At 36.4% G+C, this 230,686-nt stretch carries 208 protein-coding genes and 6 pseudogenes (2 of these 214 cut by a window edge); 200 read left to right on the top strand and 14 right to left on the bottom strand.

Annotation, left to right across the window (positions count from 1 at the left end):
• The 15 genes from D9780_RS09440 to spoVM all read left to right on the top strand — a co-directional run.
• A protein-coding gene (locus D9780_RS09440; protein ID WP_121639930.1) for a calcium-translocating P-type ATPase, SERCA-type crosses the window boundary here: on the top strand, positions 1–2,092 show its 3' portion. 563 nt of this gene lie to the left of the window's left edge; only the last 2,092 of its 2,655 coding nucleotides appear in the window; its start codon lies beyond the left edge, outside the window; the stop codon is at positions 2,090–2,092.
• 207 nt (positions 2,093–2,299) lie between these two features.
• A complete protein-coding gene (locus tag D9780_RS09435; RefSeq protein WP_121639929.1) occupies positions 2,300–3,184 on the top strand; it encodes a YicC/YloC family endoribonuclease in 885 nt (294 codons plus the stop codon).
• Between the two features lie 586 nt (positions 3,185–3,770).
• A complete protein-coding gene (remA, locus tag D9780_RS09430; RefSeq protein ID WP_073005196.1) occupies positions 3,771–4,034 on the top strand; it encodes an extracellular matrix/biofilm regulator RemA in 264 nt (87 codons plus the stop codon).
• A gap of 11 nt (positions 4,035–4,045) precedes the next feature.
• Positions 4,046–4,663 carry a guanylate kinase gene (gene gmk / locus D9780_RS09425; protein WP_073005195.1) on the top strand — a complete coding sequence of 206 codons (618 nt, stop codon included), beginning with the start codon at positions 4,046–4,048 and terminating at the stop codon, positions 4,661–4,663.
• The gene (gene rpoZ / locus D9780_RS09420) at positions 4,660–4,875 is read left to right on the top strand and encodes a DNA-directed RNA polymerase subunit omega (protein ID WP_101934024.1); all 216 of its coding nucleotides are present in this window, start codon (positions 4,660–4,662) and stop codon (positions 4,873–4,875) included. The genes gmk and rpoZ overlap by 4 nt, the downstream gene beginning before the upstream one ends.
• Positions 4,876–5,039: 164 nt before the next feature.
• Positions 5,040–6,248 (top strand): bifunctional phosphopantothenoylcysteine decarboxylase/phosphopantothenate--cysteine ligase CoaBC, encoded by a 1,209-nt coding sequence (coaBC, locus tag D9780_RS09415; protein WP_121639928.1) that lies wholly within the window; start codon positions 5,040–5,042, stop codon positions 6,246–6,248.
• 2 nt (positions 6,249–6,250) lie between these two features.
• The gene (gene priA, locus D9780_RS09410; protein WP_121639927.1) at positions 6,251–8,659 is read left to right on the top strand and encodes a primosomal protein N'; all 2,409 of its coding nucleotides are present in this window, start codon (positions 6,251–6,253) and stop codon (positions 8,657–8,659) included.
• Between the two features lie 17 nt (positions 8,660–8,676).
• Positions 8,677–9,618 (top strand): methionyl-tRNA formyltransferase, encoded by a 942-nt coding sequence (gene fmt, locus D9780_RS09405; protein WP_073005187.1) that lies wholly within the window; start codon positions 8,677–8,679, stop codon positions 9,616–9,618.
• Between the two features lie 5 nt (positions 9,619–9,623).
• Positions 9,624–10,979: a 16S rRNA (cytosine(967)-C(5))-methyltransferase RsmB gene (rsmB, locus tag D9780_RS09400; protein WP_121639926.1), complete on the top strand. Its 1,356-nt coding sequence runs from the start codon at positions 9,624–9,626 to the stop codon at positions 10,977–10,979.
• Positions 10,980–11,179: 200 nt separating this feature from the next.
• Entirely contained in the window at positions 11,180–11,941 is a 762-nt protein-coding gene (locus tag D9780_RS09395; RefSeq protein WP_121639925.1) for a Stp1/IreP family PP2C-type Ser/Thr phosphatase, read from the top strand.
• Positions 11,941–13,956, top strand: a complete 2,016-nt coding sequence (gene pknB / locus D9780_RS09390; RefSeq protein WP_371413741.1) for a Stk1 family PASTA domain-containing Ser/Thr kinase — start codon at positions 11,941–11,943, stop codon at positions 13,954–13,956. Before D9780_RS09395 ends, pknB begins: the two co-directional genes overlap by 1 nt.
• Positions 13,957–14,835 carry a ribosome small subunit-dependent GTPase A gene (gene rsgA, locus D9780_RS09385; protein WP_073005179.1) on the top strand — a complete coding sequence of 293 codons (879 nt, stop codon included), beginning with the start codon at positions 13,957–13,959 and terminating at the stop codon, positions 14,833–14,835.
• Between the two features lies 1 nt (position 14,836).
• Positions 14,837–15,499 carry a ribulose-phosphate 3-epimerase gene (gene rpe, locus D9780_RS09380; RefSeq protein WP_073005177.1) on the top strand — a complete coding sequence of 221 codons (663 nt, stop codon included), beginning with the start codon at positions 14,837–14,839 and terminating at the stop codon, positions 15,497–15,499.
• A 1-nt stretch (position 15,500) separates the two neighbouring features.
• Positions 15,501–16,142 carry a thiamine diphosphokinase gene (locus D9780_RS09375; protein WP_121639923.1) on the top strand — a complete coding sequence of 214 codons (642 nt, stop codon included), beginning with the start codon at positions 15,501–15,503 and terminating at the stop codon, positions 16,140–16,142.
• 40 nt (positions 16,143–16,182) lie between these two features.
• On the top strand, positions 16,183–16,266 hold the full coding sequence (gene spoVM, locus D9780_RS09370) for a stage V sporulation protein SpoVM (RefSeq protein WP_073005173.1): 84 nt from the start codon (positions 16,183–16,185) through the stop codon (positions 16,264–16,266).
• A 194-nt stretch (positions 16,267–16,460) separates the two neighbouring features.
• On the opposite strand, the gene rpmB is transcribed toward spoVM, so the two are convergent.
• Entirely contained in the window at positions 16,461–16,649 is a 189-nt protein-coding gene (rpmB, locus tag D9780_RS09365) for a 50S ribosomal protein L28 (protein WP_073005172.1), read from the bottom strand.
• Between the two features lie 543 nt (positions 16,650–17,192).
• Here rpmB and D9780_RS09360 point away from each other — a divergent pair.
• Together D9780_RS09360 and D9780_RS09355 are read left to right on the top strand one after the other, a co-directional pair.
• Entirely contained in the window at positions 17,193–17,555 is a 363-nt protein-coding gene (locus tag D9780_RS09360; RefSeq protein WP_073005170.1) for an Asp23/Gls24 family envelope stress response protein, read from the top strand.
• Between the two features lie 98 nt (positions 17,556–17,653).
• On the top strand, positions 17,654–19,309 hold the full coding sequence (locus D9780_RS09355) for a DAK2 domain-containing protein (protein WP_121639922.1): 1,656 nt from the start codon (positions 17,654–17,656) through the stop codon (positions 19,307–19,309).
• A 254-nt stretch (positions 19,310–19,563) separates the two neighbouring features.
• On the opposite strand, the gene D9780_RS09350 is transcribed toward D9780_RS09355, so the two are convergent.
• Positions 19,564–20,847: an NCS2 family permease gene (locus D9780_RS09350; protein WP_121639921.1), complete on the bottom strand. Its 1,284-nt coding sequence runs from the start codon at positions 20,845–20,847 to the stop codon at positions 19,564–19,566.
• A gap of 302 nt (positions 20,848–21,149) precedes the next feature.
• Here D9780_RS09350 and sdaAB point away from each other — a divergent pair, with 302 nt between their 5' ends.
• The 9 genes and pseudogenes from sdaAB to rnc all read left to right on the top strand — a co-directional run bounded on the left by sdaAB (position 21,150) and on the right by rnc (position 28,710).
• Positions 21,150–21,812, top strand: coding sequence for an L-serine ammonia-lyase, iron-sulfur-dependent subunit beta (sdaAB, locus tag D9780_RS09345; protein ID WP_121639920.1), 663 nt, complete (start codon positions 21,150–21,152; stop codon positions 21,810–21,812).
• 85 nt (positions 21,813–21,897) lie between these two features.
• Positions 21,898–22,014, top strand: a pseudogene (locus tag D9780_RS21405) (L-serine ammonia-lyase, iron-sulfur-dependent, subunit alpha); the annotation flags it as partial.
• Between the two features lie 15 nt (positions 22,015–22,029).
• Positions 22,030–24,060, top strand: coding sequence for an ATP-dependent DNA helicase RecG (recG, locus tag D9780_RS09335; protein ID WP_121639919.1), 2,031 nt, complete (start codon positions 22,030–22,032; stop codon positions 24,058–24,060).
• Positions 24,061–24,423: 363 nt separating this feature from the next.
• Positions 24,424–24,996, top strand: a complete 573-nt coding sequence (gene fapR, locus D9780_RS09330) for a transcription factor FapR (RefSeq protein WP_073005708.1) — start codon at positions 24,424–24,426, stop codon at positions 24,994–24,996.
• The gene (gene plsX, locus D9780_RS09325) at positions 24,997–26,004 is read left to right on the top strand and encodes a phosphate acyltransferase PlsX (protein WP_121639918.1); all 1,008 of its coding nucleotides are present in this window, start codon (positions 24,997–24,999) and stop codon (positions 26,002–26,004) included.
• Positions 26,001–26,942 (top strand): ACP S-malonyltransferase, encoded by a 942-nt coding sequence (fabD, locus tag D9780_RS09320; protein WP_121639917.1) that lies wholly within the window; start codon positions 26,001–26,003, stop codon positions 26,940–26,942. Before plsX ends, fabD begins: the two co-directional genes overlap by 4 nt.
• Positions 26,942–27,682: a 3-oxoacyl-[acyl-carrier-protein] reductase gene (fabG, locus tag D9780_RS09315; RefSeq protein WP_121641467.1), complete on the top strand. Its 741-nt coding sequence runs from the start codon at positions 26,942–26,944 to the stop codon at positions 27,680–27,682. Before fabD ends, fabG begins: the two co-directional genes overlap by 1 nt.
• Before the next feature lie 37 nt (positions 27,683–27,719).
• Positions 27,720–27,956 carry an acyl carrier protein gene (gene acpP, locus D9780_RS09310; RefSeq protein WP_073005157.1) on the top strand — a complete coding sequence of 79 codons (237 nt, stop codon included), beginning with the start codon at positions 27,720–27,722 and terminating at the stop codon, positions 27,954–27,956.
• Between the two features lie 70 nt (positions 27,957–28,026).
• The gene (gene rnc, locus D9780_RS09305; protein WP_073005155.1) at positions 28,027–28,710 is read left to right on the top strand and encodes a ribonuclease III; all 684 of its coding nucleotides are present in this window, start codon (positions 28,027–28,029) and stop codon (positions 28,708–28,710) included.
• Positions 28,711–28,996: 286 nt separating this feature from the next.
• Here rnc and D9780_RS09300 read toward each other — a convergent pair whose 3' ends face one another.
• Positions 28,997–29,218 carry a DUF1128 domain-containing protein gene (locus tag D9780_RS09300; protein ID WP_121639916.1) on the bottom strand — a complete coding sequence of 74 codons (222 nt, stop codon included), beginning with the start codon at positions 29,216–29,218 and terminating at the stop codon, positions 28,997–28,999.
• Between the two features lie 210 nt (positions 29,219–29,428).
• Here D9780_RS09300 and smc point away from each other — a divergent pair, with 210 nt between their 5' ends.
• From smc to D9780_RS08665, 128 genes and pseudogenes are all read left to right on the top strand, one after another.
• The gene (smc, locus tag D9780_RS09295; protein ID WP_121639915.1) at positions 29,429–32,995 is read left to right on the top strand and encodes a chromosome segregation protein SMC; all 3,567 of its coding nucleotides are present in this window, start codon (positions 29,429–29,431) and stop codon (positions 32,993–32,995) included.
• A gap of 12 nt (positions 32,996–33,007) precedes the next feature.
• Positions 33,008–34,003 (top strand): signal recognition particle-docking protein FtsY, encoded by a 996-nt coding sequence (ftsY, locus tag D9780_RS09290; RefSeq protein WP_073005149.1) that lies wholly within the window; start codon positions 33,008–33,010, stop codon positions 34,001–34,003.
• A gap of 430 nt (positions 34,004–34,433) precedes the next feature.
• Entirely contained in the window at positions 34,434–34,754 is a 321-nt protein-coding gene (locus tag D9780_RS09285; RefSeq protein ID WP_073005148.1) for a putative DNA-binding protein, read from the top strand.
• A gap of 13 nt (positions 34,755–34,767) precedes the next feature.
• Positions 34,768–36,114, top strand: coding sequence for a signal recognition particle protein (gene ffh, locus D9780_RS09280; protein ID WP_121639914.1), 1,347 nt, complete (start codon positions 34,768–34,770; stop codon positions 36,112–36,114).
• Positions 36,115–36,252: 138 nt separating this feature from the next.
• The gene (rpsP, locus tag D9780_RS09275; RefSeq protein WP_073005144.1) at positions 36,253–36,531 is read left to right on the top strand and encodes a 30S ribosomal protein S16; all 279 of its coding nucleotides are present in this window, start codon (positions 36,253–36,255) and stop codon (positions 36,529–36,531) included.
• A 9-nt stretch (positions 36,532–36,540) separates the two neighbouring features.
• Positions 36,541–36,768 carry a KH domain-containing protein gene (locus D9780_RS09270; RefSeq protein ID WP_073005142.1) on the top strand — a complete coding sequence of 76 codons (228 nt, stop codon included), beginning with the start codon at positions 36,541–36,543 and terminating at the stop codon, positions 36,766–36,768.
• A 201-nt stretch (positions 36,769–36,969) separates the two neighbouring features.
• The gene (locus tag D9780_RS09265; RefSeq protein ID WP_073005141.1) at positions 36,970–37,359 is read left to right on the top strand and encodes a YlqD family protein; all 390 of its coding nucleotides are present in this window, start codon (positions 36,970–36,972) and stop codon (positions 37,357–37,359) included.
• Between the two features lie 11 nt (positions 37,360–37,370).
• Positions 37,371–37,886 carry a ribosome maturation factor RimM gene (rimM, locus tag D9780_RS09260; RefSeq protein ID WP_121639913.1) on the top strand — a complete coding sequence of 172 codons (516 nt, stop codon included), beginning with the start codon at positions 37,371–37,373 and terminating at the stop codon, positions 37,884–37,886.
• Positions 37,887–37,889: 3 nt separating this feature from the next.
• Entirely contained in the window at positions 37,890–38,609 is a 720-nt protein-coding gene (trmD, locus tag D9780_RS09255; protein WP_121641466.1) for a tRNA (guanosine(37)-N1)-methyltransferase TrmD, read from the top strand.
• A gap of 149 nt (positions 38,610–38,758) precedes the next feature.
• On the top strand, positions 38,759–39,103 hold the full coding sequence (rplS, locus tag D9780_RS09250) for a 50S ribosomal protein L19 (RefSeq protein WP_073005137.1): 345 nt from the start codon (positions 38,759–38,761) through the stop codon (positions 39,101–39,103).
• Between the two features lie 212 nt (positions 39,104–39,315).
• Positions 39,316–39,891: a signal peptidase I gene (gene lepB, locus D9780_RS09245; protein ID WP_240458802.1), complete on the top strand. Its 576-nt coding sequence runs from the start codon at positions 39,316–39,318 to the stop codon at positions 39,889–39,891.
• Between the two features lie 9 nt (positions 39,892–39,900).
• Positions 39,901–40,758, top strand: a complete 858-nt coding sequence (gene ylqF, locus D9780_RS09240) for a ribosome biogenesis GTPase YlqF (RefSeq protein WP_073005133.1) — start codon at positions 39,901–39,903, stop codon at positions 40,756–40,758.
• Positions 40,759–41,146: 388 nt separating this feature from the next.
• Positions 41,147–41,917 (top strand): ribonuclease HII, encoded by a 771-nt coding sequence (locus D9780_RS09235; protein WP_073005131.1) that lies wholly within the window; start codon positions 41,147–41,149, stop codon positions 41,915–41,917.
• Between the two features lie 16 nt (positions 41,918–41,933).
• On the top strand, positions 41,934–43,565 hold the full coding sequence (locus D9780_RS09230) for a hypothetical protein (protein ID WP_121639911.1): 1,632 nt from the start codon (positions 41,934–41,936) through the stop codon (positions 43,563–43,565).
• Entirely contained in the window at positions 43,562–43,825 is a 264-nt protein-coding gene (locus D9780_RS09225; protein ID WP_116276938.1) for an EscU/YscU/HrcU family type III secretion system export apparatus switch protein, read from the top strand. The genes D9780_RS09230 and D9780_RS09225 overlap by 4 nt, the downstream gene beginning before the upstream one ends.
• A gap of 188 nt (positions 43,826–44,013) precedes the next feature.
• Positions 44,014–45,174, top strand: a complete 1,161-nt coding sequence (gene sucC / locus D9780_RS09220; protein WP_073005116.1) for an ADP-forming succinate--CoA ligase subunit beta — start codon at positions 44,014–44,016, stop codon at positions 45,172–45,174.
• A 43-nt stretch (positions 45,175–45,217) separates the two neighbouring features.
• Positions 45,218–46,120, top strand: coding sequence for a succinate--CoA ligase subunit alpha (sucD, locus tag D9780_RS09215; RefSeq protein WP_073005114.1), 903 nt, complete (start codon positions 45,218–45,220; stop codon positions 46,118–46,120).
• A 261-nt stretch (positions 46,121–46,381) separates the two neighbouring features.
• Entirely contained in the window at positions 46,382–47,314 is a 933-nt protein-coding gene (gene dprA, locus D9780_RS09210; RefSeq protein ID WP_121639910.1) for a DNA-processing protein DprA, read from the top strand.
• 230 nt (positions 47,315–47,544) lie between these two features.
• Entirely contained in the window at positions 47,545–49,623 is a 2,079-nt protein-coding gene (topA, locus tag D9780_RS09205) for a type I DNA topoisomerase (RefSeq protein ID WP_073005110.1), read from the top strand.
• 572 nt (positions 49,624–50,195) lie between these two features.
• Positions 50,196–51,104 carry a tyrosine recombinase XerC gene (gene xerC, locus D9780_RS09200; RefSeq protein WP_121639909.1) on the top strand — a complete coding sequence of 303 codons (909 nt, stop codon included), beginning with the start codon at positions 50,196–50,198 and terminating at the stop codon, positions 51,102–51,104.
• Between the two features lie 24 nt (positions 51,105–51,128).
• Positions 51,129–51,674 carry an ATP-dependent protease subunit HslV gene (gene hslV, locus D9780_RS09195; protein ID WP_073005107.1) on the top strand — a complete coding sequence of 182 codons (546 nt, stop codon included), beginning with the start codon at positions 51,129–51,131 and terminating at the stop codon, positions 51,672–51,674.
• Positions 51,675–51,691: 17 nt separating this feature from the next.
• A complete protein-coding gene (hslU, locus tag D9780_RS09190) occupies positions 51,692–53,086 on the top strand; it encodes an ATP-dependent protease ATPase subunit HslU (RefSeq protein WP_073005105.1) in 1,395 nt (464 codons plus the stop codon).
• A gap of 27 nt (positions 53,087–53,113) precedes the next feature.
• Positions 53,114–53,893, top strand: a complete 780-nt coding sequence (codY, locus tag D9780_RS09185) for a GTP-sensing pleiotropic transcriptional regulator CodY (RefSeq protein WP_116276943.1) — start codon at positions 53,114–53,116, stop codon at positions 53,891–53,893.
• A 617-nt stretch (positions 53,894–54,510) separates the two neighbouring features.
• Entirely contained in the window at positions 54,511–55,773 is a 1,263-nt protein-coding gene (gene ltrA / locus D9780_RS09180; RefSeq protein WP_121638889.1) for a group II intron reverse transcriptase/maturase, read from the top strand.
• A gap of 680 nt (positions 55,774–56,453) precedes the next feature.
• A complete protein-coding gene (flgB, locus tag D9780_RS09175) occupies positions 56,454–56,852 on the top strand; it encodes a flagellar basal body rod protein FlgB (RefSeq protein ID WP_073005101.1) in 399 nt (132 codons plus the stop codon).
• A 3-nt stretch (positions 56,853–56,855) separates the two neighbouring features.
• Positions 56,856–57,305 carry a flagellar basal body rod protein FlgC gene (flgC, locus tag D9780_RS09170; protein ID WP_121639908.1) on the top strand — a complete coding sequence of 150 codons (450 nt, stop codon included), beginning with the start codon at positions 56,856–56,858 and terminating at the stop codon, positions 57,303–57,305.
• A gap of 192 nt (positions 57,306–57,497) precedes the next feature.
• Positions 57,498–57,806, top strand: a complete 309-nt coding sequence (gene fliE / locus D9780_RS09165) for a flagellar hook-basal body complex protein FliE (protein WP_073005098.1) — start codon at positions 57,498–57,500, stop codon at positions 57,804–57,806.
• 230 nt (positions 57,807–58,036) lie between these two features.
• A complete protein-coding gene (gene fliF / locus D9780_RS09160) occupies positions 58,037–59,635 on the top strand; it encodes a flagellar basal-body MS-ring/collar protein FliF (RefSeq protein ID WP_121639907.1) in 1,599 nt (532 codons plus the stop codon).
• Between the two features lie 12 nt (positions 59,636–59,647).
• A complete protein-coding gene (gene fliG, locus D9780_RS09155; RefSeq protein ID WP_121639906.1) occupies positions 59,648–60,658 on the top strand; it encodes a flagellar motor switch protein FliG in 1,011 nt (336 codons plus the stop codon).
• Entirely contained in the window at positions 60,651–61,394 is a 744-nt protein-coding gene (gene fliH / locus D9780_RS09150; protein WP_162985832.1) for a flagellar assembly protein FliH, read from the top strand. Before fliG ends, fliH begins: the two co-directional genes overlap by 8 nt.
• On the top strand, positions 61,394–62,716 hold the full coding sequence (fliI, locus tag D9780_RS09145) for a flagellar protein export ATPase FliI (protein ID WP_073005703.1): 1,323 nt from the start codon (positions 61,394–61,396) through the stop codon (positions 62,714–62,716). Before fliH ends, fliI begins: the two co-directional genes overlap by 1 nt.
• On the top strand, positions 62,713–63,159 hold the full coding sequence (gene fliJ / locus D9780_RS09140; RefSeq protein WP_121639904.1) for a flagellar export protein FliJ: 447 nt from the start codon (positions 62,713–62,715) through the stop codon (positions 63,157–63,159). Before fliI ends, fliJ begins: the two co-directional genes overlap by 4 nt.
• A 5-nt stretch (positions 63,160–63,164) precedes the next feature.
• Positions 63,165–63,773, top strand: a complete 609-nt coding sequence (locus D9780_RS09135) for a MotE family protein (RefSeq protein ID WP_121639903.1) — start codon at positions 63,165–63,167, stop codon at positions 63,771–63,773.
• A 332-nt stretch (positions 63,774–64,105) separates the two neighbouring features.
• Positions 64,106–65,410 carry a flagellar hook-length control protein FliK gene (locus D9780_RS09130; protein WP_121639902.1) on the top strand — a complete coding sequence of 435 codons (1,305 nt, stop codon included), beginning with the start codon at positions 64,106–64,108 and terminating at the stop codon, positions 65,408–65,410.
• Positions 65,411–65,419: 9 nt separating this feature from the next.
• On the top strand, positions 65,420–65,869 hold the full coding sequence (flgD, locus tag D9780_RS09125) for a flagellar hook assembly protein FlgD (RefSeq protein ID WP_371413720.1): 450 nt from the start codon (positions 65,420–65,422) through the stop codon (positions 65,867–65,869).
• A 114-nt stretch (positions 65,870–65,983) separates the two neighbouring features.
• Positions 65,984–66,775, top strand: a complete 792-nt coding sequence (flgG, locus tag D9780_RS09120; protein WP_121639900.1) for a flagellar basal body rod protein FlgG — start codon at positions 65,984–65,986, stop codon at positions 66,773–66,775.
• 92 nt (positions 66,776–66,867) lie between these two features.
• Positions 66,868–67,038 (top strand): flagellar FlbD family protein, encoded by a 171-nt coding sequence (locus D9780_RS09115; RefSeq protein ID WP_371413719.1) that lies wholly within the window; start codon positions 66,868–66,870, stop codon positions 67,036–67,038.
• Complete coding sequence (gene fliL, locus D9780_RS09110; RefSeq protein ID WP_121639899.1) at positions 67,031–67,450, top strand: flagellar basal body-associated protein FliL; 420 nt, start codon at positions 67,031–67,033, stop codon at positions 67,448–67,450. The genes D9780_RS09115 and fliL overlap by 8 nt, the downstream gene beginning before the upstream one ends.
• Positions 67,451–67,485: 35 nt before the next feature.
• Positions 67,486–68,466: pseudogene (gene fliM / locus D9780_RS21400) on the top strand (flagellar motor switch protein FliM); the annotation flags it as partial.
• The gene (fliY, locus tag D9780_RS21395; protein WP_371413740.1) at positions 68,467–69,618 is read left to right on the top strand and encodes a flagellar motor switch phosphatase FliY; all 1,152 of its coding nucleotides are present in this window, start codon (positions 68,467–68,469) and stop codon (positions 69,616–69,618) included.
• 31 nt (positions 69,619–69,649) lie between these two features.
• Complete coding sequence (locus tag D9780_RS09100) at positions 69,650–70,012, top strand: response regulator (RefSeq protein WP_073005067.1); 363 nt, start codon at positions 69,650–69,652, stop codon at positions 70,010–70,012.
• A gap of 16 nt (positions 70,013–70,028) precedes the next feature.
• A complete protein-coding gene (locus tag D9780_RS09095; RefSeq protein ID WP_162985831.1) occupies positions 70,029–70,688 on the top strand; it encodes a flagellar biosynthetic protein FliO in 660 nt (219 codons plus the stop codon).
• A complete protein-coding gene (gene fliP / locus D9780_RS09090) occupies positions 70,681–71,346 on the top strand; it encodes a flagellar type III secretion system pore protein FliP (protein ID WP_073005063.1) in 666 nt (221 codons plus the stop codon). The genes D9780_RS09095 and fliP overlap by 8 nt, the downstream gene beginning before the upstream one ends.
• A gap of 58 nt (positions 71,347–71,404) precedes the next feature.
• The gene (gene fliQ, locus D9780_RS09085) at positions 71,405–71,674 is read left to right on the top strand and encodes a flagellar biosynthesis protein FliQ (protein ID WP_073005061.1); all 270 of its coding nucleotides are present in this window, start codon (positions 71,405–71,407) and stop codon (positions 71,672–71,674) included.
• Positions 71,675–71,677: 3 nt separating this feature from the next.
• Positions 71,678–72,457, top strand: coding sequence for a flagellar biosynthetic protein FliR (gene fliR / locus D9780_RS09080; RefSeq protein WP_073005059.1), 780 nt, complete (start codon positions 71,678–71,680; stop codon positions 72,455–72,457).
• Position 72,458: 1 nt separating this feature from the next.
• Positions 72,459–73,538 carry a flagellar biosynthesis protein FlhB gene (gene flhB, locus D9780_RS09075; RefSeq protein WP_073005057.1) on the top strand — a complete coding sequence of 360 codons (1,080 nt, stop codon included), beginning with the start codon at positions 72,459–72,461 and terminating at the stop codon, positions 73,536–73,538.
• Positions 73,539–73,557: 19 nt separating this feature from the next.
• The gene (gene flhA / locus D9780_RS09070) at positions 73,558–75,591 is read left to right on the top strand and encodes a flagellar biosynthesis protein FlhA (RefSeq protein WP_121639896.1); all 2,034 of its coding nucleotides are present in this window, start codon (positions 73,558–73,560) and stop codon (positions 75,589–75,591) included.
• Positions 75,588–76,706 (top strand): flagellar biosynthesis GTPase FlhF, encoded by a 1,119-nt coding sequence (gene flhF, locus D9780_RS09065; RefSeq protein WP_116276958.1) that lies wholly within the window; start codon positions 75,588–75,590, stop codon positions 76,704–76,706. The genes flhA and flhF overlap by 4 nt, the downstream gene beginning before the upstream one ends.
• Positions 76,696–77,568, top strand: a complete 873-nt coding sequence (locus D9780_RS09060; RefSeq protein WP_121639895.1) for a MinD/ParA family protein — start codon at positions 76,696–76,698, stop codon at positions 77,566–77,568. The genes flhF and D9780_RS09060 overlap by 11 nt, the downstream gene beginning before the upstream one ends.
• Before the next feature lie 6 nt (positions 77,569–77,574).
• On the top strand, positions 77,575–78,621 hold the full coding sequence (locus tag D9780_RS09055; protein WP_121639894.1) for a protein-glutamate methylesterase/protein-glutamine glutaminase: 1,047 nt from the start codon (positions 77,575–77,577) through the stop codon (positions 78,619–78,621).
• 14 nt (positions 78,622–78,635) lie between these two features.
• On the top strand, positions 78,636–80,648 hold the full coding sequence (locus D9780_RS09050; protein WP_121639893.1) for a chemotaxis protein CheA: 2,013 nt from the start codon (positions 78,636–78,638) through the stop codon (positions 80,646–80,648).
• 17 nt (positions 80,649–80,665) lie between these two features.
• Positions 80,666–81,136, top strand: a complete 471-nt coding sequence (locus tag D9780_RS09045; protein WP_073005038.1) for a chemotaxis protein CheW — start codon at positions 80,666–80,668, stop codon at positions 81,134–81,136.
• Positions 81,137–81,146: 10 nt separating this feature from the next.
• Positions 81,147–81,773 carry a chemotaxis protein CheC gene (locus D9780_RS09040; protein ID WP_073005036.1) on the top strand — a complete coding sequence of 209 codons (627 nt, stop codon included), beginning with the start codon at positions 81,147–81,149 and terminating at the stop codon, positions 81,771–81,773.
• The gene (locus D9780_RS09035; RefSeq protein ID WP_084723518.1) at positions 81,766–82,272 is read left to right on the top strand and encodes a chemotaxis protein CheD; all 507 of its coding nucleotides are present in this window, start codon (positions 81,766–81,768) and stop codon (positions 82,270–82,272) included. Before D9780_RS09040 ends, D9780_RS09035 begins: the two co-directional genes overlap by 8 nt.
• Before the next feature lie 270 nt (positions 82,273–82,542).
• The gene (locus tag D9780_RS09030; protein ID WP_073005034.1) at positions 82,543–83,322 is read left to right on the top strand and encodes a FliA/WhiG family RNA polymerase sigma factor; all 780 of its coding nucleotides are present in this window, start codon (positions 82,543–82,545) and stop codon (positions 83,320–83,322) included.
• 163 nt (positions 83,323–83,485) lie between these two features.
• On the top strand, positions 83,486–84,859 hold the full coding sequence (locus D9780_RS09025) for a flagellar assembly protein A (protein WP_162985830.1): 1,374 nt from the start codon (positions 83,486–83,488) through the stop codon (positions 84,857–84,859).
• 122 nt (positions 84,860–84,981) lie between these two features.
• A complete protein-coding gene (locus D9780_RS09020) occupies positions 84,982–85,275 on the top strand; it encodes a hypothetical protein (RefSeq protein ID WP_073005030.1) in 294 nt (97 codons plus the stop codon).
• A gap of 18 nt (positions 85,276–85,293) precedes the next feature.
• Positions 85,294–85,722 carry a DUF6115 domain-containing protein gene (locus D9780_RS09015; protein WP_371413739.1) on the top strand — a complete coding sequence of 143 codons (429 nt, stop codon included), beginning with the start codon at positions 85,294–85,296 and terminating at the stop codon, positions 85,720–85,722.
• Between the two features lie 531 nt (positions 85,723–86,253).
• Complete coding sequence (rpsB, locus tag D9780_RS09010; RefSeq protein ID WP_121639890.1) at positions 86,254–87,003, top strand: 30S ribosomal protein S2; 750 nt, start codon at positions 86,254–86,256, stop codon at positions 87,001–87,003.
• Between the two features lie 97 nt (positions 87,004–87,100).
• Entirely contained in the window at positions 87,101–87,985 is an 885-nt protein-coding gene (gene tsf, locus D9780_RS09005) for a translation elongation factor Ts (RefSeq protein ID WP_116276966.1), read from the top strand.
• Positions 87,986–88,080: 95 nt separating this feature from the next.
• Positions 88,081–88,803: a UMP kinase gene (pyrH, locus tag D9780_RS09000; RefSeq protein ID WP_073005022.1), complete on the top strand. Its 723-nt coding sequence runs from the start codon at positions 88,081–88,083 to the stop codon at positions 88,801–88,803.
• Between the two features lies 1 nt (position 88,804).
• Complete coding sequence (frr, locus tag D9780_RS08995) at positions 88,805–89,353, top strand: ribosome recycling factor (protein WP_073005020.1); 549 nt, start codon at positions 88,805–88,807, stop codon at positions 89,351–89,353.
• 196 nt (positions 89,354–89,549) lie between these two features.
• A complete protein-coding gene (locus D9780_RS08990; RefSeq protein WP_116276968.1) occupies positions 89,550–90,311 on the top strand; it encodes an undecaprenyl pyrophosphate synthase in 762 nt (253 codons plus the stop codon).
• A 13-nt stretch (positions 90,312–90,324) separates the two neighbouring features.
• A complete protein-coding gene (locus D9780_RS08985; protein WP_073005017.1) occupies positions 90,325–91,125 on the top strand; it encodes a phosphatidate cytidylyltransferase in 801 nt (266 codons plus the stop codon).
• Positions 91,126–91,233: 108 nt separating this feature from the next.
• Positions 91,234–92,496, top strand: coding sequence for an RIP metalloprotease RseP (gene rseP, locus D9780_RS08980; RefSeq protein WP_121639889.1), 1,263 nt, complete (start codon positions 91,234–91,236; stop codon positions 92,494–92,496).
• A 91-nt stretch (positions 92,497–92,587) separates the two neighbouring features.
• A complete protein-coding gene (locus D9780_RS08975; protein WP_121639888.1) occupies positions 92,588–96,874 on the top strand; it encodes a PolC-type DNA polymerase III in 4,287 nt (1,428 codons plus the stop codon).
• 495 nt (positions 96,875–97,369) lie between these two features.
• Positions 97,370–97,840: a ribosome maturation factor RimP gene (gene rimP, locus D9780_RS08970; protein ID WP_116276971.1), complete on the top strand. Its 471-nt coding sequence runs from the start codon at positions 97,370–97,372 to the stop codon at positions 97,838–97,840.
• 14 nt (positions 97,841–97,854) lie between these two features.
• A complete protein-coding gene (nusA, locus tag D9780_RS08965; RefSeq protein ID WP_073005009.1) occupies positions 97,855–98,952 on the top strand; it encodes a transcription termination factor NusA in 1,098 nt (365 codons plus the stop codon).
• A gap of 14 nt (positions 98,953–98,966) precedes the next feature.
• On the top strand, positions 98,967–99,248 hold the full coding sequence (gene rnpM, locus D9780_RS08960; RefSeq protein WP_073005007.1) for an RNase P modulator RnpM: 282 nt from the start codon (positions 98,967–98,969) through the stop codon (positions 99,246–99,248).
• Entirely contained in the window at positions 99,238–99,540 is a 303-nt protein-coding gene (locus D9780_RS08955) for a L7Ae/L30e/S12e/Gadd45 family ribosomal protein (protein ID WP_073005005.1), read from the top strand. The genes rnpM and D9780_RS08955 overlap by 11 nt, the downstream gene beginning before the upstream one ends.
• Positions 99,541–99,556: 16 nt before the next feature.
• Positions 99,557–101,680, top strand: a complete 2,124-nt coding sequence (infB, locus tag D9780_RS08950; RefSeq protein ID WP_121639887.1) for a translation initiation factor IF-2 — start codon at positions 99,557–99,559, stop codon at positions 101,678–101,680.
• Positions 101,677–101,955 (top strand): DUF503 domain-containing protein, encoded by a 279-nt coding sequence (locus D9780_RS08945; RefSeq protein ID WP_073005001.1) that lies wholly within the window; start codon positions 101,677–101,679, stop codon positions 101,953–101,955. The genes infB and D9780_RS08945 overlap by 4 nt, the downstream gene beginning before the upstream one ends.
• Positions 101,956–101,996: 41 nt before the next feature.
• Entirely contained in the window at positions 101,997–102,338 is a 342-nt protein-coding gene (rbfA, locus tag D9780_RS08940) for a 30S ribosome-binding factor RbfA (RefSeq protein WP_073004999.1), read from the top strand.
• A 157-nt stretch (positions 102,339–102,495) separates the two neighbouring features.
• Positions 102,496–103,389, top strand: coding sequence for a tRNA pseudouridine(55) synthase TruB (gene truB / locus D9780_RS08935; RefSeq protein ID WP_121639886.1), 894 nt, complete (start codon positions 102,496–102,498; stop codon positions 103,387–103,389).
• A gap of 20 nt (positions 103,390–103,409) precedes the next feature.
• Positions 103,410–104,375: a bifunctional riboflavin kinase/FAD synthetase gene (locus D9780_RS08930; RefSeq protein WP_121639885.1), complete on the top strand. Its 966-nt coding sequence runs from the start codon at positions 103,410–103,412 to the stop codon at positions 104,373–104,375.
• Between the two features lie 200 nt (positions 104,376–104,575).
• Positions 104,576–104,845 (top strand): 30S ribosomal protein S15, encoded by a 270-nt coding sequence (rpsO, locus tag D9780_RS08925; protein WP_073004994.1) that lies wholly within the window; start codon positions 104,576–104,578, stop codon positions 104,843–104,845.
• A 370-nt stretch (positions 104,846–105,215) separates the two neighbouring features.
• Positions 105,216–107,330 carry a polyribonucleotide nucleotidyltransferase gene (gene pnp, locus D9780_RS08920; protein WP_121639884.1) on the top strand — a complete coding sequence of 705 codons (2,115 nt, stop codon included), beginning with the start codon at positions 105,216–105,218 and terminating at the stop codon, positions 107,328–107,330.
• A gap of 460 nt (positions 107,331–107,790) precedes the next feature.
• Positions 107,791–108,738 carry a polysaccharide deacetylase family protein gene (locus tag D9780_RS08915; RefSeq protein ID WP_073004990.1) on the top strand — a complete coding sequence of 316 codons (948 nt, stop codon included), beginning with the start codon at positions 107,791–107,793 and terminating at the stop codon, positions 108,736–108,738.
• 33 nt (positions 108,739–108,771) lie between these two features.
• Positions 108,772–109,992 carry a M16 family metallopeptidase gene (locus D9780_RS08910; RefSeq protein ID WP_121639883.1) on the top strand — a complete coding sequence of 407 codons (1,221 nt, stop codon included), beginning with the start codon at positions 108,772–108,774 and terminating at the stop codon, positions 109,990–109,992.
• Between the two features lie 153 nt (positions 109,993–110,145).
• Positions 110,146–110,388: a YlmC/YmxH family sporulation protein gene (locus D9780_RS08905; protein WP_073004986.1), complete on the top strand. Its 243-nt coding sequence runs from the start codon at positions 110,146–110,148 to the stop codon at positions 110,386–110,388.
• A gap of 768 nt (positions 110,389–111,156) precedes the next feature.
• Entirely contained in the window at positions 111,157–112,035 is an 879-nt protein-coding gene (dpaA, locus tag D9780_RS08900; RefSeq protein ID WP_073004984.1) for a dipicolinic acid synthetase subunit A, read from the top strand.
• 144 nt (positions 112,036–112,179) lie between these two features.
• A complete protein-coding gene (dpaB, locus tag D9780_RS08895) occupies positions 112,180–112,770 on the top strand; it encodes a dipicolinate synthase subunit B (RefSeq protein WP_073004982.1) in 591 nt (196 codons plus the stop codon).
• 62 nt (positions 112,771–112,832) lie between these two features.
• Positions 112,833–113,885, top strand: a complete 1,053-nt coding sequence (gene asd / locus D9780_RS08890) for an aspartate-semialdehyde dehydrogenase (protein WP_121639882.1) — start codon at positions 112,833–112,835, stop codon at positions 113,883–113,885.
• Positions 113,886–113,895: 10 nt separating this feature from the next.
• Complete coding sequence (gene dapG, locus D9780_RS08885; RefSeq protein ID WP_116276982.1) at positions 113,896–115,122, top strand: aspartate kinase; 1,227 nt, start codon at positions 113,896–113,898, stop codon at positions 115,120–115,122.
• Positions 115,123–115,140: 18 nt separating this feature from the next.
• On the top strand, positions 115,141–116,016 hold the full coding sequence (gene dapA / locus D9780_RS08880; RefSeq protein WP_116276983.1) for a 4-hydroxy-tetrahydrodipicolinate synthase: 876 nt from the start codon (positions 115,141–115,143) through the stop codon (positions 116,014–116,016).
• Positions 116,017–116,337: 321 nt separating this feature from the next.
• A complete protein-coding gene (locus D9780_RS08875) occupies positions 116,338–117,066 on the top strand; it encodes a ClpP family protease (RefSeq protein WP_073004975.1) in 729 nt (242 codons plus the stop codon).
• Positions 117,063–117,281: a YlzJ-like family protein gene (locus D9780_RS08870; protein WP_073004973.1), complete on the top strand. Its 219-nt coding sequence runs from the start codon at positions 117,063–117,065 to the stop codon at positions 117,279–117,281. The genes D9780_RS08875 and D9780_RS08870 overlap by 4 nt, the downstream gene beginning before the upstream one ends.
• Before the next feature lie 603 nt (positions 117,282–117,884).
• A complete protein-coding gene (locus tag D9780_RS08865; protein WP_121639881.1) occupies positions 117,885–120,155 on the top strand; it encodes an FtsK/SpoIIIE family DNA translocase in 2,271 nt (756 codons plus the stop codon).
• A gap of 207 nt (positions 120,156–120,362) precedes the next feature.
• Entirely contained in the window at positions 120,363–121,646 is a 1,284-nt protein-coding gene (locus D9780_RS08860; protein ID WP_121639338.1) for an IS110 family RNA-guided transposase, read from the top strand.
• Between the two features lie 775 nt (positions 121,647–122,421).
• On the top strand, positions 122,422–123,147 hold the full coding sequence (locus D9780_RS08855; protein WP_121639880.1) for a GntR family transcriptional regulator: 726 nt from the start codon (positions 122,422–122,424) through the stop codon (positions 123,145–123,147).
• Between the two features lie 113 nt (positions 123,148–123,260).
• Positions 123,261–124,373: a BMP family lipoprotein gene (locus D9780_RS08850; protein ID WP_121639879.1), complete on the top strand. Its 1,113-nt coding sequence runs from the start codon at positions 123,261–123,263 to the stop codon at positions 124,371–124,373.
• Between the two features lie 167 nt (positions 124,374–124,540).
• A complete protein-coding gene (locus D9780_RS08845; RefSeq protein ID WP_116279434.1) occupies positions 124,541–126,052 on the top strand; it encodes an ABC transporter ATP-binding protein in 1,512 nt (503 codons plus the stop codon).
• Positions 126,049–127,095, top strand: coding sequence for an ABC transporter permease (locus tag D9780_RS08840; protein ID WP_305847187.1), 1,047 nt, complete (start codon positions 126,049–126,051; stop codon positions 127,093–127,095). Before D9780_RS08845 ends, D9780_RS08840 begins: the two co-directional genes overlap by 4 nt.
• Positions 127,096–127,104: 9 nt before the next feature.
• Positions 127,105–128,055 carry an ABC transporter permease gene (locus D9780_RS08835; protein ID WP_073005698.1) on the top strand — a complete coding sequence of 317 codons (951 nt, stop codon included), beginning with the start codon at positions 127,105–127,107 and terminating at the stop codon, positions 128,053–128,055.
• Between the two features lie 378 nt (positions 128,056–128,433).
• Positions 128,434–129,738, top strand: a complete 1,305-nt coding sequence (gene yfmF / locus D9780_RS08830) for an EF-P 5-aminopentanol modification-associated protein YfmF (protein ID WP_121639878.1) — start codon at positions 128,434–128,436, stop codon at positions 129,736–129,738.
• Positions 129,731–131,014, top strand: a complete 1,284-nt coding sequence (yfmH, locus tag D9780_RS08825; RefSeq protein ID WP_121639877.1) for an EF-P 5-aminopentanol modification-associated protein YfmH — start codon at positions 129,731–129,733, stop codon at positions 131,012–131,014. The genes yfmF and yfmH overlap by 8 nt, the downstream gene beginning before the upstream one ends.
• A gap of 6 nt (positions 131,015–131,020) precedes the next feature.
• Positions 131,021–131,734, top strand: a complete 714-nt coding sequence (gene ymfI / locus D9780_RS08820; protein WP_116279429.1) for an elongation factor P 5-aminopentanone reductase — start codon at positions 131,021–131,023, stop codon at positions 131,732–131,734.
• Positions 131,735–131,812: 78 nt separating this feature from the next.
• Positions 131,813–132,067 (top strand): DUF3243 domain-containing protein, encoded by a 255-nt coding sequence (locus tag D9780_RS08815; RefSeq protein ID WP_073004948.1) that lies wholly within the window; start codon positions 131,813–131,815, stop codon positions 132,065–132,067.
• 960 nt (positions 132,068–133,027) lie between these two features.
• The gene (locus D9780_RS08810; RefSeq protein ID WP_073004946.1) at positions 133,028–133,819 is read left to right on the top strand and encodes a YmfK family protein; all 792 of its coding nucleotides are present in this window, start codon (positions 133,028–133,030) and stop codon (positions 133,817–133,819) included.
• A 17-nt stretch (positions 133,820–133,836) separates the two neighbouring features.
• Positions 133,837–134,748: a helix-turn-helix domain-containing protein gene (locus D9780_RS08805; RefSeq protein ID WP_116279428.1), complete on the top strand. Its 912-nt coding sequence runs from the start codon at positions 133,837–133,839 to the stop codon at positions 134,746–134,748.
• A 148-nt stretch (positions 134,749–134,896) separates the two neighbouring features.
• On the top strand, positions 134,897–135,475 hold the full coding sequence (gene pgsA, locus D9780_RS08800; protein ID WP_116279427.1) for a CDP-diacylglycerol--glycerol-3-phosphate 3-phosphatidyltransferase: 579 nt from the start codon (positions 134,897–134,899) through the stop codon (positions 135,473–135,475).
• Positions 135,472–136,719: a competence/damage-inducible protein A gene (locus D9780_RS08795; RefSeq protein ID WP_121639876.1), complete on the top strand. Its 1,248-nt coding sequence runs from the start codon at positions 135,472–135,474 to the stop codon at positions 136,717–136,719. The genes pgsA and D9780_RS08795 overlap by 4 nt, the downstream gene beginning before the upstream one ends.
• A gap of 175 nt (positions 136,720–136,894) precedes the next feature.
• Positions 136,895–137,935: a recombinase RecA gene (recA, locus tag D9780_RS08790; RefSeq protein WP_073004940.1), complete on the top strand. Its 1,041-nt coding sequence runs from the start codon at positions 136,895–136,897 to the stop codon at positions 137,933–137,935.
• A 420-nt stretch (positions 137,936–138,355) separates the two neighbouring features.
• The gene (gene rny, locus D9780_RS08785; protein WP_116279426.1) at positions 138,356–139,918 is read left to right on the top strand and encodes a ribonuclease Y; all 1,563 of its coding nucleotides are present in this window, start codon (positions 138,356–138,358) and stop codon (positions 139,916–139,918) included.
• A gap of 91 nt (positions 139,919–140,009) precedes the next feature.
• Entirely contained in the window at positions 140,010–140,804 is a 795-nt protein-coding gene (locus D9780_RS08780) for a TIGR00282 family metallophosphoesterase (RefSeq protein ID WP_116279425.1), read from the top strand.
• A gap of 233 nt (positions 140,805–141,037) precedes the next feature.
• Positions 141,038–141,298 (top strand): stage V sporulation protein S, encoded by a 261-nt coding sequence (locus tag D9780_RS08775; RefSeq protein ID WP_073004934.1) that lies wholly within the window; start codon positions 141,038–141,040, stop codon positions 141,296–141,298.
• A 354-nt stretch (positions 141,299–141,652) separates the two neighbouring features.
• A complete protein-coding gene (gene miaB, locus D9780_RS08770; RefSeq protein ID WP_073004932.1) occupies positions 141,653–143,230 on the top strand; it encodes a tRNA (N6-isopentenyl adenosine(37)-C2)-methylthiotransferase MiaB in 1,578 nt (525 codons plus the stop codon).
• A 2-nt stretch (positions 143,231–143,232) separates the two neighbouring features.
• A complete protein-coding gene (locus tag D9780_RS08765) occupies positions 143,233–143,661 on the top strand; it encodes a YlbF/YmcA family competence regulator (RefSeq protein ID WP_073004930.1) in 429 nt (142 codons plus the stop codon).
• Between the two features lie 245 nt (positions 143,662–143,906).
• Positions 143,907–144,470: an outer spore coat protein CotE gene (locus tag D9780_RS08760; RefSeq protein WP_073004920.1), complete on the top strand. Its 564-nt coding sequence runs from the start codon at positions 143,907–143,909 to the stop codon at positions 144,468–144,470.
• A 244-nt stretch (positions 144,471–144,714) separates the two neighbouring features.
• Entirely contained in the window at positions 144,715–147,306 is a 2,592-nt protein-coding gene (gene mutS / locus D9780_RS08755) for a DNA mismatch repair protein MutS (RefSeq protein ID WP_121639875.1), read from the top strand.
• An 88-nt stretch (positions 147,307–147,394) separates the two neighbouring features.
• Positions 147,395–149,293, top strand: a complete 1,899-nt coding sequence (gene mutL, locus D9780_RS08750) for a DNA mismatch repair endonuclease MutL (protein WP_121639874.1) — start codon at positions 147,395–147,397, stop codon at positions 149,291–149,293.
• A gap of 59 nt (positions 149,294–149,352) precedes the next feature.
• Entirely contained in the window at positions 149,353–149,799 is a 447-nt protein-coding gene (locus D9780_RS08745) for a Dps family protein (protein ID WP_121641465.1), read from the top strand.
• A gap of 23 nt (positions 149,800–149,822) precedes the next feature.
• Entirely contained in the window at positions 149,823–150,755 is a 933-nt protein-coding gene (gene miaA, locus D9780_RS08740; RefSeq protein WP_121639873.1) for a tRNA (adenosine(37)-N6)-dimethylallyltransferase MiaA, read from the top strand.
• Between the two features lie 43 nt (positions 150,756–150,798).
• A complete protein-coding gene (gene hfq / locus D9780_RS08735; RefSeq protein WP_073004912.1) occupies positions 150,799–151,023 on the top strand; it encodes an RNA chaperone Hfq in 225 nt (74 codons plus the stop codon).
• A 579-nt stretch (positions 151,024–151,602) separates the two neighbouring features.
• On the top strand, positions 151,603–152,865 hold the full coding sequence (ltrA, locus tag D9780_RS08730; protein WP_121639859.1) for a group II intron reverse transcriptase/maturase: 1,263 nt from the start codon (positions 151,603–151,605) through the stop codon (positions 152,863–152,865).
• A gap of 244 nt (positions 152,866–153,109) precedes the next feature.
• Positions 153,110–154,036 carry an AAA family ATPase gene (locus D9780_RS08725; protein WP_121639872.1) on the top strand — a complete coding sequence of 309 codons (927 nt, stop codon included), beginning with the start codon at positions 153,110–153,112 and terminating at the stop codon, positions 154,034–154,036.
• Positions 154,037–154,368: 332 nt separating this feature from the next.
• Positions 154,369–155,601, top strand: coding sequence for a GTPase HflX (hflX, locus tag D9780_RS08720; protein WP_121639871.1), 1,233 nt, complete (start codon positions 154,369–154,371; stop codon positions 155,599–155,601).
• Between the two features lie 4 nt (positions 155,602–155,605).
• The gene (locus D9780_RS08715; RefSeq protein ID WP_121639870.1) at positions 155,606–156,844 is read left to right on the top strand and encodes a methionine gamma-lyase family protein; all 1,239 of its coding nucleotides are present in this window, start codon (positions 155,606–155,608) and stop codon (positions 156,842–156,844) included.
• Positions 156,845–157,103: 259 nt separating this feature from the next.
• Complete coding sequence (locus D9780_RS08710) at positions 157,104–157,475, top strand: MerR family transcriptional regulator (RefSeq protein WP_371413738.1); 372 nt, start codon at positions 157,104–157,106, stop codon at positions 157,473–157,475.
• Between the two features lie 350 nt (positions 157,476–157,825).
• Positions 157,826–159,163: a type I glutamate--ammonia ligase gene (gene glnA / locus D9780_RS08705; protein ID WP_073004903.1), complete on the top strand. Its 1,338-nt coding sequence runs from the start codon at positions 157,826–157,828 to the stop codon at positions 159,161–159,163.
• 408 nt (positions 159,164–159,571) lie between these two features.
• A pseudogene (locus D9780_RS08700) lies at positions 159,572–160,096 on the top strand (N-acetylmuramoyl-L-alanine amidase family protein); the annotation flags it as partial.
• 1,371 nt (positions 160,097–161,467) lie between these two features.
• Entirely contained in the window at positions 161,468–161,707 is a 240-nt protein-coding gene (locus D9780_RS08695; RefSeq protein ID WP_073003965.1) for a hypothetical protein, read from the top strand.
• Positions 161,708–162,274: 567 nt separating this feature from the next.
• Positions 162,275–163,537 (top strand): group II intron reverse transcriptase/maturase, encoded by a 1,263-nt coding sequence (gene ltrA, locus D9780_RS08690; RefSeq protein ID WP_121638889.1) that lies wholly within the window; start codon positions 162,275–162,277, stop codon positions 163,535–163,537.
• A 251-nt stretch (positions 163,538–163,788) separates the two neighbouring features.
• Entirely contained in the window at positions 163,789–164,016 is a 228-nt protein-coding gene (locus tag D9780_RS08685; protein WP_116279525.1) for a spore coat associated protein CotJA, read from the top strand.
• Positions 164,017–164,020: 4 nt separating this feature from the next.
• A complete protein-coding gene (locus D9780_RS08680; protein WP_121641464.1) occupies positions 164,021–164,272 on the top strand; it encodes a spore coat protein CotJB in 252 nt (83 codons plus the stop codon).
• Between the two features lie 41 nt (positions 164,273–164,313).
• On the top strand, positions 164,314–164,883 hold the full coding sequence (locus D9780_RS08675; RefSeq protein WP_116279526.1) for a manganese catalase family protein: 570 nt from the start codon (positions 164,314–164,316) through the stop codon (positions 164,881–164,883).
• A gap of 379 nt (positions 164,884–165,262) precedes the next feature.
• Positions 165,263–166,603 carry a dihydrolipoyl dehydrogenase family protein gene (locus D9780_RS08670; RefSeq protein WP_121639869.1) on the top strand — a complete coding sequence of 447 codons (1,341 nt, stop codon included), beginning with the start codon at positions 165,263–165,265 and terminating at the stop codon, positions 166,601–166,603.
• Positions 166,604–166,872: 269 nt separating this feature from the next.
• On the top strand, positions 166,873–167,694 hold the full coding sequence (locus tag D9780_RS08665) for a MerR family transcriptional regulator (RefSeq protein ID WP_121639868.1): 822 nt from the start codon (positions 166,873–166,875) through the stop codon (positions 167,692–167,694).
• Between the two features lie 59 nt (positions 167,695–167,753).
• Here the strand turns inward: D9780_RS08665 and lexA are convergent, their stop codons facing one another.
• Entirely contained in the window at positions 167,754–168,377 is a 624-nt protein-coding gene (gene lexA, locus D9780_RS08660; protein ID WP_073003970.1) for a transcriptional repressor LexA, read from the bottom strand.
• 278 nt (positions 168,378–168,655) lie between these two features.
• Here lexA and D9780_RS08655 point away from each other — a divergent pair, with 278 nt between their 5' ends.
• The 9 genes from D9780_RS08655 (at position 168,656) to D9780_RS08610 (ending at position 176,485) form a co-directional block, all read left to right on the top strand.
• Positions 168,656–169,300, top strand: coding sequence for a YneB family resolvase-like protein (locus D9780_RS08655; RefSeq protein WP_073003972.1), 645 nt, complete (start codon positions 168,656–168,658; stop codon positions 169,298–169,300).
• 188 nt (positions 169,301–169,488) lie between these two features.
• Positions 169,489–169,722, top strand: coding sequence for a DUF896 domain-containing protein (locus D9780_RS08650; protein ID WP_073003973.1), 234 nt, complete (start codon positions 169,489–169,491; stop codon positions 169,720–169,722).
• 100 nt (positions 169,723–169,822) lie between these two features.
• Positions 169,823–171,829, top strand: coding sequence for a transketolase (gene tkt / locus D9780_RS08645; protein ID WP_116279530.1), 2,007 nt, complete (start codon positions 169,823–169,825; stop codon positions 171,827–171,829).
• 223 nt (positions 171,830–172,052) lie between these two features.
• Positions 172,053–172,505, top strand: coding sequence for a sporulation inhibitor of replication protein SirA (gene sirA, locus D9780_RS08640; protein ID WP_073003977.1), 453 nt, complete (start codon positions 172,053–172,055; stop codon positions 172,503–172,505).
• A 52-nt stretch (positions 172,506–172,557) separates the two neighbouring features.
• Positions 172,558–172,779, top strand: coding sequence for a YneF family protein (locus D9780_RS08635; RefSeq protein WP_050352841.1), 222 nt, complete (start codon positions 172,558–172,560; stop codon positions 172,777–172,779).
• A 1,515-nt stretch (positions 172,780–174,294) separates the two neighbouring features.
• On the top strand, positions 174,295–174,999 hold the full coding sequence (locus tag D9780_RS08625) for a cytochrome c biogenesis CcdA family protein (RefSeq protein ID WP_116279533.1): 705 nt from the start codon (positions 174,295–174,297) through the stop codon (positions 174,997–174,999).
• Positions 175,000–175,062: 63 nt separating this feature from the next.
• Positions 175,063–175,491 carry a Na(+)/H(+) antiporter subunit B gene (locus tag D9780_RS08620; protein WP_073003982.1) on the top strand — a complete coding sequence of 143 codons (429 nt, stop codon included), beginning with the start codon at positions 175,063–175,065 and terminating at the stop codon, positions 175,489–175,491.
• Positions 175,492–175,508: 17 nt separating this feature from the next.
• A complete protein-coding gene (locus tag D9780_RS08615; RefSeq protein ID WP_121639866.1) occupies positions 175,509–175,874 on the top strand; it encodes a response regulator in 366 nt (121 codons plus the stop codon).
• 128 nt (positions 175,875–176,002) lie between these two features.
• Positions 176,003–176,485, top strand: coding sequence for a CcdC family protein (locus D9780_RS08610; RefSeq protein ID WP_121641463.1), 483 nt, complete (start codon positions 176,003–176,005; stop codon positions 176,483–176,485).
• Between the two features lie 262 nt (positions 176,486–176,747).
• Here D9780_RS08610 and D9780_RS08605 read toward each other — a convergent pair whose 3' ends face one another.
• The gene (locus D9780_RS08605) at positions 176,748–177,221 is read right to left on the bottom strand and encodes a DUF2621 family protein (RefSeq protein WP_116279535.1); all 474 of its coding nucleotides are present in this window, start codon (positions 177,219–177,221) and stop codon (positions 176,748–176,750) included.
• A gap of 241 nt (positions 177,222–177,462) precedes the next feature.
• Between D9780_RS08605 and D9780_RS08600 the strand changes: the two genes are divergently transcribed.
• The 7 genes from D9780_RS08600 (at position 177,463) to D9780_RS08570 (ending at position 184,368) form a co-directional block, all read left to right on the top strand.
• Entirely contained in the window at positions 177,463–178,581 is a 1,119-nt protein-coding gene (locus D9780_RS08600) for an ATP-binding protein (RefSeq protein WP_121639865.1), read from the top strand.
• A 254-nt stretch (positions 178,582–178,835) separates the two neighbouring features.
• Positions 178,836–181,550 carry an aconitate hydratase AcnA gene (acnA, locus tag D9780_RS08595; RefSeq protein WP_073003990.1) on the top strand — a complete coding sequence of 905 codons (2,715 nt, stop codon included), beginning with the start codon at positions 178,836–178,838 and terminating at the stop codon, positions 181,548–181,550.
• 538 nt (positions 181,551–182,088) lie between these two features.
• Entirely contained in the window at positions 182,089–182,676 is a 588-nt protein-coding gene (locus D9780_RS08590) for a TlpA disulfide reductase family protein (protein WP_121639864.1), read from the top strand.
• Positions 182,677–182,764: 88 nt separating this feature from the next.
• Positions 182,765–182,950, top strand: a complete 186-nt coding sequence (locus tag D9780_RS08585) for an FbpB family small basic protein (protein ID WP_073003994.1) — start codon at positions 182,765–182,767, stop codon at positions 182,948–182,950.
• Positions 182,951–183,081: 131 nt separating this feature from the next.
• Positions 183,082–183,306: a small acid-soluble spore protein Tlp gene (gene tlp / locus D9780_RS08580; RefSeq protein ID WP_073003996.1), complete on the top strand. Its 225-nt coding sequence runs from the start codon at positions 183,082–183,084 to the stop codon at positions 183,304–183,306.
• A 332-nt stretch (positions 183,307–183,638) separates the two neighbouring features.
• Positions 183,639–184,082 (top strand): acyl-CoA thioesterase, encoded by a 444-nt coding sequence (locus D9780_RS08575; RefSeq protein ID WP_116277123.1) that lies wholly within the window; start codon positions 183,639–183,641, stop codon positions 184,080–184,082.
• Complete coding sequence (locus D9780_RS08570; protein ID WP_121639863.1) at positions 184,066–184,368, top strand: hypothetical protein; 303 nt, start codon at positions 184,066–184,068, stop codon at positions 184,366–184,368. Before D9780_RS08575 ends, D9780_RS08570 begins: the two co-directional genes overlap by 17 nt.
• Positions 184,369–184,479: 111 nt before the next feature.
• Here D9780_RS08570 and D9780_RS08565 read toward each other — a convergent pair whose 3' ends face one another.
• The 4 genes from D9780_RS08565 to plsY form a co-directional block, all read right to left on the bottom strand.
• Complete coding sequence (locus D9780_RS08565; RefSeq protein WP_073004001.1) at positions 184,480–184,779, bottom strand: HesB/YadR/YfhF family protein; 300 nt, start codon at positions 184,777–184,779, stop codon at positions 184,480–184,482.
• A 15-nt stretch (positions 184,780–184,794) separates the two neighbouring features.
• On the bottom strand, positions 184,795–185,019 hold the full coding sequence (yidD, locus tag D9780_RS08560; protein WP_073004003.1) for a membrane protein insertion efficiency factor YidD: 225 nt from the start codon (positions 185,017–185,019) through the stop codon (positions 184,795–184,797).
• A gap of 17 nt (positions 185,020–185,036) precedes the next feature.
• Positions 185,037–185,972 (bottom strand): GTP cyclohydrolase FolE2, encoded by a 936-nt coding sequence (gene folE2, locus D9780_RS08555; RefSeq protein ID WP_240458800.1) that lies wholly within the window; start codon positions 185,970–185,972, stop codon positions 185,037–185,039.
• 357 nt (positions 185,973–186,329) lie between these two features.
• The gene (plsY, locus tag D9780_RS08550) at positions 186,330–186,911 is read right to left on the bottom strand and encodes a glycerol-3-phosphate 1-O-acyltransferase PlsY (RefSeq protein WP_121639862.1); all 582 of its coding nucleotides are present in this window, start codon (positions 186,909–186,911) and stop codon (positions 186,330–186,332) included.
• 582 nt (positions 186,912–187,493) lie between these two features.
• On the opposite strand from plsY, the gene D9780_RS08545 reads away from it, so the two are divergent.
• The 18 genes from D9780_RS08545 to fetB all read left to right on the top strand — a co-directional run bounded on the left by D9780_RS08545 (position 187,494) and on the right by fetB (position 212,891).
• A complete protein-coding gene (locus tag D9780_RS08545; protein WP_121639861.1) occupies positions 187,494–188,561 on the top strand; it encodes an ABC transporter ATP-binding protein in 1,068 nt (355 codons plus the stop codon).
• Positions 188,554–190,077 (top strand): ABC transporter permease/substrate-binding protein, encoded by a 1,524-nt coding sequence (locus D9780_RS08540; protein ID WP_121639860.1) that lies wholly within the window; start codon positions 188,554–188,556, stop codon positions 190,075–190,077. Before D9780_RS08545 ends, D9780_RS08540 begins: the two co-directional genes overlap by 8 nt.
• A gap of 154 nt (positions 190,078–190,231) precedes the next feature.
• Complete coding sequence (locus D9780_RS08535) at positions 190,232–190,648, top strand: CoA-binding protein (RefSeq protein ID WP_073004012.1); 417 nt, start codon at positions 190,232–190,234, stop codon at positions 190,646–190,648.
• Positions 190,649–191,232: 584 nt separating this feature from the next.
• Entirely contained in the window at positions 191,233–192,495 is a 1,263-nt protein-coding gene (ltrA, locus tag D9780_RS08530) for a group II intron reverse transcriptase/maturase (protein WP_121639859.1), read from the top strand.
• Between the two features lie 599 nt (positions 192,496–193,094).
• Positions 193,095–195,053, top strand: coding sequence for a DNA topoisomerase IV subunit B (parE, locus tag D9780_RS08525; RefSeq protein ID WP_073004013.1), 1,959 nt, complete (start codon positions 193,095–193,097; stop codon positions 195,051–195,053).
• A gap of 19 nt (positions 195,054–195,072) precedes the next feature.
• The gene (parC, locus tag D9780_RS08520; protein WP_121639858.1) at positions 195,073–197,526 is read left to right on the top strand and encodes a DNA topoisomerase IV subunit A; all 2,454 of its coding nucleotides are present in this window, start codon (positions 195,073–195,075) and stop codon (positions 197,524–197,526) included.
• Positions 197,527–197,769: 243 nt separating this feature from the next.
• Positions 197,770–198,399 (top strand): TetR/AcrR family transcriptional regulator, encoded by a 630-nt coding sequence (locus D9780_RS08515; RefSeq protein ID WP_073004017.1) that lies wholly within the window; start codon positions 197,770–197,772, stop codon positions 198,397–198,399.
• A gap of 56 nt (positions 198,400–198,455) precedes the next feature.
• Positions 198,456–199,598 carry an acyl-CoA dehydrogenase family protein gene (locus D9780_RS08510; protein ID WP_073004019.1) on the top strand — a complete coding sequence of 381 codons (1,143 nt, stop codon included), beginning with the start codon at positions 198,456–198,458 and terminating at the stop codon, positions 199,596–199,598.
• A 21-nt stretch (positions 199,599–199,619) separates the two neighbouring features.
• The gene (locus tag D9780_RS08505) at positions 199,620–201,254 is read left to right on the top strand and encodes an AMP-binding protein (protein ID WP_121639857.1); all 1,635 of its coding nucleotides are present in this window, start codon (positions 199,620–199,622) and stop codon (positions 201,252–201,254) included.
• A 10-nt stretch (positions 201,255–201,264) separates the two neighbouring features.
• Positions 201,265–202,602, top strand: a complete 1,338-nt coding sequence (locus tag D9780_RS08500) for an acetyl-CoA carboxylase biotin carboxylase subunit (protein ID WP_121639856.1) — start codon at positions 201,265–201,267, stop codon at positions 202,600–202,602.
• Between the two features lie 73 nt (positions 202,603–202,675).
• On the top strand, positions 202,676–202,885 hold the full coding sequence (locus tag D9780_RS08495; protein ID WP_121639855.1) for an acetyl-CoA carboxylase biotin carboxyl carrier protein subunit: 210 nt from the start codon (positions 202,676–202,678) through the stop codon (positions 202,883–202,885).
• Between the two features lie 37 nt (positions 202,886–202,922).
• Entirely contained in the window at positions 202,923–203,702 is a 780-nt protein-coding gene (locus D9780_RS08490; RefSeq protein WP_121639854.1) for an enoyl-CoA hydratase, read from the top strand.
• A gap of 17 nt (positions 203,703–203,719) precedes the next feature.
• Positions 203,720–205,249, top strand: a complete 1,530-nt coding sequence (locus D9780_RS08485) for an acyl-CoA carboxylase subunit beta (RefSeq protein WP_073004028.1) — start codon at positions 203,720–203,722, stop codon at positions 205,247–205,249.
• 227 nt (positions 205,250–205,476) lie between these two features.
• Positions 205,477–206,166 carry an MBL fold metallo-hydrolase gene (locus tag D9780_RS08480; protein ID WP_121639853.1) on the top strand — a complete coding sequence of 230 codons (690 nt, stop codon included), beginning with the start codon at positions 205,477–205,479 and terminating at the stop codon, positions 206,164–206,166.
• A 246-nt stretch (positions 206,167–206,412) separates the two neighbouring features.
• The gene (locus D9780_RS08475; RefSeq protein WP_162985829.1) at positions 206,413–210,036 is read left to right on the top strand and encodes a dynamin family protein; all 3,624 of its coding nucleotides are present in this window, start codon (positions 206,413–206,415) and stop codon (positions 210,034–210,036) included.
• 34 nt (positions 210,037–210,070) lie between these two features.
• The gene (locus tag D9780_RS08470; RefSeq protein ID WP_371413737.1) at positions 210,071–210,916 is read left to right on the top strand and encodes a 5'-3' exonuclease; all 846 of its coding nucleotides are present in this window, start codon (positions 210,071–210,073) and stop codon (positions 210,914–210,916) included.
• Between the two features lie 493 nt (positions 210,917–211,409).
• Complete coding sequence (locus D9780_RS08465) at positions 211,410–212,045, top strand: ABC transporter ATP-binding protein (protein ID WP_205601121.1); 636 nt, start codon at positions 211,410–211,412, stop codon at positions 212,043–212,045.
• Positions 212,046–212,096: 51 nt separating this feature from the next.
• A complete protein-coding gene (gene fetB / locus D9780_RS08460; protein ID WP_073004034.1) occupies positions 212,097–212,891 on the top strand; it encodes an ABC transporter permease in 795 nt (264 codons plus the stop codon).
• Positions 212,892–212,929: 38 nt separating this feature from the next.
• Here the strand turns inward: fetB and D9780_RS08455 are convergent.
• Positions 212,930–213,505, bottom strand: a pseudogene (locus tag D9780_RS08455) (Tn3 family transposase); the annotation flags it as partial.
• Between the two features lie 340 nt (positions 213,506–213,845).
• On the opposite strand from D9780_RS08455, the pseudogene D9780_RS08450 reads away from it, so the two are divergent.
• Positions 213,846–214,418, top strand: a pseudogene (locus D9780_RS08450) (recombinase family protein).
• Positions 214,419–214,518: 100 nt separating this feature from the next.
• Positions 214,519–215,304: an aminoglycoside nucleotidyltransferase ANT(9) gene (gene ant(9), locus D9780_RS08445; RefSeq protein WP_121639850.1), complete on the top strand. Its 786-nt coding sequence runs from the start codon at positions 214,519–214,521 to the stop codon at positions 215,302–215,304.
• A 225-nt stretch (positions 215,305–215,529) separates the two neighbouring features.
• Here the strand turns inward: ant(9) and D9780_RS08440 are convergent, their stop codons facing one another.
• A complete protein-coding gene (locus D9780_RS08440; RefSeq protein WP_121639849.1) occupies positions 215,530–216,771 on the bottom strand; it encodes an MFS transporter in 1,242 nt (413 codons plus the stop codon).
• 666 nt (positions 216,772–217,437) lie between these two features.
• On the opposite strand from D9780_RS08440, the gene D9780_RS08435 reads away from it, so the two are divergent.
• From D9780_RS08435 to cysK, 3 genes are all read left to right on the top strand, one after another.
• Complete coding sequence (locus tag D9780_RS08435; RefSeq protein ID WP_073004036.1) at positions 217,438–217,995, top strand: isochorismatase family protein; 558 nt, start codon at positions 217,438–217,440, stop codon at positions 217,993–217,995.
• 239 nt (positions 217,996–218,234) lie between these two features.
• A complete protein-coding gene (locus D9780_RS08430) occupies positions 218,235–218,660 on the top strand; it encodes a PH domain-containing protein (protein ID WP_073004038.1) in 426 nt (141 codons plus the stop codon).
• 29 nt (positions 218,661–218,689) lie between these two features.
• Positions 218,690–219,610 carry a cysteine synthase A gene (cysK, locus tag D9780_RS08425; protein ID WP_121639848.1) on the top strand — a complete coding sequence of 307 codons (921 nt, stop codon included), beginning with the start codon at positions 218,690–218,692 and terminating at the stop codon, positions 219,608–219,610.
• 253 nt (positions 219,611–219,863) lie between these two features.
• Here cysK and ltrA (D9780_RS08420) read toward each other — a convergent pair whose 3' ends face one another.
• Complete coding sequence (gene ltrA, locus D9780_RS08420; protein WP_121638889.1) at positions 219,864–221,126, bottom strand: group II intron reverse transcriptase/maturase; 1,263 nt, start codon at positions 221,124–221,126, stop codon at positions 219,864–219,866.
• A 685-nt stretch (positions 221,127–221,811) separates the two neighbouring features.
• On the opposite strand from ltrA (D9780_RS08420), the gene D9780_RS08415 reads away from it, so the two are divergent.
• The 4 genes from D9780_RS08415 (at position 221,812) to speG (ending at position 225,135) form a co-directional block, all read left to right on the top strand.
• Positions 221,812–222,474, top strand: a complete 663-nt coding sequence (locus tag D9780_RS08415) for a CPBP family intramembrane glutamic endopeptidase (protein ID WP_073004041.1) — start codon at positions 221,812–221,814, stop codon at positions 222,472–222,474.
• A gap of 137 nt (positions 222,475–222,611) precedes the next feature.
• Positions 222,612–223,535: a WD40/YVTN/BNR-like repeat-containing protein gene (locus tag D9780_RS08410; protein ID WP_121639847.1), complete on the top strand. Its 924-nt coding sequence runs from the start codon at positions 222,612–222,614 to the stop codon at positions 223,533–223,535.
• Positions 223,522–224,382 carry a hypothetical protein gene (locus D9780_RS08405; RefSeq protein ID WP_121639846.1) on the top strand — a complete coding sequence of 287 codons (861 nt, stop codon included), beginning with the start codon at positions 223,522–223,524 and terminating at the stop codon, positions 224,380–224,382. Before D9780_RS08410 ends, D9780_RS08405 begins: the two co-directional genes overlap by 14 nt.
• Before the next feature lie 234 nt (positions 224,383–224,616).
• Complete coding sequence (speG, locus tag D9780_RS08400; RefSeq protein WP_121639845.1) at positions 224,617–225,135, top strand: spermidine N1-acetyltransferase; 519 nt, start codon at positions 224,617–224,619, stop codon at positions 225,133–225,135.
• Positions 225,136–225,730: 595 nt separating this feature from the next.
• Here speG and D9780_RS08395 read toward each other — a convergent pair.
• Positions 225,731–226,624, bottom strand: a pseudogene (locus D9780_RS08395) (transposase); the annotation flags it as partial.
• Between the two features lie 404 nt (positions 226,625–227,028).
• Between D9780_RS08395 and D9780_RS08390 the strand changes: the two are divergent.
• On the top strand, positions 227,029–227,952 hold the full coding sequence (locus tag D9780_RS08390) for a polyprenyl synthetase family protein (protein ID WP_121639844.1): 924 nt from the start codon (positions 227,029–227,031) through the stop codon (positions 227,950–227,952).
• Here D9780_RS08390 and D9780_RS08385 read toward each other — a convergent pair.
• Positions 227,921–228,112: a hypothetical protein gene (locus tag D9780_RS08385; protein ID WP_121639843.1), complete on the bottom strand. Its 192-nt coding sequence runs from the start codon at positions 228,110–228,112 to the stop codon at positions 227,921–227,923. The genes D9780_RS08390 and D9780_RS08385 overlap by 32 nt on opposite strands.
• 48 nt (positions 228,113–228,160) lie before the next feature.
• Between D9780_RS08385 and D9780_RS08380 the strand changes: the two genes are divergently transcribed.
• Both D9780_RS08380 and D9780_RS08375 read left to right on the top strand, forming a co-directional pair.
• Positions 228,161–230,176 carry a sensor histidine kinase gene (locus D9780_RS08380; RefSeq protein ID WP_121639842.1) on the top strand — a complete coding sequence of 672 codons (2,016 nt, stop codon included), beginning with the start codon at positions 228,161–228,163 and terminating at the stop codon, positions 230,174–230,176.
• 4 nt (positions 230,177–230,180) lie between these two features.
• Positions 230,181–230,686: the 5' portion of a response regulator transcription factor gene (locus D9780_RS08375; RefSeq protein ID WP_121639841.1), read on the top strand. The gene runs 97 nt beyond the window's last position; only the first 506 of its 603 coding nucleotides appear in the window; its start codon is at positions 230,181–230,183; its stop codon lies beyond the right edge, outside the window.

The following is a 230,686-nucleotide window of genomic DNA, read 5'->3' as shown; positions in this document are numbered from 1 at the left end:
TCAAGTTAATATGGGATTTATGGGGACATTAGTCACTCGCGGAACAGGAATTGGCATCGTTGTTGGCACTGGCATGCAGACGGTTATGGGGCAAATTGCTTCTCTAATGGCAAATACAAAGAAAGTGATGACACCTCTAGAGCGTAAACTTGCAGAATTAGGTAAGTTTTTAATTGTTATTGCCTTACTTCTTACTGCTTTAGTCGTCGTATTAGGTGTTATACAAGGTCAGCCAGCTTATACGATGTTTTTAGCCGGTGTTTCGCTTGCAGTTGCTGCTATTCCAGAAGGCTTGCCAGCTATTGTAACGGTCGCACTTTCCCTCGGTGTTCAACGTATGATAAGAAAAAAAGCAATTGTTCGTAAATTGTCCGCAGTTGAAACATTGGGATGTGCTTCGGTTATTTGTTCAGATAAGACGGGAACAATGACGGAAAATAAAATGACAGTAAAGGAAGTATTGCTTCATGGAAAACAGCTATATGTAACTGGTGATGGATATGATTTACAAGGAGATTTTTTTTACAACGACGAAAAAATAAAGAACAGTTCTCCTCATTTGTCAACGATGCTTTTATATGGTTTGCTTTGCAATCAAGCTTCACTTGCTAAAAAGAAAGGTAAATATACTATTGATGGTAATCCAACTGATGGGGCATTAGTTATTGCAGCTAGAAAAATCGGACTAAGTGAAGAAGATAAACAAGCCTATAACATTATTAAGGAATTTCCGTTTGATTCCGATCGTAAACGGATGAGTGTCATTGTGGAAGATAAGGAGAAACGTCGCTTTTTAATTACAAAAGGTGCACCAGAAGTTTTATTACCTCGATCAGCATATGTGTTAGAAAAAGAAGGGAAGCAGCTTCTAAAAGCCCAAAAGCAAGTTGCAATTGAGCAAGCTATTAATCAAATGGCTGAAAAAGCATTACGTACACTAGCTATTGCTGTAAAGCCGTTGTCCAATGATGAAGATGCTTTATCATCTGTTCTTGAAAAAGATTTAACTTTTATCGGTGTTTACGGGATGATGGATCCACCTCGGAAAGAAGTAAAGAAAGCAGTTCAAGAATGCCGTAACGCTGGTATTAAAACTGTCATGATTACAGGAGATCACGCTAAAACAGCTCGGGCGATTGCGTTAAACTTAGAACTAATGCCAGAAGATGGGAACGTACTAGAAGGATATCAAATGAACAATATATCTCAACAAGAATTGGAAGATACGATTGAAGATGTTTACGTGTTTGCACGTGTTACCCCAGAACATAAATTAAGAATCGTCCATGCTTTTCAACAAAAGGGGCATGTGGTGGCGATGACAGGTGATGGCGTAAATGACGCACCTGCTATAAAAGCGAGTAATATTGGGATTAGTATGGGGCAAAGCGGAACAGATGTAACAAAAGAAGCCTCCTCGCTTATACTAATGGATGATAATTTTGCTACGATAAAAGCTGCAATTGAAGAAGGACGAACGATTTATGAAAATATACGAAAATTTATTCGCTATTTGTTAGCTTCCAATGTTGGTGAGATTTTAGTTATGTTGTTTGCTATGTTACTTTCCTTACCATTACCACTTGTACCTGTACAAATTTTATGGGTGAACTTAGTTACAGATGGACTACCAGCAATGGCTTTAGGGATGGATAAAGCAGAAGGGGATGTGATGAAGAAACATCCAAGGAGTATAGATGAGGGAGTATTTGCCCGTGGGCTAGGCTATAAAATCATTAGCAGGGGGATTGTTATTGGTGCTGTCACTCTCATTGGGTTTATCATTGCATATCAAAATGACCCAACTCATCTAACTTATGCTCAAACAATTGCTTTTACCACATTAGTAATGGCACAATTGATTCACGTATTTGATTGTCGGAGTGAGCGGTCTATTTTTGCAAGAAACCCATTTGAAAATATGTATCTTGTATTAGCTGTGTTGTCATCTCTTGTACTGTTATTAGTCGTTATTTATTGGACGCCACTACAACCTATTTTTCATACAGTATCTTTAAATTTAAGAGACTGGGCGTTAATCTTAGCTCTTAGTGCGTTACCGACCGTTATTTTTGGTTTCACTAAAAAATAATAGTAACTATTTGAGCGTGCCGTCGTAACATATGGCACGCTCCTTTTGCATGGAGGACGAAGTGACTATTTATTTTCTTAAATCAATTGTCTTTTTCTCTATACATTAATAATGACTAGTATTGAGATTGTAATAGAACGGACAACCATATCTCTTTTCAATAAAAAGGAACTGAGGGTATAATACGATATAGATGGAGTGATTAGTATGGCAAAAAGTATGACGAGCTACGGAAGAGCGAAGGTTGGTACGAATGAGCTAACGATAGCAGTTGAGGTTAAAACGGTGAATCATAGATATTTTGATGTAAGTATGAAAATCCCAAGTCAATGTATATTTTTGGAGGATCAACTTAGAAGGATACTCCAAACCTTTTTTCAACGTGGAAGAGTAGAATTATATATTCAAATTTATGGAGAAACATTGCTACAAAAAACGGTGGAAGCAAATTGGGACCTAGTAGATCAATACATGGGGCAGTTACAAGAGTTGAAGCAGCGATATCAGCTTAATGGAGATTTGCCAATGACGGTTATTACTAGCTTTCCAGAGATATTTTCTGTATCCGAAAAGGAGAACAACATATCGGATGAATACATTTCCTTGTTAATGAATGCAGTCAATCATGCGAGTAAACAAGCATTAGAAATGAGGGAAAAAGAGGGTGTCTCTCTATTAAAAGATTTACGGACACGTATACATAATCTAGTACAATATGTAGAAAAAATAAAGGGACGTCAACCGTTTGCTTTAACTGCACATCGAGAGCGAATTAAACGTAGAGTATCCGATCATTTTATGGAAGAACCGCTACAAGATACAGCTAGATTATATCAAGAAATTGTTTTATTAGCTGAAAAAGGCGATATTACTGAAGAAATAATACGTATGCATAGCCACTTAGCACAGATGGAGCAAACAATCATATTAACAGAGCCGATTGGAAGGAAGTTAGAATTTATTGCTCAAGAATTACTTCGTGAAGCAAATACAATTGGTTCGAAATCCGTTGATACAGTAATTAGTGAATATACCATTTTGATTAAGAGTGAAATTGAAAAAATTAAAGAACAAGTGCAAAATATGGAGTAATAGTTGTGTTAAGCACCTTTTTTTACGTATAATATGAATAAAGGTTGAAAACATATTTGTGACTTCATTCGTGTTTAACTAGCAATCGTTTATAAATCTTATCTATTAACGCCAACATTTTTATATGTAACTATAGTAATACTTTGTTAAAAACAGCCTGCATTCATAACCGGAGTTTTTCTATCTTCTCGTGCAAACACCTTGAACAGGGTATCCATGAGCATTAGAAAGACTTGGCGATCGCCAAGTCTTTCTAGCGATAAAACACCATCGTTTTGTTTATACATAAACCCTGAAAATTTTATACTTCCCTATAGTGTAACAAAGGAAGGCGTTCTTATCTTATATCATTGATATAAAAATTGAAATGGAATTGTTTTTATAACATAATTGTTAAAAAATGATACGAAGGCCCGGTTCAGTCGCAAATGTCTTGTTAAGAGAAAAATCGTTAAGGAGTATCGCTTCGTTATAAAAACGAAGCGAAGCAATGTAAAAATAAGGGACATTTGTAATACACTATTTAAGCAATTTTTAGAACGGAATATAAAAATTATAGAGAGAAAGAATATACGGAGGGTTCATATTGAGTTTACGACTAATAAATATTGGTTTTGGGAATGTTGTTTCAGCGAATCGAGTGATTTCTATTGTCTCGCCTGAATCAGCTCCAATCAAACGAATTATTACAGTTGCCAGAGAAAATAATAAGTTAGTAGATGCAACTTACGGAAGACGAACAAGAGCAGTTATCATCACAGATAGTGATCATGTAGTACTGTCTGCAGTTCAACCTGAAACAGTGGGTCAACGTGTATTGAGTCATGAAGAAATTACAGACGATAATTAGGAGGAAATAATTTGATTGAAGAAAAAGGGATTCTTTTTATTCTTTCAGGGCCTTCCGGAGTCGGGAAAGGAACAGTGCGTAAAGCGTTGTTTAATCAAGATACAGATTTAAAATATTCCATTTCTATGACGACCCGTGAAAAACGTCCAGGAGAAAAAGAAGGCGTAGATTATTTTTATAAATCCAAGCAGGATTTTGAGCAACTAATTAAAGAAAACCAGCTGTTAGAATATGCGAAATATGTCAATAATTATTATGGTACACCCCGTGAATATGTAGAAAAAACATTGGAATCAGGGTATGATGTATTTTTGGAAATCGAAGTACAGGGTGCTTTACAAGTTAGGGAGAACTTCCCCGAAGGTGTGTTTATCTTTTTATTCCCACCTAGCCTTGAGGAGTTAAAAAATAGAATTGTTCATAGAGGAACAGAATCTCAAGACCTTGTCTTAAACAGACTAAAAGAGGCAAGAAAAGAAATTGAGATGATGGACAAATACGATTATGTAGTTGTAAATGATGATGTTGCTCTAGCTGTGAAAAAAATTCAAGCGATTATTCAAAGTGAACACTTAAAGCGGGAGCGCATTGCAAAACAATATAAACAATTATTGGAGGATGAATTATAATGCTAGACCCATCGATTGACTCTTTATTAAAAAAAGTTAACTCAAAATATAGCCTTGTTACACTCGCTGCCAGAAGAGCTAGACAAATTAGCGAAACGAAGAAAGTGTTAATTGATAACCCAAAATCCTATCAATACGTTGGTATGGCACTGGAAGAAGTTCAAGCAGGAAAGTTATTTATTGACGAAGAGGCGGGAAAAAGTCAATTATAAGGAATGTCTCCCAGTTGCAGGGATGATGAAAGAGGTTATCATAATGAAGCGTAGAGACTCCCTCGCAAATATAGTTGCGAGGGAGTTTCTGCATAGGCCTATTTAAAATGAAGTAACAAATACAACATGGTCAACTGGAAGATGAAAAGAAAGGGGCAAAAACCATGGTTTATTCCAAAAATATTGTGTTGGGTGTATCTGGAGGGATAGCAGCTTACAAGGCTTGTAGTCTCGCTAGTAAGTTGACACAGCAAGGAGCAAATGTAAAGGTGATCATGACTGATAATGCAATGAAATTCGTTACACCTTTAACGTTTCAAGCGCTTACCCGTAACCCTGTATATACGGACACATTTGATGAGAAAGACCCAGAAAGAATTGCTCATATCGATGTGGCTGATTGGGCTGATATTATAATTATTGCTCCAGCAACTGCAAATATAATCGGAAAGCTTGCCAATGGAATTGCTGATGACATGTTATCGACGGTATTACTTGCTACCCAAGCAGATGTATATATTGCTCCTGCAATGAATGTGCACATGTATGCACATTCAGCAGTTATAAAAAACATGCAAACTTTAGTAGACTGGGGGTATCATTTTATCGAACCTGGATCCGGTTATTTGGCTTGTGGTTATGTAGGAAAAGGCAGATTAGAAGAGCCGGAGCAAATTATACAAACGATAGAAGTACATCAACAGAAAAAAGCAAAACTATTTCTAAAAGGAAAGCAAATGTTGATTTCTGCTGGACCGACACAAGAAAAAATAGATCCAGTTCGTTATTTTACGAATCGTTCTTCCGGAAAAATGGGCTTTGCGATAGCAGAAGCAGCTGCTAATGCAGGTGCTTCCGTTACGTTGGTAGCTGGTCCAAGTCAAATGCAAGTGCAACATCATCAAATTGAAAGAGTGGATGTTACAACTGCTGAGGAGATGTATGAAGCTATGCTGGAGCACGCTACTAAAAGTGATATTATCATTAAAGCTGCAGCTGTTGCTGATTATCGTCCGAGCATCACGTATGATCATAAAATGAAAAAGCAATCTGGTCCGTTATACCTCGAGATGGAACGTACAAGAGATATATTACAGACGTTGGGTGACCAAAAAGAGGATCAGTTTCTTGTAGGATTTGCTGCTGAAACAGAAACACCGATCGAAAATGGTTATAAAAAGTTGCAGAAAAAGAACCTTGATGCAATTATTGTTAACGATATTTCTCTTGAAGGTGCCGGATTTGCTGGGGACACAAATGCCGTTACGTATTTGAATAAACAAGGGAGAGAGGAAAAGCTCGCTTTGAATACAAAGCAGGTGATAGCTGAACAAATTGTTAAACTGATTCATGAAGACTTGGAGGGTCAATAATCGTGAATATAGCAAAAGTAATTGTCGATGTTCCAGCTAGTTCCATCGACCAGACGTTTGACTATCTCATTCCAGAAAAATTTCTTGATATTGTTGCTCCAGGGGTTCGGGTTATTGTGCCATTTGGTCCGAGAAAAGTGATGGGATTTGTAGTAGAAAAGGCAAGTAGCTCTGAATTCTCTAAGCTAAAGTCTCTTAATGATGTTCTTGATCTTGAACCTGTATTGACAAAAGAATTATTACGTGTTGGAAAATGGTTAGCTTATGAAACGATAAGTTTGCAAATAACGACCTTTCAGGCGATGTTACCACAAGTATTGAAAGCCACTTATAAAAAGGAAATCGTACGTCTTTCAGAAGCTCGTTTGTCTGAGGAACTGGAATTTTTGTTTGCAGGTAGAGATGTTGTTCCATATGAAGAATTTATTGCTTCTGATATAAGATATATTCGTTTGTCAGAAGCGGTACAAGCTGGCGATATAGCAATTGAGTATTTAGTAAAGTCTCGAATCACAAAAAAATTTTTAACGATGGTCCGTCCTGCCAAACCGTTGCATGAGTTAGAGGAAGCGGCTTTAGACTTATCTAAACTAGCCAAAAAACAGAAGCAAATTCTTCACTTTTTTTTGCAAAACCGAAAACCAGTTGAAAAGCGATATTTGCTTAAGCAGCTACGTACAACGGATAGCACAGTAAATGCATTACGTAAGAAAGGATTGTTAGAAATTTTTCAACAAGAGATTTATCGTGATCCTTACGCAGTCGGAGATTTTACTAAAACAGAACCGTTATTATTGACAGAGCAACAAGCAGAAGCGATTAAACCTATAAAAGAAACAGTAACAAACAAACAGCATGATGTCTTTTTATTACATGGTATAACGGGAAGTGGAAAGACAGAAATATATTTACAAGTTATTCAGGAAGTCATTGAAAAAGGAGAGGAAGCTATTGTCCTTGTTCCAGAAATATCGTTAACGCCACAAATGGTTAAACGATTTAAAGGAAGGTTTGGTTCGAATGTAGCAGTCATGCATAGCGCTTTATCTGCAGGTGAAAAATACGATGAATGGCGTCGCATACAACGTAAAGAAGTACAAGTTGTTGTCGGTGCAAGGTCAGCTGTTTTTGCCCCATTTGAAAACTTAGGTGTCATTATAATCGATGAGGAACATGAATTGACCTATAAACAGGAAGATCAGCCGCGTTATCATGCAAGAGATGTTGCCATTCAACGGGGAATGAATCATCAATGCCCTGTTGTTTTGGGAAGTGCAACGCCAATGTTAGAATCTTATGCTAGAGCAAGTAAAGGTGTTTATCAACTAGAAACGCTCGACAAACGAACAAATGACAAGCCGTTGCCCCCAGTAGAAATTGTAGATATGCGTAAAGAATTACATGCTGGTAACCGAACGATGTTTTCTAGATCCTTGAAAAAGGAAATAGAGGCCTGTTTGCAAAAAGGGGAACAAATCGTACTATTATTAAATCGGAGAGGCTACTCTACATTCGTTATGTGCCGAGATTGTGGTCATGTTAAAGAGTGCCCTAATTGTGATATTGCTTTAACTTATCATAAGCATAGTCATCGGTTAAAATGTCATTACTGTGCATATGAGGAACAAATGCCGACGCAATGTCCAGATTGCGGAAGTGAAACCATTCGCTATTTCGGAACCGGCACACAAAGGGTTGAGGAAGCTTTATTAAAACTAATACCAGAAGCGCGTGTTATTCGCATGGATGTTGATACGACAAGGAGAAAAGGGTCCCATGAAAAGCTATTGCACCAATTTGCAACGAAACAGGCTGATATTTTGTTGGGTACACAAATGATTGCTAAAGGGCTTGATTTTGAAAATGTCACATTAGTTGGCGTATTAACCGCAGATTCTATGCTGCATTTGCCAGACTTTCGTTCATCTGAAAAAACATTCCAAATTTTAACGCAGGTAAGTGGTCGCGCAGGTAGACATGAATTGAATGGGAAAGTTATTGTGCAAACATATACTCCTGATCATTATAGCATTCAACTAGCAAGTCAGTATGATTATCAAAGCTTTTATAAAAAGGAAATGGTCATGCGAAAAACATTCCATTACCCACCCTATTTCTTTTTAGCACTTATTACTGTTACACATACAAACCAAGTGAAAGCCGTTCACACAACACAACAATTTGTACAAAAATTATCCAGTGTTGTTCATAATCAAACGATATTATTAGGTCCGACTCCATCTCCTATACCGCGAATAAAGAATAGATATCGATATCAATGCATGATAAAATACAGAAATGAACCGTATTTACAAACAAAACTTCGGAAGATTGCTGCGCTTTTTTCGGAGGAAATAAAAAAAGAAGATTTGTTAATTTCAATTGATATGCAACCGTATCATTTAATGTAAAGAAAGTAGGTAATGAAATGAAGCGAATTGTATTTATGGGGACTCCCGATTTTGCAGTACCGATTTTACGGACATTAATAAACTCTCCTTATGAAGTTGTTCTTGCTGTTACCCAGCCTGATCGACCTAAAGGAAGAAAAAGGGTGCTTAGCCCCCCACCAGTGAAATTGGAAGCAGAGAAACATCATATTCCTGTTTTTCAACCAGAAAAGTTAAAGGATAATTACGAAGAGATATTGACATATCGCCCTGATTTAATCATAACCGCAGCTTATGGTCAATTATTGCCTAACGCGTTATTAACTGCACCTCCATATGGATGCATTAATGTACATGCTTCACTATTGCCAGAATTACGAGGCGGAGCGCCCATTCACTATGCCATTATGGAAGGTAAAAAAGAGACAGGTATTACGATTATGTATATGGTAGAAAAATTAGATGCAGGTGATATGCTGACACAACAAAAGGTGTCGATTGATGCACATGATCATGTTGGTAGTTTACATGATAAATTGGCCAACGCAGGTTCGAAATTACTAGAGGAAACCCTTCCTAAACTATTTGTAGGCGAATTAAAAGCAATGAAACAAAACCACGATCAAGCAACTTTTGCTGCTAATATCAAACGGGAGCAGGAGGAAATTGATTGGAATAAACCTAGTCACGTGATATATAACCATGTTCGTGGCTTACATCCATGGCCAGTTGCCTATACGACGTTGCAAGACAAACCAATGAAAATTTGGTGGGGAGAACCGATTGATAAGGTGTATGACGGACAACCTGGAGAAGTTGTCGAAAAACCAGATAACTGTGCTTTTATCGTTGTTTGTGGGGACAAGAAAGGTTTCCGTATCACAGAAATACAACCAGCTGGTAAAAAAAGAATGAAAGTTAAGGATTATTTACAAGGTAATCCGAATCGAATTCAAATTGGTCAAGTAATGGGTGAATAATGATAATGAAAACAGAATCGCTACGAAGCAAAGTGTTAGATACATTAATACGAATTGAAAAAGATCAAGGATACAGTCATTTACTTGTAAATCAAGAATTAAGATCAGGTGATATTTCTCCAAAAGACGAAGCATTATTTACGGAGGTCGTTTACGGTACAGTGCAGCAACAAATTACATTAGATTATTATTTGGCGTCTTTTTTAAATCGAAAGAAAACTCCTGATTTATGGGTAAAGGTGTTATTAAGAATGTCTATGTATCAAATGGTATATTTAGATCGTATACCAGATCATGCGATTATTCATGAAGCTGTTGAGATAGCAAAAACAAGAGGACACAAGGGTATCGCATCCTATGTAAATGGAATTCTACGTACCGTGCAAAGACGAGGTGTCCCTTCTACAGCATCTATCAAGGACGATGCAACCAGAATTTCAATTACAACAAGCCATCCTAAATGGTTAGTGGAACGTTGGATCCAACAGTATGGAAAAGAGACGACAGAAGCAATGTGTAGAGCCAATACCAATCACAAGCCATTGTCTGTTCGTATTCAACCTTTGAAAACAAATAGGGAAGAAATAATGCAAGAAATGGCGGAAAGTGGTTTTAAAGTGCGTCCTTCCTTTTTTTCTCAACAAGGAATCATTGTTGAAGAAGGGAAAGTGTTAAAGAGCAAGTGGTTTAAAGAGGGCAAGCTCACGATCCAGGATCAATCCTCTATGCTTGTAGCAGAAATCTTACGTGTACAACCTGGTATGCATGTACTTGATACGTGTAGCGCTCCTGGTGGAAAGGCTACCCATATAGCTGAGAAAATGGAGAATAGAGGAAGAATCGATGCTTATGACCTTCATAGTAAAAAGGTGAAGCTTATTCAAGCAAAGGCAAATGAACTTGAATTGTCCATTATACATCCGTCTAAAGAGGATGCGCGTAATTTACAAAGGATGTATCAAAAAGGAAGCTTTGATCGGATTTTAGTTGATGCACCTTGCTCAGGATTGGGTGTTATTAGAGGGAAGCCAGAAATAAAATATCATAAACACGAACAAGATATAGAACGGTTATCTCTCATTCAACAGGAAATACTGGAAACAGTTGCTTCTTTATTAAAGCAAGAAGGTCTGCTTGTATACAGCACATGTACGGTCGACCAACAAGAAAATGAACATGTTGTTCGTGCTTTTTGTGACAAACATCCTTCTTTTGAAGTGGACCAGACATTTTTTTCTGATTTGCCACGACCCTTACGTGATTCAGCAGGTGTAAGTGAAATGGGTTTACAAATCTTTCCTCACTCATTTGAGACGGATGGTTTCTTTATGACACGATTAAAGAAAAAATGGGTAAAATAGACTTCTTTTCTGGGAGGTAATGTGTAATACTGTAGTTGTATAAACAATACGTCGTGAAATAAATGGCGTACAGAAGAGAATCTTTTTTGTTGAGAAATATTTAAACAAGTATTTTTAAGCTTGTAGTTAGAGAGGAATGCTAGCTTTTCGTTATGGTTTAAAGCGAAGCTGCGTTTCTCTCAGAATAAGGGAGTGAAATAATGAAAGCTCATTTTTTAACAGATCGCGGGCAAGTCCGAAGTCATAATGAAGACTCTGGAGGCGTGTTTTATAATGTTGCAGGCCAGGCACAAGCCATTATAGCTGATGGTATGGGCGGGCACCAAGCTGGTGATGTTGCTAGTCAAATGGCTACCAGATTGCTACAAGATAAATGGGAAAAAACACAACAAGTAGACACCCCGGAGATGGCTGAAGCATGGGTGAAAGATGCTGTTCAAGAAGCGAATACGGCTATTTTTCAGCATGCTCAAGAACATGAAGCTTGCCATGGGATGGGAACGACCATTGTTATCGCGATTATTCTTGATGATGCTTTAACGATTGCACATATTGGTGATAGTAGGGCTTATGTAATCAATAATGAGCAGATGAAACAGATTACCGAAGATCATTCCTTTGTAAATGCTCTTGTTCAATCAGGACAAATTTCTAAAGAAGAGGCTGTTTACCACCCACGAAAAAATGTCGTTTTAAAGGCTCTGGGGACAGAAGAAAATGTTACATGTGATGTTCGCACATTGAGTTTAGACCAAAATGATTTGCTGTTACTATGTACAGACGGATTAACTGATAAATTAACAGATGACGAAATTTATTCCATGATATATTCTGGTGAGGAACTTTGCCATATTGGGAAAAAGATGATTCAAGTAGCAAATGAACGTGGCGGTGAGGATAATATTTCTCTTGTTTTAATACAACACGATAAGCCTGAAGAGAGAGCGGGTGAATCATCTTGATGAAAGGGCACCTAATTAATGATCGCTACTTGATTAAGGAAACAATTGGCGGTGGCGGTATGGCAAATGTTTATTTAGTCAGAGATACCATTTTAGAAAGAGATGTAGCGCTTAAAAGTTTGCGGTTGGAGTATGCAAACGACCAAGAATTTATCGCTCGTTTTGATCGCGAAGCGCATGCTGCTACAAGTTTAAATCATCCAAATATCGTTAATATATATGATGTAGGTGAAGAAGATCATTTACTTTATATGGTCATGGAATATGTAAAAGGCATGACTTTAAAAGAATACATACAAAATAAAGGTCCCATAGAAGTTAAGGAAGCATTGGATATTATGGGACAAATTACTTCGGCTATTTCTCATGCGCATGAGAATGGTATTGTGCATCGTGACATAAAGCCGCAAAATATTCTAGTTGATACAAATGGTCAAGTGAAAGTAACAGACTTCGGAATTGCTGTTGCTTTAAGTGCTACTTCGTTAACACAGACAAATTCAATTCTAGGATCTGTTCATTATTTATCTCCAGAGCAAGCAAGAGGAGGAATGGCTACCAAAAAGTCCGATATTTATTCGCTTGGGATTGTTTTATATGAATTATTAACAGCAAAGTTACCTTTTTTGGGACAATCAGCTGTTTCTATTGCTTTAAAGCATTTGCAAAATAATACACCTTCTGTACGAGAGTTTAACGCAAGCATCCCGCAAAGTGTAGAAAATATCGTTTTAAAAGCAACAGCCAAAGACCCGTTCCATCGTTATGAAACGGTGGATGATATGCAAGATGCACTAGAAACAGCACTTGATCCAAACAAACGAAATGAACCAATGTTTATTCCACCGATAGAAAAGGGGGAAGAAACGAAGGCAATTCCAATTATTACAGATCAGGTAGAAATGTCACCTAATGATGAAACCATCATTCATACCTCTAACACAACTAAATCTTATACAGAGCCCGAGAAGGTAGTAGATAAAAAGCAACCTGATAAAAAAGTAAAGAAACAACGACCGAAAAAGAAAAAAAACAAGAAGAAATGGGTTATTTTAATAGGTAGCATACTTTTACTTGTTGCTGGATTATTAGCAATGTACTTTTTTACCGATTTATTCCAACCAAAAGATGTTACTGTTCCTGATGTCACAAATATGACAGATAGAGAAGCAACGACCAAGCTAGAAGATTTAAACTTAATTGTAGATAGGCAAGAAGTTTTTTCAAATGAAATAGAAGAAGGAGAAGTCGTAGGTACTGATCCAAGCGCTGGCGCTACAATAAAGGAAGAATCAACGATTAAATTATTGATTAGTAAAGGCAAAGAAACAGCTTCTTTCGCTGATTATGTGGGAAAAGATTTTAAACAGGTAAAACGTTTGCTAGAAGAAGATGGTTACGAGGTGTTAGATCCATACGAAGTCAATTCAGACAAACCAATTGGAGAGGTTATTGAACAGATTCAACCTAGTCCAGAAAGTGAAGTTGTACCGAGTGAGACAAAGGTAATCTTCCGCATTAGTAGTGGGCCTAAGACAGTTCGTTTAAATAATTTAAAAGGGATGACAGAAGCAGAGGCTGAAGAATATTTAAAAAACTATGGTCTAAAGATGAATAAAGAAACAGACCATTCTGATACAACGCCAGAAGGAGAAGTTATTCGCCAAGATCCACAAACAGATACTGAACTGGAAGAAGGTGCAACAGTAACCGTAGTCATTTCTTCCGGGCCTGAAGAAATGCCTCCTAAAACGCATGAAGTTGCTTATACAGTTCCTTATAAACCTAAGAAAGAGACAGAGGAGCAAGAAGAACTTCCAGAGCAAACGGTGACTATATATATTGAAGATATGGAGAATGAATTATCTGAAGTTTATATGGAGGAAAAAATAACCGAAGATACAGAAGTAACTTTCTCACTTACAATTGCACCGGATAGCGAGGCCGAATACATTATAAAACGAGATGGAGAAGTCATTTCGAATAAAGTAATAGCATATAAAGAAGGTGAATAGATGGCAAAAGGGAGAATAATTAAAGCTATAAGCGGCTTTTACTATGTACAAGCTGACGGAGATATGTACCAATGTAAAGGTAGGGGAGTTTTTCGTAAAAAAAAAATAACCCCGTTAGTTGGTGATGTAGTAACTTTTGACTTTAGTGGTGACAATGAAGGATATATTTTAGAAGTACATGAAAGAGATAATGAATTAATTCGCCCGCCAATTGCAAATATTGATCAAGCAATTATAGTTACTTCTGCAATGAAGCCTGCTTTTAATGCAACATTGCTTGATCGTTTCCTTGTTTTAGTAGAATCCAATTTGATTAAGCCAGTTATCTTCTTTACCAAATTGGATGTCGCGGAACAGGAAAGAGATCGATTTGAAAAATATCAAAAAGATTATCAAAAAATCGGTTATGACGTGGAGTTACTATCCGTTAAGCATTCCGATCATACATCCATTTTGAAACGGTATTTAAAAGATAAAATTACAGTCATTGCTGGGCAATCGGGTGTAGGGAAAACAACATTACTCAATGCAATAGACCCTTCTCTTGCATTAAAAACAGGGGAAATTTCGGATAGTCTTGGTCGAGGAAGACATACAACAAGACATGTGGAATTACTTCCTATGTTTGGCGGACTTGTCGCAGATACACCCGGTTTCAGTTCTTTGGAATTTCAAGATCTAGGCGCATCTGAACTAGCTGATTATTTTCCAGAAATAAGAGAAAGAAAAGCAAATTGTAAATTCCGTGGTTGCATGCATATGAAAGAGCCTAAATGTGCCGTTAAGCAAGCGGTTGAAGACGGTGAAATAACGGATTATCGCTATGACCATTATGTGCGTTTTTACGAAGAAATCAAATCAAGAAAGGCGAGGTATTAATATGATAAAATTAGCACCATCGATTTTAGCTGCAGATTTTGCTCGTTTAGGAGAAGAAGTGAAGGAAGTAGACCAATTTGGAGCTGACTATATTCACGTCGACGTGATGGACGGTCATTTTGTACCAAATATTACTTTAGGGCCGCCAATCGTTGAAGCAATTCGGCCTGTAACAAATCTTCCTTTGGATGTCCATCTTATGATTGAAAATCCAGATCAATATATACCTTCATTTACTAAAGCAGGAGCGGATATCATTACGGTGCACCAAGAAGTTTGCCAACATTTACACAGGACTATTCAGCTTATCAAAGAGCATGGAATGAAAGCAGGCGTAGTTATTAATCCTGCTACTCCGGCTGAAACGTTACTACCTATTTTACCTGATATCGATATGATTTTAATTATGACAGTTAATCCTGGATTTGGCGGACAATCGTTTATTGATAGTACGTTAGGAAAAATAAAGTTAGTAAATAAGTGGCGTAAAGATTTTGGTTTTTCTTTTGAAATTGAGGTTGATGGAGGGGTTAACTCCAAAACTGCCAAACGATGTGTAGATGCTGGCGCTGATGTGCTCGTAGCGGGAAGTGCTATTTTTGCTCAAGAAGATCGTAACAAGGCGATGCAGGAAATTTTGCAGGCAGTAAAGGGGTCTAATTAACGTGACTGTTGTGGGCATTGTAGGTAATGCACCTGGACACCATTCTGATTTAAAAACATACAAGGAAGAGGTGGATTTTTGGATAGGTGCTGATCGAGGAGCATGGGTTTTAGCTACTTGCGATTTGCCAATTACCTATGCTATTGGGGATTTTGATTCTACAACGAAAGAAGAAAAATTGCTAATTGATAAACATGCACAATGTGTGCATGTTTATCCTTCTGAAAAGGACGAAACAGACTTAGAATTAGCTTTAAACAAAGCCTATGAACTTGAGCCGGACACAATTTATTTATTTGGTGTATCAGGAGGGCGTAAAGATCACGAGTTCATCAACGTACAATTGCTTTATGCTATTTTATCGAAAGGGATTCGTGGAATTATAATAGATATAGCGAATTATTTAGAATTAACGTTTCCAGGTAAGTACACAGTTTTACATGATATCAATTATCCGATCATTTCTTTCGTGCCTTTTTCGAAAGAGGTGAAAGGTATTACGCTAACACATTTTTACTACCCTTTAACAAATGCGAATATTTCATGGGGGTCCACGTTATGTATTTCAAACAAGCTAATTAGAAATAGTGGTACTTTTTCTTATAAAGAAGGCATATTATTATTAGTAAAGAGCCGTGATTAGATTTCTAGTTAGTTTTGTTTGTAAAGAGGAGGGCGAACTCATGAAATTTTATACGATTAAGCTCCCAAAGTTTATAGGTGGATTTGTAAGAGTGATTATTGGTACATTCAAGAAAGAGAAGTAAAATGCAAGAAGACGAGTGAGGTATAAATTATTTTGAAAAAGTGGCCATGAAATTGATCATGGCTTGTTTTTTTATACCCTAGAGAATTAAAGGTATATAGTATAAGAAAAACTAAAATAATACATTATAATTCTATATAAATAAGCACCTTTAGTAAAAGGTGCTTATTTATAACTAATGTGTGAAGCTGTATATTATACGCGTTCCACTTTCCCTGATTTTAGGGCGCGTGCAGAAACATAAACTTTTTTCGGTTTACCATCTACCATAATGCGTACTTTTTGTACATTAGCTTTCCATTTTCGCTTGTTTGAATTCATTGCGTGAGAGCGGTGGTTTCCAGTGCGAGTCTGGCGTCCAGTAACAACACATTTTCTGGCCATGCTATCCCTCCTACTTCTTTCATTTCAAGTTAAATCTCATACTTATATAATTTACCATAACATTAGTTTATTTGCAATTATTGTTTTGGGTTGGTATGTGTCAAATTTTTCTCAACATATTATAACCTTCATATTTCCATCACTATTCATATAAACTTTTACTGTCCTTTTAATGCAACGACTGTTTTATAAATGCAAAGTGTAGCTATTGACCGCTGCGGAAAAACACTACGTTTTCCCGCTGGACAAGGAAGGTTACGACAGCGAAACATCGCACAAAGGAAATGACTGTTCATTTTCGAGGAGTTTCCGTTAAAATTTCTAAAGCATATTGTTTAGATCAAGTTTTGAAAAATTTTTCCTGGTAAAGGAAAAAAGTAGACAATCTATAGAACATCAAGAAAAAACGCTTGACAGATGCATGGAAATCGTACATTGTAAGAAGGGGTAATTTTATATTGCAATCATCTTTGACTTTTAAAATATAGTTGCATGTAGTAGAATGATTTTAGAATGTGAGCAGGTACTAAAAGGAGGATTCAAATGTCCATTGAACTGCATACAAATGATGGTCAAGTAACAATAACAAACGAAGTAATTGCAACGATTGCCGGAGGGGCTGCGGTAGAGTGTTACGGTATTGTTGGGATGGCTTCAAAAAGCCAAATACGCGACGGTATTGCGGAGATTTTACGTAAAGAAAATTTCTCTAAAGGTGTTATTGTTCGCCAAGAGCAACATCATCTCCATATCGACATGTATATTATTGTAAGTTATGGTACAAAAATATCTGAGATTGCTCATAATGTTCAATCAAAAGTTAAATACACGCTAAATCAATCACTCGGTTTGGAGATTGATTCTGTCAATATTTATATTCAAGGAGTTCGTGTTACTCAAGAATAATTTATTAACTATGAAACGTATGACTATATACGATCTGTCTTAGCGTCTGTTTCTTAACAGACGCTTCTAAGTTCTTGATTAGAGGAGGAAAATTTAACGTGAGTTTACAACAAATCGATGGCAAGAGACTGGCACAAATGATTTTGTCTGGTGCTCATCATTTGTCCAATAATGCCAAGAGAATTGATGCATTAAATGTTTTCCCTGTACCAGATGGCGATACAGGGACGAATATGAACCTAACGATTACTTCTGGGGCAAATGAAGTGAAAAATATCCAAAGTACTCAAGTATATGAAGTTGCGCAGGCATTTTCCAAAGGGCTCTTAATGGGCGCAAGAGGGAATTCAGGTGTTATATTATCGCAAATATTTCGTGGTTTTGCAAAAGGGTTGGGAAAAGAAGAAGTTGTTACAACGAAAGGGCTTGCAAAAGCATTTGAGAGTGCTGTATCCACAGCATATAATGCTGTAATGAAGCCAGTTGAAGGAACTATTTTAACTGTGGCAAAAGATTCTGGAAATAAGGCGGTTGCGATCGCAGAAGATGAAACAGATATTATTACCTTAATGGAGGAAGTTGTAGCTGAAGCAAAAGCTTCTTTAAAGCGCACACCTGACCTGCTTCCTGTATTAAAAGAAGTTGGAGTGGTGGATTCAGGTGGACAAGGATTAGTAACGATTTATGAAGGCTTTTTAGCTTCCTTAAAAGGGGAAGAGCTACCTGAAGGCACTTCAAATATTAATATGGATGAAATGGTTAATGCAGAGCACCATAAAATAACACAAGATTTTATGAATACCGAGGATATCAAATTTGGTTATTGTACGGAGTTCATGGTAAAATTTGAAGAAGAAAAGGTAAGCAACCACCCTTATGATGAAGAAGCATTCCGTCAAGAATTAAGCAACCATGGTGATTCTTTATTAGTTGTAAGTGATGAAGAACTAATAAAAGTGCACATTCATTCAGAATATCCTGGAGAGTGTCTCACGCTAGGGCAACGCTATGGAAGTCTTATTAATATGAAAATAGAAAACATGCGCGAGCAGCATACGGCGTTAGTTGGGAAGAAAGAAAATAAATCTAAAGAACCAGTAGAATATGCCATTGTTACAGTGGCTATGGGTGAAGGGTTAAAAGAATTGTTAGAAAGTTTAGGAGCCTCTGTCGTTATTCAAGGTGGTCAAACGATGAACCCAAGCACACAAGATATTACGAACGCTATTAGACAAGCAAATGCTAAAAAAGTGCTTCTGTTACCTAATAACAAAAATATTTTTATGGCAGCAGACCAAGCGGCAGAATTAGCAACGGAAGATGTTCGAGTTGTACCAACCAAGACTATACCTCAAGGTATTAGCGCTATGTTGGCGTTCCATCCAGATCACGATCTAGATACGAACCAAAAGGCAATGGATGAAGCTAGAAAAAATGTAAAAACTGGTCAGATTACATATGCCGTTCGAGATACACAAATGGATGGTATTACTATCAAAAAGGATCATTTCATGGGTATTGCAGACGGGAAAATCGTCACTACCGATGCAGATAAAATGGAAACTGTTAAATTATTATTAGAAAAAATAATAACAGAAGACGATGAAATTTTAACTGTATTACAAGGTGAAGATGGTACGGATGAAGAAACCCAAGCGCTTATTGCCTATATTGAAGAAAAATATGAGGATATTGAAGTAGAAGTTCATAATGGGAAACAACCAATCTATGCCTTTATTTTTTCTGTAGAGTAATTTACAACTTGGTATAGTAAGCAATGGAATACTTCTTTCGTGATGCATGGGATATATATCCCTTAGCTAGATAGCACAAATAAATAAAAGAAAGGTTCCTTGAAAGGTACTCAAGGGGCCTTTTATGTTTCATCTTACTATACTTTAAAAGGTAATGGGAGATTTTGAAAAAAATCATTTATAATAAAACCGCATGATACCATATTGGATCTCATGCGGTTTAGTAATTCAGAATGAGCTATAGTTACTTTAAGTTAAATCCCTATCATTTTTATAACAAAATCAAGTAAGAATAAACTAGAAATAACTAAGAGCGGTGCTGAAAGCTCGTGTTTTTCGCCAATTGCCATTTTAACAATTGGGTAAGCGATAAAACCAAAAGCCATACCATCTGCAATGCTGTAAGTAAATGGGATCATGACAACAATTAAAAATGCTGGCAATGATTCTGATAAGTTGTCAAGCGGCAGTTGCTTTATATTTTGCACCATTAAAAAGCCAACAATGATTAAAATGGGGCTTATTGCCGTATTAGGTATCATTGTAATCCAAGGGATCAATACAATGGTTGCTAAGAAAAGAAAGCTGGCAATAATTGCTGTTATTCTTGTTCTTCCTTTAGAAGCGATCACAGCTGCGTTTTCAGCAGCAGAAACAGTAGGTGAAGTACCAAGGAACGCGCAAGTTAAAGTTGAAAATGCAGTGACTTGGTAAGCTCTTTGATACTGATCTTCTCGTTTTAGCATAGAGAGTTGTCCGTGTAAAAGTCCCATATTTTCAAATATTAAAATCATTGATAAAGGAAAAACGGATAACCAGAATGAAAGTTCACCAATTGCGTTAAAAGATGGAATGAAGAGTACGTCACTCCACTCTACTTGCAATGATTGATTGCCAGGTTGGATAATTCCGCCGATAGCAGCAATAATGGTCCCTAATAGCATCGTAATTAAAAAGTTGGCAGGGATATTCTTAACAAATAGGAATATTGCTAGAAATAGTGTGATTAAACTAACAATAACTGTAGAGGATGTAAAATCACCAATAGCAATAATGGTATTACTTCCTTTACTAACAAGTCCGCTCTTCTCTAGTCCAATTAAAATTAAAAATAGACCTAATCCGACGGTGATAGCGTGCTTTAATGAATCAGGAATTGCCTTTTTAAATAATACGCCTAACTTTGTAAAAGCAGTAATTAAAAAAACAATCGCTGCAATAAAGACAACAGCCAAACCTTCATGAAAAGTGAGATTAGTGCCACCGATAATGGAGTATGCAAATAATGCGTTTATACCCATACCAGGGATAACGATTAGCGGAAGTTTTCCGAATATCCCCATCAATAATGTTCCAATGAAGCTAGCGAGAATAGTGGCGATCATGCCACTTTCTAACGAGATTCCAGCTTCGCTAAGAATGGAACCATTGACGACAACAATGTACATTGTTGTAAGGTAACCAATTAAGCCTGCGACCCATTCGTTACGTAGGGTAGAATTATTGGTTAGTTTCAAGTTGCTTTTCTTATCAGGCATACAAACTCCTCAATGTATTTCCTGTCCCTCTCCCGCCCGATTATATAATATATAATCCACAAGAAGTAATTATATCGAGAATATAATATAAAGTCAAAGAATCACCCAATCTTTATGGTTCGTGTGGAGTCCGTATCCACTTGCGGTAATATGTAACTTTAAAGCGAAGATGAAAAAATATCTAATGGGAAGATTGTTATGCTATCTTTTGGTTAATGTACATGCGATGAATGATGGAATAGTATTTTTTTGTTATAATCAACAAGAGAAGAAAAGTTCGTGATTAAAGGATGGGATGGAGATTGAAATACAATTCTGTTTTCGACATTATTGGACCTGTTATGATTGGTCCGTCAAGTTCACATACAGCTGGTGCATCTAGAATTGGTAAAGCTGCACATAGTTTATTTGGTAGAGCCCCAACATGGGCTAATATTCATCTTTATGAATCATTTGCAAAAACGTACAAAGGTCATGGAACAGATTTTGCATTAGTAGGTGGTTTGCTCGGTTTTGATACAGATGATACACGTATGAAGGATGCATTAAAAATAGCTGAAGAACGTAACATGCAAATAGAATTTATTGAAGATAGCGCTGCTGTCAGTCATCCAAATACGGCACGATTAAAGATAGGCGATGAGAGAGACTCCATGGAATTGGTAGGTATATCTATTGGTGGTGGCAAGGCAGAAATTACGGAATTAAATGGTTTTGAATTACGTTTATCTGGAAACCATCCAGCGATTTTAATTATGCATAATGATCGTTTTGGGGCTATCGCTTCTGTAACGTCTGTTCTAGCTAAGCATGAAGTCAATATTGGTCATATGGAAGTAAACCGAAGAGATGTAGGGAAGGAAGCGTTGATGGTTATAGAAGTTGACCAAAACGTCGATGATGATATATTGCATGAACTCGAAAAAGCAGAGCATATTATCCGAATCGCTAAGATTAATAGCTGATTAGTAAAGAAAAGAGGTGAATATCTCGTGATGTTTCGGACTGTTCAAGAATTAGTGGAGATAGCTGAAATGAAAGCAATATCTTATGTATAGAATTGGAAAGTAAATGCCATCCAGTTTACGAGAAACGGGAGAAGGTAGATTGGCCGATACACCAACTGGACGCTGGCTAAAAGATAAATTGTTAGGACTATTAAGCTAAGAAAGTGTGATAATTATGTTAACCGATCCTGTTACCCACGTGAAAGGTGTTGGGGAGAAAATGGGTGAGGATTTTGCTCATATCGGCATTTTTACAGTAGAAGATTTATTCAATTATTTTCCCTATCGGTATGATGTTTTTGAAATAAAGCCATTAAGTGAGCTTGTACACGATGATAAAGTTACGATTGAGGGAAGGGTAGTCCACGATCCTTCTCTCACTTTTTATGGAAAGCAAAAATCAAGATTAACTTTTACATTGGAAGTAGAGCAAATTGCTGTAAAAGCGGTTATGTTTAATCGATCCTTCGCTAAAAAACATATTTTTAAAGGAGAAATAATTACCCTTGTTGGAAAATGGGACGCGCATCGCTTACAAATTACAGTGAATACGTATAAGAAAGGACCAGCTTCACAGCAAGATGAAATGCAACCTGTTTACCCTGCTCGCGGAGAGCTATCGTCTGGGAAGTTAAAGAAAGTCATGAAGCAGGCGTTGGCGAGTTATTCTGATGCTATTGGGGAAATTCTTCCGACAACTTTTTTAACTGCATATAAATTACCAACCCGTAAGGAAGCGTATCAGACGTTGCATATGCCCACGAGCCGAATCGCTTTAAAACATGCACGTAGAAGGCTTATATATGAAGAATTCTTAGTATTTCAGTTACAAATGCAGTTACTACGAAAGTGGAAACGTGAAGCTACTGTTGGAAATGCGCAAGACTATAATAGGAAGCTTGTTAAAGAATTTATAGATACATTTCCATTTACGCTAACGAGCGCACAGCAAGGCGCACTTGAGCAGATTTTAACGGACATGCAATCGCCTTATCGTATGAACCGTTTGCTTCAGGGTGATGTTGGGTCTGGAAAAACTGCTGTTGCAGCTATTTGCTTGTATGCTTCTGTTACAGCTGGGAAACAAGGCGCTTTAATGGTACCTACGGAAATATTAGCAGAACAACACTATGAATCGCTTGATAAATTATTTGGAGGACGAGCAAATATTGCTTTACTTACTGGTTCCATTAAAGGAAAAAAACGTAAAGAACTAGTGGAACAAATTTACAGTCAACAAATAGATATTGTTATCGGAACGCATGCTTTAATTCAAGAAGATGTGCAGTTTTCTGAGCTTGGGTTTGTTATTGTAGACGAACAGCATCGATTTGGTGTAGAGCAAAGACGAACCTTGAGAGAAAAAGGTTTGTCTCCGGACGTTTTGTTTATGACAGCAACCCCCATACCGCGTACTTTAGCTATAACGGCATTTGGAGATATGGATGTTTCCATCATCGACCAGATGCCTTTAGGAAGGAAAGAGATTGAAACGTATTGGGTACGAGAAACGATGTTAGATCGCGTATTGCAATTTGTGGGTAGTCGTATTCAAACTGGTGAGCAGGCATACGTTATTTGCCCGCTTATTGAAGAATCAGACAAATTGGATATTCAAAATGCGGTCGATGTGTATCACCAATTAAGGGCATATTTTCCTGAAACTGTAGAAATAGGTTTAATGCATGGAAGATTAACGACTGAAGAAAAAGAAACAATCATGAAAAAATTTGCTAATAATGAAGTTCACCTACTTGTTTCCACAACTGTAGTGGAAGTAGGGGTGAATGTTCCCAATGCAACAATTATGATGATTTATGACGCAGAGCGATTTGGATTATCACAATTGCATCAATTGCGTGGGAGAGTAGGCAGAGGAGAGAAGCAAAGCTATTGTATCTTAATTGCTGATCCGAAAGGGGAAACAGGGAAAGAACGCATGCGAATTATGGCAGAGACGACGGATGGATTTGCATTATCGGAACAAGATTTGCAACTACGTGGGCCAGGTGATTTTTTTGGAAAAAAACAAAGTGGCTTACCTGAATTTAAACTTGCTGACATGATTCATGACTACCGAGCATTAGAGACTGCTAGACAAGATGCTGCAAAGATTATTCAAGACGGTTTATTAGAAACGAAAGAATATGCATTGCTTTCAAAATATGTAGAGAATAAATTTCAGGTGGATGAAAAATTGGATTAATAAATAGTTGCATTAAGCGCTTTGGTAATATATATTACTATTAGGAGCAAGTCATAATTGTTGTTTTACCGGTTTATGTACTAGAGGATTGCGTTAGAGATTAAAGGAGTTTTTCTTTTACGAAAGCAAACTTTAAATTTATAGTAAAAAAGAAAGCTGTCGTCCTAAAAGATTTGCTCGTAACTCTAGTTTTTTCAAGCTAGCAGTAAAGCCTATACGCTTTGTTTAAAGTTACATTCCCTTATTTTTTCTTGTATGCAAAAGTAGTAGGAATCGCTTATGAATACGACAAATTTACGTTTTATAAGTCTCTGTGAATAACCTATATATGCTAATGGATAATTTTATATGGATGGTGCAGTCATGAAAAGATCAAAGGCTGATCGGCAGCGTTTATTAAAAGAAACGATTGAACAAACACCTTTTATAACAGACGAAGAGTTAGCCAAGAAATTTAATGTAAGTATCCAAACTATTCGCTTGGATCGCATGGAATTAGCCATTCCTGAACTGCGACAACGTATTAAATCAGTGGCGACGGAACAGTGGAATGAGACGGTTAAAGCACTACCACTTGAAGAGGTGATTGGTGAAGTTATTGATTTAGAATTGGATGAACGAGCAATTTCAATTTTAGATATTCGTCAAGAACATGTTTTTTCACGAAATAAAATAGCTCGCGGTCACCACCTCTTTGCACAAGCCAATTCGTTAGCAGTTGCTGTATTGAATGACGAACTGGCACTGACTGCGAAATCAGAGTTGAAATTTACGAGGCAAGTGAAAGAGGGAGAACGCGTAATAGCTAAAGCTGTAGTAAAAGGGGAAGAAAAAGGATTAACTCTCGTACATGTAAATAGTTTTGTAGAAAATGAGTTAGTATTTACAGGTGTATTCTATATGTATCAATTGAATCAGCATAAAGGAGCAGACTAAATGAGAATTGCAATTGACGCCATGGGAGGCGATCACGCACCAGAATCGACTGTTCTCGGTGCCATGAAAGCTGTCTCTGAAATGAAGGATTTACACATTACGTTAGTCGGTAATGAATCAGAAATAAAAAAATATGCGAGCGAACATGATCGAATTCATATTCTACATACGAATGAAGTGATTACTGCTGAAGATGAGCCTGTGCGTGCTGTTAGAAGAAAAAAGCATTCTTCACTAGTTTTGGCAGCGAATGAAGTCAAACAAGGTAAGGCAGATGCTTGTATCTCAGCAGGAAACACGGGAGCATTAATGAGTGCGGGATTATTTGTTGTAGGTCGAATCAAAGGGATTGAACGACCAGCTTTAAGTCCTACGCTTCCAACATTAGATGGTCAAGGATTTTTATTTTTGGATGTTGGAGCCAATGTAGATGCAAAACCGAACCATTTACTTCAATACGCCATAATGGGTTCTATTTATTCCGAAAAGGTTCGTGGTTTATCTCAGCCAAAAGTAGGTCTTTTAAGCGTTGGCACGGAAGATGGAAAAGGATCAGAATTAACGAAAAAGACTTTCCAATTACTACAAGAAGCACCGATTAATTTTATTGGAAATGTTGAAGCTCGTGATATGTTAGATCACGTTGCAGATGTTATTGTAACGGATGGATTTACCGGAAATGTTGCGCTTAAAACGATCGAAGGGACAGCTGGTTCGATCTTTGCTATGTTAAAACAGACATTAACGTCATCTACTAAAAGTAAGCTAGCAGCAGGCATGTTGAAAAAAGATTTAAAAGCTTTGAAAACAAAGTTAGATTACTCGGAATATGGTGGTGCCGGTTTATTTGGACTGCAGGCACCAGTCATTAAAGCACATGGATCCTCTGATCAAAGAGCAATAGCTAACGCGATTAAGCAAGCACGCTATATGGCAGAAAACCAAATCGCAGAAACGATTCAGTCAACGATTGAGTCCTTACATGTAGCGAAGGGGGAAGATGAATGAAAAAAGTAGCTTTTATGTTTCCAGGACAAGGTTCTCAAGAAATAGGCATGGGGAATGAATTGTATCATACTTATCCAGAAGTGAAGCAATTATTTCAAGAAGCTGATGAATTATTGGAAATAAACTTAAGTCAAATTATAAGTAACGGACCAAAGGAACGATTAACCGCTACTGAATATGCGCAACCAGCTTTGCTATTATTAAGTACAGCAATACACGCGCTACTCTCAAAATATGGCGTTCAGCCAGTTAATCTGGTCGGACATAGTCTTGGGGAATATAGTGCGCTCGTTGCTTCAGGTGCGATTGCTTTTGATGAAGCACTTCCATTAGTAGCTAAACGGGGTCAGTTAATGGAGGAAGCTTTCCCGAAAGGACAAGGAACGATGGCAGCCGTATTAGGTCTAGATGGGCAAACTGTTCATCAATCATTAACCGAAGTAGAAGATGAAATAGTGGATATCGCTAATTTGAATTGTCCTGGTCAAGTTGTTATTTCGGGCTCTGTAAAAGGTGTGGATCGTGCTACTGAAATATTAAAGGCGCACGGAGCAAAGCGGGTATTACCTCTAAATGTTAGTGGTCCATTTCACTCTCGACTAATGCAAGCAGCCAATGAGTCATTTTCCGCTTATTTGGATAAAGTAACGATAAGAGATGCTAAAATACCAGTTTATGCTAACGTTTCTGCTCAACCAGTAAGAGACAAACAAGAAATAAAACAATTACTCGTAAAACAACTTTATTCTCCTGTGCGCTTTGAAGAATCCATTCAAAATATGATGAAGCATGAAGTTGATGCGTTTGTGGAAGTAGGAAATGGAAAAGTTTTAAGTGGACTTGTAAGGAAAATTGATCGGAAAACGAAAACATTCGCCGTTCAAGATGTCGCATCATTAAATGAATTTATTGCATGGTATAAGGAGGAGAAAATGTGATTCTAACTGGAAAAAATGCACTAGTTACAGGAGCTTCAAGAGGAATTGGTCGGGCTATAGCCCTTGAATTAGCGAAGCGAGGAGCAAATGTTGCTGTTAATTATGCAGGTAGTGAAGCAAAAGCAGAAGCCGTTGTAAGTGAAATTCAACAGCTTGGAAGACAAGCTTTTAAAATTAGAGCAAATGTAGCAGACGAATCCGAGGTAAAAGCGATGATAAAGGAAGTAGTTTCTCGTTTTGGTTCGTTGGACATTCTAGTGAATAATGCTGGAATAACGCGGGATAACTTGCTAATGAGGATGAAAGAAACGGAATTTGATGAAGTTATTAATACGAATTTGAAAGGTGTATTCATTTGTACGAAAGCAGTTACGAGACAAATGATGAAGCAGCGTGCAGGAAAAATTATTAACGTTGCCTCCATCGTTGGTGTGAGCGGAAACCCTGGTCAAGCAAATTATGTAGCTGCCAAAGCAGGTGTAATTGGGTTAACCAAGACAACTGCAAAAGAGTTAGCTACTAGAAATATTCATGTAAATGCGGTAGCACCAGGTTTTATTTCAACAGATATGACCGATGTTTTATCGGAAGAACAACATAAAGAAATGCTTGCATTGATTCCGTTGCAAAAACTAGGAGAGCCAGAAGATGTAGCGAAGGTTGTCCGATTCTTGGCAAGCGAAGATGCAGACTATATTACTGGTCAAACGATCCATATTGATGGTGGCATGGTAATGTAAGAACTTCTATACATAACTTGAAAGGGGGTGACTGGATATGGCAGATGTATTTGATCGTGTAAAAGCAATCATTGTCGATCGTCTTGATGTTGACGAGGCAAAAATAACAATGGAAGCTTCTTTTAAAGATGATTTAGAAGCAGATTCATTAGATGTTGTTGAACTTGTTATGGAACTAGAAGACGAATTTGACATGGAAATTGCTGATGAAGAAGCAGAAAAAATTAATACAGTAGGTGATGCTGTTAACTACATAAATAATTTACAAGGTTAACAGTTTAGCGAAAGAAAGTCTCGTCTAGCGAGACTTTCTCTATATTAAGATGTAAATAGAGGTGCCATTCATGAATGTTGATCAATTAGAAAAGCAATTAGGTGTTCGTTTTCACAATCCCTCACTAATCGTACAAGCATTTACTCATTCATCTTATGTGAATGAGCATCGTGATCAAGTATTTTCGGATAACGAAAGGCTCGAATTCTTAGGAGACGCTGTATTAGAGCTTGGCGTATCTCAATATTTATTTCGGACGAATGAAAAAATGCCTGAAGGGGAAATGACAAAGTTAAGAGCTGCAATTGTTTGTGAACCTTCTTTAGCCAGTTTTGCACGTGGCTTACGGTTTGGAGCGTATATCTTACTAGGTAAAGGAGAAGAGCAAACTGGTGGTCGTGACCGCGATGCCCTGCTGGCGGATGTTTTTGAAGCATTTTTAGGTGCGCTTTTTTTAGATCAAGGTTTTCATACAGCCATACAGTTTCTCGAAGACTATATATTTCCGAAAATAACAAATGGTGCTTTTTCGCATGCGATGGATTATAAGAGCCAATTACAAGAATTAATTCAACAAGTAAAACACCGTTCAGTTGAATATAAGATTGTCGAAGAACGAGGACCCTCTCATGACAAGGAATTTGTAGCTAAGGCTTTTATACAAGGTGAAGTATACGGATCAGGAATAGGGCGTACAAAGAAAGAAGCTGAACAGAGGGCAGCTAAAGCCGCTTTAGATAAATACAAACAATAGCAAAAGGCTGTATTACCTTTTACAGCCTTTTGCTATTGTTTTTCTACAGGTTTATTCAAAAAGTGCCCAAGGAAATGATATAATAAGTATTTATCGGCTCATTTTTACGTTTCTTGTTAGTGAAGCCTAGGTTATTGCTAGTCTTTATGACGAAATGTCGTTATTTTTTATACGATAACTCCGTTTTAAAGTGGAATACATAACTACCCTCTTTCCGCACCTTGTCTGTGCATGCTTTTGGTTAGTTGTACAACTTTTGGAGCCATTTACCTACCATTTTTTGTTCTTATTTACGAGTATTTCGTAATTCCTCTATAAAGGCTTGCGTCTCAAGTGTACTAAGGTGCCCTTTTTGTTTAATTAAATCATACAGCGACTTTAGCTCTGAATATTTATTTAGATCGTAATCTTTTGCATCCATAATTGTACGATTGACAATGGAAAGGTGATCAGCAATCTCATCTAAAAGTATTTTTAAATTTTCCTGAGATGGTGTTTCTAAATTCATTATTTCAGCTCCTTTTATCTGCATATCGCGGCAAAACTTCTTTTACTATAACATTTATGATAAAATATATGCGGTAAAATGCCAACTATTTTTTGTTTGTAGTTAGATATTGATAGATAATAAAAAAGTATAAATTTATTTGTAGGATTGGATATGAGGCTATATAACGATAGTTATCCATATTCTTTCAATCATTAGGAGAAATGTCAGGTGTATTTGAAAAAATTAGAAAGCGTCGGTTTTAAATCGTTTGCCAAACGAATAAGTGTTGATTTTGTTCCGGGAGTAACAGCTGTAGTTGGACCAAACGGGAGCGGAAAGAGCAATATTACAGATGCTATTCGTTGGGTTCTCGGAGAGCAATCAGCAAAATCGCTGCGCGGTTCGAAAATGGAAGACATTATATTTCAAGGTAGTGATACACGCAAACCGCTTAATGTTGCTGAAGTAACATTAGTTCTTGATAATCATGATCAACTTCTACCATTAGATTATGATGAAGTAAGTGTAACGAGACGTGTTTATCGCTCTGGTGATAGTGAGTACTATATTAATAACCAATCCTGTCGCTTAAAAGATATTGTTCATCTATTCATGGACTCAGGGCTTGGTAGGGAAGCTTTTTCGATTATTAGCCAAGGAAAAGTAGAAGAAATATTGAGTTCTAAGGCAGAAGAAAGAAGAACCATTTTTGAAGAAGCAGCAGGCGTTTTAAAATATAAACAACGAAAGAAAAAAGCAGAATACAAACTTGCGGAAACACAAGAAAACTTAAATCGTGTGGAAGATATTATTCATGAAATTGAACAGCAAATGGATCCTTTACGAGAGCAAGCAGAAACTGCTCATCAATATAAGGTGTTTAAAGAGCAATTAAAGGAGACTGAAATTACATACTTACTTGCTGAAATTGATCGCCTCCATACAGAATGGAAATCAATGTTAGCAGAATTAGAAAAGATAAAAAATAAACAACATCATGTACAACAAACTTTGAAGCAAAAAGAGCAGCAGCAGGAACAAGAGCGTTTAGCTATTGTGCAAATGGATAAAAAATTAGAGCAATTACAAGCAGATTTATTAACAGCAACACAAACACTGGAAAAATATGAAGGGAAAAAGCAATTGTTTTTGGAACGTTCTAAACACTTTTCTGAAAACAAGGCAAAGCTAGATTCCCAGAAGAATCAAACTTCCGTACGAATTGGTCGTTTACACGATGTTTTTGTGCAAGAAAAGAAGAACTTAACAGCATTACAAACCGCCAAAAAAACAACTGCTAATACTGTGAAAGAGTTAGAGCAGAAGCTCAGATTAGGAAATGCAAATTTGACTCAAAAGATAGAAGATCGAAAGTCCGATTATATTGAGTGTTTAAATCAACAAGCTGCTAAACGTAATGAAAAACAAACGTTAGATGAGCGGTTGCAGCAATTAGCTGTGAAGACAGAAAAACAAGCAGAGAAGTTTGCCGGGTTAATTCACGAACGAGAGAAATTACAAGAAAAATGGAACACGCTTGCACCTGATGTGGACAAGCAAAAACAAGTATGTATGCAAAAAGAAAAGAATATTCATTCCACAAAAGAATTATTACAACAGGAACGTTATGCCTTTCAAGAAGCACAAACTAAACTATATCAAGGCTACCAATATATCGAAAAAGTAAAATCCAAAAAAGAAATGCTTGAGGAGATGAAGGAAGAATTTCAAGGTTTTTTCCAAGGTGTAAAGGCTGTACTAAAGGCTCGTAAAGAAAATAAACTTGCTAACATATATGGCGCAATTATTGAACTAATAGAAGTTCCTAAAGCGTATATTACAGCTATAGAAACCGTACTTGGTGGGCAAGCGCAGCATATTGTTGTAAGAGATGAACAATCAGCTAGGCAGAGTATTTCCTGGTTAAAGCAAACAAATAATGGGAGAGCTACTTTTCTACCTCTTTCCTCCATTCAACAGCGGTTTATTCCTAATGAACTAAAAATTCAACTAGCTGAGCATGAGGGATATGTTGGTGTTGCAGGTGAACTTGTTCAAACCGAGGCTATGTATCGTAAAGCAATTAATCATTTAATGGGGCATGTTATTATAGCTAAAACTTTGAAGGATGCAAATGAATTAGCGGCGCTAGCTTCCAGACGGTATCGTATTGTAACTCTGGATGGAGATGTCGTTCATCCAGGAGGATCCATGTCCGGTGGTGCCAAGAAGAAGACAAACCAATCGTTATTTACGCGTGAAAAAGAACTTGAAGAAATGGTTGAGAAGTTAGCTACTTTTAATAAGAAAGTGTTGGACTTTGAAAAAACTGTCCAAAATAAAAAGGCGAACATTCAACAATTGGAACAAAAGTTAAATGAAGAAGAATCAAGTGTACAAGTTGAGCAAAGCCAACTCCAGCAAATGCAAGAAAGTATGCACGAGTTAGAAATAAGGTTGCATGCTTTAAATGATCAATTGCAAATATATGATCAGGATAAACGACAACATTCCGAAGATCATGAGGGTGTAGCAAATCGAAAAGCGGAGTTAGAAAAAGAACTAAAGCAACTTGATGAACAAGCAAAAGAAATTGAACAGGAAATTAACGAGTTAAACAAACAACAGACAGAGTTAATCGAGAATAAAGAAAAGCTGCAAGAAGAATTGCACCAAAAGCAAGTTTTACTAGCGGAACAAGAAGAACGTGTTAAGAGCCAACGAGAAAAAACAAAACAAGTGCAAAATCAACTAACAGAGCTTCAACGCGAATATGATCAATATGTAGAAGAGTGGAATAATCTCATTGAATTTCAAGAAACCAAGGAAACAGAGGAAGACATCGATGATACAATTCGCCAACAGTCAGACGCAAAACAAGGAATAACAGCATCTTTACAAAAAATACGAGCAGAACGAGATACTAAATCAAAACAAATGCAAGCAAAAGAACAGGAGCTTAAGCAAATTCATACTGAATTGGACGACCTTAGACGAGAATCAAATGAGAAAGAAGTGAAGTCTAATCGGATGGATGTAGAACTTGAGAATATGTTAAATCATTTACAAAATGAATATTTGATGACTTATGAAAAAGCGCGTCAATTCTACGTAAAAGCTCAAGATAAACAAGCTGCCCAAGCTGCTGTTACCCAATTAAAGCAACAAATTTATCAATTGGGAACAGTGAATATAGGAGCGATTGATGAGTATGAGCGCGTCTCTGAACGATACGATTTCCTCAAAGAACAACAGACAGATCTTGTAGATGCGAAGAAAACATTATATGAAGTAATTGGCGAAATGGACGAAGAAATGAAAGACCGTTTTGGTGAGACTTTTTCGCAGATTAAAGAAGCTTTTGCGAATGTTTTCAAGCAATTGTTTGGCGGTGGCCATGCTGAATTGAAATTAACAGACCCTAAAAATCTACTCGATACAGGTGTGGACATTATTGCACAGCCACCAGGAAAGAAATTGCAGCATCTAGGTTTATTATCGGGTGGAGAGCGGGCGCTAACTGCAATTGCTTTGTTATTTGCAATTTTACGTGTTCGTCCGGTCCCATTTTGTGTGCTTGATGAAGTAGAGGCAGCGTTAGATGAAGCAAATGTAACTAGATTTGCTAAATATGTGAAAATTTTTAGTGAAAAAACACAGTTTATTGTTATAACACACCGTAAAGGTACAATGGAGCAAGCAGATGTGCTATATGGTGTAACTATGCAAGAATCAGGTGTTTCACGTTTAGTATCTGTTCGCTTAGAAGAGACAGAACAATTAGTTGAACAATAGGAGGACTGAACAATGGGATTTATGGATAAGTTAAGAAACAAATTTCAACGAGGTCAAGAGGATGTAGAAGAAGTATCCGATAAGTACAAGGAGGGGATGAAAAAAAGTCGACAAACTTTTTCTGGAAAAATAAACGATTTGCTGGCTAAATATCGAAAAGTAGATGAAGATTTCTTCGAGGAGTTAGAAGAGGTACTAATTTCTGCAGATACCGGTGTATCTACTGTAATGGATCTAATTGATGAATTAAAAATGGAAGTAAAGCGTCAAAAGATGAAAGATACATCAGAAATGAAAGATGTTATCTCGGAAAAACTTGTAGAAATATATTATGGAGATGATGATCAGGAAATAGAGAGCCTTGCTATTCAGAAAGGTGAACTTTCCGTCATCTTAGTTGTCGGCGTGAATGGTGCAGGTAAAACTACTTCGATTGGAAAATTGGCCCACCAGCTTAAACAGGACGGAAAAAAAGTGATGCTTGCTGCTGGTGACACTTTTCGTGCTGGAGCAATTGAACAATTAGAAGTATGGGGAGAGCGAATAGGTGTGGATGTAGTAAAACAAACTGCTGGTAGCGACCCGGCAGCTGTGATTTTTGACGGGATCAAATCAGCAAAATCAAAGCAAGCTGACGTTCTCATTTGTGATACTGCTGGAAGGTTGCAAAACAAAGTGAACTTAATGAACGAATTAGCAAAAGTGAAGCGGGTCATCGCAAAAGAAATTCCAAACGCTCCGCATGAAGTGTTGCTCGTTTTAGATGCAACGACTGGTCAAAATGCTTTAAGCCAAGCAAAAGTCTTTGCTGAAGCGACAGATGTAACCGGGATTGTTTTAACGAAATTAGATGGTACAGCTAAAGGTGGAATTGTTTTAGCTATCCGAAATGAACTACAAATTCCAGTTAAATTTGTCGGTTTAGGAGAAGGAGTAAATGATTTACGCCCGTTTGATGCTCATGCATTTGTCTACGGTCTCTTCGCTGATTTATTAGAAAAAGAATAAAGTGACCTTTTAACCAGTGGAGGGTAATCTCCACTGGTTATTCATAACTTTAGAAAACTTAACTTACAACCATATGTTAATAGCAAAAGTCGGAGAATCTTACAACAGTTTTTATTAAAGGATAAAGGAAGTTTGCTTGACACATAAATTACATTCCGTTATTCTTATTTTGAAGTAGTGTCAAAAGAGTGTTTTCGTTTTTTCTTTATGCTATAGTACAGTAATCGTTTTAAGTATTATAGCCTAAGAAAATTTAAGGCTTTTGCTATAAAAATGGCAGAAAGCTAAATTTTGTTAATCCAAAGATGCGTACTCGTATTTTTTGTACCAAAAGTGCGTATAAGAAGAGTTTTGGTATGAAAGAAGTCTTATAACAAAAACATACAACATTTAAATTAATTGATAAACAAAAGATGAGAGGTGTAACAACATGCTAGAAAAAACGACTAGAATGAACTATTTATTTGATTTTTATCAAGCATTACTTACACCCAAACAGCGTAACTATATGGAAATGTACTATTTAGAGGATTATTCTCTAGGTGAGATTTCAGAAGTATTTGATGTATCTAGGCAAGCTGTGTATGATAATATAAAGCGAACGGAACAAATGTTGGAATCATATGAACAAAAGCTTCACTTATATGAAAAATTTCAGCGGCGCTTTGAGCTGTTAAAGCGACTGGGTGAAATAATTTCTGACGATAATGACGCGCAACAGCTCGTGAATAAAATAAAAGAATTAGATTAGGGGGACACCTTCTATGGCATTTGAAGGATTAGCTGACCGCCTGCAAAGTACCATAAAGAAAATAACGGGTAAGGGTAAGGTAACGGAACAAGACGTAAAAGAAATGACAAGAGAAGTTCGTTTAGCTTTGCTAGAAGCAGACGTTAACTATAAAGTCGTTAAAGATTTAATTAAAAATATTAAAGAACGTGCGGTTGGTCAAGAAGTAATGGAAAGTTTAACACCTGGCCAACAGGTTATTAAAGTTGTCAAAGAAGAATTAACGGATTTAATGGGTGGAGAACAGAGTAAAATTGCTGTAGCTGATCGTGCTCCTACTGTGATTATGATGGTAGGGTTACAAGGTGCTGGGAAGACAACCACCTCTGGAAAGCTAGCAAACCTCTTACGAAAACAACATAATCGCAAACCATTACTCGTTGCTTGTGATGTTTATCGCCCTGCAGCGATTCAGCAATTGGAAACATTAGGACAACAACTTGACATGCCAGTATTTTCAATGGGGACAGATGCAAATCCTGTAGATATTGCAAAACAGGCAATGGTAAAAGCCAAGGAAGAGCATCATGATTATGTCATTATTGATACTGCTGGACGCTTGCATGTAGATGAAGAACTTATGGGAGAATTAAAACAAATTAAAACCGAAGTCGATCCCCATGAAATTTATCTTGTAGTTGATTCGATGACCGGCCAGGATGCTGTGAACGTTGCAGAAAGCTTCAATGAACAGCTTGATATAACAGGTGTTGTGTTAACCAAATTGGATGGTGACACTCGTGGTGGGGCCGCTCTATCTATTAAAGCTGTTACGGACAAACCTATTAAATTTGCGGGTATGGGAGAGAAACTTGATGAATTAGAAGCATTTCACCCTGATCGCATGGCGTCTAGGATTTTAGGTATGGGAGACGTGCTATCTTTAATCGAAAAAGCTCAAACGAATGTAGATGAAAAGCAAGCGAAAGAACTGGAAGAAAAAATGCGCACGATGTCTTTTACATTGGATGACTTTTTAGAGCAAATGGGTCAAGTGAAAAATATGGGTCCATTAGAAGACCTAATGAATATGATTCCAGGTGCAAATAAAATGAAGGGTTTGAAAAATGCCCAATTTGATGAAAAACAACTTGCACATGTAGAAGCGATTATTCAATCTATGACCAAGAAAGAACGTCAAGACCCAAGCATTATGAATGCAAGTAGAAAAAAACGGGTAGCTAAAGGTTCAGGTACAAATGTTTCACAAGTGAATCGCTTGCTGAAGCAATTTGATGAAATGAAAAAAATGATGAAGCAAATGACAAATATGCAAAAAGGAAAAAAAGGCAAAAAAGGAATGAAGCTGCCGTTTATGTAGCAGCTTGAAGCAGATGCATTCAATTGATATGTTCTGCCTAATTAATTTACTCTGTAATGGGAAAACACTTTACAGACTTAAATTTTTCTGCTAGAATTTAAAAATGTGTTAAGTTTTTAAAGATGGAGGTGCAAGAAAATGGCAGTAAAGATTCGTTTGAAGCGTATGGGATCAAAAAGAAACCCTTTCTACCGTATCGTTGTAGCTGATTCAAGAGCGCCACGTGATGGTCGTTCTATCGAGCAAATTGGAACGTATAACCCTGTAGTTAATCCAGTTGAAGTTAAAATAGATGAAGATAAGGCACTTGACTGGATGTCTAAAGGTGCAAAACCTAGTGATACAGTTCGCAATCTATTCTCTAAAGAAGGCATCATGAAGAAATTTCACGAGCAAAAAAATCAAGTTGCAAAGTAGTGTGATAACATGAAAGCTCTTATTGAAACGATTGTTACATCACTTGTAGATCATCCTGAAGATATCGTTATTACAGAAACAGAAGAAGAAACGAAGATTGTATATCATCTTTCTGTTCATTCTGAAGATGTCGGTAAGGTGATCGGAAAAAATGGTCGAATTGCAAAGGCTCTTCGAACGGTTGTTTATGCAGCGAAGACAAATAGTACTAAACGTGTGTATTTAGATATTATGTAAAAGGGAAAGGGATTAAAACCCTTTCCCTTTTTGCCACGTTAATGCTAATATAATAATGGGGCAGTATGCAGATTGAAGTGGAAAAGGTAATAGAGGAATTAAAGCATGTAAATGTATGAACAAGGGTGTTTAAAACAAGGATAAAGAGCATATAATTATTGCTATGCTCTGCTGAGACGTTCTGAGAGTGAGGCGAGCCATATGCAAATAATAAAAAAGGTACAGATTAAACAAGTTTTAACGGAAGATAGTAAACAGAAAATGCAGGCAAATTTCCATGATCATAAAATGCGACTTGAGCAAGAGTGTCAACAGTTGTTGTTTGAACAGCGTAAACTACTAAATAAATCTACTTACTCCAAGCATGAACTCGAACAACGGTTTCAACAGGAAATTAATAATCGGAAAGAAAAAATAAAACTGGTTGAGTTTAAAATGGAACAACTGGATATGCTTGAAATAGGTAGTGAAATTGTTGAAAAAGAGGTTGAAGCTCTTGTTGAGGTTACAGAAGGATCCAATTGGCATGAGATAATGAAAGAACAAGCAATTGTTATAAAAGATAATATGGTGATACGGATAGATGAATAGCAGGTGATTAAATGGCAGAGAAGATGTTTACAGTAGGAAAAATCATAAATACACATGGCATTAAAGGAGAAGTCAAAGTGTTACGTATAACCGACTTTGATGATCGATTTGAAGTTGGTAAGCGCGTTTACGTGGTAAATGATGGACATGCCCCTTTACAAGTTACTATAACCAGTCATCGCGTACATAAGGGTTTCGATCTGTTGCAGTTTGAAGGTTATGAAAACGTGAATGATATTATTCATTTTAAAGGCTGTGAGCTAAAAATTCCTGAATCGGATCAGACGGAATTAAATGAGCATGAATACTATTATCATGAAATAATTGGCTGTACTGTTATAACAGAAACAGGAGAAGAATTAGGAAGAATTAAGGAGATTTTATCACCTGGTGCGAATGACGTATGGGTCACTAGAAAAAAAAGCGGCAAAGATATACTCATCCCGTATATTGAAGAAGTTGTTTTGGACGTTGATGTCAAAGCAAAGAAAGTCATCATTTCTCCAATGGAAGGGTTGTTGGAATAAATGATGCATATAGATATATTGACACTCTTTCCAGAAATGTTTACAGGTGTGATGGAATCATCCATATTAAAAAAAGCACAGGATAAAAATAAGTTTACTTATCAACTAGTTAATTTTCGTGATTATGCTCAAAACAAGCATCAGAAAGTCGATGATTATCCGTATGGTGGAGGAGCGGGAATGGTGTTAACTCCCCAGCCTATTTTTGATGCGGTAGAAGCAGTAAAAAAAGAACGTTCTTCTAAGCCACGTGTTATTTTAATGTGCCCACAAGGAGAAACATTTACCCAAAAAAAAGCAGAAGAACTTGTACAAGAGGATCATCTTATTTTTATTTGTGGGCACTATGAAGGATTTGATGAACGTATACGTACACATTTAGTAAATGATGAAATATCCATAGGGGATTACGTTTTAACAGGTGGAGAGCTAGGTGCTATGGTAGTAATGGATAGTGTTATTCGCCTACTTCCTAATGTACTTGGGAATGAAGCTTCAGCACCTCAGGATTCGTTTTCATCAGGTTTATTAGAACACCCTCATTATACGAGACCAGCAGAATTTCGTGGAATGAAAGTTCCAGAAGTTTTGTTGTCTGGTGATCACGGTAAAATTGCGGCATGGAGAAAAGAACAGTCGCTCAAGAGAACGTATGAACGGAGAAAAGATCTGTTAAATAATTCAAAGTTGACAATAGATGAAAAAAGCATTGTAAAAGACTAAATATGATATTGGCAAAAGTAGTTGCAGTTCTTTGAAGTATATGGTATATTAGAACCTGTGTTTAAAGTAATATATGTTTTAAACACTATCAACGATGTTCCGCTGCCATTTAAAAGGCATGAGCATTGGTTTGGAAGGAGTGAAACAGGATGCAAAAATTAATTGAAGATATTACAAAAGATCAATTACGCACAGATCATCCTGAATTTCGCGCTGGGGATACTGTAAAAGTACACGTTAAAGTTGTCGAAGGTTCCCGAGAACGTATTCAGGTATTTGAAGGTGTTGTAATTAAACGACAAAACGGCGGGATTAGTGAAACATTTACAGTGAGAAAATTATCTTACGGTATCGGTGTGGAACGTACATTCCCATTACATTCTCCACGGATTGATAAAATTGAAGTAAGCCGTCGTGGTATTGTTCGTCGTGCGAAACTTTACTATTTACGTAATTTACGTGGAAAAGCGGCTCGCATTAAAGAGCGTCGTTAATGAAATACATGACAAAATAGAGTGTTTAAGAAAAGGGGCTTGGCAATTATGCATAAGCTCCTTTTTTATACTACAGGAAAGTATCGGGTTAAAATCTCTTCTAACCTGAAAGCCTACATAATTGCTAAGTTACACTTACGTATGAATGGCCGTTGTAATTTATATTCTTGCCTCATTTTAAAAAAGTGTATTTTGAAATGGAGGTTTGTTCTTTGACTGAAAAATCAAATAGAAAAAAGTATCGCGAAGAGTGGTTAGGATGGGGAAAAACAATTTTAATTGCTCTTGGCTTGGCATTTATCATTCGTACATTTTTGTTTGCGCCTATTGTGGTGGAAGGTCCATCTATGCTCCCAACATTACATAATGGCGATCAAATGATGGTAAATAAAATCATTTATAACCTGAAAGACCCAAAACGTTTTGATATTGTTGTATTTCATGCTTCTAGTGAAAAAGATTTTATTAAACGTGTTATCGGTTTACCTGGAGACCATGTTGAAGTTAGAAATAATATATTGTACATTAATGGAAAAGAAATAGAACAGAACTTTTTAAACGGCCAAGCGAATAAAACTCAAGCAAAAGTATATACAAACAATTTTACCTTGGAAGACCTTCCGGGCAGTTATCGTAAAATACCTGAAGATTACGTCCTTGTTTTAGGCGATAATCGAGAGAATTCAATGGATAGCCGCTCCCTAGGGCTTATACCAATGGATCAGATTGTTGGCAAGACAAATTTCATTTATTGGCCGTTCGAGCGTATGCAACTAATTGGAAAGTAGGGTTAAGTAATGACAATACAATGGTTTCCTGGCCATATGGCAAAAGCAAAGCGTGAAGTAGAGGAAAAACTGAAGCTCGTTGATTTTGTTATCGAACTAGTAGATGCTAGAGCTCCTCTTTCTTCTCAGAATCCCATGTTGCAGCAAGTAATTCAGCAAAAGCCAAAAATGGTTGTAATGATGAAAAAAGACTTAGCTGATCAACAAATTACGGAACAATGGATAAAATACTTTGAACATCATCAGATCTCAGCCATTGCTATTAACGTAAATGAACGGCATGATATACAAGCTGTTATACGGTTGGCAAAAGAGCATGCTAAGATGAAAATGGAAAAACTACGTTCTAAAGGTATACAGCCTCGAGCTCCTCGTGCTATCATTGTTGGCATACCAAACGTTGGTAAATCAACATTAATTAATCGCTTGGCAAATAAAAAAATAGCTAAAACGGGAAATAAGCCAGGGGTGACAAAACAGCAACAATGGATAAAAGTGAAATCTGATTTTGAACTTTTAGATACACCTGGGATATTATGGCCGAAGTTTGAAGATCAAGAAGTTGGGCTTCGGTTAGCTGCAATTGGTACTATTAAAGATCAATTACTTTCATTGCAAGATATCGTTGCCTTTGTTATTCAATATATGCAACAATATTACCCAGAAAACTTAAAACAACGTTATAATTTGGAAAATACGCTAGAGGATATGTGGGATATATTCAACTATATCGGTAAGCAGCGTGGAGCGCTTGAAAGCGGAGGGAAAGTTAATTTTGCAAAAGTGTCTGATATCGTAATTCAAGATTTACGTTCAGGTAAACTTGGTAAAATTTCTTTGGAAACACCTGAAATCGAATCAACTTAAAACAGTGTGAGCGGCTTGAAATTAAAAGTATGATTCACTTTTAACTGTCATGAAGGCTTACTGGATTAACGTAAAGGTCTTGTCAATTAACGAAGAAATACGCATAGCATAATAAGATACACTATTGTAAGACATGCATCTTCGGATGGGTGTCTTGTTATTTCATTTGGAAATTTTTTAACGCAGAACTAGTGTTAGAAAACTTGTCTTATCGTCAAGTTGTTATGGCGTAAGCCTTCATTTTTCTTATACTATAAACCAAAACATCTTATGATTTTCTATAGTATAAAAAGTTTAATCACTAGCCGATTTTCCTAAAAATGAATAGAAGAGAAACATTCATTTCATATTTTTATTATTTAGTCGATAGTAAAAAGGTAGGGGTAATATGAAGAAAATATCTATTAGAGAACTGAATTGCTTGTTTGATGCAGATGAATTGGACGAGAAACAAATTGAATATTTGCGATTGGATGAAAGAAAAGGCGTGCAACAATTAATTCATAAATATGATAAACAACAGCTTAAATTTCAAGCGCTACAAGAACGTTATGTGGAAATGACAATATTTGAACGCTGGCACTATAAACAAGGAATAAAATATATAGCTGGAGTTGACGAAGCTGGAAGAGGCCCCTTAGCTGGTCCTGTTGTAGCAGCTGCAGTAATCTTACCATCCAATTTTAAATTATTAGGACTAGATGATTCCAAACGGTTAACGGAGTCAAAACGAAATGAATTTTTTTATTACATAAAAGAACATGCAATTAGTTATGGAATTTCTATAGTTGATAGTAAAATAATAGATCAAATTAATGTATTAGAGGCAACAAAACTAGCTATGGCCGAAGCTATTGAAAAATTAGACCCTGTGCCTGAACATATATTAATTGATGCTGTAGAATTGCAAAAAATAACAATTTCAAGTGAAGCAATTACAAAAGGTGACGCCAAAAGCATCTCAATTGCAGCAGCTAGTGTACTGGCAAAAGTGACAAGGGATAATTATATGAAGGAATTACATCTTCAATTCCCTATGTATGAATTTGCTTTTAATATGGGGTATGGGACAGCAGAGCATGTGAAAAAAATACATCAATATGGTGTTTGTCCACAGCACCGTCGCTCATTCACACCAGTTAAAAAAATGATCAATTAGGAAAGAGGGAAGTATTGTGCGCATCCATCAGTTGAAAGAAATATTACAACTAAATAAGTTAAAAATTCCCTCACAACAACTCAAAAAAGGTCAAATTATTCAAGGACAGGTTATTAAAATATACCCCGAAAATAAGGTGCAAATACAATTAGGTGGCTTGCGACTGGTAGCTCAGTTACAAGCTTCTTTAACAACTGGAAAGTATTATTATTTTCAAGTTATGCAAGCTGATGAATTGTTAAAATTAAAGGCATTAGGTAATGAAGCATTGAATGCGAATCAATTGTTACAGCAACTTTCTTTAAAAATGGCAACGAACCAAGCGGATCTTGTGCAGCAATTAACGAAGGAACAAATATCTTTTAATAGAGAGCAATTGCAACAAGCTTTTGAATATATGTCACAATATAAAGATAAGCAAGTTCAAGTTTTTATGCCTATAATCAAAGAGTTAATAGCGAATGAATGGCCAATAACTGAACAAACTACGAAAGCTCTTCACATGCAAAAAAATTATCCTTTCGCTACTCAATTGCAAAAACTTTTGCATATGCTACCGAAGGATTCGAATTTTTCAATGCTGCGAGGCCATTTAAGCGATCTTTTACAACCAACTGCTGAAAATATTGCAAATAGCCAAAATCAAATGGGTAAGCTACTATCTTTACGAAATAAACAAGTGTTTTCCCTCATCCAGTCGTTATTAGATGGTCAAGACCTTTATTCTTCCAACACAATAAATAATTTAAAGCATTATATAACTAATAATCAATGGTTTATACAAAATGCTGACCAAATATTAAAAAAATGGGAAAGCAAACTTCTATTAACTGCGGCTAATCAATATATGTTTTCAGATGATGAAGTCTCACAGTTAAAACAAGATGTAACAAAAGTTTTTCCGACAATATTCGCCAAAAACGTAGGTAACGGAGGTGATTTTGGCGGTTTACTCGTTCAGTTACGTGCATTGCAAAAGTCACAGACATATGAACAATTAGATCAAATTATTACGTTTTCACAAAAATTTTTATTGACAGAGCCAAAGGAGCAATTCTTGCAATTGACAAAACGGTTTTTGCAACTTTCTGGTATATCACATGAAAATTTGTTGGTTAAAGGAGAATCTCCGCCAACTACGATTAAAAGTCAATTGATTTCCATGTTACAGCAAACAAAAGGTGGGTTGGGGGAACAACTACAGCAAGTGCTTCACCATTTACATGCTGTGCAATTATCTTCTGTGCAAGATTTCGATAATGGCTTTTTGCAAGCATACCTACAAATACCAGCCTTAAAGTTAGGATTAACAAATGATATGGAAATAAAGTTCGAAGGAAAGAAAACAGAAACAAATAAGTTAGATCCAAATCATTGTCGAATTGTGTTCTATTTGGAATTAACAAATATAAAAGAAACTGTGGTAGATATGCATGTACAAAACCGAAATATTAGCATTCATGTTTTCAATGATCATATCCAATCGCGAACACTTCCAATGCAATTTCAGCCTTTATTAAAGAAAGGGTTAAAGGAAATGAATTATCATCTATCTTCTATTTCATTCTTTGCTTTACATCAAGGAAAGAAAGCAAAAAAAGTTGCATTTAATGCTCAGAGTTATCAAGGGGTGGATTATCGAATATGAATTTAAAACAAAGGAAAGTAGCAGCACTGCGCTATCATGAAGCACATCACACTGCTCCTGTCGTTACTGCTTCTGGTAGAGGTAAACTGGCAGATGAAATCATTGAAACAGCAAAGGAAAATAATATTCCAATTTTAGAAGATGCTTCTTTAGTAGAGTTGTTAGGTCAATTAAACATAAATGAAACGATTCCAGAAGAGCTTTATGAAGCAGTAGCTGAAGTATTTGCATTTATCTATCGTACAGATCAGCAAATGTAACATAAAGCATGTTTAAAGGCTATTATACGTGACTATTGTATGAATTCAATGGTCTTTTCATAGTAAAAGATATATATGTAGAAAAAATGTGGCGTAGCGAAATATGTTGAGATGTGCGGTAATTCTTGTTAATTGAAGCGTTTTTTTATACAATGGATATGCAGTGAAATTTGATGGGAGGATATAGGATGAACATTCATGAGTATCAAGGCAAAGAGATTTTGCGACAATACGGCGTTAAAGTCCCTAATGGAAAAGTTGCCTATGCAGTTGAAGAAGCTGTAGAAGCTGCAAAACAATTAGGAAGCGATGTCACAGTAGTGAAAGCACAAATTCACGCTGGCGGACGTGGTAAAGCCGGCGGGGTAAAAATAGCTAAAAATGTCGATGAAGTGCGTACATATGCCGACGAAATTCTTGGCAAAACGTTAGTAACGCATCAAACAGGACCACAGGGGCAAGAAGTGAAACGTTTATTGATTGAAGAGGGCTGTGATATTCAAAAAGAATATTACATTGGCTTAGTACTGGATCGCGCTACTTCTCGTGTCGTTATGATGGCATCTGAAGAAGGTGGTACAGAAATTGAGGAAGTAGCTGCTGCTACACCTGAGAAGATATTTAAAGAAGTTATTGATCCTGTTGTTGGTTTAACAGGTTTTCAAGCACGTAGATTAGCTTTCAATATTAATATTCCACATGATTTGTTAGGTAAAGCTGTCAAATTCATGATTGGTTTATATACAGCATTTGTCGAAAAAGACTGTTCCATTGCTGAAATTAATCCGTTAGTAACAACTGGTGATGGGGAAGTCTTAGCCTTAGATGCAAAATTAAATTTTGATGACAACGCTTTATTCCGTCAAAAGGACATTATGAATTTACGTGATTTTGATGAAGAGGATGAGAAAGAAATTGAAGCGTCCAAGTACGATTTAAGCTATATTTCATTGGACGGGAATATAGGTTGCATGGTAAATGGTGCTGGACTTGCTATGTCTACCATGGATATTATTAAGCACTATGGCGGAGAACCCGCTAATTTCCTTGACGTTGGAGGCGGCGCTACGGCTGAAAAAGTAACGGAAGCTTTCAAAATTATTCTATCTGATAAGAATGTAAAAGGTATCTTCGTTAATATATTTGGTGGCATTATGAAGTGTGATGTAATTGCTGAAGGAGTTGTAGAAGCAACCAAGCAAGTAGGGCTAGAAATTCCGTTGGTTGTTCGCCTAGAAGGAACAAACGTTGCTAGAGGGAAGGAAATCCTGGAAGCTTCAGAATTGAATATTACCTCTGCTAATTCGATGGCTGACGGTGCTCAAAAAATAGTCTCCATGGTAAAGTAAACTTCGTAAAATGACGTTAAAATGTTTGAAAGGACGGACGAAAATGAGTGTATACGTTAATAAAGATACAAAAGTAATTGTCCAAGGGATAACCGGTGGCACAGCTAAATTTCATACGAAACAAATGCTTGAATACGGCACAAAAATTGTTGGTGGAGTCACTCCGAAAAAAGGTGGTACAGAGGTAGAAGGTGTACCTGTTTTTAATACAGTATTAGAGGCTGTACAAGCAACAGGTGCTACAGCTTCCGTCATTTATGTACCGGCCCCGTTTGCGGCGGATGCCATTCTAGAAGCTGTTGACGCTGAATTAGATTTGGTTATTTGTATAACGGAGCATATTCCGGTAATGGATATGGTAAAAGTAAAACGTTATATGGAAGGAAAGAATACAAGGCTCGTAGGACCAAACTGTCCAGGGGTTATTACTGCTGATGAAAGTAAAATTGGTATTATGCCTGGTTATATTCATAAAAAAGGTCATATTGGCGTCGTCTCTCGTTCAGGAACATTAACATATGAAGCGGTTCATCAATTATCAGAAGCTGGATATGGTCAAACTACCGCTGTTGGTATTGGTGGCGATCCTGTGAATGGAACGAATTTCATTGACGTGTTAGAAGCATTTAATAATGATCCAGAAACGTATGCTGTTATGATGATTGGAGAGATAGGCGGTACAGCAGAAGAAGAAGCTGCTGAATGGGTGAAAGCAAATATGAAGAAACCTGTAGTTGGTTTTATTGGAGGTGCTACAGCTCCTCCAGGAAAAAGAATGGGGCATGCTGGCGCTATTATTTCAGGTGGAAAAGGAACAGCCGAGGAAAAAATTCGCATTATGAATGAATGTGGAATTAAAGTTGCTGAAACGCCAGCAGTTATGGGTGAAACAATGATAGGTGTTCTTGAAGAAAAAGGATTAAAAGAGAAGTGTAAAACACATTAAGGTTTCCTAAAAAAGTTTGACGTTCATTTGTATTTTTAGTTTAATATTAAATCTAAAAACGTAGGTTATAAGTTACGATAGAAATATCTGTACGCAATGGAGGAGCCTAGTTAAAAAATCATAGGCTCCTCTTTACTTATCCTCTATTGAAATACTAATGAATTGTTTTATCACTAACGCAGGAAAATAAGCCCAACTACAAATATCGATGTGTCATTGAAAGTTCATTGTTTAAACAATCCCTCTGAAAGGAAGTGGAATATGACGAATGAAATTCGTTTTCGTTTTATTCATTTAAGTCGTTGTAGGGGAGTGACTAGAAGGAGTATTCAAAGAATTATCAAGCTAGATCGTTCTCTTCTACAACTATATCAAATGACCCCGAGTCAAATTAGCCACACTTTTTCTCTTCCATTAAAAAACGCTACAACCTTATATCAAGACCTTCATAATCAAGCACGTCTAAAACAGCTGCAATTGGAAATGAAAAATCACCATATAATTACTATCCTTGACAAACGCTTTCCATCTATGTTAAAAGCTATTCATGACCCACCTCTTGTCTTATATGGCAAAGGTAATGTGGATTTATTAAATGATGCCCCATCTTTAAGTGTAATTGGTTCGAGGGATCCTTCAAGGGAGGCAAAGAGAAAAACAGCTTTTATAATCGAGCCTTTACTCCATAAAAATTGGTTAATAGTAAGTGGACTAGCAAGAGGGGTAGATCAATATGCACATGAAAAGACACTTATATTAAATGGGAAAACAATAGCTGTATTAGGAGGTGGCTTTGAGCATCTCTATCCTAAAGAAAATCAATCATTATATCAAGAAATTGTTCATAAAGGTCTTGTGCTATCTGAATATACGCCAACAACCCCACCTGCAAAGCATCATTTTCCTGAACGAAACCGAATTATTAGTGGATTGAGCTTTGGTACATTGGTAATTGAAGCGAAAAAAAGAAGTGGGACTATGATTACGGTAGATCAAGCATTAGAACAAGGGAGAGAAGTGTTTGCGGTTCCTGGTTCTATATTTACAGAGCAAACAGAGGGCTGTCATCAATTGATTCGAGATGGTGCCCAAATGGTTACAAATGCCAAAGACATTCTTGAAGAATGGCAAGTCCACGCGATGGGTGGGAAAGGACTACTAACCAGTACGCATGTTTATGAAAAAAGTAATTAATGTCTATGAGAATGATAAATTTTAGAACGGTTATTTCAGAACATGTTTGACAAATGCAATGTATATATTTACTATTAGTGAAGATTTGTAAATAGTATTAAAGGATAATTTGTAGGTTTATTTTAGTGAACAAACAATAATGAAAATAAAGAAAGACATGGTTGCCAGAAAGGAGTTCTGGTCGGGTGTGAAGCTTGTTCTTGAACACCCTTAATTTGGGAGGAAATCATATGTCAGATTATCTAGTGATCGTTGAGTCGCCTGCGAAGGCGAAGACGATTGAACGTTATTTAGGAAAAAAATATAAAGTAAAGGCCTCGATGGGGCATGTAAGAGATTTACCAAAAAGTCAAATGGGTGTAGATGCAGAAAATAATTTTACTCCAAAGTATATTACTATACGCGGAAAGGGCGATGTGGTTAAGGATTTAAAATCTGCAGCTAAAAAGGCAAAAAAAATATATCTCGCAGCGGACCCTGACAGGGAAGGGGAAGCAATAGCGTGGCATTTAGCTCATATTTTAAACATTGATGAGCAATCAGAATGCAGGGTTGTATTTAACGAAATTACCAAAGACGCGATTAAAGAGTCGTTTAAGCATCCTAGATCTATAAACATGAATTTGGTTGACGCGCAACAAGCAAGAAGGATACTTGATCGATTGGTAGGGTACAATATTAGCCCACTCCTATGGAAAAAAGTCAAAAAAGGTTTAAGTGCTGGGCGCGTGCAATCTGTTGCAGTGAAATTAATCATTGATCGAGAAAAAGAAATTGAAAGCTTTATCCCTGAAGAATATTGGTCCATTGATGCGCAGTTTTTAAAAGAAAGTGAATTATTTGAAGGGTCCTTTTACGGGATAAACGGAAAAAAAGTAGCATTAAAAACGGAGGCAGATGTAAGAGAAATTAAACAGTTGCTTCAAGGTGATCAGTTTACTGTAGATAAAGTAAACAAAAAAGAACGTAGACGGAATCCAGCTCAACCATTTACTACTTCTTCCTTACAACAGGAAGCTGCTAGAAAGCTGAATTTTAAAGCAAAGAAAACAATGATGGTTGCTCAGCAACTTTATGAAGGAATCGACCTCGGTCGTCAAGCAGGAGGCATAACTGGACTAATTACGTATATGCGTACAGATTCAACAAGAATATCTGAAACGGCAAAAAATGAAGCGAACTCATATATTCATGAACAATATGGAGAAGAGTACTTAGGTACAAATAAACAAAAGAAACAATCAGAGTCTGCGCAAGATGCTCATGAAGCTATTCGCCCGACTTCTGTGTTAAGAGAGCCTAATTCACTTAAAGCTATCCTATCAAGAGATCAACTTCGATTATATAAATTAATTTGGGAACGGTTTTTGGCTAGTCAGATGGCTGCTGCGGTCATGGACACGATGACTGTTCATTTATTAAATAATCATGTCGAGTTCCGAGCTACAGGCTCAAAGATAAAATTTAAAGGTTTTATGAAAGTGTATGTGGAAGGAAGAGATGATCAGAAAAAAGATGAAAACAAACTCCTTCCTGCGTTATCTGAAGGTATGAAAGTTAAGGCACAGGAAATAAAACCGAATCAACATTTTACGCAGCCACCACCAAGGTATACAGAGGCGAGATTAGTAAAAACGATGGAGGAACTAGGAATTGGTCGTCCTTCTACTTATGCACCTACTTTGGATACGATTCAAAGACGCGGTTATGTAAGTATTGATAATAAGCGATTTGTACCTACTGAATTAGGTACGATTGTTTTAGAATTAGTTGAAGAATTCTTCCCAAAAATTATTGATGTAGATTTTACTGCAAAAATGGAAAACGATTTAGATGCTATTGAAGAAGGAAGCATAGAATGGGTAAAGATCATTGATCAATTCTATCAAGATTTTGAGAAGCGCTTGAAGAAGGCTGAACAGGAAATGGAAAAAGTAGAAATAAAAGATGAACCAGCGGGAATTGATTGTGAAAAATGTGGTCATGAGATGGTTTATAAAATGGGGAGATATGGGAAATTCTTGGCTTGTTCGAACTTTCCAGAATGTCGAAATACGAAACCGATTTTAAAGAAAATTGGTGTTGATTGTCCAAAATGTAAAACAGGGGAAATAGTTGAAAGAAAATCAAAGAAACGTCGTACTTTTTATGGATGTGACCAATATCCGGAATGTGACTTCGTTTCGTGGGATAAACCTATTTCTAGACCATGTCCTAAATGCGAGGCATTACTAGTGGAGAAAAAAGCGAAAAAGGGGACACAAATTCAATGTACGAACTGTGAATATAAAGAAGAGCCTCAAACGTAACTGTTCAACTAAGTTGAACAGTTTCTTTTCATATTATAGGTTAAGGATTTATCCAGAATATAAGGTGCTAAGCACCCCTAACTCTTGGAAGATGTGAGTTGAATCATTCTATCTCTTAAAATGAAGATCTGTTATTTTTGTCACAATTATTTAACAATGATACTGTTTGAACCTTCTAAAAAAAGGATATATACTATATGAGAGTGATATTGTCAGCTATTTGCCTGTTCCTAAAAGCTTAGTTATAATAGATTTGCTGGATTTGTTAAAATATAAACATAATTAATTGACTAATCTCCACAAAACAGATATAATTACGCCTTGGTAAGGCAATGTACTTGACGGCATTGTTCTTACTTTTTATTCTGGATCACACAAATGGTTTAGTGGCAATTAGCTAGCGTAATAAACACCCAATGATGGAAGATTCATTTCATACAAAATGGCCAGATGAAAAGGCAATTCTAACTATGAGAGTGGTTGTTTCTGAATTTTGTTACAATTTAGTTAAATTTATTGCTTAACATGATTTTCTGTGTTATGCTATATTCGCTGCTTAATGGGGTGAAAATTTGAATAATTTCAGACAATATTGGCAATCCTTTAAAGAGTACTTACAAATAGAGAAAAATGCCTCTCCGTATACGATTAAATATTACATGCAAGATCTAGAAGTGTTTTTTTCTTTTTTGCATACGGAAGGGTTAACAAGATTTTGTGATGTGGACGAACGGATTGTTCGTGTGTTTTTAAATACCCTATATGATCAGCGACTAAGCAGGAAATCTGTTTCCCGGAAGATATCAGCGTTGCGAACGTTTTATAAATATTTAGAACGAGAAGATGTGGTAGATGTGAATCCATTTTCAGCTATTCGTTTACCTAAAACGGAAAGCAAGATTCCGGGATTCTTGTATGAGAAAGAGTTAGAGAAGCTATTTGAAGTAAGTGATTTAACCCAACCTTTAGGCCAGCGAAACCAAGCCTTAATAGAATTGCTTTATGCTACGGGGATAAGGGTAAGTGAGTGTAGACAGTTGATTTTAGATAACATTGATTTCTATATTGGAACAGTGTTTGTGCAAGGAAAAGGCAGAAAAGAACGTTACATTCCGTATGGCAAATTTGCTAAAATTGCTTTGGAAACATACATACAGGATGGAAGAAAAGCGTTGCTTGCAAAATCCGGTCAACAAACAAACGCATTATTTCTCAATAATCGTGGATTACCTTTAACGGATAGAGGAATTCGTGACATAATGAACAAAATGGTGAAAAATGCAGCTTTAACTGTACATGTGCATCCACACAAACTGCGACACACATTTGCTACTCATCTCTTAAATGAAGGTGCTGATTTACGCAGCGTACAAGAATTATTAGGTCATGAAAATTTGTCAACAACTCAAATTTATACGCATGTGACGAAAGATCATTTGCGACGTGTATATATGAGAAGTCACCCGAGAGCAAATGATTAACATTAAATAAAGAGGTGAGCTTACATGACCAATGAAATGCATGCTACCACTATTTTTGCCATCCACCATAAAGGACAATGTGCGATGAGTGGGGACGGTCAAGTAACGATGGGAAATGCAGTAGTTATGAAACATAAAGCAAAGAAAGTTCGTACACTTTTTAAAGGGCAGGTATTAGCTGGATTTGCCGGTTCTGTAGCTGACGCGTTTACTCTTTTCGAAAAGTTTGAAGCGAAATTAGAAACATATAATGGCAACTTGCCTAGAGCGGCTGTTGAGCTTGCAAAGGAATGGCGAAGCGACAGAGTGCTAAGAAAACTGGAAGCTTTGTTAATTGTCATGGATAAGGAGCATATGTTTTTAGTTTCTGGTACTGGAGAAGTTATAGAGCCTGATGACGGAATTTTAGCTATCGGATCTGGTGGGAATTATGCTCTTAGCGCTGGTAGAGCTCTAGCGAGATACTCTAAAGAATTATCTGCTAAAGAGATTGCGAAAGCATCCTTGGAAATTGCTGGAGAATTATGTGTGTATACGAACAACCATATCACACTTGAGGTATTGGAGTAAAAGGAGGCCTTTAGGAAATGGGGATGAACTACACTCCTAAACAAATTGTGGGACAATTAGATAAATATATTATTGGCCAGAAAAGTGCAAAGCGATCTGTAGCTGTTGCATTGCGTAATAGATATAGGCGCATGCAGTTAGATGAAGGTCTAAAAGAAGAAGTGGTTCCGAAGAATATTTTAATGATTGGCCCAACCGGAGTAGGAAAAACAGAAATAGCTCGAAGGCTAGCTAAGCTGGTAGGTGCACCATTTGTAAAAGTGGAGGCGACGAAGTTTACGGAAGTAGGCTATGTAGGTCGAGATGTTGAATCCATGATTCGAGATTTAGTTGAAATGGCATTGCGGACTGTGAAAGAGGAAAAAATGAAACAAGTGAAAGAAAAAGCGGAAGAAGAAGCAAATAAATTACTTGTCAAACTTTTAGTTCCTCAGTCTAAAGCAGCCAACGAAACAAAAAACCCTTTTGAAATGTTATTTTCTTCACAGGCTAATAGCGAAGAAGGCGCTGAAGAATCTGCGAAAAATGATGAGATTCGAAATAAACGGAAGCGTGTAGAACAACAATTAGCATCTGGTGAGTTAGAAGATAAAGTAGTAACTGTTGAAATAGAAGAGCAAACGCCATCTATGTTTGACATGTTACAAGGTTCTGGAATGGAACATATGGGCATGAATATGCAAGATGCGCTTGGACAATTTATGCCAAAGAAAAAGAAAAAGCGAAAATTGTTAGTGTCTGAAGCAAGGAAAGTGTTAACGCAGCAAGAAGCGAGTAAACTTGTAGATATGGAAGAAGCAGCACAAGAAGCCATTTTACGAGCAGAGCAATCGGGGATTGTGTTTATTGATGAAATAGATAAAGTAGCTGGTAAAGATGAACAAAGTGCTAACGTATCTCGCGAAGGTGTTCAACGCGATATATTGCCAATTATTGAAGGATCTACAGTTGTCACAAAGCATGGACCAGTAAAAACAGACCATATGTTATTTATTGCCGCTGGCGCATTTCATATGTCAAAACCATCTGATCTAATTCCTGAATTACAAGGAAGATTTCCAATTAGGGTAGAATTAGAGAAACTATCAACAGATGATTTTAAGCGAATATTAAAAGAACCATCTAATGCTTTATTAAAGCAATATGAAGCTTTATTAAAAACAGAAGGTATAAATATAGTATTTACAGACGAAGCTGTAAATAGAATTGCTGAAATTGCTTATGAAGTGAATCAGGAAATGGATAACATTGGAGCTAGAAGACTTCATACAATTTTAGAAAAGTTGCTGGAGGATCTGTCCTTTGAAGCACCGGAGATTAATATGGATACTGTTGAAATCACTCCAGCTTATGTAGATGAAAAACTTTCTGCTATCGCGAAAAATAAGGATTTAAGTCAATATATTTTATAACATATAGAGATCGAATGGAGGATCATAATGGAACTATTAAATCGTGCAAGAAAAATTAATGCAATGCTACAAAAATTCGGCGGGAAATCTGTGGACTTTAATGATATGTCTGCTTCGTTACGTGATGTAATTAAAGGAAATGTATATATTCTAAGCCGTCGTGGAAAATTACTTGGATTTGCTATTAATCAAGAGATTGAAAACGAGAGAATGAAAGCTATGCTGGAAGAACGTCAGTTTCCGCAAGAATATACGGAAGGATTACACAATATTCATGAAACAACAGCGAATATTGGTATAGATAGTCCACATACTGTGTTCCCGGTAGAAAACCGCGACTTATTCCAAACAGCTTTAACCACTATTGTTCCAATCATTGGCGGGGGAGATCGTTTAGGAACGCTTATTATTGGTCGTTTATCAGAAGAATTTAATGAAGATGATCTCTTATTAGCTGAGTATGGGGCTACAGTTGTAGGTATGGAAATACTTCATGAAAAGTCTCAAGAAATTGAGCTAGAAGCAAGAAGTAAAGCTGTTGTTCAAATGGCAATTAGTTCACTTTCTTATAGTGAATTAGAAGCAATTGACCATATTTTTGAAGAGCTGGACGGTAGTGAAGGGCTTCTTGTAGCAAGCAAAATCGCTGATCGTGTTGGCATTACCCGTTCTGTCATTGTAAATGCTCTAAGAAAACTAGAAAGTGCTGGCGTAATTGAATCTCGTTCACTGGGAATGAAGGGGACATATATTAAAGTCTTAAATCACAACTTCCTTGTTGAATTAGAAAATTTACGCTCTAGATAAAAAATTTAAATAATTGCTCTTAAGAAAGAAAACGAAACATCCGAAACGCGTTTTACACGTGTTTCGGATGTTTTTATATGTGTGCCAGGCATGCACACATTCTCTAGGGTTCGAGTCCCGAACCACGAAGGCAGTAGTAGTGGTTAGCCTAAGACAAGGGTGTCTGGGGTGACCCAGAATCTGAAGGAAGTCGGCGGCAAATCTCCGCCCTTAGGAACACGAACTTCATAGAAGGCTAGGTGTACTTGGATGAGACTGCACAACAAGTCAAAGTCCTTACTGCCAAAGGGTACACAGAGTAAATGAAGTGGGGATATGGAGAGGAAGAATGTGTGCTTACCCCGGGAGATCTGACAGAAAAGCGGTGCACACGCCGTAACCGAACATGTAAGTGTTCGCTGAACTGTCAGAAGTCAGCCGAAGCCGTAGTACTAGATATTTCTAGGAAGGGCTGAATCATTGAAGAAGAATGGTCGCTTCGGAGTACGCAATACTTGATGAAGCAGAAACAAGAAAACCTTCCTAGTGAAGGAAGCGGTGAATCCCGTGGGGGACACTAGAAGGGCTGAGAGAAATTGCCACACAAGAAGAAAGAGCCATTCACGTAGGAGTTAGATATCATGTTGGAAAGCATTCTATCACGAGAAAACTTAATATGTGCACTGAAACGTGTCGAACGTAACAAAGGAAGCCACGGTGTGGATGAAATGCCCGTACAAAACCTACGAGCGCATCTCATGGAACACTGGGCTTCCGTTCGAGAACAACTCGAATCAGGTACCTACTATCCTCAACCCGTTCGCCGTGTCGAAATCCCGAAACCAAACGGCGGAGTGAGGAAGCTAGGAATTCCTACCGTGCTAGACCGTTTCATCCAACAAGCAATCGCACAAGTTCTAACAACCATCTATGACGCAACATTTTCTGAACATAGTTATGGTTTTCGCCCAAACAGACGAGGACATGACGCGGTTAGGAAAGCGAGAAGCTATATGAAAGATGGCTATCGCTGGGTTATAGACATGGATTTAGAGAAATTCTTTGATAAAGTACATCACGACCGATTAATGAGGAAACTGAGCCAAAAGGTCAAAGATCCGAGAGTACTTAAACTTATACGTAGGTATCTCCAAGCTGGCATTATGGAGGACGGAATCGTTCAACCAAACACAGAAGGAGCCCCTCAAGGCGGACCATTAAGTCCGTTGCTATCCAACATCGTTTTAGATGAGCTAGATAAAGAATTAGAGCGAAGGGGGCTCCATTTCGTCCGTTATGCGGACGACTGTAACATATATGTTCAATCGAGGAGAGCGGGATCGCGAGTGATGAAAAGTATCACTACATTTATCGAAGGAAAACTCAAATTAAAAGTAAATGAACAGAAAAGTGCAGTAGACCGCCCATGGAAGCGTAAATTCCTAGGATTTTCTTTCACATTCCATAAAGAGAACCCAAAGATTCGGGTTTCTAAAGAAAGTATCAAACGCTTTAAACAGCGTGTCAGAGAACTAACCTCAAGAAAGAAGTCTATGAATATGCAGGATAGAATCGCAAAGCTAAATCGATACTTAGTAGGTTGGCTAGGCTACTATCAGCTAGCAGAGACGCCCTCTATATTTGAAGTTTTGGATAGCTGGATTCGAAGAAGGATGCGAATGATACGCTGGAAAGAATGGAAGAAAGTCAAAACAAAATACAAGAATTTAATAAAACTTGGAATTAGTAAAGGAAAAGCATGGGAGTGGGCAAACACGAGAAAGGCTTATTGGCGTATAGCTAAAAGTCCGATCTTACATAGAGCATTAGGTGATCGATACTGGTCAAACCTAGGCTTAAAGAGTCTACATAAACGATATCAAACGATGCGTTGGACTTAAATGAAACCGCCGTATACGGAACCGTACGTACGGTGGTGTGAGAGGTCGGGGGTTAGTCGCCCCCTCCTACTCGATTGGTCTAGGAAAGTATAAAATTTAATGCTATGACGTAACCAAACAACCGAACGGGCTTAGTCCGGCTCCAGTGCCCAGCAACTAGGCGACTTCACGCCATTGCACTAAGCTAAGTCATCATGCGTTCCGTTCGTCCTAAATAGGAAGGTCGACTAAAGACATGCTTGCCGGAGGGCACCGGCATACTCCTGTTGCAGGAGCATGATTCCTTAAAACTTTCGTTGATTCGTTCCAGCCGCTACATTGCTAACCGGGATCCCTGAGCCTTTGTTCTATACACTGCGATGACAAGTAGCTAATTTTCTAGTTGAATACATCGACCCTGTATGATTTTTAAACTATCCTTATTTCACCACAAGCAATTTTGGGGATGTTATTTATATTTGTCGATTTTTGAAAGTACTTAATTGAACGAAAAGTAAATCATACAAAACTTAAATATAGTATAATTGACCTAGTAAAAAATAACCAACTTGTAATGTATTATATAAAAATGTCTAAAAACCATAGACTTTAGTTTGATTATGACTTAAACTATTCGTAGATAAACATTACTTTTCGACTGCTTTTTGAAATATAACTAGTACTTTTTTAGGGGTGAAACAATGAGTTTGTTTAATGGAACAATTCAAGCTTTGGAACATTCGTTAGGCTATTCTTCAGCCAAAAATCGAGCAATTTCATCAAATTTAGCAAATCTAGATACGCCTAATTATAAAGCGAAAGATGTTACATTTAAGAATTATTTGGCACATGAACTCTCGCAACCTATACAGGCAAAAACTACAAACAGTCGTCATATAGGGTTTCAAGGAGATACGCAACCAGCGGGCTATAAAACTTTTATAAACCAAGCAACATCTTATCAGCATAATGGTAACAATGTAGATGTAGATAAGGAAATGGCAGACTTGGCTGAAAATCAAATTTACTACCAAGCGCTAGTGGATCGTATTAGTGGAAAATTTGGGAGTTTACAAACAGCTTTAAAAGGAGGCAGGTAATTAATGTCTATGTTTCATTCGTTACACTCTAGTGCTAGTGCTTTGACAGCACAAAGATTAAGAATGGATGTAATATCATCTAATATTGCTAATGCACAATCAACAAGAGCTACCGTCAATGAGAATGGAGAGGTAGAACCATATCGTAGGAAAATGGTTGCATTGCAACCAGAGGGAGCTTCTTTTCAATCTTTTTTACATAAAGCAGCTAATGCTTCAGCTCCTAGTGGTGTGCGTGTTAGATCGATAGAAGAAGATGAAACTCCGTTCAAGCAAGTATATAATCCTAGTCATCCCGATGCTAATGCAGACGGATATGTTGAATTACCGAACGTTGATCCCTTAAAGGAAATGGTTGATCTAATGAGCGCCACTCGCTCTTATGAGGCGAATATAACGTCTGTAAATGCTACAAAATCTATGTTGATGAAAGCTTTAGAAATTGGGAAATAAGTTTATTTTTACGATATAAGTGCCAATCTTTTAAAGTTAATCGTACATGGGAAAAGGTAAGTGAGAATTTACAAAGACCTAAATTTCTGAAAAGAAATCGGCTTATACTTTAAAAGACGAACAATCAGTAAGTTAACTGACAATGCAATTAATTAGAGAGTAGCTATAAAAGCATTAAATAGGAGGGTTTTTATGATTCAAAGAATTAGCAATCCAATAACAGAACTATCTCCAAATGCAACTGTTCAAAGTAAACCAAAAATATCTCCCGGTGAAGCACAAGCGAAATTTGCTTCCGCATTAAAAAATGCCATTAATAATGTAAATGAAGTACAAGCAATATCTGATGAAAAAACGGAAGCAATGGCGAAAGGTGATATTACAGATTTGCATGATGTTATGATTGCCTCTCAAAAATCTAGTATCGCTTTAGAAGCAACTGTACAAGTTCAGAGTAAAGCAGTTGAAGCCTACAAAGAAATGATGAGTATGCAAGTGTAGATGAAGAAAAGGATCTAGCAGTTATAAAACATTTCCGCAAGTAGTATTGCAATTGTAATTTTTAAAAGGATTTCGTTATCTACTGTCTGATTAGTTGAAGGTTTTCAGGCTCATTTATTACATAACTAGGAATAATTTTATAGCATCTCTGCACGATGTGATGCTTTATCCTCTTTACGTACAGTACATATAGAAAGATATTTTACTAGAGCATGTTGGTGGGGGAACTTATGAAAGAGAAGATGATAAATTGGAAAGATCGAACAACGAATTTTTGGAGGAATCGTACGAAAGTTCAAAAAATAACATTTTTCGGCTCCATTTTTGTTGGTCTCCTTTTAATAGTAAGCATTGTCCTTTTTACAACGCATTCAAACTATGTTCCATTATATAATAATTTATCTATGGAAGAAGTGGGACAAATTAAAGGAGAGTTGGACGCTAAAGGTGTTCCCTATGAATTATCAGACGGGGGTAAGGTAATTGAAGTACCAGAAGAGCAAGTGGATAGTCTTTTGGTTGACCTTGCTGCCCAAGGGTTACCAAACAGCGGCAATATTGATTACTCCTTTTTTAGTGAAAATGCTTCATGGGGAGTTACTGAAAACGAATTTAATGTTATGAAGCTTGACGCGATGCAAACAGAATTGGCGAATTTAATTAAAGGAATTGATGGTATTCAAGATGCCAAAGTGATGATTAATATGCCAGAAGAGCCTGTATTCGTAAATGATGCCAAACAAGAAGCAAGCGCTTCGATTGTTATTGATACAGAAGCAGGCTATAACTTTGAACCAAGTGAGATAAACGGACTGTATCATATTGTTTCCAAGGCTGTGCCAAATTTACCTACAGAAAATATTGCTATTACAAATCAATATTTCGAGAGTTTTGACCTAGATAGCTCTGGAAACAACACATCAAAAGACTCGTACACGTATCAACAAACTGTTAAACAAGACATTGAAAAAGATGTGCAAAAACGATTGCAACAAATGCTAGGAGCCATGGTAGGTCCTGGAAATGTTATCGTGTCCGTAACATCAGATATTGATTTTACGCAAGAAAATCGAACAGAAGAGCTTGTTGAACCAGTTGACTTAGAAAATATGGAAGGATTACCTGTTAGTATAGAAACGATACAGGAAACGTATGAAGGAAATGGTGCGGCTGCAGGTGGGGTCAGCGGTACTGGTGAGGAAGACGTGGCCAATTATCAGGCTACAGATGAAGACGGTGATGGCGAATATGAAATGACAAAAGAAACCATCAACAATGAATTTAATCGAATAAGAAAAAATATTGTAGAAAGCCCATATAAGATTCGTGATTTAGGTATACAAATTGCGGTTAACCGTGCGAAAACTACAGAAGAAAGCGATGTAGAATATTTATCACAGCAAGAAGAGGCTGCTGTCGAAGAAGGAATTAGTTCCATTGTCAATTCCATTGTTACGACATCCATTCATGCAGAATACGAAGAAGATGTTACGCCAGAAGAAAATGTATCCATTGTTTTTCAAGAGTTTACGGGTGCAGATACTCAACCTGATACAACGGCGCCAACTATACCAACTTGGGTTTATGTAGTTGGGGGCGGGTTGCTTCTAGCTATTATTGTCTTACTAATTATTTTCTTGCGTCGTAGAAAAGCAGAAAGTGAAGAAGAAGAGCTGTTACAAGAATCAACAGCACCAGTAGAAGTTCCAGATCTTCCAGAACAGGAAGACTCAGAAGCTACAATTCGTAAAAAACAGTTAGAAAAAATTGCTAAAGAAAAACCAGAAGATTTTGCGAAATTACTACGTAGTTGGATTGGAGAGGAATAGGGGGTATGAATATTGGCACGACACAAAGGATTAACTGGTAAGCAAAAAGCTGCAATTCTATTAATCTCCTTAGGTCCTGATGTATCTGCAGAAGTATATAAACATTTAACAGAAGAAGAAATTGAACGGTTAAGTCTAGAAATTTCTTCAGTTAAAAAAGTAGATAACCAAAAGAAAGAGGAGATTATAGAGCAATTTCATCAAATAGCTCAAGCTCAAGACTATATTGCTCAAGGCGGGATTGGCTATGCAAAAACAGTGTTAGAAAAAGCTTTCGGCAAACAAGAGGCAACGAACATTATTAACCGCCTAACCTCTTCATTACAGGTGCGACCATTTGATTTTGCTAGAAGAGCGGATCCACAACAGGTTTTTAATTTTATACAAGGAGAGCATCCGCAAACGATCGCTTTAGTCCTTTCCTATTTAGATTCGGAACAGGCTGGGCAAATATTATCAGCATTACCACAAGAAATGCAAGCGGATGTCGCAAAGCGAATCGCGACAATGGACTCTACATCACCGGAAATTATTTCTCAAGTGGAGCAAGTACTGGAAAAAAATATCTCTGCTTCATTTACAGAGGACTATACGCAAACTGGTGGAATACAAGCAGTAGTAGAAGTATTAAATGGAGTTGATAGAAGTACAGAACGGACAATTTTAGATGCATTAGAAATACAAGATCCAGAGCTTGCAGATGAAATCAAAAAGCGGATGTTTGTGTTTGAAGATATTGTTATTTTAGATAACCGTGCTATTCAACGTATAATTCGTGAAGTAGATAACGAAGATCTTCGTCTATCATTGAAAGTGAGTAGCGATGAAGTGAAGGATATCATATTTAAAAATATGTCTCAGCGAATGGCAGAGACATATAAAGAGGAAATGGAATATATGGGACCCGTACGTCTACGTGATGTTGAAGAGGCTCAAACACGTATTGTTTCAACGATACGGAGACTTGAGGATGTAGGTGAAATCGTTATTGCTAGAGGTGGGGGAGATGATATCATTGTCTAATCCTTCATGGATAACTGAAAGAAAACAAATTCGTATAAAGCCAGTTAGCGTCTTTCAGCCAAGTAATACGCATGTAAAAGAAGCTCATGATAAATTGGAACTTGATCAGGAACTGTTGCAAGCTGAACAAGCATTAGAGCAACTTCGAGAGCAGCACGAACAATTGATAAAACAAACAAAACGAGAGATTGAAGCTGAAAAACGTGCTTGGCAAGAAGAAAGACTAGAATATGTGGAAGCTGCCAAGGAAGAAGGGTTCCAAGAAGGTTTTTCGGAAGGAAAATCAGAAGCGCTAACTACGTATAAGGCTTATGTAGATCATGCAAATCATTTGGTTGAAAGTGCCAAGCACGAATATTATTCACTTATTGAAGAACATGAAGAAACAATTATGGAAATCGCCATTCATACAGCAAAAAAAATTATCAGGCAAGAGATAGTAGCAGACCCTAAAACATTTTTACCTATTATTCAAGCAGCTATTAAAGAATTAAAAGATCAATCTGAAATTGCTTTATATTTACATCCAAACCAATATGCATTTGTCGTGCAACATAAAGAAGAATTATCTTCTTTAATTGAACCAAATGCAAAACTTATGTGTTATGTATCAGATGAAATAGAAGAAAACGGCTGTAGGATTAAATACCCATACGGACAAGTTGATGTGGGGATTGATACGCAGCTTGAAGAGATTGGCAAGGCTCTAATTGAATTAGCAGGAGAGGGAAAATGATGAATGCAACTGCTTATTTAAATGCTATTTCTAAATTAGATACGTACAAACGTTACGGGAAAGTATTGCGTGTTGTAGGTATTATGATCGAGTCTAAAGGACCTGCTGCGAACATAGGCGAAGTGTGCTACATTCATCCAGCTTCTCAAAGAGAAAACCCCATTATTGCAGAAGTAGTAGGATTTCATGAGGAACGAATTATTTTAATGCCTTATGAAGAAGTAATAGAAATTGGTTCTGGTTGTTTAGTAGAAGCTACTGGAAAACCACTTAGTATTAAAATTGGTAGAGGATTAATTGGTAATGTTATTAACGCTTTAGGAAAGCCTTTAAATGGTAAAGCGTTGCAAAAAGGCCTTAAGAGTTATCTTACCGATCAATCTCCGCCGAATCCAATGCAAAGACCGCCAATTACAAATGCTTTACAGGTTGGCATTAAAATTATTGATGGGTTACTGACTGTTGGTGAGGGGCAAAGAATTGGTATTTTTGCTGGCAGTGGTGTAGGAAAAAGTACTTTACTTGGAATGATTGCACGAAACAGTGAAGCAGATATCAATGTTATTGCATTGATTGGTGAGCGTGGACGAGAAGTTAGAGAGTTTATCGAAAAAGATTTGGGCGAAGAAGGGCTGAAAAAGTCTATCGTCGTAGTAGCAACATCTGATCAGCCAGCTTTAATGAGAATTAAGGGTGCAGATACAGCTACCGCTATTAGCGAATATTTTCGTGATCAAGGTTATCGCGTTAACTTATTAATGGATTCTGTAACAAGGGTTGCTATGGCAAGAAGAGAAGTTGGATTGGCCACTGGTGAACCACCGACAACGAAAGGTTATACACCGTCAGTATTTGCGACACTACCTAAGCTTTTAGAGCGAACTGGAACTAATTCTAATGGGACGATTACTGCTTTTTATACGGTGCTTGTTGATGGGGATGACATGAATGAGCCAATTGCTGATACTGTTCGAGGTATTTTGGATGGCCATTTCATTATGGATCGTAAATTAGCAGAAAGAGGTCAATACCCTGCGATTAACATATTGCAATCTATTAGTCGAGTAATGCAACAGGTTACAGGCGAAAATCACCAGCAGGTAGCTAAACAAATTCGGAATTTGCTCGCAACGTTTGAAGAGAATAGAGAATTGATTCAAATAGGGGCTTATAAACGTGGGACAGACCAAGAAATTGATCGAGCAATGGATTATTACCCTAAAATTGTATCTTTTCTTAAACAAGGGATTAGTGATTATTACTCGTTAGAAGAATCCATTCATTTAATGAAAAATCTGCTTCACGGAGGTGTTCGGAAATGAGTGACACGGCAGTCTTAACTAAACTACTACATGTTCGAGAAACGGAAAAAGTACAAGCTCAAAAAGCTTATCAGCAGGCTATCGATTGCTTTGAAAATTCTGCCACCCAATTATACCAATTGTTAAAAAAGAAAGAAGTAGCAGAAGAAATCTATGAAGAATGTATGCAACAAACTACAACGTTAGAAAAATTAAGGAAACAAGTTGACTATTTAGAAAAATTAAATGCTATGATTGTCCATTTACAAGAGGAAGTACAAAAAGCGAGAGCAGATATGGAAGCAAAACAATTTGATTTAACAGAGGCACATGTAGAAACAAAAAAATTTGAGAAAATGATTACACATCGTAAGCAAAGAGAAACGGAAGCGCAGGAAAAATTAGAAAAAGCGATGATGGACGAAATATCCATGCAGCAATTTTTAAAATATAAAAATAGGTGAAGCGAATGGTTAAGAAAAAACAAGCAGATACAAAAAAAATGAATCCTTTTCTTTGGTTCTTGTTCGCAATTATTGTCCCTATTGGCTTCACTATTACGCTTGTCACCATCATTTTGTTAGCTACAGGTGTGGATGTAGGGGGTTGGGTGAAAGGGAAAGCAGCAGAGATTCCTGGTGTTTCATCATTTGTAGATGAAGATGATGGTAGGAAGGCAAAAGATGTAGCAGATACGCAGTTGAAATCACAAATTGAAAATAAGGACTCAGAGATTAAACAATTACAGGAAGAATTAAAGGATAAAGAGACAACGATCCAAATGCTTGAACAAGACATTATTAAACTTCAAGATCGAGAGCAAAATCAGACGGAAGAACAACAAAAGAAAGATGAAAATCAAACAAAAAAGAATTCCTTTAAATCAATGTCTACTTCGTTTAAAGAAATGGATGAAGAAAAAGCAGCTCAAATTTTACAAGATTTAAAGAGAAAAACAGCATTAGCCATTTTAGAAGAGTTGGATGACAAGGAACGCGGCAAGATATTAGAAGTAATGGATGCTACTACTGCTGCGCAATTAACAGAGCAATTTTTGAATAAGGTAGAGGAAGAGTAGTCCTTTATGAAGCGTCTAGATAAATATGGAAAAAATCTCACCATTTCCAATACGGAGTAGGTTATTAAGTAGTAGTTCTGACGAAAAAATGCTAATTATATGTGGATAGCATTTAAAGATGCAAGTCGTAGCGTACACTCACTTAAAAAGTGGATTTTCTTTAACATCAATTCGATATTTTTTACGTTTAATCGTGTTGACGTCACGTTTCCAGTGAAGATAAGCTGCTTACAATATCCCCACTATAAAATCGAAGGATATGTATAGGGGAAGTGAAAAAACATTATATATGGAATTCCGCGCAATAAAATATTCAAGGAGGTGGTATTAAATTGATTAATGTAGCGATGTTATTGCAGCAGTTACCATCAACAGCTGATAAAAAAGGTCCCATGCCATTGCCAGTAAAAGAGCAGCAAACGGAACTTCCTTTTCATGAATTGCTTGCCTCTAAGCAAGAACTTGGAAAGATGATGGATCAGATTTGTAAAAATCTACCTAATGACAAAGAGAATGTGTTGTCTGAAGAGATATCTCCCTTCATGCAACAGTGGGTAAGTAAATGGGTTGAAACACAAGGAAACGGAAAACTGCAACCGGAAGAATCCTTAGATAAAGAGATAGCCATACAAATAGAAACACTACTTCCAAGTGAGCAGCGAATGTCAGGAAACGAAAGTATATCCATGACAGATGGGCAGGAAGCTAATTTATTGATACAGAAAGAATTAACTGCAATTTATTCTAAGGTAAGCTCTTTATTATCTCAGCTAAATAATCAAGCAAATGATCAAGCAAATATAAAACAAACAGCGTCAAAATTAGTTCATTTACTACAGCAATGGTCTAACTTAAGTAAACAAGTAAGTACCACAGGGAATAAGGATGAGGCAATAATCCGTTTAAATCAAGGTGGGAATACAAAAGAAGCAACCATTTGGAAACAGTTAGTGGCAACATTTGAAAAAAGAACTGCGTTTGTTCAAAAGCAGCATTACAATAATGAAGCTAAAATAGCAAGTGGTGATGTCGCTAAGTGGCTTACAAAAGTAATGGAAGAGATGTCGAAAGCTAAGCCGACAACAAGCCATACGAAAGAGCCAATAGCAACTATGAATCATATAACCCCAACTTCAGTACCTATGGCAAAACTTGAACAGCATGTGATATATCTTCAACCAGAGCAGCAAACGCAACGAAATACTGGTCAAGAGCTAGTTCAACAATTACAGCGAATAATGCAGTCAAGTAAATTTATGAAAATGCCAAATGGTGTCAACCAGCTTCATGTAACGTTGCGTCCAGCACACTTGGGTGATATGACAATCCGATTTACGCAAACAGATGGAGTGATGGCGGTTCGTATTCTAGTACAATCCCAAGCTGCAAAGGAAATGTTAGAGTCTAATATACATAAGCTCCGTAATATGTTTTCGCCGCAGCAAGTAACCATTGAAAAACAAGAAAGCTTATTGCAGCAAAGTCAACAAATGCAAAAAGGAACTGGATCTGAATCGCAGCAGTATTCTGATTCACAAGAGCAGAAGCAACAAGAATTTCACGATGACGCTGCTGCAGATAATAATGAAGAATTTATGACTACTTTCCATGAACTTTTAATGAATGAACAAGTATAAAGGGGGTGTATGATAATGGCAAAAATTGATCCTTCGCTTTATTTACATAATCAAAAAGAGCGAACACCCAGCCCAGATCTAGGAAAAGATGAATTTTTGAACATTTTAATGACTCAGTTAAAAAATCAAGACCCTACTAATCCAATGGATGATCGTCAATTTGTATCACAGATGGCAGAATTTAGTTCATTAGAGCAGATGATGAAGATGTCGAAATCTATTAATACTTTAGTAGAAAGTCAACTTGTTTCTCCTGTGATTAAATATAGTCACATGTTAGGAAAAGAAGTAACTTACCAAGGTTATGATGAAGAAACGGAATTAAAAACAAGTAGAGTCGTCGCTGTTAGTCAGAATGAAGGTTGGGCAATTCTAGAATTAGAAAATGGTGAGAAGATATACGCCGATGCAGCTTTGCAAGTAAATGATCCGGCCTTTGAAGAAACAGAGGACAAGTAAAAGTAGCCACGGGCGAAAATAGCATGAGCTTTTATCGGTTACGTACGTAGATGAAATCTACTATACTTCAAACGCTCAAAAATATATTTAATTTTATATAAAGGGGAAATGACAATGTTACGTTCTATGTATGCAGGAATTTCTGGCATGAAAGGATTTCAAACAAAGTTAGATGTTATTGGGAACAATATTGCAAACGTAAATACATCCGGTTTTAAAAAAGGAAGAGTCACATTTCAAGATATGATGAGCCAAACAACTTCTGGAGCTCAAGGACCTACGGCTACGCGTGGTGGAATAAACCCATCTCAAGTAGGTTTAGGTTCGCAGCTTGGATCCATTGATAACATTCACACTCAAGGGTTTAGGCAAACAACTGGAAAACCGTTAGATTTGATGCTAGAAGGCGATGGCATGTTTATTGTGGAAGGAAATGGCACTACCTATTACACACGGGCTGGAAACTTTTATTTAGATGATGATGATCGCATTGTCGATGCAAATGGATTCTATTTGCAAAGTGTTGGTGGAGAGGAATTGACCATTCCGGAAGACGCTGAAAATTTTAGTATTGGAACCGATGGTACAGTTACGTATGTTAATGCGGATGGAGACCCAGTTGATGGCGGGCAAATTGCGCTTGCTAATTTTTCTAACCCAGCAGGTTTAGAAAAAGCGGGTAACAATTTATTTCTTAATAGTGAAAATGCGGGTTACAACGGAATTGTTGCTCCAGAAACAGAAGGTGCTGCTAAAATTGTATCTAGTGCACTTGAAATGTCCAATGTTGATTTATCGGAAGAATTTACAGAAATGATTACCGCCCAACGCGGGTTCCAAGCAAACACAAGAATTATTACGACTTCCGATGAAATTCTTCAAGAACTTGTAAATTTAAAACGATAAATTAAGGGGGAAAGGGAGCGTTTTTTCGCTCCCACCTACACATGATTTCATTAACTAGATTAAACGGTGACGAATTTACATTAAACGCAATAATGATTGAACAGGTTCAAAATTTTCCCGATACAACGATTACGTTAATGAATGGAAAGAAATTTGTTGTAAAGGAAACTCGTTCAGAAGTTCTTCAGCGAACTTTAGCGTATTATCAGCAAATTGGTGTTCAAGTTGTCACCAAGAAGGAGGTATGCAACGGCGATGAATAAACTAGTAAAAACGATGCTAACGTCATTAACTGTCATACTGATTATAGGGATTTCCGCTTTCGTCGTTGTCCAATATGTTAACTCAGATGAGCAAAGTGGAAAAACATCATCCATTGATAAAATGGAAGAATATTCATACGAAACACCTGAAATTACAACAGACCTCAAAGATGGTAATTTTGTAAGAATACAGTTTCAAATTATTACCGATGGAAAAGATGCAAAAAAAGAAATCGAGAAACGAGACTTTCAAATAAAAAATATTCTTATCAAAGAATTAGCTACTTTAGAAGAAAAAGATTTCCAATCGGGGCTTGATGATTTAGAAAAACACGTAAAAACAAAACTGAATGAAGTCATGACTACAGGGAAGATAACGGATGTTTATACAATTAGTAAGATTTTACAATAAGAAAGTTTTCGACTCCGATTTGGAGGTGACGGTCGTTGGTAGAAGAAGTTCTTTCACAGAATGAAATTGATGCATTATTATCCGCTATATCTTCTGGTGAAATGGATGCGGACGAATTAAAAAAAGAAGATCAAGAAAAGAAAGTGCGTGTCTATGATTTTAAACGTGCATTGCGATTCTCTAAGGATCAAATTCGTAGTATTTCACGGATACATGAAAATTACGCGCGTTTATTAACCACTTTTTTCTCAGCTAAATTACGAACATATGTAAACATCTCGGTTGCATCTGTGGATCAAATACCTTATGAAGAGTTTATTCGTTCTGTACCTAAGATGACGATTTTAAATACATATAGTCTGAAGCCGCTAGAAGGTAGAATTGTAATGGAAATTAATCCAAACATTGCTTATGCGATGCTTGATAGAACTTTAGGTGGGCAAGGCGTTAGTTTTAATAAAGTCGAAAATTTAACCGAAATTGAAACACTTCTAATGTCACAGTTGTTTGAAAAGGCGAGTACGAAGCTCCAAGAAGCTTGGGCTTCCATTGTAGACATTGATCCTGTTATGGAAGACTTTGAAGTAAATCCACAATTTTTACAAATGGTTTCACCCAATGAAACCGTCGTGGTTGTATCGCTAAATACTGCAATAGGAGAAGCAAGCGGCATGATTAATATTTGTATTCCGCATATTGTATTAGAACCAATTATATCTAAGTTGTCCGTTCATTACTGGATGCAAACGGCTGGAAAAAAACGTAATGATGAAGCATATGAAAAAATAACTAAAAATATCCAGCAAGCAACTGTTGAAGTAAAACCAGTCTTAGGTGAATCAACGATCACCATTGAACAGTTTTTGAAATTAGGCAAAAAAGATATTATTAGACTCGATCAATCCATTGAAAGCCCACTAATATTAGAGGTAAATGATGAGCCGAAATTTCTTGTACAACCAGGTACATATAAAAATAGAATGTCCGTCCAAATATTAGATACTTTTAAAGGGGGAATGAAGATGGGGAATGACGGTAAGCTATCTCAAGATGAAATTGATGCACTATTAGATGTAAGTTCTACAGAGGATGATGATAACTCTAGCTCCATTACGAATGATTTCTTATCTACAATGGAAATTGATACATTAGGGGAGATTGGCAACATATCCTTTGGTAGCTCTGCTACAACTTTATCTACATTATTAAACGAAAAAGTTGAAATTACGACACCTGAAGTTTCTGTCATAGCTCAGGAGGAGTTGAAAAATTTCACCTTTGAACCAGTAAGTGTCCAAGTAAACTATTTAGAAGGTTTTTCCGGGAAGAATGTATTTGTTATAAAAGCAGAAGATGCAGCTATTATATCCGATATTATGCTAGGAGGAGATGGCAGAAACCCATCAGAAGAATTAAATGAAATTCATTTAAGTGCTGTGCAGGAAGCAATGAATCAGATGATGGGTGCTGCTGCTACAAGCATGTCTACAGTATTCAATAAACGTGTAGACATCTCTCCACCGACGATCCATTTAGAAGATCCAGAAAAAGAATCTGAAAAGACTTTAGGAGACGACCCTTTTGTTAAAGTAACTTTCCAATTAAAAGTTGGTGATCTCATTGATTCGACACTCTTTCAATTAATGCCAATTCAATTTGGGAAAGAATTAGTAAACCAATTAGTTTCTAGCGAATCGAGCGAAGAAGAAATAGCATCAACCGTTATAGAAGAACAACCAACGAGCCATAAAGAATATAATGAGAATTACTCAGAACCCGAAAAGAACCACTCTTATGCTAAGGATACAAAACAATTTATAGGGCATCATCACCTAGCAACAGAGCAATCTAATGTGCAACAAGCAGAATTTTCATCATTTGAGCCCGTGACTTTAAACCAAACTGAACAACGTAATTTAGATATGCTGTTGGATGTTCCGTTAAAAGTAACGGTGGAACTTGGTAGAACGAAGCGCACGATTAAGGATATCTTAGATTTATCACAAGGTTCTATTGTAGAGTTAGATAAATTAGCAGGTGAACCGGTAGATATTCTAGTAAATGAAAAACGGATTGCAACGGGAGAAGTAGTTGTCATTGATGAAAATTTTGGCGTTCGCGTAACGGACATTTTAAGCCAATCCGATCGTTTAAACAAACTAAAATAAATCGAACAAATATAGTGGGAGGTTTTGCTGTATGGGCAATCGTATTTTGATAGTAGATGACGCAGCATTTATGCGAATGATGATTAAGGATATTCTAACTAAAAATGGGTTTGAAGTTGTTGGCGAAGCACAAGATGGTGTACAAGCTGTTGAAAAATATAATGAATTAAATCCAGATTTAGTAACGATGGATATTACAATGCCAGAAAAAGATGGAGTTACAGCATTAAAAGAAATATTAGCTGCTGATGCACAAGCAAAAATCATCATGTGTTCTGCAATGGGGCAACAAGCAATGGTGATTGATGCTATTCAAGCAGGAGCAAAGGATTTTATTGTAAAACCGTTCCAAGCGGATCGCGTTATTGAAGCAATTCAGAAAGCTTTAAGCTAAAAGTGAGTGAATGTGTGTGAAGAAATTAACGGTTGTATTTAGTTTGTTGAGCCTGTTTCTATTTCTGATTGTAACAGAATTAGATGTAGCAGCTGCTCCTAAATCTGTTAATGATTGTATCAACGACGAAGCAGACTGTGAATCAACAGAAACAAATGGAGCAGAGAAGGAAAATAATGAAGATAAGACGGCATTGTTGGATAAAGACACAGATGCAGACCCACTATGGCTAAGCTTTGTGAAGTTAATCATTGCTTTATTGCTTGTTCTCGGTTTAATTTATCTCCTGCTTCTGTTTCTGAAACGAAAAAATGCGTTATTTAACCAGGCGAAAGCAATAGAGAACATCGCAGGTATATCTGTAGGGCAGAATAAATCATTGCAAATCGTTCGCTTAGGGAAAAAGTATTATTTAATCGGTGTAGGCGATAATGTTGAGTTGCTTCAGGAAATAACGGATGAGTCTGTTATTGATGATTTACGAAAGGAGGGTGTAGCTTATGAAACAGCTACTCTTCCAAAGTTTTTGCAAAAATTTAATCATGGATCAAAAAATATGAAAATAAATGACCAAACGAATTTCAAACGGCAATTTACAAGGGAATTGGACAAGTTAAAGCAAAATCGCAACCAATTAATACAGCAGTTTGCACAGAAGGAAGATCGTAATGAATGAATTTATTGATATGTTCTCGAGTTCTGATCCTGAAAATGTGTCCACTTCCATAAAGTTAGTTTTATTATTAACAGTTCTAACATTGGCGCCAAGTATTTTAATTTTAATGACGAGTTTTACAAGAATTGTTATTGTACTGTCGTTTGTTCGAACATCATTAGCAACACAGCAAATGCCACCAAATCAAGTACTCATTGGTCTTGCACTGTTCCTTACTTTTTTCATTATGGCACCTGTATTTAATGAGGTATATGATAATGCATTGCAGCCATTGTTCGATGAGGAAATCACATTAGATGAAGCATACGATGAAGCAAGTACACCAATTAAGCAATTTATGGCTGAACATACGCGGCAAAAAGATTTAGCCTTATTTATGAATTACGCTGAACTAGAGCGCCCAAATGCTGTTGAGGAAATACCGTTAACAACCTTAGTTCCCGCATTTGCTATAAGCGAATTAAAAACAGCTTTTCAAATGGGGTTTATGATTTTTGTTCCCTTTCTTATTATAGATATGGCTGTTGCCAGTGTATTGATGTCCATGGGGATGATGATGCTTCCTCCCGTTATGATTTCATTGCCATTTAAAATATTACTATTTGTGCTGGTAGACGGTTGGTACTTAATTACGCATTCATTACTGGACAGCTTTTAAATAGGAGGTGCAGGGCGTTAGCCGTCCTGTATTCCTTACCAGATAGGGGGCATAAAAAATGAGCAGTGAATTCGTTTTAACGCTAGCAGAAAAAGGCGTGTTTACCATCTTACTAGTAACTGGCCCACTACTTCTACTTGCGCTAGTTGTTGGACTGCTTGTCAGTATTTTTCAAGCAACAACACAAATACAGGAGCAAACGTTAGCATTTATTCCTAAGATTGTTGCTGTATTGGTAGGATTAGTTTTCTTTGGGCCTTGGATGTTAACACAAATGATTGAGTTCACTTCGAATCTATTTCAAAATATGAATCAGTTTGTAGGATAAAAAATGTTAGATGTTATTGATATAAATCGTTTACCTGTATTTTTACTAATTTTAGTACGTGTAGTGGCGTTTTTTGCTACGATGCCATTATTTTCTTATCGAACAATTCCAAGACCGTTTAAATTAGGATTAAGCTTTTTTCTTGCCTTCTTAATGTTTTACGCGGTTGATGCTCCTGCGATAGCAATAGATGGCCATTATTTTTTACTTCTCTTAAAGGAAGCTGTAGTTGGTTTGTTTATAGGTTTGATCGCATATATCATTTTGTCAGCAGTGCAAATTGCTGGTGGTTTTATTGATTTTCAAATGGGGTTTGCCATTGCCAATGTTATTGATCCACAAACGGGAGCACAAAGCCCGCTAACTGGTCAATATTTTTATATTTTTGCTTTACTATTTCTACTATCGGTAAATGGACACCATATCTTAATAGATGGAATGGTAAATAGCTATCAATTTATCCCATTAGAACAGTATGTCCCATTTCAAAATGAATCCATTGTTCACTATGTTATCGAAAGTTTTAACGCTATGTTTCTCATTGCTTTTCAAATTGCGATTCCAATCGTAGGCTGTCTTTTCCTAGTAGATGTAGCGTTAGGAATTATTGCTCGAACCGTTCCGCAATTAAATGTGTTTGTTGTTGGCTTACCATTAAAAATACTAGTTAGTTTTATCGTATTATTAGTTTTTATGAGTTTATATGTCGTGTTAGCAAAAGATCTTTTTGAAATTTTATTTGCTACGATACGCAGTTTGCTACATTTATTCGGGGGTGGATAAGTTGTCATTAAAGCTGGACTTACAATATTTTGCTGGTGAAAAGACGGAAAAAGCTACCCCGAAAAAACGTCAAGATGAAAGAAAAAAAGGAAAAGTTGCTAAGAGTCAAGATGTTAATACAGCTATATTGCTGTTATTTGCGCTCATCGTTCTTTATGTCTTTGGAAGTTCCATGAAAAATCAAATGACATCTTTATATGAGCATACATTTACAGAGTTTATTCATTGGCAAGTAACGGAAACTACTGTGGCACAAGTTTTCAATGGAGCTACACTGGAAGTAGCAAAGATGTTAGCGCCGATTATGATCATTGTAATTATCGGCGCACTGGCTGCAAATTTTTTGCAAATTGGCTTTCTATTTACAACAGAGCCACTGAAGTTTGATTTAAAAAAGATTGACCCTATTCAAGGGGCAAAGCGAATTTTTTCTTTACGAGCGATTGTGGAATTACTTAAATCACTATTAAAAATTGTTAGTATTGGTACAGTAACTTTTACTGTGATTTGGATTTATAAAGATGAAATGATGATGATGGCGTTTAAAAATGCGGATACAGCACTTGGATTCTTTGGGCAAGTCACGATCGTTATGGGAATTATCGCTGTTATTGTTCTCGTGTTTTTAGCTGTATTCGATTATGCATATCAACGCTATGATTATGAAAAAAATATGAAAATGTCAAAACAAGATGTAAAAGATGAATTTAAAAACGTGGAAGGCGACCCACTTATTAAATCAAAAATAAAAGAGCGTCAAAGGCAAATGGCTACAAGAAGAATGATGAGTGAAGTTCCAAATGCAGATGTCATTATTACAAATCCAACGCATGTAGCCATTGCGATTAAATACGATGAAGGAAAAGCTGCTGCCCCGTACATATTGGCTAAGGGTGTGGATGAGGTAGCGCTAAGAATTAAACAGGTAGCTAAGGAAAATAGCGTGATGACTGTTGAAAATAAGCCGCTTGCTCGTTCATTATATCGTGTTGTAGATATCGGCGACGTTATACCAGAATCGTTTTTTCAGGCGGTTGCAGAAATATTGGCGTACGTATATAAATTAGAGAGAAAAGTTTAAGCAATAAGGAGAGTCCCCCATGAAAGCAAGAGATCTATCTGTTCTTTTAGGCGTTATTTTAATCATTATTATGCTCATTGTACCACTACCAGGATGGTTGTTAAGTATTTTGATACTTTGTAATATCTCCCTAGCGTTAATTGTTATTTTAGTATCTATGAATACGCAGGAAGCGTTGCAATTTTCCGTGTTTCCAACTCTGTTATTACTATTGACGCTATTTCGTCTTGGATTAAACGTTTCAACAACTAGATCCATATTATCCGAAGCGGATGCAGGTGGTGTTGTAGCCACATTCGGATCATTTGTTATTGGGGGGAATCCGGTAGTTGGATTTGTCGTCTTTGTCATTTTAGTTATCATTCAATTTCTCGTTATTACGAAAGGGTCTGAACGTGTATCGGAAGTAGCTGCGCGCTTTACATTAGATGCGATGCCTGGAAAACAGATGAGTATAGATGCTGATTTAAATGCTGGCTTAATTTCAGAACAACAGGCAAAAGAGCGGCGAGAAAAAATTGAAAAAGAAGCGGATTTTCACGGCTCCATGGATGGTGCAAGTAAATTTGTTAAAGGTGATGCCATTGCAGGTATTATTATCGTTTTAATTAATATTATTTTTGGTTTAATTATTGGCATGGTACAAATGGATCTGTCTTTTCAAGAAGCGATTAATACATTTATGCGCTTAACAGTAGGAGATGGGTTAGTCAGCCAAATTCCAGCTTTGCTTATTTCTACAGCTACTGGAATTGTTGTAACCAGAACAGCAGGGAGTGGAAATTTGGGTACAGATGTATCCGGTCAATTATTGCAATATCCAAAGCTATTATTTATTGCGAGTGGTACTGTGTTTTTACTTGGTTTCACACCGATAAATTTTTTCTTGACGACAATTTTGGCGGCATTATTAGCATTAAGTGGTTATCTATTACTTAAACAAACTGAAGATATCATAGAACCTAGCGATGAAGAGGTTGATGAAACAGAGAGTGACGTAATGAAAGCTCCTGAAAATGTTGTGCAATTAATTAATATGGATCCAATAGAATTTGAGTTTGGCTATTCGCTTATTCCTATAGCTGATACGAATCAGGGGGGGGATTTACTAGATCGGATTGTTATGATTCGTAGGCAACTGGCAGTTGAACTCGGTATTGTTATTCCAGTTGTTCGCATTCGTGACAACATACAGCTACAGCCTAATGAGTACCGTTTAAAAATAAAAGGTGAAGAGGTTGCCTCTGGAGAGTTATTACTCGATCATTACTTGGCAATGGCACCAGATATGGATGAAGATGATATTGAAGGTGTGGAAACGACAGAACCAGCTTTCGGATTACCAGCAAAATGGGTTAGTGAGGAATGGAAAGATGAAGCAGAACTTTCTGGATATACAGTAGTGGATCCCCCTTCTGTTGTATCCACTCATTTAACAGAAGTAATTAAACGTCATGCACATATGCTGCTAGGCAGAGAAGAAACAAAACAATTAGTTGATCATCTCAAAGAAAGTTACCCTACTTTAGTTGAAGAAGTCACTCCCGAGCCACTATCTGTGGGGGATATACAAAAAGTGCTAGCTAAATTATTGAGGGAAAAGGTATCTATTCGTAATTTGCCAATCATATTTGAAACATTAGCAGATTTTGGAAAATTAACCAACGATACGGATTTGCTAACGGAGTACGTTCGTCAAGCACTATCCAGCCAGATTACAAAGCAATATACGGATAAAGATCGTTCATTGAAAGTCGTGACACTCTCAGCTAGAGCAGAACAGGCAATTGCCGAAAGCATTCAACAAACGGAGCATGGAAGCTTCTTATCAATGGATCCTGAAATGCAGCAACAATTACTAGAGCATATGAAAGAAGAAGTGGAAAAGTTAACACTTCAAGAAGAAACAGCGATATTACTATGCTCACCGGCTGTAAGGATGTATGTAAAACAATTATTGGATCGTTTTTTACCACAAGTTGCTGTCTTATCTTATAACGAGTTAGAGCCAGACGTACAAGTACAAAGTATTGGGGTGGTGAATATAGCGTGAAAGTAAAAAAATATACGGCAGGATCAATGCCTGAGGCCATGAAACAAATACGAAAAGAACTGGGAGCAGAAGCTGTTATCCTTCAATCGAGGCAAGTGAATAAGCGCAAATTTTTAGGCTTGTTTAAAAAACCACAAATAGAAGTGGTAGCTGTTAAAGACCCACAGCCAATAGCGCCTAAAAAACAGGTATCACAGAAGCAAGAAATGAGGATAAAAGAAAGAAAGGATAATACAAATACAAATATTGTTTCTCCTGAACTACAGGAACTAAGGCAAGTTAAAAAGTTATTGCACCAATCCGCTATTCATACATTGACTTATCCTTTTGATTATCAATCTGCTTATCATTATTTATTAGAGCAAGAAGTAAACCAACCACTTGCTAAAAGTTTAATAGAATCAGTAATGGAAAAATATAGCGCTAAGTCACAGCCCACCTACCAAGAAATAGTAAAAAAGGTGGAAGAGGAAATAATGGAACGACTGCAAGCAGTTCCATTTCAAGGTTTAACCTATAATCAAAAGCTTGTCTATTTTGTTGGACCGACGGGAGTGGGAAAAACTACTACAATTGCTAAACTGGCAGCTGAAAGCAAATTAAAAGATGGGAAAAATGTTGCCTTTATAACGGCAGATACGTATCGAATTGCAGCTGTTGAACAATTAAAAACATATGCTGATATTTTATCCGTTCCTATTGAAGTTGTTTATTCGAACGATGATATGGTAAAAGCCATTCACAAATTATCAACATATGACATTATATTTATCGATACAGCAGGAAGAAATTTTCGAGAAGATGCTTATATTAAACAACTTCAAGAGGATGTATTGATAAATAAAGAGGCTACTATGTTTTTAGTTTTATCGTTAACAGCTAAATCTCAAGACTTATTGAACATTTATGATCAATTTGAGCCCTTACCTATTTCTCAAGTGATTTTTACAAAATTAGATGAAACAAGACAAGTTGGTGGCATGTTAAATATAATCTTTAAAAAATCAATTGGCGTCGGTTATATAACAAATGGGCAAGATGTTCCTGATGACTTAGTACACCCAACACCTGAGTTTTTGTCATCTAGCATAATGGAGCATGCTTATGAAAATTGATCAAGCAACAGGACTTAGAAACAGATTGGAAACGATGCGAGAGAGTAAACAAGCGAAAACAATTGCGGTTATTAGTGGTAAGGGAGGAGTAGGAAAGTCTAATATCACTTTAAATTTTGCTTTAGGCTTACTGCGATATGGAAAAAAGATTCTAATCATGGATATGGATATAGGTATGGGAAACATTGATATCTTGCTTGGTAGACAGATTGAAAGAACAATTGTTGATATGTTTCAGCGTAGACTTCCTATTCAGTCCATTATTGAACAAGGTCCAGAAAACTTACATTATATTGCTGCAGGATCAGGGTTTTCAGATATTTATGCGATGGATACGAAGACGAAGGAGTTTTTCTTTCAGCAATATCAATCTTTGCTTATGCATTATGATTATATATTTTTTGATATGGGGGCAGGAATCACCAATGACAGCTTATCATTCATTTTAGCTGCAGAAGAGTGCCTTCTTGTGACTACTCCTGAACCCACGGCTATAACAGATGGGTATAGCATGATTAAGCATATCGCAAGTCACAACAATATGTTGCCTATTCGAGCCATTATGAATCGTGCGCAATCCAATATGCAAGGCCATAATATGCTTGTTCGTTTTCAAAAGGTCATACAACAATTCTTACAAATAAATATTCATATATTAGGCTCTTTACCTGAAGATCAAACTGTCAGAGCCGCTGTTATTCACCAAACACCGTTTATTATTTTTCAAGAAAAGTCAGCAATTAGTAAAGCAACCAAGAAATTAGTACGAACTTACTTGAATGAAGTAGATGAATATAAAGCGGAAAAAGGAAATAGTTCTAGTTTCTTACAAAAATTAAAACGATTATGGACGGAGAGGTAATCGATTATGAATATAATTCGAGTCCTTGTCATCGATGATTCAGCTTTTATGCGTAAAATTCTTACAGATATGCTATCGAGTGATCCAGTGATAGAGGTTGTTGCTACAGCTCGAAATGGCGAAGATGGACTACATAAAATAAACCAATTTTCACCTGATGTTATTACGCTAGACGTACAAATGCCAGTAATGGACGGAATAACGACTTTGAAGAACATCATGCAAACAAATCCAATACCTGTTGTTATGTTGTCCAGTGTGACAGAGGATGCAACGATTAAAACCATTCAAGCTATTTCAAGCGGAGCGGTAGATTTTATTGCTAAGCCTTCTGGTGCTATTTCGATTGATATTGAGACTATGAAACAAGAAATCATACGTAAAGTGATAACTGCTGCCTCGGTTAAATTGCCAAGTCAGCAAGAAGAGAGGGTTAGGCAAAATATAATCGAAAATCCTGTAAATGAGTTAGCGCCTTACAAGCAAACAATCGTAGTCATTGGGGCTTCAACAGGTGGTCCTAGAGCACTTCAGCATATTATTGAACAATTACCAAAGGATTTGGCAGCTGCTGTGTTAATTGTTCAGCATATGCCAGCCGGATTTACAAAATCGCTAGCTGAGCGACTGAATTCTAAATCTGACATAGCGGTGAAGGAAGCGGCACATGGTGAGAGATTACGACGGGGTGTTGTATATATCGCGCCAGGTGGATGGCATATGAAAGTTAAACAGATGGGTTCTTCCGTTTTTATCGATTTAACAGATGAAGAACCTTTACGTGGCCATAGGCCATCTGTAGATATGCTTTTTACATCCCTCGCGCCACTTAAAGAAGTTAACAAGATGGCAGTGATTTTAACAGGGATGGGAAATGACGGGGCAAATGGAATTAAAAGCTTAAAAAAACATGATAAACACACATACATTATTGCAGAATCAGAGGAAACTGCAATTGTATATGGAATGCCAAAAGCGGCAATGGCTACCAATTTGGTTAATAAGCAAGCACCATTGCATGCAGTAAGTAGGTTAATAACTCAATTAATTTAGTTGGAGGGATAGAGTTGGATACTTCTGGATATTTAACTGTCTTTATAGATGAGAGCAACGAACATTTGGAAGTTTTGTATAACCAGTTACTAGCGCTAGAGAAAAACCCGCAAGAAAAGGCAATCATTGAAGAAATTTTCCGAGCAGCCCATACACTAAAAGGCATGTCAGCGACGATGGGGTACCAAGATTTAGCTAATCTTACGCATAAGTTAGAAAATGTTTTTGATGGCATCAAAGAAGGACGGCTAAACGTTCAATCAGAAATGATTGATATTTTGTTTTCTGCAGTTGATTATTTACATGAAATGGTAGAGGATGTTGCTTCCGGTGGTAGTGGGAGCAAAGACGTAACGGATATTGTTGAGCAATTGAAAAGTTTAGAGCAAGGAGATGTATTGCCTCAAGATAGTGTACCACTAAATACCTTAAAGCAAGCCAAAACAAATGGCACACAAATGAAAAATGTAGACGAGTTTGCGCTTACTATTCTACAAGAGTCAAAAGAGCGTGGATATACAAACTATGAAATTATTATTACCCTAAGCCAAAATTGTTTATTAAAAGGCGCTCGTGTCTTTATGATATTTGAAGTTTTGGAAAAGCTTGGTGAAATCATTAAATCTGAGCCGTCTGTAACGGAATTGGAAGAAGAACAATTTGATCAGACGTTTACAGTATTATTTATCTCTGAATATAAAAAAGAAATAATACAAACGAATATTGAAAAGGTGTCGGAAATTGAATCAGTTCACATTGTTCCTTTTAACGTAGATCAGATTCAGGAAACGGAGCAAACGTTAGAAAAATCTGAAGAACAGCCGCAACCTAAAGATGGACAACATGGCAAACAACGACATGCGAATGGAATAGCAAATAAAACCATTCGCGTAAATATTGATCGTTTAGACGTACTAATGAATTTATTTGAAGAATTAGTTGTTGACCGTGGGAGATTAGAGCAATTAGCTGCAGAATTAGATAATAAAGATTTGCAAGATACAGTTGAACATATGTCGCGTGTTTCGAATGATCTTCAGTCCATCATTTTGACGATGCGTATGGTGCCAATTGAACAAGTGTTTAATCGGTTTCCGCGGATGATACGACAGGTTGCTCGGGAGTTAAATAAACAAGTTGAAGTGGAAGTTATTGGCGCTGATACAGAATTAGATCGAACGGTAATTGATGAAATTGGTGACCCATTAGTTCATCTTATTCGTAATGCAATTGATCACGGTATTGAATCAAAAGAAGAAAGAATAAATAAAGGGAAGCCTGAGTATGGCACATTAAAGCTTGAGGCCTACCATAGTGGTAACCATGTGTTTATCGAAATCGTGGACGATGGTGCAGGCATTCACAAGGATAAAGTGATAAAGAAAGCAATTTCAAAAGGAGTTTTATCTGAATCACAAGCGGAACTTTTATCGGATCAGCAAGTATTTGAATTAATTATGTCCAGTGGTTTTTCAACTGCTGATCAAGTATCAGATATTTCTGGCCGAGGTGTTGGTTTAGATGTTGTAAAAAATACAATTGAATCTTTAGGTGGAAAAATAGCGATCGATTCTAAAGAGGGGCAAGGAACAGTCTTTTCTATTCAATTGCCACTTACATTATCCATTATTTCCGTACTTTTAATTGAGCTACAGAAAGAAAAATATGCCATCCCGCTGTCATCGATTATAGAGACAGCAATTGTCCATAAAGATGATGTCATGCATGCACATCATACAAAAGTAATTGATTTTCGTGGCAAAGTGGTGCCATTAGCATTTTTAAATGACATATTTAACGTGCAGCAAATGATAGAAGCAGATAAAGATTCATACTTATCCATTGTCATTGTCAAGAAAGGTAATAAAATGGTAGGACTTGTCGTAGATTCATTTATTGGTCAACAGGAAGTCGTCTTAAAATCGCTAGGCAATTATTTAACCAACACATTCGCTATTTCTGGGGCTACCATCCTCGGTGATGGAGAAGTAGCCTTGATTATTGATAGTAATGCGCTAGTAAAATAAAAATGGAGGGATAGTAGATGGAAAACAATATGTCTGGAAATAGAAAGGTCATTGTATTTCAACTTGGTGAGGAAGAATATGCGGTTTCTGTACAGCAGGTAAGCTCAATTGAAAGGTTAATGCCAATTACAAGAGTTCCTCAAACAGCTGATTTTGTAAAAGGGGTCATTAATTTAAGAGGAGTTGTAACTCCGGTTATTGACCTACGCTTACGTTTTGGGATGGAAGAAACACCTTACAGCGATTCAAATCGTATTATTATTGTTATTTTGGAAAATATGGAAGTTGGCTTAGTGGTAGACGCTGCTAATGATGTTATTGATATCCCAGAATCTGAAATAGAGCCTACTCCTGAAGTGATAGGAACCGTTGATACGAAATATATTGAAGGAGTAGCAAAGCTCGAAAACCGCCTACTTATTCTATTAAATATGCAAAAAGTATTAACAGAAGAAGAGATAGAAGAATTAAAGTCAGTGGAAGGGTAAGGCCAGGCTTATGGACCTAACAAAGTTAACGCAAATGCAAAAAGATGCGCTACGGGAAATAGGAAATATTGGTGCTGGAAATGCTGCAACATCCATGTCTAAATTAGTAAATCGAAAAATAGACATGGATGTGCCTACTGTAAACATTGTTAGTTTTGACGAGATGATGGAACGAATTGGCGGTCCGGAGTCTGTTGTTGTTGCCTTGTTGTTTCGCATTCAAGGAGATGCCCCTGGCACTGTATATTTCATCTTTTCTATAGAAGAGGCAGAAGCTTTAATTAAGGAAATTACGAATAATGATGCATTACGTTTAGATGTTAATGATGAGCTAGCCATTTCCGTCATTCAAGAAGCAGGTAACATCGTAACAGGTGCTTATTTATCAGCTTTAGGTGACTTTACCAATATTACGATGCATCCTTCTGTACCTTATTTAAGTATTGATATGGCTGGCGCAATATTGACCGTGGGACTACTAGAAGTGTCGCAAGTAGCAGACTACGCCTTAATTATTGATGCAAAAATCAGTTCATCTTATCAAGTAAGCCAAATTAAAGGAAATTTTTTATTTATTCCTGACCCTGATTCATTTTCCAAACTGTTTAAAGCATTAGGAGTTACGAACGATGTCTAAGCTAATGTCTTCCTCTCATGTTGTAAAAGTTGGAATAGCAGATTTGAAGGTAACCAAAGCTCCTAATACGATTCGAACATCGGGGCTAGGTTCCTGTGTAGGTGTTGTTATCTATGATGAAAGAAAAAAAGTAGCTGGGCTAGCACACGTTCTATTACCAGATTCGAAATTAGCTAGACAAAACAATTTTAATCACTATAAATATGCCGATACAGCAATACCACTTTTGGTGGAGCAATTATCTAGTCTTGGGGCAAGAAGTAACCTATTAAAAGCTAAAGTAGCTGGAGGGGCACAAATGTTTCAATTCTCGTCGGGATCCGATATGATGCGAATTGGCCCACGAAATGTAGAATCTGTTTTGGAGAAACTGAAGCAACTTTCCATACCTGTTCTTGCATCTGATACAGGTGGTAACGCTGGACGGACGATAGAATTTGATCTACAGACAAGTCTTTTGAAAGTGCGAACGGTAAATAAAGGTGAAACATTTATTTAAATGTAGGGCCGTTTACAATAATGGACTGAATAATCTATAGAAATGATACTACTTAACGAAAATAGAATCGTCTTGTCGAAATAAAGAACTTCTTATTTTAAGAAACTTGAGCTTATATGTAAAGAGAGTGTAACTTTTTTCAATAAAAGTTACTAAAAAGCAAAAAGCTATCTTAATGGATGGACTTTTAATTTAAGGCAATAGGAGTGTCCGTTTATTGCTCGCATAGTAACAGGACGGATGAAGCTATGGTAAGAAGGAGTGATAAAGATGAAAGCAACTTCATCTCCGCATGAGCAGAAGCTTTGGGATGATTGGCTTAATAACCATTGCATGGAAGCAGCAAATGAACTAATCGAAAATTATATGTATTTGGTTAACTTTCATGTGGAGAGAATCGCCAGCCATTTGCCAAATAATGTAATGAAAGATGATGTGAAAAGTTTTGGACTAATGGGTCTTTACGATGCATTAAAAAAGTTTGACCGCACTCGTCAACTAAAATTCGATACGTACGCTTCGTTTCGTATTAAAGGAGCGATTATTGATGGGCTTCGAAAAGAAGATTGGCTTCCCCGTTCTTTACGAGAAAAAACAAAAAAGATTGAGCACGTAACAAATCAATTAGAACAGCAATATCAAAGAATACCAAGTGTGGAAGAAATTGCAAAGCATACTGGTATGACGGTTAAAGAAGTGGAAACGGCGATGTACGATTCTTTATTTGCTAATATTCTTTCCATTGAAGAAAAGCCTACTGATCCGAAGCTAAAGCTTAAAGAAGGAATAGGTTATTCCATTCCAGATACTAAATCAGTCGCTCCAGAAAATCAAGTTGTACAAAATGAACTAAAAGAAGAATTAAAAGCTAGTATGAAAAAATTAAATGAGAATGAGCAATTAGTAATCAGCTTATTTTATCAAGAGGAATTAACATTAACTGAAATAGGAGAAGTGTTAGGGCTGACGACGTCTCGCATATCACAAATTCATAAAAAATCGATTACCAAGCTGAACACGATCTTAAAGAAACTGCAAGCTATATCTTAGTTTGTTTGCATGAAGCATACCTTTTTAACTACTTTTTCTTTATAAAATAAAATGGAATCCGACTTGCGCATACACTAACAAAGATGAGATACAAAAAAGAAAGTGACGGATGTGTATCACCTTTTTTAAAAATCAAAAATTATTTATTAGGGAGGGTGCGGGAATGAAATTATTAGAAAATATATTTAAAGTTAACGTCTCCCAGGATAAAATGTTAGCAGAAATAGACGTAAGCGAACAGGAAGAAGATTTTACAACACTACAAATGACGAAATCAGATGTGATAGCATTTCTACAAAAAAATAACGTTACCAATGGAATTTTGGAAGAAACGATCTTTTCAATCGTCAACGATACATCAAAAGTTACTTATCCAATTACAATTGCTAAAGGAAAAAAACCAGTCCATGGCAAAGATGGTCAATTGCAATATATCTCTGACTTTAATCCTGATAATGCTTGGGAAAAAAAGCAGGATTTTCGAGACATTATGCAAATACCATCGGTGAAAAAAGGGGAAAAAATCGCAACCCTTATTGCACCTACAGATGGTGAAGCGGGTTTTGACGTAAGCGGAGCGACTATTCCATCATATCCTGGCAAAAAAGTTGTTGTAAAAGCAGGCAAGAACGTTGTTTATCGGGAAGCTGATCAATGTTTTTATGCTACTACAGATGGGCAGTTGAGCTGGCGCGGAAAGTATATTCAAGTCCAACCAGTATATGAAGTAAATCAAACATTATCTATGAAAACGGGCAATATAGATTTTATTGGCACTATCATTATTCGTGGTGATGTCCCTGCTGGTTATACAGTTACAGCAAAAGGAGATGTCAAAATATTTGGGATGGTGGAAGCAGCTACAGTACTTGCTGGTGGTTCGATCTATGTAGCAGAAGGCGTCGCAGGGCAAGGGGCAGGAACGATTCAAGCAGATGAAAATATACATGTTGGTTATGTGAACCAAGGCAACATTATTGCTGGGAAGGACTTATTTGTAGAAAATTCTATTTTTCATAGCCAGTGCAAAGTACGTGAGCGTGTTATCTGTCATAGAGGAAATATTATTGGTGGTATATTATCAGTTGGAAAGAGGATAGAAGCAAAAGATGTAGGAAATCGCGTAGGTGTGAAAACAGAAGTTATGTTTGGTCTAGATCAAAAAACGGAGAAGGAAAAAAGGGATTTATTGGACGAAAAGCAAAAACTGGAGGTCACGCTTTCTAAGCTAGCTCTACTAGAAAAAAAATTAAATGGACAACAGATAGAAAATGATTCTAAACTAAAAATTACGCTCCTTCGATATAAGCACTCGTTACAAAAAACAAAAGAACGTTTAGCGGAGGTAAACCGCTTATTAAATCAATTGGCAACAAATCTCGGAGACGAGGAAGATGCGACATTGGTAGTCCGCAACTATCTACACGCAAATGTCGTTGTAGCATTCGGAAAATATTACCGCATTAGTAATGGGAATTATCAAGGTGTTAAAGTGCAGCTAGTAGACAATGAAATTGTTACTTCTCCTTTAACCTGACTCTCAGCAGTTACCTAGAAATGTAACGAATTCAAAAGGATACATGGTTGGTTACTAAAAGTTGAAGCTACAAATGAGGCTTCTATAGGGATATATGTATATATGACCTGGAGTGATATAACATGGGATGGAAATCCATTGAATTGCAAGTAGCGATTCCTCGTTCTCTAGATGCAAGTAAAATGCAACAACAACTTCTTCACCAAAGTCAACTTTATCAAACTTCTCTTTCGCAGCAGCAATTAATGGAAGCACAGCGAAAAAGGAAACAGGTACATCGCACACATCAATCAGACTCAGTAAAGGGCGATCAACACACAACATCTATGAAAGAACGGAAGGCAAATAAAAAGGAACAACAGGTCAGCATAAATGAACATCCTTATTTGGGAACAGAAATTGATGTGAACGGATAGAATGGAGGTGAGCAATTGGTGACATCTATATTAATATTGGTCAGTTTTTTATTACATATGGTTTCCTTCACGGTTATTTTTCAATTGTATAAACGAATGAATGCAAATCAACAATTGGATACTTCTGAAATTGACGCTTTGCTAGCAGAATATATTGATGAAATAAAAAAGGAGAACATACGTTTACAACAGCAATTGGTTACATTAAACAAACGAGAAAATGTGGAAACGAACCAAATACAACTAGTCGAAAAAGAGGAACAAGACGATTCATACAATAATGAACAACAAGATGAGATAACAACTTCACTACAAGCGAAAATATTACAATTACATAGTCAAGGGTACACAGCTTCAGAAATCGCTCGACAATTAAATTGTGGAAAAACAGAAGTAGCATTAACAATTAAGTTTCAACAGAATGCAAAGCTTGATTCATCGAAATAGCTTTCAACACGCGAATTTATAGATATACCTTAAAACTATTTTATTTATCGAATATGGCATCCTATTGGATTTTAATGTGGAGGGGCACTTCAAATAAGCACCCCACTGTTGGGAAAATAATCCTGCAATACTCATGAAACTTTCCATATCTGGGAGCATGACTTGCACAGACATGTTGTCATTTTCTTATCCTGCAAAAAAAGAATAAACTCACTGACCATTTTATTATATGAAGCATTCCTACTTTGTAGAGTAAGCTCATACCTGTACCGCGCTAGTCTGTAAAGAGTGAAAAAATACTGCTTTTTGGACATCATAAAAGAGCATTTTCTTATGTACGATAAAAATACTTGAATCCTCTTCCTTCTTATGATATATTATCTTGTGGTGTGAAGATTATGTTGTGCACTAAAAAGTGCTAGTATGTCGATTACACACGTGTAGGGATTTGTAAATAAGGTGCCAAAATAATTGGTCTATTTACAAAAAGGATCTATTACGGAGGAAAAAACCAATTAGGAGGAATTTATAATGTCAGCTATTTCAATGAAACAGCTACTCGAAGCTGGTGTACATTTTGGTCACCAAACTCGTCGCTGGAACCCAAAGATGAAAAAATACATCTTTACAGAACGTAACGGTATTTACATCATCGATCTACAAAAAACGGTAAAAAAGGTCGATGAAGCGTATAATTATGTCAAGCAACTTGTTGCTGACGGAGGAACCGTTTTGTTCGTTGGTACGAAAAAACAAGCTCAAGAATCTGTACGTGACGAAGCCATTCGTTCAGGTATGTACTATGTTAACCAACGTTGGTTAGGTGGAACACTTACTAATTTTCAAACCATTCGTAAACGCATTAATCGTTTGAAAGACATTGAGCGCATGGAAGAAGATGGAACTTTTGAAGTGCTACCAAAGAAAGAAGTTGTTGATCTTCTAAAAGAAAAAGATCGCTTAGTGAAGTTTCTTGGTGGAATTAAAGAAATGGATAAACTTCCAGATGCGTTGTTTGTAATTGACCCACGTAAAGAGCGAATTGCTATTGCTGAAGCTCATAAATTAAATATTCCGATTATCGGAATTGTGGACACAAACTGTGATCCAGATGAAATTGATTATGTGATCCCTGCTAATGATGATGCGATTCGTGCCGTGAAACTTTTGACTTCCAAAATGGCAGATGCTATTTTAGAAGTGAAACAAGGCGAAGAAATGAATGAAGCTCCAGAACCAGAGCAAGCGTCTGAAGAAGCAAAGGAAACAGAACAAGAGTAAAGAAAGAAAAGGTGAGGGTGATAAGAGGATGTGAGCCTTTTATCACCTTTTTTAAAAGAAAATATGAATTAGTCGATGATTTTAAGGAGGATTTCAAATGGCAATCACTGCAAAAATGGTTAAAGAATTACGTGAAAAAACTGGTGCAGGAATGATGGATTGTAAAAAAGCACTTCAGGAAACAGATGGCAATTTAGAGGCTGCTGTTGATTTCTTACGTGAGAAAGGTCTGTCTAAAGCTGCAAAGAAAGCTGACCGTATTGCTGCTGAAGGGTCTGCGTACATTCAAGCAGATGGTAATACAGCTGTTTTACTAGAAGTAAACTGTGAAACAGATTTCGTAACAAAAAATGACCAGTTTAAAGACCTATTATCTACATTAGCAACTCATTTGTTAAAACACCAGCCAGAGACCGTAGAGAAAGCACTACAGCAAACGATGGAAGCGACTGGAGAAACAGTTGAAAACCATATTAAAGCTGCTGTTGCAAAAATTGGTGAAAAATTATCCCTTCGTCGTTTTACTATTGTAACGAAAACGGATAACGATGCGTTTGGTGAGTATTTACACATGGGTGGACGTATCGGCGTGCTTACCTTGTTAGAAGGAACTACAGATACAGCTGTTGCTAAAGATGTAGCGATGCATATTGCAGCTGTAAATCCACGTTATATTTCTCGTGATGATGTTGCAGAAGAAGAAGTAAACCATGAGCGTGAAGTATTAAAAGCCCAAGCTTTAAATGAAGGTAAACCAGAACATATTGTTGAAAAAATGGTAGAAGGTCGTCTTGGCAAGTTTTTTGAAGAAATTTGTTTATTAGAGCAAAGTTTTGTAAAAGATCCAGACCAAAAAGTGAAAAAGTTTGTTGCGGATAAAGGAGCAACAGTGAAAACTTTTGCACGTTATGAAGTAGGCGAAGGAATGGAAAAACGTGAAGAGAACTTTGCAGATGAAGTGATGAGTCAAATCAAAAAATAATCTGGTTGATAGGGAGCAAGCAATTGTTCCCTATTTCTCCATAACTTAAAGAATTCTTATTACAATAAACTATTTTATTTTCTGTGGAGGTTATTATGACAACAGCTCGTTACCGTAGAATCGTGCTTAAACTAAGTGGAGAAGCATTAAGTGGCGAACTTGGATATGGCATTGAGCCTAAAATTATTCAGTCTATCGCTGATCAAGTAAAAGAAGTTGCTGAATTAGATGTAGAAATTGCTATTGTCGTTGGCGGAGGAAATATATGGCGTGGCAAAGTAGGCAGTGAAATGGGTATGGATCGTGCCAATGCTGACTATATGGGGATGCTAGCAACAATTATGAATGCTTTAGCACTTCAAGATGGACTGGAAAACATCGGTATACCTACAAGAGTACAGACATCAATAGAAATGAGACAAGTGGCTGAGCCATACATAAGAAGGAAAGCAATTCGCCATTTGGAGAAAAAGCGTGTTGTCATTTTTGCTGCTGGTACAGGAAATCCTTTCTTCTCAACGGATACAACTGCAGCATTACGCGCAGCTGAAATTGAAGCGGAAGTCATTTTGATGGCAAAAAATAATGTGGATGGCGTTTATACAGCGGATCCTAAATTGAATGAAAATGCAGAGAAGTATGAGAACCTTTCTTATATGGAAATGCTCAATGCAGGACTTGGCGTTATGGACTCAACAGCTTCAACTTTATGTATGGATAACGATATTCCTTTAGTTGTGTTTTCTATAATGGAAGAAGGTAATATTAAACGGGTCGTTCAAGGTGAAGTAATTGGAACTACAATAAGGGGGAAATAACATGTCTGATGGTATATTGAAACAAACGAATGAAAAGATGGAACAAGCTGTACAAGCTTTCTCTAAAAATCTGGCTACTGTTAGAGCTGGAAGAGCAAATCCAAGTTTATTAGACAGTGTTTTTGTGGATTACTATGGAATGAGTACACCATTAAACCAAATTGCTTCGGTTTCTGCACCAGAAGCAAGACTACTTGTTGTTACACCATATGATAAATCAGCTATTGCTGACGTGGAAAAAGGGATTCAAAAAGCAGATCTAGGTCTTTCACCTTCTAGTGATGGGAATGTAATTCGGATTAATATACCAGCATTAACAGAAGAACGTCGTAAAGATTTAGTTAAAGTGGTAGGTAAATATGCCGAAGAATCACGTGTTCAGGTAAGAAACATTCGACGTGAAGCGAATGATCAATTGAAAAAAGAAGACGGTATTTCAGAAGACGATGTACGGGCTTTACAAGAGGATGTACAAAAAGTAACAGATAAATATATAGCAAAAATTGACCAACTAGCGAAAGAAAAAGAAAAAGAAATTATGGAAGTTTAATGCTATTCCAAGTAAAATAAGCAGAAAATCGCCCTCTTTTTTAAAGGGGGCTTTTGTATTTTAGGAAAAATCGGTATAATAAAACTTGGTTTACATGATATAATGATAATTCATATATCATATACTTTATTTGCATCTCATAAAATAGGTGCAGATAAAGAACTAGAAACGTTGACACATATTCGGAGGACAAACTATGTCAATTAGACTTCCCTTTACAAAAAAGAAAACAAAAGAAATAGAATCATTAAAGAACACAGAGAATATTCCAAACCATGTTGCAATTATTATGGACGGAAATGGCAGGTGGGCTAAAAAAAGGTCATTACCACGTATTGCGGGTCATAAAGAAGGTGTAGACGCCGTAGTAAAAACCGTTCGTGCAGCGCATAAGAGTAATGTTAACATTTTAACTTTATATGCATTTTCAACAGAAAACTGGAAACGACCGCAAAAAGAAATTGACTTTTTAATGAAGCTTCCTAAAGAATTTTTACATATTCACTTACCTGAATTAATGGAAAGGAATGTTCGCATTCAAACCATTGGGGATTTTGAAGCTTTACCAGAGCATACAAAAGAAGCTGTTCAGTATGCGATGGATAAAACAAAGAATAATAATGGATTATTATTAAATTTTGCTTTAAACTATGGTAGTAGGTATGAAATTATACAAGCAATGAAACATGTAGTGACAGATGTGCAAAATGAAAAGCTTCATTTGGAAGCTATAAGCGAAGAAGTCTTTAATAAATATTTATATACAAAAGAACTGAGCGATCCAGATTTACTAATACGAACAAGTGGGGAGCAACGGTTAAGTAATTTTTTATTATGGCAACTTGCTTACACTGAATTTTGGTTTACAGAAGTTCTTTGGCCTGATTTCGATGAAGCAGTATTTAAACAAGCAATTGAGGAATATCAGCAACGCCAGCGTCGTTATGGCGGTATTTAAGGTGAGGTAGTATATGAAGCAACGGATTATTACAGCCATCATTGCATTAATCATATTTGTTCCCTTTGTTATCATTGGTGGCCTTCCATTTGAAATTTTAGTGTATGCAATGGCAACAATTGGTTTTTTAGAATTATTAAGAATGGGGAATATTGCTAAATACTCCATCCCTTCTATTTTAGGTATTGGACTGTTATGGGTACTTTTGCAAGCAGAACATATGGATGCTATCCCATTTATGTGGCTCACAAAATCAGAAATTTTAATGCTTATTGTCCTGTTACTATTGTCCTATACTGTATTAGTTAAGAATAAATTTACCTTTGATCATGCGGGTGTTGTCCTTATTTCAGCGATTTACGTAGGGATGGGGTTCTATTATTTGCTTTTAGCTAGGGGCGGAGAAGGTGGAGGCGGATTAGCAACGATCCTCTACATATTTCTTCTTATTTGGTCCACAGATACAGGAGCGTATTTTGTAGGGCGAGCTTTTGGAAAGCGTAAACTATGGCCCAAAATTAGTCCAAATAAGACTATAGAAGGTGCTTTAGGCGGAATTTTGTTAGCGATTATTGTGAGTATTATCTTTCAAATCGTTCATCCTATTGGTGATACGTTAGTTGGCATGATCGGGGTAGCAATTATTGCATCTGTATTTGGACAAATTGGCGACTTAGTTGAATCTGCGTTCAAACGCCACTTTGGGGTGAAAGATTCAGGAAATGTACTTCCAGGTCATGGCGGTATTCTAGATCGCTTTGACAGCTTATTATTTGTTTTACCAATATTACATCTTGTTGGTTTTTTTAATTAATAGTCTTCATAAGAAAGATAAGGATGACATCCATTCATTGAAACCAATTTTACTTATCAATGATGCATTGTATGATTAACCGATACTTTTAAAGGAAGGTGCTTTTATTTGAATACAGTCATTGCGTTTATTCTTATGTTTGGTCTCCTTGTATTTATTCATGAATGGGGGCATTTAATTTTTGCTAAACGAGCTGGCATGTTAGCGCGTGAGTTTGCGATTGGTTTTGGCCCAAAAGTGTTTGCATTTACGAGGAACGAAACTGTATATACGATCCGGCTCCTTCCAATTGGCGGCTACGTGCGAGTTGCCGGAGAAGACCCAGAGATCATTGATTTAAAACCGGGGCATCATGTAGGGTTAGAATTTAATGAGTTTGGAAAAGTAAATAAAATTATTGTAAATCACAAAACCAAACATCCAAATGCCCGTATTATAGAAATTGAAGAAGCGGATTTAGATCATGCATTGCAAATAAAGGGGTATGAAGTCGGTGAAGAGGAAAAACTTGTTTTTGATGTTGATTCGAAAGCTTTCTTCGTTATGGACGAAAGAGAAACACAAATTGCTCCTTATGATCGGCAGTTCGCTTCCAAAACGGTATTACAGCGCGCCATGCAATTATTCGCAGGGCCAATGATGAACTTTGTGTTGGCTATTTTTATCTTCTTAATCCTTGGGATCATCCAAGGTGTGCCTGTAGAAGAAGCGCAAATGGGAGAAGTTATAGCGGATAGCCCGGCAGCGGAAGCAGGTTTAAAAGAGGGGGATGAAATAATCCAAATTGAGGAAGACCCTATTTCTACCTGGGAAGAGTTTCACACGATCGTAAGCAGTAGCCCGAATGAAGAACTCCATATGTCTGTATTGCGTGATGGAGAAGAAATTGCTTTAACGGTAGTTCCAAATGAAGCAGAAGGTGTTGAAGGGGAAGAATCATTTGGGCAAATTGGTGTATATAAAGCGTATGAAAAATCAATTTTAGGCACTATTCCATATGGCATTTCACAGACGTATGACACATCGAAGCTCATTTTAACGAACTTAGGGATGTTAATTACGGGACAATTGTCCATTGATGCTTTATCAGGACCAGTCGGTATATATGATGCCACAGACCAAATTGTACAAACTGGTTTTACAAACTTCCTGTTATGGACGGCCATGTTAAGTATTAATTTGGGGATTGTCAATCTTGTCCCACTTCCAGCATTGGATGGAGGTAGATTGCTGTTTGTTGGGATTGAAGCGATACGTGGAAAACCAGTTGCTCCAGAAAAAGAAGGTTTGTTTCACTTTATAGGTTTTGCACTGCTCATGTTACTCATGATAGTTGTTACATGGAACGATATTCAACGTTTATTTCTTTAATTGGAAAGAGATGTATTTACGAAAACCCTTGTCCAGAAACGCGACAGGGGTTTTACAGCTTTCCATTTAAAAATGGGACAGGAGGATAGCAATGGATATATCGAAAAAGAAGAAGATGGATGTACTGTTAAAGCAACTGGAATTTTCCGAAGAGCAATTATCTTATTTTGCTGATAGTTATTTAAAAAAGCTGGAAATTTTTAAGCAATCGAGGACGTGGCATTTTCATATTTATACGAATCAAATATTGCCTTGCGAAGTATACCAAGTATTTAAACATCGACTACAAACAAGTTTTGCGCAAATTGCTACGATCGAATTAACCATTGAAACGGCAAACAAAGCTTGCGATGAGCAAGTGACTCTAAAGTATTGGCAACATTTTATTCAGTCTTTTTCACAATTGTCACCTGCTTATAAAGATATGGTTCAATCACAAACACCAAAAGTTAACGGTAATAACATTATGTTAACCGCTAGAAATGAAGCAGAAAGTAAAGCGGTAAAAAAAAGACTCGAGGAGCCATTTAAAGCTTTTTGTTTGCAATCAGGTTTACCGATTTTTCAGTTGCAATTAGAAGTGAAAGCTGAATTAGAAGCTATTCAGCAGTTTAAAGAACAAAAAGCTGCTGAAGATCAACAGCTTGTTCAACGTACCGTGCAAGAGAAAACAAAACGTGATCACGCAAAATTACAGCCCGAAAATAAACCTGTGATGCTCGGTTATAAGATTCAAGATGATCCTGTTCATATGGAAGAAATTTTAGAAGAAGAGCGTCGAATAACGGTTCAAGGTTATATTTTCGCTGTCGATATTCGTAAACTGCGTTCCGGCCGGAGTTTGCTTATCATCAAAGCAACGGATTATACGGATTCATTACAAATTAAAATGTTTTCAAAAGGCGATGAAGACGCTGAAAAATTCGAGTCAGTAAAAGAAGGTATGTGGATTAAAGCCCGGGGAAGTATTCAAACAGATATGTATACGAATGAACTGGCAATGATGGCTAATGATATACATGAAATAAAAGTAGAACCCAGAAAAGATGCAGCACCGGATGAAGAAAAAAGGGTTGAATTACATGCACATACGACAATGAGTCAAATGGATGCAGTAGTCTCACCAGCAAATTTAGTTGCTCAAGCGGCAAAATGGGGGCATAAAGCTATCGCAATTACTGATCATGCAGGCGTACAAGGTTTCCCTGATGCCTATAACGCAGGAAAGAAGCATGGTATAAAAGTGCTTTATGGTGTAGAGGCGAATTTAGTCGATGATGGTGTTCCTATTGCATATAATGAACAAGATGTAGATTTAGCTACAGCTACATATGTTGTATTTGATGTGGAGACGACCGGCCTATCAGCTGTGTATGACACCATTATTGAATTAGCTGCTGTCAAAATTCATCAAGGAGAAATTGTGGACCGGTTTGAATCTTTTGCTAACCCCCACCATCCTTTATCGCAGACAACTATTGACCTTACAGGTATTACGGATGAAATGGTAGAGCATGCACCAGAAGTTGACGAAGTATTAGCAGATTTTCGCAAGTGGATGGCAAATGATATTTTAGTAGCCCATAATGCTAGTTTTGATATGGGATTTTTAAATCAAGGTTTTAAGAAAATGGATTTTCCAAAAGCTACAAATGCTGTTATTGATACGTTGGAATTAGCAAGATTTTTATTCCCACATTTGAAAAATCACCGGTTGAATACATTGTGTAAATTTATGGATATTGAATTAACGCAGCATCACAGGGCGATTTATGACGCGGAAGCAACCGGTTATTTATTATGGAAACTTGTTCAAGCTTTATTAGAAAAAGACATAATCAACCATAACCAGCTGAATAAACATATGGGTGAAGGGAATGCATATCAACGTTCAAGACCTTTTCACTGTACATTAATTGCACAGACAGAAGAAGGGTTAAAGAACTTATATAAACTTGTTTCGCATGCCCATATTGATTATTTCTATCGTGTACCAAGATTGCCACGTTCCTTATTACAGAAATATAGGCAAGGCATTTTAATAGGCTCTGCTTGTGATCAAGGGGAAGTTTTTGAGACGATGATGCAAAAATCAGCAGAAGAGGCAGAAAACGTAGCTCAATTTTACGATTATATAGAAGTGCAACCACCTGCAAATTACATGCATTTAATTGAAAAAGATTTAGTACAAAATGAAGCACAACTATTGGATATTATAAAAAAGATTGTCCAGTTAGGTGAACGTGTGGGCAAAAAGGTTGTTGCGACGGGGAATGTCCATTATTTAGACGAGCAGGATCAGATTTACAGACAGATTCTTATTGCTTCCCAAGCAGGAAATCCATTAAACCGAGTCTCATTACCACAAACTCCATTTCGAACGACGAATGAAATGTTAGAAGCCTTCTACTTTTTAGGTGAAAAGAAAGCAACGGAAATTGTCGTTACGAATACACAAGCCATTGCAGATGAAATAGAAGAAATCGCACCAGTAAAAGACGGCTTGTTTACACCGACGATAGAAGGAGCAGACCAAGAAATTCGTGACCTTTGTTATACAAGGGCAAAGAAAATTTACGGTGAACCGATTCCAGAGATTGTAACAGAACGTTTAGAGAAAGAATTAAAAAGTATTATTGGACACGGGTTTAGTGTTATTTATCTCATTTCACAAAAACTAGTTAAAAAATCGCTAGACGATGGTTATTTAGTAGGTTCTCGTGGTTCAGTAGGTTCGTCCTTTGTTGCAACGATGACAGAAATTACAGAAGTAAATCCTTTACCACCACATTATGTATGTTTGTCTTGCCATTATCATGAGTTTATTACAGATGGCTCAGTCGGAAGTGGATTTGATTTACCAGATAAGCACTGCCCAACATGTGGGACAAGCTTAACAAAAGATGGTCAAGATATCCCTTTTGAAACATTTTTAGGCTTTAAAGGGGATAAAGTACCCGATATTGATTTGAACTTCTCAGGCTCTTATCAACCAAGGGCGCATAACTATACGAAAGAATTGTTTGGAATCGACAATGTATATCGTGCTGGAACAATTGGTACTATTGCTGAGAAGACAGCTTATGGCTATGTGAAAGGATATGCTTCTGATAAACAACTCGTTTATAAAAATGCAGAAGTTGATCGGCTAGTAAAAGGATGTACTGGGGTGAAGCGAACTACAGGTCAGCATCCAGGAGGTATTATTGTTGTTCCTGACGACAAAGAAATATTTGATTTTACTCCTATTCAGTATCCGGCTGACGACAGAAGTAGTGAATGGAGGACAACGCATTTTGATTTCCATTCCATTCATGATAATTTATTGAAATTGGATATACTTGGACATGATGATCCGACGGTTATTCGTATGCTACAAGATTTAAGTGGGATTGATCCTAAAACCATTCCTACTGACGATCCAGATGTAATGACTATTTTTTCTGGCCCAGAAGCGCTTGGGGTAACGCCTGAACAAATCAACTGTAAAACTGGTACATTAGGTGTGCCAGAATTTGGGACGAAGTTTGTTCGGCAAATGTTGGAAGATACAAAACCAAATACGTTCGCAGAACTTGTTATTATCTCAGGATTGTCACACGGTACGGATGTTTGGTTAGGTAATGCACAGGAATTAATTAATGACGGCATATGTGAGCTACCGGATGTTATCGGTTGTCGTGACGATATTATGGTTTATCTGATGCATAAAGGACTAGATGCTTCCTTAGCTTTCCAAATCATGGAGTTTGTTCGTAAAGGGAAAGGGCTAAAAGATGAGTGGATTACAGAAATGAAAAAGCATGATGTCCCAGATTGGTATATTGAATCATGTAAAAAGATTAAATACATGTTCCCAAAAGCTCATGCTGCTGCGTATGTATTAATGGCTGTAAGAATAGCTTATTTTAAAGTACATCACCCTATATTCTTTTATGCAGCATACTTCACTGTTCGAGCAGATGACTTTGAACTTGATACCATGATTAAAGGTTCTAATGCAATTAGAAAACGAATGGAAACAATTACTGTTAAAGGAAATGAAGCCTCTCCAAAAGAGAAAAGTTTACTTACAGTTTTAGAGCTTGCTCTAGAAATGTGCGAACGAGGTTATTCTTTTAAAAAAGTGGATTTATACAAATCTAGTGCAACAGAATTTATTGTCGATGGGCATGCTCTTATTCCACCGTTTAATGCTGTAGACGGTTTGGGAACGAATGCTGCAATAAACATTGTAAAAGCAAGAGAAGAAGGAGAATTTTTGTCAAAAGAAGACTTACGAGAAAGAAGTAAAATCTCTAAGACCGTATTGGAATACTTGGATAACCATGGTTGCTTAGAAGGGATGGCGGAACAAAATCAGCTCTCTTTGTTCTAACTTGCAACCTATTTTTCCTTGTGATATACTAATTTTGGTAAGTAACGATACGAACGTTTAAAAGAGTGGGTAGCAACCCACTCTTTCTTCATACTTCAACCTGTGCCCTCAACCCCCTTGCCACACCTCTCGGCAGGGGTTTTGTATTGAAATTGGCACATGTTGTTTGTAGTAGGGAAACATCAAGCTACAGTTAGCCAAAAACGGATGAATAAACAGTAGTTGTAACTTTATGAGATACAACGTGTTTACAGTGTTTCTACACTCATTTAGCTATTTGTAAATGAAATCACGACATATGGTTTATACTAATAGTATTATAACAAAACTTGAGTAAATAGCTTTTGTAGATATTATAATTTGACTTGCATTTTGTATGAAGTGTACGTATTTAATGGAATTCTATTCGCTTGGTTTAGGACGTAGATATAATCATTCACTCATCCGAAGTAACCTTATATCGTGAAAAAATAGCACAAAAAAGGAGGATATGTGTTGAGTTCAAAAGTCGTACAAACAACGGAAGAATTAGTTCTCCCGATCCTAAAACAAAAAAATCTGGAATTAGTCGATGTAGAATATGTAAAAGAAGGAAAAAACTGGTTTTTGCGTGTATATATTGATAAAGAAGGCGGTGTTGACATTACAGAGTGCGGAGAGGTGTCTGAGGAATTAAGCGAACAATTGGATCAAACAGACCCAATTGCAGAGGCCTATTTTTTAGAAGTCTCTTCACCAGGCGCTGAGCGGCCTTTAAAGAAAAAGAAAGACTTTGAAGAGAATATGAATAAACAAATATATGTCAAGTTATATGAACCAATAAATGGTGAAAAAGAATATGAAGGAAAACTGGTTGACTTTGCGAATGATGTAATAACCATTTCATATAAATTGAAAACTCGTAATCAAACTGTAGAGATTCCATTTGAGAAGATAGCCAAAGCTAGATTGGCTGTATCGTTTTAAAGGGGGAGAAAAAAGTGAGCACGCAATTGTTCGATGCAATTGATTATTTAGCAAAAGAAAAAGGGATTGATAAACAAATCCTCATGGAAGCCTTAGAAGCTGCTTTAATTTCAGCGTATAAAAAGAATTTCAAATCCGCAACAAACGTTCGTGTTGAGCTTAATGAAGATACTGGGAAAATGGCTGTGTATTCTAGAAAAAACATTGTCGATGAAGTTGAAGATCCACAACAAGAAATACCTATTCAAGAAGCAAAAGAAATTAATCCAAACTATGAGCTAGATGATGTAGTGGAAGTGGAAGTAACACCAAAAGACTTTGGTCGTATTGCCGCACAAGCTGCTAAACAAGTTGTTACACAGCGTGTAAGAGAAGCCGAGCGTGGTGTTATCTTTTCAGAGTACTCTGACCGAGAGGATGACGTAATGACGGGAATTATTCAACGAAAAGATCCCCGGTACGTTTACGTCCACCTTGGTAAAGTAGAAGCAAAACTTCCGGAAGCCGAACAAATGCCTACCGAGGAATATCATGTGCATGACCGAATAAAAGTGTATGTAACAAAAGTGGAAAATACAAGTAAAGGGCCACAAATATATATTTCAAGGTCCCATCCCGGACTACTAAAACGGTTATTTGAAATGGAAGTACCAGAAATATATGATGGAATTGTAGAAATTAAATCTGTTGCCCGAGAAGCAGGTGACCGTTCTAAAATATCTGTTCATGCGCCTGATCCAGACATTGATCCTGTAGGCTCATGTGTCGGTCAAAAGGGACAGAGAGTGCAAGCCATTGTAAATGAACTGAAGGGTGAGAAAATTGACATTGTACAATGGTCGGAAGATCCTGTTGTCTACGTATCAAATGCTTTAAGCCCTTCAAAAGTACTAACTGTATTAGTTAATGAAGAAGAAAAGTCAACTACTGTTGTTGTACCCGATTACCAACTATCTCTTGCCATAGGGAAGCGCGGCCAAAATGCAAGGCTTGCAGCTAAGTTAACTGGTTGGAAAATCGATATAAAAAGTGAAACAGATGCAAGAGAAGAAGGAATATTGGATGAAGTAGAAAAAACCTATTCTGACAATGAAGAAAGCTTGTTTGAATAAGGAGGGTATTGGGAATGGTAAAAAAACGTAAAATCCCTACTCGCAGATGTGTAGTAACCAATGAAATGATGCCAAAGCAAGATTTAATTCGTGTAGTACGTAATAAAGATGGAGAAGTATTTGTAGATACCACTGGCAAAAAAAATGGTCGGGGAGCCTATTTGTGTAAAGACATTGCTGTTATTGACCAAGCAGAAAAAACAAACGTATTAACTAAACATTTAAATGCAACTATTGATTCAGTTATCTATGAAGAATTAAGGAATCTAATAGCAGGTACAACGAATGAAAAATAATTATTTAAACCTACTTGGTCTTGCTTTTCGAGCTGGAAAATGTTCGCTTGGTGAAGATACGATACTGAAAGATATTCGGTCCAGACGTGCTGTATTGATTTTACTTGCGAATGATATTGGTCCACAAACCAAAAAGAAAATAACAGACAAATGCAAAACCTATAAAATTCCATATGTTATAGTAGATGATAGAGAAACAATATCGAATGCTATCGGAAAGACCCAGAGAGTAGCAATAGCTATTTTAGACGCAGGATTTGCTGCAAAAATGAACACGTTACTCGGGGAATAATTTTGGGGGTGAACGTATGAGTAAAATGCGTGTATATGAATATGCAAAACAAAATAATCTATCTAGTAAAGCAGTTGTTGCTTTTCTTAAAGAACAGGATATCGATGTGACAAACCATATGTCGACGATTTCCCCTAATACAATAGCACTGCTTGATAAAAAATTTAAAGTGCAAAAGCAAGAAAAGGAAGAATCTAAACAACAAAAAATGGAAAAGCAAAGTGATAATCAATCAAATTCGAAACAAAGCCAAACTCATAAGCAAAATAAACCAAATCATTCGCAGAGGCCTAAGAAACAGCAACAGAAACCACAGGGGAAACAAGTTAAAAAAGGCAAAGCGAATACGAAAGCACAGCCAAAACAATCAACAATGGAGAAAGAAACACCAAAAGCAATGAAGTATCATGGAACGCTAACTGTTAGCGAACTTGCTGATAAATTGAATAAAGAAGCATCTGAGATTATTAAAAAATTGATGTTTTTAGGTGTAATGGCTACTAAAAATCAAGATTTAGATGATGACTCCATTGAATTGATTTGTGCTGAATTTGGTGTAGAAGTTGAAAAAGAAATTATTCTTGAAGATACGGATTTAGACAAATATGTCGCAGAAGATAAGCCTGAAGATATGGTAGAACGCCCAGCTGTTGTAACAATTATGGGACATGTTGATCATGGAAAAACAACATTATTAGATTCCATTCGCCATACAAAGGTTACTGCTGGTGAAGCGGGCGGTATTACACAGCATATTGGAGCATACCAAGTTGAAAACGATGGAAAAAAGATCACATTTTTGGATACGCCAGGGCACGCAGCTTTTACAAGCATGCGATCTCGAGGCGCCCAAGTTACAGATGTGGCTATCCTAGTTGTTGCTGCTGATGATGGAGTTATGCCACAAACAGTGGAGGCAATCAACCATGCGAAAGCGGCGGAAGTTCCGATTATTGTAGCGGTTAACAAAATGGACAAAGAAGCCGCAAACCCTGATCGTGTTATGCAAGAGTTGACCGAGTATGGACTTGTACCTGAGGATTGGGGAGGAGACACGATATTTGTCAACCTATCTGCAATCAAAGGGGAAGGAATTGACGAATTGCTAGAAATGATCGTTCTTGTGTCTGAAATCGAAGAGCTTAAAGCTAATCCAAGTAACACCGCATTTGGTACCGTTATTGATGCGCAATTGGATAAAGGTAGAGGCTCTGTTGCTACTTTACTTGTACAAAATGGAACATTACATGTTGGAGATTCACTAGTTGTTGGAAATACGCACGGCCGTGTCCGGGCTATGGTTAACGATGTTGGTCAAAGAGTAACAGAAGCTGGTCCATCTACACCTGTAGAGATTACAGGATTAAATGGTGTACCTGAAGCTGGAGATCAATTCCTCGTATTCAAAGATGAGAAAAAAGCTCGTCAAATTGGTGAAGCAAGGCAACAGAAGAAAATTCAGGAAAGCCGTAGCGAACAAACAAAAGTTAGCCTAGATGATTTGTTTGAACAAATCAAACAAGGTGAAATGAAAGAAATTAATATTATTATTAAAGCTGATGTGCAAGGATCAGCAGAGGCGCTCGCTTCTTCACTAAGAAAAATCGAAGTCGAAGGTGTCAATATTAAAATCATTCATACAGGTGTCGGCGCCATTACGGAATCCGATGTAATTTTGGCAGCAGCATCTAACGCTATTGTTATTGGCTTTAACGTACGCCCAGATGCGAATGCGAAAAAGGCGATTGACAGGGAAAAAGTAGATGTTCGTTTACACCGTGTGATTTACAAAGCAATTGAAGAAGTAGAAGCAGCAATGAAAGGGTTGCTTGATCCTGAATACGAAGAAAAAGTAATTGGCCAGGCTGAAGTTCGTGAAACGTTTAAAGTTTCAAAAATTGGTACAATTGCTGGAAGCTATGTAACAGATGGTAAAATCACGCGAGATGCTGGAGTGCGTTTAGTTCGTAATGGCGTTGTACAATTTGAAGGTGAAATTGCTGCATTAAAACGTTTTAAAGACGATGTGAAGGAAGTTGCGCAGAATTATGAATGTGGTATAACCATTAAAAACTTTAATGATATTAAAGAAGGAGATATCATTGAAGCGTTTATTATGGAAGAAATCAAGCCTGAATGATTATGTATGCGGAAGTAGAATGCTTTTTATATGAGAGCAACTCGTTAAAACAGAAACGATCGATTATAAAGCCTGTGTTAACCAAATGTAAAAAAGATTTTAATATAGCTATTACAGAATTGGATTATCATGATTTATGGCGTCGTATAAAATTTGGGATCGTTACTATATCAACAGAGCGAGCACATGCAGAGCAAGTATTACAAGGTGTAATGGACGTTATTGATTCCTACACACAGCTAGAACGAACCATTACCCATATAGAAAGAATTTAGAAGCATGCCCTGGTTGGGTTTTAGTATAAGAGGTGAATGAAATGGCTGAACTACGTGCTAATCGAGTGGGCGAGCAAATGAAAAAAGAGCTAGGTGAAATCCTAACTCGCAAAATTAAGGATCCACGAGTTGGCTTTGTAACAGTTACAGATGTTGAAGTTACTGGTGACTTGCAGCAAGCAAAAGTGTTTATTTCTGTTTTAGGTAATGACAAGCAGAAAAAAGATACGCTGCTAGGTTTAGCAAAAGCAAAAGGGTTTATTCGATCGGAAATTGGCAAACGTATTCGCTTGCGCAAAACACCTGAGTTGATGTTTGAATTTGATGAAGCATATGAATATGGTAATCGGATTGAGACAATTTTAAAAGATCTAAATAATTGATGTGCCAATAATAAAATGCATATGTTCGCAGAGATCAATCGGGATTAAATTTGGCGTGGAGAAAAATCTGACCTGATGTTATAGGGTCAGATTTTTTCCATCCATAATTTCTCAGTTTGTGGAAGGTTCACTTTATATGGAATGGAGGTTTTCACAGTTGCATGGAATTTTGCCATTATGGAAACCAAGAGGTCTTACCTCGCATGATTGTGTAATTAAAATTCGCAAAATGTTTCAAACAAAGAAAGTTGGACACACAGGTACGTTAGATCCAGATGTGGAAGGGGTCTTACCTATCTGTATTGGAAAAGCAACAAAGATTGTTCCTTTTTTAACAAATACGAAAAAGGTATATGTGGCCAAGCTTAAGTTAGGAGCTGCTACAAATACAGAAGATGCTTCAGGTGAGATAGTTGAGGAGAAAGTGGTTAATGTGATGCCGCTCCAAAAGGAGATTGAAGAAATATGCCTTCAGTTCACTGGAGAAATTAAACAAATCCCACCTATGTACTCAGCTGTTAAGGTAAAAGGGAAGAAATTGTATGAATACGCTAGAGAAAATCAATACGTGGAGCGTCCAGTGCGAACGGTAAGCATTGAAGAAATAAGTTTACTATCGCCTCCAGACAACAAAGAACACACTATATCTTTTCGCGTTGTCTGTTCAAAAGGAACCTATATTCGTACATTATGTGTAGATATAGGTAAAGCCTTAGGGTACCCTGCACATATGGCTTCTTTGGTTAGAGAAGCAACAGGAGCATTTTCTAACAAAAATGCGGTTACATTTGCTACAATAGAAGAGGCTATTTTAAATCAACGTACAACAAACATCCTATACCCACTTCAATTCGGGTTAACACATTTAGATGTATGGAATGTAGATCAAGAAGTAGCCCAAAGGGTTTTATATGGACAAAAGCTTCCTTGCAATGTTCAATTTAAAACAGACCCATTTGTTGTTGTGCACAACAACTGTGTACTAGCCATTTATAAAGTGTATGAAAAGCAAACTGGTTACGTAAAACCTGTCCGTGTATTTAGTAGATAAAAAAGTGTAGGTGAAGAAAGTTGCGAACAATTGAATTAACATATCCGCACATGCTTATATTAGAAGAACTTCCCGAAACAGTTGCAGCCATTGGTTTTTTTGATGGAATACATAAAGGACATCAACATGTTATTAAAACAGCTATAAACGAAGCGAAGAATAGAAATATGGAAAGTGCGGTTATTACGTTTTACCCTCATCCCTCTGTCGTATTACGAAAAGAGAAGCAGCAAGTAAAATACATTACACCACTACGCGAAAAACAAGAAATTTTAAAACGATTAGGTGTAGATAAATTATACATTATTACTTTTAATTCCGAGTTAGCTGCACTTCAACCAGAAGCATTTATTAACCACTTTATAAAAGGGCTCCATATAAAGCATCTTGTTGCTGGATTTGATTTTTCTTATGGTCATAAAGGGAGCGGGAATATAGATACAATACACGATCATGCAAGAGGGGCCTTCACTTTTACGAAGGTAGATAAAGTCGAATGTGATAATGAAAAAATTAGTTCAACAAGAATTCGTAAGTTACTTTCTTCGGGTGAAGTTGAAAAAGCAAATATATTACTCGGTAGACCGTTACTTGTTGATGGACTTGTTGTGAAAGGTGCACAACGTGGGAAGCAAATGGAGTACCCAACTGCTAATGTGATGACAAACCAAGAGGCTTTACTACCCAAACCGGGGATTTACGCAGTCAAAATATTTTATAAACAGGAAAAATATGAGGGAATGGCAAGCCTAGGATTTAATCCTACTTTTGAAGATAACTTGAAAGAACCAATTCTTGAAGTTCACATATTTGATTATAATAATGAGCTTTATGGAGAGGAGCTATTAATTGAGTTTCATTCTTTTGTTCGTGATGAAATAAAGTTTGATGGAATGAACGATTTAAAAGTTCAAATTGCTCAGGACGAAAAACAAATTCGGCAATTATTCGCCAACCATCTGAATGATTTGTCTAAATGTGAATAACAAGGATACAATGATAAGTTACTCTATTTCATAGTTATAAATGCCTGACGATTAAATACTATAAGTAAAGTATTATTTTTTACTTGCTTTTTCAAAGAAAGAAATGTAAGATGAAAATATTGAACCATTGCTTGGCAAAACGTAACTCCGACGTTTGCTAGGGAATTGGGGATTTCAAATGTAATTAGGAGGTGAACCAATTGGCTATTTCACAAGAACGTAAAAATGAAATTATTAATGAATACAAGGTTCATGACAGCGATACTGGTTCTCCAGAAGTACAAATTGCTGTACTAACGGAAGAAATCACTACGTTAAACGAACATCTACGTGTTCATAAAAAAGACCATCATTCACGTCGTGGATTATTGAAAATGGTTGGTAAACGCCGTAACTTATTAAATTACCTACGTAATAAAGATGTTACACGTTACCGTGAATTAATTAAAAAGCTCGGTTTACGCCGATAAGAAAAAAGCAGGAGAGATCCTGCTTTTTTCTGTGGCTATGACATTGCGAAAACTTTTTTACTATAGGAAAGTATATGTTTTTTCGATTTTTCGCCATAAAACGTGGCGACAGGCAAAGTCTTTCTAATATTGAAAGCGAAGGCAAGAGATACTGTTGAATATAATGAAATTAAGATAATTACGGAAGCATGTAATGGCTTGTACTTTTCTTACTAGTATTCGATGTATATAATAGAACCGAGATGGTTGTTTATGGTATATGTACATAAAAATTGGTCAACCCTTGATTTAGGCTACATAAAATTTACAATCATGCTTTTAAACTATAAAATGGATAGTATCATGCAATTTGAAAGGAGAACATGAACTAATGGCAGAAGAAAAACAACAATTCTCTATAGAGGTAGCTGGCAAAACATTTACCGTCGAAACTGGAGAATTAGCAAAACAAGCAAGTGGTGCTTGTATGATTCATTATGGAGATACAGCTGTTTTATCTGTAGCAACAGCTTCAAGTGAACCTAAGGATCTTCCGTTTTTTCCTTTGACAGTTAACTATGAAGAACGGTTATACGCAGTAGGTAAAATACCAGGAGGGTTTATTAAAAGAGAAGGTAGGCCAAGTGAAAAAGCCATTCTATCTTCACGTCTTATTGACCGACCGATTCGACCTTTATTTCCTGATGGGTATCGAAATGAAGTTCAAGTGATTAGCACGGTAATGAGTGTTGATCAAGATTGTCCTTCAGAAATAGCAGCAATGATTGGTTCTTCAATTGCTTTATGCATTTCTGACATTCCATTTGCCGAACCAATTGCAGGAGTGAACGTAGGTCGAGTAGATGGAAAATTTATCATTAACCCTACGGTAGAGCAAGAGGAAAAAAGTGACATTGAATTAACCGTTGCTGGAACAAAAGACGCCATTAATATGGTAGAAGCAGGTGCTGATGAAGTTCCTGAAGAAGTCATGTTAGAAGCAATTATGTTTGGACATCAGGAAATCATCCGATTAGTAGAGTTCCAAGAGCAAATCATGAAAACAGTAGGAAAGAAAAAACAAGCACCTACTTTATTTGAGGTAGATCAAGCATTAAGTTCAGAAGTGGAGGCAAAAGCAAAAGATAAGTTAGTAAAGGCTATTCAGGTTAAAGAGAAGCATGCTCGGGAAGAAGCGATTTCTGCGGTTAAAGAAGACGTGCTAGCTGCTTATGAAGAAGATGACGACACAAGCAAGCAAGTAAAAACGATTCTTGATCAAATAGTAAAAGCTGAGGTACGTCGGTTAATTACGAAAGAAAAAATTCGTCCTGATGGTAGACAAATTGATGAGATACGCCCATTATCATCCCGAATACATGTATTGCCACGAACGCACGGATCCGGTTTATTTACTAGAGGTCAAACGCAAGCATTAAGCGTTTGTACACTTGGAGCTTTAGGGGATGTGCAAATTTTAGACGGTCTTGATTTAGAGGAATCTAAACGTTTTATGCATCATTATAATTTCCCTGCATATAGTGTGGGAGAAACAGGACCAATGAGAGGACCTGGTCGAAGAGAAATTGGTCATGGAGCATTAGGAGAACGAGCATTAGAGAAAGTAGTTCCATCTGAAAAAGATTTCCCATATACCATTCGCCTAGTATCAGAAGTGTTAGAATCAAATGGATCAACTTCACAAGCAAGTATTTGTGCTAGCACGCTTGCGATGATGGACGCTGGTGTTCCGATTAAAGCACCTGTAGCAGGTATTGCGATGGGGCTTGTTAAATCAGGAGACGATTATTCCATTCTTTCTGATATTCAAGGTATGGAGGATGCTCTTGGCGATATGGACTTTAAAGTTGCTGGAACGGCTAAAGGTGTTACTGCATTGCAAATGGACATTAAGATAGACGGCTTATCTAAAGAAATTTTAGAAGAAGCATTACACCAAGCGAAAAAAGGAAGAATGCATATTCTTGAATCGATGCTTGCTACAATTGAAAAGCCGAAAGACAATCTTTCAGAATACGCACCAAAAATTTTAACGATGGAAATTAATCCAGACAAAATTCGTGACGTCATTGGTCCAAGCGGAAAGCAAATTAATCAAATCATTGATGAAACAGGTGTAAAAATCGATATTGAGCAAGATGGAAGTGTGTTTATTTCATCTACCGAAGCAGCGATGAATGAAAAAGCGAAGAAAATCATTGAGGACTTAGTACGTGAAGTTGAAGTTGGACAATTATATTTAGGAAAAGTAAAACGAATTGAAAAATTCGGCGCATTCGTTGAATTATTTAAAGGTAAAGACGGTTTGGTTCACATTTCTGAATTGGCTGAAGAACGTACAAATAAAGTAGAAGATGTCGTTTCTATTGGTGATGAAATTTTAGTAAAAGTAAAAGAAATTGACAATCAAGGAAGAGTAAACTTGTCTCGAAAAGCAGTTTTAAAAGAAGAACGGGAAAGAAAAGAAGCTGCAAAAAATCAGTAGTTCCATGGAGTAAACAAGAAGCTGGCAACCCAGTTTCTTTTTTTATAGTAGGCTCTAAAATAGATGTTGGGGTTTTGGAACATGATCTAAAAATACCCCAACAACCCAAACATTGTTAGGGCACAGTGGTGAAAAAACGCAGCTGATCGCCAAGACTTTATAACGCAGGCTGAGCTTTTCTCATTTATTTTACATAAACAAAGCGACGTTGTTTTATATAATCAATCTATAAAGCAAAACGAAGGTTTATCACCATGCTGTTTATATTGATGAATAAAACGTTTTTCGCCCCTTCCCCTTTTACATTACCTTACCGTTCATGACGAAAAATAGGGGAGAAGTGGATCGATGATAGGAATACTTGAATAAACCTAGCAAAAATGGAAGTAATCAAAAGTCGCTATCATAACTTGTCCCTTACTATCATATAAGTAAGGATATAAGGGAGGGATACGTAAGGATGCGGCGATATCGAAATTTACTTCATGTTGTTGTGTTTATTATTATAGTAGGGCTTACCTTTGATATGAATAAAAATCCATTTACTCCAGTCGAATCACCTGTTATAGTTCAAACTGCCAAAACAACTGACTCACTATACGAAGAAATTAAACAAAAAGCAAAAGAATATGATGAGCCTGCACAAAATGCATATATTGACAAAGTTTGGAAAAAGACACCTGGGAGAAATGGTTTAACTGTAAATGTAGAAAAATCATATACAAAAATGAAACGTAAAGATGAAGGTTTTCAAGAATCGCTGTTAGTATTCGATCAAATTACTCCCGAAGTTGGTTTAAAAGATTTACCTGCATCTCCAATTTATCGAGGGCATCCCGAAAAAAAAATGGTGTCATTTTTAATTAATGTATCGTGGGGAGAAGAATATATCCCTAACATCCTTTCGATTTTAAAAGACAATGGGGTAAAAGCATCTTTCTTTATTGAAGGGAAATGGGCAAAAAACAATGCTGAATTAGTCAAAATGATTGCAGAACAAGGTCATCTTATTGGAAATCATGCATATAATCATCCAGATATGGCGAAGTTATCCAATCAAAACATCGTCGATCAGATCGTACAAACAAACGATATTATAAAAGCGATAACTGGTTCAACTCCAAAGTGGTTTGCACCTCCAAGTGGTAGCTATAATAATCACGTAGTGGAAGTTAGCCATCATCTTAAAATGGAAACAGTACTATGGACGGTTGATACAATTGATTGGAAGAACCCCTCTGTTTCTGTTATGCTTAACCGAGTGAATGAAAGAATTCACCCTGGAGCCACAATTTTAATGCACCCTACAGAAGCAACTGAAAGAGGATTGCAGCAATTAATATCGTCTATTAAAGAAAAAGACTATAAATTAAATACGATAGAAAAATTGGTAGAAACGAAGCGATAATTTGTGTCGCTTTATATTTTAGGAGGATATGCATTGATAGAAAAACACACTTGTAAAAATGGTTTACGTGTTGTACTAGAGAAAGTTCCTGCAGTTCGTTCTGTCACGATAGGGATATGGATCCTAACGGGTTCACGTCATGAACATGCTGAAATAAACGGTATCTCCCATTTCTTAGAACATATGTTTTTTAAAGGTACGAAAACGAGAACTGCACAGGATATTGCAGAAGAATTTGATGCGATTGGTGGCCAAGTAAATGCATTTACATCAAAAGAATACACATGCTTATATGCCAAAGTTGTTGATACATATAAGTATAAAGCATTAGATATTTTAGCAGATATGTATTTCCACTCCCAATTTCAAGAAGAAGAAATGGAAAAAGAAAAAAAAGTCGTCTACGAGGAAATTAAAATGTATGAAGATACTCCAGATGATTTAGTGCATGATCTGCTTGCTAAGGCAGCATATGGTAGCCATCCATTAGGGTTACCCATTCTAGGGACGGAAGAAAAGTTAGCTACGTTCACACCTAAGATGTTAGAAGATTATATACATTTAAGGTATACACCAGATAATGTGGTTATCTCAGTTGCAGGTAATGTAGATACTTCTTTTATTCAAACAGTTGAAACGTATTTTGGGAGCTACACATTTACAAAGTCATCTAAAACCCTTGCTAAACCAACCTTTCTTGGTGAAAAGATGGAGCGTTATAAAGATACGGAGCAGGTTCATTTGTGTTTAGGATACAACGGATTAGCAGTCCATGAAGCCGCTATTTATAGCTTGATCATTATGAATAATGTGTTAGGCGGAAGCATGAGTTCTAGATTGTTTCAAGATGTTAGAGAGAAAAAAGGATTAGCCTATTCCGTTTTCTCTTATCATTCTTCTTTTATGGATAGCGGACTACTAACCATATACGCCGGCACCGCAAAAAATCAATCGGAGCAATTACTTCACGTCATACAAGAAACAATTGATAAATTTATTACGAAGGGTTTATCTGATAAAGAATTACAAAGTAGTAAGGAGCAATTAAAAGGAAGTTTGCTTTTAAGTCTGGAAAGTACAACTAGTCGCATGAGCAGAAATGGGAAAAACGAGTTGATTTTAAAAGAACATTATACATTAGATGAATTAGTAGAAATGATTGATGATGTGAACCATACTGAAATTCAGCAGGTTATGGATATTGTTTTTCAACAACCACCATCTATTGCATTAATATCTCCAAAAGGAAATTAGGGTTATCTTTTCACACGAGCGAACAGGAAAGTATATTACTATATTTGTAGCTTATTCTATAAAAATTTATCCTGCCCTATTGTGTAAAAACCTATGAAATCATAGGTTTTTTGCATATAGATTTTACAAATAATAAAAGTAGGAGGGAATGAATTGAGGTATAAAGAAATAAGTGGAAAAGAAATTGTAAACGTACAAGAAGGAGCAAGGTTAGGTGTATTAGGACAAACAGATTTAGAAATTAATGAAACTACTGGTCAAATTGAAGCTTTTATTATTCCAAATTACAAATGGTTTGGTTTAAAAAAGGAAGCGGAAGAAACCAAAATTCGCTGGAATGCAATTAAAAAAGTGGGCGAGGATATGATTATTATCGATACAGAGAAAAGTATATGACACTTTACCAATACTACAAGTTGAGGAATTGGAAGATATGGTCTGACAAGTATAAGCGAGATATCACAGTAGCTAAATCCTCATGTAAGAGGCCTTTAGTCGTATTCCCTTGCTATACTAAAACATGATTTAGGATGAAAACTTCTTCCACATTGATTTTTTTTAAACAGTACTAAATCAAACGTTGCTGCCTTCCAAATTGGAAGCGGCTTTTTTATTTGCACAGGAAATTATAACGTAAGGTGCTTATGGATAACGAAATAACCGAATAGTCACTTCGTCCAGCAATGAGGTGATTTCACGCAATCGCTCTAGATAAGTCCTCATCGATTCGTCGCTAAGAGGAAGGCTGACTAGAAACAGACTTGCCGCCCGACGTGGGCATACTCTTGTTTTAGTGGCATGGTGCCTAAATTTTTAGTTGATTTGTTCCACTCGCTACGTTGCTAAACGGGCGCCCCGATCCTTTGTTCTTTGCCACACAATTGAAATCCATCTCAGAATTAGAGGGGGAATACAGCATACCTTTTTTGTAAAGCTCTTCTTGTATTATTCATATGTATTTATAATACATGCTTAGAAAATGTATATATTTTCCATAAATGGTGGTATTAACTTTTATATAGTAGTCTTTCCTAAATAGGATTTTGCTTCTTAAATTTGTGTATAGTAATTCTTTTCATAAAATGTAATCACTAACTCGATCTCCATACATAAGCTATAAAGAAATGTGAATGAAAATGGTACGTTTGGAGGGTCTTTACAAACATGAACCGAACAATTGCAATAGTCGGCGGAGACGCCCGTTATTTAGAATTAATTCGCCAACTCCAAGCATTAACAGATACAACACTTTTGCTTATTGGGTTTGATAAATTAGAGCAAGGATTCACAGGCTTAAAACAATTGGCTATTGATGAAGTCACACCAAGCGAATTAGACGCGGTTATCTTACCTATAACTGGTACGGATTCTAATGGGATAGTAGAACCTGTTTTTTCAGAAAAAAAAATCCATCTCTCTACAAATTGGTTTCAACAATTAAAAAAATCGACAATTGTATTTTCTGGAATAGCCAATGCCTATTTGAAAAATGCGATAAAAAAAGCAAATATAAAGTTAGTTCCTCTGTTAGACCGAGATGATGTTGCTATATATAACTCCATTCCAACGGCAGAAGGTACGATTATGATGGCCATTGAACATACAGATTTCACGATCCATTCCTCCTGTGTCGTTGTAGTTGGGTTTGGCAGAGTGGGACATACGGTTGCAAATAAATTTTCTTCTTTAGGTGCAAAAGTATCTGTTAGCGCCACCCACATGAAAGATTTAGCAAGAGTAACTGAAATGGGTTTAACAGCAATCCCACTAGATCAATTAGCGCTTCATATGCAAGCATGCGATTTACTCATTAACACTATCCCGGCTCCTGTCATTGGAAAAGAGGAGATGAAGCATCTTCCATCGCATGCAGTTATCATTGACCTGGCTTCAAATCCTGGAGGAACTGATTTTACGTATGCAAAACAGCGTGGTATTAAAGCCATGTTGGCGCGCAGTTTACCAAGTATAGTTGCACCTAAAACTGCAGGGAAAATATTAGCAAATGTTATAAAACAAGAAATCATTCAAAATCCGTATTAAAAAATTAACTGTTTGAGTTTTTGAAAGTAATTTCAGCGCTAGATAAAACGAGGGAAAAGATTCATTTACCAGCTTTAATGAAAATCTTTTGTAAAGGTAGAAATTATGCCCAATAAATATTAATTTTCATAGGAGGTACAATTAATGCGTTTAAAAGGTAAGAGAATTGGTTTTGGCTTAACAGGTTCCCATTGCACATATGATCAAGTTTTTCCACAAATGGAGAAATTAATGGCGCTCGGTGCTGAAGTTGTTCCAATTGTAACATACACAGTAAGAACGACCGACACGAAGTTCGGTGATGCACAGGACCATATCGAAAAAATTCAAACCATTACTGGGAAAGAAATTATTACTACGATGCCTGAGGCAGAACCGCTGGGGCCTAAAATGCCATTAGATTGTATGGTCATTGCTCCGTTAACCGGAAATTCCTTGAGCAAACTTGCCAATGCTTTAACAGACTCCCCCGTTTTAATGGCAGCTAAGGCAACAATGCGTAATCAACAACCTGTAGTAGTGGGCGTTTCTACAAATGATGCACTTGGTTTAAATGGAGTTAATCTAATGCGTTTAATGGCTAGTAAGTTTATTTACTTTGTTCCGTATGGGCAAGATGATCCTTATTTAAAGCCAAACTCACTTGTTGCAAAAATGGAATTAATACCAGAGACTATTGAATCTGCGCTTGAATTTAAACAACTACAACCAGTTATTGTTCCTCATCGAAGCTAATCTGTGATAAAATGATAAGCTAGAAGTCTAATAATCTAGTTTTGGAAAGGAGCAATAAATTCATGTCGCAAAAATCAGCCTATAATGTAGCTGTGGTTGGAGCAACAGGCGCAGTTGGTCATAAAATACTTGAATTATTACAAGAGAAAGATTTTCCAATAAATAAATTGAAGCTTTTATCTTCCAAACGATCTGCTGGTTCTAAACAGGTTTTTAACCAAGAGGAAATCATTGTTGAAGAAGCAGTACCTGAAAGCTTTGAAGGCGTTGATATTGCTTTGTTTTCAGCTGGTGGTTCAGTTTCTAAAAAGCTCGCTCCAGAAGCTGTAAAACGCGGTGCAGTAGTAATTGATAACACGAGCGCCTTTCGTATGGATGATTCTGTGCCACTTGTAGTTCCTGAAGTCAACAAAGAAGACTTAAGAGATCACCAAGGAATTATTGCCAATCCAAATTGCTCTACCATTCAAATGGTGGCAGCGTTAGAGCCACTAAAAGCTAAATTTGGTTTAAGACGTATTATCGTATCCACTTATCAAGCTGTTTCAGGTGCTGGTAATGAAGCATGCGATGAGTTAGCGAATCAGTCAAAAACTTATTTGTCTAATGAAGAAATGAAAGCAACTATTCTCCCTGTTAAGGGAGATGAAAAGCATTTTCCAATTGCATTTAATGCACTACCGCAAATTGATCTTTTTCAAGAGAATGGTTATACTTTTGAAGAATTAAAAATGATTAATGAAACGAAAAAAATTATGCATGCACCAGACCTTTCAGTAGCTGCAACTTGTGTACGCTTGCCATTTTTTACGTCTCATGCAGAAAGTGTATATATCGAAGTTGAGAGAGAAGATGTAATGGTAAAAGACATTTGGGAAGTGTTACAGCATGCAGAGGGGGTCGTGTTGCAGGATAATCCAAAAGAGCAGATTTATCCAACACCTTTAGCTGCAGAGGGTAAACAAGATGTATTTGTTGGTAGAGTTCGCAAGGATTTAGACAATAGACACGGGTTCCATCTATGGATTGTATCTGATAATTTATTAAAAGGTGCAGCTTGGAATACGGTACAAATCGCCCAAGAATTAATTCAAAATAATTGGTTGCAACGATAGAGGTGTACGAATGGAAATACTCATTCAAAAATTCGGTGGTACTTCGGTACAATCACAAGAAAACCGAGACCATGTAATTAAACATATAAAAGATGCTTTAGTAAAAGAATATAAACTTGTAGTTGTCGTTTCTGCATTAGGCAGAAAACCTGATCCTTATGCTACAGATACGCTACTCAGTCTGGTGGATTTTCCGGCGAATAAAAATGCCTCACGAGAATTGGATATGCTCATGTCGTGCGGTGAGATTATTTCATCCGTTGTACTTTCTAATGAATTACAAAAGCAACATATTACTGCAACGGCTCTAACTGGCCCACAAGCAGGATTCATTACAACGGATGACTTTACAGAAGCAAAAATTAAAGAAGTAAAGCCAGAACGAATTTTGCAAGAATTAGAAACGCATGATGTGGTAGTTGTCGCAGGTTTTCAAGGAACTACAACATCTGGTGACATTACGACAATAGGACGTGGTGGAAGTGATACAACAGCTGCAGCATTAGGTGTTGCTTTATCAGCTGAGCGGATTGAAATATTCACAGATGTAAATGGTATTATGACTGCTGATCCACGGGTGGTTGAAACAGCAAGACCACTTGATGTAGTTACGTATTCTGAAATTTGTAATTTGGCATATCAAGGAGCAAAGGTCATTCATCCCCGAGCAGTAGAAATTGCTATGCAAGGAAAAATTCCCATGCGTGTGCGTTCTACCTACTCCAAAGATGAAGGAACGCTTGTTACGTCTTCACGTGTAGAAGGGATGGACATTATTGATCGATTAATTACTGGCATTGCACATATGGATGCTATAACCCAGATTCAAGTACAAACGAAAGAGGCAGCATTTGGGATGCAGTCAGATGTATTTAAAGCAATGGCTGAAGCGGGGATTTCTGTTGATTTTATTACTATTTCACCTACAGGGGTGATCTATACTGTACCAAATGCTTACACAGAAAAGGCTGTACACATATTAAACACGCTTGGATTTGAACATGAAATTACTGAGAACTGTGCAAAGGTTTCAGCTGTAGGAGCGGGAATGACTGGTGTTCCTGGTGTTGCTGCAAAAATTGTGCAAGCATTGACTGATGCGAATGTGCAAATTCTGCAGTCTGCAGACAGCCATACAACCATTTGGGTACTCGTACATGAAAAAGATTTAAAAGCCGCAGTAAATGCATTGCATGAAGCTTTTGAATTGAGTCACGTATTTAACTCCGCACATTGAATAGAAAAGGTGATTAGAATGAACTTTGGTAAAGTGTTAACTGCAATGGTCACACCCTTTGATTTAAATGGAAATATTGATTATACGCAGACAGATGCACTTATTGAACACTTGTTGCAAAATGGTACACAGGGTTTAGTCATTGCAGGAACAACAGGTGAATCACCAACTTTAACTACCGAAGAAAAAGTGAGCCTGTTTAAACATGTCGTTGGTCAAGTAAATAAACGCGTTCCTGTTATTGCAGGGACTGGAGGGAATAATACGCAAGCTTCGATAGATTTAACCAAGGAAGCAGAACGTTGTGGTGTCGATGCGGTGATGCTTGTAGCGCCGTATTACAATAAACCAGATCAACGTAGTCTATTTGCACATTTCAAAACTGTAGCTCAAAGCACATCGCTACCTGTGATGCTCTATAATATACCAGGAAGATCGATTGTAAATTTAACCACGGAGACAACTGTAGCGTTAAGTAAAATCGATAATATTGTTTCTGTTAAGGAAGCTAGTGGAGATCTTGATCAAGTGTCTCAAATAATTGAGCTAACAGATGATTCGTTCTCTGTATATAGTGGTGACGATAGTATGACATTACCAATATTGTCTGTTGGAGGCACAGGTGTTATTTCGGTAGCTTCTCATCTGATAGGAAATGAAATGCAGCAAATGATTCAATTGTTTGAAGAAGGAAGTACAGGTCAAGCAGCTAAGCTTCATCGTCAATTGTTGCCTGTTATGAAAGGGTTATTTATGGCTCCTTCTCCTTCCCCTGTAAAAGCTGCCCTTCGCATAAAAGGAATAGAAGTTGGTGGTTTGCGTTTGCCACTACTTGAACTATCGCAGCAGGATAAAGATGATTTAACAACGATCTTAGAAAATACCGGTATATAATGCCGGTATTTTTTTATACTATATAGGAAAGTATACAGTTTTAAGGTTTAAAACTATAGCCCCTGTCATAAAAGATTTGTCGGTAAGCCAAGTTTTTCTAAGATAGCATAAATAATACCCATAGTTATGAAATTGGTAAATAAATGTTCACCTGTTTCATTTAATAAACTGTCCTCAAGTGTTTATTTTGTCTAACTGGTAAGGTGAAAAAATTTTTAATGGAATAAGAACATAGTAATATTTCCTTCTTCCTGCATGATTATCGGGTGTTACGATCATACTATGAGAGGAATAACTTGTTAATGAGGAGTGTGTAAGTAAATGGATAAACAGCCAGAAAAAAAGGGCGATCAAACGCAAGATAATAATTCCTCTGCTTTAGTCCAAAAAATTCAACAACTAGGACAATCTAATGTACCACAAGCGCCAGATTCAAATATACATGTGCTTTCCATTATCGGACAAGTAGAAGGACATGTACAACTCCCGCCACAAAACAAAACAACAAAATATGAGCATTTATTGCCACAATTAGTTGCTATTGAACAGAATCCGAAAATTGAAGGTTTAGTTATTTTATTAAATACGGTTGGTGGTGATGTCGAAGCGGGATTAGCCTTATCTGAAATGATTACTTCTATATCTAAACCTACAGTCTCGATTGTGCTCGGAGGAGGCCACTCCATTGGGGTGCCTATAGCTGTTGCTACGGATTATTCTTTCATTGCACCGACTGCTACGATGACGATACATCCAATTCGTTTAACAGGTTTAGTTATCGGTGTACCGCAGACGTTTGAGTATTTGGATGAAATGCAAAATCGTGTGGTCGATTTTGTCGTAAATCATTCTAATATAACAGAGGAAAAATTTAAAGATTTAATGTTTGCAAAAGGTAATTTAACACGTGATATCGGTACAAATGTTGTTGGAAAAGCAGCAGTAGAATATGGCTTAATTGATGGTGTTGGCGGCGTTAAGGAAGCAATGAAAAAAATAAATGAATTGATTAAGCAAAATGGCGATCACGAACAGCAGGTGATGCAATGATTATTTATACACCGCTATCAAAAGAAGATATTTTTTATACTTCCCAAGAATACACGGAAAGACAAATGATTTCATACAATGGTAAGCCACTATATTGTGAAAAGAGAGCAGATGGATCATTAGAAATTGTTAAATTATTATCAACCGATCCTAAGGATTTTTTAAATCATGAGTTTTCCCCCGGTACGATTATTTCTCAGATGAATGAAAACTGAATATTATATAACTGCTTTTAATCTTTAGGTTGAGGGCAGTTTTTTATTCGTCTAGGAAATTATCGGAAATTATAAAATTTTGCAGCTGTGGATAGACTAACTAAGTTATTTAGTCACGTTCGGTTCTACGCCCAGCAAGAGACGGCTTCACTCCATTGCCCTAATCTAAGTCATCATTGGTTCGTTCTAAATAGGAAGGCCGACTAAAGACGGGCTTGCCGGAGGGCGCCGGCATATTCCTGTTAAAGGAGCATGATTCCTAAGACTTCAGTTGATCAGTTCCAGTCGCTACGTTGCTAAACGGGCGCCCCGAGCCTTTGTGCGTTTAAATTGTTCGTTCTAGTTTCACTGTCACTCTAGTGTCAGTATGATATACTAAATAGAGGTAATTGCTTTTAATATTGAAGTAGATACGCTAAAATATGAAAGTTGAATATTTTAGCTATACATATATGATAATAAATATTCTATAATTCGGGTGGAATTTTTTAGCGTAAATGAGACTCAATTTGACTATGACATTATTCCATTCCATTGATAAGCAAAAGTGTTTAAATGAGTGTTACCATTAATTAAATTGCCAAAAATGATTGAGGTGAAAGTATGGCAAGAAAGAAAAAAAGACGCAGCAGCAAATTAAAAAAACAATTAAAACTAGAGCTAATAGGTCTCTTATTTATTTTCTTAGGCATTTTTGGAAGTGGAGCTAGTGCGATAAGTGATGGAGCTATACCAGGCGGGCTTGAGCACTTATTTCGCTTTTTCCTAGGAATTTGGTATTTTGTTGCATCGGTTTTCTTATTAGTAACAGGTATTAAATTAGTGGTAAAACGGAAACTACCTAACTTTGCAACAAAAAGAATGGTTGGCTTTTATATTATATTTGGTGGTGTACTACTTATGACACACACCCAAATGTTTGATGAAATAATCGTTTCGAATCAGCAAATCTCTATTCTAGGATCTACTTGGGAAAATTACTCTAATTATATTGACAACCAATTATCATCCGAATATTTGGGGGGAGGAATGGCTGGGGCTTTATTGCTTACCTTTTCCTACTATTTATTTTCCTTAACAGGTGCTAAAATTGTAGCTGTTTTTTCCATCATTATCGGTATTATTTTTATGACTGATTTATCGGTAGGCGATCTGTTTTCTAAAATGTGGAAGTGGCTGGCAAGCAAAGTAAAAAACGTGCAAGATACATGGAGACAAAAACAAACTGCAAAACGTTCGATAAAAGAAAATGAACCTAAAATTGAACAAAACGGCGAGGAGGTTACTGAGCATGTTATCTCAGAACCTGTTATTCAAGACTTTACAGATCATACGGCATTAAGTGAACAAATTCCAGAAGAAACGGAACTGACGTCTATGGTTCAACAAGAGGAGAAAGTGAATGATAGCTTAGATAATATGCCGATGACGGAAGTAGAAAACTATGAGTATATTCTTCCTTCTATGCAGTTATTGGCAGAGCCAACAAACAATTCGCAACAACAAGAAAAATCGCAAATTCAAGCGACGGTTAGAAAGTTAGAGAGTACGTTTACTAGTTTTGGAGTAAAAGCACGTGTTACGAAAGTGCATGTAGGTCCAGCGGTAACCAAATATGAAATATATCCAGAAGCTGGTGTAAAGGTAAGTAAAATAGTTAATTTACATGATGATTTGGCACTAGCTCTAGCTGCAAAAGACTTACGGATAGAAGCACCCATTCCAGGGAAATCAGCGGTCGGAATCGAAGTACCAAATCAAGAAGTAGCTATGGTGTCGTTACGAGAAGTGCTAGAGAGTATCGCACAAAAACAATCTTCTAAACTACTATTTGCTCTTGGCAGAGATATATCCGGAGAAGCAATCGTTGGCGAATTAAATAAAATGCCACATTTACTTATCGCAGGTGCTACAGGAAGCGGGAAAAGTGTCTGTGTAAATGGGATAATTACTACGATTTTAATGCGTGCTAAACCTCATGAAGTGAAGATGATGATGATTGACCCGAAGAAAGTTGAATTAAATGTGTATAACGGTATTCCACATTTACTTGCTCCCGTTGTAACGGATCCGAAAAAAGCTTCTCGAGCTCTACAAAAAGTAGTTGCAGAGATGGAGCGACGATATGAACTTTTTTCTGATACAGGAACACGTAATATTGAAGGATACAATGAATATATTAGAAAACATAACCAACATGCTGAAGATCCAGAGCCGAATCTTCCATACATCGTCGTGTTAGTAGATGAATTAGCAGACTTAATGATGGTAGCTTCAAGTGATGTGGAAGATGCAATTACTCGATTAGCTCAAATGGCACGTGCTGCGGGAATTCATCTCATTATTGCCACCCAGCGGCCATCTGTAGACGTTATTACGGGGGTAATTAAGGCGAATATTCCTTCTAGAATTGCCTTTAGTGTCTCTTCAGCAACAGACTCTAGAACCATCTTGGATAGTGGCGGAGCAGAAAAGTTATTGGGAAGAGGGGATATGTTGTTTATCCCGGTTGGATCTTCTAAGCCAACTCGTGTACAAGGTGCTTTTCTGTCTGATGAAGAAGTTGAACGTGTAGTAGACCACTGTATTGAACAGCAAAAGGCGTCTTATCAAGAAGAAATGATTCCAGAAGAAGTCAATGAGGTTGCAGAAGAAGTAGACGATGAATTGTATGATGATGCTGTTCAATTAATCACTGAAATGCAAAGCGCTAGTGTATCTATGTTACAGCGCCGCTTTAGAATTGGTTATACGAGAGCAGCAAGACTAATCGATGCCATGGAACAAAGAGGTATTGTAGGTCCGTATGAGGGGAGTAAGCCACGTACAGTTCTTATCAGTCAAATAGCTGAAGAACATACTTCTTCACATTAATGTTGAAATAAAGCCTCATAAGTAAATTTTTTAACGCAAGGGCTTGCTGAAATTGCCATTGTGCTTTTATGCACTATAACTATAGGAAAGCATTCCTGTAATAAAGCAAAATGAGGATTGAACTAAAAAAGCCCCCTTGGTATGATACGAGGTGTCCAATGCTGTTGAGCAAAACTGGACCCTTAAAATGAACCAAGGAGGACTAACATGAATTATAAACAAAATGAGAAGATATTACAACTGACAGACAAATCTTTAATTATTGGGGTCGACATCGCCAAGAATAAACATGTTGCTCGCGCACAAGATTTCCGCGGGGTTCAATTTGGAAAGCCGCTATACTTTGAAAACGCGTTGGAAGGCTTCCAAACGTTCATTCATTGGATGGATGAATTAGCCATACAACAAGAGAAATCCGATTTTATTATTGGTATGGAGCCAACGGGGCACTATTGGCTTCCTTTGGCCTATTGGCTAATGGAAAAGCAACTGAAAGTAGTCGTAGTAAATCCAGCACATGTAAAAAAATCAAAAGAGCTGGATGACAATTCCCCAACAAAAAATGATGTAAAAGATGCCAGAGTCATTTCACGCTTAATTCAAGATGGACGTTATTCTGAACCGCATCTACCAGAAGGGATCTATGCAGATCTCCGAGAAGGCATGAATATGTATGACCAATTACGAAAAGACCTGCAGGCAGTACAAGGACGCGTCCACCAATGGATAGACAGGTATTTTCCAGAATACACGACTGTCTTTACGAACTGGGAAGGGCAATCTTCTTTACAGGTTTTAAAAATGGGTTTGTTTCCAGATGAAATCTCTCAAAAAGATGAAATGGAAATCCTGTCAGAAATTCGAAAAGAGGTAAAAAGAGGAGTTGGCTTAAAAAAAGTAAGACAATTGAAAGAAGCTGCTCGCCATTCCATTGGTATCCAAGAAGGAAAAACCATGGCGAAACTAAAGATTCAAACATTAATGGATCAGTATACGCTCCTTCATGAAAAGATAAATGAATTGTGGGAAATGATAGAGGGGCTTACGAGTAGGATTCCTGGTGTACAGGAAATGGCAGCTATAAAAGGCGTAGGTGACGTCACAATCGCTGCATTTCTGGCAGAAGTCGGCGATCTCCATAATTATAGCCATCCGGAGCAAATTATTAAATTAGCAGGTTTAAATCTCAAACTAGCAACATCAGGAAAGTGGCAAGGAAAAACGGTCATTACCAAGAGGGGCCGACCAAAGCTACGCGCTCTGTTGTTTAAAGTGATCCTGCCATTGGTAAATCACAATCCTGCATTTAAAGCAATGCATGCGTATTTTACAACAAGGAAAGAAAACCCGCTGAAGAAGAAACAATCATTAATAGCACTGTGTTGTAAATTAATTCGAATATTATTTAAAGTAGGTAAACAACAAGTAGCCTTTAGTCCAGAAAAAATGTTACGTGATATTCCGCATTTTCGCTTACAGAATGCAGCTTAACTAAGTAATAACGAAACCTCCGTTTAGACGTTTTTTAAGAAGTTCATTTTATACAAATACGAGATAACAATGGAAGCACGGAGCAGCCGGCAATTTTTATACAATCGGGCAATGACCCTGTAGGAAAGCAACGCCGGCCCCACTTCATGGATAGACCGAACGAAGGAATGTATGCGCGAAGACGCTGTGAGATGTGGGAGGGTTTGTCACCATGAGTATTGTGGGATGAGAAGGTGCGATCATAGCAGTGAAAATTCCCATTTTTTTCAAAAAGAGAAGGATGGCTTATTAAGTGCACCCTTCTACATTAAAAATTATGCTTACACGGTCTTAAATATCGTTAATGAGTAAAAAATAAAATGAAATTCTAAGAAAAACAAAGAAAACAAGAGAAAACGTTAGTATATAGAGGGAGTATTAAAATTTAGAGTTTATAGCGTAAGCAATAACTTGGTTATCGTCATAATTACTTTGGCGATAGCCAAGTTTTGCTAAGGAGCTGTTTGTAATGAACAAGTGATTGGTTTTACAAGTTGCTGTTCAAAGAATTGCACGTAGAAGAAAAATCAATGCTTTTCAATGACATAATTCTATGTTCCACAGAATCATTAACCTTTAGTACACACGCCATTTATTTTTTAGTTTTATATAATTGTTGAATTTTGATGAAAAGGTATTTCTTTCTAAATCTATTCATGCTATGATGAAATTATAAACTAGTAGAATGTCAGAGGTCAGATATCTAATCGGGAATACAGTTTTGGGGTGATGAAGTTTGTCTATTAAGCATGATTCAAGGCACTTATATTTACAAGTTATTGATCAAATAAAAAAAGATATTCATAATGGCACGTACAAGGAGAATGAAAAGCTCCCATCAGAATTTCAATTATCCAAGGTGCTAGGGGTTTCTCGTGCAACTTTAAGAGAAGCACTCCGAATATTAGAAGAAGATAATATTGTTACTAGGAAACACGGTGTTGGTACATTTGTAAACCCTAAGCCTGTATTTTCTTCTGGTATTGAACAACTTACAAGTGTTACATACATGATTGAGCAATCAGGGAAAAAAGCCGGAACAGAATATTTATTCACAGATATAAGAGAAGCAACGGACAAGGAGAAGAGTCGATTTGCTCCTCATGTTGTAGAGCAATTAGTTGAAATTGAGCGCGTTCGTACAGCCGACGGGGAACCAGTTGTATTTTGCGTTGATAAAATTCCTGAAAAGATCATTCCGGTAGAAAGTATCCAACAAGCAGATTCCTTTTTTAAATTAATGGAGGATTACGCTAATAAAAGGGTTGCCTATGCCGTGACATATATTGAGCCAATTGGTTATCATGAACGCATTTATAAGACTTTAAACTGCCATAAAGGACAAACATTATTGTTGCTTAGGCAAATGCACTATACTTCCGAAGATGAAGCGGTTTTATACTCAGCAAACTATTTTCGCTCCGATATGTTTAGCTTTCATGTTTTACGTAAACGTACGTAAAACGACGTTCGCAATAAAATGGAAGCGATTTCAAAAAACAAGGAGGTGGTGCGCTCGAATATAGTGTGATAAATCGTTGTCGGAAACAAAAAATAAAAGAGGGGGCTATTATTTTGAAAAGTAGAAAGCTTATTTTAATACTAACAATTTTTATTAGTTTTGGTTTAGTTTTAGCTGCGTGTGGTGGTTCTAATGATGAAGATAAATCAAGTGGTGGAAATGATGGTAAAAAAACAGAAGAAAACGAAGGGTCTACGGATTATTCCGTCGCTATGGTAACAGATGAAGGGGGAGTTGATGACAAATCATTTAACCAATCGTCTTGGGAAGGGCTACAAGCATGGGGAGAAGAACATGGACTATCAAAAGGAAACGGTTATGATTATGCACAGTCTAATGATGAGTCAGATTATTTGCCAAACCTTACTCGGTTAACAAGAGATGGCTATAACTTGATTTTTGGTGTTGGATATTTACTAGAAGATGCGATCTCAAAAGTAGCAGAACAAAATCCTGATACAAACTTTTCCATTGTCGATACCGTTGTGGAAGCTCCTAATGTTGCAAGCATTACATTTGCGGAGAATGAAGGTTCATTTTTAGCAGGTGTTGCAGCTGCTAAAAAAACCAAAACAAACAAGCTTGGTTTTGTCGGCGGCATGGATTCTGATTTGATTACTAAATTTGAAGTTGGATTCGTTGCAGGTGCAAAATCTGTTAATCCAGATATTGAAGTGGACATTCAATATGTTGGTGATTTTAGTTCAGCTGATGACGCAAAGCTAATTGCTACAAGGATGTATGGTGACGATAGAGACATTATTTATCATGCAGCAGGTGCAGCTGGAAATGGCGTATTTAACCAAGCAAAAGATATGAAAAAGAACGATCCGGATAATGAAATTTGGGTGATTGGCGTAGATCGCGATCAGCATGAAGAAGGGAAAATAGGTGAAGATAATGTAACACTTACATCTATGGTAAAGCGAGTGGACGTATCTGTTCAAGAAGTAAGTAATCTGGGTTTAAATGGGGATTTCCCAGGCGGTGAAATATTGGAATTCGCTTTAAAAGACGATGGTGTTTATCTTGCTGACACAAATGAGGAGGCTTACACAGAAGAAATTGCTTCAGCTGTTGATGAGTGGAAAGAAAAAATCATTAACGAAGAAGTAGATGTACCGCAAACGCGAAAAGATCTAGAAGAATTTGAAAAGTCGTTGTAAAAAAAGAGGCTGGAGTCAGCCAGCCTCTTTAATCTTTAAGAAATATAAGTCTAGACAATGAAATGTTGAATCCTACTCGAAAGATGATGAATAGCAAGCTCGGGCTATTAAGGAGAAACTGTTTTTGTAGTAAAGGAGTGATGTAGTTGGAAGATTATGTGATCGAAATGCTGCATATAAGAAAAGAATTTCCGGGAGTAGTTGCTAATGATGATGTAACCATCCAATTAAAGCGCGGAGAGGTCCATGCCTTATTGGGGGAAAATGGTGCAGGAAAATCAACCTTGATGAACGTCCTCTTTGGGTTATATCAACCTGAGGAAGGAGAAATTCGAGTGAAGGGTAAAAAAGTATCGATCACCGATCCTAATATTGCTAACAATTTAGGAATCGGTATGGTGCATCAACATTTTATGTTAGTCGAACCGTTTACTGTTACCCAAAATATTATTCTCGGTATTGAACCAACAAACAAAGGAAAAATTAATTTAAAGCAAGCAGAGCGAGAAGTGCAAGAATTGTCTGATCAGTATGGTCTTCGAGTAGATGCAACGGCAAAGATAAGTGATATTTCTGTAGGTATGCAGCAACGTGTGGAGATTTTAAAGACGCTTTATCGTGGAGCGGATGTGCTTATATTCGATGAACCAACTGCTGTTTTAACACCGCAAGAGATTGCTGAGTTAATGGAAATATTTCGAACTTTACTTGCAGAAGGAAAATCTATCATTTTAATTACGCATAAACTAAAAGAAATTATGGAAATTTGTGATCGCTGTACCGTCATTCGAAAAGGTAAAGGTATTGGCACCGTAAACGTAGCAGAAACAACTGTTACAGAGTTGGCTTCTTTAATGGTTGGTAGAGATATATCTTTTCAAACGAACAAACAACCAGCTGAACCTAAACAAACCGTTCTGAAAATTGATAATCTATTTGTAAAAGATAGTAGAAAAGTAGACATGGTAAAAGGGCTAAATTTAAACGTACGTGCTGGAGAAATTGTAGGTATTGCAGGTATTGATGGGAATGGACAGAGTGAATTAATTGAAGCAATTACTGGTCTTCGCAAAGCGCATAGCGGGAGTGTTATTATAAATGAAAAACCAATTACAAATCTGTCTCCTCGTAAAGTAACAGAAAGCGGTGTCGGCCATATACCTCAAGATAGACATAAATTTGGGCTTGTGTTAAACTATTCTGTTGCTGAAAATCTCGTTTTACAAACTTATTATAAACGACCATATTCTAAATTCAAAGTATTAAATTATAAGCAAATTTTGCAAAAAGCAGAACAGCTAATAGAGGAGTATGATGTTCGCACACCTTCTCCGCACACAAAAGCGCGTGCGTTGTCTGGTGGGAATCAACAAAAAGCTATAATAGCTAGAGAAGTTGATAGATCTCCTGATTTATTAATTGCTGCTCAGCCGACACGAGGTTTAGATGTTGGGGCAATTGAATTCATTCACCAAAAGCTCATAGAAGAGCGAAATAAAGGAAAAGCAATTTTATTAGTTTCTTTTGAATTAGATGAAATTCTAGACGTTAGCGATCGAATCGCTGTTATTTATGATGGGGAAATTGTAGCAGATGTAAAGCCAGAAGAAACAAGTGAACAGGAATTAGGCTTATTAATGGCTGGGAGCGGTCATGTAAAGGATGGTGAAGAATCGTGATGGAAAATAAATGGTTTAACATCCTTGTACCAATTATTTCTGTTCTCATTGGTCTTTTTGCTGGGGCTTTGATTATGTTGTTTTTTGGCTATAATCCTATACAAGGTTACATTGCTTTATTTAAAGGAGCATTCGGTGATTTATATTTTTTTGGTGAAACGATTCGCCAGACAACGCCTTACATATTTACAGGCTTAGCCGTTGCATTTGCATTTCGCGCTGGCTTATTTAACATTGGGGCTGAAGGGCAAGTCATTGTTGGGTGGTTAGCAGCTGTTTGGGTAGGCACAACAATAGACGCTCCGATGTATATTCACCTACCACTAGCTTTACTTGTGGCCGCAATTGCTGGAGCGCTATGGGGATTTATTCCCGGCTTGCTAAAAGCAGGATTGGGAGTACACGAAGTAATCATAACGATTATGCTAAACTATATTGCCCTATATAGTTCTAATGCCATCATCCGCAGCATTTTAACGGAAAACGCAGATAAAACAGATATGGTTGCTCCGACTGCCTCGTTAGCTTCTGAATGGTTAGCAAATACCACTTATTTTTCCAGAATGCACTATGGCATATTCATAGCAATACTAGCAGCTGTTGTCATGTGGTTTATCATTGAACGGACAAAACTCGGTTTTGAACTAAAGTCTGTAGGCTATAACAAACATGCTTCGAAGTATGCAGGTATGAGTGTAAAACGTAATATTATTTTGGCTATGGTTATTTCTGGCTTATTTGCTGGATTAGCAGGTTCTATGGAGGGGTTAGGTACGTACGGTAATATGACTGCGAGTTCTGGTTTCTCCAATATCGGTTTTGATGGAATTGCTGTAGCACTTTTAGGGGCAAATAATGCATTTGGTGTTGTTCTTGCAGCATTCTTATTTGGAGCTTTAAAAGTAGGGGCGTTAAATATGCCAACCCAAGCTGGAGTTCCAAATGAGTTGGTAGATATTATCATTGCTCTAATTATATTCTTCGTCGCCTCAAGCTATCTCATTCGCTGGATAATATTACGGTTTAAAAGGGAGGGAAAATAATTGAGTTTTATGGAATTATTACAATCTGTAATCCCAACTGCGCTTTTTTATTCAGCTCCACTTATTTTTACTGCTTTAGGCGGAGTATTTAGTGAACGCTCAGGAGTCGTTAATATTGGCTTGGAAGGTTTAATGGTGATGGGAGCATTTGTCGGTATAGTGTTCAATCTCACCTTTGCTGACGTATTCGGTGCTTGGACGCCATGGGTATCTATTCTTGTTGCTATGGGTGTTGGTGCTATCTTTGCCATCATTCATGCCTTAGCTTCCGTCACTTTTTATGCCGATCAAGTAGTCAGTGGTGTAGCAATTAACTTTTTAGCTTTAGGAGTAGGCATTTTCTTAACAAAGCAGTGGTATGATAAAGGTCAAACAGATATGGTGACGCAACCATTTTATACAACAGATATTCCTGTTTTAGCAGATATTCCTTTAATTGGATCTGTTTTCTTTCAAGGAATTTACCCAACTTCCTATGTAGCTATCTTCCTTGCTTTCGTGTCGTGGTATATTTTATACAAAACACCGTTTGGATTACGTCTACGTGCAGTAGGTGAACATCCGATGGCTGCTGACACAAATGGTATTAATGTTTATAAGATGCGTTACATCGCTGTAATTATTTCTGGTGCCATGGGTGGCTTAGGTGGATCAGTATTTGCTTTAACGATTGCTTTCAATTTCTCGCATGCAACAATTGTAGGACAAGGATTTATGGCTCTAGCAGCCGTTATATTTGGAAAATGGCACCCACTCGGTGCAATGGGCGCTGCTTTGTTTTTTGGGTTCGCTCAAAGCTTAAGTGTTATTGGTGGAGGTATTCCGCTTTTAGAAGATGTGCCGCAAGTATTTTTACTTATAGCGCCTTACGTATTAACTATTTTAGCATTAGCTGGTTTTATCGGTCGTGCAGAAGCACCAAAAGCAAATGGAGTGCCTTATATTAAGGGGAATCGCTAAAAACTTGCTTGCTCATATCCTTTAATAAATACAAGTATAGTTGTAACACCACAAAGAAATTCATGCGGGTGAATATTTTAATTAATATTATAGGAAGCCATCATGGTTTGCTCAAGACCCCAACCCACCGTCTATCATGAAAAGAACTTGAAGGCGGTGTATTCATACAAAAATATAAAATTTTTATGGATTATAGTATAAGCGAAACCACGGCTATCGCCATAATGAATTGGTGATAGCTAAGTTTTTTCAAAAAGGTAAAAAGCAAGCTCTGTTTGTGTAAAAAAAGTCGCAAGCGAGTTTTTTTTGCTTTATAATGGATGACGAATGATAAATGTGAGCAGAATAAATGAAAAGTCTATATAAGGGAGGATTACCATGCAAGAAATTCAGGAAAACATAAAAGATATTAACGGCTTTAATGTTCATTATATTCCTAATCAAAAGTATAAAACATTGACTGTTGTTTTAAAGCTGCGTGCACCTTTAGATAGGGACACGATTACCAAAAGAGCTTTGTTGCCATATGTACTAAAACAAGGTACGAAACAATACCCATCTAAACAAGAACTGCAAATAAAGTTAGATGACTTATACGGAGCTTCTCTTTCTATAGACGGCGCCAAAAAAGGAGAAAACCATATTATTAGTGTGCGACTAGATATTGCCAATCAGAAGTTTTTAGCAGGAGATTCTTCTGTATTCGAGGAAGGCTTACAGTTGCTTTATGATGTTTTATTTAATCCAAATGTTGATGACCAAGGCTTTAATAAGTCTATATTCACACGAGAGAAGGAGACCTTAAAACAAAAAAACCTGAGCTTAAAAGATGACAAGATGAGTTACGCTAACCTTCGTTTAATTGATGAAATGTGTAAAGGCGAGCCTTATGCAATTCATGTGCATGGTTATTTAGATGACTTGGAAAAAATAACTCCAGTTTCTCTTTTTTCTTACTACCAACAAGTAGTTGCAAACGATCAAATTGATATTTATGTGCAAGGAGATCTTTCAGAGGAAAATATGGAAAAGACGATAAAGAAAGTTTTTCAACAAGCAAACAAAAATCAACCAAGATTAAAGCATAAGGATTTGAATGAACGCCATGTTAGCAAAACAGATGTTATACCAAAAGAAATTGTGGAAACAGATAAGGTTCAGCAAGCAAAATTACATATTGGTTATCGCACAAACGTTACGTTTGGAGAGCCTGCTTATTATGCTCTTCATGTGCTAAATGGGATTTTCGGTGGATTTCCAAGTTCAAAATTGTTTATTAATGTTCGAGAAAAGAATAGTCTTGCTTATTATGCTGCTTCTCGTATGGAAAGCCATAAAGGATTATTGTTTGTTTTTAGTGGTATTGCTCCAGAAGATTTTGAAAAGGCAAGAGACATTATAAAAAAACAGATGGAAGCAATGAAGCAAGGGGACTTTACAACGCAAAATATTGCGGAAGCTAAAGCTGTTATTACTAACCAACTATTAGAGACATTCGACAGTCCACAAGGAACAATTGAATTTTTATATCAACAAGTTTTAGCAAACAAAAAAATTACTCCTCTTCATTTTGTAGAACAATTGAATAAGGTGACAAAAGAAGAGATTGTTGCTGTTGCTAAACGCTTGCAAGAAGACACAACTTATTTATTAACAGCAGAGAAAGGAGATAGTCATGAATAAGCACATATATAGTGATATTGATGAAACGCTATATACGGAGAAATTAGCTAATGGATTAACCGTATTTTTATTACCGAAACCAGAACTAGCAAAAACACATGCTTTGTTTACGACGAACTATGGTTCCATTGATTTGCATTTTGCGCCTATAGGTAAAGATGAAGTAATTACTGTTCCAGAAGGAGTAGCTCACTTCTTAGAACATAAGCTCTTTGAAAGTGAAGAAGGGGATGTATTTCATGACTTTTCTAAACAAGGCGCTTCTGCGAACGCTTATACTTCATTTACGAAAACAGCGTATCTTTTCACAGCCACTGATCAAATTGAGAAAAATGTAGAAACACTTATTGATTTTGTGCAACATCCTTATTTTACAGATGAATCGGTAAAGAAAGAAAAAGGGATTATTGCTCAAGAAATAAGGATGTATGATGATCAGCCTGATTGGCAAGCTTTTATGGGCACGATTAAAGCAATGTTTCAAAATCACCCAATTAATGTAGACATTGCAGGGACAGTTGAATCGATCTACCAAATCACAAAAGAAGATTTATATACATGCTACCATACCTTTTATCATCCTGAGAATATGGTTTTATTTATTGCTGGAAACTTTGAACCCGAAAAAATGGGGCAGTTAATTAGAGAGAATCAAGACAAAAAACAGTTTGCCAAGATGGAGCAGTTAAAACGGAAGTTCCCGAATGAGCCAAATGCGGTAGCAGAGCGAGAAAAGCGAATAACTATGCCTGTGTCGATCCCTAAATGTACGCTAGGAATAAAACGTGTTAATCAGCAACTGACTAAAGATGAGCTTCTAATAGAAGATTTACTTCAGGATATGTTATTGGACTATTATTTTTCAAAAGGCGGACCATTTTACGAGGAACTTTATAATGAAAATCTAATTGATGATAGTTTCTTTTTTGAATCAAATATTGATCGAGATTTTGGATATGTATTAATTGGTAGTAATACGAAAGACCCAAAACAGTTTTCCGAACGATTAAAATCCATGTTACTTGGTATCCAGGAAGCGAATCTAAATGTAGAATCATTCCAGCGTATAAAGAAGAAGAAAATAGGTCAGCTGCTACGTATGATGAACCGCTTAGAGAATATAGCAAACGCTTATACACATTACCATATGCTAGGTATTGACTTCTTTACATTACTTTCAGTTGTTCGAGAGTTAACGTTGGAGGATGCGAAGCAGTTTATGTATTCTTGGATAGAGGAAGAACGGTTATCAGTTTGTACGATCGATGCGGAGTAAGCTGCAATGAAAAGAAACATTCTTCTAATAGGGGCTAGTGGAGATATCGGTTCAGCAATAGCTGAACAATTATTACAACATGGTTACCAATTAATACTCCATTATTATACAAACAAACGAGTCATTGATGAACTCTGTGACGCATATCCTGAATCTATTTTAGCGACGTATCAAACAGACTTAAGTAAAAATAGATCTTGTGAACAGTTGATGCAAAGTTTATCCTTCTCTATTGATGGAGTAGTCTTTGCAAGCGGGAAAGCACATTACGGTTTGTTTCAAGATACTAACGAGGAAACGATGGATGCTATGATTCAGTTACATGTTAAATCGCCTTGGCTTATTACTAAACACCTTCTTCCGGATATGATTGCAAAACAGGCAGGTTTCATTCTATTTATAACGTCGATTTGGGGAGAACAAGGTGCCAGTAATGAAGTCGTTTATTCTGCAGTGAAAGGTGCACAAAATAGCTTTGTTAAAGCACTTGCAAAAGAAGTTGCACCTTCTGGGGTTTCGGTGAACGCCATTAGCCCAGGTTATATTGAAACAAAGATGAATCATCATTTATGTAACGAAGAAAGAAAATCCATTTTATCTGATATTCCAATGAACAGGGCGGGTAAGCCAGAAGAAATTGCTTCTGTAGTAACTTTTCTATTAGATAGTGAAAGGAGCTATATACAAGGCGCAATTTTAGATGTAACAGGCGGTTGGTAACTTTTCTTCTATCCAATATGTATAATCTTTAAAATCTCTCAAATACTATGCATGTATATATTGGAAGGAGGAAAAAAGATGTCCGTTCTAGATAATTTTGATTCATGGAAAAGCTTTTTAGCCAATAAGCTTACACAAGCACAACAACAAGGGATGAGTAATGAAACAGTTCAAAATATTGCTCATGAGATTGGTGATTATTTAGCACAGCACGTTGATGCTAAAAACAAAGAAGAGGCTGTACTACGTGACTTATGGAATTCAGCTTCTGATGAAGAACAGCAAGTATTAGCTAATACGATGATTAAATATGTTCAAAACCAAGGAAACTAAATGTAACATGTGAACAGTCTATATGAAATTTCAATGGTCTGCCACGCTCCGTTAATGTAGCGTGGCAGACTTTATTGGCCAAATAGGTGTACGATGCTTATTTATTTTACGAAGACAGGATGCACATATAAGATTTTTGTTTATCTTGAATCTACGAAGGTGTGAACTGGAAAGCCTAAGCGGAAGATAGCAGCACCTACATTCCTTTTTCGTAAGATATCTTTAAATCATACCTTTTTGGGCTACTAAATAATCGGCGGGGGATGAAAGAAAACCTTACTGAATGGAAGCAGCATTTTATAAAAAAATTATTTTGTCAATCACCAATGGTTCTGTTAAGATAAATATGATATAGTTTACCTCTAACCTTTTCACGTGCGAAAAAATGCTTTATGATATAATTATATAAACTGTAATGATTAATAATTTAAAATGCATTAAAGTTTATTGCATGTGGTTTAAGTACAATGAAAGGCTATCTAAGTGTTTTTATACTTGGAGTTTTTTATAGTCTAGGAATTTATAAAATTTTGCAGCTGTGGATAAACTAACTAAGTTATTTAGCCACTTCCGGCTCCAGCGCACAGCAACTAGGCGACTTCACTCCATTGCCTTACGATAAGTCATCATCGGTTCGTTCTAAATAGGAAGGCCGACTAAAGACGGGCTTGCCGGAGGGTGCCGACATACTCCTGTTGCAGGAGCATGATTCCTAAAACTTTCGTTGATTCGTTCCAGTCGCTACGTTGCTAACCGGGCGCTTGCGCTTTTGTTCATTAAGACTTAAGGGTTGGTAATATTCAGTAGATAATCAAATATATTTATTGTACATAGCTTAGTTTTATTTTCTAATAACTATTTTAATTTTATAGAATAAGAGCCTCTGCCATTAATACTTCTAGAGTAATCAAGTATTTCTATAAACAGTTGAAAACCTTATTATTTATAAAGGAGCATTTTATGACGAGAACAGAATGGTATCTTGAATACGAAATTCAAATTAACCGACCAGGCTTGCTTGGTGATATATCGTCTTTACTTGGGATGCTAAGAATTAATATTATTATGATTAATGGGGTCGAGGACGCAAAGCGTGGTATGCTACTCTTATCTAAATATGACGAAAATATAACACGACTCAAGTCAATTTTACAAACGATGGAAACCATTAAAGTAACCAAGTTAAGACAGCCAAAACTTAGAGATAAAATGGCTGTACGCCATGGTAGATACATATATCGGGATGTAGACGATCATAAAACAATTCGTTTTATTCGCGATGACTTAGGCTTGCTTGTTGATTTTATGGCAGAGTTGTATAAAAAAGATGGTCATAAATTAATAGGGATCCGTGGTATGCCAAGAGTAGGGAAAACAGAATCGGTAGTAGCTGCAAGTGTGTGTGCAAACAAACGTTGGTTATTTGTTTCCAGTACCTTATTAAGGCAAACAGTGCGGAGCAAGCTTATTGAAGGTGAGTATAATCCCGATAATGTTTATATTATTGATGGCATTGTATCCACTCGGCGTGCAAACGAGCAGCATTGGCAGTTGATTAGAGAAGTAATGCAGCTACCTGCTGTCAAAGTAGTAGAACATCCAGATGCGTTTGTACAAATGACAGAATATAAAATAGAGGATTTTGATTACATTATTGAACTAAGAAGTCATGAAGAAGAAGAAATTACGTATGAGCCTGTTGAATCAAGACAGTTCAGTCAAGAAAATGAATTTTCAATGTTTGATTTCTAAAATGGATGGTGTTGGAAATGCAAATCGGAGCAAGACTAAAAGAAGCAAGGGAAGCTCAGAATCTTTCTTTAGAAGAGCTACAAGAAATTACAAAAATTCAAAAGCGATATTTACTAGCAATTGAAGAAGGGAACTTGCAAATTCTTCCAGGTAAATTTTATGCTAGAGCTTTTATGAAAGAATATGCAAATGCTGTTGGATTGGACCCAAATGAACTGATGGAAGAATATAAAGAAGAAGTGCCGAAAACAGAGGAGCCTACAGAAGAACAATACTCACGTATACAACGTTCACGTAAAAGTCAGGAAAAAAGTACATCTAATTTTTCCTTATTTCCTACAATAATTGTTGGCTTACTTATTATTGGTATTATTGCGGTCGCTATTTTCTTTATTGTCCAGAACATGTCTGGAACAGAAAGTAAAGATCCTGTGAATCAGGATGATGGAAAAGGCAATGATATTGTAATTAAAGACGATAGTGGTGGCGATGAAGCTAATCAAAATACTGTAGATGAAGATCAAGATAATGAAGATCAAGATGGTAATGATGAAAATTCAGAAGAAACAAATGAAAAAGCAAAAGAGCCTGAATTTACTGTAATAGAAGAAGGAACAGGTAATACACCAGAATCAACAGTTGCATTCTCTTATACAGGTGATGAAGTAAAAGCTACATTAGAAGCTTCAGACGATACTTGGCTTGGTGTGAAGGATGATGAAGAAGATGTCCTTTTTGAGGAAAATATGTTTAATTCCGAGCAGTCGCCACTTGAATTAGACCTTACTGGTAAAAAACGCGTATTCTTTAAAATTGGCAATGCATCTGTGCTAACCATTACAATAAATGGTAAAGAAATGGAATATCCTGTTGATCCAAGTAACGTAAGACAAAATATTTGGGTGGAACTAAAACAAGAAGCTGAATAAATATCATCGACCCTTCCTTTCAACTTTTTGGGAAGGGTCAATCATTTTATACTAAACTATAATTTTTTAGGGTTGACAATAAGAAAAATAACGGCTTTTTTCGTCATAAAGATTTGGAGGAGCCAAGTTTTTCGAAGGAGGAATTGTAATGAACTTACCAAATAAGCTAACATTATCACGTATTTTTTTAATTCCTATTTTCATCATTCTTATGAGTGTTCCATTTTCATGGGGAAGCTGGCAAATAGGAGAAACAGCATTGCCAATATCTCATTTCATTTCTGCTTTATTGTTTATAATTGCAGCTGGAACGGATTGGGTGGATGGTTATTACGCAAGAAAATATAACCTTGTTACAAATTTAGGGAAGTTTCTTGATCCACTTGCAGACAAACTGCTTGTATCCGCCGCTTTTATTATATTAGTAGAAATGGGAGTTGCCCCAGCATGGGTCGTTATTCTTATTATTAGTCGTGAATTTGCAGTTACAGGGCTTCGCCTTGTTGCTTCTGGAGAAGGTATAGTACTAGCAGCTGGTAATATGGGGAAAATAAAAACAGCAACGCAAATGGTCGCTATCGCTGTTTTGTTATTACATAATTTTCCGTTTTCATATATAAGCTTTCCTTTTGGGGAAATCATGCTATATATAAGTTTATTCTTTACAATATTATCTGGCATAGACTACTTTATTAAAAATTGGCATGTGATGAGGGATTCGAAATGAGTAAGGAATTACAAGCTGAAATAATTGCTGTTGGTACTGAACTTTTACTTGGACAAATTGCAAATACAAACGCTCAATGGCTCTCTGAGCAGTTAGCTAACCAAGGTGTTAACACGTACCACCATACAGTTGTTGGGGACAATTTACAACGTGTACGTGAAACATTTGAAATGGCTCAAAAACGTTCAAATATTGTTATTGTTACTGGTGGTCTGGGACCAACAGAAGATGATTTAACAAGGGAAGCATTTCAGCAATTGAGTACTATTCCTCTAGTGGAGCATGAACCATCCATGTGTAAAATACGAGCATATTTTGAAAAGCAGCAGGCAGTGATGACTCCAAATAATCCAAAACAAGCGAGAGTATTTGAAGGAGCAACAGTTTGGATGAACCCTGTAGGAATGGCTCCTGGAATGAAGTTAACATATGATGGTTGCACATGGGTTTTTCTCCCGGGTGTTCCAAAAGAAATGAAAGCTTTAGTAAGAGAATACATGATTCCATCCATACAAAAACTTCTGGGTAAAAAAGAGATCATTAAATCTGTTTTACTGAAATTTACTGGTATTGGTGAATCAAAGCTGGAACATGAACTACAGGATATTATTCACGAACAAACAAATCCTACAATTGCTCCTCTTGCGCAAGAAGAAGGTATTGTTATTCGATTAACAGCCAAAAGTGATTCGCTTCAAAAGGCAGATCAGCTGTTACAAGAAACGAAAGTGAAAATTTTTTCACGTGTAGGGCAATACGCGTATGGTGAAGATCATGAAACATTAGAAGGAAAAGTTGTGGATTTATTATTAGCGAAGCAATATACGGTTGCAGCTGCAGAAAGTTTGACTGGCGGAGCGTTTGCAGAAAAAATCACGACTGCCCCTGGTTCATCAAATGTTTTTCAAGGTAGCATGGTTACTTATACAAATACAGCAAAACAAAATACGTTACATGTGCCAAAAGAGATTTTAGAAACAAATGGAGCAGTTAGCGAAGAATGTGCTGAAGCAATGGCAAAGCAAGCAGCTGCTAAATTCTCATCTACTATAGGAATAGCTTTTACTGGTGTGGCTGGCCCCACTGAGATGGAAGGAAAGCTAGTTGGTACAGTCTATATTTCTATTTATAACGACAATGGTACATTTGTTACTAAGAAGTTTTTATTCCCAGGAGACAGGAATGCTATTCGAAGAAAAACAGTTCTTAAAGGGTTTGAACTACTATATCAAATACTAAAATAGTATTTTGCTGTAGAGTGGTGTGGCTTGTTTTGTTTTTATAATTTCATAAAAGCCTATAATTTAATTTTGTAGTTGTTTTTCACTTTAATGATGAGAACATTTATTCGTCTTTTTGCTTGGCAATTAAACGAAAAGCATGTATGATATTAGTAGATGATTAAAGGAGGGCGACGTTTTGAGTGATAAGAAACAAGCTTTAGATGCAGCGTTAAAACAAATAGAGAAGCAGTTTGGAAAAGGTTCCATTATGAAATTAGGGGAGCAAGCTGAACAAAGAATCGCAACGATACCTAGCGGTTCCTTAGCTTTAGATGTAGCACTTGGAATTGGTGGGTACCCAAGAGGGAGAGTTGTTGAAATATATGGGCCAGAATCTTCTGGTAAAACGACCGTAGCTTTACACGCTATAGCAGAAGCGCAGCAACAGGGAGGGCAAGCAGCATTTATAGATGCAGAGCATGCACTTGATCCAACATATGCTCGTGCTTTAGGCGTGAATATTGAAGAATTATTACTCTCACAACCAGATACAGGAGAACAAGCTTTAGAAATTGCAGAAGCCCTAGTTCGTAGTGGCGCTGTTGACATTATTGTTATTGATTCCGTTGCTGCACTCGTTCCGAAAGCTGAAATTGAAGGTGAAATGGGAGATTCGCATGTTGGGCTTCAAGCTCGTTTAATGTCACAGGCATTAAGAAAACTATCTGGTGCTATTAACAAATCGAAGACTACGGCTATTTTTATTAATCAAATTCGTGAAAAAGTGGGCGTTATGTTTGGTAATCCGGAGACGACTCCTGGAGGTCGTGCGCTAAAATTTTACTCATCTGTACGCCTTGAAGTTCGCCGTGCTGAGTCGTTGAAGCAAGGAAATGATATGGTAGGAAACAAGGCAAGAATTAAAGTTGTAAAAAACAAAGTTGCACCGCCATTTAAACAAGCAGAAGTAGATATAATGTATGGAGAAGGTATTTCTAAAGAGGGCGAAATACTAGACATTGGTTCTAGCTTAGATATTGTTCAAAAAAGTGGTGCTTGGTACTCTTATAATGAAGAAAGACTTGGCCAAGGACGTGAAAATGCCAAGCAGTTTTTGAAAGAAAACACAGATATGCAGGCTGAAATTCACGCATTAATTAGGCAGCATTATAATTTGGATGATCAACCAGACGAAGAAGAAACAAAAGAGTTTAATCAAGAAAGTTTAGATGTATAATCTACTAACCACCTATTGCTAAATGCAAGAGGTGGTTTTGATTTTTATTTTCCTATAACAGGAGGGTAGCATAAACCGCAAAGAGAACATTTTAATGCTATGACAAAAGTTCTATTTAATTAATTCTTAACCTCTTGAACTATTTAACCAAAAGCTACTAAAACATCTATTACGTAACGATATGTACACTTCTCAAGACAATAGCAATCGCAGTAGCTAGTTGGATGTTTCATAGCATTATTTACCAACATATTGTATGAAGTTGTGACGTTTCCTTGACATTCTCTCCATACACAATTAAAATTAAATTTGTATAAATTTATCATCTATATGATATATTATATGGTTATTTAACGCATTGAAACTTTTACATGCCGACAATAATTGATGTACAACTTTATAGCAAGAGGAGGTGAAATCATGGACAGTCTAATGCTCATCTCCATTTTGCTTGTAATCCTAATCGTCGGTATTGTTGTTGGTTATCTGATTCGTAAGTCTATTGCTGAAGCAAAAATTTCGAGTGCCGAAACGCTTGCTAAACAAATCGTTGATGAAGCACACCGGAATGCAGAAGCTTCAAAGAAAGAAGCCCTTCTTGAAGCGAAGGATGAAAATCATAAACTTCGGCAGCAAACAGAAGATGAACTTCGAGAGAGAAGAAACGAAGTACAAAAACAAGAAAATCGTCTGATGCATAAAGAAGAAAATTTGGACAAGAAAAGTGAATCGTTAGATCAGCGAGAACTTAATTTAGAAAAAAGAGAACAGTCGTTAGCAGACAAACAACAACAAATTGAAGAAATGGAAAGCAAAGTGGAAGCTATGATACAAGAGCAGCAAACTGAGCTTGAACGCATTTCAGGGTATACAACAGACCAGGCTAGACAAATTATTTTAGAGCGTGTAGAACAAGAAGTTGCTCATGAATCTGCTCTAATTATTAAAGAGGCAGAAAATCGTGCGAAAGAAGAAGCAGATAAAAAAGCTAAAAGCATCCTATCGTTAGCTCTGCAGCGTTGTGCTGCTGACCACGTTGCTGAAACCACAGTATCGGTTGTAAACCTTCCTAATGACGAGATGAAAGGGCGTATTATTGGGCGAGAAGGAAGAAATATAAGAACCTTAGAAACGTTAACAGGAATTGACTTGATTATTGATGATACTCCAGAAGCAGTTATACTATCAGGATTCGATCCTATACGAAGAGAAACAGCTCGTTTGGCCTTAGAAAAACTCGTTCAGGACGGACGTATCCACCCCGCTCGCATTGAAGAGATGGTGGATAAAGCAAGGCGTGATGTGGATAATCATATTCGAGAAATTGGTGAAGAGACAACGTTTGAAGTGGGAGTGCACGGCTTACATCCAGACTTAATTAAAATTCTTGGACGTTTGAAATATCGGACAAGCTATGGACAAAATGTGTTAAAACATTCCACGGAAGTAGCTTATCTAGCTGGTTTGCTTGCTGCTGAACTTGGTGAAGATGAAATGTTGGCAAGAAGAGCTGGACTGCTTCATGATATAGGGAAAGCCATTGATCATGAGGTAGAAGGAAGTCACGTGGAAATTGGTAAAGAACTTGCTGTGAAATACAAAGAGCATGAAGTTGTTATCAATTCTATTGCTTCACACCATGGCGATGAAGAACCTACTTCCATTATTTCAGTGCTTGTAGCTGCTGCTGACGCATTATCTGCGGCGAGACCTGGAGCAAGAAGTGAGACGTTGGAAAATTATATTAAACGTTTAGAAAAATTGGAGGAAATTTCCGAGTCGTTTGTAGGTGTAGAAAAATCATTTGCCATTCAAGCTGGAAGAGAGATTCGAATTATGGTAAAACCAGATGAAATTGACGACGTAGAATCCGTTCGAATTGCAAGAGATATTCGTAAGAAAATTGAAGGCGAACTGGACTACCCTGGACATATTAAGGTTACAGTAATTCGAGAAACTCGTGCAGTGGAATATGCTAAATAAAAAGTGGTCTTCGGACTGCTTTTTATTTTTGACATTCATTTATGAATATGAAAAACTAATGATACGAAAATAGATAGGATGAGACAAGACAATGAAAATATTATTTATTGGCGATGTTGTTGGTTCTCCTGGCAGAGACATGGTCCAATATTATTTGCCAAAATTAAAAGAAAAGTATCGACCTAGCCTTACGATAGTAAATGGTGAAAATGCTGCTTCAGGTAAAGGGATTACAGAAAAGATTTATAAGCAGCTACTAGGATGGGGAGCGCAAGTAGTTACAATGGGAAATCATACATGGGATAAAAAGGAAATCTATGATTTCATTGATAACGCAAACAAAATGATTCGTCCAGCAAATTTTCCAACTAACAATCCGGGTAAAGGTATCGTATATGTAAATATTAATGGAATTGAAGTTGCTGTAATTAGTTTGCAAGGAAGAACTTTTTTGCCACCAATTCATGACCCTTTTTCCGTAGCAGATGGATTAATAAAAGAAGCAAAACAACGTACAAACATTATATTTGTTGATTTTCATGGAGAAGCAACAAGTGAGAAACAAGCATTTGGATGGTATGTGGATGGACGAGTGAGCGCTGTTATTGGCACACATACGCATACACAAACAGCGGATGAGCGTATTTTACCAAATGGTACAGCGTATCTGTCAGATGCTGGCATGACAGGACCTTACGATGGTATTTTGGGAATGGAAAGAGAAGCTGTAATTCAACGCTTTTTAACATCTATGCCAGTTCGTTTTGAAGTACCAAAACAGGGCAGGGCTCAATTAAATGGTTGTGTTGTAACCATTGATACGAAAACAGGAAAAGCCCATAAAATCGAGCGTATTCTAATTAATGAAGATCATCCATTTATGTAAGGTTAGTATGGCGCATTTTCCATAAATAAAATGCATGGAAATAGGGTCATAAAAATATTGGTTTGTTTCTATTCAAGCTAGAATTATGAGGATAAACTGTAATTGAAAAAATGTTAAAGATAGATTATTTGAATGTTAAGAATTATTAATGCATAATAAGGGTAATAAGCTAACATCTCCAAGAATATAGTATAAGTAGAACTAGAATAGTTTAAATGAAGGAGGTACTAGTGGTGGAAGTATTAAAAGTGTCAGCAAAATCAAATCCAAATTCAGTAGCAGGTGCACTTGCGAATGTGTTAAGAGAACGTGGCTCAGCGGAGATTCAGGCTATTGGAGCTGGTGCATTAAACCAGGCTGTTAAAGCGGTAGCGATTGCTAGAGGATTTGTTGCACCAAGTGGGGTTGATCTTATTTGTATTCCGGCTTTTACAGATATTTTAATTGATGAAGAAGAGCGTACAGCAATTAAATTAATTGTAGAGCCCAGATAATTTTTAATATGGGATATGTTTAATTAAGTGTTGCGTACTTACGCAACACTATTTTTATTCCAAAAATTTGTAGTCATTGTTCTATATAAATTTATGTTCCGTAGATTGAAGTGAGAGAGAATTCGGAAAAAATGGGGTATACAAATCTCTTATAAGTTATTGGCAAGCAGGGAAAATTCTTTTGTCTAAATCTTTCTAACCAATAGATAACTGGAATCTCAAAAGGCCAACTGTTGTTTATTTCGAATATAGCATTTATAATAAATGAATGTAAACAAATAAGTCATCTGATAAAGTGAGTATTCATGACCGTAAAAGGTTATTGTGGTTTACACAAAATGAAAGGAGATCATTATGAACGAGCAACAACGTAAGCAACAAGCACAAATTAAGGAAACAAATCCAACGGACGTAAAATCCAGTATGGATAATATGGAGCGTATTAAAAATACTTCTAGTGAAGATTTAATTTCCAAGTATTTCAAAACAACTTATGAACCACCAAATCTAAATAAAGCACGTAAACGTGGAAGAGATAAAGTGAATGTCCATTACGATTTTTCTATTCCCGAAGACATGGAAAATATCGGGGAAGGGAAGAAGTTTTTAATTCGTACATATGGTTGCCAAATGAATGAGCATGATACGGAAGTAATGGCTGGAATTCTTACCGAAATGGGTTATATATCTACTTCTGAAACAAATGCTGCTGATATTATTTTGTTGAATACTTGTGCAATTAGAGAAAATGCTGAGAATAAAGTATTTGGTGAAATTGGACATTTAAAAGCGTTAAAACGAGAAAAGCCAGATTTAATCCTTGGTGTTTGCGGTTGCATGTCCCAAGAAGAATCTGTGGTAAATCGGATATTGAAGAAACACCAGCATGTGGATTTGATTTTTGGTACTCATAATATACATCGGTTACCACATCTTGTGAAAGAAGCAATGTTTGGTAAAGAAAAAATTGTTGAAGTGTGGTCTAAAGAAGGCGACGTCATTGAGAACCTTCCAAAAGCGCGAAAAGGAAAAATAAAAGCATGGGTTAACATTATGTACGGTTGTGATAAGTTCTGTACGTATTGTATTGTACCAATGACGCGTGGAAAAGAACGAAGTCGCCTTCCAGAAGATATCATCCAAGAAGTTCGACATTTAGCTGCTCAAGGTTATAAAGAGGTAACCTTATTAGGGCAAAACGTAAATGCTTACGGAAAAGATTTAGACGGCATGACATATGGTTTAGGTGATTTAATGGATGAACTTCGCAAAATTGATATCCCAAGAATTCGTTTTACGACATCGCATCCTAGAGATTTTGATGATCGCTTAATTGAAGTATTGGCAAAAGGAGGAAATCTGTTAGATCATATTCATTTGCCAGTCCAGTCAGGCAGTAGTGAAATTTTGAAGAAAATGAATCGGAAATATACGAGAGAATCGTATTTAGAACTCGTTAGGAAAATTCGTGCAGCGATGCCGAATGCAACGTTAACGACAGATATTATTGTTGGATTTCCAAATGAAACGGAAGAGCAGTTTGAAGAAACGATGACTCTAATGGAAGAAGTGGGTTTCGAAGCAGCGTATACCTTTATTTATTCACCACGTGAAGGGACTCCAGCAGCTAGGAAGAAAGATAATGTTCCAGAAGAGGTAAAAAAGCAACGACTATATCGCTTAAATGAGCTTGTCAATAGGCAGTCTGCTGCGTCTATGAAAACGTATCAGGATCAAGTCGTAAAAGTACTTGTAGAGGGTGAAAGCAAAAAAGATCCAGAAGTTTTAGCTGGGTATACGGAAAGAAATAAACTCGTTAACTTTAAAGGACCAAAGTCTGCAATTGGGCAGATTGTAGACGTGAAAATTACAGAAGCTAAAACATGGTCTTTAGACGGTGTTATGATTGAAAATACAATAGGGGTGGAATAACAATGGCAGAGTATACACGTAAACAGGTGCTGGATGAAGCGAAAAAACTTGCGAATATGTTAGCAAACACAGAAGAAATTGAACATTTTAAGCAAGTGGAAGCGAAAATTAATGAAAATAAAAAAGTACAACAATTAATAACAAAGATTAAAGCATTACAAAAGCAAGCTGTTAATTTACAAGCTTATGAAAAACATGAAGCTCTAAAAAAAGTAGAAGAACAACTGGATATTTTTCAATCAGAAATTGATGGAATTCCTGTTGTACAGGAGTTTAAAGAAATACAAGTTGTTGTTAATGATGTTTTACAGTTAATTACTGCTACCATTGCAAGAGAAGTTACCAATCAAGTAATTGAATCTACAGGTGGAGATGTTTTAACTGGAGAAACAGGTTCGAAAATAAGAACAAAATTAGGTTGTAGCCATTAGCAAATAAATTTTAATCCGTCCATGGGTTGCTAGTGAAAAATGTAAAGTACTGTTACCTGTTACTTCATTTCTACAGCCACTGCACTTAAAACGCCAACTAGAGTTTTATCTCTCAGTTAAAGCGACAAGTTGGTGTTAACGCTGCTCGTTTTTTCCTACTTCCTTTTCTATTTTCTTTTCATTATGCACTTTAGGTATTTGTCTTGCATAAACTGACTATGAAAAAAGAGGAGGTATAGGTAATTATGTCTTTTTTAGATAAAGAATATAGAGAGATCATAACGAAAGCGGTTTGTGGCAAAGGTCGTAAGTTCTCACAAGCAACCCATTCCGTTACACCATCACATAGACCTTCAAGTATTTTAGGTTGTTGGGTTATTAACCATTTGTATAATGCAAAGAAAAAATCACAAGATACTGTAGAGATAAATGGAAGTTATGAAATTAACATTTGGTATTCGTATAATGACAACACAAAAACAGAAGCTATTACCGAGAGGGTTACCTACAGCGATAAAGTACCATTATCGATAAAAGATGAAAACTGCTTAAATGATGACTTTGATGTAATAGCCAAAGTTGTTCAACAGCCGAATTGCTTAAATTGTACAATTGAAAACAAAGGGCATAAAATAGTAGTAGAGATTGAAAGGGAATTTATTGTCCAAATTATCGGCGATACAAAAGTTGCGGTTCGTGTGGATCCAAAGCGTGAATATGTTGATGATGACGAAGATGAAGTTTGGGATGTAGAACTTACAGATGACGAATTGGAAGAAGTAGAACCAGATTTCTTAAATAAAGATTAACCGGATTACGAGGAGATACCTTCCTCGTAATTTTTTTGCGATATAGAAAAGTGTAAAAATTTGGCTCTATCGTATAAACAAAATGACGTCGTTTCATCGCCGTAAAGGCTGGCTCGGTCTTAATGATATGCAACCTTTTTTCAAGTTTATACGATTAAAGACTCTTACTTGAATGATCGAAAGTACTGCTAATTGTATGCTATAATGACATAAGAATAATTTACGGTTTTTTGGAGGAACAAACATGGCAAAACAAACACCAATGATGAAGCAATATTTAAATATAAAAAAATCTTATAAGGATGCGTTCTTGTTTTTTCGCTTAGGTGATTTTTATGAACTGTTTTTTGAGGATGCTATTCAAGCCGCAAGAGAGTTAGAAATAACGCTGACAAAACGGGATTCGAACAGTCCTAATCCTGTTCCAATGTGCGGGGTTCCTTATCATTCCGCGGAGAATTACATCAAAATTTTAATCGAAAAAGGCTATAAAGTTGCAATTTGTGAGCAAGTAGAAGACCCTAAAACAGCTAAAGGTGTAGTAAAACGGGAAGTGATTCAATTAATTACACCTGGGACGGTTATGGAAAAAGCTATGCTAAATGAAAAAGAAAACAATTATATTGCCAGTTTGTCTCATTTTGATAGTAGCTATGTAATAGTATATAGTGATTTGTCGACAGGTGAAAACCAACTGGCTTTAATTGAACATGGGTGGGACGGGGTAATTCATGAATTATATAATCAACCGATTAAAGAAATTGTTGTTTCCTCTAAATTGCCCGAGGAATTACAAAAGCAGTTAAAATCAAGGCTACATGTTACCTTATCTTATCAGGATGAAGTGACCTTTAATGCAGAATACCGTAGTTTATGTGAAAACATTGATGATGAAAGACTATTAACAGCTTTTAGCAGAATACTAAATTATGTTCAACACACACAAAAGCGTTCGCTTGATCATATGCAACAAGCACAAGTTATTGCACTACAACATCACTTATCATTAGATATGTATTCAAAGCGGAATTTAGAACTTACGGAAACGTTAATGAAAAAAGAAAAGTATGGTAGTTTACTATGGGTCCTCGATAAAACCGTTACAGCTATGGGATCGAGAATGTTAAAAAAATGGTTAGAGCGCCCACTTTTAAACGCGCAGGAAATTGAAAAACGGCTTCAAATTGTTGGAGGCTTTTATGCACAGTTTATGGAACGAGATGCAATAAGAGAAACGTTAAAATCGGTATATGATTTAGAAAGGCTTGCGGGACGAATTGCTTTTGGTAATGTCAATGCACGTGATTTACAACAACTAAAGAGTTCGCTACAAAGGATTCCAGTTCTGAAACAACTTTTACAACAATTCTCTCAGCCGGAACTTTATAAATTAGCAGACCAGTTATATATAGAACCCAAAATCATAGATATACTGGAGGCAAGTATCGTAGACGATCCGCCGATTTCGATTAAAGAAGGCGGCATTATTAAAGACGGTTATAACGAGCAATTAGATACATATAGAGATGCATCAAGAAATGGAAAGCAGTGGATTGCTGAACTGGAACAAAAAGAAAAACAAGCAACCGGTATTAAATCATTAAAAATCGGTTATAACCGTGTGTTTGGATATTATATTGAGGTAACGAAAGCTAACTTGCATTTACTTCCTGAAGGGCGTTATGAAAGAAAACAAACATTAACAAATGCAGAGAGATATATTACACCAGAATTAAAGGAAAAAGAGCAGCTTATATTAGAAGCAGAAGAAAAGAGCGTCGAATTGGAATATCAACTTTTTATTGGAATTCGTGAACAAATTAAAGTTTTCATCCCAGAATTGCAACGTTTAGCTGAACAAGTAAGTTATGTAGATGTGCTACAAGGGTTTGCAACTGTGAGTGAATCTAACAATTATGTTCGCCCTACATTTGATAAACAAAAGTTAGAAATTAAACAGAGTAGGCACCCAGTGATTGAGCAAGTGATGGATGATGGCACTTTTGTACCTAATGATATCACTTTAGATGCACAAAATCATATTTTGCTAATAACAGGGCCGAACATGTCAGGGAAAAGCACTTATATGCGTCAATTGGCATTAACTGTTATTATGGGACAAATAGGTTGTTTTGTACCTTGTGAATCGGCTCAACTTTTAATTTTTGACCAAATCTTCACGCGAATTGGTGCGGCAGATGATTTAGTTGCTGGTCAAAGTACATTTATGGTGGAAATGCTCGAAGCAAATCATGCGATCACTAATGCGACTGAGCAAAGCTTGATTTTATTTGATGAAATTGGGAGAGGGACAAGCACATATGATGGGATGGCTTTAGCGCAGGCGATCATTGAATATATTCATAATCATATCCAAGCAAAAACGCTATTCTCAACACATTATCACGAACTGACAGATCTAGCTAATACGTTATCTCACTTAAAAAATGTTCATGTTAGAGCGGAAGAGCATGAAGGAAATGTTGTATTTCTCCATCAAATTAAAGAAGGACCTGCTGACGAAAGTTACGGTATCCATGTAGCTAAGCTTGCAAACTTACCTAATAGTTTAATTACTCGGGCTAGTGAAATTTTAAAAGAACTAGAAGGAAACATGGAGGCTAAATCTGAAGTCAAAGTGAAGGCGGAACAAGCTGCTTCTGTTGAGGGTACAGGACAATTGTCTTTCTTTACTGAAGAAGAGAAGCTAGTTTCTAAACATAAAAGTCAATATGAAAAAGTGGTACAAGAGTTAAAAGACATAGATTTATTCGCTTTAACCCCTCTAGAAGCGATGAATATGTTATATCAACTGCAAAAAAAGGCACGAAAATAAATCATGTGATAGATTGACATTTTTAACCGATCTCAAAAAAACATATACGATGGAACAAACGAAATTTGCAGTAAAAGGAGTTATTTGCATGCGAATTATACAAATGCCGGATTCTCTTGCTAATAAAATTGCAGCAGGTGAAGTTGTTGAGCGTCCTGCATCCGTTGTGAAAGAGCTCGTTGAAAATAGCATTGATGCAAACAGCACGTGGGTAAAAGTTGAGATAAAAGAAGCGGGTTTACAAGTTATTAAAGTAACTGACAATGGCGACGGGATGTTAGAAGAAGATTGTGAAACAGCATTCTTGAGGCATGCAACAAGCAAAATAAAGAATGAGACAGATTTATTTCACGTTCGAACCCTTGGTTTTCGTGGCGAGGCGCTTGCAAGTATAGCTTCTGTCAGCAAACTAACGGTTCAAACTTCTACAGGAGAACACGCTGGCACACATTTAACTTTAGAAGGCGGTAAACTAATTGATAAACATAAATCAGCTGCACGAAAAGGGACAGAAATTACGGTATCGGAGTTATTTTTTAATACGCCTGCACGTCTAAAATATATGAAAACCATTCATACCGAGTTAGGGCATATTACAGATCTGTTAAATCGTTTGGCTTTGTCACATCCAGAAATAAGATTTGACGTCACACATAATGGAAAGAACATCTTTAAAACAGCAGGAACAGGTGATGTATTACAAGTTATTTCTCAGGTATATGGAATGAATGTAGCAAAGCATATGTTACCTGTTAAGCACGAAACACTCGACTTTTCTATTAGTGGATTTATTGCTAAACCAGAAGTGACGAGATCCTCTAGAAACTATATGTCAACCATCATTAATGGAAGATATATAAAAAGCATTGCATTAAATAAAGCGATTATCCAAGGCTATCATACATTGTTGCCTATTGGACGTTCACCTATTGTTGTTCTTTCTATACAAATGGACCCTATTCTGGTAGATGTTAATGTCCATCCCACTAAATTAGAAGTGCGTTTTAGTAAGGATAAAGAATTATTTCAAGCAATTGAGCAAACCATTAAAGATACATTTCGGGGAGCAACCTTAATTCCTGAAATGGAACAGAAATCTGTACCTAAATCAAAGTCCATACAACATAGTTTTGATTTTACACCATCTAGCTCAGAACTAGAACAGTGGAATTACCCGGCTGGCGTTCGTGAACCAGTTGTTGAAAACATTTCATCTAAAGGGCTAAATGAAGCTGCTAGGGAGCAAGAAAGTGATCATATCGAGTATACTGACAACGAAATGGAGCCAACCGCCGTAGTGCGTGCACGTGAAATGCAGCAGGAAAAAGAGTATATAGATAGGAATGTGTGCACAGATACAGGTGAGAAAATAGCAGAACAAGAGAGAAACGAGAAACTTGAACCACGTGTTCCGATTATGTATCCAATTGGACAATTACAAGGCACATACATTTTGGCGCAAAATGAAAATGGGCTGTACATGATTGATCAGCATGCTGCTCAAGAGCGAGTGAAATATGAGTTTTTTAAACAAAAACTCGGTCAGCCTATGAATAATTTGCAGCAATTACTCATTCCATTAACATTTGAATTTTCTAAAGAAGAAGCAATTTGGGTGGAGGCGTATAAAGAAACATTACAAGCAGCAGGACTTTTTTTCGAACCATTTGGTCAACAAACGTATGTTATTCGTTCACACCCCAGCTGGTTCCCTGCTGGACAAGAAGAAGCAATTATTCGGGAAATGGTTGAACAGCTAATAAAAGATGAGAAGATTGATGTGGAAAAGATTCGAGAAGAAGCGGCCATTTTAATGTCCTGTAAACGTTCTATTAAAGCTAACCATTATTTAAATGATGAAGAAATGACACAATTACTTGAACATTTACGACAAACTACAGACCCATTTACTTGTCCGCATGGAAGACCTATTATCGTTCATTTTTCCACTTATGAATTAGAAAAAATGTTTAAACGTGTGATGTGAAAATGTATAAAGTTGCTTTCAGTTTACCATACTATGGAAAACTGGAAGAGGTGTGTATGGTGAAAAATCAACAGCTTGTAAATTTTCTTAATCAACTACTGTCTAATCAATTTGTTCTTTATGTGAAACTGCACCGATACCATTGGTTTATTCAAGGGAGCAATTTTTTAACTCTCCATCAGCAGTTTGAACATATGTACTTGAAGGTAGCTCATAATATTGATGAGATAGCTGAGCGTATACTAATGATAGATGGAAAACCTTTAGCTACGATGGTAAAATATTTGAAAGAATCAACTATAGAAGAAGCAACTGCAGATGATGAAGAACAAGAAATAATGCAGCAGTTGCTGCAAGATTTGCTGCAAATAATAATGGAAATTAAGACACAAGGACTACCAAAAGCTGTAGAGTTAAATGACAGCCCAACAGAAGACTTACTTATTGGTATACAAGGAGCATTTGAAAAATATACTTGGATGCTTAGAGCTTATTTAAAACAGTAACGTGTGTATATAGGGGAATACGAATGAAAAAAAAACTTATTGCTATCGTAGGTCCAACTGCGGTAGGTAAAACAAAACTTAGTATTGAAATAGCTAAACATTATAATGGTGAGATTATTAGCGGAGATTCTATGCAAATCTATAAAGGAATGGATATTGGGACTGCAAAAGTGACAAAGGATGAAATGAAAAACATTCCACATTATATGATTAATATAAAACGCCCCGATGAATCGTTCTCTGTGGCTGATTTTAAACAGCATGTAGACCATTACATAGAAATAATAGCAGCCAAGAACAAGTTACCTATATTAGTTGGTGGAAGTGGTTTGTATGTGCAGGCTGCTCTCTATGGTTATAATTTTGCAACGTATGAGCGTAATAATGAAATAATTAGTCAATTAAATAAAGAAATAGAGTTAAATGGTATCCACTCTTTGTATGAAAGGTTGAAGAAGGTTGATCCACAACAGGCAAAAAAAATTCATCCAAACAACTATCGGCGTGTTGTGCGTGCGTTAGAAATCTATGAAACAACAGGAAAACGAATGTCAGAATACCAGCAACAACAAAGTGGAAAGTCACCGTATGATTATAAAATCATAGGATTGGAAATGGACCGTGAAAAATTATATGATCGAATTAATAAGCGTGTAGATGATATGATAGAAAAAGGTCTGGTAGAAGAAGCTTATCAATTGTATAGTAGGGGGTATGCTCATAAACAATCTATGCAAGCGATCGGCTATAAAGAATTTCTCCCTTATTTCAAAAACGAAATATCTTTAACTGAAGCTATTGCAACTTTAAAGCAAAATTCTAGAAGATATGCTAAAAGGCAATATACTTGGTTTCGCAATAAAATGGATGTATCTTGGTATGATGTTTCTAGTGTGTCCATTGATGAAAAATTAAGAAATATTTTAGATGATCTTGCAGGATTTATTCAAAGCTAGGTCGAACTAATTATAGTATAGATAGAAATGAGGAGGAAGTATAATGGCTCAATCTGTAAATATTCAGGACCAATACTTAAATCAGCTTCGTAAAAACCGTATAGCTGTCACAATTTTTTTAACGAATGGGTTTCAATTAAGAGGTGTTATTAAAGGATTCGACAATTTCACGGTTTTAATTGAAACAGATGGTAAACAGCAATTAATTTTTAAACATGCTATTTCTACCTTTTCACCAGCTAAAAATGTCGAGCTGGAGAAGGAATAACTATAAAAAACGGATGCATATGTGCATTCGTTTTTTTATGCGTGTGCCAGGCATGCACACATTCTCTAGGGTTCGAGTCCCGAACCACGAAGGCAGTAGTAGTGGTTAGCCTAAGACAAGGGTGTCTGGGGTGACCCAGAATCTGAAGGAAGTCGGCGGCAAATCTCCGCCCTTAGGAACACGAACTTCATAGAAGGCTAGGTGTACTTGGATGAGACTGCACAACAAGTCAAAGTCCTTACTGCCAAAGGGTACACAGAGTAAATGAAGTGGGGATATGGAGAGGAAGAATGTGTGCTTACCCCGGGAGATCTGACAGAAAAGCGGTGCACACGCCGTAACCGAACATGTAAGTGTTCGCTGAACTGTCAGAAGTCAGCCGAAGCCGTAGTACTAGATATTTCTAGGAAGGGCTGAATCATTGAAGAAGAATGGTCGCTTCGGAGTACGCAATACTTGATGAAGCAGAAACAAGAAAACCTTCCTAGTGAAGGAAGCGGTGAATCCCGTGGGGGACACTAGAAGGGCTGAGAGAAATTGCCACACAAGAAGAAAGAGCCATTCACGTAGGAGTTAGATATCATGTTGGAAAGCATTCTATCACGAGAAAACTTAATATGTGCACTGAAACGTGTCGAACGTAACAAAGGAAGCCACGGTGTGGATGAAATGCCCGTACAAAACCTACGAGCGCATCTCATGGAACACTGGGCTTCCGTTCGAGAACAACTCGAATCAGGTACCTACTATCCTCAACCCGTTCGCCGTGTCGAAATCCCGAAACCAAACGGCGGAGTGAGGAAGCTAGGAATTCCTACCGTGCTAGACCGTTTCATCCAACAAGCAATCGCACAAGTTCTAACAACCATCTATGACGCAACATTTTCTGAACATAGTTATGGTTTTCGCCCAAACAGACGAGGACATGACGCGGTTAGGAAAGCGAGAAGCTATATGAAAGATGGCTATCGCTGGGTTATAGACATGGATTTAGAGAAATTCTTTGATAAAGTACATCACGACCGATTAATGAGGAAACTGAGCCAAAAGGTCAAAGATCCGAGAGTACTTAAACTTATACGTAGGTATCTCCAAGCTGGCATTATGGAGGACGGAATCGTTCAACCAAACACAGAAGGAGCCCCTCAAGGCGGACCATTAAGTCCGTTGCTATCCAACATCGTTTTAGATGAGCTAGATAAAGAATTAGAGCGAAGGGGGCTCCATTTCGTCCGTTATGCGGACGACTGTAACATATATGTTCAATCGAGGAGAGCGGGATCGCGAGTGATGAAAAGTATCACTACATTTATCGAAGGAAAACTCAAATTAAAAGTAAATGAACAGAAAAGTGCAGTAGACCGCCCATGGAAGCGTAAATTCCTAGGATTTTCTTTCACATTCCATAAAGAGAACCCAAAGATTCGGGTTTCTAAAGAAAGTATCAAACGCTTTAAACAGCTTGTCAGAGAACTAACCTCAAGAAAGAAGTCTATGAATATGCAGGATAGAATCGCAAAGCTAAATCGATACTTAGTAGGTTGGCTAGGCTACTATCAGCTAGCAGAGACGCCCTCTATATTTGAAGTTTTGGATAGCTGGATTCGAAGAAGGATGCGAATGATACGCTGGAAAGAATGGAAGAAAGTCAAAACAAAATACAAGAATTTAATAAAACTTGGAATTAGTAAAGGAAAAGCATGGGAGTGGGCAAACACGAGAAAGGCTTATTGGCGTATAGCTAAAAGTCCGATCTTACATAGAGCATTAGGTGATCGATACTGGTCAAACCTAGGCTTAAAGAGTCTACATAAACGATATCAAACGATGCGTTGGACTTAAATGAAACCGCCGTATACGGAACCGTACGTACGGTGGTGTGAGAGGTCGGGGGTTAGTCGCCCCCTCCTACTCGATTATAGGAAAATACAAGTTTTAAGGGTTATAGTATAAGAAAAAAATTATGTTTTGCCATAAAAAATTGGCGATAAGCTGATTTTTTAAATGGTATTTTTAAATAAAAAATAGGCAAATGTCACACCTTTTAGATTATGGCGTATACTAAATATTACTGAGGGGTGATGACATGGAAACGCAATTTATAAGTAATCGAAATGGGCAAGTAAATATCATTTTAAAGGAAAAAAACACCTCGCATTTGACATATACAGATAAAAAAGCAATGAACAAAAAAAACAACCCATTTAATCATATTGATGAGGCATTTGCATCGTTTGTGGGTATGAAGCAGCTTAAGAAACGAATCAAAGAAATATATGCAACGGTCGTCATTAATGAAAAGCGAAAGCAGTTTGGGTTAGTAAATCATCAACAAGTATTGCATATGTTATTTAAGGGTAATCCGGGCACAGGAAAAACAACGGTAGCTAGAAGGTTGGCTAAGCTATACTATGATATGAATTTATTATCTAAAGGTCATTTTATTGAAGCTGAACGGGCTGATTTAGTAGGAGAATATATTGGTCAGACAGCGCAAAAAACCCGTTCCATTATACAAAAATCCCAAGGTGGTGTTTTGTTTATTGATGAAGCCTATTCGCTTGCGCGTGGTGGCGAGAAAGATTTTGGTAAAGAAGCAATTGATACTTTAGTAAAACATATGGAAGATTACCAACATGATTTTGTGCTAATTCTTGCAGGTTACCCCCACGAAATGGACCGATTCTTAACGCTAAACCCTGGCTTAGAATCTAGGTTTCCATTTATATTAGATTTTCGTGATTATGAAGCTGGAGAATTGCTTTCAATTGCTAAACGCATGGCGGCAGATCGGGAGTATCAACTTACCAAAGATGCTGAAACGGAATTAAAGGCGCATTTATTAAAAAAAATACGCACAAATAATCGTAACTTTTCCAATGCGCGTTATGTACGTAACGTGGTAGAGAGTGCTATTCGTATGCATGCAGTTAGATTGTTGGAGAATGAGCACTTTACTGCAGATGATCTTATTTACTTAACAATTCAAGATTTGCAGTTAAAACTAAATTAGTATGTTGTTTATATGCATATAAAAGGATGCATGTTTATATAGCCAAATATTTTTGTTGAAAACCTACACATTTAATTGAATAGTGATTTTTTTCACATGAAATTAAATGAAGGCTAAGATTGATTGGCTTAATTAGGTGCTGCTGTTAGTTCCTCAGATATTTAAGGTGAGATCTATGCAGCGCCTTTCATGTTGTATAGGAAAGGTATCTTTACCTTGTTATACAGTTGCCTTCATGAAGAGTTGCAGAAGATGTTTAATTTTGGGGATTTGCTTAAGATTTGTTATGATAGTTGGTAAAGAATTGCATGAAGAAAAGAGGTTCTGTTTGATTGAATGAAAAAGTAATCATTATTGCAGTAAAGCAACCGAAACAAACCAATCATCATTTTGAATCTTCCCTAGCCGAATTAAATTCATTGAGTAATACTGCTGGTGGAGATGTTGTTCAAATATTTACCCAAAATAGAAATAACATTCACCCTGGTACATATATTGGCTCTGGAAAATTAGAAGAAGTAAATGCTTCTATTCAGGAAGATCAAGTAGATTTAGTCATTGCAAATGATGAGTTATCACCCATCCAACTTCGAAATATGAGTCAAGCTTTCGGAGTTCGAACGATTGATCGTAGCCAATTGATTTTAGATATTTTTGCGCAACGTGCTAGAACAAAAGAAGGAAAATTACAAGTTGAATTAGCTCAACTAGAGTATTTATTACCTAGGTTAAGAGGGCAAGGGACAGCGTTGTCAAGATTAGGAGGTGGGATTGGAACAAGAGGCCCTGGTGAAACAAAATTGGAGACAGATCAGCGGCATATTCGTAGACGTATCCATGATATAAAGCAGCGTTTACAAACGGTCGCTAAGCAAAGGGAACAATATCGTAAGCGAAGAAAGACAAATGACGTCTTACAAATTGCAATTGTTGGTTATACAAATGCAGGAAAGTCAACGCTTTTTAATCAACTCACAAATAGTACTTCATTAGAGGAAGATCAATTGTTTGCCACACTTGATCCGTTAACGAGGCAAATTCAACTTCCATCAGGAATGAATGTACTTGTTACGGATACCGTTGGATTCCTACAAGATTTGCCGACTTCTTTAATTGCTGCTTTTAAATCAACATTAGAGGAAGTAAAAGAAGCTAATTTTCTTATTCATTTGGTTGATGGTTCCCATCCTGATTTAAATCAGCAACAGGATACTGTTTTGCAGTTATTACAAGAACTTCATGCTGATACGCTTCCAATGCTTACGGTTTATAATAAGAAAGATAAATGGGTGCAAGGTGTTATACCAATGAACCATCCTTATATGTTTATGAGTGCTTATCAGAGAGAAGATGTACAACAGTTACTACATAAACTGGAAGCCCTACTAAAAGCGGAGTGGTCATTTTATTCTCTAACACTAAGACCGGATCAGGGCAAGTTATTACAACAATTGGAACATGAGAGTATTATTGAATCAAAGATGTTTTCAGAAGATGAACAAGTATACAAATTAAACGGATATATGCGAAAAGGAATAGCGTTAAACCGACTTTTAGAGGAGTAACTACATGACAGATTTATTAGCAAGACAAGCGGAAGAAGATTGTAAACCACAATATACAAAGATCAACAACGTAGCTGAGAAAAATCAAAGACGTGTAATGCAAGCTTTTCGAAACAACTGTGTGAGTGATAGTCATTTTCAATCAACAAGCGGCTATGGATATGATGATAGGGGACGAGAAGTGCTGGAAAGTGTTTATGCTGAAGTATTTGGAGGAGAAGATGCACTTGTAAGACCTCAAATTGTTTCTGGTACGCACGCTATTACAACGACTCTATTTGGTATACTGCGTCCTGGTGATGAACTATTGTATATTACTGGTAAGCCTTATGATACTTTAGAAGAAGTAATCGGTATTCGAGGTAAAGCTGAAGGGTCCTTACGTGATTTTCAAATTATTTATCAGCATGTTGATCTATTAAAGAACGGTAAGGTGAATTTTGAAGCTATTAAGCAAGCAATGAATAAAAAAACAAAAGTAATTGGCATACAACGCTCCAAAGGATATGATGATAGGCCTTCATTTACGATAACTGAGATAGAGGAAATGGTAAATTTTGTGAAGTCTATTCTGCCTGAAGTCATCGTGTTTGTTGACAACTGTTACGGCGAATTCGTTGAAGAAATGGAACCACTACATGTAGGAGCGGATGTTATTGCTGGGTCTTTAATTAAAAACCCCGGTGGCGGTATTGTTCGAGCGGGAGGCTATATTGTTGGAAAAGAATCACTTATTCACCAATGCGCCAACCGTCTAACTGCACCAGGGCTTGGAAAAGAGACTGGCGCAACATTTCACATGCTACAAGAAATGTTTCAAGGCTTTTTCCTCGCTCCTCATGTAGTTGGTGAAGCGCTTAAGGGAGCTGTTTTCACTTCAAGACTAATGGAATTGGCCGGCTACACAACATCGCCACATTACAAAGCAGAGCGTACAGATTTAATTCAATCGGTAACATTTCACAATAGAGAAAACATGATTATGTTTTGTCAAGCGATTCAAGAATATTCACCAGTAAATGCTTATGTGAAACCTTTTCCAAGCAAAATGCCTGGGTATGAGGACGAAGTAATTATGGCAGCAGGAACGTTTATCCAAGGTGCAAGTATTGAGTTGTCTGCGGATGGCCCGCTACGCCCTCCTTATGTAGCGTTTATTCAAGGTGGGCTAACATATGCCCATGTAAAGATAGCCATTACAGAAGCATTAGAGAAGATCAGTAATATGACTTTAAATAATTAGTCGTTTAAACTAACCTTTGTGCGATTGATAACTAAACATTATTAATAATGAATCATATCGCTTCACCTTCAATAACGGGTGAAGCGATTAAGGTTTTAGGATGGAATAAAAAAAGAATCGTAGCATGTAAATTTTAAAAAGTGCTTTCATTAATGTTAGAAAACCTTACATGATATTGACATGTTAGGTTACATGACATATAATGAAAAAGTATTATGAATTAGGGGGTCATGAATTGAATGATAAAGATCGTCGTTCCATGCCTCTATTTGCAATCGGCATTGTAATGAAGCTTACCGAATTAACAGCTAGGCAAATAAGGTATTATGAAGAGCACAGTTTAATTCATCCAGAAAGAACCACTGGAAATCAGCGATTATTTTCGTTTAATGATGTTGATCGACTGCTTGAGATTAAAGATTATTTGGATAAGGGGTTAAATATTGCCGGCATTAAACTACTGTTGAATGAAGATGAAACGAAACAAGTTTCGCAACTAAAAATGACTGAATCCTCACAGATATCTGACAAGGAGTTACGGAGGATTCTAAGGCAAGAATTAAATGAGCCAGGCGCTCATAAAAAAGCTAATTTGCGTCAAGGGGATCTTGCTAGGTTTTTTAGCCGTTAAACGTATCCTTATGCTAAAGTTACCCGTTATGTATCTTGCGCTATAGCTATATAAGTTTTTTAGTATAAGTAAACGAAGGCTTCACCGTAAAATTTGGCGATAAGCCAAGTTTTTATAAAAAGTAACTTTACAATTTGGTTCGTTTAGGGAAACAAATGGATATTAGTACGTGATGGAATAAAACGAACCAAACCAATTCAAAAGGTGAAATGTTAAGGTTGTAAATTAATAACAAATTTTTTCTATGTAAGTCTAACAATGAATTGGTGGCGTATCATTTACATCGACGTTATTACTATCTATTTGTTTTCCTATTCAAATAAATAATTATTTAAATAGGAGGACAAAGTATGGGAAGCACTTATACAAGAGAAGATGTAGTAAGACGCATTAAAGAGGAAAACGTTCGTTTTATCCGTTTGCAGTTTACGGATATGTTGGGGAATATTAAAAACGTGGAGATTCCACTTAGTCAATTAGGTAAAGCTCTAGATAATAAGATGATGTTTGACGGCTCTTCCATTGAAGGCTTTGTACGCATTGAGGAGTCTGATATGTATTTGTACCCAGACTTGGATACGTTCGTAGTATTTCCTTGGACATCAGAAAAAGGAAAAGTAGCTCGCTTTATTTGTGATATTTATAAAACAGACGGCACTCCGTTTGAAGGGGATCCACGTTACAATTTAAAACGAAATTTAAAGAAAATGGAAGAGTTAGGTTTTGATGCTTTTAATATTGGGACTGAACCTGAATTTTTCCTCTTTAAGCTAGATGAAAAAGGCGAGCCCTCTATGGAATTAAACGATCACGGAGGCTATTTTGATCTTGCGCCAACAGACTTAGGGGAGAACTGCCGTAGAGACATCGTTCTTGAATTAGAAGAAATGGGTTTTGAAATTGAAGCTTCCCATCATGAAGTTGCACCTGGTCAACATGAAATTGATTTTAAATATTCAGATGCGGTAAAGCATGCAGATGATATCCAAACGTTTAAATTGGTTGTAAAAACAATTGCCCGTAAGCATAATTTGCACGCAACCTTTATGCCGAAACCATTATTTGGAGTGAATGGCTCTGGCATGCATGTGAATATGTCGTTATTTAAAAATGGAGAAAATGCATTTTATGATAAAGACGGTGATATGGGGTTAAGTAAGACAGCTTTTCAATTTATTTCTGGTATTATTAAACATGCTAGTAGCTTCACAGCGATTACAAACCCAACCGTTAATTCCTATAAACGTCTAGTTCCTGGTTATGAAGCTCCTAGTTATATTGCTTGGTCAGGTGCAAATCGAAGTTGTCTCATGCGGATTCCAAATTCTCGTGGTATTAGCACGCGTGTAGAAGCTCGTAGTGTGGATCCATCAGCAAATCCATATTTAGCACTTGCCTCTTTACTAGCAGCTGGCTTAGACGGTATCGAAAATGGAATGACTCCGCCACCAGCAGTTGATCGTAATATTTATGTGATGTCTAAAGAAGAACGTGAAGAAAATGGTGTTCACGATTTACCTAGTACTTTAGCAGACGCATTGGAAGAGTTAAAGAAAAGTGAAATTATTGTCAATTCCTTAGGTGAACACCTTTTCGAACACTTTGTTGAAGCAAAAGAAATCGAATGGGAAATGTTTAAAACACAAGTACACCCGTGGGAAAGAGAGCAATATTTAAGAACTTATTAATAGCGGAAGCCCTTGACACTATTGGTGTCGAGGGTTTTTGTTTTGGTAATTCAAATCATAGTTTGTTGGTTTCTCGGTAAACACCCAGAGATTATCTGGAAAAATAGTCGCTCATATCTTATTGTTTATTTTATTAAATATGTGCACATTTTTAATAGTTATTGAGTTAACTTTTAAAGCCTGAGCTGAATTTTTTTGTTCAAGTTTAGTACGAACGACTAGTCCAATCGTGCATGTCTTTTTTTCATATGATATATCAAAGGGAATTCTAAGTTGACGGAATTGTTCATAAGGTTTATTAGCGATAACGACAATGGTGTTAAATTTATGGACATCAGAGAAAGAATAACCCCTTAGAAAAGATCAATAGACTATGCAAATATTTAAAGAGTAAGGGAGGTAAATAACATGCAGAAGCTTAAAGATAAGTATTTGCTAGAACGTCGTTACCTTACAAATAAAAATGCCCGCCCGCAAATTAAGAATCTAGGTGTAAGTTTTTTAGTTGCTCATGAAACAGCGAATAATAATGCAGATGCGGATGCACATTATCATTACTTTCAAAATATTGAACCCAACATATCTGCTCATACGTTTATTGATGACAATAAGATATTAGAGATTATTCCTTTAGATGAAAAAGCTTGGCATGTACGCTATGATGTACCAAGAGATAACCAAATGTTTGGCGATGATGCCAACGATATTGCGATTGGTATAGAGCTTTGTCGTACTGGAAACTTTGATAAAGCATACGATCGTTATGTTTGGTATCATGCTTATCTTTGTAAAAAATATGAGTTGAATCCAAAAAAGGACATTGTTGCGCATTCAACGCTTGACCCTAGCCGCAGGAGTGACCCACAAAGTTGGCTAGAACCAAATCGTGTAAGTTGGGCAGAATTTATAGCTGATGTTTATAATTACTATCTTCATTGGGAGGATGAAATTGAGTTAGAGCCCAAGCCATCCAAGCCGGCAAAACCAGAAGGTGTTAGAGCTATAGGAACGGATTTAACAGGAGCTCGTATAAAAAATGTTTACATTGAAAATGTAAATTACTATGACACTCCAAGGTGGAACAACCCATCTGGCACTTTTAAACCTGGTCATGGTTGGATAATTGTTGATAAATACCTTGTTCATGGATCACCTATGTATCAAGTGAAAAATAGTAAGGGTGATAATAAATATTTTATTACGGCACACCCAAAATTTGTGCAAGTTGTTGGCAGTATGTCTAATGAGTCCGGCCAACGTATTAACCAAACAATGAAAGCTGGTGACAAGGTATATCTTCGTAATACAGCTAAGAGATATTACACAGGCCAGACCATACCGTCAAAGTATAAAGGAAAGAGGTATACTGTGCAACAGGCGGAGCCAAACAAAGTACTCCTTCAAGAACTTTACTCTTGGGTGTACAAAAGAGATTTACAAGGGTATTATAATGAATCAATGGATACACTTGCTAGCTTTATTGATAAACGAGTAGAATCTATTCACAATGGTAAGCTTCGTTTTTATAAACAACCTTCTTGGTCGGATAAACATGTTGTTGGCCATCTAGAGAAAGGAGATGGTTTTCCAACCATCATAAACAAATTAAAAGTTGGTAATGGCTACCAGTATAAGGTTAAAAATAGCAAAGGCGTAATTTATTATGTTACAGCAAGTAATAAATACGTTAGAGTAGAATAGTATACGAAGTACTCGTGTCGATAATAACCCAACTGTTAAAATAAATTCTAACAGTTGGGCAGTATTTTTTGCATGATAGAATATCGCTATAACTTAGATATTCCTAGGAGACTAACAAGTTTATCAAGGATGGTGGAAGGGCTTTCTTGTAAAATATATCTCTCTTTCAAAATGTAGTTTTTTACTTGTCTAGAGTATGTACGCTTGCGCTTAAAGCGTGCTTATCTATACATGTGCATAAATATTACAACTTAGCATGTTGACCTATATTCGCATGAATTGGGTAGCCAAAAGCTAGCTACTACAAGGGCCGGCTGATTATAATTTATAATGGGGATAAAATGCGTACAATAAATGATCGTTTTTGTACATTTTAAAAATAGCATTTATAGTAGCAGAACAAAAATAGATTATACACGTTTAGATTGGATTGAATCAAAAAATAGTTAGTTAGGCTACGATGGTAAGTACATAAGTGATTTTTGTAGTAATTATTTTATGTAATGAAACAACGTTTTATTTTAATGCTCTTTTTACGATAAGGTGTAAAACGAGAAAATTTATTAATTTTATCATATTATAGAAATAAAGGAGGTGTAAGGAGTGAAAAAATATACAATCACGTTTCATATGACAGATGGTACTGAAATTGTTACAGAGGAAGAGCGAGAAAGTAAAAAAGATTTTTTCTTTAGTTTAAAGCGCTATGATTCTAATTGGTACAAAAGTAAAAATACAATAATAAATTTAGACAATGTAAACAGCATTATCCTGAAAGAGCAATCAGATGGAATGCTGAAAACTGGTAATGAAGAAAAAGAATTACGAAATGTTGTATGGTGACGAAGCATATCAGTGCTTCGTTTCTTTGTGTGTGCCAGGCATGCACACATTCTCTAGGGTTCGAGTCCCGAACCACGAAGGCAGTAGTAGTGGTTAGCCTAAGACAAGGGTGTCTGGGGTGACCCAGAATCTGAAGGAAGTCGGCGGCAAATCTCCGCCCTTAGGAACACGAACTTCATAGAAGGCTAGGTGTACTTGGATGAGACTGCACAACAAGTCAAAGTCCTTACTGCCAAAGGGTACACAGAGTAAATGAAGTGGGGATATGGAGAGGAAGAATGTGTGCTTACCCCGGGAGATCTGACAGAAAAGCGGTGCACACGCCGTAACCGAACATGTAAGTGTTCGCTGAACTGTCAGAAGTCAGCCGAAGCCGTAGTACTAGATATTTCTAGGAAGGGCTGAATCATTGAAGAAGAATGGTCGCTTCGGAGTACGCAATACTTGATGAAGCAGAAACAAGAAAACCTTCCTAGTGAAGGAAGCGGTGAATCCCGTGGGGGACACTAGAAGGGCTGAGAGAAATTGCCACACAAGAAGAAAGAGCCATTCACGTAGGAGTTAGATATCATGTTGGAAAGCATTCTATCACGAGAAAACTTAATATGTGCACTGAAACGTGTCGAACGTAACAAAGGAAGCCACGGTGTGGATGAAATGCCCGTACAAAACCTACGAGCGCATCTCATGGAACACTGGGCTTCCGTTCGAGAACAACTCGAATCAGGTACCTACTATCCTCAACCCGTTCGCCGTGTCGAAATCCCGAAACCAAACGGCGGAGTGAGGAAGCTAGGAATTCCTACCGTGCTAGACCGTTTCATCCAACAAGCAATCGCACAAGTTCTAACAACCATCTATGACGCAACATTTTCTGAACATAGTTATGGTTTTCGCCCAAACAGACGAGGACATGACGCGGTTAGGAAAGCGAGAAGCTATATGAAAGATGGCTATCGCTGGGTTATAGACATGGATTTAGAGAAATTCTTTGATAAAGTACATCACGACCGATTAATGAGGAAACTGAGCCAAAAGGTCAAAGATCCGAGAGTACTTAAACTTATACGTAGGTATCTCCAAGCTGGCATTATGGAGGACGGAATCGTTCAACCAAACACAGAAGGAGCCCCTCAAGGCGGACCATTAAGTCCGTTGCTATCCAACATCGTTTTAGATGAGCTAGATAAAGAATTAGAGCGAAGGGGGCTCCATTTCGTCCGTTATGCGGACGACTGTAACATATATGTTCAATCGAGGAGAGCGGGATCGCGAGTGATGAAAAGTATCACTACATTTATCGAAGGAAAACTCAAATTAAAAGTAAATGAACAGAAAAGTGCAGTAGACCGCCCATGGAAGCGTAAATTCCTAGGATTTTCTTTCACATTCCATAAAGAGAACCCAAAGATTCGGGTTTCTAAAGAAAGTATCAAACGCTTTAAACAGCGTGTCAGAGAACTAACCTCAAGAAAGAAGTCTATGAATATGCAGGATAGAATCGCAAAGCTAAATCGATACTTAGTAGGTTGGCTAGGCTACTATCAGCTAGCAGAGACGCCCTCTATATTTGAAGTTTTGGATAGCTGGATTCGAAGAAGGATGCGAATGATACGCTGGAAAGAATGGAAGAAAGTCAAAACAAAATACAAGAATTTAATAAAACTTGGAATTAGTAAAGGAAAAGCATGGGAGTGGGCAAACACGAGAAAGGCTTATTGGCGTATAGCTAAAAGTCCGATCTTACATAGAGCATTAGGTGATCGATACTGGTCAAACCTAGGCTTAAAGAGTCTACATAAACGATATCAAACGATGCGTTGGACTTAAATGAAACCGCCGTATACGGAACCGTACGTACGGTGGTGTGAGAGGTCGGGGGTTAGTCGCCCCCTCCTACTCGATTTCATAAAGTCTTAATGGGATTTATAACAGCTATATTAGTATTTATCTATGTTGAGGGCACCTGCTAAACTTTGGTAGTGTACATTTTTGTCTGTATCATTAATAAGAATATAAGAATAAATGCAAGTTACAATCATATATATATATATAATAGACGATAAAGAAAGGAGACATTTATGTTTACGCAATATAAATACTGGAAACCGTATATAAGTCCGTATGATCCATGTAAACCCATTAAAGTGAAAAGTTATGCTACTCCACCTCAATTATATATGGGGTTTCAACCATATGGATTAGAACAATTTAACACTTCAAAAGAAGCGCTCTATCATGGTACACTTTGGCCTCAATTATATAGTCCTTATCCAGAACCTCATAAAGGAGACAAACAAGGTGAATAAGCAAATGCCTCCCGAATATTATCGGCAACTCGAAGAAATCCAAGCAAACGATTTTGTTCTAGTTGATTTAAACCTTTATTTAGATACCCATCCTAACGATCTTGAAGCTATTCAACAATTTAATAATTTATCAAAGGAAACGATGCAATTAAAAATGGACTTTGAAAAGAAATTTGGACCACTTATGCATTTTGGAAAAAGTTTTTCTGACTATCCATGGAATTGGAAAGATACCCCTTGGCCATGGCAAGTTTAAAATTATATAGATCATATCGTTTTGGATAGGAGGAAGACAAGATGTGGTATTATGAAAAAAAGCTACAATACCCAGTAAAGGTTAGTACGTGTAATCCAATGTTGGCAAAATTTCTCATTGAACAATATGGAGGAGCAGATGGAGAACTTGCTGCTGCATTGCGTTACTTAAACCAACGCTATACTATACCAGATAAAGTAGTAGGACTTTTAAATGACATTGGAACTGAAGAATTTGCGCATCTGGAAATGATTGCAACGATGATTTATAAATTAACGAAAGATGCAACTCCCGAACAATTAAAGCAGGCTGGTCTTGGCGAACATTTTGTTAATCACGATAGAGCGCTGTTCTACCATAATGCAGCAGGCGCTCCATTCACTGCCACTTATATCCAGGCCAAAGGAGATCCCATTGCCGATTTGTATGAAGATATTGCTGCGGAAGAAAAGGCACGGGCGACATATCAATGGATTATTGATATGTCTGATGATCCTGATTTAAACGATAGCCTGAAATTTTTAAGGGAAAGAGAAATTATACATTCACAACGTTTTAGAGAGGCTGTAGAAATTTTAAAAGAGGAAAGAGATCAAAAGAAAATATTTTAGTTAATATTTCCTATAAACGCTAGTTCATTAGACGGTAAAGGGCGAATAGTTACTTTACTTATTGTAAAATAAGACGGTTTCGCATTCTATACCTTGTTTAGAATATCATCAAAAAAGAGGAGTTCTGGAAGACAGAAACACGACGAAGTATATAGGTGGGTTGCGCATACTTTATACCGAGTGGCAAATATGCTACTACACTTCGGATGACCCTTGTGATCGCCATACAAAGTAAAACCTAAATATAACGGAAGAAAACAGATTCGAGTGAACTATCCAGTTTTGTAAGCCGGAGTATGGCAATACGTATTGACTCTGGAATCGTTCCATAGTTTATACTTACAAACATAGTAACTATAGATAAAGGAGTAGTTGTACAATGTTCACATATGATGTAGCAATAATTGGTGCAGGAGCAGGTGGTCTAAACACCGCTATGGAAGCAGCTAGTATGGGAAAAAAAGTTGTATTAGTTGACAAATATAAGCCAGGCGGAGAATGTACTTGGGCGGGTTGTATTCCAAGTAAAGCAATTATTCAACTTGCTGATGAAATTCATACGGCAAAAAAATATGCCAACATTGAAGTCGATGGGAAGCAAATAATGAGTAAAGTTCGTCAATTAATAAAAAAAGCGCATCAAGCGGAGGCAGTAGAGCAATTACAGGCTGCAGGTATTGAATATATTCAAGGTGATGCGAAAATTAACGATCAACATAGCATACGTGTAGTCGATAAAATCATTACTGCTGAAAATATAGTTATTGCCACTGGATCAAGAGCACTTATCCCTTCTATTAAAGGAATTGATCAGGTTAACTATTTAACAAATGAGAACGTCTTTCAGCTTGAAGATTTACCAAAAAATCTAATCGTTGTAGGGGGCGGCCCTATCGGTGTTGAATTAACGCAAGCTTTTCAACGGTTAGGAGTGCAAGTAAAACTAGTTGAAATGGCTGACCGTATTTTGTTTAGAGAGGAAAAGGGCTTAGCACACCAGCTCCAGAGTACGTTGGAAGAGGAAGGGGTGCAACTGTATACATCTGCGAAGGCGCTTGAAGTAAAACAAGCAAATGGTACTACAACACTAACTATAAATAGGAACGATGTACTTGAACATATTGAAGCAGAACATATATTGTTTGCCTTAGGTAGAAAGCCGAATATAGAAAATATTGGTTTAGATGATTTGGGGATTTGCTATACTAACAAAGGCATTGAAGTTAATGAATATAATGAAACTTCAGTTCGCAACATTTATGCTGTAGGAGATGCGGTTGGTCCTTATTTATTTTCTCATATGGCTGGCTTTCAAGCTAAACAGGCAATGCGACATGCATTTTTAGAAATGCATACCCCCATAGAGCAACACCCAGCTTGGTGCACCTTCACACATCCAGAATTGGCTAGAACAGGGATGACTGAAAATGAAGCAAGGGAGAAATTTCAAGACAAGTTTAATGTTTATACAGTAAGCTATTCTGAATTAGATAGGGCTGTTGTTGATCAAAAGACAACTGGAGAAGCCAAAATAATTTGTGATCAAGATGGGTTTATAATTGGAGCGAGTATTTTAGGGGAAAGAGCCTGTGAGTTATTAGGCGAATTGCAACTTATGAAAACATTCCATATTCCCTTCCGTAAACTAAAAGATACAATTCATCCATATCCGTCTTATAGTGAAATTCTGACACAGTTAAGCAACGTAGCTACTGAGTAATTGAAATAAAAGCGTTTCTTCAATACCATATGTTAACCTCAAGTCTTGAATAAACGAATTCAAGCAGGTACCCTTTTATAGTACTAGAGAAAAAGACTTGTATTCATTATACAGGTCTTTTTCAATTTTTTCTTCCTTTTTTGTCTTATTAAGTTGTGTAACGTCCGTTGATAAATTTAGAATTGTAACGTATTCTATAGTATGTTAGATAACATCTACACACCTTATGCTAGTCGCTTTTAAAGACAAAACAAAGGAGTTTTTAACATATGGCTGAAAAATATTTTAAAACAGGAGACATAGCCAAATTTCATGGGGTGTCTAGTGACACAGTGCGTTATTATGATAAAGAGAATTTAGTTACTCCTTCTGTTGTTAAAGATAATAGATATAGGTATTATTCTTTGAATGATGCTTTAAAGTTTAGTAATGTGACTTGGTTGCGTGAACTAGGTGTACCTTTAAAAGCAATTAAGAACTGGCTTGATTATAAAGATTTGACAGATGTATCGGGATTTAACGAGACTTATTTAGAGACATTATTGCTAGAGAGAGAGTTATTAGATAAAAAAATTTATTTTTTACAAGAGTTAAATAGAAGACTAGCCTCTTTTCAAACAAAACCAAATATGTGGGAAGTAGTTAAGGATAATTACATATTTACTTGTAAAGGATTTAACTTTACAGCTGATGATAAAGGATTCAATATTAATGAATCCAACCTGTATGATTCCCAAGAAGATGTTTTTTGGAATAAAACTTTGATGATTGTTTATCAAAACAACTTAAGGGATTTTCATCATCCTAAAAAAGGAGAAGTATATTGCTCTAACATTATTTCTAGTATCGATCAAGATATCAAAAAAATTAGTTTTCCAACAGCACTTCGTTATAATTTTGTAGGCAATCCCTTCTCTAATATGAGAAAGATGCAAGAAATCTTGAAAGAAGCAAAGCAACATGCCACTACGCATCAGTTGTGCCTCGAAGAATACTGTTATTCATTGTTTTACCTTTCGCAAATTAAGGAAAAGAGCCCCGTTTACTATGTGCATATTTATTGTCCTGTTCATTATACAGGGGAATATTGACAGAACAAAATTCATAGTAACCCAATATTTATACACTAAAAACTGCCAATTGGCAGTTTTTAGTGTATATGTCGATACAATCCAATAACTTTCCCTAAAATGGTTACATTATCGTATACAAGCGGCTCCATCGTTGCATTTTCTGGTTGTAATCGTATATGATCTTTTTCTTTAAAAAAACGTTTTACGGTTGCTTCATTATCTGCTGTCATTGCAACAACAATTTCACTGTTTTGTGCTGTGTTTTGCTGTTTAACGATTACCATATCTCCATCTAAAATTCCGGCTTCAATCATACTCTCTCCTTCAATCACTAAAACAAATAGACTATCATCAGGGTTAGCTGTATTTGCAGGAAGTGGAATATATTCTTCAATATTTTCTACAGCTGTTATAGGTAATCCTGCTGTTACTTTTCCGATAACAGGCGCATAAAGTGCTTCTTCTTTTGGAATAGGATTCTCTTCTTCCAAATGTAAGATCTCAATTGCTCTTGGCTTTGTAGGGTCGCGTCTAATATAGCCTTTGTCTTCAATTCTAGCTAAATGCCCGTGAACAGTCGAGCTAGATGCCAAACCCACAGCCTTGGCAATTTCTCTTACAGATGGTGGATAACCTTTTTGCATTACTTCATCTTTTATATAATCTAAAATCATTTGTTGCCTTTTGGAAAGTTTAGTCATGAATCTATCACCTCGCACATAATATTAATTAACCTTAGTTTACCATTAGATAAAACTTCGCGCAAACATTCGTTCGAAAAAACGCTTGACAAGATCATATGTTCGAGTATAATAAGTGTATAAAACGAACAAAAGTTCTATATTGTATAAGGAGGGCTATTAGATGTTTCAAAAACTGACCAAAACAGACGCATTCTATCTTGTAGCTTTTGCATTAACATTAGGTTTCTTATATTATTCTATTATAATGAGTTAATATGATAGAAGGAGTAAACATTGTGAAGGCAGTTGTATATTGTAGGGTAAGTACTGACAAAGAAACTCAAGAAACATCATTAATAAGACAAAAACAGGAGTTGGTTAAACTGGCAGCTGAATATCAACTTGCTGTGGTCGCTTGTATACAAGAGCAAGAGAGCGGATATAGTATCGATCGAGATGGGATATTTAAGATGTTAGAGATTTTTTCTCAAAAAAGGGCAGATTGTTTATTGATTCAAGACGAGACTCGGTTAGGTAGGGGAAATACAAAAATTGCCCTTTTTCACCAGCTGCAGAAATTACATGTTCCAATTTATACAAGTTTTCATGGAGGAAAGTTAGAGTTATCGGAAGCAGATTCCATGGTGTTGCAGATCGTTGGAATTGTGGAGGAGTATCAACGCAAAATACATAATATGAAGATAAAAAGAGGGATGAAGCAGGCGATTGCAAAAGGTTATGATCCTACTTTAAATCTTTCGAATAGAAATGAAGCCCCAGGAAGGCAAAGATTAGAATTTCCTGTTGAAGAAGTTATTAATTTACGCCAAACTGGTCTGACGTTTAAAGAAATTGCTAATACATTAAATGGTCTAGGTTACAATGTATCAAAGGCTACTGTCCATAGACGCTATCAAGAATACAAAAGCAAACAAAAATAAAATTATTCTCAGAAGGACAAGTTCTTTGCCCTTCTCTTTTTTATATGGTACTGTAAATAAATCATGTTGATAAGCACACCTATTTTATCTCAATGACATCTCTTGTACAATGAAAGAAAGTGCAATTTTTGTCAACGAAAACTTAACATTTAACGGAATGAAAATATATGCTGAGGGAGGGTAGATGGATGCTATCAAAAGGTAAGATCGAACGTATTAATGAGCTTGCAAGAAAATCTAAAGCGGACGGACTAACTATTTCTGAACAAAACGAACAAAAAAAATTACGTCAGGAATACTTACAGGGTGTAAGAAAATCATTTAAAAATCAGTTTAAAACAATGAAAGTAGTTGATCCAGAGGGAAATGATGTAACACCGAAAAAAGTAAAAGATTTACAAAAAAAGCACAACAATAAGTAGTAATACCTATTTTGCTATAAGTGCATGATTTCACTTGTAGCAAAATAGGTTTCATTATAGAATGAGTATAGGCATGATTATGAAAGGAGTTTTTACTGAAATGGTAAATACAATTGAGCAGCAATCTATTAATACAATCCGGACATTGTCTATTGACGCTATTGAACATGCAAATTCTGGGCACCCAGGTCTCCCAATGGGAGCAGCGCCAATGGCTTATACGTTATGGACTGACTTTATGAACCATAACCCAAAAAATTCAAAATGGTTTAATCGTGATCGTTTTATTTTATCAGCAGGCCATGGATCTATGTTATTGTACAGTTTACTACATTTATCTGGTTACCAAGTATCCATGGATGATCTAAAATCCTTTCGACAGTGGGGATCTAAGACGCCCGGACATCCTGAAGTTCATCATACGGATGGAGTAGAAGCAACTACTGGGCCTTTAGGACAAGGTATTGGTATGGCTGTCGGTATGGCAATGGCAGAAGCACATTTGGCTGCTAAATTTAATCAAGAAGATATTGCGGTGGTGGATCACTTTACATATGCAATAGTGAGCGATGGCGATCTAATGGAAGGTATCTCTCATGAGGCTGCGTCTTTAGCAGGACATCTGGGATTAAGTAAACTGATAGCACTTTATGATTCTAATGATATTTCTTTAGATGGGGATTTAAATAAATCTTTCTCTGAAGATATTGAAAAACGTTTTGCATCATACGGCTGGCAAGTATTAACTGTCAAAGATGGTAACGATGTCAATGAAATTAGACAAGCTATTAAAGCAGCGCAAGAAAATCAAGAACAACCAACTTTAATTGAAGTGAAAACTATCATTGGATATGGGTCTCCAAATAAATCTGCTTCGGCAGCTTCTCATGGCGCTCCATTAGGTGAAGATGAAGTGAAACTGACAAAAGAATTTTATAAATGGACACACGAAGAAGATTTCTATGTGCCCGAAGAAGTATATGAAGATTTCAACCAAAAAATAGTTAAAAGAGGTGTTGAAGAGGAGGAAAACTGGAATCAACATCTAGCAATGTATAAAGAGAGGTACCCAGAATTAGCTAATCAGTTTGAGCTTGCTCTCAACGGTGAACTTCCTGCAGATTGGGACAAAGAGCTTCCAGTTTTTGAACCGGAACAAGATACACTAGCTACAAGGGCATCTTCTGGAAAAGTATTGAACGCTATTGCTAAAACCGTTCCAAACTTCTTTGGTGGTAGTGCTGACTTAGCCGGCTCAAATAAAACTACCATGAACGGGGAAGATGATTTCTCTCGTAAAAACTATGCTGGTAGAAATATTTGGTTTGGTGTACGAGAGCATGCAATGGGCGCAGCTTTAAATGGTATGGCATTACACGGTGGATTAAATGTATTCGCTGGTACTTTCTTTGTGTTTAGTGACTATTTGCGACCTTCCATTCGTCTTGCATCAATTATGAACACACCTGTCACTTATGTGTTTACACATGATTCTATTGCGGTAGGGGAAGACGGTCCAACGCATGAACCTATTGAACAGCTTGCTTCACTACGAGCAATGCCTGGTTTATCGCTTATTCGACCAGCTGATGCAAACGAGACACAAGCAGCTTGGCGATTAGCTTTAGAATCTACAGATACACCAACAGCACTTGTGTTAAGCAGGCAAAATTTACCTACGCTTTCTGGTACGAAAGAACATGCGTATGAGGGTGTTAAAAAAGGTGCTTATATTATTAGTGAAGCAAATAAAGAAACGCCTGATGTAATCCTTCTGGCAACTGGGTCGGAAGTACAATTAGCGATTCGTGCCCAAGCCGAACTGAAGGAAAAAGGTATAGAAGCTCGCGTAGTAAGTATGCCATCTTGGGATCGATTTAAAGCACAGGATAAGAGCTACCATGAACAAATTCTACCTCAAACTGTCAAGAATCGGGTAGCTATTGAAATGGCTTCTCCATTCGGTTGGGAAAGATATGTAGGTGAACACGGGAAAATTATTGGTATTGATACTTTTGGAGCTTCTGCAAATGGGGAGAAAGTAATGAAAGAATATGGTTTTACCGTGGAAAATGTAGTTAAGCACGTAGAATCATTTGTTAATTAAGTAAAAAAAGAGTGACCTGCAAGTTTGGGTCATTCTTTTTTTACTCTAGTAAATAATCATTTATTTTTATCTTAATCGAATATATTATAGTGATCGCCAAAGACAGACAAAAGAAGTGGTAATTTTCTTTAAAACCTGACAGTATTTTTAATATATAACACGTATAATAGGTATATCTAATAACATCCTGCATGATAGTAGGAAGATCGGAGAGATTATACCTATGCACATGTATTCTATATACCACTTGACAGAGGAAGTAGCTAAGAATTATTTCCATAAAAGTAGCTTACTATATCGGTTTTTTATGGAATTGAAATCCCAACCTAATCGTTCTGATTTGCGTAGACAATTTGATTACATTACGTATCCAATTTGTTATAAAGGAATTTTGCTAACGATTCAACGTTTTAATTCTGCTAATTTATTTGTAAATATAGACAAGCATAGGGTTAGTATATATAATAAGAAGGCGTGCATTTCTTTACATATTGGTGAAAAACATTTAAAATTTCATTGTGAAACGTTAGAAATCGCTGAGGAAATACTATTTCCAATATTACGTAGTTACCAACCATTGCTTTTTGTCGTTGGCGACAATATACAAAACTTCGGTTGGATAACACCAATTTTGGAATACAGTCAACCAGAACAAAATGAGGCAATGTATTCCTAGTATTAATTTACTATACTGTTTTAAGAGACAACACGAAGGAGGAAAGCTTTACATGGACACAATATGGGTCGTATTAATCGCTGTAGCAGCGTTAATTATTGGTGTTGCTCTTGGGTTCTTTCTTGCAAGAAAATATATGATGAATTACATGAAAAAGAATCCACCGATTAATGAACAAATGCTACGAACATTAATGATGCAAATGGGTCAAAAACCTTCCCAAAAGAAAATTAATCAAATGATGCGTGCAATGAACAACCAGTCCGGAAAATAAAAACGTTGATATGCCAGTGGTTTTAGACGTTGGTCTTCATTATCAAAAAAGTGCTTTTGATTAAGTTTATTAGCACACTTTTAGTATTATTTTGGGTTAATTTTCCTTGAAACCACTTATTTCTGTAAAAAATTAAGCAGAAAAGGTGGTTTTTTATTTTATGTTTTTAATAGGTTTTATACAGAATGTCGTCCTCAATCTCAATCGCAACGCAATGAAGTTCCTGCAGCGTGGACAAATACACTTATCCCCCCTCTTTTAAAAGAAGTAGAATTTAAGGGGGAAATAGATAAACGATTAAAAACAAGTGATGAGAAGAAATTGGAGGAATGTAGGAATATATACGTTTTTCCAATATGGATGCATAGGCTTTCACTACGTAAGAAAAACGTTTTTACGTTGAGAATAAAGGATCTTACAATCGTTCATGCTTCCGTTATAAAGAAACTATGAACAATACGGTAAGGGTTTTGAAGCGAGATTCACTTGGTACTAGAAACTTGAACATTTGAAGCATGAAATTTTATGGCAGCAACAGGTAAAAAAGGTGCTAGTTTGAAATATACATAGCAGAAGAGATATACGGAGACTCCTGTGAAAAACGGCGACTGAGACCCCAAAGCAGGCTTTATGAGGAGTATCGGGCGGGTTTGTTCGCGGGAAGCGGAGTACGTCCCTCTTGAGACCTAATAAAAAGTGTTTTTTATGGAGAACAAGCTTTTAACCAAAAAGTTGGTGGCGTAAATATCATACCAGTTCCTTTGACAGAGAACCTTTTTAATTTTGTATTTAGTTTCTGGTCTCACTGAGCAAACCTTTGTGAAGTTTATTTTGACATTTTATTAAATATGATTTCCTTTGAAGTTTCTTTGTTTTAAAATTAGCAATTGTTTTGCGAACTCTTTTGTTTTGAACAATAAAGTTATAATAGTTTTCCTGGTTCATATAATCTAAGAACCATTGTTGCTTTTTTAAGTACTTTAAGTTTTCTGATATATCTTCCTCGTAATTTCGAAGTGATGGAGAGTATAAATTGATGAAGACCACTATAGCAAAAATCAACAAATAAAATAAAGTTTTCATATTAAATCCTCTCTTATTAAATTGTGTTCTTAGTGTCCAAGTTCATTTGATGCTTATGAGAAATTATACTGTCTAAAATACGTTTAAACAAATGATTCGTTTCATGGAAGTTTTACTTTAGGAGAATGAATAAACAATATAGGAATTTATAAAAAGTTTTTAAGCGATGCAGAACAGCGTTATTTAAAGCACAATAAGTTTTATTGGTATCATAAGCATCATCCTTTCTGCTAAATTCTTTCAGATGAGTCTATATAATTAAGTAATACAGGTGCTTGAGTAATCTATAAGCTCATAGAAGAATGGTTAAAAAACTTTATGAATAATTATGATTTTTAAACGTTTTCACTTGATTGTCAAAAATGTTTGCTAGACATGGATTGCTAGTTTGATACAATAGACACATTGAATAATAATAGAGGAGGTATACCTTTGACGGAAATAAATGTATTCATCGCTTTTGGAGCAGGTTTTCTCTCCTTTATATCTCCGTGTGTATTACCTTTATATCCAGCATTTTTATCCTATATTACAGGTATGAGCGTAAATGAGTTAGCTGAGGACAATAAAAAACTGAATGCAAAAAGCATATTTCATACGGTTTTCTTCTTGTTAGGATTTTCTGCCGTATTTATTATGATGGGGTTTGTAAGTTCGGGTATATCTGATTTTTTACTTTTGTACCAAGATATAATTAGGCAAATTGGTGCTATTGTGATCGTGTTTTTTGGGTTAGTTATCGTTGGTATACTAAATTTTGATTTTTTAATGAAAGATCGAAAAATAAATTTTAAAAATCGTCCAGCAGGATTTATTGGCACGTTTATTATCGGTCTAGCCTTTTCCTTAGGATGGACGCCATGTACTGGCCCAATTTTAGGGATCGTATTATCATTAGCTGCCACAGAGCCTAATACCGGTATGATGATGATGATTGGATACATACTTGGTTTTTCAGTACCTTTCTTCGTACTATCATTTTTCATTGGTAAATTAAAATGGATAAAAAAGCACAGTTTAAAACTTGTTAAAATCGGCGGCTATGTCATGATTTTTATGGGGATCGCTTTGTTTTTTAATTGGATGACCGCGCTAACTTCATATCTAGCAGGATTATTTGGTTTTTATGGCTTCTAATGGATTTTTAACTTATGATATATTACAATAAAAACTATAACTGCTATTAAAGGGGCAATACAAATGTACAAAACGAATGATCTTATTTTACGAACCACTGCATCTTTAATTGCGTTTATTCTACTAGGTTTTGCAGTGTATTTGTTATTGGCTGGACACAATTCTCCTGGTGGTGGGTTTGTTGGAGGCCTTATGACTGCTGGTGCTATTCTATTAATGAATATGTCCTACGGGTTTAAAGAAGTAAGAAAGGTGTTACCAATTAATTATGTAAAATTAATTCCTGTTGGCTTAGCAATCGCTGTTGGTACAGGTATTGGTTCTTTTCTTTTTCAACAGCCTTTTTTATCTCAAACCTATGGTTATTTTCACTTTCCTATATTTGGAGAAATTGAGTTAGCTACAGCCATGATTTTTGATTTAGGTGTATACTTAACAGTTGTAGGTGTAATGATGACGATTATTTTATCAATTGCTAATGATACGGAATAGTGAGGAGCAAATGTGGCATGGCAAAAATACTTGTAGTCGATGACGCTAATTTTTTGCGGACTGCACTCACTTCGATTCTAAAAAAGAAAAATCATGAAATTGTTGGAGAAGCAGAAAACGGCAAAGAAGCTGTACGACTATATCAAGAATTGGAGCCAGATATTGTAACTATGGATATAACAATGCCCGTAATGAACGGTATTGAAGCTATGAAAAAGATTATTGAATTAGACTCTAAAGCTTCCGTAATTATGTGTTCGGCAATGGAGCAACAAAAGGTAGTTTTTGAAGCGATAGAGCTTGGTGCAAAGGATTTCATTGTTAAGCCATTTGACGATAATCGCGTCCACGACACCTTTGAGCGTGTCATATATTCCACGTGACACTTGTTTCTTAATTATTAAATAATTTTTGAAGTGACGCTTTATTTATTCGTCTATTACTTTTCCTCTCCATGTCACACGTAAACAAGTAAATTATTTAGGTTATGATGGGAGAAAGTGAATTGCACATGTTTTGGTTTATTACAAGTACAGTTGGGGCAGCTATAATGGCAACTTCTATGATTTTTCTTCGATTAAAAGCAGCAAAAAGGCCGGCTTCTGTTAAGAAAATCATTCTACCACCACTTTTTATGAGTACTGGAGCGCTAATGTTTTTGTTTCCTATGTTTCAAATTAGTTGGTATCAAGTTTTAGAAGCTTTTAGTGTAGGAGTACTATGCTCCTTTTTTTTAATTAAGACATCCAAATTTCAAATACGGAATCAAGCAATTTATTTAATTCCGTCTAAAGCATTTGCTTTTATACTATTTAGTCTATTGTTATTTCGTATTGTTGTTAAGCTTGCTATAGGAAGTCATATATCTTTTGGTGAAACAAGCGGTATGTTTTTCCTATTAGCTTTTGGGATGATTTTTACTTGGCGCATAGCGATGCTTTATAAATATTTACAGTTGGAAAAGGAATTAAACACTAAAGTAAATAATTTTTAATCAAAAGGTACTACTATAGATTTTATTTAACTAATCTAATTCCAAATAAATTTTTAAAAAGACTTGGCTATTGCCAAAGCTTTATGACGATAACTCTAGTTTTTCTTCTACTATAAACCCTAAAGAATTTATATTTTCCTATAATGCAAAAAACCGATCTTACTTTTTATATGAAGGATAAGTCGGTTTTTTGCATTATAAAAGATTTGTAGATAGTATTATAATAAATTTTTTTCAAGACCATTAAAATAAATTTATATGGTTATAATTGATGTTTTTTCTTCCAATCCGAATTGTAATCATTATTGGATTGTTGAAAGAAAGGTTCATAAGGTGCAGTATCAATTTCTTTTTCAGCTAATTTTTTTCGTAAAAATTTATGATCACGTTTGGGGGTAGCAATTATATACCCTTCAATTAATACATCTTGCGTAATTTTTTGTTTGCTTTTTGCTAAAGCAACTTCTCCAACTTTGCCGACAATCTTATGTCTTGCAACATCACGGAATAGTTCAGGAACAGGAGAAACCAATTCTTCTAAAAGTTGTTTTTCTTCTTCATCCCACATATGTTTTGTTGTATTTACATAATAAGTTTCCCAATCCATTGTCGATTTTCCATCTTTCTTTGGCAATCGTTTAAGAAATTTACGAAACATGAAGTAACCGCCAATAGCCATAATTGCAATCATAAAAAAGCCCCAAAAAATAATTAAGTAATCAACAAAAACCGACATCATCCTCCTCCTCCCCTTCTTTTTTCCAAAATTTCGCAAGAATTTGACAAAATATTTAACTATTTAATTTATTTTTTCATTCACTTATAGTAATATTACTAATAATTGGATGTTTAAATACGCGGTCAATTTCATTATAAGCTGAAAAATATATGGAAACAAGCGTCATACTATTAAAATTGAATTCATATAATTATGTAACAGAAAGGAATTGTTGATATTTGCAAAAGAAGGGGGAAATATGATGAGGTACGAAAAAGAGATAGGAAATACCGATGAAACTATTCATTTAGCTGAACTGGAACAGATACAAAGGAATAATCTTCAATTGTCGTCTTTATCGACATCTATGCTTACTTGGATAGAAGAAAATTGTCATGATATTATTTCCGTTTTGAATGAGGACGGTTTGTTTGTGTATACTTCCAAATCTGTCGAGCGTATTCTTGGCTATCATCCATCCCAATTAATCGGAAAACCATGGTATACATTTGTATCCACAGAAGATATTGACTATATTAAAGAAAATTGTGACCGTTCTCCAGCGCTAAAGCGGTTTTATCAACTGAATGTTTTAAATAGTGCTGGAGAAGCCATTTGGTCATCTTGTACACTAACTAAAATGAAAGAAAAAGATACAGACAGAACTTACTATCTTTCCATTATAGCTGATAAGCGAGATAAGAAAGAAGTAGAAGAAATAATGATTCAATCAGAGAAAATGTCTGTAGCTGGTCAATTGGCTGCAGGTGTTGCTCACGAAATTCGTAACCCTCTAACATCTTTAAAAGGTTTCTTGCAGTTACTTCAAGCGGGTGTACGGAAAGAAGAATATTACAATATTATGATAGAAGAAATAGAAAAAATGGAAACGATCACCTCAGAGCTGTTATTTATTTCTAAGCCATTAACTGAAACGAAGAAATTAGAATCAATTGATTCAATGATTCGTGATGTAATTGTATTGCTTGGGCCTCAAGCGAAAATGAAAGGAATCTTTATTGAATATGGTGGCTCAGAAAAAGATAAAATTTACTGTGATCGTTCACAGATTAAACAAGTATTAATTAACTTAATTAAAAATGCTATTGAGGCTATGGAACAAGGAGGTAGCATTCGAATTGTAACTAGTTCTTCCGAATCCCATGTAGATGTGTGCATTATTGATGAAGGGCCTGGAATACCGCAAGAAATAATACATAAATTAGGTGAGCCTTTTTTCACTACAAAACAAAGTGGTACAGGATTGGGACTTATGATTACAAAACAAATTTTAGAAAGACATCAAGCGTTTTTAGAGGTGAAAGCTAATGAACAGATTGGTAGCACATTCAGGATCATCTTCCCAATACCAGCATGATTTTAAATAAGTCAGAGCATAAAAATTGAAAGCATAGAATGATCATATAAACAAGTAATTGGAATAATATTATTTTATATAAGTATTTCTTATCGATATGCATAATTTTTTACTATAAGCTTAAGAGGGTTGAATGGTTTGTTTTATGTTGGTTTTTCTTATAAGATAGAGACAGTGAAAGGTTTTATATTGTAGATGTAATAACAAACGCTGTATTTTGGTATGGCGAGCATGAAGAAGAAAGGGGTACACACATGGGGAAGAACAATACATTAAATGCAAAAAAACAATTTAAACTCAATGACAAAACGTACAATTATTATGAACTAAAAGCTTTAGAAGAAGCTGGTTTTGGAAAAGTAGCACGATTACCTTTTTCAATACGTGTGCTTTTAGAATCTTTAATTCGTCAACAAGATGGGCATCAAATTAAAGACGAACATGTAGAAGGATTAGCAAAATGGGGGACAAAAGAGGGCGAAGGGGTAGATGTGCCTTTCAAACCATCCCGTGTTATTTTACAAGATTTCACTGGTGTCCCAGCCGTAGTCGATCTTGCTTCACTAAGAAAGGCTATGGTAGATATGGGAGGAGAACCTGGAGAAATCAATCCTGAAGTACCGGTAGACTTAGTTATTGATCACTCTGTACAAGTAGACCAATATGGTACTGCGAATGCACTAAAAGCTAATATGGAATTGGAATTTGAACGAAATGCAGAGCGTTATGAATTTTTAAACTGGGCACAAAAAGCATTTAATAATTACCGTGCAGTTCCACCTGCAACCGGGATTGTTCACCAAGTAAACTTGGAATATATAGCTAATGTTGTTCATGGTATAGAAGATGACAATGGCGAATATGAAGCGTTTCCTGATACATTAGTAGGTACAGATTCACATACTACGATGATAAATGGTCTAGGAGTATTAGGATGGGGCGTAGGAGGTATTGAAGCAGAAGCAGGAATGCTTGGGCAACCATCGTACTTTCCTGCACCTGATGTAATTGGTGTGAAATTTACAGGTAGTTTTCCAAATGGCACTACAGCGACTGATTTAGCATTAAAAGTTACACAAGTGTTACGTGAAAAAAATGTAGTAGGTAAATTTGTAGAATATTTTGGGCCAGGTCTACAAGATATGCCATTAGCTGACCGAGCAACGATCTCAAACATGGCGCCAGAATATGGTGCTACTTGCGGATTCTTCCCAGTTGATGAAGAATCATTAAATTATTTAAAATTGACAGGTAGGGCGCAAGAACAGATTGACCTTGTAGAAAAATACTGTAAATTAAATAACCTCTGGTACTCACCGGATCAAGAAGATCCAAAGTATACAGAAATTGTAGAAATTAATTTATCCGAATTAGAACCAAATCTATCCGGACCGAAACGTCCGCAAGATCTCATTTCTTTATCTAATATGAAGAAAGAGTTTAATAAAGCAATAACAGCACCAGCTGGAAATCAAGGTTTTGGATTGGATAAATCCGAATTTGATAAAGAAGCTGTTGTCGAACATCCTAATGGGAAATCTTCTGTAATGAAAACAGGTGCGCTTGCAATTGCTGCAATTACATCTTGCACGAATACGTCAAATCCTTATGTAATGTTAGGAGCAGGGTTACTTGCGAAAAATGCTGTGGAAAAAGGTCTAGAAGTTCCGGAATATGTAAAAACTTCGCTTGCACCTGGATCAAAAGTAGTTACACGGTATTTGGAAGATGCAGGCCTAACTCCATACTTGGATAAACTAGGTTTTAACTTAGTTGGGTATGGTTGTACTACATGTATTGGTAACTCAGGCCCTCTACGTGAAGAAATTGAACAAGCAATTATTGAAAACGATTTGACTGTCGCTTCTGTGTTATCTGGAAATCGTAACTTCGAAGGACGTATTCATCCGTTAGTAAAAGCAAACTATTTAGCTTCACCACCATTGGTTGTTGCTTATGCGCTTGCAGGTACAGTGGATATTGACTTGAAAAAAGATGCATTAGGAACAGATAAAGACGGAAACCCAGTATTCATGAGTGACATTTGGCCTTCTATGGAAGATATTAAAAAACAAGTAGAAGCAGTTGTCCAACCAGAAATATTCCGTAAAGAGTACGAAGATGTATTTAGTTCCAATGAGCGTTGGAATCAAATTGATACTACAGATGAACCACTGTTTGAGTGGGATAGTGAGTCTACGTATATTCAAAATCCTCCATTTTTTGAAGGGTTATCGAAAGAACCTGGTACTGTAGAACCTTTACAGAATTTGCGAGTTGTTGGGAAGTTTGGTGATTCTGTTACAACAGATCATATTTCACCAGCTGGAGCAATTGCAAAAGATATGCCGGCAGGAAAATATTTACAGGATAAAGGTGTGTCACCTCGTAATTTCAACTCATATGGTTCACGTCGTGGAAATCATGAAGTGATGATGCGTGGTACCTTTGCAAATATTCGAATCCGTAACTTAATTGCACCAGGAACAGAAGGTGGATTTACAACATATTGGCCAACAGAAGAAGTTATGCCAATCTATGATGCTGCCATGAAGTATCAAGAAGAAGGTACTGGTCTAATGGTGATTGCAGGTAAAGACTATGGAATGGGCTCTTCTCGAGATTGGGCTGCAAAAGGAACGAATTTATTAGGAATCAAAACAGTTATTGCTGAAAGCTTTGAGCGGATCCATCGGTCAAACTTGGTTATGATGGGAGTTCTTCCTTTACAATTTAAGCAAGGAGAAAACGCTGATAAATTTGGTTTAACTGGAAAGGAAACCTATCATGTGGCAGTAGATGAAAGTGTAAAACCTCATGATTTGGTTAAAGTAACAGCAGTTGATGAATCTGGTAAACAAGTAGAATTTGAGGCTATTGCTCGCTTTGACAGTGATGTAGAAATTGATTATTATAGACACGGCGGTATTTTACAAATGGTGTTACGTAGCAAGTTAAGCGTTATTTAACAAAGAACAAGTGAAGATCTCTGCCTATTTATTGGCAGAGATCTTTTTTAAAAGATTAGAAAGCATATAATTTAATGCTATGGCGCAACCACCAAATAACCGAATGTGCACCCGTCGGGCTCCATCGCCTAGAAACGAGGTGACTTCACGAATCGCGGTATCATCATTGGTTCGTCGTTAATAGAAAAGCCGACTAAAAACGGGCTAGTCGCCCGAAATCAGTACCCCCCCTCTGTTTTAATGGCATAATTTCTAAATCTTTATTTGATTCGTTCCATTTGTCTAGGTGCTAAACGACACTTGGGACCTTTGTTCTTAAGAAACAAAACGCTGTGGTTTTGCTTATATGTTGAACATGAATATTTCTTATTTTTCCTGTAGTATCAAATTATCACGTGTCTTTATATTCTAAAGATGTTAAAATGGATTTCAGTTGACTATACAATTATTTATGTTTTTATTAATTATAGTTATTGATAAACAATGCATATAACCAGTGATAGATAATGTATATGAAAAAGGACAAGGGGAAATTTTTATGTTAAAGAGGATAGTAGGAATTTCAATCATTATTGCCTTAGCTGGCGGTGTGCTATATAATTACGTACAGCAAAAGAAAGAATCGGAAGCAACAAAAGATAATGCATACAACGTAACTGGAGATACAGAGGCAGAAGGTGGAATGATTTCTTCGGTCAAAAATCCACTTGACGTCGGAGAGAATGCTCCAGATTTTTCACTAAATACATTGGGTGAAGAGAAACTACAACTCTCAGAATTACAAGGGAAAAAGGTAATACTAAATTTTTGGGCAACATGGTGTCCTCCTTGTCGTGAGGAAATGCCCGCCATGCAAGAGTTTTATGATCATTTTAAAGATGAAGTAGAGGTAGTAGCTATCAATTTAACAAAGAGTGAAAGTAAAAAGGAAGATGTCGCTGCTTATATTGAGAAATATGACTATACATACCCAATTCCTCTAGATGAAAAAGCGGAAGTTAGAAGTGCCTATAAGGTTGTAGCTGTACCAACCACTTATTTTATTGATGAGGAAGGAAAGATTGCCAAAATACACCCAGGGCCAATGGATTATCAATTTATGAAAAAAACGGTAGGAGATATGTAGGCTTAAGGACAGAGGAAAACTGTTTGAGCTTCATATCTTCATTCCCGTCTATATATTGCTGCAATAAATCAATAATTCGGTGTATACATTGATTTTGAAATGGGTAACCTGTTTTAAAAAGGAGGAGATTCCCATTTCTCTTAAAAAAAACCAAACATTTAATGATTTGTTGCAGAAAAATCGCCAATCTATCTTAGAAGATAAACGTTTGATGGAAAAAATTGAAGAAAGAATAGAAGCAAAACATAAGCATATTCAACAGAAGAATGCATAAAAAGTCACGTAACCACATTTTAAATGGTTACGTGACTTTTAAGTTTAAAAAATGGAAGAACGGTATAGATCTATTTTAACTAGGTAAACTATAAGCGAACGGAAATATTAAATAAGAAAGAGGTCAGAGATATGTCAGATCAATATCGTTCTAAACCTGATGATCGAAGTGACAATGTAGAGAAATTACAAGAAATGGTCCAAGATACGATACAAAATATTGAAAAATCACATGAGACCATGCAATTTTCTTCTGGTGAGGAGAAAGAAGCTATTCAAGAAAAGAATAAACGAAGAGAACAAGCGATTGAAGGTATGCGCCAAGAAATTAAAGATGAATATAAAGACCAAAATTAATGTTACTTTCTTTTCCCCCAAGTACAGAATTGTTGTATTTGGGGGGAATTTGAATTCTAATAAAATACCTCGACTTGTAAGACGCTGTATGGTTCCCGCTTCAAGATAACAAGTTTAAATGCCTACCCTTATTACCCTTATCCTACTTGATAATGCGTGAGAAATGAAAAATGACAAATTCACTTTGTAGAAATACCTAAGTAGATTGATGCTAAATAGTGCCCTTGATATTAAGCCTTGTTACATACGTTAAAACTTGCTAAAAGATGGATTCTTAAAAATATGTTAAGCTATATATAAAGAAATAGTTTTTTAATAGGAGGAATCCTTCATTGTCAAGTATAAAAACACCAATCGAAGTACGTTATCAAGAAACAGATCAAATGGGAGTTGTATATCATGCTAATTATTTAGTGTGGTTTGAAATTGGAAGAACGAAATTTATTGAATCATTAGGGTTAAAATATACAGAAATGGAAGCACATCAAATCGTTTCACCTGTCACTAACGCAAACATTCAGTTTAAACACCCAATTCGTTACGGGGAACAAGTAACTGTTGAAACGTGGCTAAAATCTTATAATGGCATACGTACAGTCTATGGTTATCGCATATTGAATGGGCAAGGAGAAGTTGCTGTTAGTGGGACAACGGAACATGTTATTGTGAATAAGCACACGTTTCGTCCGCTATCGCTGAAGAAGACCTTTCCAATCTGGCATCAAGCATATAAAAGTCAACTAGAAGGAGAAAAAGAAAGTGGCATTCGGCATTAGTCGTCAAGAATTACAGTATTGGAAGCAAAAAGTAAGGTCAGGAGAAATTGCTTTTTTAACCCATTTTTGGTTGGACCATCGTTTCCCAAAATGTACAACAGTAACGAAAGCAGGTTGCAAAGATATACAAAAATTAATTGCTTGGGGAAAGAAGTACCATTTACAGCCAGATTGGATCGATCAAAAGGCTGGTTTTCCGCACTTTGATTTATTTGGAGAAAAGCAAAAATACATATTGGAAAAAGAAGGCAAATGGGACCAAATAGAACGATTCCAATTACTATAGTACTTTAAAACAGCTACAATTGCATAGAAAGTCTTCAACACTTGCATGTTAAAAAATTGGAAATAAGTGACTTTCTGTTTTTCTTTAAAGTATGAAAAAAGAGCTTATAATCTAAGCTCTTTTTTCATAAGAAATTTCTGGTTCTTGTTTTTTTCTGCTAAACTTAATTTTTAAATCATTATCTTCAAAGTACCATGCATCTTTTTCTTCGACATAAAAAGTAATGTTGTCTATTTCTTTAGCAGCATGTACCTCCTCAGGTGCATCCTTACTTACACCTAGTGAAAAACCTGGAATATTACCTCCAAATCCTCCATATCTGACAAAAAAGCGAATGTAGTTGTCATTGTTTTCTAAATCTAACTCATTCTTATACCATTTCGCTGCTTCTTTACTTATCTGTATATCCATGGTGACAGCTCCTTTTCATTTTTTGTTCTTTTCAGGTACCAGATCAATGCCACCTGGATGAAAAGGGTGACATTTGCTAATTCGCTTTACTGTTAGATAGGTACCTTTAACAACACCAAATCGTTTGTAGGCTTCGAGTCCATATTCAGAGCAAGTAGGGAAAAATCGGCAACTCGGCGGTTTAAAAGGACTGATAGCAGTACGGTAAAATTTTATCAAACCGATAAAGATATATTTCATAATAACCCTTCTTTATCTCAAATACCCTTGGTCTTATCATAAGTGATTTCAGCAATCGCATCGTGCATATGAATAGATTCTTCATTTTGGCAAGTTACTTTAAACTTTTCAATAAATGGCGTTTCATATAAATCAGCAGCTATTAAACGAACCATATCTTCGACAAAACGCGGATTTTCATATGCTTGTTCTGTAACAAATTTTTCATCCGTTCGTTTTAAGATAGGATGTAATCGAGCGCTTGCGTTACTTTCTGCTGCCTCAAGCAAGACTTTTTTCCAATCAAGATCTTCTTCTTGATAATCATCACTAACTCTTATTTCCATTGTAACATTACCACGCTGATTATGAGCGCTATATTCACTTATTTCTTTAGAGCAAGGGCATAGTGTAGTAATGGATACACCTAAAGATAATTGAATATGGAATCCTTTTGTTTCATGGTATTCCATTTTAATACTCGCATTAGCGTGATTTAAGCCAATAAGACTTGTGTCAGGGGCTTGTCTTTCAAAAAACCAAGGAAAGCTTACTTCTATTGTTGCATCTTGTTGTTCAACTCTTTTGGCCATATCTTTTGTGAATTTTTTTAATAATTCTAGGTCCGTAGAGAACCCATTTTTTTGGTAACTTGCTAGTTGTTCAATAAAGCGACTCATGTTTGTGCCTTTGTTCGTTTGTTTTAAGCTGGAAGTGAATGTAAATTCTGCGACACTTGTTTGTGTGTACGGTGGCATGAAACTATATATCAAAATAGGGTGTTTTACCTTTGTAACCCCAACCGCATCTAGATCAAATAAAAAATCTTTTTTTGTATTCTGTAAATCCGCCATATGCATTTTATCAACAGGTTTTGTTTTTGGGGCAGGCTTTACAGAACCAAATAGTTGATGGCGCTTTTCTTTAGAAGGTAATTGTTTTACTGGAAAAGCCTTTGCCTGATGTTTCATCATATTGCCCCCTTTCTCTATATTGTTAAAGTATACGTTACGACGTAATGATAATCAATTTTTAGGTTCTATTTCTTATTAAGAGTTTTTTTGCTGCAACAAGTTTAATTAAAAGTAAGTAAATGCCCTCCTTTATGTCTCAATAAAGCAAGGGCATCATCTAAGTTTTACAAAAATATGCTATGATAAAAAACGATAACTTTTGCATAAACAGTAATGACATGCTAAAGTCTTTTAAACAAAATAAAATGCATTTTTCAAAGTAACTACAAAGAAACGTTATTTTTTCAAGTTCTAGCTATAGTTTTCTCGTTATGAATTGTAACAAAGTATAGTGCATTAGATAATCATGTTATGTAGCTACATCCACGTAATTTTTGGCTCTGTTTTGTTCTTTATTCGCTTTAAATTTTCCCGATGTCTATATATCACGAAAATAGTTAATAGTGATGTAACGATAATTAATCCTGTATTTTGAAAAACAAAAGAAAAAATAACTGTTATGACTCCAGTAATAATGGAGGAAAGCGACACATATTTAGAAATATACAAGCTAATAATGAAAGTTGATATCATCAATAAAAATAATAGTGGATTAATACCTAAAATGATTCCTGCAGACGTTGCAACCGCTTTTCCACCTTTCATTTTAGCAAAAATCGGGTACGTGTGGCCAATAACGGCGAACAGTCCAATAATAAGTCTGTGTACATCAGCGTCAAATATTAGGGGGATGAGTGTTGCTGCAGTCCCTTTTAAAATGTCAGCTAAAGTTACAATGATTCCAGCTTTTATACCTAATACACGAAAGGTGTTGGTTGCTCCTAAATTTCCACTTCCATGTTGTCGTACATCTTTGTTATATCCAACCTTACCAACGATAAGCGCTGAAGGGATTGAACCAAGTAAATAGGCTATAAAAGCAAACAGAACAAATTCCATATTTTATTTCCCTACTTTCCGTATATGATGTTATTTATTTCGGATGTATAGTGCTGCATGATTCCAACCTCAAAACTCAGAAGATATGACTAAACAAGTATTAGTAGAGATAACAGTACCTAAATCCCATATTCGTTTAGAGTATACGATTAGGCTACTAAACAAATTGAAGATTTTACCGCACTACGATTATTACAACGAAGTATATGATAGCGCTTCTGATGAATACCATGCAACTTACAAAATATATTAGTGCTGTTCTTTATTTTAGCATGAAGTTTATAAATTAAGAACAGTTAATTCATATACTAGGTTTCTTCGTTTTGTATAAGGGGTATTACATAAGCATTGAAATTGTTAATTAAAGAATCCTATGATTGTTTACTAGAATATGGTATTGTTTGTGTTTGAGGCTCGCTTTAAAGATGACAGCATTCATACTACAATAATTATAACCAGTTTACAACTAGGCAGAAACCGAACTTTTAGCTAATAAGACTTGACGAAAAAAAATCTAGCTAAGAAAGCGGAACCCTTCTAACTGAACGTAGATCATAGTTAATACATATATGGAGGCTTGTTATGATTGAATTTAACCAAGTTTACAAAGCATATCTAGATGGAACAGAAGCTGTAAAAGATATTTCTTTCCAAGTCGAAAAAGGAGAATTTATTACTTTAATTGGCCCAAGTGGTTGTGGTAAAACAACAACAATTAAAATGGTTAATCGACTAATGGAACCAACTTCAGGTGACATCTATATAAAAGGAGAAAATATTAGCGCATTTCCAATTGACCAGTTACGGTGGAATATTGGTTACGTACTACAAGAAATAGCTTTATTTCCTCATATGACCATAGAAGAAAATATCGCAGTTGTTCCTGAATTAAAAAAATGGGATCGACGACGAATTCAAAATCGATCTAAGGAACTATTAGAGATGGTCGGTCTTGACCCATCCATGTATAAGAAAAAACTGCCAGCCGAACTTTCTGGTGGTCAGCAACAGCGTATTGGAGTTATTCGTGCTTTGGCAGGTGATCCGGATATTATATTGATGGATGAGCCATTTAGTGCCTTAGATCCGATCAGTAGGCAGCAATTACAAACAGATATCCAAAGATTACAACAAGAAGTGAAAAAAACCATTTTGTTTGTTACCCATGATATAAAAGAAGCAATGGCATTAGGGGATCGTGTTTGTTTAATGAATGAAGGGAAAATTGTACAGTTTGATACACCAGACAATCTCGTACGTCACCCGAAAACTACATTTGTAAAAGAATTCACTGGTAAAAGTCAGTCACCTTGGGACACACCTGTGGAAACAATTGCTTCTTCTGCAAGAAAACATATATTAAGCCGAACTGCTTTGAAACAAGGAGAATATGACCCTAACCTACTATATATAATAGCGGATGAAAATAATAATTATGTTGGTATGGTGAAACAAGGTAGGAAGATGGAAGGCGTACAACTACAACATAATCTTCCTTTATCAGAGGTGGTCCATGTGACAGAAGAAGTAGACCAAGATTTCTTTCCAATAGTAAAAGAAAATAAACTTGTTGGAGTGTTTCAATTTAGAGATATGGTTGCGTATTTAAAAGATCAGTCCCTGTTTGCAGGGGGATCAGAAGATGAATGAGTTTGTAAATGCATTTCAAAACCGACAAGGATTGCTTGCTGAAACCATTTGGGAGCATTTACAAATATCACTTATTGCTTTAATCATCGCTATTTTAATCGCTGTTCCTTTAGGGCTCTTGTTAACAAGATATCCTAAAATAGCTGAACCGGTCATAGGTCTTACAGCTATTTTACAGACTATTCCAAGTTTAGCGGTGTTAGCATTTTTAATTCCTTTTTTCGGTATTGGGACGCTACCAGCTGTTATCGCTTTAACTGCTTACGGTTTACTGCCAATTTTACGAAATAGTTATACTGGGATTAAAGAAGTAGATCAAGCTTATATTGAAGCAGCAACAGGCATGGGGATGAATTCTTATAAGCGGTTAATAAAAGTTGAATTACCTATTGCGATGCCAGTATTAATGGCAGGAGTTCGGACATCTATGGTTTTAATTGTTGGAACAACTACATTAGCCGCTTTAATTGGCGCTGGCGGTTTAGGAGAAATTATTCTATTAGGCTTAGACCGTGGAGCTGATGTTAATCTAATTTTATTAGGAGCTATACCTGCCGCTTTACTTGCAATTATACTCGATGTCATTTTACGGTGGTTTGAACGAGTTTCTAAGAAAGCAGGCATTAAAACGCTGTTAGTTATGTTACTACTTGCTATATGTATTGTTATCGCTCCATTCGTTATCCAAATGGAAGAAAAGGAAGACATCGTGATCGGTGGGAAATTAGGGGCTGAACCTACTATTTTAATGAATATGTACAAGCTCTTAATAGAAGAGGAAATGAATTTAAACGTTACCCTAAAGCCAAATCTTGGAAAAACAGCATTTGTGTTTGAGGCATTGGAACAAGGGAGTATTGATGTTTATCCTGAATTTACAGGAACAGCCATTGTTACTCATTTAGAAGAAGAGACAACTAGCCAAAATGAACTAGAAGTGTATCAACAAGCCAAAGATGGAATGGAAGAGGCATTTGATATGGCATATTTACAGCCGATGGATTATAATAATACGTACACCGTTGCAACGACAAAAGAAATAGCTGATCAATACAACTTGCAAACAATGGAAGACATTAAACAAGTAGAAGAACAGTTGATTGCAGGATTTACATTGGAATTTAAGGACAGATACGATGGATATGTTGGAATGCAGGATGTTTATGAGCTGGACATTGCAGATGTTAACACAATGGATCCTGGTTTGCGACAGGAAGCCATAACATCCGGTGAAGTTGATCTCATTGATGCATATGCAACAGATAGTTACATGGAAGAGCTTGGTTTAGTTGCTTTAAAAGATACGAAAAGTTTATTTCCTCCTTATCAAGGAGCACCTCTTTTACGTAACGATACGTTAGAAAAACACCCTGGACTAGAGCGAGTTTTAAATCAGCTTGGAGGTAAAATAACGGATCAACAAATGAGAGAAATGAATTATCTAGTGGACTATGAAGATCAGTCACCTGAAAAAGTTGCTAAAGATTTTTTAACAGATCAGGGATTATTACAATAACGGGAAGGCTCTCGCCTAATCGTCTGCATCGCTAAGGTGTGACTTAAAGAATGCTTACAAAGAAGACCATTTAGGTGCTGTTACCTCTTCATTTCTCGTCTCAGCAGGAATCTTATAGCACCTTATTTTGGGATAAAATGAAGGAGGTCATTATATGACTTGGGAAAACCCAACAAATGAAGAACTGAAGCAGATTCTAGCTACAGCTAAAACAATTGCCGTTGTTGGATTATCAAATAATCCAGAACGAACATCTTACCAAATTGCTAAGATTATGCAACAAGAAGGGTATAAAATTATTCCTGTAAACCCCACTGTAGAGGAAGTTCTTGGGGAAAAAGCCTATACGTCGTTGTCAGAAGTACCTGATTCGATAGATATTATTAATGTGTTTCGCAAACCAGAATTTTTACCAGAAATTGCACAACAAGCTGTAAAAACGAATTGTAGGGTTTTTTGGGCTCAACAAGGTATTGTTAATGAAGAAGCATATTATTACTTAAAGCATCATGACTTTACTGTTATTATGGATTTATGTATTAAAGTAGTCCATGCTGTGTTGGTAAAATAATAGGTAGAACAAAAGGGTGACAAAAACATGTCATCCTTTTGTTTGTGTGTGCCAGGCATGCACACATTCTCTAGGGTTCGAGTCCCGAACCACGAAGGCAGTAGTAGTGGTTAGCCTAAGACAAGGGTGTCTGGGGTGACCCAGAATCTGAAGGAAGTCGGCGGCAAATCTCCGCCCTTAGGAACACGAACTTCATAGAAGGCTAGGTGTACTTGGATGAGACTGCACAACAAGTCAAAGTCCTTACTGCCAAAGGGTACACAGAGTAAATGAAGTGGGGATATGGAGAGGAAGAATGTGTGCTTACCCCGGGAGATCTGACAGAAAAGCGGTGCACACGCCGTAACCGAACATGTAAGTGTTCGCTGAACTGTCAGAAGTCAGCCGAAGCCGTAGTACTAGATATTTCTAGGAAGGGCTGAATCATTGAAGAAGAATGGTCGCTTCGGAGTACGCAATACTTGATGAAGCAGAAACAAGAAAACCTTCCTAGTGAAGGAAGCGGTGAATCCCGTGGGGGACACTAGAAGGGCTGAGAGAAATTGCCACACAAGAAGAAAGAGCCATTCACGTAGGAGTTAGATATCATGTTGGAAAGCATTCTATCACGAGAAAACTTAATATGTGCACTGAAACGTGTCGAACGTAACAAAGGAAGCCACGGTGTGGATGAAATGCCCGTACAAAACCTACGAGCGCATCTCATGGAACACTGGGCTTCCGTTCGAGAACAACTCGAATCAGGTACCTACTATCCTCAACCCGTTCGCCGTGTCGAAATCCCGAAACCAAACGGCGGAGTGAGGAAGCTAGGAATTCCTACCGTGCTAGACCGTTTCATCCAACAAGCAATCGCACAAGTTCTAACAACCATCTATGACGCAACATTTTCTGAACATAGTTATGGTTTTCGCCCAAACAGACGAGGACATGACGCGGTTAGGAAAGCGAGAAGCTATATGAAAGATGGCTATCGCTGGGTTATAGACATGGATTTAGAGAAATTCTTTGATAAAGTACATCACGACCGATTAATGAGGAAACTGAGCCAAAAGGTCAAAGATCCGAGAGTACTTAAACTTATACGTAGGTATCTCCAAGCTGGCATTATGGAGGACGGAATCGTTCAACCAAACACAGAAGGAGCCCCTCAAGGCGGACCATTAAGTCCGTTGCTATCCAACATCGTTTTAGATGAGCTAGATAAAGAATTAGAGCGAAGGGGGCTCCATTTCGTCCGTTATGCGGACGACTGTAACATATATGTTCAATCGAGGAGAGCGGGATCGCGAGTGATGAAAAGTATCACTACATTTATCGAAGGAAAACTCAAATTAAAAGTAAATGAACAGAAAAGTGCAGTAGACCGCCCATGGAAGCGTAAATTCCTAGGATTTTCTTTCACATTCCATAAAGAGAACCCAAAGATTCGGGTTTCTAAAGAAAGTATCAAACGCTTTAAACAGCTTGTCAGAGAACTAACCTCAAGAAAGAAGTCTATGAATATGCAGGATAGAATCGCAAAGCTAAATCGATACTTAGTAGGTTGGCTAGGCTACTATCAGCTAGCAGAGACGCCCTCTATATTTGAAGTTTTGGATAGCTGGATTCGAAGAAGGATGCGAATGATACGCTGGAAAGAATGGAAGAAAGTCAAAACAAAATACAAGAATTTAATAAAACTTGGAATTAGTAAAGGAAAAGCATGGGAGTGGGCAAACACGAGAAAGGCTTATTGGCGTATAGCTAAAAGTCCGATCTTACATAGAGCATTAGGTGATCGATACTGGTCAAACCTAGGCTTAAAGAGTCTACATAAACGATATCAAACGATGCGTTGGACTTAAATGAAACCGCCGTATACGGAACCGTACGTACGGTGGTGTGAGAGGTCGGGGGTTAGTCGCCCCCTCCTACTCGATTTAATTTTTTACATAGGTGAGAAAAGGCTTTGTTCTCTAAAGATGATCGCACAACTTAAAAGTAAAGGAAGAATAAGGGGAATAATCTCTCTCCATAGCATTTTAATATATACTTATTTTATATTAACGAGTGGGACAAAAACCTCGTCAATGATTGAAAGGGACAGCGATTTCGCATGTTTAAATGAGAGTCATTCTTGCAATATGAGCAACTTGTCTCTATAGTATAATAAGTAACGGGGCTTAAAATAGGAAGATGGAATGCAGTTAAAATTATGAATGCTTCATAGCAACGAATTGACCGTTACATTAAAATAAGAGAAGTTTTCCCCACTTTTATTATGGAGCAATAAACTTATAGATATGTTCAAATTGAAATTTAACGCTTTTCTCTAATTACAATAGAAGTGTGCTGTTTATAGTAAGAAAAGGTTCTTTACCAGTGCAGTAACTTCTTTTTTCTTTACATATGCAAACGTTCGTTCTAATATAATACATACAGTAATGAAAGGAGCAGGTACGGCGTGACAAAACAAGCTAATTCATATAGCGATGACTCGATTCAAGTTCTAGAAGGCCTTGAGGCTGTACGAAAACGACCTGGAATGTATATTGGAAGTACAGATCTTCGAGGACTGCATCATCTTGTGTTTGAAATAGTAGATAATGCGGTAGATGAGGCTTTGGCTGGGTTTGGGGATGTCATTAAAGTAATGATACATAAGGATAATAGCATTTCCGTAACAGATTATGGACGAGGAATTCCTACAGGCATGCATCGTTCAGGAAAACCAACTCCTGAAGTTATTTTTACGATTTTACATGCAGGAGGTAAATTCGGGCAAGGCGGTTATAAAACAAGCGGGGGTTTACATGGAGTTGGTGCTTCGGTAGTAAATGCTTTGTCGGAATGGCTTGAAGTAACGATTCATCGAGATGGGCATAAATATTTTCAGCGATTTGAAAATGGAGGTAAACCTGTTGGGACTTTGGAGAAAAAAGGAACAACAAAGCTAACTGGTTCGATTATTCATTTTAAACCTGACCCTACTATTTTTACTTCTACAGTTTATGATTTTGAGACTCTATCAGAGCGTTTACGAGAAGCAGCTTTTTTATTAAAAGGTCTAACTATTGAATTACATGATGTAAGATATCATCAAGTAGAGAAATACCAATTTCCAGATGGGTTAAAAGCGTTTGTAAATTATTTAAATGAGGAAAAGGATACACTTCATCCGGTTGTAGCTTTTGAAGGTGAACAACAAGGTATTGAGGTTGATTTTGCGTTTCAGTTTAATGATGGCTTTGCAGAGAGTATGCTGTCGTTTGTTAATCATGTTCGTACGAAAGATGGTGGAACGCATGAATCTGGGGCGCGAACGGCAATTACAAGAACATTTAACGATTATGCAAAGCGGACAGAACTGTTAAAAGAAAAAGATAAAAATCTAGAAGGTACAGATATACGTGAAGGATTTACATCCATTGTCTCGGTACGTGTGCCTGAAGATAAATTACAATTTGAAGGTCAGACGAAAGGGAAATTAGGTACTCCTGAAGCGAGATCTGTAGTAGATGCCGTTGTTTCTTCAAAATTGACTTTTTTCCTTGAAGAGAACCCAGATATCGCCAATTTGCTCATTAAAAAAGCGATAAAAGCAAAGGAAGCGAGGGAGGCAGCTCGAAAAGCAAGGGAAGAAGCGAGAACAGGAAAAAAGCGAAAAAAGAGAGAAACTCTGCTTAGCGGAAAGCTTACTCCTGCTCAATCAAAAAATGCAAAACGAAATGAATTATACCTTGTAGAGGGAGATTCAGCAGGAGGCTCTGCTAAGCAAGGAAGAGACCGCAAGTTTCAAGCAGTACTTCCGTTACGGGGGAAAGTAATTAATACAGAAAAAGCTAAATTGGAAGATGTTTTTAAGAATGAAGAAATCTCAACGATTATCCATACAATTGGTGCTGGTGTAGGCGGTGACTTCGATTTAGAGGATGTTCAATATGATAAAGTTATTATCATGACTGACGCAGACACGGATGGAGCACATATTCAAGTTTTATTGCTCACATTTTTTTATCGCTATATGCGCCCACTTGTAGAAGCTGGAAAAGTCTATATTGCACTTCCCCCTTTATATCAAATTGCTAAAGGGAAAGGAAAAAAGAGACAAGTAGCCTATGCGTGGGATGAACAAGAAATGAAACGAGTCGCTAAAGAATTTAAAAATGGCTATTCATTACAACGCTATAAAGGTTTAGGAGAAATGAATGCAGATCAACTTTGGGAGACGACTATGAACCCTGAATCCCGAACGTTAATTCGTGTTACTATTGATGATTTAGCTCGTGCTGAACGTAGAGTAACAACATTAATGGGGGATAAAGTAGAACCACGAAGAAAATGGATTGAAGGCAATGTTGAATTCGGTTTGGATGATGATTCCAATATTTTAGAAAATGATAAAATTTATACAGATGAATAAATTTTAAGGAGGGCTCGGTTTGACTCAATCAGGAACATTTTTAGACCTTCCCTTAGAAGAAGTAATAGGCGATCGATTTGGAAGGTATAGTAAATATATTATTCAGGATAGAGCGTTACCTGATGCTAGAGATGGTTTAAAACCAGTACAACGTAGAATTCTTTATGCTATGCATGAAGAAAAAAATACACATGATAAAAATTTTCGAAAATCGGCAAAAACAGTAGGTACAGTAATCGGTAATTATCATCCACATGGCGATTCCTCCGTTTATGAGGCTATGGTTCGACTTAGTCAAGATTGGAAAGTAAGAAACGTTTTAGTTGAAATGCATGGAAATAATGGAAGTATTGATGGCGATCCACCTGCTGCTATGCGTTATACGGAAGCGAGATTGTCTAGCATCGCTTCTGAGCTACTAAGAGATATTGATAAAGATACCGTTGATTTTATTTCTAATTTTGATGATACCGATACAGAACCCGTTGTTTTACCAGCAAAGTTTCCTAATTTGCTCGTAAATGGATCAACCGGAATTTCTGCTGGATATGCAACAGATATCCCACCGCATAATTTAGCAGAGGTGTTAGATGCCGTTATTCTTAAAATTGATAAACCTACTGTTACTACGGAAGAATTAATGAAAGTTATAAAAGGGCCTGATTTTCCTACTGGAGGGATTATCCAAGGTTTTGATGGAATAAAAAAAGCGTATGAAACAGGTCGTGGAAGAATTGTAGTTCGTGGGAAAACAAGAATTGAAAGCCTACGGGGAAACCGTGAACAGATTATTATTGATGAAATCCCTTATGAAGTCAATAAAGCGAATATGGTTAAGAAAATTGACGAATTACGCATTGACCGAAAAGTAGAAGGGATTGCTGAAGTTCGCGATGAGACAGATCGTACAGGATTACGAATTGTAATTGAGTTGAAAAAAGACGTAAATGCAGAAGGTGTTTTAAATTATTTATTTAAAAATACAGACTTACAAGTAACTTATCATTTTAATATGGTTGCTATACAAGATAAAACACCCAAACAATTATCGTTAAACCAATTATTAGAGTCGTATATTGCTCATCAAAAAGAAGTCGTAACGAGGCAAACAGCTTTTGATCTAAAAAAAGCGAAAGATCGCGCTCATATCGTTGAAGGTTTGATTAAAGCTATTTCTATGCTTGATGAAATTATCCAAACGATCCGTTCATCCAAAGATAAACAGGATGCAAAGCAACGCCTTATCAGAACCTATTCCTTTACAGAAGCACAAGCTGAAGCCATTGTTACTTTGCAGTTATATAGATTAACAAATACAGATATTACTTCATTAGAGCAAGAGGCAAATGCTTTACAAGAACGGATTAAGGAATTAGAGCTTATTTTAGGCAGTGAAAAGGAACTTTTAAAAACAATTAAAAAAGACCTAAGGAAAATAAAAAAGACATATGCGACGCCACGTTTAACAGTTATTGAAGCTGAGATTGAAGAACTGAAAATTGATATTGAAGTGATGGTTGCAAGTGAAGATGTACTACTGTCAGTGACGAGAGACGGTTATATAAAACGGACGAGTTTACGTTCTTATAGTGCTTCCAACGGGGAAGATTTCGCTATGAAAGAAGAAGATCATCTAATTCGCTTGATAGAACTAAATACAACGGATAAAGTTCTCTTGTTCACAAATAAAGGTAGGTATATTTATTTACCTGTACATGAGTTACCGGATATTCGCTGGAAAGATATTGGACAGCATTTATCTAATATTGTAACCTTAGAAAAAGAAGAAAAAGTAATTGAATGTTTACCTATACGTCAATTTGATGAACGTTGCTATTTATTGTTTTTCACTAAAAATGGCATGGTCAAAAGAAGCCAATTCCATCTTTATGAAGCACAAAGATATGCAAAGCCATTAATTGCACTTAACTTGAAAAATGGTGACGAAGTAATCAATGTCCATTTAACAGATGGAAATCAAGATGTATTTGTTGCTTCAGACAAAGGATATGGATTATGGTATCATGAATCGGAAATTTCAGTTGTTGGGCAACGTGCTGCTGGGGTAAAAGCAATGCAGTTAAAAAATGATGAACATGTAGTTAGTGGTCAAGTATTTGATGATTTATCAGAGGCTTCTTTAGTCGTTTTAACGCAGCGCGGCGCTTGCAAGCGGATGAAGTTAAATATGTTTGAGAAAACAAGTCGAGCTAAAAGAGGTTTACAAATGCTTCGTGAACTGAAAAGTAAGCCACATCGGATACGAGGCTTCTTTCTCATTAACGAACAAGATACAATTCAATTTAAAACAAAAGATGAAGAAGTGCATCACGTATTCCCATTAGAACTATCCAATAGTGATCGGTACAGTAACGGATCATTTATTATAGATGCTGATATTCATGGAGAAATTATCGATGCATGGAAGCAAGTCCAATATGAGCAGCCATTTGCAAAATCATCCGAAACTTAACCGTACATCGTTTATTTTTTTGTGAACATAACAGCTAAACCGAACCAGTAGATCGTAAACGCTGGTTCGGTTTTTTAAAAAACTTAATTCTAAGTTGTTTTTATTACTTATAAAATGTTTCTATTGTTTCAATTCGATGTATTCCTCATTCATAATTAGTAGTAAAATTATATTTGATTCGTATAAACACTTTAAATTTTCAGCTAACTATGATAATGTAAACGTATACAAATAAAAGGAGGGATAAGGACGGATTTACGAGAAAAGATTATTCAATCTTCATTACTGCTATTTGAAAAGAAAGGGTTTCATGGTGTAACGGTAAATGAAATTGTTAAGGATGTAGAAACTTCTAAAGGCGGGTTTTATCATCATTTTACTTCTAAGGAAGAATTGCTTTACGTCATTCATGATATATTTATTAGCTATGTATTGGAAAAAGCGGAAGCTGCTAATAGCAGTCATACTTGTCCAACAGATAAGCTGCAAGCGATTATTAAGGATTTTGTGAAAGTATTTGATATTTATAAACCGCATATTTCCGTTTTTTATCAGGAAAGTATCTATTTGAAGCCAGAATATGAATCTTTAATTAAACAAAAAAGAGACCAGTTTAAACAGTTGATTTTTAATACAATTGCTGAAGGTCAAGCAGATGGAGAATTTCGTGATGATTTACCTGTTGAAATAGCAGGAATGGCAATTTTAGGGATGGTGAATTGGACGTATAAGTGGTATCAGCCTACGGGGAAGAATACAATTGATGAAATTAGCGACATATTTATTGATCTTATTTTACAATCTATCATACCAAAAGAGATTGAATTAGGTGAGGAAAAAAGAGGACGTTATGGTTCCGACAGTTCTCGATAAAAGAAATGCCAAATACAGACCAACCAGTCGGTCTAATCCAACAAAGGGGGATGCTCATGAATTTTTCGTTTACCGAAGAACAAACAATGGTGAAAAATATGGTGCGGGATTTTGCTGAATCTGTCATCAAACCACGAGCAATTGAAATTGATAAAACAGCTTCTTTTCCAATTGATATTTTTAAACAAATAGGCGAGCTGGGATTGTTAGGGATCCCATTTCCTGAAAAATATGGTGGTTCTGGGGGAGATACAATTTCATATGCTTTAGCAGTGGAGGAAATTGGCCGCGTTTGTGGAAGCACAGGCTTAAGTTATGCAGCAGCAGTTTCATTAGGTGCTAGTCCGATTTATTATTTTGGAACAGAAGCACAAAAACAACAATATTTAGTTCCACTTGCTGAAGGTAGTGCATTAGGGGCGTTTGGCTTAACCGAACCAAATGCTGGGTCAGATGCTGGGGGAACAAAGACGACAGCAGTAGTTGAAGGTGACGAATATGTTATAAATGGAGAAAAATGTTATATTACAAACGCAAGCTACGCTAAAACAATTATTGTAACCGCTGTAACAGGAAAAGATGATCGAGGGAAAAATATTATTTCTGCTATTATTGTTCCTACGCATACAGAAGGGCTCACGATTACAAGCAGTTATGACAAAATGGGAGTTCGTGGATCAGATACAGCTGAAGTTGTATTGGATAATGTACGCGTTCCTACAGAAAATCTATTAGGAAATCCAAAAAAAGGATTTAAACAATTCCTATATACTTTAGATGGTGGCCGCATATCTATAGCTGCTCTGGGTGTAGGGATTGCTCAAGCCTCATTGGAGAAAGCGCTAACCTATGCAAAAGAACGAAAACAATTTGGTAAATCTATATCCGATTTTCAGGCGATTCAATTTAAGTTAGCTGATATGGCAATGGAAGTGGAGTTAGCTAGAAATATGGTACATAAAGCTGCCTGGTTAAAAGATAAAGACAAAGCATTTGGGAAAGAAGCTGCTTATGCAAAGTTATATGCTACTGAAACTGCTTTTCGTTCAGCGAATCAAGCGATTCAGATTCATGGCGGTTATGGATATATGCGTGAATATGAAGTAGAACGCTATTTGCGCGATGCGAAATTACTTGAAATCGGAGAGGGTACTTCAGAAATTCAACGCTTAGTTATTGCTAGACACTTAGGTTGTTAATGGATCAAAAGGGGGATATTCATGACGCTTTTACATGAAACTGTTGGGGAACTTTTAGAGAAACAAGTAAAATATTTTCCGAATCATGAAGCAATTATCTACCCAGAATTAAACCTTAGAAAAACATATGAGGAATTTAATAAGGAGGTAAATGAAGCAGCCAAAGGTTTCATGGCTTTAGGAATAAGTAAGGGAGATCATGTGGCAATTTGGTCGGACAATAAACCCGAATGGCTAACGACCCAATTTTCAACCGCTAAAATAGGGGCTGTATTAGTAACCGTAAATACGAACTACCAAGCTAATGAGCTAGAATATTTATTAAAACAATCCGAGGCTTCTACTTTAATTATGGCTGAAAATTATAAAGGGACGTCTTATTTGGAAGTTTTAAGAAATATTTGTCCAGAACTGGATAACGCGACACCAGGGAACATAAAATCAAAAGTTTTACCAAAACTAAAAAACATTATCGTTTTAAGTGAAACGGATTATGCTTTTGCGTATAAATGGATCGATATCATGCAAGCAGGAAAAGGCATAGCAGAACAAGACCTAACGGAACGAAAAGCAAGTTTAGCAATGCATGACGTTATTAATATGCAATATACTTCTGGAACAACTGGATTTCCCAAAGGTGTGATGCTGACACATTATAATATTGTTAATAATGGGAAGCAAATTGCTGATTGTATGAAGTTGACTGAATCAGATCGGTTGTGTATCCCCGTCCCCTTTTTTCACTGTTTTGGTTGTGTGCTAGGAGTCTTAGCTGCCGTTTCCAAAGGAGCTACAATGGTTTTAGTAGAGCAATTTGACCCAGAAAAAGTACTAAAGACAGTTTCTCAAGAAAGATGCACCGCTTTACACGGTGTGCCAACGATGTTTATTGCTGAACTGAATCACCCTAATTTCGAACGGTATGATTTGTCTAGTTTAAGAACAGGGATCATGTCAGGGTCGCCTTGCCCAATGGAAGTTATGACGAAAGTAATGGAAAGAATGGGCGCAGATGAAATAACAATCGCATATGGGCAAACCGAAGCTTCACCTGTAATTACACAAACGAAGACAGATGACGCTATAGAGTTACGAGTGAGCACGGTCGGGATGCCTCATCCTAATGTTGAAATAAAAATCGTCATTCCAGGAACAAATAAAGAACAAAAACGTGGAGTTCCTGGAGAATTGTTGACAAGAGGTTATCATGTGATGAAGGGATATTATAACAATCCCGAAGCTACTAAGCAGGCAATAGATGAGGAAGGTTGGCTACACACTGGAGATTTAGCTTTGCTTCGAGAAGATGGTTATTTAGAAATAACGGGAAGAATGAAAGATATGATTATCCGTGGAGGGGAAAATATTTATCCACGAGAAATTGAAGAATTTTTATATCAGCATTCAGATATACTTGATGTGCAAATTGTTGGTGTCCCTGACGAAAAATATGGCGAAGAGATAATGGCATGGATTATTCCCAAAAAAGAGAGTACTATTTCTGAAGCCGATATACGCACTTTTTGTGAAGGGAATATATCATGGCATAAAATACCAAAGTATATTGCTTTTGTGGATGAGTATCCGATGACGGCAAGTGGAAAGATTCAAAAATACCGCTTGAAAGAAATGGCGATGCAAAAGTTAGTTGAATAGGGGGCAGATCATGATAAATAAACTTGTTATTGCTAACAGAGGAGAAATTGCGGTACGGATTATCCGCACATGCAAAAAATTAAATATTCAAACGGTAAGTGTTTATTCCGAAGCTGATAAACACGCACCTCATGTAAAAATGGCAGATGAAAGTTATTTAATTGGCCCGCCACGTGTACAGGAAAGTTATTTAAATGCTGAAAAAGTCATTGCGATAGCGAAGGAAGCAAAAGCAGATGCTATACATCCAGGTTATGGATTTTTAAGTGAAAATGCTGACTTTGCTAAGCAATGTGAACAAGCTGGATTTATCTTCGTTGGGCCTAGAAGTCAGGTTATTCAAAAAATGGGTAATAAAATTGAAGCTAGACGCGCGATGAAGGAAGCGGGAGTTCCAATTGTTCCTGGAACAGAAGACGCCATTGTTACAGTGGAAGATGCTCTTTTACACGCTAATCAAATTGGTTACCCGGTGATGGTAAAGGCTTCTGCTGGAGGTGGTGGGGTTGGTATGCAAGTAGTGTATAAAGAAGCTGAGTTGGCAGAAGCATTTACGAACAATGCAAAACGAGCCCAAAGCTTATTTGGTGATGGAGCAATGTTTATTGAAAAAAAAATAGATAATGCCCGTCATATCGAAGTGCAAGTACTAGCTGACACTTATGGAAATACCATACATTTATTTGAGCGCGAATGCTCTATTCAACGGAGAAATCAAAAGGTCATTGAAGAAGCTCCGTCTCCATTTATATCCGAAGCAACTAGGCTAGAAATGGGTGAAAAAGCAGTTCAAGCAACGAAGGCTCTTCACTATACGAATGCTGGTACAATTGAATTTTTAGTGGATGAAGAGGAGAACTACTATTTTTTAGAAATGAATACACGTATTCAAGTAGAACATCCCATTACAGAAGAAATAACAGGAATAGACATTGTTGAAAAGCAATTAGAAATCGCTAGCGGCAAACGGTTGAACTTAACGCAACAAGAATTATCCATCCAAGGCCATGCAATTGAAACTCGGATATATGCGGAAGATCCGAGCACATTTTTTCCATCACCTGGGCATATTGATATATTTCAACCTCCGAAAGGGGACGGCATTCGTAATGAAATCGCTGTAGGTACGAATTATGATGTAACCCCATTTTATGATCCAATGATTGCAAAATTAATCGTTCACGGGAAAACACGGGATGAAACTATTGCTTTATTAAAAGAAGCACTAGGGAAATATAAGGTTACAGGAATAAAAACAAATATTTCAATGTTGTTGCATGTAATAGAGCACGAACAATTTAAAGCTGGAAATACGACCACGAATTACCTAGAATTATTTTACAAATAATGTAATCTACCTTCGTATTACTTAGTATAGATATAAATCAAAAAGCCGTTTTATTATTAGGGAGGAAAAGAAAATGGAAGTAAAAGCAACGATGGCAGGAAGTGTTTGGAAGATAACGGTAGAACAAGGGCAAACAATAGAGGAAGGTCAAGATGTTGTTATCTTGGAATCTATGAAGATGGAAATACCTATTACAGCTGAACAGTCTGGAGTATTAAAAGCGTTAAAAGTAAATGAGGGGGATTTTGTGAATGAAGGAGATGTTATTGCTATCATTGAATAATGGAATGATGCTAACTTTTCCATGAAGGAGGATACTTGTGGATCAAAATATTGAATTAAAAAAGGAAGCATCCATTGCTGTAATAAAAATAAATCGGCCAGAAGCTGCAAATGCGCTATCACAGCCATTACTCAAAGAACTACAAACAACTCTCCATATCATTGAACAAGACCATACTGTTCGATGCGCCATTATTACTGGGAATGGTGGGAAAGCATTTTGTGCAGGAGCAGATTTAAAAGAGCGTGCGAATATGAATGATCAAGAAGTAATAGCTGCTGTTGCTAGTATCAGTGAAACAATAAATAGAATAGAAGAATTGTCTATACCAGTTATTGCTGCAATGAATGGGGTAGCATTTGGTGGTGGATTAGAATTAGCATTAGCATGTGATATTCGTATTGCTGCGGACCATGTGCAAATGGGGCTTACAGAAACTTCGCTCGCTATTATACCAGGAGCAGGCGGTACACAGCGTCTACCGCGATTGATAGGAATGGGTCAAGCGAAACGATTGATTTTTGGAGCGAAACGCATCGATGCGGAAGAAGCTTATCGAATCGGGTTAATAGAGGAAATCGTATCAGAAAGTGATTTAATGACAGAGGCTAATAAACTTGCAACAACTATTTCAAGGAATGGACCCGTTGCCCTTAGACAGGCTAAAACAGCTATAAATAAAGGTGCAGAAACCGATTTAAAGACAGGTTTGCTTATTGAAAGATTAGCCTATCAGCAAACAATTCCAACGAAAGATCGAATGGAAGGGTTACACGCCTTTCGTGAGAAAAGACTACCGAAATATGAGGGGAACTAAATGGGAGGCTAAATACGATGACTCATAAAAATATATATGATGAAAAAGTAGCTACTATTAAGAGTGGTGGACAAGAAAAATATCATCGTAAAAATGGGGAAAAAGGTAAGTTGTTTGTACGTAAACGGTTAAAAAGGTTATTAGATGAAGATTTAAATATAGAAGATGCTTTTTTTGCAAATTGCATGGATGGTGCACTACCATCTGATGGTGTGGTTACAGGGATTGGGAAAATAAACGGCCAATCCGTTTGCATCATGGCAAATGATTCTACGGTCAAAGCTGGCTCATGGGGAAAGCGTACCGTGGAAAAAATCATTCGAATTCAAGAAACTGCTTTATCACTGGAAATTCCCATGATTTATCTAGTAGATTCTGCTGGTGCGAGAATTACAGATCAAGTAGAGATGTTTCCTGGAAGAAGAGGTGCCGGACGAATATTTCATAACCAGATAAAATTATCAGGCCGCGTGCCGCAAGTATGTCTATTGTTTGGCCCTTCTGCAGCAGGAGGCGCTTATATCCCTGCTTTTTGTGATATTGTCGTTATGGTTGATGGGAACGCTTCTATGTATTTAGGTTCACCACGAATGGCAGAAAAGGTTATTGGCGAGCAAGTTAGTTTAGAAGAAATGGGTGGAGCTAATATGCACTGCTCTGTTTCGGGGGTTGGTGATGTGTTAGCAAAGTCTGAGCAAGAAGCCATTGCATACACGCAAACTTACTTAAGTTATTTTCCAGCCAATTTTAGGCAGAAACCAAACATAGAAGAAGCAAAAGCAACAAAACAACTGAAAACAACTATTTCTGACTTAATTCCAGAGAATCAAAATGCTGCTTTTAACATGTATGATCTTATTGATCAAATTATAGATGAAGATAGCTTTTGTGAGATAAAGAAGAAGTTTGCGCCTGAACTAATTACGGGTCTAGCAAGAATAGACGGACGGTCTATTGGTATTATTGCAAATCAGCCAAGGATGAAAGGCGGTGTCTTATTTCCGGACTCAGCGGATAAGGCAGCCAAATTTATGCAACTCTGTGATGCATTTAATATCCCACTGTTATTCTTAGTAGATGTACCTGGATTTATGATTGGGACAAAAGTGGAACGCGCTGGCATCATTCGTCACGGAGCAAAGATGCTCGCGACAATGAGTGAAGCGACGGTTCCTAAGATCTCTGTTATCGTGCGGAAAGCATACGGAGCTGGATTATATGCTATGGCAGGGCCAGCTTTTGAACCAGATTGCTGTTTAGCCTTACCTACTGCTCAAATTGCTGTTATGGGACCTGAAGCAGCAGTGAATGCCGTATATGCGAATAAGATTCAGGAATTACCGGAAGATGAGCGACCGGCCTTTATTAAAGAAAAGCAGGCAGAGTATAAAGAGAATATTGATATTTACCGCTTAGCTTCAGAAATGGTAATTGATGCAATTATTGATCCAGAGAAGTTGCGAGAAGAATTAAAGACACGCTTTTCTATCTATGAATCAAAAAATGTAACATTTACGGAAAGAAAACATGGTGTATATCCGGTATAGAGATTTTAAATATAATGAACGCTCAGCTAATCTATAAATAGCGAGCGTTCATTTTAATATACAATAATTTTGTGATGTAAACTAAAATGATTTTTAAGATGTGTAAATTTTTTCGCAAATATCTAAGAGCATTTGTTACATGTAAGCCGTTTTCTGCTATAATAAGAATGCTTTGTTACTAGGGCATATTGGAAATAAATAGATTTCTTGTTAATAGTGGAGGAAAAATGAAAATAATAGAACTACCGATTGAATTTGAATTTAATGGACAAAAAAATTGCATCTACCCTAGCCTATTTATTTCAAATAATGATGAATTAACTTTGGTCGATACAGGGTATGCAAATTTTTTGCCTTTAATTGAAAATGAAATTATTAAGAATGGATATGAAATGAAGCAATTAAAGAACGTAATTGTTACGCACTATGACGATGATCATATAGGTTCATTATATGATTTTAAAGTAAAATATCCTCAGATTAATATTATAGCTAGCGAAATTGAATCAACATACATTAGTGGCGAAATAAAATCAGAGAGATTGGTTCAAGCTGAAGATATGCTGGAAAATTTGCCAAAAAAGGAATTGGAGTTTGGTATATGGTTTGTACTGCAATTAAGAAAGTTGAAGCATGTCGCAGTAGATGAGAAGGTAAATGATGGTGATATAATTTTAGATAGCAAGTGTAAAATAATAGCAACACCAGGTCATACTTCGGGGCATATTACATTGTATTTCCCAAGTTTAAAAAGTGTAATTACTGGAGATGCAGCTGTTAAAAATCATGATGATTTGTTTATTGCTAACCCGCATTTTTGTATAGATATTAAGCAAGCAGAACAGTCATTGAATAAAATTAAAAATCTTAAAGTTAAATATATTTATTGTTATCATGGTGGGAAATTAACTTTATGATTTCAGTGCTATTATTTGATTCGTTATTTTGATACACACAAAAAAGTAGAAAGTACCATCATACTTCGCTTTTTTGTGTGTTTTACGATTCGTTAAGATGAAGAATGAAAGTGGGGTTTTAAATTAACTGTAATTTTATTATGTAAACTAAAATGATTTTAAGTAGAAATAGAGTTACATATCTCGTATAATAGACGCTAGTAAATCGGATAAGGGGATGCAAGAGAACTTATGGGGGAGATCATCATGGAGAAAGAAACCGCGCCACGTTTCGTATATCAACTAGCTTCTGTATATGAACAAGTACGCGAAAACGGAGATGGCATACGTACAGAGAAATTAATTGAGCTCTACGATAAATATAAGAGACAGGAACTCACGATCTGTTTTGCTGGGCATTTTTCTGCTGGGAAATCATCGATGATTAATGCTTTGCTTGGGCAAGATATTTTACCAAACAGCCCAATTCCAACAAGTGCAAACATTGTTAAAATCACATCTGGCAAGGGCAGCATTAGGGTGTATTTTAAACATAGTGATCCAGAAGAATATAAAGAACCGTTTAATTTGGAAGTTTTAAAACAATATTCCATGGATAAGGATAATATCCAAAAGATTGAAATTAGTACATCTGAACAATTGCTTCCTTCCAATTCTGCATTTATTGATACGCCTGGTATTGATGCTGCAGACGATGCAGATCGATTAATGACAGAGGGTTCCCTCCATTTAATGGATGCATTGTTTTATGTGATGGACTATAATCATGTGCAATCAGAAGTGAATTTACAATTTATGCGTAATGTTCAACAAAAGAATATTCCGTTTTACATCATCATTAATCAGATTGATAAACATAAGGAGTCGGAATTAACATTTGCTAGTTTTAAAGAGAGTATTAAGCAAACTTTTGATCTATGGGAAATTAAACCAGAAAAAATCTTTTACACTTCCTTATATGAACCAAAGTCGAAGCATAACCAATTTACCGAGCTTCAAAAGGCCATACAAGAATTGTTGACTAGTCGTAAACAAGCGTTATTAGATCGTAAACACCATATAGATGACATCATTACACAACATGTTGATTTTCTTCAAGAACAATATGAAGAAGCATTGGAAAATGACTATGTTACGAGTGAGCAACAGGAAAAGCTTGTAAAAAAATCAATCATAGTAGATGCGTTATCAGCACTTGAACAGAGGGAAGCTGATTTAAAAGCAGATTTTTATAGCATTTTACAAGAAACGGTAAAGAATGCTTATTTAATGCCAGCAACACTAAGAGATAAAGCTACTTCTTTTTTAGAATCTCAACAAAGCAATTTTAAAGTTGGTTTTATTGGAGCGAAAAAGAAAACAGAGGAAGAGAGAAAAAAACGATTAACTGAATTTGTATCTGATTTACAGCAGAATGTAGAGGCTGGATTACAATGGAAACTTCGAGACAAATGGCTCCAATTGATAAAAGCGTATAAAGTGGATGATGGACAAGTCCAACATGATTTACAGCACTTTACGATTGTTGTTAAGGAAGAAGACCTTTTAAGAACGATGAAACAAGGAGCGACACTTAATGGTGATGCGATCCTTCATTATACCAATGATGTGGCGCATGAAATAAAGAAGCGAGCAAAACAATTAGCACATACTTTATGGAACCAAATTGAGCAAGCTTTTCAAGCTGAGGTGGCTCCTGAGCGTTCACGATTGAAGCAACAATTAACAGAAATCAATTATATTCAAGAAAAATCAAACCATTATTATGCATTAGTAGATGAATTAGAACAAAAGCAAACGATGGTTAGACAGGCTCGTTATCATAAGTCTGCTACTGTGAAAATGACAATTGTAGAAATAGAAGAACATATATCAAAACAAAAAAAACGTATAAAATTTGCAAGTGAGCCAGCACTATTTAAGCGGGAAAACATCCCTGACAAGCTATTAATGAAATCGAGTCAAACAACAACGGAATTAACAGAAAAAAAACAACCAGTGGATAGGGCTATAAAGGCTATTGAACAGACCATAGATACGGTTAAAAACTTACCAGGCTTTCAATCACTTATAGAAGATTTATCTCGTAAACAACAACGATTACAACATCGCACATACACGATTGCTTTATTTGGCGCTTTTAGTGCTGGAAAATCTTCATTTGCGAATGCACTCATGGGAGAAGCTGTTTTACCTGTGTCACCAAATCCAACCACTGCTACTGTCAATCGAATACACCCAGTGACAGATAAAAATCAGCATGGGACGCTATTGGTACAATTAAAAACAAAACAAGAATTAGTGAAAGAAATAACGTCGATGACAAAAAAATTTTCACCAGTTGCAAATGAACTAGAAGAATTGATTACTTGGATTACTAGGGAACAACTTCATCATCACCCAGACTTAGAAAACACGTATCAATCATTTTTGCAGGCTCTTTTAAGTGGTTTCGAATCCATAAAAGATGACTTAGGTGAAGAAATTATTTTATCTATAGAAGCATTTCCTAGCTATGTGGCAGATGAGACGAAAGCTTGTTTTGTTGACACGATTGATCTTTTTTACGATTGTGATTTAACTAGACAAGGAATCAGCCTTGTTGATACACCTGGAGCAGATTCTGTTCATGCCAGACATACAAATGTTGCCTTTAATTATATTAAACATGCAGATGCAATTCTTTATGTAACCTATTATAATCATGCACTGAATCGAACTGATAAAGATTTTCTTATGCAATTAGGTAGAGTAAAGGATGCTTTTGAATTAGATAAAATGTTTTTTGTCGTTAATGCAGCTGATCTAGCAAAAGACAAAGCGGAATTATCGTTAGTTTCCACATATGTAAAAGAACAGCTAACGCAATTAGGGATTCGTTTTCCTCGCTTGTATCCTGTCTCTAGTAGGAAAGCATTAACGGAAAAGCAAATGAATCATCGTTCTGATGAGCTTATGAGTAAGTTTGAAGACGATTTTTATCCATTTATCCATCACGGTTTAACGAAATTGGCTGTAGCTGCAGCTTACCGAGATGTGGAACGTATAGAGCAACAACTTCAACAATTTATAGCATCACAAAAATTGGATCAACAAGAAAAAGAGGCGTTCAAAAACGCCATTGAACAAAAACGCCAGCAAATAGAACAGATTATTGATCGTATGAAAGGTACAATAGAGATAAATCAAGTGAAACAAAAAGTGGAAAAACAAATATATTATGTTTTAGAGCGTTTTTCCATTCGCTTTCATGATATGTTTAAAGAAACATTCAATCCAGCAACAATTACGGAATCCGGTAAAGAAGGGCGGAAGCAGGTTAGGATTTGTCTACAAAACTTGGTTGATTACTGTCAAACTGAGTTGCTTCGAGAGTTACAAGCTGTATCGTTACGTTTAGAGGCATTTATGAATGATAAAATGTTAGAAGTATATCGATCTGCAGAGAAACAAAGTCAAAAAATTGATCATTCATTTTTGCTTGCAGAAATAGACAGAAAGAAAATTGCTTCACCTGATTTTATCGAGCCTTTAAAAAATGTTAATTTGCAAGCTTTTGCTCAAATTGTTCAATCATATAAACACACAAAAGCTTTCTTTGCTAAAAATGAGAAGGAACAAATGAAAGAGACTATCTTTGAATTAATTAAACCAGTAACGAAACAATCTATGGATGAGCATGAACAAATGATGGCCGCTTTTTATGAGGAAGAGTGGACAGCAATTATAAAGGAATTAAAACAGGCTATTGCTAATCAACTCCAAAGACATATGAAGAGTTATGAAGAGATGATGTCATCAAACGTTTCGTTGCAAGAGTTATTATACAAACATGATCATATATCTGCTATATTAGCAGATCACAAATAGAAAGAAGGATTTTACTTTGAATAAACATCAAATAATGCTAGTTGACGGCATGGCGCTATTATTTCGAGGTTTCTTTGCCACAGCTTTTCGTGGTAATTTCATGAAGACAAGTGAAGGGATGCCAACAAATGGGGTTTATCAGTTTTTGCGCTATTTTTTAGACGCTGTGCACACATTTGAACCTACGCATGTTATCTGCTGTTGGGATATGGGGAGCAAAACTTTTAGAACGGAAATGTACGCTGATTATAAAGCGAATCGGGATAAACCACCAGTTGAATTAATACCGCAATTTGACTTAGCAAAACAAGTGGTAGATCATTTTAATATGCCAAATATTGGTTTAGAAAATTATGAAGCAGATGATTGTATTGGAACCCTAGCTAAGATATATGCGAAAGATCACGAAGTAACTATTCTTACAGGTGATCAAGATATTTTACAACTAGTGGATGATGGTATCCGCGTGGCAATTATGAAAAAAGGACAGGGAAATTACGATTTATTTCATCAACATAATTTCTATGAGAAAAAAGGTATTCAACCGAAACAGATAATTGATTTAAAAGGATTAATGGGAGACCCTTCTGATAACTACCCAGGTGTTAAAGGCATCGGTGAAAAAACAGCGTTGAAATTAATTCAAGAACATGGATCTATTGATGCGTTAATTGCAAATATAAATACATTGCCAAAAGGTGTACAAACAAAAATAAAAACAAATATGGATATGTTGCTCTTATCAAGAAGCCTTGCTGAAATAAAGTGCAATGTTCCCATTACGTGTGAACTAGACCAAGCATTATGGAATTATGATCGTGAACGAATAATTGGCACCTTCGAATCTCTAGAATGGAAGTATTTAGATAAGCTTGTATAGACTACTTTATACTGGTAATTTCGATCCTATTATTTAAATGAGATAACTGGAGATGATTAGTCGAAAGGGAATCAACTAACTACATGACCTCTCCCGTTGTCTCAAAACACAAAAACTTGGCGATGAAGCCAAGTTTTTGTGTTTCTGTCATGTAATAAAGGTGTTTATAGGGGGGTATCCCATATACCTATAAGGGGTATATGGGATACCCCTCTGCAATCCTTTTGTTTCATTCCTTATTACGGATACAAGCACGATGATTTAGATCCAAATACTAAAAACAGTCACTACTTTGAAAAGAAAGCAATCGTTTGCACGTATGTCCAGCCTGTTTTTTACTGTCATGAAATCAATTTATTTGGTTAAGCTAACAAAATAATTTATAGTTAGTAAGTGGAATGTTATATGGACTATATTGTTCAATGAGTAACACAGTAGTAATAAGTGAAAATATGTAGTATACGTGCAAAATTACATCGTGAGGTTGATAAAAATGGCATTGTTTCGAGCGGAAAATATAAAAGTGAAGGGGATTATTGAAATAAACAAACTAGAAATCCCTGCTCAACAAATTGTTTGTATCGTTGGAAAGAGCGGAAGTGGGAAATCGACTTTTTTACGATTGTTAAATCATTTGGATTCGCCTGACGAAGGGACTATTTTCTATCAAGGAGAAAACATGCAGAAAATGAATCCGATCGAGCTTAGGAGATCGATAACTACGGTTCCACAAACTCCAGTCATATTTTCAGGCTCCGTAGAAGACAACTTAAAAATTGGACAGAAATTATCTGGTATAGATGTAGTAAATGAGTTAAAACTTAAAGAGACTTTAGAAAAGGTTTTTTTACATAAATCATTAGACGCTCCTGCTGAAGATTTATCAGGTGGCGAAAAACAACGGCTTGCATTAGCAAGAGCTATGTTACTACAGGCAGATGTTTTTCTTTTAGATGAGCCTTCCTCTGCATTGGATAGCGATACGGCAGCTAAGGTTATTGATGTGTTTATCGAATTTATTAAAACACAAAACAAATCTTTAATTATGATTACGCATGATCTTGAGTTAGCGAGACGTGTAGCAGATGTGACCATTGAAATGGACCAATATAGCAAAAACGTCTCTTAACAGTTAAGCTATACGAATTATACAGATCTTATATGGAAAGAGGAATACAAAATGAGCGAGCCAAGTTCTATTGATTTAACTTTTTGGCAATTACTATTCGCATATGTTTTTATAGTTATTTTATGGATTATCGTTCGTGTGAAAGGTATCCCGAGGCAAAAATTAATTGTCATTTCTACAGTACGGATGACAGTACAATTGGTTTTAGTTGGCTATTTATTAATGATTGTGTTTGAAAATCCGCATCCAGCGATCACTTTAGTCATTGTTTTATTTATGCTTGGATTTGCTATCTATAATGTGTATAAACGTGCAACCGTAGCCATTCATATATCTGTTAAAAAGACGATTGCGCTAGCTATGGTATTAGGCATATCTGTAAGTATGGCTTATTTTTTATTCGTTGTTCTTCAATTAGATCCTTGGTATGAACCACAGTTATTTATTCCGATTGGTGGCATGATCATCGGTAATGCGATGACTGGTATTACTTTAGGTGTAAACCAATTGCTTATTGGTATGAGAGAACAAAAAGAAAAAGTAGAAGCAGCTTTAATGTTAGGTGGAACGCCAAAAGAAGCATCCAATTCGATTATTAATGAAGCTTTTGATTCTGCACTGCTTCCAACTATTAATTCAATGGTCGGTATGGGAATTGTATTCTTACCTGGTATGATGACAGGACAAATTATTGCTGGAGCATCTCCTGTCAGTGCTGTGAAGTATCAGATTGCAATTATGCTTGGTGTAGCAGGAACTGTTTCAATTACTGTTGTAATTTTTCTCCATTTAACATACAAAGCGTTCTTTAACCATCGTGCACAATTGAAATTTTCTGATGACTAGTATTTAAAAAAACAAGCACGCGTTCCATATGTGTTAACTTAGCTACTGTTTAAACTTTTTCGAAAAGAGACTTTCTTCTTAATAATATAGACTAGCAAGTGAAATAGTTTTGTTAGTGACCTATGAATGGTTGGGAAGAATTTATTAGCTTTATGGGATTCTCCTAATAAATTGAGGTGTTCCCAACCTAAAGGTGAAATATGATGCAATAAATCCGTCCGTTTTTGATATCCAACTGCTCTTGTTAGATGTAGAGTATTCCAGATACTGATGGCGTTGATGATTATGTTTAAGGCACTAGCCCTTTGCAATTGATGCTGTATGGTTCGTTCCCTAAACTCTCCTTGCTTTCCAAAGAAAATAGCTCTTGCCAATCCATTCATGGCTTCTCCTTTATTCAATCCTTTTTGTATTTTTCTTCTTAAAGATTCATCCGAAATGTAATTAAGGATAAAGATTGTTTTTTCTATACGTCCCATCTCACGTAAGGCTGTAGCTAAGCTGTTTTGTCTTGAATAAGATCCTAATTTCCCTATAATCAAGGATGCTAAGACTGTTCCTTCGCTTATTGAATGAGCTAACCGTAAAGCATCCTCATAATTTTCTTTTGAGATGTTTTTTACATATATCTTCAGCATTCCCACTGTACTTTTCTGAAGCAATATGCTAATTTTTTTATTAATAAAGCGGAGTCTCTTATGATTATTTTACATGATGAAATAGATATAGAAGAATATGAAGCAAGAGGGAAAAATAATAGCTTTCCTGCATTTGATCGGTGTCCTAACTGTCAATGCATAGCCCAAGGTAATGTGCGCAGAAATGGTTTTTACTGGCGGTACGGGATATAGAAGAAAAAGAATTATACATTCCAATCTGTCGCTTTAGGTGTTTGGATTGTACAGTAACAATCTCTATTTTACCGAGCTTCCTCATTCCTTATTTTCAACATACATTGGATTGGATGGACGTGTCAGTTCAACTAGCCAGAATCCTTCAAGACAATTTCAGCAAATTGAATCAAATTGGATTGAATATTATATATGAAGAAAAAGTTTCTAGTGCAACAAGGGATCGTGAGCAACTTTGAGGATTTACAAGAAGGTGATATCATTCATGTTACAGACTTAACTCGGATTACTCGTAGTACACAAGACAATTTTATTTGAATTAATCGATAACATACGGAGTAAAAAGGCAAATTTAAAATCCTTAAAAGATACATGGCTAGATTTATCAGAAGATAATCCCTACAGCCAATTCTTAATTACAGTTATGGCGGGTGTAAACCAATTAGAACGTGATCTTATCCGTATGCGGCAGTGTGAAGGGATTGAACTGGCTAAGAAAGAAGGAAAGTTTAAAGGTCGGTTAAAGAAGTATCATAAAAATCATGCAGGAATGAATTATGCAGTAAAGCTTTATAAGGAGGGGGAAATGACTGTAAATCAAATATGTGAGATTACTAATGTATCACGAGCATCGCTTTATAGACAATTAGATAAGGATAAAGCAAACAACAACTAAGTTGGCTTAAAATGGGCACATTCCGCAAATAGGCATAATTGCAGAGTAATGTACTTGAAAATATTAAATAGGATAATAGAGATAGAGGAGCTTTTAATTAATGATCAATCTGACAAATGAGAGAATACCAAAGGAAGCCATCCAAGCATTAAATGTCTTAGAGGAGTTGCTTGGAAGTTCGATAATCGGGGTATATCTATTTGGTTCTGCTGTAAATGGTGGCTTACGCATTAACAGTGACGTAGATGTCTTAGTCGTCGTGAATCATAGCTTTTCTGAAGTCACTCGAAAAAAACTAACAGACAGACTAATGCTGATCTCTGGAAAGATAGGAAATACAGATTCTGTGCGACCACTCGAAGTCACGGTTATTAACCAAGAGGATGTTATTCCTTGGCGATATCCACCAAAAACTGAATTTATCTATGGGGAGTGGCTTAGGAACGAATTCGAGAAAGGACAAATCCAAGAACCAACCTATGACCCTGATTTGGCTATTGTTTTGGAACAAGCAAGAATGAACAGCGTACCTCTATTAGGTCCTGATACTTCAAATATACTAGTTCCTATTCCGATAACAGATATAAGAACGGCAATTAAGGAATCTTTGCCAGAATTAATTGAGGGGATTAGGGGAGATGAACGTAATGTGATTTTGACTCTTGCTCGAATGTGGCTGACAGTTGCTGTTGGTGAAATCTCACCCAAAGATGCGGCCGCAGAATGGGCTATACCTCGGTTACCTAAAGAACATGCGAATTTACTCAACTTAGCTAGAAAAGCGTATCGTGGGGAGTATGTTGATAGGTGGGAAGGACTGGACTCCGAGGTGATGGCACTCGTAAATTATATTAGAAACTCTATAGAATCTTATTTTAGTATTTGAGCAAGCTCTTAAAAACCCACGAGAGAGCTTCATTAAAGAAGGCGCATTTGTAAAATAGAGAAATCTCAATTTACCTTGAAACTTAAAAGGGAATTGAGATTTCTTTATGTTGTAAATCCGCATTTTCCTGACTCTACCCCTAAAGGGTTTTTAAAATAAGTTTGTTCTTTTATATTCATATATTATCATCCTTCCTTTAACTTATATTTTTAAACTATTGTGAATTCAGGGCGTGTAATGCTTAAAAAGCCTTATATACATAAAACCACTTAAAAATGCAGCCAAAAGGATAATACTAAATATGCTTAATGGATTCATCCACTCAGATAAAAATATGGTGACCGGAGCTAAAAACCTGCCAATAGTAAATTGTAAATCGGCTGCACCCATATATGTCCCTCTTGAATTATCTGGTGCGTAATCTGCAATAAAATTTTTTATAACGGGGGCACGAACAATCTCACCAAAAGTAAAAATAATAGTTAACAATAACAAAACCCATATATTAGTTGTAAAACCAACTAGAAACATGCCGACCCCAGCTAATATAGCAGATAATATGAAAACGTTGTGGTCTGTCCAACCTTTTAGCCACTTAGTTACAGGCAATACAAAAAATACAAATAAAAGTCCATTAAGACCTAAAATTAATCCTAATATCTCTTTACCATTTAAACTTAGAGTCCAATTATTAAAATTAAATAAATTTTGAGCAGGTACATAAGAGGTAACATAATATGCTATATATAAATCTAGTTGCATAATAGCAATTACTGCCAGAACTCCTCCAATTATATAACGAAAAAATATTTTATCTTTAAGAACATCCCAGTAATCTTTGAGTTGATTACTGATAAACTTTGGTATTGTTTTTATCCCTATTTCTTCTCTATTTAAGATTGGAATGGATTCTTTAATATAAAGAACGATTGCCATGGTGTATATAACCATTACGAAAGTACAAACCCATAATAATCCACTTAAATAGTTGAAAAAGAAGAATGAACCGATAATCGGACCTAAAACTGCCCCTATATTATTTGCTGTGATAAAGGTGGCAAATATTTCCCTTGTATCTGATTTTCCGGCTAAGTCAGCAACCATAGCATTGCTTGCCGGACTATAAATAGCCCCGCCAAGGCTGATTCCTAAAAAACAACTATAACTTATCCAATGATTATCATACATTACAGATATCGCAAACAGAGCAAACATTAAAGTTTGTATAGAAGCTCCTATTATCATAATAATTCGTCGCCCTATATAATCAGATATATTACCTCCAATTATATTACCCATAATAGAGACTAATGGTGGGATGCTCATCAAAGCCCCGGTAACAGCGTTTCCTAATATACCGCTAAAATAAACTGCCATAAACGGAAAATACATCCAATAAAACAAATTGAAAATAGTTTCACCAGCTAATCTTATTTTTAAACTCCTATCCCATTGTTTTATCCTCATATATACCCCCTTAAAAAATGAATTTATTTTGTCTGACTTGTTATGATTAAGTATAGATAAAAATGAATGGGATAATTCAGATACACACTAAATGTTTTTAATAGTAATAATTATACAAAAAATTTTAAAAACCTTTTTATTTCACAAAAAAATGTTGATTACATAACTATAGTTAATGGTGATATCGATTACGGAAGAAGATGTATTTCGGGAAATTGCATAGGATATCTTAGCATGTAAAAAAATTCAGTTAAGGTGTGATTGATCCTGCACTTACTCGTATTTCATCATATATATACGATAGAAGATGAATCCATGAGACTTTTTCATCTGTTTGGTTATTTATGTTTACTTTGGTCAATAAACTTTTCAACCTTAATTTTATTTTTGGGGTACCGTCATGAAAATGGTCTTAGCGTTGTAAATTCGCATTTTCATGACGGTACCCCTAATAGTAAAATAATGTGCACTATAAAATTGTTCTTTAACACCTATTTATGATAAAATTTAAATTATTATAAAATTCAAGCTTGAATCTATTGTTAAATAGTTGATTTAGGAGGTAGATAGTATGATTAACCATGTAAATATTGACGTAGCAAAAACGAAGGTAGGGGGCATGTCTCTTTAAGATATCGTTCGCTAAATAAGAAAGGGGAGCATTATTTGAAACAAATTTTATTAATTATTGATGCACAACAAGAGCTAATAGAAGGAAACAAAGAATATGGAGCCGTTTTTTTAAAAGAGGAATTAATTAGAAATATCAATAGCGTCATTGAAAAATCAAGTAAATTAAATATTTCTGTTGTCTTTGTTAGGGATTTAGATGTTGCAGAAGGCAAAGGGAAGGGTTTTCAAGTGCATGAAGAAATCCATATACCTAAAAATGCAACATTCTTTGATAAAACCGCAACAAATTCTTTCTATGGAACTGGACTTTTAAATTACTTTAAATCTGAAGAAATTGAACATGTAGTTATGATGGGGTGTACGACCCAGCATTGTATTGATAGCGCAGTCAGAACAGCTACGATTAATGGGTTAGATGTTACATTAGTAGGTGATGGACATTCTACAACAGGAAGCGATATTTTACATGCAGAGCAAATTATCCAGCATCATAATAATACTCTGCATGGACATTACAATGTTGAAAACTTTTCCATTGTAAGAAAAACAGAGGAAGATTTGTTTCATCCAACACATCATTTATATAGGTGATTTTCTTTATAAAGTAATATCCCGATTTCTTAAGTTTGACAAAGGAATTGGGATCTTTTATTGTTGCGTGTTTATTCAATATAAAATGAAAGTGTCATTAAATCGAACACTTCTGTATTGCTTTAAACTCTCTATAAGGGACGAAGTCGATTCTGTACATACGTTAATCCAATAGGTATAGTTGGAAAAAAGGTTGTATTCCCTTTATAATGAATAAAAAACATACAGGAGGAAAATATATGGTGTTTCCTTCCAAGAAGGATCAATGGATTACTGTTCTCTTATGGGGGATTTCTATAATAGGATTTTTTATACCGCTAATTACAGGAAACGGGTTGTCTATTTTACTAATCCTTCCTTTAATTGTGTTCTTATTATGGTTTTGGTTTGCCACGGATTATCGGATTATTGGTGAAAAACTTAAAATTCGCTATGGGCCTGTTCGTCAAACGATAAATATAAAAGAGATTGAAGTCGTTTTTCAAGCGAAAAAAAATCCTTTAGCTGCTGCGCCAGCTTTATCACTTGACCGAATTGTATTGCATTGTGGAAAATTTAACGTAACAAGTATATCACCGCTAGACAAACAACAATTTTTACAAGCACTTATTGCTATAAACCCGCATATAAAAATGGAAAAGTCGTTGAAACAATCACTTTCTTAAAGTACTTGTTTAACAAGGAGGATGAGGAAATGCGTGTAGTAGAAAATATTAGCCAATTAATTGGAAACACGCCAATGTTGAAATTAAACAAACTTGTTCCTGACTATGCTGCAGACGTATATGTGAAACTAGAAATGTATAATCCCAGTAGAAGTGTAAAAGATAGGGCCGCGTTTAATATGATTAAAGTAGCGGAGGAAAAAGGATTATTGAAACCAGGTGATACTATTATTGAACCTACGAGTGGAAACACTGGCATTGGATTAGCAATGAGTGCGGCGGCAAAAGGGTATAAAACGATCATTGTCATGCCCGATAATAGTACTGCTGAACGAAGGAATATTGTTAAAGCTTATGGTGCAGAAGTTGTTTTAACGCCTAGTGAAGAAAAGATGCCTGGTGCAATAAACAAAGCGTTGGAGTTACAAAAAGAACATCCTGGAAGTTTTATTCCACAACAATTTGAAAATATGGCCAATCCGGATATTCACAAAACAACAACGGCTTTGGAAATACTTGAGCAAATGGAAGGTGAGCTAGATGCTTTTGTATGTACTGCAGGAACTGGAGGAACAGTAACTGGTACAGGTGAAGTATTAAAAGAAAAGCTTCCACACATCCATATCGCTGTAGTAGAACCAAAAGGATCTCCTGTTTTATCAGGAGGAAAGCCTGGTAAACATAAGCTTGTCGGCACAAGCCCGGGTTTTATACCAGAGATTTTAAATACGTCTATTTATGATGAAATTATGCAAATTGCAGATGATAATGCAGTTCAATTGTTTAAAGAACTTGGACAAAAAGAAGGCATTTTTATTGGTTTATCAGGTGCTGCTGCTGTATATGCAGCTATCCAAACAGCTAAGCGTCTTGGAAAAGGAAAGAAAGTTGTTTGTATTGCTCCGGATTCTGGAGAACGCTATTTAAGCATGAATTTATTTGCGGAATAAAATTGATATGCTTTCATGTGTCACCGCTGACGCTATTTCTCATAAAGATGTTAAGGTTTTGCTATAACCAAAATAAATACTTCCGACATGGTGCTTTTTTAACGATAAGCAAACTTTTTCTTCATCTTTCATTGAAAAATAGAGCTACGGTATAACTACACGTATCTATGCATTATTAATCGAGTAGGAGGGGGCGACTAACCCCCGACCTCTCACACCACCGTACGTACGGTTCCGTATACGGCGGTTTCATTTAAGTCCAACGCATCGTTTGATATCGTTTATGTAGACTCTTTAAGCCTAGGTTTGACCAGTATCGATCACCTAATGCTCTATGTAAGATCGGACTTTTAGCTATACGCCAATAAGCCTTTCTCGTGTTTGCCCACTCCCATGCTTTTCCTTTACTAATTCCAAGTTTTATTAAATTCTTGTATTTTGTTTTGACTTTCTTCCATTCTTTCCAGCGTATCATTCGCATCCTTCTTCGAATCCAGCTATCCAAAACTTCAAATATAGAGGGCGTCTCTGCTAGCTGATAGTAGCCTAGCCAACCTACTAAGTATCGATTTAGCTTTGCGATTCTATCCTGCATATTCATAGACTTCTTTCTTGAGGTTAGTTCTCTGACACGCTGTTTAAAGCGTTTGATACTTTCTTTAGAAACCCGAATCTTTGGGTTCTCTTTATGGAATGTGAAAGAAAATCCTAGGAATTTACGCTTCCATGGGCGGTCTACTGCACTTTTCTGTTCATTTACTTTTAATTTGAGTTTTCCTTCGATAAATGTAGTGATACTTTTCATCACTCGCGATCCCGCTCTCCTCGATTGAACATATATGTTACAGTCGTCCGCATAACGGACGAAATGGAGCCCCCTTCGCTCTAATTCTTTATCTAGCTCATCTAAAACGATGTTGGATAGCAACGGACTTAATGGTCCGCCTTGAGGGGCTCCTTCTGTGTTTGGTTGAACGATTCCGTCCTCCATAATGCCAGCTTGGAGATACCTACGTATAAGTTTAAGTACTCTCGGATCTTTGACCTTTTGGCTCAGTTTCCTCATTAATCGGTCGTGATGTACTTTATCAAAGAATTTCTCTAAATCCATGTCTATAACCCAGCGATAGCCATCTTTCATATAGCTTCTCGCTTTCCTAACCGCGTCATGTCCTCGTCTGTTTGGGCGAAAACCATAACTATGTTCAGAAAATGTTGCGTCATAGATGGTTGTTAGAACTTGTGCGATTGCTTGTTGGATGAAACGGTCTAGCACGGTAGGAATTCCTAGCTTCCTCACTCCGCCGTTTGGTTTCGGGATTTCGACACGGCGAACGGGTTGAGGATAGTAGGTACCTGATTCGAGTTGTTCTCGAACGGAAGCCCAGTGTTCCATGAGATGCGCTCGTAGGTTTTGTACGGGCATTTCATCCACACCGTGGCTTCCTTTGTTACGTTCGACACGTTTCAGTGCACATATTAAGTTTTCTCGTGATAGAATGCTTTCCAACATGATATCTAACTCCTACGTGAATGGCTCTTTCTTCTTGTGTGGCAATTTCTCTCAGCCCTTCTAGTGTCCCCCACGGGATTCACCGCTTCCTTCACTAGGAAGGTTTTCTTGTTTCTGCTTCATCAAGTATTGCGTACTCCGAAGCGACCATTCTTCTTCAATGATTCAGCCCTTCCTAGAAATATCTAGTACTACGGCTTCGGCTGACTTCTGACAGTTCAGCGAACACTTACATGTTCGGTTACGGCGTGTGCACCGCTTTTCTGTCAGATCTCCCGGGGTAAGCACACATTCTTCCTCTCCATATCCCCACTTCATTTACTCTGTGTACCCTTTGACAGTAAGGACTTTGACTTGTTGTGCAGTCTCATCCAAGTACACCTAGCCTTCTATGAAGTTCGTGTTCCTAAGGGCGGAGATTTGCCGCCGACTTCCTTCAGATTCTGGGTCACCCCAGACACCCTTGTCTTAGGCTAACCACTACTACTGCCTTCGTGGTTCGGGACTCGAACCCTAGAGAATGTGTGCATGCCTGGCACACACATATAAAAGCCAACGAAGCTTCGTTGGCTTTTATATGTTAAAATAAGCATAACTAGGATAATCGTTTTGTATTTTCATCACTTCTAATAGCTTCAATTAAAAAGAATTGAAACCTTTTGCACAAATACTTCTGAGGAGAACTTCAATGAAAAAGACTGCTTATATTATTAGTGTTTCTAGTCTAATATGTGCCTTACTTGCCTTTGTGGAGCATGGAATGGATGTTAATTATGTTGTTAAATCATTAAGCAAAATGACGTTATTTTTTCTTGCGATATGGTTATACACTCGTTTATTTGGCGATTTTCGCTTTAAAGATGTTCTAACTTTAGATAAAATGAATAGAAGAGATTGGTTGCGTTTACTTTTCCTTGGAGCATTATCTGCTTCCATCGTTTTAGCTGCTTATTTGTTGCTATCTCCTTATTTCTCAGTTAGCCAAATCAAGCAAGATATAACTGGAAGATTAGGTATAAGCGCCACGGGATTTATTTTCGTTGGCATCTATATTACTTTTATTAATTCTTTGTTAGAGGAGTACTTCTTTCGCGGGTTTATTTTCTTTCAATTACCCAGGAAAATCGGATACTTTTTTAGCCCTTTGCTATTTGCAACTTACCATATACCCATGATTGCCTTATGGTTTAGCCCTAGTTTAATTATCACTTGTTTTGTAGGACTTTGGGGGATCGCCATAGTTTTTCATAAGGTAAATGAGAGAAACCAGACAATTTGGTTTTCGTGGATCATCCATGTATGTGCCGATATTATGATTATTGCCATAGGTATAACGCTATTCTATTTTTAAGCTTTTATAATACTAGATTAATAGGGGTAGCAGTTTTGTATATGGAAATGTCTATAATATGTTATTGCTAGCAATTTGGGATGAACTTTTTCGTTATTTAGAGCATAAACTTACTTTTAAGAAAGGAGGTAATCCTCATGAAAGCGTTTTTGAACAGTTTGTCCGCTCTTATGTTGGTCGGTTTAATTATTGCTACAATTATTTATCAGCAAAGTAATCAAACCACTTTAATGATGGATACTGATGAAACAGATCCTTCAGAAGGAGGTGATCCTCATGAAAATGATAATATAACGGATTCATTAGTCACAGATCAGGTTGTCGATCATGCTATTGACAATGAAAAACTGTTTATAACCTATAACAAAGGGGAGAATTGGATCCGTGTTCCGATAGAAAGAGATCTTTTGTTTGCTGGAGATTACAATGGAAGGAAGGATGAACTGATTCCGCAAAGTTACATACTTACTAAGGAGAGAACGGTATTTTTGCATCCGAAAGGAGACAAGGACGTCGCAATAACATACTCCTTAAACAAAGGGGAATCATGGAACACATCAATTATTGTTGATAATTATGGAGTTATTCGATTTCGGAAAATAGCATTTTTGAATGATGATTTTGGTTATGCCATTCTTTCAGGTAATCGAACTATGTCTCAGGAATATTCCAGTGTCCATCTTACTTTTGACGGCGGTAAAAGCTGGAAAAAAACATCAAGTCCTAATATTTCAAGGTTAATTGCAGATGGGGGCTTTGTTGATGAACGGACTGGCTTTTTGTCTTATGGTACTATTAACCCTCAAGAGCCGCAGCTTTATGTGACGAAGGATGCTGGGCAAACATGGAAACAAGCAAAAGTTTATGTGCCAAATACATTCACACTTCATTTTGTAATTGCTGAAACTCCTGAAAAAAATGGTAATGAACTAACTATGCTAGTTAGGCAAGGGCCAAATGGGGATTATAAAGGTGGAAATGTAAAAGGTAAGTTTAAGTCAATGGACGGCGGAGAAACATGGGAGTTTGTATCGGAGGTGGATCCTGTTGAAACAGAGTAAATTACGTATAGCAGGTTGGCTGCTGTTTCTATTAGCGGGTCTGATATTTTGTGGCCAGATTGTTTTTTTATTTCTTCCTACTATTTATCCTCAGGTAGAATATACTGATAATCGTCTATTTTATTTTTTTAATATAAGCTTTGCTGTTTTTTTATCGTTAGCGCTTTTGTTTTTGCTAGGTCTGTCAAAGATGTGGAGGCTTTTTGTCGTTGTTTGCTTAGGGTTATTTGCAATTGTAAATACTTGGATGCTTGTTTCAACTAATCAGCAAGTAAGAAATATCATTAGCATTTCACCTAATTTTAAAGAAGTATTAGTTATAAAAAAGCAGACAAACACGCAAACGGCTACATATTATCGTTCAAGATTCGGCATTTTGGCAATGCCTCACCAAACGCTTCCAGAAGACTTGAAAAGTTCACCCAAGATAAAGTGGTTAGCAAATGATATAGCGGCAGTTACTTACAAAACCTCAGGTGACAATTTACAGCAATTTATAGCTACCTATGGAGATCGTGGGGATGGGACATCTTATTATGAAGTTGGAGCGGTTACGTCTGGTGAATGGCGTGGTGATGGAGTTGAGGTGATCAATCATCCAGAAGGAATTACCGTTATAACAAACGGCACTTCAGAGACATTTAGTTGGGAGGAGACTATTCAATACGGGACGCTTGCTATTGTTCTAATGAAAGAGAATCAAGCTGTATGGACGATCGCATTAGATAAAAATTTTGATGCTGAAGCCATTAACGATGGAAGACAACAAACAGGAAATATCGTGTTATACAAAGCTACAATGAGTGACATAAAACCTATTGTTCTTGCAAAAGGACGATTAAAATAATGATCAGGAGAGTATTTCTGAAATACTGAGGATAATCAAATGTAGCAACGATGATGCTGTACAATCATTTTGCAACTAGTTGAAGAAGTCTTTCAAACCTGGAAAAACGCTATTTATAAATAAGTAGAAATGCAGTATCTTTTTCTTTCTATAGGTAAACATATATAATTAGAGGGAGAGAATTATTGAAAGAATTTGTCGTTATTTAAATTAATTGTGGAGGTATATAGAAAAGTGGAACATGATTTACGATTACGGCCTTTAGAGGAAGAGGATTTACCATTTATTCATGAATTGGTAAACGATCCAATTATTATGTCTTATTGGTTTGAAGAACCATACTACTCGTTTGCAAGATTAAAGGAAATGTATGAGAAACATGCACAGGATGAGCATTTACGGCGGTTTATAGTAGAAAGTAAAGGAGAAAGAATCGGCTTAGTAGATATTGCTTATATTGATTATCTTGTTCATAGAAACGCGGAGTTTGAAATTATAATTTCTCCGAAACATCAAGGTAATGGCTACGCTCTTCCAGCTGCTCAATTAGCAATGGACTATGCATTTTCAACATTAAACTTGCATAAATTATATCTTATTGTTGATAAACAAAATGATAAAGCTATTCACATTTATAAAAAGCTAGGATTTTATATAGAAGCGGAACTCAAAGAAGAATTTTTTGTAAATGGAAGCTATCATGATGTGTTACGTATGTGTATCTTCCAACGTGACTATTTAAATAAATTATAGTGACGTTTTATACTATCAAAAAGGCAATAGAGCAATAGAAAATAGCCTTCAGGGGTACTCACCGCTGTGGGCTATTTTAACATTTATCAACTTCAATTCTAAACTATATATCGTTTCTCATTTCCATTGTTTGAAACTATTTGTTAATTATACTGTAAGCGTAAAACAGCCCACATCTACATAATAGGTGTGGGCTGTTTTACGCTTACCCTTTCATAACCTTCAACAAGATTTTTTATGAAATGCCAAAGATTGGAGCAATATTTTGAAAAAAGTTTGATAAACACAAAAAAACCCAACTGAACATAAGCCAGCTAGGCATAAAGGTTGGTATATAATATTAAAAAATGAGTGTTTGCAAATTATAGCGATAGTAACTTCATAGCAACTTTAAGCTGTTTCTTGAAACAATGTGTGATTTACAATGAAAGAGATATAAATAAACTGTTCTAGTTCTATCAATTTCTTGAATTATTCCATTCTACTATGGTTAATACAAGGATTTAGCACCTCAAACGAAAAAAATTAAGATTAACATCCATATCTCTTTATGTCTATGTTAGGAGAAGAAAATTTTTAACTTCATTTTATATTGTCCGTTTTTGTGCACTTGTTCATATATAGGTTCATAATCATAACCAGCATCCATTGTTTGATATCGTAGATTTTGTAGAGGAAGCTGTTCATTAATTCCTTTTAATAAAGGAATAGCTGCCTTTCCATCATTTAGGCTACCAGACGAGAAAAAGGACTGTAAAATATACTGACTTTTTGTACCGACGGCCAAATGTCCTTTATAGCCAAAGCAAAATACATTCTTTCCTTCTGAGTTCTTTTTGACGCCCCATTCTGGAACCAAAGGAACCTCAGAACGTAACACATTTAAAGGTACATCAAGCTGGTCTCTAATTGTCTTTTCAAAAATTGGCTTATTGGCTTCTATCTCTGCTTGTTCTTTGAGCCATTGTTCAAGCTCTGCCTTGGATTTACGCCCACGCTTTTTGGGTTCAGATTTTGGTTTATCTTCCTTGGCTGGTGCTTGATCACGTGCTTCAAAATGGGTGGCGTCAATAGCGACTGTATCATCTGTGATAAACCCTTCTTCAATAGCTTGAAGGACGACATTTTCTAGTTTCTTTTCTAAAATGTTACAGTCTTTTAGTTTTGTGATAAGCCGGGAATAAGAGGCTTCAGATGGTATACTGTCCGAAACAAGAAATCCGCAATTTAGCTTAAAAGCGATATCATCATGGAGACGTTTGACAAGATCCTTAATAGTTGGGATACGTTCAACATATCTCACAAGGGTGGAAATAATCATAGCGGCATAATTCAATTCCTCTGGTGCGCCTAAACGTGATTTTTTGGCTACTTCATGATAAATCTTATGCAAATTAATAGCTGAAATAATGGCATCATATTTTTGGGGAGGTTCCATGTCATATAGTTCTTGAATGCCAAACAGGCTAGTTTGTCGTATAATGGTCATAGGAAGTACTCCTCCAGTCTTTTTATGGATGTCTTAACAACTACCATTATACAGGATTTGGGGAGGTACTTCCTTTTTTGTGTCTTGAAAGTCTTGTCCAGTAAGGGCTAGGAATTATGAAATTCATTCAGATGCGTGTGAATTTATGTAACTTATTTGATATTATAAAATACGAATTTATGTTAGTGTATATTCAAAGACTTTTGGCTCTCCATATTGTGAAAACTTAGAACAAAGAATATCGATAAGAAACAAGCATACACTTTTGCTTGCCATGTTTTGACTCACTAATGACATAAATTTGATCCATTGTTGTAGAGCAAGAACCAGTAAAGCTAATACCGATATAATAACAACAATACCATCGAGTTAGACTAGAATTTGCTAAGAAGGGGGAAGGGACTATGCTTAAAGATCAATTAATAAATATGGCAAAGACATTTATAGAAAATGACTTTCTTGAGGATAGTTTAAGAAGAGATACAATTCAATATATAGAATATAAATTTAATGAATCTGTTTATTTTGCGAAAATAACACAAGCTCATTTTTGGGCTTTTAGAGAAAATAAAGATAAAATAGAAGAAGTAAAGGCTATGACTATTATTGAATTAATTATCCTCGCATCCGATATTATGGACGATATGCAAGATAAAGACGCAAAAGATACTCCATGGAGCGATGTTGAAGATGCGTTTAATCTAAATATCATTATTGGTATCCTACTAATCTCCATGAAAGAAATAGAGGGAGTAGGAAGTAATGTGGATAAAAAATGGATACAAAAAAATGTATATAGTCCATTATTACAATCTATTAATGGACAACATATAGACTTAAAGAATCAGTTAATGAGTGAATCAGATTATTTGCAAATGTGCTTTTTGAAATCAGGTTCTTTAATTTCTTTAGCATGTTTTCTTGGTGCTGGAAATATACGAAGAAAATTAAGGGAGAAAATAGATGAATACTCTAAGTATTTAGGGGTTATTTTCCAATTGAGAAACGATATATCAGATATGAGAAATGGATTTATAAAAAGTGATTTATTTTTTAAAAAAAGAACACTTCCTGTTATATATTATTTAAATACGGACGATAGGGCATATGAGTCTATTCAAAATTATTATTTAAATAATTCATCAAATCTTGATGTTATAAAAGTCCATCAAGATTTGATGAAAGGGGATGCGTTACTTTATTGTTCAACCGTAGAAAAAGTATTTATGCATAAGTATAAAAAGATTGTCAATCAGTTGAATTTATCTCAGGAAAATACAGATTTACTATTAAGCATTATTGCCACACAACAGGAGGAGCCGAATTAATATGCTGTTTATTTTTATTATTAATTGAATCTTTAATTAGGTTAACTTCTTCGGAAGAAAGTGATAGATTAATCTCTTGGTGTTTTTGAATGCGCTGGAAAGTTGATTTATGATTTATTGCTTCTTTACGTAACTGTTGTTGAAAAATGTGCATTATCATGTTATTCACCTCCCTTATAAAAAAATCATTGCAAGGAGAAAAAGAAGAATGCTGAAAAAGAAGAAATATAGACTAATCAAAATTCTCTTTTATATGTTCCACATTTATTTTCTGTTTTTAATCATTGAACAAAATAAGGTTTTCTGGAATTCTATATATTTACCACTTTTATTTTCAGCAATCATTTCTATCTTCACATATATTATATACACACAGAGTAGGAAAAAATCCAGTCATTACTTAATTTATTTTTTATTAACTGGATCACTAGCTTATTTTACAGCATTTGGACAAGCTATTGGCATCTATATGGCTATATTTATATTCACTATTTCTTTTCAACTAAGTGGTTGGTATTTCAATAGATTTATAACTGAAATATTGTTCAATAAAAGAATGATTCGTGGAAGACAAGTTAAAACAGAAAAGTTAAATCAATCACTAATGTTTGCTGTTATGAGTTTTAGCCTTTTTGCATATTTTACCGGAGAAATGCAATTTCTTGCAAAAGTTATCTATATTCTTTACTTTTTCTTAAATATTATTATGCCATTATTGAAAATTACTCAATTATTAATATTCAATAAGAAAGGTCACCAGCGATTTTTAATATGGATGCTATTAATTCCAATGGTAGCATTAGGACCTTTTATTTTTTTACATGCCTTACCTTTATTATTTGATAGCATATGGTTAAATGCTTATACTGCAGCATGGTTCTTTTTTTTCTTACCAATAGGTTATACATATTTAATTCTCTCAAAAAAACTTTTAGATCTTACCTTTATTTTTAATCGAACAATCTATTATGGTAGTTTAGCCATGGTTCCAACATTTATTATCACCATTATTTTAATCTGGATTAATCCAGTTTTGAATATATTGAATTCAATCCAGGTATTCGTTATTATATTCTTAGTTTGCACAGTCTTTCTATTTATAAAAGAGGAATTAGATTATTATTTTCGAAACTCTTTGTTTCAGGATAAAAATAATTCCATTCAGTTTATTGAGCAGTTAGTTAAAGACTTGACAAATATTATGACATTTAAAGACTTAGAGATTTTTGTTGCCCAAAAAATAAATAATCAATTGAAAATGGTAGATGTAACGATTATTAAATATGATATTGAAACAAAAAAGGTAAAAAGTAACTATTTACTAGGAAATTCTGACTTTAAAGATATTCCATTCCAACTAGTGTTGAAAGAAACAAATCATACATTAATTGAATATCAAAATTATCTTGGTCTTTTTCTATCGAAGCAATCTAATGTTGTTCATTATTTATGGATTAGAAAGCAAGCTGATAATCAAGTTGGTTTCAATATAAGTGATAAGTCTTGGCTTATTACCTTTGTTTCGTATATTCGATTAACCTTTGAAAACATTATGATGAATGAAAAATGTGTAGAGCAAATTTTTGAAGGTAAAGAACAAACTTCTAGTCCTTTGTCAAGGTTTCTATTTCATTTTGCTGAAACGGAAAGAAAGAGATTAGCAGGAGACATTCATGATACTATTTTACAAGATCAAATATTTGTTTATCAAAAATTAGATAAACTTGCATCACATAATTGTCCCGAAATTTCAGATATACGTGATAAGCTAAAACATATTATCGATAAAACGAGGCAGACATGTATAGAACTACTACCTAACACATTAACAAATAATGGTTTGTCTTTCTCATTAAATGAGTTATTTAATCAACTTCAACAAAGAGCTCCGTTTTATCTAGACTTTGAAATAGAGGTAGTAACAGAAAAACTTGATTCATATGAAAAATCTATAGCAATATATCGGGTAATAGAAGAATTGACAAATAATGTTATAAAACATTCAAGTGCTGAACGTGTGTCACTATATGTATGGGAAGCGGATAAACATATATATATTGACTATATAGATGATGGTAAAGGCTTCCATCTAGAAGATGTAATGCACAATGATCAAATTGGACTTCGAAGTATAATCGAGCGAATCAAGAGTGTGAATGGTGACATCGAATTTGCTACAAGCACACCAAAAAATGTTCAAATTTATATAACGATACCGAGGTGATAATATGATAAACATACTTCTTGTTGATGATCATTATTTAGTAGGGGAAGGTACTAAAAGCATACTTGAGGAAGAGAAATTTTCGGTTCATTATTTGTCAACAGCTTCTAAAGTGTTAGAGTTAGACACGAAGTTTGATCTTTATATAATTGATATTCATATGCCAGACATGTCAGGGATAGAATTAGCAGAAAAATTATTAGAAAAGGATAAAGAAAGGAAAATAATTCTATATACAGGTTTTGCTAATCAAGAAAGTCTTCATCTATTTACTGACATTGGTATTAGTGGAGTGATTAGTAAAACCACCACTACTTCAGAATTAGTCTCGCTAATTCATGCTGTATTAATAGGGAACACGATTGTACCACTATCTATTTTTCAAAAACAGAAAGTAAATACAAATAAAAAAGGATTTACAGAAAGAGAATTAAAAATTTTAAAGTATATTTCAGAAGGATTAAGGAATAAAGAAATCGCTGAAAAACTTTTTCTTGCTGACCGATCTAT

The organism is Virgibacillus sp. Bac330 (assembly GCF_003667845.1).
GTDB lineage: Bacteria > Bacillota > Bacilli > Bacillales > Amphibacillaceae > Virgibacillus > Virgibacillus chiguensis.
This window is presented reverse-complemented; position numbering and strand designations above follow the sequence as displayed.

What these genes read in the sequence shown, in the direction of transcription:
- D9780_RS09435 (WP_121639929.1), top strand. Translation starts at nt 2,300, where the DNA reads ATGGCAAAAAGTATGACGAGCTACGGAAGAGCGAAGGTTGGTACGAAT.
- coaBC (WP_121639928.1), top strand. Translation starts at nt 5,040, where the DNA reads ATGGTTTATTCCAAAAATATTGTGTTGGGTGTATCTGGAGGGATAGCA.
- fmt (WP_073005187.1), top strand. Translation starts at nt 8,677, where the DNA reads ATGAAGCGAATTGTATTTATGGGGACTCCCGATTTTGCAGTACCGATT.
- rsmB (WP_121639926.1), top strand. Translation starts at nt 9,624, where the DNA reads ATGAAAACAGAATCGCTACGAAGCAAAGTGTTAGATACATTAATACGA.
- D9780_RS09395 (WP_121639925.1), top strand. Translation starts at nt 11,180, where the DNA reads ATGAAAGCTCATTTTTTAACAGATCGCGGGCAAGTCCGAAGTCATAAT.
- pknB (WP_371413741.1), top strand. Translation starts at nt 11,941, where the DNA reads ATGAAAGGGCACCTAATTAATGATCGCTACTTGATTAAGGAAACAATT.
- rsgA (WP_073005179.1), top strand. Translation starts at nt 13,957, where the DNA reads ATGGCAAAAGGGAGAATAATTAAAGCTATAAGCGGCTTTTACTATGTA.
- rpe (WP_073005177.1), top strand. Translation starts at nt 14,837, where the DNA reads ATGATAAAATTAGCACCATCGATTTTAGCTGCAGATTTTGCTCGTTTA.
- spoVM (WP_073005173.1), top strand. Translation starts at nt 16,183, where the DNA reads ATGAAATTTTATACGATTAAGCTCCCAAAGTTTATAGGTGGATTTGTA.
- rpmB (WP_073005172.1), bottom strand. Translation starts at nt 16,649, where the DNA reads ATGGCCAGAAAATGTGTTGTTACTGGACGCCAGACTCGCACTGGAAAC.
- D9780_RS09360 (WP_073005170.1), top strand. Translation starts at nt 17,193, where the DNA reads ATGTCCATTGAACTGCATACAAATGATGGTCAAGTAACAATAACAAAC.
- D9780_RS09350 (WP_121639921.1), bottom strand. Translation starts at nt 20,847, where the DNA reads ATGCCTGATAAGAAAAGCAACTTGAAACTAACCAATAATTCTACCCTA.
- recG (WP_121639919.1), top strand. Translation starts at nt 22,030, where the DNA reads ATGTTAACCGATCCTGTTACCCACGTGAAAGGTGTTGGGGAGAAAATG.
- fapR (WP_073005708.1), top strand. Translation starts at nt 24,424, where the DNA reads ATGAAAAGATCAAAGGCTGATCGGCAGCGTTTATTAAAAGAAACGATT.
- plsX (WP_121639918.1), top strand. Translation starts at nt 24,997, where the DNA reads ATGAGAATTGCAATTGACGCCATGGGAGGCGATCACGCACCAGAATCG.
- fabD (WP_121639917.1), top strand. Translation starts at nt 26,001, where the DNA reads ATGAAAAAAGTAGCTTTTATGTTTCCAGGACAAGGTTCTCAAGAAATA.
- acpP (WP_073005157.1), top strand. Translation starts at nt 27,720, where the DNA reads ATGGCAGATGTATTTGATCGTGTAAAAGCAATCATTGTCGATCGTCTT.
- rnc (WP_073005155.1), top strand. Translation starts at nt 28,027, where the DNA reads ATGAATGTTGATCAATTAGAAAAGCAATTAGGTGTTCGTTTTCACAAT.
- D9780_RS09300 (WP_121639916.1), bottom strand. Translation starts at nt 29,218, where the DNA reads ATGAATTTAGAAACACCATCTCAGGAAAATTTAAAAATACTTTTAGAT.
- ftsY (WP_073005149.1), top strand. Translation starts at nt 33,008, where the DNA reads ATGGGATTTATGGATAAGTTAAGAAACAAATTTCAACGAGGTCAAGAG.
- D9780_RS09285 (WP_073005148.1), top strand. Translation starts at nt 34,434, where the DNA reads ATGCTAGAAAAAACGACTAGAATGAACTATTTATTTGATTTTTATCAA.
- ffh (WP_121639914.1), top strand. Translation starts at nt 34,768, where the DNA reads ATGGCATTTGAAGGATTAGCTGACCGCCTGCAAAGTACCATAAAGAAA.
- rpsP (WP_073005144.1), top strand. Translation starts at nt 36,253, where the DNA reads ATGGCAGTAAAGATTCGTTTGAAGCGTATGGGATCAAAAAGAAACCCT.
- D9780_RS09270 (WP_073005142.1), top strand. Translation starts at nt 36,541, where the DNA reads ATGAAAGCTCTTATTGAAACGATTGTTACATCACTTGTAGATCATCCT.
- D9780_RS09265 (WP_073005141.1), top strand. Translation starts at nt 36,970, where the DNA reads ATGCAAATAATAAAAAAGGTACAGATTAAACAAGTTTTAACGGAAGAT.
- rimM (WP_121639913.1), top strand. Translation starts at nt 37,371, where the DNA reads ATGGCAGAGAAGATGTTTACAGTAGGAAAAATCATAAATACACATGGC.
- trmD (WP_121641466.1), top strand. Translation starts at nt 37,890, where the DNA reads ATGCATATAGATATATTGACACTCTTTCCAGAAATGTTTACAGGTGTG.
- rplS (WP_073005137.1), top strand. Translation starts at nt 38,759, where the DNA reads ATGCAAAAATTAATTGAAGATATTACAAAAGATCAATTACGCACAGAT.
- ylqF (WP_073005133.1), top strand. Translation starts at nt 39,901, where the DNA reads ATGACAATACAATGGTTTCCTGGCCATATGGCAAAAGCAAAGCGTGAA.
- D9780_RS09235 (WP_073005131.1), top strand. Translation starts at nt 41,147, where the DNA reads ATGAAGAAAATATCTATTAGAGAACTGAATTGCTTGTTTGATGCAGAT.
- D9780_RS09225 (WP_116276938.1), top strand. Translation starts at nt 43,562, where the DNA reads ATGAATTTAAAACAAAGGAAAGTAGCAGCACTGCGCTATCATGAAGCA.
- sucC (WP_073005116.1), top strand. Translation starts at nt 44,014, where the DNA reads ATGAACATTCATGAGTATCAAGGCAAAGAGATTTTGCGACAATACGGC.
- sucD (WP_073005114.1), top strand. Translation starts at nt 45,218, where the DNA reads ATGAGTGTATACGTTAATAAAGATACAAAAGTAATTGTCCAAGGGATA.
- dprA (WP_121639910.1), top strand. Translation starts at nt 46,382, where the DNA reads ATGACGAATGAAATTCGTTTTCGTTTTATTCATTTAAGTCGTTGTAGG.
- topA (WP_073005110.1), top strand. Translation starts at nt 47,545, where the DNA reads ATGTCAGATTATCTAGTGATCGTTGAGTCGCCTGCGAAGGCGAAGACG.
- hslV (WP_073005107.1), top strand. Translation starts at nt 51,129, where the DNA reads ATGACCAATGAAATGCATGCTACCACTATTTTTGCCATCCACCATAAA.
- hslU (WP_073005105.1), top strand. Translation starts at nt 51,692, where the DNA reads ATGGGGATGAACTACACTCCTAAACAAATTGTGGGACAATTAGATAAA.
- codY (WP_116276943.1), top strand. Translation starts at nt 53,114, where the DNA reads ATGGAACTATTAAATCGTGCAAGAAAAATTAATGCAATGCTACAAAAA.
- flgB (WP_073005101.1), top strand. Translation starts at nt 56,454, where the DNA reads ATGAGTTTGTTTAATGGAACAATTCAAGCTTTGGAACATTCGTTAGGC.
- flgC (WP_121639908.1), top strand. Translation starts at nt 56,856, where the DNA reads ATGTCTATGTTTCATTCGTTACACTCTAGTGCTAGTGCTTTGACAGCA.
- fliE (WP_073005098.1), top strand. Translation starts at nt 57,498, where the DNA reads ATGATTCAAAGAATTAGCAATCCAATAACAGAACTATCTCCAAATGCA.
- fliF (WP_121639907.1), top strand. Translation starts at nt 58,037, where the DNA reads ATGAAAGAGAAGATGATAAATTGGAAAGATCGAACAACGAATTTTTGG.
- fliI (WP_073005703.1), top strand. Translation starts at nt 61,394, where the DNA reads ATGAATGCAACTGCTTATTTAAATGCTATTTCTAAATTAGATACGTAC.
- fliJ (WP_121639904.1), top strand. Translation starts at nt 62,713, where the DNA reads ATGAGTGACACGGCAGTCTTAACTAAACTACTACATGTTCGAGAAACG.
- D9780_RS09135 (WP_121639903.1), top strand. Translation starts at nt 63,165, where the DNA reads ATGGTTAAGAAAAAACAAGCAGATACAAAAAAAATGAATCCTTTTCTT.
- flgD (WP_371413720.1), top strand. Translation starts at nt 65,420, where the DNA reads ATGATAATGGCAAAAATTGATCCTTCGCTTTATTTACATAATCAAAAA.
- flgG (WP_121639900.1), top strand. Translation starts at nt 65,984, where the DNA reads ATGTTACGTTCTATGTATGCAGGAATTTCTGGCATGAAAGGATTTCAA.
- D9780_RS09115 (WP_371413719.1), top strand. Translation starts at nt 66,868, where the DNA reads ATGATTGAACAGGTTCAAAATTTTCCCGATACAACGATTACGTTAATG.
- fliL (WP_121639899.1), top strand. Translation starts at nt 67,031, where the DNA reads ATGAATAAACTAGTAAAAACGATGCTAACGTCATTAACTGTCATACTG.
- fliY (WP_371413740.1), top strand. Translation starts at nt 68,467, where the DNA reads ATGAAGATGGGGAATGACGGTAAGCTATCTCAAGATGAAATTGATGCA.
- D9780_RS09100 (WP_073005067.1), top strand. Translation starts at nt 69,650, where the DNA reads ATGGGCAATCGTATTTTGATAGTAGATGACGCAGCATTTATGCGAATG.
- fliP (WP_073005063.1), top strand. Translation starts at nt 70,681, where the DNA reads ATGAATGAATTTATTGATATGTTCTCGAGTTCTGATCCTGAAAATGTG.
- fliQ (WP_073005061.1), top strand. Translation starts at nt 71,405, where the DNA reads ATGAGCAGTGAATTCGTTTTAACGCTAGCAGAAAAAGGCGTGTTTACC.
- fliR (WP_073005059.1), top strand. Translation starts at nt 71,678, where the DNA reads ATGTTAGATGTTATTGATATAAATCGTTTACCTGTATTTTTACTAATT.
- flhA (WP_121639896.1), top strand. Translation starts at nt 73,558, where the DNA reads ATGAAAGCAAGAGATCTATCTGTTCTTTTAGGCGTTATTTTAATCATT.
- D9780_RS09060 (WP_121639895.1), top strand. Translation starts at nt 76,696, where the DNA reads ATGAAAATTGATCAAGCAACAGGACTTAGAAACAGATTGGAAACGATG.
- D9780_RS09055 (WP_121639894.1), top strand. Translation starts at nt 77,575, where the DNA reads ATGAATATAATTCGAGTCCTTGTCATCGATGATTCAGCTTTTATGCGT.
- D9780_RS09045 (WP_073005038.1), top strand. Translation starts at nt 80,666, where the DNA reads ATGGAAAACAATATGTCTGGAAATAGAAAGGTCATTGTATTTCAACTT.
- D9780_RS09040 (WP_073005036.1), top strand. Translation starts at nt 81,147, where the DNA reads ATGGACCTAACAAAGTTAACGCAAATGCAAAAAGATGCGCTACGGGAA.
- D9780_RS09035 (WP_084723518.1), top strand. Translation starts at nt 81,766, where the DNA reads ATGTCTAAGCTAATGTCTTCCTCTCATGTTGTAAAAGTTGGAATAGCA.
- D9780_RS09030 (WP_073005034.1), top strand. Translation starts at nt 82,543, where the DNA reads ATGAAAGCAACTTCATCTCCGCATGAGCAGAAGCTTTGGGATGATTGG.
- D9780_RS09025 (WP_162985830.1), top strand. Translation starts at nt 83,486, where the DNA reads ATGAAATTATTAGAAAATATATTTAAAGTTAACGTCTCCCAGGATAAA.
- D9780_RS09020 (WP_073005030.1), top strand. Translation starts at nt 84,982, where the DNA reads ATGGGATGGAAATCCATTGAATTGCAAGTAGCGATTCCTCGTTCTCTA.
- rpsB (WP_121639890.1), top strand. Translation starts at nt 86,254, where the DNA reads ATGTCAGCTATTTCAATGAAACAGCTACTCGAAGCTGGTGTACATTTT.
- tsf (WP_116276966.1), top strand. Translation starts at nt 87,101, where the DNA reads ATGGCAATCACTGCAAAAATGGTTAAAGAATTACGTGAAAAAACTGGT.
- pyrH (WP_073005022.1), top strand. Translation starts at nt 88,081, where the DNA reads ATGACAACAGCTCGTTACCGTAGAATCGTGCTTAAACTAAGTGGAGAA.
- frr (WP_073005020.1), top strand. Translation starts at nt 88,805, where the DNA reads ATGTCTGATGGTATATTGAAACAAACGAATGAAAAGATGGAACAAGCT.
- D9780_RS08990 (WP_116276968.1), top strand. Translation starts at nt 89,550, where the DNA reads ATGTCAATTAGACTTCCCTTTACAAAAAAGAAAACAAAAGAAATAGAA.
- D9780_RS08985 (WP_073005017.1), top strand. Translation starts at nt 90,325, where the DNA reads ATGAAGCAACGGATTATTACAGCCATCATTGCATTAATCATATTTGTT.
- D9780_RS08975 (WP_121639888.1), top strand. Translation starts at nt 92,588, where the DNA reads ATGGATATATCGAAAAAGAAGAAGATGGATGTACTGTTAAAGCAACTG.
- rnpM (WP_073005007.1), top strand. Translation starts at nt 98,967, where the DNA reads ATGGTAAAAAAACGTAAAATCCCTACTCGCAGATGTGTAGTAACCAAT.
- D9780_RS08955 (WP_073005005.1), top strand. Translation starts at nt 99,238, where the DNA reads ATGAAAAATAATTATTTAAACCTACTTGGTCTTGCTTTTCGAGCTGGA.
- infB (WP_121639887.1), top strand. Translation starts at nt 99,557, where the DNA reads ATGAGTAAAATGCGTGTATATGAATATGCAAAACAAAATAATCTATCT.
- D9780_RS08945 (WP_073005001.1), top strand. Translation starts at nt 101,677, where the DNA reads ATGATTATGTATGCGGAAGTAGAATGCTTTTTATATGAGAGCAACTCG.
- rbfA (WP_073004999.1), top strand. Translation starts at nt 101,997, where the DNA reads ATGGCTGAACTACGTGCTAATCGAGTGGGCGAGCAAATGAAAAAAGAG.
- pnp (WP_121639884.1), top strand. Translation starts at nt 105,216, where the DNA reads ATGGCAGAAGAAAAACAACAATTCTCTATAGAGGTAGCTGGCAAAACA.
- D9780_RS08915 (WP_073004990.1), top strand. Translation starts at nt 107,791, where the DNA reads ATGCGGCGATATCGAAATTTACTTCATGTTGTTGTGTTTATTATTATA.
- dpaA (WP_073004984.1), top strand. Translation starts at nt 111,157, where the DNA reads ATGAACCGAACAATTGCAATAGTCGGCGGAGACGCCCGTTATTTAGAA.
- dpaB (WP_073004982.1), top strand. Translation starts at nt 112,180, where the DNA reads ATGCGTTTAAAAGGTAAGAGAATTGGTTTTGGCTTAACAGGTTCCCAT.
- asd (WP_121639882.1), top strand. Translation starts at nt 112,833, where the DNA reads ATGTCGCAAAAATCAGCCTATAATGTAGCTGTGGTTGGAGCAACAGGC.
- dapG (WP_116276982.1), top strand. Translation starts at nt 113,896, where the DNA reads ATGGAAATACTCATTCAAAAATTCGGTGGTACTTCGGTACAATCACAA.
- dapA (WP_116276983.1), top strand. Translation starts at nt 115,141, where the DNA reads ATGAACTTTGGTAAAGTGTTAACTGCAATGGTCACACCCTTTGATTTA.
- D9780_RS08875 (WP_073004975.1), top strand. Translation starts at nt 116,338, where the DNA reads ATGGATAAACAGCCAGAAAAAAAGGGCGATCAAACGCAAGATAATAAT.
- D9780_RS08870 (WP_073004973.1), top strand. Translation starts at nt 117,063, where the DNA reads ATGATTATTTATACACCGCTATCAAAAGAAGATATTTTTTATACTTCC.
- D9780_RS08865 (WP_121639881.1), top strand. Translation starts at nt 117,885, where the DNA reads ATGGCAAGAAAGAAAAAAAGACGCAGCAGCAAATTAAAAAAACAATTA.
- D9780_RS08860 (WP_121639338.1), top strand. Translation starts at nt 120,363, where the DNA reads ATGAATTATAAACAAAATGAGAAGATATTACAACTGACAGACAAATCT.
- D9780_RS08845 (WP_116279434.1), top strand. Translation starts at nt 124,541, where the DNA reads ATGCTGCATATAAGAAAAGAATTTCCGGGAGTAGTTGCTAATGATGAT.
- D9780_RS08835 (WP_073005698.1), top strand. Translation starts at nt 127,105, where the DNA reads ATGGAATTATTACAATCTGTAATCCCAACTGCGCTTTTTTATTCAGCT.
- yfmF (WP_121639878.1), top strand. Translation starts at nt 128,434, where the DNA reads ATGCAAGAAATTCAGGAAAACATAAAAGATATTAACGGCTTTAATGTT.
- yfmH (WP_121639877.1), top strand. Translation starts at nt 129,731, where the DNA reads ATGAATAAGCACATATATAGTGATATTGATGAAACGCTATATACGGAG.
- ymfI (WP_116279429.1), top strand. Translation starts at nt 131,021, where the DNA reads ATGAAAAGAAACATTCTTCTAATAGGGGCTAGTGGAGATATCGGTTCA.
- D9780_RS08815 (WP_073004948.1), top strand. Translation starts at nt 131,813, where the DNA reads ATGTCCGTTCTAGATAATTTTGATTCATGGAAAAGCTTTTTAGCCAAT.
- D9780_RS08810 (WP_073004946.1), top strand. Translation starts at nt 133,028, where the DNA reads ATGACGAGAACAGAATGGTATCTTGAATACGAAATTCAAATTAACCGA.
- D9780_RS08805 (WP_116279428.1), top strand. Translation starts at nt 133,837, where the DNA reads ATGCAAATCGGAGCAAGACTAAAAGAAGCAAGGGAAGCTCAGAATCTT.
- pgsA (WP_116279427.1), top strand. Translation starts at nt 134,897, where the DNA reads ATGAACTTACCAAATAAGCTAACATTATCACGTATTTTTTTAATTCCT.
- D9780_RS08795 (WP_121639876.1), top strand. Translation starts at nt 135,472, where the DNA reads ATGAGTAAGGAATTACAAGCTGAAATAATTGCTGTTGGTACTGAACTT.
- rny (WP_116279426.1), top strand. Translation starts at nt 138,356, where the DNA reads ATGGACAGTCTAATGCTCATCTCCATTTTGCTTGTAATCCTAATCGTC.
- D9780_RS08780 (WP_116279425.1), top strand. Translation starts at nt 140,010, where the DNA reads ATGAAAATATTATTTATTGGCGATGTTGTTGGTTCTCCTGGCAGAGAC.
- miaB (WP_073004932.1), top strand. Translation starts at nt 141,653, where the DNA reads ATGAACGAGCAACAACGTAAGCAACAAGCACAAATTAAGGAAACAAAT.
- D9780_RS08765 (WP_073004930.1), top strand. Translation starts at nt 143,233, where the DNA reads ATGGCAGAGTATACACGTAAACAGGTGCTGGATGAAGCGAAAAAACTT.
- D9780_RS08760 (WP_073004920.1), top strand. Translation starts at nt 143,907, where the DNA reads ATGTCTTTTTTAGATAAAGAATATAGAGAGATCATAACGAAAGCGGTT.
- mutS (WP_121639875.1), top strand. Translation starts at nt 144,715, where the DNA reads ATGGCAAAACAAACACCAATGATGAAGCAATATTTAAATATAAAAAAA.
- mutL (WP_121639874.1), top strand. Translation starts at nt 147,395, where the DNA reads ATGCGAATTATACAAATGCCGGATTCTCTTGCTAATAAAATTGCAGCA.
- miaA (WP_121639873.1), top strand. Translation starts at nt 149,823, where the DNA reads ATGAAAAAAAAACTTATTGCTATCGTAGGTCCAACTGCGGTAGGTAAA.
- hfq (WP_073004912.1), top strand. Translation starts at nt 150,799, where the DNA reads ATGGCTCAATCTGTAAATATTCAGGACCAATACTTAAATCAGCTTCGT.
- D9780_RS08725 (WP_121639872.1), top strand. Translation starts at nt 153,110, where the DNA reads ATGGAAACGCAATTTATAAGTAATCGAAATGGGCAAGTAAATATCATT.
- D9780_RS08715 (WP_121639870.1), top strand. Translation starts at nt 155,606, where the DNA reads ATGACAGATTTATTAGCAAGACAAGCGGAAGAAGATTGTAAACCACAA.
- D9780_RS08710 (WP_371413738.1), top strand. Translation starts at nt 157,104, where the DNA reads ATGCCTCTATTTGCAATCGGCATTGTAATGAAGCTTACCGAATTAACA.
- glnA (WP_073004903.1), top strand. Translation starts at nt 157,826, where the DNA reads ATGGGAAGCACTTATACAAGAGAAGATGTAGTAAGACGCATTAAAGAG.
- D9780_RS08685 (WP_116279525.1), top strand. Translation starts at nt 163,789, where the DNA reads ATGTTTACGCAATATAAATACTGGAAACCGTATATAAGTCCGTATGAT.
- D9780_RS08680 (WP_121641464.1), top strand. Translation starts at nt 164,021, where the DNA reads ATGCCTCCCGAATATTATCGGCAACTCGAAGAAATCCAAGCAAACGAT.
- D9780_RS08675 (WP_116279526.1), top strand. Translation starts at nt 164,314, where the DNA reads ATGTGGTATTATGAAAAAAAGCTACAATACCCAGTAAAGGTTAGTACG.
- D9780_RS08670 (WP_121639869.1), top strand. Translation starts at nt 165,263, where the DNA reads ATGTTCACATATGATGTAGCAATAATTGGTGCAGGAGCAGGTGGTCTA.
- D9780_RS08665 (WP_121639868.1), top strand. Translation starts at nt 166,873, where the DNA reads ATGGCTGAAAAATATTTTAAAACAGGAGACATAGCCAAATTTCATGGG.
- lexA (WP_073003970.1), bottom strand. Translation starts at nt 168,377, where the DNA reads ATGACTAAACTTTCCAAAAGGCAACAAATGATTTTAGATTATATAAAA.
- D9780_RS08650 (WP_073003973.1), top strand. Translation starts at nt 169,489, where the DNA reads ATGCTATCAAAAGGTAAGATCGAACGTATTAATGAGCTTGCAAGAAAA.
- tkt (WP_116279530.1), top strand. Translation starts at nt 169,823, where the DNA reads ATGGTAAATACAATTGAGCAGCAATCTATTAATACAATCCGGACATTG.
- sirA (WP_073003977.1), top strand. Translation starts at nt 172,053, where the DNA reads ATGCACATGTATTCTATATACCACTTGACAGAGGAAGTAGCTAAGAAT.
- D9780_RS08635 (WP_050352841.1), top strand. Translation starts at nt 172,558, where the DNA reads ATGGACACAATATGGGTCGTATTAATCGCTGTAGCAGCGTTAATTATT.
- D9780_RS08620 (WP_073003982.1), top strand. Translation starts at nt 175,063, where the DNA reads ATGTACAAAACGAATGATCTTATTTTACGAACCACTGCATCTTTAATT.
- D9780_RS08615 (WP_121639866.1), top strand. Translation starts at nt 175,509, where the DNA reads ATGGCAAAAATACTTGTAGTCGATGACGCTAATTTTTTGCGGACTGCA.
- D9780_RS08610 (WP_121641463.1), top strand. Translation starts at nt 176,003, where the DNA reads ATGTTTTGGTTTATTACAAGTACAGTTGGGGCAGCTATAATGGCAACT.
- D9780_RS08605 (WP_116279535.1), bottom strand. Translation starts at nt 177,221, where the DNA reads ATGTCGGTTTTTGTTGATTACTTAATTATTTTTTGGGGCTTTTTTATG.
- D9780_RS08600 (WP_121639865.1), top strand. Translation starts at nt 177,463, where the DNA reads ATGATGAGGTACGAAAAAGAGATAGGAAATACCGATGAAACTATTCAT.
- acnA (WP_073003990.1), top strand. Translation starts at nt 178,836, where the DNA reads ATGGGGAAGAACAATACATTAAATGCAAAAAAACAATTTAAACTCAAT.
- D9780_RS08590 (WP_121639864.1), top strand. Translation starts at nt 182,089, where the DNA reads ATGTTAAAGAGGATAGTAGGAATTTCAATCATTATTGCCTTAGCTGGC.
- tlp (WP_073003996.1), top strand. Translation starts at nt 183,082, where the DNA reads ATGTCAGATCAATATCGTTCTAAACCTGATGATCGAAGTGACAATGTA.
- D9780_RS08565 (WP_073004001.1), bottom strand. Translation starts at nt 184,779, where the DNA reads ATGGATATACAGATAAGTAAAGAAGCAGCGAAATGGTATAAGAATGAG.
- yidD (WP_073004003.1), bottom strand. Translation starts at nt 185,019, where the DNA reads ATGAAATATATCTTTATCGGTTTGATAAAATTTTACCGTACTGCTATC.
- folE2 (WP_240458800.1), bottom strand. Translation starts at nt 185,972, where the DNA reads ATGATGAAACATCAGGCAAAGGCTTTTCCAGTAAAACAATTACCTTCT.
- plsY (WP_121639862.1), bottom strand. Translation starts at nt 186,911, where the DNA reads ATGGAATTTGTTCTGTTTGCTTTTATAGCCTATTTACTTGGTTCAATC.
- D9780_RS08545 (WP_121639861.1), top strand. Translation starts at nt 187,494, where the DNA reads ATGATTGAATTTAACCAAGTTTACAAAGCATATCTAGATGGAACAGAA.
- D9780_RS08540 (WP_121639860.1), top strand. Translation starts at nt 188,554, where the DNA reads ATGAATGAGTTTGTAAATGCATTTCAAAACCGACAAGGATTGCTTGCT.
- D9780_RS08535 (WP_073004012.1), top strand. Translation starts at nt 190,232, where the DNA reads ATGACTTGGGAAAACCCAACAAATGAAGAACTGAAGCAGATTCTAGCT.
- D9780_RS08510 (WP_073004019.1), top strand. Translation starts at nt 198,456, where the DNA reads ATGAATTTTTCGTTTACCGAAGAACAAACAATGGTGAAAAATATGGTG.
- D9780_RS08505 (WP_121639857.1), top strand. Translation starts at nt 199,620, where the DNA reads ATGACGCTTTTACATGAAACTGTTGGGGAACTTTTAGAGAAACAAGTA.
- D9780_RS08500 (WP_121639856.1), top strand. Translation starts at nt 201,265, where the DNA reads ATGATAAATAAACTTGTTATTGCTAACAGAGGAGAAATTGCGGTACGG.
- D9780_RS08495 (WP_121639855.1), top strand. Translation starts at nt 202,676, where the DNA reads ATGGAAGTAAAAGCAACGATGGCAGGAAGTGTTTGGAAGATAACGGTA.
- D9780_RS08485 (WP_073004028.1), top strand. Translation starts at nt 203,720, where the DNA reads ATGACTCATAAAAATATATATGATGAAAAAGTAGCTACTATTAAGAGT.
- D9780_RS08480 (WP_121639853.1), top strand. Translation starts at nt 205,477, where the DNA reads ATGAAAATAATAGAACTACCGATTGAATTTGAATTTAATGGACAAAAA.
- D9780_RS08475 (WP_162985829.1), top strand. Translation starts at nt 206,413, where the DNA reads ATGGAGAAAGAAACCGCGCCACGTTTCGTATATCAACTAGCTTCTGTA.
- D9780_RS08470 (WP_371413737.1), top strand. Translation starts at nt 210,071, where the DNA reads ATGCTAGTTGACGGCATGGCGCTATTATTTCGAGGTTTCTTTGCCACA.
- D9780_RS08465 (WP_205601121.1), top strand. Translation starts at nt 211,410, where the DNA reads ATGGCATTGTTTCGAGCGGAAAATATAAAAGTGAAGGGGATTATTGAA.
- fetB (WP_073004034.1), top strand. Translation starts at nt 212,097, where the DNA reads ATGAGCGAGCCAAGTTCTATTGATTTAACTTTTTGGCAATTACTATTC.
- D9780_RS08440 (WP_121639849.1), bottom strand. Translation starts at nt 216,771, where the DNA reads ATGAGGATAAAACAATGGGATAGGAGTTTAAAAATAAGATTAGCTGGT.
- D9780_RS08430 (WP_073004038.1), top strand. Translation starts at nt 218,235, where the DNA reads ATGGTGTTTCCTTCCAAGAAGGATCAATGGATTACTGTTCTCTTATGG.
- cysK (WP_121639848.1), top strand. Translation starts at nt 218,690, where the DNA reads ATGCGTGTAGTAGAAAATATTAGCCAATTAATTGGAAACACGCCAATG.
- D9780_RS08415 (WP_073004041.1), top strand. Translation starts at nt 221,812, where the DNA reads ATGAAAAAGACTGCTTATATTATTAGTGTTTCTAGTCTAATATGTGCC.
- D9780_RS08410 (WP_121639847.1), top strand. Translation starts at nt 222,612, where the DNA reads ATGAAAGCGTTTTTGAACAGTTTGTCCGCTCTTATGTTGGTCGGTTTA.
- D9780_RS08390 (WP_121639844.1), top strand. Translation starts at nt 227,029, where the DNA reads ATGCTTAAAGATCAATTAATAAATATGGCAAAGACATTTATAGAAAAT.
- D9780_RS08385 (WP_121639843.1), bottom strand. Translation starts at nt 228,112, where the DNA reads ATGATAATGCACATTTTTCAACAACAGTTACGTAAAGAAGCAATAAAT.
- D9780_RS08380 (WP_121639842.1), top strand. Translation starts at nt 228,161, where the DNA reads ATGCTGAAAAAGAAGAAATATAGACTAATCAAAATTCTCTTTTATATG.